Raw genomic sequence first — 227,849 nt, 5'->3', positions numbered from 1 at the left:
CACCTGGTCGCCCTCGGCCCGCAGGCCCGGCCCGACATCGGTGCGGCGCAGATTCACCAGCGGGATCCGGTCGAGGCCGAGGCTCGCGAGATTGTCCTCCACGGCCGCCCGCAACTCCTCGGGCTTCTGCGCGAGTCGCAGGTGCACCGGGCCGCCGGAATCCGGTGCGGCCCCCACCTTGCTGGCGACCAGCACCTCGTCCTCGGACCTGACCGCCTCGCGGATCACCCCGTTGACGAAGCCGTCGCCGTAGAACTGCGCCGTATCGACGTGGTCCACCCCGAGTTCGACCGCCCGCCGCAGTACGGCGACCGCGGCGGCCCGCCCGGCCCGCTCCGTCAGTTGCATCGCCCCGTACCCGACGCGCGACACCGTCCGCCCGGCCAGCGCCCCCGCCCCTCCGGCCCGCCGCGCCCCGCCGGCCGTCGTCCCGTCCGAGGTCATCCCGCTGGAAGCCATGAGCATCCCGTTCCCGTGCGACACCAGAACAAGCGGAGGTCACTCCGCTTCTTCGACCGTACCACTACCGGAGATCCCTCCGCTTTGCTCCGGCGCTCTCCGCCCGCCCGCGGCGGCGGCCGTTAATTCGGTGGCGGAGGCGGTGGGGGAGGGGCTACGGTCCCTGGTGTTGGAGCGGGAGCCGCGGAAGTGGCTCGCCGCTGTCGGCTCGTGAGTACGGCCAGGAGGTGTGACTCGATGACTGCCTTGGTGATGGGCGCTGCCCAGATGCGGAAGTTCATTCAGTTCACCTCTGTGGTCTCCGGCTGACCTCTCTTCTTCTGCCGCGCCGATCGGATGCGCGGTGCCGGGGCCCTGTTGGAAGGGTTTCCCTTGTCTTTCTCGTCTTCTTCCTTCTCGTCGTCGTCCTCCTCCTGGTCCTCACTCGTCCCGTACGGCTGGGACTCGCTGCTGGACGACGCCTTCTCGGCGTACGCGGCGGACGGACTGGTGCCCGCGCGGATCGTGCGGGTCGACCGGGGGATGTGCGACGTCGTCGTGCCCGACGGCGCGGACGGTCTGCTGACGGTCCGCGCCGACACCGATCCGGTGCACTCGCCGGATCCGATGCTCGTGGCGTGCACCGGGGACTGGGCGGCGTTCGACCCGGACCCGGCGCAGCCGAAGGGCCCGTCGGTACGGGCGCTGCTGCCGCGCAGGACCGCGATCGTACGGTCGGCGTCGTCCAAGCGCTCCGAGGGCCAGGTGCTCGCGGCCAATATCGACCACGCGGTGATCGCGGTGTCGCTGGCGGCCGACCTCGACCTGGGGCGCCTCGAACGCTTCCTCTCCCTGGCCTGGGAGAGCGGCGCGCAACCGGTGGTCGCGCTGACCAAGGCGGACCTCGTGCCGGACACCACCTATCTGCTGGAGGACGCCGAATCGGCGGCGCCCGGAGTGCCGGTCCTGGTGGTGAGCGCCACGACCGGCGAGGGGATCGAGGCGCTGTCGGAGCTGCTGGCGGGCGGCACCTCGGTGCTGCTCGGCCAGTCGGGCGCGGGCAAGTCCACGCTCACCAACGCCCTGTTGGGGCGCGAAGCGCAGGAGGTGCAGGCCACCAGGGACTCCGACGGCAAGGGCCGGCACACCACGACCACGCGTGACCTGCTGCCGATGCCGCAGGGCGGGGTGCTGATCGACACGCCGGGGCTGCGCGGGGTCGGCCTGTGGGACGCGGAGTCCGGGCTCCACCAGGTGTTCTCCGAGATCGAGCAACTGGCCCGCGACTGCCGCTTCCAGGACTGCTCGCACCAGTCGGAGCCGGGCTGCGCCGTCCTGGCCGCGCTGGAGGACGGCACCTTGCAGCACCGCCGTCTGGAGAGCTACCGCAAGCTGCTGCGCGAGAACGCGTGGATCGCCTCACGCACCGACCAGCGACTGCGCTCCGAGATGCGGCGCGAGTGGAAGCAACGGACCGCGGCGGGCCGGGAGATGTACGAGCGCAAGCGCGGCGGGGGCGGCGGCCACCGCCGCCGGTCCTGAACCCGGTCCCGTACGGCCGACCGTACGGGCGCGGACCCTATCCGGCGCCGCCGCCAGGACCCTGCTGGTGGCGGCGCCGCACCGCGATCGGGCTGCCCGCACTCCAGAACGAGCCGACGACACAGGCGACCACGAGCACGACGATCACGACGCCGAGAATCACGCTGTATGCCATGTCGGACCTCCTCGCCTCCGGCACGGCCTTCACCGTGCCCTCACCTTCGCTACCTGTTCGTGACCTTCCCTTCGCCCGACGTTCCCAACCCACAGGTGGGGGACCGGTGTTCGCGCGTGGGTTCGATCCGATGAAGTGACGGTATGTCAGGCGGAGTCGGGCGGTGCCGAGTGCCCTCGGACGGGCGCGGTGCGGCGCTCAGGGGGAAGCGTGGTGCTCGGGCCGGGATTCGGCGCTCAGGCGGAGGCGCGGACCACGAGGTGCGTCGGCGTGACGATGGAGGACAGGGCGGGAACGCTCTGCGGGCCCGTCGGCGGCGCCACCGCGCGCAGGAGGAGGCGGGCCATGAGGCGGCCCATTTCCTCGATGTCCTGGCGGACGGTGGTCAGGGGCGGGTCGGTCCATTCGGCGACGGAGACCATGTCGTCGAAGCCGACGACGGCGATGTCGTCGGGGACGCGGTGTCCTGAGGTGCGCAGGACGCGCAGGGCGCCGGAGGCCATGACGTCGGAGGCGGCGAAGACGGCGTCCAGGTCGGGGCAGCGCTGGAGGAGTTCGGCCATGGCGCGGGCGCCGCCTTCCGGGGTGAAGTCGCCCTCGGCGATCATCCGCGGGTCGGTCTCCGGCAGCACGTCACGGAACCCGTCCAGCCGGTCCACCGACGCCGTCTGGTCAAGTGGCCCCGCGATGTGGGCGATCCGGCGGCGGCCGATCCTCAGCAGGTGCCGTACCGCGTCCCGCGCACCGCCCCGGTTGTCGCAGTCCACGTACAACGTGCCGTGGTCGCTGTCGAAGTCGGTCCAGCCGGGCCGCCCGCCGATCACCGTGGGCACTCCGGCCCTGCGGGCCAGCACGGGCAGCGAGTCGTCGGTGTGCAGCGAGAAGATCAGCGCGCCGTCGACGTGTCCGCCCGCCAGATAGCGGCCGACCCGCTCGTAATCGGCGGCCCCTTCGGTCAGCAGCAGCACCAACTGATTGTCCCGCGCGGTGAGTTCCTTGCTGATCCCGCGCACCTGCTGCGCGAAGAACGGGTCGGTGAAGAACCGCGTCTCCGGCTCGGCGACCACCACCGCGATGGCGTCGTTGCGCCGCGTCACCAGCGTGCGGGCCGCCTGATTGGGCACATATCCCAGCTCGTCCACGGCCTTGCGGACCCGCTCCACCAGCGGCGCCCGTACCCCTTCGCTGCCGTTGACCACCCGCGAGGCGGTGGCACGCGACACCCCGGCCCGCGCGGCGACGGCCTCCAGCGTAGGACGCGGCGCGAAGCTCGGGTCGGACAAGGGACGTCTCCTTCACGCGGAAATAACAGAAAACCGGGGGCCGGTACGCGCACAGCGTAACGGGTCCCCCGGCGCGGCGTGAGAGCGCTCTCCGTGTCGGTTCGGCAGGTGAGACGGGTGTGCCGTGTGTGCGCCTTGTGCGGGCCGGGCGACGGTCGTGCGAGCGACGCCCGGCGAGGTCCGGCGCGCGGGGTCAGTCCTCCAGGCCCCAGCCGATGATCGAGTACGGGTGGATCCGGATCAACTCGTCGCTCATCTGCGCGCCGAGGTCGTGCGGGCCCACGACCTGCTCGGCGGTGCCGCGGATCTCGACCCCGCGCACCGTCCACGGGTCGGTGCCCGCGATGTCGTCCACGACCAGCGACACATAGTGGTTCGCCGCCACATTGCGCCACTTCTTCGTGGCGCCCATCGTGTAGCCGCCGATGTCGACCGTGCCGTCCGGGCGAAGGAAGTAGCCGACCGGATTGGCCTGCGGACGGCCCTGCGCGTCCACGGTCGCCAGCCGCCCGAGGCGCTGCGTGCGCAGATAGCGCAGCTCGGCCTCGGTCAGCGCTGTCCTGGGTGTCTTGATCGCCATGCCCTCACCCTCACACGGGTGAGCGCACCGGGCCATTGGACCTTTGACCTATCCAGGACCTAGGCCGATTGGGGACGCGCGGTCGTACGGCCATACGTATGTCCGTACGACCGCACACCCCGTACGTCTCCCCCTGAGCGCGGGGCCGGGTGCCGGTCAGCCCGCGATCACCGCGCCCAGCCACGCGCCCGCCACGACGAGGCACGCCAGGAGTTCGACCAGGACGGAGCCGCCCACCGCGCGCATCGCGGTGCGGGTCGCGGTCCAGGCGGCGCGGTGGCCGCCGAGGCGTACGCGCTCGGTCGCGTAGATCGTGCCGACGAAGCCGAGGACCGCGCCCAGCACCGGGATCAGGAAGAAACCGGCGATGGCGAAGGAGCCCGCGACCAGCACGGTGTGCCAGGTGATGCCCGAATCGCGGATCCGGCGCGCCGGGAGCAGCCACACCACCACCTGGACGACGGCCAGCAGACCGGTCGCCCCGGCCAGTACGCCCCAGGTCAGGCTCGTGTGCTCCTGCGTCGCCCACCACATGACGGCGGCCCAGCAGAGCAGCGTCCCCGGCACGCCGGGGGCCAGCACACCGACGAGTCCGAGCAGCATCACCGCGCCGATCAGGCACACCTGTGCGGTCCCCATGAGCCCACCCTGCCCGATGACGCGCCCGTCCGCCGGGCGGATCACCCTCGGGGCGCAAGGCGAGACCTGTCCGAGACCCGTAGGACCACTCGCGTACGCCGCTCGTACGCCGTCCGTACGCCGTGGGGACGTCGTCGGTCCGCCGCGCCGTCAACCGTCCGGTGGCGCGCTCACCCTTCCGGCGGGACCGTCGGCCAGGTCGCCGGTCACCGGCCGCCGCGTACGGCCCCGCGCTCATACGTCCGTGTCGCCGCGTGCCACCCAGCCGCGTTCGTAGGCGTGCCAGCCGAGCTGGAGGCGGGTGGTGACCTCGGCGATCTCCATCAGCCGTTTGACCCGGCGCTGCACGGTGCGCAGCCCGAGGTCGAGCTGCTTGGCCGCAGAGGCGTCCGTCAGACCGGCCAGCAGCAGCGAGAGGATGCGCAGGTCGGTGCTGTCCGGCGCCTCGGGGGACTCCTCGGCCACGGTGCCCGTCCCGTCCAGGCTCAGCGGCATCCCCTGCCGCCACACTCCCTCGAACAGCCCCATCAGCGACTCCAGCAGCCCGCTGGCGTGCACGACCAGCGCGGCGGGCTGGGCGAGGCGGCGGGTCAGCGGCACCATCGCCAACGACCGGTCGGCCACCACCAGTTTGGTCGGCACCCGGTCCACCACCCGCACCTGTTCGTTCCTGCCGAGCGCGGCGGACACCTCCGTGAAACCGCTCGGGCTCGTCACGACGGAACGTTCCAGCACCACGCGGTACGTGACGCCGCGTCGGGACGCCTCCTGCTCGGCGTCGTTCTCCGTCCCGGTGATGGCCACCGGGCGGTCGGTGACCAGGGCGCAGACCTCGCTCTCCGCGCCGAACTGGAGTTGCAGGAAGCGCTGCGCCACCGCGTTGGCTCCGGTGACCACCTCGACCAGGTCGTGCACGGCCGGTTCCGTCGCCTCCGCCCGGAACTCGGCGGCCAGGACGGCGGCGGCCAGCTCCGCCTGCTCCAACTCGTGCCGCTGCCGGGTCAGCAGCGCCGACAGCGCCACGGCCGGTGGGGCGGCGACCCAGCGGCCGGGCCGCGCCGACGACTGCGCGACCAGCCCGTGCCCCTCCAGCCTGCGCAGGATGCGGCCCGCGTCCTCCTCGTTCAGCCCGAGGCGGTGCGACAGGTCGCCGACCTCGGCCGCGCCCAGGCCGACCAGCGCCCGGTAGGCCGATTCCTGCGCTTCGTCCAGACCGATGGCGCCGAGCACGGAGCCCCCTCCCTGCGGTGATGGTGACGGTGGCGGAAATGAGCCACGGCGGTTTCCCGCCTTGGTCATCTTGTACTCCCGCAGGTCCGCTCTGCCAGTGTGATCGACACCGAGCTTTGCGGAGAGCTTGACGGGGAGCTTTTCGGTGGCTTCGCGGGAGGCGGGACGGAAGGCGCCGGGGACGGTGTCCGTGGCAGCCCCCGGAAGAAGTCTCCGGACGCGTCCGAAGGTCTCGGTGCGGTCCCCGGAGGATCTTTCCCGAGGTCCCGGCCGGGGACGCCGACTCCGCCGGGCGGCCCTGCTGTGGGGGCGGGGCCGGCCCGGCGGTTCCACGTTTCCCGGCGGCCCGTGCGGTGGACAATAAGGGCATGAGCCAGCAGGGGGACTCCCACAGCAGCCAAGAGGACGACTGGTGGCGTCAGTTGTACGACGACGACGCGGCCACGCCGTCCGCCACGCCGGATTCCGTCGACGCGCACTTCGATACGGCGCTGGACGCGGTGGCGCCTCCGCCGCCGACGCCGGCCGCCGACACGTTGCGACTGCGTCGGCCCACTCCGCCGCCTCCGCCCCCTTCCTGGCCGGGGCCGCCGCGCACACCGGGTGCGCCTCCGGCGCCGGTCCCGACCACGGTGCCGGTCTCGGCTCCGGAGCCCGCTTCGGTGTCGATTCCGGCTCAGCAGGACGCGTCGCCCGAGGTACCGGCCGACGAGGTACCGGCTGACGAGGTACCGGCTGACGAGGTGCCGGTCGACGTGGTGCCGGCCGAGCGGCCGGCCGAGCCGCCGGTCGAGTCCTCGGCCGAACCACCCGCCAAGCCGTCGATCGCCGCGCCGGACGCGCCGCCGGTCGATGACGCTCCCGCGTGGGACGCCTGGTCGGCCGAGCCGACCTTCGGCACGGCGCCGCCGCCACCGGAAGAGGCTCCGGAGGCCACCGCGCCCGAGCCCACTCCGCCGCCCCGGCCGGAGCAACGCCCTTGGGACGCCTGGTCGTCCGCTCCCACCTTCGCCGAACGCCCCGAGCCGTCGGCCCCCGCCCCGGAGCCCCGCGAGGCGCCGCGCCCCGCGTCCGACTCCTGGTGGACCCGCTCACCTTCGGCCGCCCCCGAGCCGGCACCGGCGCCGGAGCCCGTCGCCGAAGAGCCGGAGGCGCCGGAGGGCGATACGCCCGGAGCATCGTGGGACGCATGGTCGGCCACCCCGACCTTCGCCGTCGAGGACCCCCCGCCCGCTTCCCCGGACGAGCCTGCCCTCTGGCCCCGCACCGCCTGGCAGGCCCCGACCCCCGAGACGGCCGAACCGGCACCGGCCGAGCCGGACGATTCCGGACCGCCGTCGCCGACCGACTCGGCGCTCGACCAACTCCTGGCAGCCCGCCGCCCCGCGCCCGAGCCGCCCCCCTCCGACAACTCCTGGGCCACCCCGGAGGCGGACCGCCCCGAGGCCGAGCCCCACCGCCCGTTTACCGCCCCGACCGGCGCGGCGGACCCCAACTACCCCTGGCCGCCCGCCCCGACCACGCCGAGCGCACCCCCGAGCCCGCAGACCGCCCCGCCCGGACCTGCCCCCGATCGTTCCCCTTCTGCGGCCCAACCACCCGCCCCTGCGACACCGGACGAGCCCGCCCAGCCCATTCCCCCGCAGCCGTCCGCCCCGCCCGAGCCCCGCCGCCCGTGGGTCCCCCCGACCGAGGCGGAGCCCGCCCAGTCGGGTCCCTCCCCGCAGGCGGCTGACGCCGAGCCTGTCCCGGCCGACCGGGAGGCCCCCACCGCCTCCCCGGAGCCCGGCTCTCCCTGGGCTGTCCCGCCCGGGGCGGAGGTCGATCGCTCCTGGGCGGCCCAGCCGCCCGCCGTACCGGAGCCCGATCAGCCGAGCCCCACGCAGCAGTCCGCCCCGGCCGAGCCCCGCCGTCCCTGGGTGGGTCCGACTGCCGTGGGTGTGCCGACCGCAGCGCAGAACGATCAGCCGGGTCCTTCTCCGGAGGCACTGGCCCAGCCGGGTCCTTCTCCGGAGACACCTGCGGCCGAGGCCGAACCGGTCGAGCCGGAGCCCGATCCGTCACGCCCTTCGCAGGCGGCTGACGCCGAGTCTGTCCCGGCGGTGCCGGGCGAGTCCGACGGGTCGGAGTCCGAACAGCCCAATCCCCCGCAGCCGTCCGCTTCGGTCGAGCCCCGCCGTCCGTGGGCGGGGCCCGCGGTCGTCGGCGTGCCGGTCGGCGTGCCGGTCGGCGGGCGGAAGGGGCAGGCGGGGGAGCGGGACGGTGCCGAGGCCGGGACCGGGGCGACCGAGGGCGCAGGGAAGGCGGCCGGGTCGGCGGCGGGGTGGGGGCGGGAGACGGGGTTCGTGGAAGGGGAGGTGCGGTGGGCGCCGGAGCTGCCGCCCGGGTGGGTGGCGGCGGTGGGGGCGCGGGACGAGGTCGCGGAGCCGGAGGTGGTGGGCGGGGGGCCGCCGACGTACGCGGCGGAGCCGACCGCGTGGCCGGAGGCGGAACCGGACGACCTCGGCGCCCTGGTGGCGGACACGGTGCTGGACGGCGCGCGGTACGGCCGCATGACGGTCCGGACGGTGTCGTTGCGCGGCGACTCGGCGCGGTACCGGGGCCAGCCCCGCAGGGACGCCCTGCTCACGGCCCGCTTCGGCAGCGGCGACGAGGCGCTGCTGCTGGTCGCGATGGCCAGCGGCGCCCGCGCGGCGGACGACGCGCACAAGGCGGCGCAGGACGCGGTGCGGTGGATCGCGGGCGCGGTCGGCCGGAGCAGGAACCGGCTCTCTGACGACCTGCGCGCGGCCCGCAGAGGCTCGCTCAAGTCGGGCCTGCACCGGCTGACCGACCGTTGCTACGGACGCCTGCGGGCCCGCGGCGAGGACCTGGGCCTGGACGAGGGCACGTACACCGCCTCGCTGCGCTGTCTGCTGCTGCCCGCGGACCCGGAGTGCCGGACCCGGCTGTTCTTCGGCGTTGGCGACGGCGGACTGTTCCGGATCAGGGACGACACCTGGCAGGACCTGGACCTGGCGCCGGACGAGACGGCGGCGCCGTTCCGCTTCCGGGCCACCGTCGCGCAGCCCGGCGACGCGCTGGTGATGTGCAGCGGCGGCCTCGCGGAACCGCTGCGCGGCGAGCCCGCGCTGGCCGTCCACCTGGCAGGCCGCTGGGGCGCGGGACCGCCCGGCATGGCCGCGTATCTGGCCGACGCCCAGACCCGCGTCAAGGGCTACGCCGACGACCGGACGGCGGTGACCGTCTGGGACGCGTGACCGGGCGCGCCCCGGCGCTCCCGGATGCGGGGCCACCCACTTCCCGGTGAGATGAGAGGAGTCACCGACGAGGACAGGTGGGCCCGATGGCGAAGCAGACCGTGGCCGAGCAGTTCATCGACGTGCTGGTGCGCGCGGGCGTACAGCGCGTGTACGGGGTGGTGGGCGACAGCCTCAACCCCGTCGTGGACGCCGTACGCCGCAACCGTTCCATCGAATGGGTGCACGTACGCCACGAGGAGGTCGCGGCCTTCGCGGCGGGCGCGGAGGCCCAGCTCACCGGCAAGCTCGCGGCCTGCGCGGGTTCCTGCGGCCCCGGCAATCTGCACCTGATCAACGGCCTGTACGACGCGCACCGCTCGATGGCCCCGGTGCTGGCGCTCGCCTCGCACATCCCCAGCAGCGAGATCGGCACCGGCTACTTCCAGGAGACCCACCCCGACCAGCTCTTCCGCGAGTGCAGCCACTACAGCGAGCTGATCTCCAACCCGGCGCAGATGCCGCGGGTCCTCCAGACCGCCATCCAGCACGCGGTGGGCCGCGGCGGCGTCAGCGTCATCAGCCTGCCGGGCGACATCGCCGCCCAGACCGCGCCGCAGCGCAGCATCGAGCACGCCCTGGTCACCCGCCGCCCCACCGTCCGCCCCGGCGACGCGGAACTCGACGTCTTCGCCCGGCTCGTCAACGGCGCCAACAAGGTCGCCCTGTTCTGCGGCAGCGGCACCGCGGGCTCGCACGACGAGGTGATGGCCTTCGCCGAACGCGTCAAGGCCCCGGTCGGCCACGCCCTGCGCGGCAAGGAGTGGATCCAGTACGACAATCCGTACGACGTCGGCATGAGCGGTCTGCTCGGCTACGGCGCCGCGTACGAGGCGATGCACGAGTGCGACCTGCTGATCCTGCTCGGCACCGACTTCCCGTACAACGCCTTCCTGCCGGACGACGTGACGATCGTGCAGGTCGACGTGCGGCCCGAGCACCTCGGGCGCCGCTCGAAGCTGGACCTGGCGGTGTGGGGCGACGTCGGCGAGACGCTGCGCTGCCTGACGCCGAAGGTGCGGGAGAAGTCCGACCGTAAATTCCTCAACCGGATGCTGAAGAAGCACAGCGACGCGCTGGAAGGCGTCGTGAAGGCGTACACCCGCAAGGTCGACAAGCACGTGCCGATCCACCCGGAGTACGTGGCGTCCGTGCTCGACGAAGAGGCCGCGGACGACGCGGTGTTCACCGTCGACACCGGCATGTGCAATGTGTGGGCGGCGCGTTATCTGACGCCCAACGGCAAGCGCCGCGTCATCGGCTCCTTCACGCACGGCTCGATGGCGAACGCGCTGCCGCAGGCGATCGGCGCGCAGTTCCTCGACCGCCGCAGGCAGGTGGTGTCGATGTCGGGCGACGGCGGCTTCACCATGCTGATGGGCGACTTCCTGACGCTCGTCCAGTACGAACTCCCCGTCAAGGTCGTGCTGTTCAACAACTCCTCGCTCGGCATGGTCGAGCTGGAGATGATGGTCGAGGGCCTGCCCGCGTACGGCACCACCAACCACAACCCGGACTTCGCGGCCATCGCCAACGCCGCCGGGGCCTACGGCGTCCGGGTCGAGAAGCCCAAGGACCTGCGGGACGCGCTGCGCGGCGCCTTCCGGCACAAGGGGCCCGCCCTGGTCGACGTCGTCACCGACCCGCACGCCCTGTCCATCCCGCCGAAGATCACCGGCGAGCAGATCGGCGGCTTCGCGCTGTCGGTGGGCAAGGTCGTACTGGACGGCGGCGTCGGCAAGATGGTGCAGCTCGCGCGCTCCAATCTGCGCAACGTGCCGCGCCCGTAGCCCCGTTCGGCTCCGTTGTGACCCAGGACCGCGCCCTCCAGCACACCCCGACCGGCACGTTCCACCGGCTCGACCCCCCGTCCCGGTCCAGCGGTGCCCGGACAATCAGCCGTCGCTGTACGGGTACCGCGGGACGGAACAGGGGGCCGACGGAGGAAAAGCCGTCAACTCTGGATCAGATCGAACTCCTCCCACTGCCCGATGGCCGCCCGATTCGCGATCAGCGCCGCCGCGCCCCCGTTCTCGGCCGTCACGTACTGGTTGTTGACCCGCGCCCGCAGGCTGACGCTCCCGTCGCCGTTGCGCACGAGCTGGAACTGCTCCCAGGTGCCGACCGCGTCGACCTTGGCGAGCAGCGGGGCGGCGCCCGCGTTGTCGGCCGTCACGTACTTGTTGTTGGCGTGCGCGCGCAGCGCGATCCAACCGCCGCCCTGGTCGATCTCGTCGAACTGCTCCCAGGGCCCGATGGCCGTACGGTTGGCGATCAGCGGCGCCGCGCCCGCGTTGTCCGCCGTCACGTACTGGCCGTTGGCGTGCGCGCGCAGCGAGACCACCGTGCCGCCGCCGGGCGCGGTACCGCCGCCGTCCAGACCGATCTGCACATTGCCCAGGTGCTTGGCGGCGGTGGCGGGGGAGCCGGAGACCTGCGCGTAGGGCAGCGCCGTGGTCGGCGCGGCCACCGGCTCGACGAGGTACGACTGCCCCGAGGCGACCGGCACATTGAAGGTGCCCGCGGTGGTCGGCGCGACCACGACGGCGTTGCTCGAACCGTTCACCACCTGCACCGACTGACCCGGCCAGGGGTTGCGCACGCGCATGGTCTGCGACGACCCGGCCTGGATGGCGACCGTGACCGGGGTGCCGTTCTGGACCTGCACGTCCACCTTGGTGTTGCCCTGCACCGAGACCGTGCCTGCCGCGTCCCAGCCGGCCGGCCAGGCCGGGGCGATCCGCAGCAGCCCGTCGTAGTCCTGCACCAGCGCCTCGTTCAGCGCGGTCGCGACACCGGACGCCTGCTCGATGTACGCCTCCGTGCCGACGGTGTTGCCGAGGTCGGCCAGCCCGTTGATGTACACCTGGTGGCTCTGGGTGATCGACGTCAGCCTCGCCGCGACCTCACTGGCCAGCCCGAGCCTGGCCGCGTCGATCGCGTCCATGCTCCAGTCGTTGCCCCCGGTCACCGCCCGGTGGTTGTACGAGCGCACCGCCAGGTCCCGCAGCGACCCCGGGTCGTCAGTGACCAGGTTGTACGGCCACACCGGCTCCAGGTCGATGTTCTCGCTGTTCCTGATCTGCGCGGTCGGCTGGTACGAGTACGCGATGATGTCGTTGTTCGACGCGTCCGCCGACGGCGGCAGCACCTGCGTACGGCCGTAGTCGGTACGCGCCCACGCCGGTATCTGGCCCTGCGCGGTGGTCAGTTGCGAGATCAGCGCGGTGTCCCCGGTGTTGAGGAGCTGCGCCGCCTTGATCACCACGGGGAAGAGCGCGGCGTCCGCGGCCAGGTCGGTCGTCGGGTCCTGCACCGCCCACTGCGTCTCGTGCGCGTTGGCGACCGCGTGCAGCTTCCCGTCCGAGCCGACCTTCTGGTAGTTGAGCAGGAAGGTCGCCGACGACTTCAGCAACGGGTAGTACGTGCGCAGGAAGTTGATGTCGCCGGTGGCCAGGTACTGCTGCCAGATGAACAGGCTGATCTCGGCGCCCGAGGTGATGTTCAGGGCGTTCCAGTTGGGGCTGCCCGGCTGGCTGCACGCCGCGTTGGCGCCGTTGCCGGGGTCGCCGCCGTTGCCGTTGAACCGCATGACCTCGGGGACGCAGGCGCCCGGTGTGCCGCCCATCTGCTGCTTGGTCCACGCCTCGATGGCGGCCAGGTTGTTCTGGTAGAGGTTGAAGATCGGGATGTTCAGCGCGAAGTTGCCGCTGCTGGTGTTCGCGGAGATCTGGGTGCGCAGATTCCACAGCCAGGTCGCCGACGGCGTCCAGTTCTGGTGGTCCTGGCCGAAGTTGAACATGTCGGCGACGCCCGCCTGGCTGCCCGGCACGGTGCCGCGCATCGAGGCGGCCTCCATGTACAGGTACAAGGTGCGCAGCGTCTCCATGTACTGCGCGGTGCCGTCGGCCGAATTCGCCTCAAGGACACCGGAGTTGGCCCAGAAGCCGGACCACCAGGACTGCTGGGAGGACAGCAGCGAGGACTCGGCAGCGGTCGCGTCGGAGCCGAGCAGATTCGCGGCGGTGGTCGCCGCGTTGCCGCCGGTCCAGGCCGGGGCGCCGAGGATCACCCGGTAGGAGCCGTCGGCGTTGGGGGTGAACGCGACCTTCACCTGGGTGGAGTTGACCACCGAGGCGGTGACATTGCGACCGCCCGCGGAGAGCGCGGCCAGCGAGCCGAAGGTACGGCCCGAGGAGCCCGCCTCCTGGTTGTCCACCCAGGTCTCGGCCAGCGTGCCGACGGTGCCCGAGACAGCGGCCTGCGGACCGCGGCCCGACCACAGGCTCAGCGTCGCGGTCTGCTGGGCGCCCGGATCGGCGCCGGTGACGTCCACGATCAGTTCGTCCTTGGTCGCCGACACCCAGGACTTGAGGGTCATGCCGCCGCCGGACTCGGTGAGCACACCGGTGTAGACGTCCAGCGAGCCCTTGAAGTCGCTCGCGTTCGTCAGCGCGGACAGGCCCGGAATCTGCACCTGGCCCGGGGACTTGCGGCCCGGCAGGGTGTCGGCGCGGTTGAGCTGTGCGGTGAAGCCGCCCGCGGCCCAGGCGGCGGCGCCCAGCGAGCCGTTGCCCAGCGGCAGCGACTGCGCGGCGGCGGTGTTCGGCGAGCCGAGCACGATGTTCGAGCGGCGGATCACATTGGGGGTGTCGACATGGAAGCCGCCGTTCTGCCAGGCCGTGGTCGCGGTCGCCGCCGCGGCCGGCGGGGCGGCGGCGGGGACGAGCAGGCCCGCGGTGAGCAGGCCCGCCGCCAGAAGTGCGGTGGTGACGAGCGCGGGTGGTCGGATCATTCGCCGACGTCCGAGTTTTCCTTGCGGTGAGTACACGGGCCCCTCCCGAGGCAACGGGACGACAACACAGGCGCAACACCCAAGAGACACATGGGATGAGTGCGCCACAGAGTGGAGGCCGTGACCGCGTAGTGTCAAGGATTTTCACAACGCTGAGTCGGCTATACATCGGACCTCTCTAGGGAGTGGAGGTCAGAGTGCCTGCCCGGGTCGAGAATCCGCGACGGCGGCGGCGCGATCCGCAGACCTCCGATGTGACGTCGGCTGCGCGCATCCGGGACACATCAGGGGATCACGCGCGCAGGACTGGAACCTGTGGGGCTGGGAATGCCTATCGGCAAGAAAGTTCGACCGGGGAATCGCGGCGGCGACCGGAGCGGGGCCATGGAAGAGCCCGAAGCAGGGGAACTGGGGGATCAGACGGACATCACGGGGCAGATACTGCGGCATACGGTGCGGCACGCCGACCTCCCGGCCGTGGCCGAGGTGCGTCGCCTGCTGCGCGAGCATCTGCGGGACTGGGGAGTGCCCGTGCTCTGCGACACGGCGGAGCTGCTCGCCACCGAGCTGGTCACCAACGCACTCCAGCACACCACCGACGGGGCGGTGCTCACCGCCACACTCGTCCCCGGGCGGACGGCCGGGGAGCGGCTGCGCGTCGAGGTCTACGACGACCTCGCCCGGCACCCGAGGCTCCCGGCCCAGGCGACCGCCCCCGAGGACCACGGCACTTCGGGCCGCGGGCTCCTCCTCGTGCAGTCCCTGGCCGACGCCTGGGGCGCGCACTCACGCGGCAAGGGCAAGGTCGTCTGGTTCGAAGTCGACGCCCGCCGCGCGTGACAGCGCCCACGGGGCGGGGACCCGGGTATCTCTCCCGTGCCCCACCACCCGTGGGCGGCAGTCGACAACCGGCTTTCGGCTCAGCCGAATTGGCGTTCCATTTCCTCCAGCTTGCGTTCCAGGGAGTCCAGTCGGGGGAGGGTCATCGTGTCGTCCTCCGCCGTCAGGTCGATGGTGAAGGGGGCCGCGGCGTCCTCGCGTACCGGCTGGAGCGCCGGACGGGCGCGGACGGGGAGTTCGGCCGCGTGGGCCTCTATGGCAGGCTCCGATGCGGCCTGGCCGCTGCCGCCCGCGGCACTGGCCGCCGGAGGCAGTTCGACCTGACGGCCGCCCCGGCCGCCACCACGCGGCCAGTTCCTGTGCTGCCGGTTGAGCGCCTTGACGCGCGCCCGCTCCAGCCGGTCGTGGTCGCGGCGGCGCATCACGTTCTGCTCGCGCTCCCGCTTGTCCTCCCGGACCTCCTCGACCGCCTCGTCCAGCGTGCGTACGCCTTCGAGGAGCATCAGGGACCAGGCCGCGTACGTCTCACGCGGTGCCCGCATCCACCGCACCATGCGGATCTGCGGCAGCGGACGCGGTACGAGCCCCTGCTCGCGCAGCGCCGCCCGGCGGGTCTGCTTCAGCGCGCGGTCGAAGAGGACCGCGGCCGAGAGCGACATCCCGGCGAAGAACTGCGGAGCACCGGCGTGGTCGATACCGCGCGGCGCGTGCACCCAGTTGAACCAGGCGGCGGCGCCGGCGAACAGCCACACCAGCATGCGCGAGCCGAGAGCCGCGTCACCGTGGCTGGCCTCCCGCACGGCCAGTACGGAGCAGAACATCGCCGCGCCGTCCAGGCCGAACGGGACCAGGTACTCCCAGCCGCCGGTCAGGTTGAGGTTCTCCCGGCCGAAGCCGACCAGGCCGTGGAAGGAGAGGGCCGCGGCGACGGCGGCGCAGCAGAAGAGCAGCACGTACGAGGCGCTGCCGTATATCGCCTCCTTGCGGCGACGGCGCTCCTCACTGCGCTCCCACGAATCCACCTGGGCGCCGTCGGCGCTGCTCGAACTCGCCTTGCGGTTGCGGAAGACGAGCACGCAGGCCACGAGGACGACCAGGCCGATGGCCCCCGAGAGCGCCCAGTCCAGCGATATGTCCGTAAGTCTCATGTGCGATTCCTAGTGTCGCTTCCGTCGCGCTCGGGCCGCGGGACGGCTTACGAGCGACATCTTTGCGAAGAGCGCGGATGACTGGAGAGGTTATGGCCCAAGAGCACGCCTTCGGATGGATTGCTCGAACTTCCGTGCCACAACAACTCAGTTGAGCGAGATCGTAGCGTGATCGTCAGGCTGCCGAGACCAGCCGCCTGATCCGGTCCGCGTCGCAGGTCCGCGGGCAGGTGGTGCAGGCATCGGCCGGACTGATCGTATAGAACCGGCAGCAGGTGAGCCGGTCCCGGGTCCGGCTCACGGGCGGTGACGGTACGTCAGTACCGGTCGGGACCGTCAGTTCGCGGAATGCGGCGCCTCCCGCATACGGCGTAGTGCCACCGGGCAGCAGCGCGGCCAGCTCCGCCGCGGCCCGCTCCTCCTCGCCCAGCAACTGCCCCACGCGCCAGAGCCCTTCGGTGATCTCGTCGGTCGCCATGCCCCACAGCGCACGCGGTCCGCGCCGCAGCCGCGGCCCGAATCCCTCCAGCAGCGGCGCGAGATGCTCGGCCAGCGCGGCCCGCAGTTCGTCGCGCAGTGCCGCCTCGTCGGGCACGACGCGGGCGTGGGGAAGCGCCGCGGCCGGGTCGTCCGGCAGGCAGGCGAAGGAGCGCGGCCGTACGGTCATCCGGCCCGCGGCGCGGTGGAAGGACACGTCGGTGACCGCCAGCCGCGGCACCCGGCGGCTGAGGAACCACGGCACGGTGAAGAGCAGGCACGCGGGCCACGCGTAGCGGTGCAGCGCCAGCGCCGCCGCCACGTCGGGTCGCGGGCGGCGGCCGTGGTCGGCCGTGACCTGGGCGGCGACGGTGTCCGTGAGGGCGTCCGCCGCCGCGCCGCCGTCCGCCAGTTCGCGCGCCCCGACCCAGCCGGGGCCGTGCGGCAGCGGTTGGGTCACGTCGGTCGCCTCGGTCACGACGAGGCCGGGGAAGACCTCGGCGAGCCGGTCGTACGCCATGGTCAGTGGCGAGCCGGTCGGTGCGGCGGGCGGCAGGATTCTGGACACGGGCATGCGGCTCACCATCGGGTGTTTCGAGCGACACGAGATCGTTACGAGGTAAGGCTTACCTTACTCATGGAGAAGGGTTCTTGAGCAATCCGGGGTGTTTGCCACTACGGCATTCGGGGGAAAGGTGTGCCCGCACGCCCCCCTCCGGCTGCCCCGCGCCCCCACCGGCCCGCCCTGGCCGCTGCCCGCCCCGGCCGCCGCCCGTGCCGGGCGTGTCGCGTCGGTCCGCTACCGCTGCGCCTCCAGGTCGCGGAGCCAGCGGAGCTGGGTGGCGCGGTGTTCGGCGGAGCCGCCCTCGTGGCCGTTCCAGGGGTAGACGCTGATGTCCTTCGTGCTGCCCGACCAGTGGTTGTACGAGGCGAAGACCGTCGACGGCGGGCAGACCTGGTCCATGAGGGCCACCGAGTACAGCGCCGGAGCCGTCGCGCGGGCGGCGAAGTTGAGGCCGTCGAAGTACGAGAGGGTCGTGAACACGTCGTCGTCCGTGCCGCGTTGGGTCGCGAGGAACAGCACGATCTCCTGGTACGGGTCCCGGTCGGTGAGGGTCAGCGCGCGCCGGAAGTGCGACAGGAAGGGCACGTCGATCAGCGCCGCGGCGACCCCCGGGTGCAGTCCGGCGGCAGCGGTCGCGATGCCGCCGCCCTGGCTGCCGCCGGCCACGTACACCCGCCCGGCGTCGACGGCGGGATGGGCCGCCGCCACGTCCACCGCGCGGACGGCGTCGGTGAAGACCCGGCGGTAGTAGTACGCCTCGGGGTCCAGGATGCCGCGGGTCATGAAGCCGGGGGCCTGCGGGTTGCCGCCGCCGTGCGGGTCCGGCGTCGAGCCCGCGCTGTTGCGGCCCACCGCGCCCTGGCCGCGGGTGTCCACCACCAGCACGGCCCGGCCGGTGGCGGCCCACACCAGATGGTCGTGCGGCAGGCCGCGCCCGCCGCCGTACCCGATGTACTGCACCACGCACGGCACCGGGCCCTCCGCGCCGCGCGGCACGACCAGCCAGGCGGATATCGGGTGGCCGCCCCAGCCGGAGAAGGTCGTGTCGAAGACATCGACGGCCGTCAACGCAACGTCGACGGGCAGGAATTCGGCGTCGGGAGCCGACCGCGCCGCCTCGTCGAGCGTGCGCTTCCAGAAGGCGTCGAAGTCGTCGGGCTCGTGGCGCTCCGGCCGGTACGAGCGCAGTTCTTCGAGGGGCAGATCGAACAGGGCCATGCGGACTCCATGGGCGAGAGCGAACCGAGAGTAAACAAGGTCGCACAAGAATAAACGAGACCGCACGCCCGGTCGGCTCCGCCAGCCCGGTCCGTTCTCTCGGACTGGTCCAATGCCGGTGGGGGATACGGCCGTTGGACCAGTCCACTCATGGTTCCGGAAGCTGACGTCGGACCTGTCCGACGTCACTGTGTCCCACGGAATCCGGTGTGGGGAATTTCCGTCGGCGGGCGGTGACCGGCGCGCGTACGGCGCTCCGCGCGATACCCCGTGGGGGTAATGCGCGGGCGGCCGGGGACACCACCGGCGCGGGTTACGCTTACCGCACTGCGCCACCCGAGTGGCGTCACCAGGCACTGGTCACCGGTCACGGCCAGGACGGCCGGTCACGCTCACGGAGTACGGAGAGGGACGCCGCGTGGAACGAGCCGCACCCGGGGGCGCCGAGCAGGTACGCGGCGACCACCCGCACGCCGGGCAGCCGGAGCTGCCCGCGCCGCGGCGCATGCCCGAGCGGCTGTCCGTACGCGACCAGGTGCTCGGAGCGCTGCGGCACGCGCTGGTCAGCGGTGAGCTGCCGCCCGGCACCGTGCACTCCGCGCCCGCCCTCGCCGGCCGCTACGGCGTCTCCGCCACGCCCATCCGCGAGGCCATGCAACTGCTGGCCCGCGAGGGCGCCGTCGAGGTGCTGCCCAACCGCGGCTTCCGGATCACCGAGCGCAGCGCCCGCGACCTGGCGGAGCTGGCCGAGATCCGCGCCCTGCTCGAGGTGCCCGTCGTCCTCGGCCTCGCCCGCAGCGTCACCGCCGACCAGTGGGAGGCGCTGCGCCCGCTGGCCGAGGCGACCGTGACCGCCGCCGCCCTCGGCGACCGGGCCGCCTACGCCGAGTCCGACCGCGCCTTCCACCGCGCGATGCTGGGCCTGTCGGGCAACCTCCAGCTCGTCTCCGTCGCCGACGAGCTGCACCGCCGCGCCCAGTGGCCGCTGGCCGTCCCGCGCCCGCCGCACGCCGCCCGCCCGGCCCCGGCGGAGCTGCTCGCCGACGCCACCGAGCACGCCGTACTGCTCGACGCCCTCGTCGCGGGGGACACCGACACCGTCGAGGCGCTGGTCAGGGAGCACTTCTCGGGCGCCGCCCGCGGCTGAGCCGGTCGAGACGGCCGAAGACGCCCGCGTATGCCGGTGAGCGGGTCGGCCATGGTCCGGGGGAGGGCCGCTGACGTTGGCTTGACCCATGACGACGACAGACGCACGACACGAGACGGTGCTGGTCCTCGGCGGCAACGGGAAGACCGGCCGCCGCGTCGCCGCCGGGCTGCGCGAGCACGGGCTGCGGGTACGGATCGGCTCGCGGGCGGGCGAGCCGCCGTTCCTCTGGGAGGACCGGGGGACCTGGCCGAAGGTGCTCGACGGCGTCCGCGCCGCCTACATCGCCTACTCCCCGGACCTGGCCGCGCCCGAGGGCGCCGACGACGTGGGCGCCTTCGCCGCGCTCGCCGTGGAGCTGGGCGTACGGCGGCTGGTCCTGCTCTCCGGCCGCGGCGAGCCGGGCGCGCTCCGCGGCGAGCGGGCCGTCCAGGACAGCGGCGCCGACTGGACGATCGTACGGTCGAGCTGGTTCGCCCAGAACTTCAGCGAGGACTATCTGCTGGAGCCGGTGCTCGCCGGGGAGATCGCGCTGCCCGCGGGTGAGGTCGGCGAGCCCTTCGTCGACGCCGAGGACGTCGCGGACGTCGCCGTGGCCGCGCTGACCGCGCCGGGGCACGAGGGGAAGGTGTACGAGGTCACCGGGCCCCGCCTGCTCACCTTCGGCGAGGCCACCGCCGAGATCGCCCGCGCCACGGGGCGCGACATCCGGTACACGCACCTGCCGGCCGCCGAGTACGCCGCCCTGCTCGGCTCCCACGGGCTTCCCGCCGAGCTGGTCTCGCTCCTCACCGACCTGTTCACCGAAGTCCTCGACGGCCGCAACGCCCACACCGCGGACGGCGTCCGGCAAGCCCTGGGGCGTCCGCCGCGCGACTTCACCGAATACGCCCTGCGGGCCGCTTCCGAAGGCGCCTGGACCCGGGGCTGACCCCGCGCCGCCCCGGGGAATGCAACCACGCGGACCGCCGCCACCGGCCGGTGCCCGGAGACGACCGAACCGCCCCGCCGGGGCCGGTGGCGGGGGCCTGCCCTAGGCCGCCGTGAAGGCCGGGGCGAGCCAGGTGGGGACGCCGTCCAGGAGGGCGTAGAGGCGGGCGGCCTCAAGACGGAGCCGGGCGGCCTCGGGCTCGTCCTCGACATCGGCCAGGGCGAGCAGCGCCGGGGCGGTGCCGACGAGGTGGCCGAGGGAGACGCGGATGCGGAGGGACTCCGCGAAGCCGTGCCGGGCCTCGGCGATCTCGCCGTCGGCGGCGGCGAGCCCGGCGAGGTGGCGCCAGGTGAAGGAGGTCAGGAACACGTCGCCGTGGGCGACGGCGCCGGCGTGGGCGCGGCGGTAGGCGGCGCGGGCGGCAGCCGGATTGGCGGCGATGTTCTCGGCGACCAGGCCGCGCCGGAAGTCCAGCAGCGGCCTGCCGGGAGAGGCGGGGGACAGCAGCGCGGCGGCGCGGCCGAACGCGGAGCTGGCCTCGTCGGCGCGGTCGCGTACGGAGAACAGCGTCGCGCCGTACGCGAGGTACCCCCGTTCGGAGGCGGCGGCGCCGCGCTCCTCGTCGGTGCCCGCCAGCGCCTCGGCGGCGCGCAGCGCGTCCTCCGCCTCGGACCAGCCGTCGAGGTGGTAGAAACACCCCTCGACCAGCAGTTCCGCCCTCCGTAGCGCGGCTCCGGCGTGGTCGGCGCAGAACGGCGCGAGCAGTGTCGCCGCCTCCGCCCAGCAGCCGCGAGCCCGCAGCCGCCATACGTCCGGTTCCCCGACCACCGATTCCGACAGGGCGGTTTCCGCCACAGTCTCTCCCCCAAGCGCGTCGTCGAGCGAGTGCGAGTTCCTGCTTACGTGCAGTGGCCGAAGTCCAACATGGCGCGGGGGTCCACGCCAAGGGGTTGGAGATCACCTTTTGTGAACGGGATCACTAATGCCTGTTCGGCAGGTCGGACGGTCCAACAGGTGAACGTGTGAAGGAGATTCGACGGCCACTTCGGCGGGCGCGCCGCCCGTACCGCCGTGCCGTCAGCTCATCCGCAGCGCGAGGAAGAAGTCCAACTTGTCCTCAAGGCGCGACAGATCACGCCCCGTCAGCTGTTCGATCCGCCCGATCCGGTACCGCAGCGTGTTCACGTGCAGGTGCAGCCGGGTGGCGCAGCGCGTCCAGGAGCCGTCGCACTCCAGGAACGCCTCAAGGGTCGGGATGAGGTCGGCGCGGTGCCTGCGGTCGTACGCGCGCAGCGGGTCGAGCAGCCGGGCGGTGAAGGCGCGGCGCACGTCGTCGGGGACGAAGGGCAGCAGCAGGACGTGGGAGGCCAGCTCCTCGTGCCCGGCCACGCAGACCCGGCCGGGGCGGGCCGCGGCCACCCGGCGCGCGTGCCTGGCCTCCTCCAGGGCGCCGCGCAGCCCCTCGGCGGACTGCACGGCGGCGCTGACGCCGATGGTCAGCCGTCCGTCGTCGGCGAGCCCGCGGCCGAGCGGGCCGCGCAGCACGTCGAGCAGCCGGTCGGCGTGCAGGGTCGCGGGGGAGTCCTCGCCGCCCTCCTGGGCGCCGGGGACCGGCGGCGGCAGCGGTACCAGCGCCATCGCCTTGTCGTCCAGGTGCGCCACCGCGATCCGGTCCGTCGCCTCGGCCCCGGCCGCCGCCGGGTCGACCAGCACTTCCTCCAGCAGGTCCCGCGCCACCGGTCCCGGCGCCAGGTCGCCGCCCGCCCAGTCGACCCGGGCGACCACGATCTGCCACTGCGGCGCGCCGCCCGCGCCCGGCACCAGGACGGGCGCCGCGGCCCGCAGCCGGGCGCCGATCTCGGCGGGCGGCGCCCCGCCGCGCACCAGCTCGAAGACCTCCGCGGCCAGCCGCCGCCGTACCGTACGGGCCGCGTCCCGCCGCTCCCGCTCCACCGCGATGAGCTGCGTGACGCCGTGCAGCAGGTCCAGGCGCTCCGCGGGCCACTCTCCGGCGTCCGCCTCGACAGCGAGGAACCAGTCGGACAGTACGGTCGCCCGTACGTCCTCAGCCCCCGCGCGGACCGGGAAGAGCGAGTAGATCCGGCCGCCCTGGACCGCGACGCGGTGCGGCGCGGGCCGGGCGGTGCGGGCGGCGGCCTGCTGGGCGCCGGCCAGCTCGGCGCGGACCGAGGCGGCCAGCGACTGGCCGGAGCCGCCGATCTCCCGGCCGACCGCGGACAGCACCCAGGCGCGCAGGTCCAGGTCGCTGCCGAGCAGGTCGAGCACGGCGTCGGGGCCGCCGCCCGCGGGCCCCGACGACATCAGCCGCCGGTGCCGGTCCACGACCGCCGCGAGATCACCCGCCCGGCCGCCGGAGACCTGCCGGACCACGTACTCGGTGACGGTCGCGAAGGCCACCGTCTCGTCCACCGCGAACAGCGGCAGCCGGTGCCGGGCGCAGGCGGCCACCAGATCCTGCGGGATCGTGCTCAGCCCCGCCTCGCCCGCCGCGAGCGCCGCCACCCCGGCGCCGGCCAGCAGCCGGACGAAGGGCTCGCAGTCGCCGGGGCCGCGCCGCCAGGCCAGACCGGTGAGGACCAGTTCGCCGCCGGTCAGATAGCGGCTGGGGTCGCGCAGGTCCGTGGTCATCACCCCGCGGACCGTACGGTCCAGCTCGTCCTCGCCGCCGAGCAGCCGCAGGCCGAGGGCCTCGGTGTCCAGCAGTGCGCGCAGCCGCATAGTCGTCGCCTTGTCCTCTGCCGGGTCGTGGTCGCGGTCCCGGCCGTCGTCGCGGGAGCCCGGGTCGCAGTGTCGAACACCGGTGTTGCGGGTGGGCTGCCGCGAGGTTTCGGAGCGGACCCTTTCGGAGGAATCTACAAGACCCGCCCCTTGGCCAGCCAACCGCTTCATGTTTTCGGTGACTGCACCCGGACGGCCCCACAGCCGTGTACTGGGGCCACCCCGCGTGTACAGGACATGAACAGCCCACTCGGATTCGAGAAGAGAACCCCATGGAATTCCTGCGCCCCGCCAGCTGGGAGGAAGCGCTCGCCGCCAAGGCCGAGCATCCCTCCGCTGTGCCCATCGCGGGTGGCACGGACGTGATGGTCGAGATCAACTTCGACCACCGCAGGCCCGAGTTTCTGCTGGACCTGAACCGCATCGGTGAGCTCCAGGAGTGGGAGGCGGCCGAGGACACCGTCCGGCTCGGCGCCTCCGTCCCGTACACCCGGATCATGGAGAACCTCAGAGCCGAGCTGCCCGGCCTCGCGCTGGCCAGCCACACCGTCGCCTCCCCGCAGATCCGCAACCGCGGCGGTGTCGGCGGCAACCTCGGCACCGCCTCCCCGGCCGGTGACGCCCACCCGGCGCTGCTCGCGGGCGGCGGCGAGGTCGAGGCGCAGTCCGTACGCGGCACCCGGCTGATCCCCATCGACGACTTCTACCGGGGGGTGAAGCGCAACGCGCTGGAGCCCGACGAGCTGATCCGCGCCGTGCGGCTGAAGAAGGCGACCGGGCCGCAGCAGTTCTCCAAGGTCGGCACCCGCAACGCGATGGTCATCGCGGTCTGCGCCTTCGGCCTGGCCCTGCACCCCGAGATCCGCGAGGTCCGCACCGGCATCGGCTCGGCCGCGCCCACCCCGATCCGGGCGCGGACGGCCGAGGAGTTCCTGGCCGCCGCGCTGGACGAGGCCGGGCTGTGGGAGAGCCGCGGGGTGATCCCGCCCGCCGTCGCCCGGCAGTTCGCGGAGCTGGTCTCCGGGGCCGCCAACCCGATCGACGACGTCCGCGGCACCGCGTCCTACCGGCGGCACGCGCTGGCCGTCATGGCCCGCCGCACGCTCGGCTGGTCCTGGGAGCAGTACCGCGGCAACGAGCCCCACGAGCTGGACGACAGGAGCAAGCCATGCGCGTGACCTTCACCGTCAACGGCAGTCCGCAGGAAGCCGACGACGTATGGGAGGGCGAGAGCCTGCTGTACGTGCTGCGCGAGCGGATGGGCCTGCCCGGTTCCAAGAACGCCTGCGAGCAGGGCGAATGCGGCTCCTGCACGGTCCGCCTGGACGGCGTGCCGGTGTGTTCGTGTCTGGTCGCCGCGGGCCAGGCGCAGGACCGCGAGGTCGTCACCGTCGAGGGCCTGGCCGGTGAGGGCGGTGAACTCTCCACCGTCCAGCAGGCGTTCGTGGACGCGGGCGCCGTCCAGTGCGGCTTCTGCACCCCCGGACTGCTGGTCGCCGCCGACGAGTTGCTCGAACGCGTCCCCGAGCCGTCCGACGGCGACATCCGCGAGGCGCTGTCCGGCAACCTGTGCCGCTGCACCGGCTACGAGAAGATCCTCGACGCCGTACGGCTGGCCGCCGCCCGTACCGAAGGAGCGGTGTGAGCATGCCCAACACACCCGCGCCCGGCGCCGGTTCGTCCGTCACCCGGACACCCACCAGCCTCACTCAGGGCGCCGCCTCCAAGGGCGGCATCGGCGAGTCCACGCTGCGCCCTGACGGCATCCTGAAGGTCACCGGCGAATTCGCGTACTCCTCGGACCTGTGGCACGAGGACATGCTGTGGGGCTACACGCTGCGCAGCACCGTCGCGCACGCCGAGATCCGCTCCATCGACACCTCGCAGGCGCTGGCCACCTCGGGCGTCTACGCGGTGCTCACCTACGACGACCTGCCCACCGAGGTGAAGAACTACGGCCTGGAGATCCAGGACACCCCGGTCCTCGCCCACGGCAAGGTCCGCCACCACGGCGAGCCGGTGGCGCTGGTCGCCGCCGACCACCCGGAGACCGCGCGCCGCGCCGCCGCGAAGATCCGCGTGGAGTACGTCGACCTGCCGGTGATCACCGACGAGGCGTCCGCCACCGCGCCGGGTGCCGTCCTGGTCCACGAGGGCCGCGAGGACCACCACATCGGCCATGTCCCGCACCCCAACATCGTCCACCGCCAGCCCATCGTGCGCGGCGACGCGGACGCGGCGGCGGCCCGCGCCGACGTGGTCGTCAGCGGCGAGTACGTCTTCGGCATGCAGGACCAGGCGTTCCTCGGCCCCGAGTCCGGCCTGGCCGTGCCCGGCGAGGACGGCGGCGTCGACCTCTACGTGGCCACCCAGTGGCTCCACTCCGACCTGCGGCAGATCGCGCCGGTCCTCGGGCTGCCGGAGAAGAAGGTCCGGATGACGCTCTCCGGTGTCGGCGGCGCCTTCGGCGGCCGTGAGGACCTGTCGATGCAGATCCACGCCTGCCTGCTGGCGCTGCGCACCGGCAAGCCCGTCAAGATCGTCTACAACCGCTTCGAGTCCTTCTTCGGCCACGTCCACCGCCACCCCGCCAAGCTCTGGTACGAGCACGGCGCGACCCGCGACGGCAAGCTCACCCACATCAAGTGCCGGATCGTGCTGGACGGCGGCGCCTACGCCTCCGCCTCCCCGGCCGTCGTCGGCAACGCCGCCTCCCTGTCGGTCGGCCCGTACGTCGTCGAGGACGTCGACATCGAGGCGCTGGCCCTCTACACCAACAACCCGCCCTGCGGCGCGATGCGCGGCTTCGGCGCGGTCCAGGCGTGCTTCGCCTACGAGGCGCAGATGGACAAGGTCGCGGCCGAACTCGGCCTGGACCCGGTCGAGTTCCGCCAGCTCAACGCCATGGAGCAGGGCACGCTCATGCCGACGGGCCAGCCCGTCGACTCGCCCGCGCCGGTCGCCGAACTGCTGCGCCGGGTCAAGGCCCGCCCGCTGCCGCCCGAGCGCCAGTGGGAGGTGGCCGGGGGAGCCGCCGACGTACGCGCGCTGCCCGGCGGCCTGTCCAACACCACGCACGGCGAAGGCGTCGTACGCGGTGTCGGCTACGCGGTCGGCATCAAGAACGTCGGCTTCTCCGAGGGCTTCGACGACTACTCCACCGCCCGGGTGCGGATGGAGGTCATCAACGGCGAGCCGGTCGCGACCGTGCACACCGCGATGGCCGAGGTCGGCCAGGGCGGCGTCACCGTGCACGCCCAGATCGCCCGCACCGAACTCGGCGTCACCCAGGTCACCATCCAGCCCGCCGACACCCGGGTCGGCTCGGCCGGTTCCACCTCCGCCTCCCGGCAGACGTACATGACCGGCGGCGCGGTGAAGAACACCTGCGAAGCCGTACGCGAGAAGGTGCTGGAGACCGGCCGCCGCAAATTCGGCACCTACCACCCGGCGTGGGCCACCGCCGAACTCCTGCTGGAGGGCGGCAAGGTCGTCACCGACGGCGGCGAGGCGCTGGCCGACATCGCGGACGTCCTGGAGGACGAAGCCGTCGACCTGGAACTGGAGTTCAGGCACCGCCCGACCGTCGCGTTCGACCTGCGCACCGGACAGGGCAACGGCCACGTCCAGTACAGCTTCGCCGCGCACCGCGCGGTGGTCGAGGTCGACACCGAACTGGGCCTGGTCAAGGTGGTCGAACTCGCCTGCGCCCAGGACGTCGGCAAGGCGCTCAACCCGCTGTCGGTCGTCGGCCAGATCCAGGGCGGCACCACGCAGGGCCTGGGCGTGGCGGTGATGGAGGAGATCATCGTCGACCCCAGGACCGCCAAGGTCCGCAACCCGTCCTTCACGGACTACCTGATCCCCACGATCCTCGACACGCCGACCATCCCGGTCGACGTGCTCGAACTCGCCGACGAGCACGCGCCCTACGGCCTGCGCGGCGTCGGCGAGGCGCCCACGTTGTCGTCCACTCCCGCGGTCCTCGCGGCGATCAGGAACGCGACGGGGCTGGAGTTGAACCGGACCCCGATCCGGCCGGAGCACCTGACCGGAACCTAGGCGGCCGGGGGGCTCCCGTCCCCCGGTCCCCCTTTCTTGTTCGTCTCGGGCCGTCCCCCGGGTCGTGCAGGCCACGCAGATCCCAAATCCCGTACACCGCGTACGAGTGCCCCTGTGAACCTTGGGAGTTGGCACCATGACCCAGACGCCAGTAGAGCCGCGGACGGCGGCGGAGGACGCGGGCGAAGGCTCGCGACAGCCCGCCGGGAGATCCTGGCTCGACCGGTACTTCCACATCTCGGCCCGAGGCTCGTCGATCCCCCGCGAGGTCCGCGGCGGCATCACGACCTTCATGGCGATGTGCTACATCCTGCTCCTCAACCCGCTGCTGCTGTCGGGACCCGACGTCGCGGGGCACAAGCTCAGCCACGCCGCGCTGATCACCGCGACGGCGCTGGCCGCCGCCGTCTCCACCCTGCTGATGGGCTTCGTCGGCAAGGTGCCGCTCGCGCTCGCGGCGGGGCTGAGCGTGGCCGGGGTGATCTCCACCCAAGTGGCTCCGAACATGACCTGGCCGCAGGCTATGGGTATGTGCGTGATCTACGGCGGCGTCATCGTGCTGCTGGTGGTCACCGGGCTGCGCGAGATCGTCATGAACGCGATACCGCTGGCGCTCAAGCACGGCATCACCATCGGCATCGGCATGTTCATCGCGATGATCGGCCTGGTCAACGCCGGATTCGTCGGCAAGGGCGACCCGCACGGCACGGCCCCGGTCGCCCTCGGCGCCGGCGGCCAGCTGCGCGGCTGGCCCGTGCTGCTCTTCTGCGTGACCCTGCTGCTGATCTTCATGCTCCAGGCCAGGAATCTGCCGGGCGCGATCCTGATCGGCATCGTGGCCGGCACCGTCCTGTCCGTGATCGTCAACGCGGCGGGCGACCTCACGGCGGCCGACTGGGGAGGCAGCGCGCCCAAGCTGGAGGGCAGCGCGGTCTCGATGCCGGACTTCGGACTCTTCGGCCATGTCGAGTTCGGCGGCTGGGGCTCGATCGGCGGTATGACCGTCGGCGTCATCGTTTTCACTCTGGTGCTCGCCGGGTTCTTCGACGCGATGGCCACCATCATCGGCGTCGGCACCGAGGCCGGGCTCGCTGACGACAAGGGCCGGATGCCGGGCCTGTCGAAGGCGCTGTTCGTCGACGGCGCGGGCGGCGCGATCGGCGGCGTCGCGGGAGCGTCGGGGCAGACCGTCTTCATCGAGTCCGCGACCGGCGTCGGCGAGGGCGCCCGCACCGGCCTGTCCTCGGTCGTCACCGGCGTCCTCTTCGCGCTCGGCCTGTTCTTCACCCCACTGGCCCAGATCGTGCCCGGCCAGGTCGCCGCCGCCGCGCTCGTCGTGATCGGCGCGATGATGATGAGCAACGCACGGCACGTCGACTGGTCCGACCGCGCCGTGGCCGTACCGGTCTTCATGACCGTCGCCCTCATGCCGTTCACCTACTCCATCACCGCGGGAGTCGGCGCCGGGGTCGTCTCGTACACCGCCATCAAGGCCGCGCAGGGCAAGTGGCGCGAGCCGGGGCTGTTCATGTGGATTCTCACGGCCGTCTTCGTCGTCTATTTCGCCCTGCACCCGATCGAGGGCTGGCTCGGCGTCAAGTGACCGCCGGGAAGAGCGAGTTGTAGGAAGAAGGAGCTGGAACGCCATGCTGGACATCGCTGACGAGTTGTACCGCTGGTGCGGTCTCGGGCGTCCGTTCGCCGTCGCGACGGTCGTCGCGACCGGCGGCAGCGCCCCGCGCCAGCCCGGTGCGGCGCTCGCCGTCGACGGCGGCGGCGACGCCATCGGCAGCGTGTCCGGCGGGTGCGTGGAAGGCGCGGTCTACGAGCTGTGCCGGGAGGTGCTGGCCGCGGGCCCCGACGCGGCCGCGGTCCTCCAGCACTTCGGCTACTCCGACGAGGACGCCTTCGCCGTCGGCCTGACCTGCGGCGGCGCGATCGACATCTTCGTGCAGCGGATCGACCCCGCGGTACGGCCCGAGGTCGTCGCGGCGCTGGCCGCGGCCGTCTCCGGCGAGGCGGCGGCGGTGGCCCGTGTGGTCGAGGGCCCGGCGGAGCTGCTGGGCCGGGCGCTGCTGGTCCGCGAGGCCGAAGGCGCCGGTGCGTACGCGGGCTCGCTCGGTGACGACGAGCGGGACCGTACGGCGGCGGCCGAGACCCGCGCGCTGCTGGCCGCCGGGCGCACCGGGACCGTCGTGATCGGCGCGGACGGCAGCCGCTGCGGCGCGCCGCTCACCCTGCTGGTCGAGGCCAGCGTGCCGCCGCCGCGGATGCTGGTCTTCGGGGCGATCGACTTCGCGTCCGCGCTGGTACGGGCGGGCAAGTTCCTCGGCTACCACGTGACGATCTGCGACGCGCGGCCGGTCTTCGCCACCGCCCGCCGCTTCCCCGAGGCCGACGAGGTGGTCGTCGACTGGCCGCACCGCTACCTGGAGGCAGAGGCGCGGCAGCGGCGGCTGGACGGCCGTACGGCGGTCTGCGTCCTCACCCACGACGCCAAGTTCGACATCCCCCTGCTGGAGCGGGCGCTGCGGCTGCCGCTGGCCTACATCGGCGCGATGGGCTCGCGCCGCACCCATCTCGCGCGCCTGGACCGGCTGCGCGACACCGGGGTGACCGAACTCGACCTGGCCAGGCTCCACTCGCCGATCGGCCTCGACCTCGGCGCCCGCACGCCCGAGGAGACCGCCCTGTCGATCGCCGCCGAGATCGTCGCCCACTCGCGCGGCGGCTCCGGCGCCCCCCTCACCGGCGCCCGCACCCCGATCCACCACGAGCCCACGACCCCGTCCCGCCGCCTGGGCTCCCCGGCGGCGTAGCGGCCACCGGCCCGCCGAGACCGGGTCCGGGTCCGGGTCCGGGTCCCCGATGGGGAGCCGGACCCGGACCTCGCCGCACCCCCGTTGCGGGGCCCGGGTCCAGGGCGACCCGAACTCCTGTTGGCGGTGTCGGTCAGCGTGCTTTGAGCGGCGCCTGGACGACCGGGGGCAGTTCCACGATGTCCGAGGGGTCCGGGGCGGGGCCGCCGGGCATCTGGCCGGGATGGTCGACGACGCCGGTCGTCACGCGGGCGAAGGAATCGGAGAAGTCGCTCTCTCCGTGCCAGTCGACGCGGTCACCGCGGTAGGTGTACGTGCTCGGGTCCAGGATGAGGTACTCGTGCGTTCGTTGCCGATCGTGGAAATCGAAGGCGATGGCGAGTCCCGGCCGACCGGCCGCGTCTCGCATCGGCGTGCTGACCAGCGTGGTTCCGGGGATCAGCGCCAGCGCGTGGTAAAGCGCGGCGTTGATCCGGGGCGGGACGGTCGATGCGGTCCGCAGAATGTGGAGGATCCTGGTGAACTGCGCTGCGGGTGTGACGGCCGGGGGCCGTTCACCCAGGCTGTGGAATATTCCGTTGGTGGGGGCCGCGCCCGGCTCTTCTCCTGAACTGTTGAAGAAGGGGTCAGTACTCACCCGCTTGAGGAGCTCGTGGGGATCGGTGGGCAGTCGGGACAGAACCTCGCGGGTCTCCCGCGGATGGTCCCCGACCTTCCCCGAGCGGAAGGGGGTGAAGACATCGCGCACCTGGACGGCAGTGCGGTTTCCTGACGCCAATGACTTGCCGACCGACGCGCTCTTGAGACCGTCGTACCGGTACCAGGACCGCTCGTGCCCGCACGTCGTCACGCAGACAACATCGTCCGTGTACAACCACTGGTGGAGACCCGGCTCCTTGCCCGGACCCTTCGCGGCGTTGTCCGCGGCGGCGTCCAGCACCTGGGCGACCGTCATGGCGTGTACCGGCCGGGGCTGCGCTCCCCAGACGGAGGAGGTCGCGACGATCGTGGTGGCCGCCACGCCCGCGGCCAAGCCCGCGAACGCGGTCCGACGTACGGCGGGACGTGCGAGGATCCCGCGGGCGGCCACCGGCACCTTTCGTCGGGATGCCCGCTCTGTTTCCCGCTGTTCGGCTCGTACCTGTTCCAGTAGGGCCAGCTCGGCACCGAGGCGTTGCTTGAATCCGACCGGGGTGTTCATCGGGTGACCTCCGTGAGGGGGGAATCGAATGCGGCGGACGGGGTGGTGGATTCGGCACGCAGGGCGGCGCGGGCGCGGTGCAGGCGGACCCGGGCGGTCGCCTGGGAGATCCGGAGCACCTTCGCGGCCTCCTTGGTCGTGAGACCGTCGACAGCGACGAGGTCGATCACCGCGCGCAGCGGCTCGGAGAGCCCGGCGTGCCGGGCGAGCAACTCCCTGGCCGCCCATTCGGCGTCGATGCGCTCCTCGAAGCGCTGCATGTCCTGCTCGTCCAGCAGCCGCCGACCGCTGACCGCGGCCACCGCGTCCCGCTCACGTACCGCGCGGCGGGCATGCGCGGCCGTGGTGTTGCGGGCGATCCCGTAGAGCCACATGAGGTGCGTGCCGCGCCTGGGGTCGTAACCCTCGAATGCCTCCAGCGCGGCCACGAAGACGTCGGCGGTCAGGTCGGCGGCCAAGTGCCGGTCGGTGGTTCTCCGGGTAATGAAGCCGAGAACGGCGTCGAAGTGCGCCTCGTACACCTCGCCGAACGGGGTTCGGTTCCGTCCGGGCTCGTGCGTGGGTATCTGCACGCGGGGACCTCCTGTGCTGTCTGCCACCTGTCACCCATCACTTGGTTCGGGGACCGAAAACCGTTTCTTCCCGCAGGTCAGGGTGGCCAGTGGCTCGGCCGTCGCGCGCACCGCCCGCACCGCCCGCCCGCCGTCGCGGACAGCAACTGTCCGCGACGGGCCCTAGCGTAGGAGCCATGCTCACGCCGCTCGACCGCCGCACTCTCAACCGGACCCTGCTCGCGCGCCAGCTTCTGCTGGACCGGCGGCGGACGGCCGCCGAGGACGCCGTCGCCCATCTGCTCGGACTCCAGTCGCAGCACCCCACCTCGCCCTATCCGGGCCTGTGGACCCGGCTGAACGGCTTCCGCTTCGACGAGTTGGGCACGCTGCTCACCGAACGCGCGGTGGTGCGCGTCGTCTTGATGCGCGGCACCGTGCATCTGGTGACGGCGGCGGACGCGCTGCGGCTGCGGCCGTGGATCCAGCCGATGCTGGACCGGGGATTTCGCGGCTCGCAGTGGGCGGCCGGGGCCGCGGGCGTCGACCGCGCGGAACTGGTCGCGCACGGCCGCGAGGCGCTGGCCGAACGGCCGCTGGGACCCGCCGAGTTGCGTACCGCGCTGAGCGCCCGCTGGCCCGACGCGGACCCCGCCTCGCTGGTCAACGCGCTACGGGTGTGGGCGCCGCTGGCACAGGTGCCGCCGCGCGGGCTGTGGGGCGCGAGCGCCCAGCCCGCCTACACCCTGCTGGACGACTGGCTGGGACAGCCGATGGCCGACCCCGCCGCGACCGCCGCGGAACCGGCCGCGCTGGTCCGCCGCTACCTGGCCGCGTACGGCCCCGCCACCCCCGCCGACATGCAGAAGTGGTGCGGACTCACCGGCCTCAAGAAGGTCTTCACCGCGCTGGACTGCCGGACCTACACCGCCGAGGACGGCAGGGAGCTGTACGACCTGCCGGACGCGGAACTCACCGACCCCGCCACCGAGGTCTCCGCGCGCTTCGTCGCCGACTTCGACAATCTGCTGCTCTCGCACGCCGACCGCACCCGCGTCCTCGCCGACGAGCACCGGCCGCGGGTGATGACCGTCAACGGCATCATCCGCGGCACGGTCCTGGTCGACGGATTCGTCGGCGGCACCTGGCGGTTCGAGCGCGCCAAGGACACCGCGGCCGTCGTCGTCGCGCCCTTCGCGCCGCTGCGCCCGGCCGACCGGGACGCGCTCGACGCGGAGGGTCTGCGGCTGCTGGCCGCCTCCGACCCGCGGGCGCGGACGCCCGAGGTGCGGTTCGAGCGGCCCGCCGGGTGAGGCGGCGCGCTGCGACCGCTCAGCGCGCCGCCTCGAACGCCCGCCCCGCCGCCGTCTCCACCGGACCGCTGTGGAACAGCCCGCTGCTCGGCTTGCTGTCGTCGGCGGGCAGCCCGAACCAGGCGTACCGCTGGAGCCACGGCAGCCCGTCGAGCATCTTTGTCGCGGCCGTCACGAAGGCGGCCTGCTGGCTGTCGGTCGGGAAGCGGACGCCGTTGGCGAAGTCGATCAGCGCGAATTCGGTGAGCCAGATCGGCTTGTTGTACCGGTTGTGGACCGCCGTCAGATACGACTTGAGCTGGGAGACCGCGTTCGGCGTCGTGAAGTCCCCGCCGTACCAGTGCAGGGCGATGAAGTCGACGCGGTAGCCGCGCTGTTGAGCCCCCGACATGAACCGGTCGAGCCAGCCGCCGGCCGTGTCGCCGCCGTAGGCGACCGCGGGACTGCCGAGCACCTTGCCGTTCGCCATCAACTTCGGCCACAGCGACAGCGCCTGATCCACCGTCATGTTCGCCTGGCCGCCCATGTCCGGCTCGTTGAAGCCCAGCAGGTACGGACCCGCCGCCTTCGCCTGCGCCAGTGCCGTCGGACTCGCGCTGTCACCGCCCCAGATCATCGGCACGAAGCCGGGTCCGCTGATGCCGCCGTGCGTCGTGGACCACGTGTAGTACCAGCCCGCGCCCGACCGGTCGAGCGCGGTGTTCACACCGGGGAAGGACCACACCCCGACGCCCTTGCGGACCGAGGAGACCGGCGCGACCGGCGGCGGCGCCGCGGGCGGCGGCGCGTGGGTCGTCGGCGTGGGCTTGCGCGGCGGCTTCGTCGTCGGCTTGGCGCCGGTCCTCGTCGCGGACGGCGTGGGGGAGGGGGAGGCGGTCGTGGCGGGCGCCGAGATCGTCACCGAAGGACGGATCGGCGTGCTGTCGGCGGCCGGGGTGCCGGGGGACCGGTCGGCCGACAGGTGCACGGCCAGCAGCGCTCCGGCCGCCACCGCCGCGACCGCGCCCATCGCGGCGGCCGGGACGCTCAGCGGACCGTGCAGCAGCCTGCCGCGGATTCCCCGGGGCGCACCGCTCCGCCGTGGGGGGCGGTGTCGCGGAGCGGTGCGCGGGGCCGCCGCTTGGGGAGCGGCCTGGGAGGGGGGTATCGGGGAGTGCGCGGGCGGCGGGCCCGCGGGGCCGGTGTGCGGGGGCGCCGCCGGGGCGTGCCCGCCGAAGGGCGCGCTGAACGGCATCCCGAGCGGCACCGGCAGCAGCGGCAGCCCGCTGAGCAGCCGGTCCATCGGCAGCAGCGTCCGGCCGCGCTGCCCGCAGTCCGGGCAGCCGCGGATGTGCCGCGCGAAGCGCTTGCGCCACAGCGGGCTCGGCACACCGTCCCAGCCGCCGGTCACATGCGTGAGACCCGCGCAGCCGCCCGCGTCGCCGAGCGCGCGCACCACCGTGCGCGAGGTTTCGAGCTGTTCCTTCATCCGCTGGACCTTCACCGCGGCGTGCTGCCGGGTCAGGCCCAGGGCGTCGGCCAGCTCCGAGCGGCCGAGGTCGCCGGTCTCCTCCAGCCACCACAGCGCGAGCAGTGTACGGTCGTCGCGGTCCAGCCAGCGGGTGGCCTCCGCGATCTCCCGGCGCTGGTCGGTCAGCCCGAGCCGCAGGATCGTCACGGCGGCGAAGTCCGAGGCCGGGTCCGGTATCAGCTCCGCCGCGTCCAGGGCGGTCTGCTGGTGCCACGCCGCCTTGCGGGCCTGCTCGCGGTCGCGCACCTGGCGGACCGCGATGGCCACCAGCCAGGAGCGGAACGCCGCCGGGTCGCGCAGGTCGGACAGGCCGCGGACCACCCGCAGCAGCGTCTCCTGCACCACGTCGTCCACATCGTCGTGCCCGTCCAGGGCGCGCCCGACGATGTTGTAGACCAGCGGCAGGCACTCCGCGACCAGCCGGTCGAGTGCCGCCTGGTCGCCCGCCCGCGCGGCACTCACCAACGCGGGGTCGGGACCGACCCGGTCGCCTGCGCGCATGCTGCTCACACTCCGTCCTGGCCCGGACTCCGGCCGGGTGACACGTATCTGCCCTCGGACAGGAGACGCTGCCACGACCAGGGGGATAACAGAAACCCGCCGGCCCCCCGGACTTCCCGCGCGGGGAGGTCCGGGGGGCCGGCGACCGGACGGCGGGCCGGGCCCCCGGACCGGGGGCCCGGCCGCGCCACCGGATCAGGAGGACGGCACGGTGTCCGTGAAGGTGGTGCCCGCCGTGCGGTAGGCCGCGACCTGGGTCTGCACCTGGGCGGGCGTCAGCACCTGGTCCTTGAGGAAGTACACGTAGTCGACCTGCTGGTTGTACGAGCGCGGGGTGTTGCTCGTCTGGCCCGCGAGGTCGATCAGCCAGTGGTTGAAGTCGATCCACTGCGGCGTCTCGGGCAGGTACGGCTCGCCGTGCTGCGCGACCTGGTTGCCGTCGATGTAGTAGGTGATGTTCGTGTTGTCGATGGTGATCTGGAGGTTGTGCCAGCCGTCGAGGCTGCCGTACTGCTGGCCGTGGGTGTTGACCGCGTTCCACGGGTCCGGGTTGTAGGTCTCCCAGGACGTCTCGTACATGATGTTCTGGGTCTCGCCCCAGCCGCCGTTGGGCAGGTACTCGAAGTCCTGCTCGCTGTAGTTCGGGTCCATCGGCGCGTTGAGCGGCGTGAAGGTGAAGAAGGTCTGGTTGACGTGGTCGCCGTCGGGGCCGCCGGTCGGTGTGTCGTTGAACTTGACCCGGGCCGCGTAGGTGCCGTTCTTGAACTTCCTTGCGGCGGTCTGGAGTTCGGTCTCCTTGGTGCCCGCCGCCGTGCCGTCGGTGGTGAGCCGCAGATTCATCACCTTGTTGCTCGCGCCGTCGGCGACGAAGGTCACGTCCTGCGGCGACCAGGTGGCGCCGGCCACACCGGGGCCGCCCTGACCGGACTTGACCGTCCAGCCGTGCTGCTGCACGGCCGGGTCGGAGCTGGAGGTGTAGGTGAAGTCGTCGAACATCGCGGGACCGGTCGGGTTGCCGGTCGGCGGGGTGGTCGGGGGAGTGGTGGGCGGGTTGGTCGGGTCGTTGCCCGCGGGCGCGGTGCCCCAGACCACGGCGCCGCTCTTCTGCACCGTGACCTTGTTCCAGTTCGCGTACGCCGTCTGCGAGCCGTTGAAGGAGTAGTCGTCGGACTGCGTGAGGGTCTGCCAGTCGGCGCGGTAGAACCGCAGTTGCATGTCACCGGTGTTCTGACCCGGCGTCAGCGAACCCGCGCCCGAAGTGAAGCCGATCTCCAGGTAGCGGTCCGCGGTGGCCGTCGGATTGGCCAGCGTCCCGAAGGTGCCGGTGATGTTGCCGCAGCCCTTGACCGCCCACGAGCACGCGAAGCGGTAACTGACGTTCGGGCCGTCGGACTTGAAGTAGTACCGCACGGTGACGGTGTTCAACGGCACCGTGGTGCTGCCGGTGTTGGTGACCTCCAGCCACGGCTCCGACTGGTCGGCGGTGGCGCCGGAGGCGCTGGTGCGGTACTGCGCGCTCAGCGAGTCCTGCGCCGCCGAGGCGGGCATCGCGGTGAGCGCGGCGCAGGCGAGACCGGCCGCCGTACAGACGGCCATCGCCGTACGGACGCGGGTCGACATGCGGAACTTTCCTGACACGGTGATCCCTTTCCAGAGGGGGGTGATGGTGCGGGACTACTGGGAGATGGTCCGGGGAGAGGTGGTGCGGGAGGTGGCTCGGGGGGTGTGCGGCGGGACCGCGGGGTGCGGGATCGTCCGGTGGGCGATACCCAGCGCCGCCAGCCGGTCCTCGTGCCGGAGCAGGGCGGGCAGGAAGTCCGTCGACCAGTCGCCCGCCGGATTCCAGGCCCGGTCGGCGAGCGCGCACAGCCGAGGGAAGACCAGGTACTCGGCGTGTTCGGCGGTCGGCACGAATTCGCTCCAGAGCTGCGCCTGCGTGCCCAACACACGTGCCGCCGCGGCCGGTTCCCAGTCGGCGGGTACGGTCTCGCCGCCGTGCACGGCCCGCAGGTCGACGATTCCGCCCGCCTGGCCGAGCGGTTCACCGGGCTGTTCGGTCTGCGGGTAGTCCAGATACGTGGAGCGGTGCGGCGCCATGATCACGTCGTGGCCGCGCCGGGCGGCGGCCAGCCCGTGGTCGGTGTCCCGCCACGGCATCACGGTGAACTCCGGCGGCAGCGTGCCCGAGTCCTCCGCCCAGCACAGCGGGCGCCGCCCCGCCTCGATCAGGAAGTCGCCGATCCGCCCGAGGAACCAGCCGCGCAGGTCCTTGGGCGCGGCCAGGCCCAGCTCCGCCGCGCGCCGCCGCGCCGCCGGGCTCTCCTCCCACTCGGTGACCGGGCACTCGTCGCCGCCGATGTGCACGTACGAGGAGGGGAACACGTCGAGCACCTCGCCGAGCACGGTGCGGCAGAAGTCCAGCACCTCGTCGTGGACGCCGAGGATGTTGCGGCACACACCCCACTCGGTCCACACGTCCAGCTCGCGCCCCGGCACGTTCCCCAGGTGCGGATAGGCCGCCAGCGCCGCGCGGGTGTGCCCCGGCATCTCGATCTCCGGCACCACCGTGACGCCGCGCTCGGCCGCGTAGGCGACCAGCGACCGCAGCTCTGCGGTGGTGTACGCCCCCGCGTGCGGCAGGTCGTCGAACCGGCCGCTGCCCGAACGCCCGATCATCGAGCGGGACCTGGCCCCGCCGACCTCGGTGAGCCGGGGGTAGGCGGCGACCGGCATCCGCCAGCCCTGGTCGTCGGTCAGGTGCAGATGCAGCACGTTCAGCTTGTGGAACGCCAGCAGGTCCACGAAGCGCCGCAGGAACGACACCGGTTGGAAGTGCCGGGCGACGTCCAGCATCATGCCCCGCCAGCCGAACCTCGGCACGTCGGTGACCTGCACGCACGGCATGCGCCAGGCGACCCCGCTCTCCGGGCGCTCCGACAGGGCCTGCGCGGGCAGCAGTTGACGGATCGTCTGCACACCGTGCAGCAGTCCGGCCGGCCTGGCCGCCCGCAGCAGCACCGCGTCGGGCCCGACGGTCAGGCCGTAGCCCTCCGCGCCGAGACCGCCGAGCTCGGGGTCGAGCGCGAGCACCACCCGGCCGGTGGGCGAGGGCCGCAGCGGCAGCCCGGTGGCGGGCGCGAGCAGCGTACGCAGCAGGTCCGCCGCGCCCTGGGCGCCGTCGCTCGCCCGGACGCACGTGGTCGCGTCGAAGGTGAAGTGGCCGGGGATACGGGCGAGATGGGAGGGGTGCGGAATGATCACAGCGGCTCCAGTGGGGGCGGCGGGGGTCGGCGGTCGACGGCGTCGAGCGAGGTGACCTGGGAGCGGGCGTGGGGAGCGGGCGTGGGGAGCGGTCGCGGGCAGGGGGCGCGGGGAGCGGTCGCGCGGTCAGCCCTTCACGGCGCCGGCGGTCATTCCGGTGGTGACCCGGTTCTGGAGGACGAGGAAGACCAGCAGCACGGGCAGCATGAACAGCGAGGAGGCGGCCATCGTGGCGCCCCAGTCGGTACCGAAGACATTGCTGAACGAGGAGAGCCAGACCGGCAGCGTGCGGGCGTCCTGGTTCTTGATGATCAGCGTGTTGGCGAAGGCGAACTCGTTCCACGCCGTGATGAAGCCGAACAGCGACGTGGACAGCAGGCCGGGCGCGAGCAGCGGGAAGGTGACCCGGCGGAACGCCTGCGGCCTTGTGCAGCCGTCCACTTGGGCGGCCTCCTCCAGTTCCACCGGGATCGCCGCGAGGAAGCCGCGCAGCGTCACGATCGTGAACGGCAGCGTCGTCATGAAGTAGACCAGCGTCAGCATCGACAGCTTGTCGAGCATGTCGGTGTCCCGCGCGATCACGTACATCGGGATCAGCAGCGCCTCCCACGGCGCCATCTGCGCGGTGAAGACCAGCAGGATGAAGGCCCGCCGGCCGCGCCAGCGCATCCGGCCGACCGCGAAGGCCGCCAGCAGCGCCACCACCAGCGACATCAGCACCGCGCCGAGCGTCACGGTCAGGCTGTTGCGCCAGAAGGTGCCGAAGCCGTCGGCGTGCATGGCCGTGCGGAAGTGCGCGAAGGTGGGGTGCAGCGGCAGGAAGGACGGGGTGTCGGCCTGGATGGCGGTGGTCGGCTTGAAGGCCGTGATCACCATCCAGTAGACGGGGAAGGCGGCGACCGCCAGCGTGAACAGCGCGGCCAGATTGAGCGGCAGCCGCCGCAGGGACCCGCGGCCCGGCCGCTTCCGACGGCCCGCGCCGCCCGGTCCGCCCGGTCCGCCCGGTCCGCCCGGTCCGCCCGGTCCGCCCGCGCGCGGGGCCTTACCAGTTGCGGTGAACGTGCTCACTGCGCGCCCTCCTCACGGAACATCCGGCGCAGGTTGAAGACCAGCACGCCGAGCAGGATCAGGACGGTCAGCGTGGAGACCGCGGACCCGAGGTCGTACTTGTGCAGGGACTGCGCGATCTGGAAGGCGTAGACCGGCAGCGTGGTGGTCGCCCCGTTGGGACCGCCCTCGCTGATCACCCAGATCTGGGCGAAGCACTTGAAGCACCAGATCACCTCAAGGGAGGTGATCAGCGCGAACAGCGGGCGCAGCATGGGGAAGGTGACCAGCCGGAAGGTCTGCCAGGCGCCCGCGCCGTCGATCCTGGCCGACTCGTACAGCTCCGCCGGGATCGTGGTCAGGCCGCCGTAGAGGGTCAGCGCGGCGAACGGCACGGACTGCCAGACCACCAGCGTCACCAGGATCGCGAAGGTCGAGCCGCCGTGCGCGAACCAGGTGTAGTCGCGGTACGACTCGAAGCCCAGCTTTACCAGTAGCCAGTTGACCACTCCGAAACGGGACTGGAACAGCCACTGGAAGATCGTGGTGGCCGCGATCACCGGAGTGGCCCAGGCCAGGACCAGACCGCTCATCACCGCGAGCCGCATCCGCTTGCCGAGCTTGACGAGCATCAGCGAGACGAGCGTGCCGAGCACCATGATCAGCACGACGTTCAGCCCGGTCCACCACAGGGTGCGGCGGACCACCGTCCAGAACTCCGGATCGTCCAGCACCGTACGGTAGTTGGCGAAGCCGACCCAGGTGGCGCCGCCGCGGATCAGCTCGCCGAGGCCGAAGTGCTGGAACGACATGACGGTGTTTCTGACCAGCGGGTAGACCAGCAGGAAGGCCGTGCCCACCACGGTGGGGGCGACCAGCAGATACGGCCAGACCGCGGCGAGCGGGCGGCGGCGGCGCCGGCGTTCGCGGGGCGGCGGTGGCGGTTCCGCGACGGCCGGCCGTGAGGCGGCGTTGGGAGCGGTGAGCACGGCGGTTCTCCTCGGGGCGCTGATCGGACGCTGTCGGGCGGACGCGGATCAGATAGGGAGCGGGCGGGGCGTGGCCGGTCAGGAGGCGGTGTTGAGGGCCTTGGTGACGGCCGCCGAGGCCGTCTTGCCCGCCGCGTCCGGGTCGCTGCCGGTCAGCACCTGCGTCATGTACTGCTTGATCGGGTTGTTGGCCTCGACCGCCGCCCAGTTGGGCGAGTTGGGCGTGGCATGGCCGTTGGCCGCGCCGACCGCCATCACCGAGGCGCCCTCGTTGCCCGCCAACACCCCCGCGAGCGAGGTGCGGTTGGGCACGTAGCTCATCTCCTTGGCCATGTCCGTCTGCCACTTGGTGCCCGCGAGCGCCTTGACCACCTCGTAGGCGAGCGCCTGGTGCCGGGACGCCTCGGGGATCACCAGGTCGGAGCCGCCGGTGAAGACCGCGCCCGGCTTGTCGGCGGTCTTGCCGGGGATCGGGAAGAAGCCGATCTTGTCCTTCATCGCGGGATTGGCCTTGACGATGGCGTCGGCGCCGCCGGGCACCGAGATGATCTGCGCGCTCTTGCCCTTGGCGAAGACGTCGGCCTGGAGCGGCTTGGCCTCGTCGGAGTCCTTCGGGCCCTTGCCGAGCGCCTGGAGCCGCTTGTAGAACTCCATGCCCGCCTTGGCCTGCGGGGTGTCCAGCGCGCCCTTCCAGTTGTCGCCGTCCTGGACCGCCAGGTCGCCGCCCTCGTCCCAGATGAATCCGGCCAGCGCGTACCAGGTCTGGCCCGGCAGGTAAATGCCGTCGTTGCCCCCGGTGTTGAGCTTGGTGGTGTCCTGGATCCACTCGTCGCGGGTCTTGGGCGGCGCGGCGATGCCCGCCTTCGAGAAGAGGTCCTTGTTGTAGATCACGACGCGGTTGGCCGCGTACCAGGGGATGCCGAACTGCTTGCCGTCGATCTTGCCGGGGTCGGCGAGGCCGGGAATCCAGTCGGCGCCCTGGAGGTCGGTCACCTTGTCGGTGAGGTCCTTGACGCCGCCGCTCGCCGCGTACTGCGCGACCTGCGTGTTGCCGACCTCCATCACGTCGGGTGCGTCGTTGCTGGCCAGCGCGCTGGTGATCTTCTGGCCTATGCCGTCCCACTCCTGGATCTGGATGTCCAGGGTGGTGCCCTTGTGCCCGGCCTCGAAGTCGGACCTGAAGCGGCTGAGGAAACCGTCGGACATGCTGCCGCGCATGATCCACACGGTGAGCTTGGCGGGGGCCGGCGTCTTGGCGGAACCGCCGGTGTCGCCGGAGTCACCGGAACCGCCGGATCCGGAGGAGGAGCCGCACGCGGAGAGCGCGGCGACGGCGAGGACGAGCGCCGCGGCGCCGGGAACGAGTCTGGATCTCACGGGGATGTCACCTCGGGCAGGGAGCGAACAGGACTTACCACTTGCCAACTGGTCTAGTGCTGGTCAGTGAAAATGGCATAGACCACTGAGCACGTCAAGAGTTCGCGCACCCGTCGCCCGCCGACCCGCCGTCCGCCGCGCACCCGCCACACGCAGGCCGTATACGAATGAGGCCCCCGAAAGCCAGGTGGCAAGGAGCGCTGGCATACTGGTCAGCATCTGGATAACCTCGGCTCACCAGCACGTCACATGAACCCACCGGCACGTCCCCCGAACTCAGCAGCACGTCACACGAACTCACCCGCACGACGGCGGCACACCGGTGACCCGTCGGCGGCAGGAAGGTGCCCCCCATGGCCAGCGAGCCGCCGCGCTCGGCGCTGAAACGCGAACGGGTCCGCGACTACCTGATGGAACTGGTCGAGTCGCGCGCGCCCGGCGACCCGATCCCGTCGGAGCGCACCCTGTGCGAGCAGCTCGGCGTCTCCCGCCCCACGCTCCGCTCCGCCGTGGACGAACTGGTCACCACGGGACTGCTGGTCCGCGAACACGGCCGCGGCATGTTCGTCGCCCGCGCCAAGATCACCCAGGAGCTGGCGCTCGACGGCCAGGCGCACCGCCTCCCGCAGGCGTCCGGCACCTGGGCCAGCCGCGTCCTGGAGTTCACCACCGTGCAGGCGGGCGCCCGCGTCGGCCGCAAGCTGCGCATCTCCCCGGCCGCCGAGATCACCTACATCGCCCGGCTCCGGCTGGTCGACGACGAGCCGATGGCCATCGAATACCTGCACGTCCCGGCCGACCTCGTGCCCGGCCTGCACGCGGCGGACATGGAGTCCGGCGACTTCTACGACTTCCTGCGCGCCCGGCACGGCGTCCACGTCCACGAGGCCGTCCAGTCCATCGAGCCCACCGTGACCAACGACGAGGAGGCCCGGCTGATCGGCGTGCCCGTCCTGTCACCGGCGCTGCTTTTCGAACGGCTCACCAAGGACGCCACCGGCCGCCCGGTGGAGTACGTCCACTCCGTCTACCGCGGCGACCGCTACCGGATCGTCTCCCGGCTGGCCCTCGGCGACGCCGCGCCCGCGACCGCGCAGTCCGCCGACCGGCACCACCCGGGCATCCCGCCGGGCGACCTCGCGGGGCGCGGGGACGTGACGGCGCAGATGGTGGGGGAGGTGCAGCCCGCGGGCTGAGGCCGGGGGCGTACGTGCTGAGGGTGCGCCGCGGCGCACCCTGGCGTGCCGGGGTCTCGAACGGCGAACTACGGTGCCAGGCCCGCCGGTTGCTGGCGTATGCCGTCGCCGCCCTCGTCCCCTTCAGCGGTGCCCGCCGCGGCGCCGTCGGTGCCGCGGCGCGGGCAGGGGCGGCCCGCCGCCGGATCGGTCCAGGAAGCCGGGGGCCGGGCGGTCAGCAGCGGGTCGACGGTCAGATGCCGGGCGCCCAGCGGCTCGGCCATCGCGCGCAGCGCGCTCTCCGAGAGCTTGATCCACGGCTGGGTCGGCCCCAGCACCGAGCGCAGCCGCTGGTCACTGGTGAAGGCGACCGCGGTCCTGCTGCCGACGGGCGTACGCCACAGCCGTACGACATAGCCCGCGGGCCCCTGTCGCACCGGCACATACAGCGGCCCTTCCGGTACGGGCACGGATTCCGCGGTCGGCGAGACCGGCCCGGGGGGCGTCTCGCGGGCCGTCGCGGGGGCCGTCTGCTCGTGGGGCTGTCCTTCGGGAGTCCGGTCACCGGGTCCGTCGTGCTGGCTCACGTGCATGCAGCCACCGTAACCCGGCCGCCGGACGCGCATTCGGCGAGGTCGAGGCGTGGACACCGCGCCGACCGGGCCCGCGCGCCGCTTCGGCCGCCCGCCCGCCCCGCGCCCGGCACCCGCCGATCGAGTGACGCGTCCGCCGGACACGGCCGCGGACCGCCGTCGTCCATGTGCCCTCGCCACGCTTATGGCGTCCGATCCGGGGCGAACGTTACGTTTGCGCCATGACAGCGCCGAACACCGTACTCACCTGGCAGGTCGAGGAGACCGGCGGATACGAGACCGCGTGGGTCGAACTGGCCGCCGGACGGCTGCGCGCGCACGGCCGCGCGGTCGGACTGAAGCCCGAACCGTACTGGCTGAGCTATGAGTTGGACACCGACGCCGGGTACGTGACCCGGCGGCTGCACGTCACCTCGCACACCGTCGACGGCACCTACGACCTCGAACTGCGCCGGGACGTGCGCAGCCGCTGGACGGCCAACGGGCAGGTCGTCCTCGCGCTCGACGGCGCGCTCGACTGCGACCTCGGCATGTCACCGCTCACCAACACGATGCCGGTGCTGCGGCACCAACTCCACCGCAACGAAGGCCATCAGGACTTCCTGATGGCCTTCGTCCCCGTCCCGACCCTCGCCGTCCGCCCCTCCATCCAGGGCTACACCCACCTGACCCCGCTGATGTCAGGGGCCCGGCTCGGCTACGCCTCCGGCACGTACCGCAGCGAGATCGACGTGGACGCCGACGGTCTGGTCGTGCACTACGAGGGCCTGGCCACGCGCCTCAACCGGGCGGCCCCCAAGCTCTGAGGGCGCGCCCACCGCCCCGCGGCCGGGTGCTCAGACGCCTCCGCCCTCCTCCGCGAGCACGGGACCCTCGGCCCCGCCCTTCGTCCGCCGCGCCCGGCCGATCGCGACGGCGGCCAGCAGCGGCGGGACCGCCGCCAGGAGGAAGCAGAGCGCCGGCGGCACGCCGGCGACCAGCAGCGCGGCCACGGCGCCACCGGCCGAAGACCCTGCGTTGACGGCCGAGTTGACCCAGGTCGTCGCGCGGGTGGTGGCGCCGTCGGGCGCCGCGCCCGCCGCCGCGAGATAGGCGGTCGAGAGGATCGGCGCGGTCAAGGTGCCCGCGGCGGCGACGCACAGGCCGAACACCGTGAGTACGGGGGCGGCGGCCGTGACCGAGACGAGCGCGGCCAGGACGAGGAGCAGGCCGGGGAGCCGGGCGGCGGCGGGCAGCCGCCAGGAGATCCGGCCGTAGAGCAGACCGCCGAGCGCGCTGCCCGCCGACTGCGCGGCGAGGATCCAGCCGACCGCCGAGGGGTGGTGGTGCCGGTCGGCGAAGGCGATCACGAACAGCTCCACGCAGCCGAGGCAGCAGCCGATCCCGGCGGCGGCGTACGCGGCCCTGCGGACGCCGCCGCCCTTCTCGCCGAACAGCCGCAGCCGCCCGGCCGCCGAAGCGGTCGACGTGTGGCGCGGCGGCAGCAGCCGGGCGGCGGGGGAGGTGACCATCGCGAGCGTGCCGCAGCCGATCAGGGCGCCGGAGAGCACCAGGCCGTTCACCGGGTGCACGGCCACCACGAGCAGCGGCCCGCTGAGGAAGATCAGCTCCTCCGCGACCGTGTCGACGCTGAACGCCCTTTGCAGCAGCGCCTCGTCGGGCGTCAGCGCGTCCCACAGCGCGCGCATCGTCGGCCCGAGCGGCGGACACAGCGCCCCCGCCGCGCCGCTGAGCCCGGCGAACGCCCACAGCGGCGTACCGGGCTCCCGTACGGCCGCGGCCAGGACGAACAGGGTCGTGGCGAACGGCAGCGCCAGCGTGGTCAGGCCGCGCCTGGCGCCCCAGCGGTCCACGAGCGCGGCCCGCGCGGGGCCGAGCAGGACGGACACGGTCGCGAAGAGCGTGGCCAGCAGCCCGCCGCGCGACAGCGACCCGGTGGCGGAGGTCAGGGACAGGACGAGGGAGAGCGAGACGACGCCGTAGCCGAGGCGTCCGAAAAGGGCCGCACCGAAGGTGCGGCGGGCATGGGGAAGGCGGAAGACGGCAGCGTAGGACGCAGCCCGGGCAGGCGCGGACATGGGGGTGATCCTCGGGTTTCCGGGGGAAGGCGGGCGGTTTCGCGTATGCCGCGCAGCGCCGTCAACCCGCCGTCAGGGCGGGGCCGGTCGTCTGTGGGCGCTTACCGCTGCCTAGACACGGTGGGGGAGGATCATGCGCCGCACCCTACCCGTCGGACAGGGTGCGGGAAAAGAGAGACCGGCCGCCCGGCCTGTGCGCACGGGGGCGGCGCACTGGCCGGGCGGCCGGTCGGGGGGCCGGGGTGCCGGGTGTCCCGTCCCCACGATGACCCGGCGGCCCGGTCCCCTTGACCCCGGCCCACTACCGCTCACTGCGGGGCCGGGGGGCTTGGGGAGCCCGGAGGCTTGCTTACATGTGGACGGCCTGGACGGTGGTGTCGCCCTGGCTGGGACGGCCGCTGCGGTACATGAGGGCGGCGAGGACGAAGCCGACGGCGAAGAGGCCCGCCGACCACCAGTAGGCGGTGGAGTAGCTGTGGAGCTGGGCCTGCGCGGCCACGGCCGGGGACGGCTTGTGGCTGGACAGGTAGCTCGTCGCGGCGCTGGCGGCCAGCGTGTTCAGCAACGCCGTACCGATGGAACCGCCCACCTGCTGCATGGTGTTGACGGCCGCGGAGGCCACACCGGCGTCGTCGGCGGCGATCCCCGCGGTGGCCACGCTCATGGCGGGCGGCAGGGCCAGGCCGATACCGAAGCCGATGACGAGCAACTGCGGCAGGACGTGCGCCGCGTAGGTGCTGTTGAGGTCGAGGACGGTCAGCCAGGCCATACCGGCGCCGGCCATCGCCATGCCGAGCGGGACGATCGGGCGGGGCCCGAACCGCGGCATCAGGTTGTTGGTGGCGATCTGCGCGGAGACCATCAGCGCGCCGATCATCGGCAGGAACGCCAGACCGGTCTTGACCGGCGTGTAGTGCAGCGACGCCTGGAGGAAGTAGGTCAGGAAGAGGAAGACGCCGAACATCCCGGCGCCGGAGATCGCCAGCATGATGAAGGACGCGCCGCGGTCACGGTCCAGCAGGACGCGCAGCGGCAGCAGCGGGTGCGCGGCCCTGGTCTGCCACCAGGCGAAGGCGCCGACCAGCACGCCGCCCGCGACCAGGAAGCCCCAGGTCATCGGGGAGCCCCAGTGGTGGGTCTCGGCGTTCGAGAAGCCGTAGACCAGGCCGAACAGACCCGCGACGACCATGACCGTGCCGGGGACGTCGAGCTTGGGGCGGTCGGCGGGAGCGCCCTTGCGCAGGAAGGCCATACCGCCGACGAAGGCGAGGACGGCGAAGATCAGGTTCACGTACAGCGTCCAGCGCCAGCTCAGGTGCTCGGTGAGCACACCGCCGAGCAGCAGGCCCACACCGCCGCCCGCGCCCGCGATGGCGCCGTAGATGCCGAACGCCTTGGCGCGTTCCTTGGCGTCGGTGAAGGTCGTGTTGAGCAGCGACAGCGCGGCCGGCGCGAGCAGGGCGCCGAACAGGCCCTGGAGGGCGCGGCCGGTGACCAGCACCTCGAAGTTCTGCGCGGCGCCGGCGAGGGCGGAGGCGCCCGCGAAGCCGACGACGCCGATCAGGAAGACGATCTTGCGGCCGATGAGGTCGGCCAGGCGTCCGCCGAGCAGCAGCAGGGAGCCGAAGGCGAGGGAGTACGCGGTGACGATCCACTGCCGGTTTCCGTCGCTGAAGCCGAGGGCGTTCTGGGCGGACGGCAGGGCGATGTTCACGATGGTGGCGTCGAGGACGACCATGAGCTGGGCGAGCGCGATGACGCTCAGCACCCACCAGCGGTGGTTCGCCTTCTCTGTCTTCTGCACCGGGCCCGTGGGGCCCGCGCCGAGGGGCCCTGAGGCCGCGGCGGAGTCGCCGACGTGCGCGTCGGCGGTGGACTGGGATGACATGAGGCGGGACTCCTGAGGAGGAACGGGACGGGCAGGAACCGACCGGAACCGCTGCATGAACGAAACGGTTTCGTACTCCAACGACGGTACGACCCGACCTATCGAAACGCAAACGTTTCGTTGCCGCGTGCCCTGTGCCTCTGATCACATCACCCGATCCACCCGTCCCACCAGGCACGACGGCCGGGCGGGAGGGGTGAGGGCGCTGGTCCACCGCGCGCGTACATGTCACATCCGGCGCCGCGGGGTCCGTCCTACTGGTCGGCGCGCCCCGTGACCGCGACCGTCACACCCAGGCCGATCATCGCCAGACCCCCGGTGCCGCCGACCGCCGCCAGCCGCCGCGGCGAGCGGGCGAACCAGGTGCGGGCCGCCGACGCGGTCAGCGCCCAGACGCTGTCGCAGATCAGCGCGATCACCGTGAACACCAGCCCGAGCAGCAGCATTTGCTCGTGTACGTGCCCCGCGCCCCGGTCGACGAACTGCGGCAGCACGGCCGCGAAGAACACCATCGTCTTCGGATTCGTCACGCCGACCACGAACCCCTCCCAGAGCGTACGGAGATCCCCCCGGGCGGCCCCGGCCGGTTCGTCCGCGCTCATCGCCGCCGACAGCGCGCCCCGCTGCCGGAACGCCTTCACCCCCAGATAGACCAGATACGCGGCGCCCGCCAGCTTCAGCGCCACGAACACCGTCACCGACCGCGCGACGATCTCCCCGAGCCCCACCGACACCGCCGTCACCAGCACATACGCGCCCGTGGCGTTCCCCAGCACACTGCCCAGCGCGGTCCGCCGCCCGTGGGCCAGCGCCCGGCCGAGCACGAACAGCACGCTCGGACCCGGAATCAGCACCAGCACCAACGACATCGCCGCGAACCCGGCCAACCGGTCGACCGACATCCCGTCCCCCTCCACGCCTCGACTCCCGCCGTCCGCGCCGTCGGCGCGCCGCAGGTCCGACGAGCGTAACGGCGGGCCCCCGGCCGAGGCCCCCCAATAACGCCGCCGTTCATCCGCCCGAGGTCAGGGCAGCAGGCCCTCGCGGCGCGCCGCGACCACGGCCTCAAGTCGCGTGTGGGCACCCAGCTTCCGCATCGCGGACCGCAGATAGCTCTTCACCGTCTCGGGCCGCAGCCGAAGCCGCGCGGCAGCCGCCGCGTTGGTGGCGCCCGACGCCACCGAGGCCAGCACGTCCAGCTCGCGCGGGGTCAGCGGCGCCGGGCGCGGGACCCGCGACGCCGCGCCGGAGGGGACCGCGGCCGAGGCCAACCGGGCGCAGGCGGACAGCAGTTCCTGCCGCAGCCGCACATCGGGGATGCGGGTGGCCAGCGCGCGCAGTTCGAGATGCGCCTCGCGCACCTGCTCCCAGGCCCGGGGGTCGGCGGTCAGCGGCTGCTGGCAGAAGGAGAGCAGCCGCTGGGCCTCGTCCCGTACGGCCAGGGCCTGCTCCAGTTCGCGGACCGCGTCGAGGGCGACGGACAGCGGACGGTCGCCCAGGGCGTACGGCTGCCGCAGCGCGCCGTAGAGCACCCCGCGCACCCGGCGGCGGACGACGACGGGCACCGCGAGCACCGAGCGCAGCCCCTCGGCGGCGACGGGCGGGTCGTACTCGTGGCTGATCACGCGGGACGAGCCGTAGTCGGTGACCGAGCAGGGTCGGACCGTGGCGAGGGTCTTGCCGCCCAGACCGTTGCCGGTGGTGATGGCGAGGCCCCGCAGCGACTCGGTGTCGGTACCGGACATCTCGGAGATACGGAACTGCCGGGCGCCGTAGCCGCCCGCCTGCCCCGCGGCGCCGGTCACCAGCCCGCCGAAGGCCACCGGCAACAGCCCCGACCTGCGCATTCGCAGCAACGCGGCCCGTACCTCGACCGCCTCGCCCCGCTGACCGTCCACCCGATCCACCTCCTCGCCCCCGACCGTCCACCCCGGCCAGGAGCCCGTGACTCCCGGCCGGACGGAATCGGACACCGGCTCTCACCCCCGTCCGGGGGTAGTGAGACCCAGGTCACTACCGCACGATGCTACCGAGGGGTCCATCGATGAGGAGGACAGATGGCGGCAACGGACGCGACCGGTGCTTTCCGGGCCGCCCGTGACTTCCTGCTGCGGCACCGTGAGGACTACCAGGCGGCCCGCGAGGGCTTCCGGTGGCCGGAGCCCGAGGAATTCAACTGGGCGCTGGACTGGTTCGACGCCATCGCGAAGGACAACGACCGCACCGCGCTGTGGATCGTCGAGGAGGACGGCACCGAGGTCAGGATCTCCTTCGCGGAGATGGCCGAGCGGTCCGCGAAGGCGGCCAACTGGCTGCGGGCGCGCGGCGTCCGCGCGGGCGACCGGGTCCTGGTGATGCTCGGCAACCAGGCGGAGCAGTGGGAGACCGCGCTCGCCGCCATGAAGCTGCGGGCCGTCGTCATCCCCGCCACCCCGCTGCTCGGCCCCGCCGACCTGCGCGACCGTATCGACCGCGGCGCCGCCCGGCACGTCGTCGTACGCGCCGCCGACACCGGGAAATTCGCCGAAGTCCCCGGCGACTACACGCGGATCGCGGTCGGCGGCGCCCCCGACGGCTGGCTCCCCTACGAGGACGCGTACGCGGCGGACCCCGGCTTCGTACCCGAAGGGCCGACCCCCTCGGGCGACCCGCTGATGCTCTACTTCACCTCGGGCACCACCGCCAAGCCCAAGCTGGTCGAGCACAGCCACCTCTCGTACCCGGTCGGCCACCTCGCCACGATGTACTGGATCGGGCTGCGGCCCGGCGACGTCCACCTCAACATCTCGTCACCCGGATGGGCCAAGCACGCCTGGTCGAGTCTGTTCGCGCCGTGGAACGCCGAGGCGACCGTCTTCGTGCACAACTACACGCGCTTCGACGCCGCCCGGCTGATGGCCGAGATGGCACGCGCCCGGGTGACCAGTTTCTGCGCCCCGCCCACGGTCTGGCGGATGCTGATCCAGGCCGACCTCAGCGCGCTGGGCACCCCGCCGCGCGAGGCGGTCGCGGCCGGTGAACCGCTGAACCCCGAGGTCATCGAGCACGTACGGCGGGTGTGGGGCGTGCTGATCAGGGACGGCTTCGGGCAGACCGAGACCGCCGTGCAGGTCGCCAACAGCCCGGGCCAACTGGTCAAGGCCGGCTCCATGGGACGGCCGACGCCCGGCTACACGGTCGCGCTCGTCGACCCGGTGACCGGCGAGACCGGCGACGAGGGCGAGATCTGCCTCGACCTGCGCCGGGGCCGGCCGGTCGGCCTGATGACCGGCTACGCGGGCGAGCCCGAGCTGACCGCCGAGGCGATGGGCGGCGGCTTCTACCGCACCGGCGACATCGGCTCGCGCGACGCCGACGGCTACATCACGTACATCGGCCGCGCCGACGACGTCTTCAAGGCGTCCGACTACAAGATCTCGCCCTTCGAGCTGGAGAGCGCGCTGCTCGAACACGAGGCGGTGGCCGAGGCGGCGGTCGTGCCCGCGCCCGACGAACTGCGGCTGGCCGTACCGAAGGCGTACGTCGTCCTCGCCGAGGGCTGGGCCCCGGACGGCGAGACCGCCAAGGCGATCTTCGCGCACTCGCGGGCCGTCCTCGCCCCGTACAAGCGCATCAGGCGGCTGGAGTTCGCCGACCTCCCCAAGACCGTCTCCGGCAAGATCCGCCGCATCGAGCTGCGCGAACGCACGATGCACGACGGGAGCGGCGAATTCCACGAGGAGGACTACAAGTGAGCGCGGCGGGCGGCCCGGCGGCCCGGAGCGCCGAGCCCTCCTACGCGCACGGGACAGGGGAGACGCCGTTGCTCGGGGACACCATCGGGCGCAATCTCGACAGGGCGATCGCCGCGCACCCCGCACGCGAGGCCCTGGTGGACGTGGCGAGCGGGCGGCGCTGGACGTACGCCCAATTCGGCGCGGACGTCGACCGGTTGGCGCGCGGACTGCTCGGCCGCGGGGTGATCAAGGGCGACCGCGTCGGCATCTGGGCGGTCAACTGCCCCGAGTGGGTGCTGGTGCAGTACGCCACCGCGCGGATCGGCGCGGTCATGGTCAACATCAACCCGGCCTACCGCGTGCACGAACTCGACTACGTCCTGCGGCAGTCCGGCATCGAGGTGCTGATCGCCTCCACCGGCCACAAGACCAGCGACTACCGCGGGATGGTCGACGAGGTGCGCGGCAACTGTCCGCTGCTGCGCGAGGTCGTCTTCATCGGCGACCCGACCTGGGACGCCCTGCTGGCCGCCGCCGACGGTGTGTCCGAGGATCAAGTCGCCGCCGTCGAGGCGACGTTGAGCTGCGACGACCCGATCAACATCCAGTACACCTCGGGCACCACGGGCTTCCCCAAGGGCGCCACGCTCTCGCACCACAACATCCTCAACAACGGCTATTTCGTGGGCGAGACGGTCGGCTACACGCAGGAGGACCGGGTCTGTCTGCCGGTGCCCTTCTACCACTGCTTCGGCATGGTGATGGGCAACCTCGGCATCACCACGCACAGCGCGTGCATCGTCATCCCGGCCCCCTCCTTCGACCCGGCCGCGACCCTGCGCGCCGTCCAGGAGGAGCGCTGCACCTCGCTCTACGGCGTCCCCACGATGTTCATAGCCGAGCTGGGACTGCCCGACTTCGCCGACTACGACCTGTCGTCGCTGCGGACCGGCATCATGGCCGGATCGCCGTGCCCGGTCGAGGTGATGAAGCGGGTGATGGCCGAGATGCACATGGCCGAGGTGTCCATCTGCTACGGAATGACCGAGACCTCGCCGGTCTCCACCCAGACCCGGATGGACGACGCCCTCGAACACCGCACCGCCACCGTCGGCCGGGTCCTGCCGCACCTGGAGGTCAAGGTCGTCGACCCGGTCAGCGGCGTCACCGTGCCGCGCGGCGAGCCCGGCGAACTGTGCACCCGCGGCTACTCGGTGATGCTCGGCTACTGGGAGGAGCCGGAGCGCACGGCCGAGGCGGTGGACGCCGGGCGCTGGATGCACACCGGCGACCTCGCGACGATGCGGGACGACGGCTATCTCGCCATCGTCGGCCGGATCAAGGACATGATCATCCGCGGCGGGGAGAACGTGTACCCGCGGGAGATCGAGGAGTTCCTGTACACCCACCCGAAGATCTCCGACGTGCAGGTGGTCGGGGTGCCCGACGAGCGGTACGGCGAGGAGATCCTGGCCTGCGTGATCCCGCGCGACCCGGCCGACCCGCCGACCCTCGCCGAGATCAAGGACTTCTGCGCCGACCGGCTCGCGCACTTCAAGGTGCCGCGCCACCTGCGGATCATGGACGCGTTCCCGATGACGGTCAGCGGCAAGATCCGCAAGGTGGAGCTGCGGGAGGACTTCAAGCCCGAAGGAGCGTGACCGGCGGGCCCGAAGCCGCGTGACGGCCGGGCCGTGACTGCTGGGCCCGCCGGGCCCGTGGACCTCAGACCCGCCGGGCCCGTCGGCCTCAGACCCGCAGCGGCATGAGCGCCGTGGGCGCGTGGCCCGGCTCGGTGGCCAGCTCCTCGAATTCCACGACGTTGCTGATGTCGGCCGTCGTGCTCATCGAGATGTTGGTGATCCGCTCCAGGATCACCTCGACCACCACCGGCACCCGGTACTCGGCCGCCAGCTTCTTGGCCTGCTCGAACGCCGCGCCCAGCTCGGCCGGGTCGGTGACCCGGATCGCCTTGCAGCCCAGGCCCTCGACCACCTTGACGTGGTCGACGCCGTAGACGCCCAGCTCGGGCGAATTCACGTTCTCGAACTCCAGATTGACCTGGAAATCGATGTCGAGACCGATCTGCGCCTGCCGGATCAGCCCCAGGTACGAGTTGTTCACCAGCACGTGCACATACGGGATCCGGTGCTGCGCGCCGACCGCCAACTCCTCCAGCATGAACTGGAAGTCGTAGTCGCCGGACAGGGCGACGACCTGCGCGTCCGGGTCCGCGGTGGCGACACCGAGGGCGGCCGGGATGGTCCAGCCCAGCGGGCCCGCCTGGCCGCAGTTGATCCAGTGCCGGGGGCGGTAGACGTGCAGCATCTGCGCGCCCGCGATCTGCGAGAGGCCGATGGTGGTGACGTACCGCGTCTCGGGGCCGAAGGCCCGGTTCATCTCCTCGTAGACGCGCTGCGGCTTGATCGGGATGTCGTCGAAGTGCGTACGCCGCTGCAAGGTCGCCTTGCGCTCCAGCGTGGAGTCGATCCAGGCGCGGCGGTCGGGCAGCCTGCCCTCGGCCTTCAGCTCGCGGGCGGCCTCGACGAAGAGCGCGAGCGCGGCCTTGGCGTCCGAGGCGATGCCGTAGTCGGGGGCGAAGATCTTGCCGATCTGGGTGGGCTCGATGTCGACGTGCACGAAGGTGCGGCCCGCGGTGTAGACGTCGAGCTTGTAGCCGGTGTGGCGGTTGGCCCAGCGGTTGCCGATGCCGAGGACGAAGTCGGACTCCAGGAACGTGGCGTTGCCGTACCGGTGCGAGGTCTGGAGGCCGACCATGCCCGCGTTCAGCTCGTGGTCGTCGGGGATGGCGCCCCAGCCCATCAGGGTCGGGATGACCGGGGTGCCGGTCAGCTCGGCGAATTCGACCAGCAGGTCGCTGGCGTCGGCGTTGAGGATGCCGCCGCCCGCGACGATCAGCGGGCGCCGCGAGGCCAGCAGCATCGCGAGCGCCTTGTCGATCTGGGCGCGGGACGCGGCGGGCTTGTAGACCGGCAGCGGCTGGTACGTCTCCGGGTCGAACTCGATCTCGGTGAGCTGGACGTCGATCGGCAGGTCGATCAGCACGGGTCCCGGACGGCCCGAGCGCATCAGGTGGAACGCCTGCTGGAAGACGCCGGGGACCTGCGCGGCCTCCAGCACGGTGGTCGCCGCCTTGGTGACCGGCGCGGCGATCGAGGCGATGTCGACCGCCTGGAAGTCCTCCTTGTGGATCACGGAGGTCGGGGCCTGGCCGGTGATGCACAGGATCGGGACGGAGTCGCCGGTCGCCGAGTACAGGCCGGTGATCATGTCGGTGCCCGCGGGGCCCGAGGTGCCGACGCACACCCCGATGTTGCCGGGGCTGGTGCGGGTGTAGCCCTCGGCCATGTGCGAGGCGCCCTCGACGTGCCTGGCCAGCGTGTGGCGGATGCCGCCGGACGCCTTGAGCGCAGCGTAGAAGGGGTTGATCGCGGCCCCGGGCACACCGAAGGCGACGTCGACGCCCTCCAGCTTGAGGATCTCCACGGCCGCGCGGGCGGCGGTCATACGAGGCATGAGGTCCCTCTCCTGCTTCTGTCGGCGACTACTTCCCTCCACGCTTTCCGCTATGTGGAAAAGTAGTTCTGCGATATGGAATGAACGTAAGCCGTGCCGGTGCGCGCGTCAAGAGGCGTCCCGGGCAGCGAAAAGGCGCCCGGCGCGCGGGAATTCGCGCTGCCGGGCGCCTCGGGGCACCGTGAAGGGGGGCGGGTCAGCCGGGGGTGCCGGAAAGGGGGGATCAGCCGGAGGTGCCGGAAAAGGGGGGCGGGTCAGCCGGGGGTGCCGGGGCCCGTCCTGATCAACTCGTCCGCCGCGTCGTTCACCGGCTGCGGGGTGCCGGTCAGGTCCATCACGAACAGCGGTACGCCGAGCTGGTCGGCGCGCAGCCGCGCGTCGTGGGCGTAACCGGCCAGCGAGAAGAAGGCCCCGACCGCGTCCTCGTTGGCGCAGTTCAGCCAGAGGCACTCCACGTCACGGGCCGCGGTGGGCTGCGTGGTCGGGTCGACCTGGGCGACCAGTCCGTCCCCGCGCAGGTCGATGCCGTTGGCCGTACGGTCCCCGGCCAGCCGTATCCCGCCGAAGCCCAGCCACTTCAGGAACTGCGCGGCGGCGGTCAGCGCGTCCCTGCCGGTCCTGATCGTGACCGGCCGGAACGGCGGCCGGTCCGTCGGCGGCGGCGGAACCTGCCCGGTGGGCTCGGGCGGCGAATCCGCCTGATGCGCCCCCGCGGGCACGGCCCCGGCCTCCTGCGCGGCCTCGCCCGCCAACGGCAGCCGGATCAGGGCGCCGCAGGCGCAGTCGAACTCCGGCTTCGGCCACTCGTCGGCCCGGCCGCAGTCGGGACACCGCAGCCGTACCCACGAGTCGTCCCACGTCTTGTGCCCGATCTGCTCGGGCGCGCCCCCGGACAGCACCGGGAGCGCGAGCGGCGCACCGCACGCGCACGGGAAGGTGGGCGCGGTGTACGTGTGCTCACGGTCGCAGGCCGGACAGCGCACGAGCACCCTCTCTGCCATGTGGACAACTCCCGGTCTGCGGCGGCGGAATGTGCCTATGACAACGTGCACATCCCATAGTGCAGGAGTTTGCCGCACCTGGACCACGGCCGGGAGCACTCCCCGTACGCCGGGGCATGACGGCCTTCCATGACGAGCGCGCTCGAAGAGAGCAAGAGGGTGGTACCGCCCGGTGGTGCGTTTGGGCGCGACAGGACAAGTCACGCACCACCGGGCGGAGTTCATGGGGTCAGGACATCGGGTGCGTCAGTCCTCGACCGGGAGGCCGGACAGCCGCTCCACACCGCGCAGCAGCGCGGAGTGGTCGAGGCCGCCGTCGCCCTGGGCGCGCAGCGAGGCCACGAGGTTGGCCACCACGGAGCCGACCGGGAGCGCGGCGCCGACGGTACGGGCGGCGTCGGTGACGATGCCCATGTCCTTGTGGTGCAGGTCGATCCGGAAGCCGGGCGCGAATTCGCGCGCGAGGAAGTTGTCCTTCTTACGGGTCAGCACGGTGGAGCCGGCCAGACCGCCGTTGAGCACCTCAAGGGCGGCGTTCAGGTCGACGCCGGACTTCTCCAGGAAGACCACGGCCTCGGCGCACGCCTGGATGTTGACCGCGACGATCAACTGGTTGGCGGCCTTCACGGTCTGCCCCGCGCCGTGCGGGCCGCACAGGATCACCGTCTTGCCGAGCGCGTCCAGCAGCGGCTTGGCCTCGTCGAAGTCGGCCCGCTCACCGCCGACCATGATCGACAGTACGGCCTCGACCGCGCCCGCCTCGCCGCCGGACACCGGCGCGTCCAGCACGCGGATGCCCTTGTCCGCGGCGGCCTTCGCCAGGTCCACCGAGGTCTGCGGGGTGATGGAGGAGGTGTCGATGAGCAGCGCCCCCGACCGCGCGTGCGCCAGGATGCCGTCCTCGCCGTACGCGATGGCCTCGACCTGCGGCGACGCCGGGACCATCGTGACGATCACATCGGCGTCCCGTACGGCCTCGGCGATCGACCCGGCGGCCGTGCCGCCGTTGGCCGCCAGCCGCTCCAGCTTCGCCGCCTCCAGTGTGTAACCGGTGACGTCGTATCCGGCCTTGATCAGATTCTCGGCCATGGGGGAGCCCATGATGCCGAGTCCGATCCAGGCGACCTTGGGAAGGTGGGTGCTCATGGGGTCCTCTCAGGGGATGGTGGGGTACGGGAGCGCGGTCCGCGTGTCGGGGGCGCGCCGCTCCTCGCGCGTCTACGGGCGCGGCCGCCTGCCGGGAATCCAGCCGAAGGCGTTGCCCGAGCCGTCGGCGCCCGGCTTGTACTCCAGACCGGTCCAGCCGGTGTAGCCCGCCTTCCGCAGGCGGCCGAGCAGCTCCTCCAGCGGGAGGGTGCCGGTGCCGGGGGCGCCGCGGCCCGGATTGTCGGCGATCTGGACGTGCCCGGTCCTGTCGGCGTAGCGGTCGATGACCTCGGGCAGGTCCTCGCCGTTCATCGACAGGTGGTACAGGTCCAGCAGGAAGCGCGCGTTGTCCAGGCCGGTGGCGGCGTTGACCCGGTCGACGACCGCGACCGCGGCCGGGGCGCTGACCAGCGGACAGCGCGGTGACTCGGGTGCGTTCAGCGCCTCGATGAGCAAGGTGGCGCCGACCCGGTGGGCGGCGCGCGCGGCCAGCACCAGGTTCTCCAGCGCCAGCTCGTCCTGGACCGCCGGGTCGACGCCGTCGACCCGGTTGCCGTACAGCGCGTTCAGCGCGGTGCAGCCGACGGACGCGGCGAAGTCCGCGGCGACGTCGATGTTGGCGCGGAAGCGGTCCGACTCGGCGCCGGGCACCGACAGCGCGCCGCGGTCGGGCCCCGGCAGCTCGCCCGCGTAGAAGTTCAGGCCCACGAGCCGGGTCCCGGCCGCTTCGAGCGCGGACCGCAGCCCGTCGAGCCGGGCCTGGTCCGGCGTGGGGTCGTCGGTCCACGGCCACCACAGCTCGACCGCGTCGAAGCCCGCCGCGGCGGCGGCCGCGGGCCGCTCCAGCAGCGGGAGTTCGGTGAACAGGATCGAGAGGTTCACATCGAAGCGCGCGTCGGTGAAGCTCACTAGTGTGCGCCCCTTCCGTATTGCGGAAGTTGTTTTCTGTCTTGTGGAACATTGAATCAGCCCTTCGGCGGCTGTCAAGTCTCCGCGGCCCCCTCCGCCGCCGGTCCGCGCCCCTCCGCCCGTCCGGAGCCTTCTCCCGTGCGCGCGTCCGCGTGCGATCCGGTCGGTGGCGCCCCTGCGCAGCTCAGGCCGGGCGCGGGTGTCACGGAATGGCGCTGGTCTATTCCTCTGGCGAGCACGCCCGGTCAAAATCCGACAGAAACTTGACACGTAAATCAAAGTCGACCTCGGGGTGACGGGCATAAAGCCGCCCGATGAGGGGTAAGGGGAATGCCGCTTTACGCTCCCGCAATACTGCGAAGTATGTCCGATTACTCGCATCCGTACCGGAGGGATACGGTCCGGTGTGTCCCGATTCCGGGAGCGAGTTCACATTTTGGGTACACCGACCCCATCTAACAGACCGGTAACCCGGTGTCACGTGATTTTTCCCTGGACAAGGCAAAGAGTGCTGCCGTACTGTCCTCGGTGACCGCCAATAGGTATGACCCTCAGGGGATTCTGCCTCACTCCGGCCCACTCCCGCCGGGTGTGACAGCGGTCGTAACGGGGCAACGGGGATGGTGGATTGGTGGTCTGGTCCAACGCGCTCGAAAATAGTGCTGGATTACCAACGGCAAAAGGCGATACGCCGCCGCAGGTAGTCCCGCAGACGCGATTCACGGTACTGGGAATGCTGGCCGTCACCGACGGCAGCGAATCCGCGGTGCTTCAGCCGTCGCGGCCCGCCGCACTCCTGGCCGCATTGCTGCTGAATGCCAATTCCGTCGTCTCCGCCGACTTCCTGCAACGCGTCATCTGGGGCGAGGAGACTCCTGCCCAGGCCAAGTCCGCCCTGCACAGTTGCGTCCTGCGATTGCGCCGGCTGTTCGGCAAATACGGGATCGCGGGCAACACCATCGAAGCCGTACCCGGCGGATACCGGCTCACGGCGGACGCCGCGACCCTCGACCTGGTGCAGTTCCGCGAACTCCTCGACCAGGCGTACGCCACCGAGGAGCCCGACGCCGAATTGCGTCTGCTGCGCTCCGCGCTCGCCCTGTGGCAGCCGCCGCTGCTGGCCAACGTCCCCTCCGACCTGCTGCACCGCGACGAACTGCCCCGGCTGCACGAGGAATGGCTGCGCGCGATCGAGCGCGTCTTCGACCTCGAACTGGCATGCGGGCGGCACCGGGAGGCGGTGGCCGAGATCTGGCCGACGGCCCGCGCCCACCCGCTGCACGAGCGGTTCACCGAGCAGTTGATGGAAGCGCTGTACCGCGTCGGCCGCCGCGCCGAAGCGCTCGCCGAGTACCGGCGGGTCAAGAACCACCTCGCCCAGGCCCTCGGCGTGGACCCCGGACCCGCGCTGCAACGCCTCGAACTGGCCATCCTGCGCGGCGAATCCGAGCAGAGCCCGCCGCCGCAGGGCCGGCCGGTGACCCGCGGCGACCCGCGCCCGGCGGCATCCGGAGGCCCGGCGGCGGTCCGTGACGCGGGCGCCGACCCGGTCGCGGGCGAACCCGTCGAGGGCGGTCGCGTCCTGGACAGCCTGGTCGGCGCGGGACTGCTCGAAGAGGGTCCGCGCGGTCTCTACCGGATGCACGAACTCCTGCGGGTGTTCACCCGCGCAGCGGCGGCCGACGGGGTCGGCGGCGCCGCGCCCCCCGGACGCACCGGGCACCCCCCCACCCCATCGCAGCGGCCGAGCGCCGTGGAACTGCATCCTACGGAGGCGTGACTGACATGGTGTCACCGTATGACGAGATCGCCGACACCCGGCCGCGGATCCGCCGGGACGTGCTCTACACGCAGACCCCGACCGGCGTGCACTTCCACAACGCGCGCGGCGGCTTCAGCGTCGTCATGCCCTCCGCCTACCGCTTCGCGACGCTGATCGTCCCGCACCTGACCGGCGACCACACCGTGGCCGCGCTCTGCCAGGGCCTCGGCGACAAGCAGCGCGAGATGGTGGTACGGCTGGTAGGCACGCTCTACGCGCGTGGTTTCGCCCGCGACGCCGTCCCCGCGCGGAGCGACACCGAACCGCTCGATCCCGCCGTCACCGAGCGCTTCGCCGCGCAGATCGACTACGTCGACCACTACACCGACGGCGCCGCCGACCGCTTCCGGCGCTTCCGGCAGGCCCGCGTGGCCGTACTCGGCGACGACGCCCTCGCCCGCTGGGCCGTCCTCGGTCTCGTCCGCAACGGCTGCGTCGCCGTCGCCGTGCCGCGCGCCGTCGACAGCCCCGGCAACCGCTTCGCCGAAGTCCTCGACGAGGCACGGGCGTTGCGCGCCGAGAACTGCCCGGTCGAGCTGGACTGGCTGGACGACCCGGCCGACGCGGAGGGCGCGCCCGGCACATACGGCTGGGAACACCTCGACGGCTACGACACGGTCCTGGTCACCGGCGAACGCGGCCCCCGGCAGATCGCCCGGCTCCTCGACGCGGGCCTGCCCGCCGGCCGACTGCTGCTCCCCGCCTGGACGTTCGGCGAGTCCGTCGTCATCGGCCCGCTCATGGCGACCGACACCGCCGGCTGCTGGACCTGCGCGGCGCTGCGGCTCGGTGCCAACGGCGAGGCGGGCGCCGCGGCCGACCTGTGGAGCGCGGTCGCCCCCGCGGGGCCCCGCGACAGCGCCGCCCCCGTCGTCGGCGGACCGCTCGCCGCGATGATCGGCAACCTCCTGGCGTACGAGGTCTTCCGCCGCACCACCGGCGTCCTCCCGGCCGAGACGGAGAACCAACTCCTCGTCCAGGACATCGACTCGCTCGACACCGTCGCCGAACCGCTGCTCCCGCACCCGCGCTGCCCGCACTGCGGTACGGCGGCGGCCTCGGAGTCGGCCACGGACGCGGCTTCCGCGGACGCCCCGCTTGAACTGGCCGCCCTGGACAGCGAGTCGGCGGCCGAGGTCGGGGCCGCCGCGTCGCCGCTCGGCGGACCCGTCTCGGACGGCGCGGGCGAGGAGGACGCCGCGCAGGCCGCCCTCGCCGAGATCACCGGCCGGTCCGTCCTCGTCCAGCGCAGGACCGGCGTCTTCCAGGCGTACGCCGACGAGGAGTGGGCGCAGACACCGCTGAAGGTCAGCACCGTCGTACTCGGCACCGGACACCGCGCCCGGCGGGAGATCACCGCCTTCGACGTCCACCATGTCGCGGGCGCCCGGCTGCGGGCGCTGTACCGGGCAGCCGAGGTCTACGCGGAGCACGTCGTGCCCGTCCAACAAGCCCTGTCCGGAGCGGAGTTGGAGGCGGCGCGCGGCAAGTGGCGGTCCGTCGACCCGGCCGCGCTGAGCATCACCAGCGGACTCGGCACCGCGGCCGGGCTGGTCCCGCGCTGGTGCGCGGCCACCTCGCTGCTCAGCGGCGAGACGCTGCTGGTGCCCGCGGCGGCGCTGCGGCCGTTCGGCCCCGACAACCGCGAGCGGATCGTGGAGGCCACCTCCGCGGGCACCGGCGCGGGCGGCACCGCGGCCGAGGCCGCCACCCGAGGTGTGCTCACCGCGCTCGCCCACGACGCGCTGCGCCGCGCCGTCGGCGGATCGCTCGCCGTACAGCACGTCCCCACCGCCGAGTTGGAGGGCGCGGACGCCGAACTCACCTTCCTCGCCCGCTCGGCCGCCGGGCTCGGCGTCGACCTGGAGATCCTCGACCTCGGCGCCCATGAGGAGCGCGTCCTGCCGGTCGTGCTGGCGCGCGCCGCCGATCCGGCGACCGGACAGGCCCGTTGGGCGGTGGCGGCGGGGGTGCGCTGGCGCGACGCGGCGCTCGACGCCGTACGCGACCTGCTCGGCGCCGTGCAGGTCGGCGGCGCGCCCGACGCGGGCGACCCGCTGCTGGCCGACCTCGCCCCCGGCGCCGTGGCGGTGACCGCCGGGACCCGCGCCGACCTGGCCGCCGCCACCGACTGGCCCACGGTCGCCGACCGCCTCCGCGCCACCGGCCGCGACCTGCTGACCGCCCCCACCCACGCCCCCGACCTGGCCGCGGGCCGCGTCCACACCACCCGCGTCCTGCTCACCACCGCCCCGGACCGGCCATGACCGCGGATCTCCTCGCGGACGCGTGCACGGCCCTGGCCGATCGCCTCACCGCCGGCCTGGCGGCCCACGCGCCTGTCGCCGACCCAGCCGCCGGGCCCGGTACGCCGGTGGCGGTCGGTGCTCGTGGTCAGGCCAGTGGCGTCGCCGTCGCCGCCGGTCCGGCCCCGGCGCGGGCCGTACCGGCCGTGGTGGTCAGCGCGCTCGGTGTCCGTGACGAACTGACGCTGCCCGCGCGCGACTTCGACGTTCCGTCGACCGAGACCGTCGGCGTACGCGTCTACGGGCACCACACCGTCGTCGGTCCCTTCGCGCCCGGCGGCCGGGCCGGGTGCGGGCGGTGTCTGGCGCGGCGGTGGCAGAGCGTGCGGGCGCGGGCGCTGCGGGAGGCGCTGGAGACGGGTACGGGCACGCGCGCCGCGGGACGGCCGCCGCGGGCCACGGCCTTCGGGGTCGACGGCCTCGCCGCGCTCATCGCGGCCCACCACCAGCGGGGCGGGCCAGGAGGCGGGAAGACCGGCGGCGACAGCCGTCTGCCGTACGCGTTCCTGGTCGACATGGAGACCCTGCGCGTCACCCGCTTCGCCTTCGTGCCGGACGCCGAGTGCCCCCAGTGCGGGGAGCGCGCCGCCGATACGGCCGAGGGCGCGCGGATCGGCTTCGCGCCGTCGCCGAAGCCCGCGCCGGACGTGTTCAGGGCGCGGCCCGCGGACGACTACGACGTGCCGTTCGAGGCGTTCGTGAACCCGGCGGCGGGCATGCTCGGCCCCTCGGTCGTGCCCGATCTGATCTCGGCGTCCACGTCCTCGACGGTCGGCTCCTTCCTCCTGCGGTCCGGCGACTATCTGCGCGAGTGCTTCTGGGGCGGCCACACCCCGCGCTACCGCTCCAGCGAACGCGTCGGCCTGCTCGAAGGACTTGAGCGCTTCGCCGGGATGCGCCCGCGCGGCAAACGGACGGACGTCACCGCCGCGTACAGCGAACTCGCCAGCGACGAAGCCGTGTTGGACCCGCGCACCTGCGGCCTGTACACGGACGACTTCCACCGCGCCGAGCCCGGCGTACGCCCCTTCGACCCCGAGCGGCCGATCCCGTGGGTGTGGGGCTGGTCGCTGCGCGACCAACGGCCGGTGCTCGTACCGGAGATCCTGGCGTACTACCACGCGCCCGGCGGCCTGGAGAACCGCTTCGTACAGGAGAGCTCCAACGGCTGCGCGTCCGGCGGGAGTCTGGCCGAGGCCGTGTACTTCGGGCTGATGGAGGTCGTCGAGCGCGACGCGTTCCTGCTCGGCTGGTACGCGAAGGCGCCGCTGCCCGAGATCGACGCGAGCGGCAGCGGCAGCCCCGAGACCCGCGCGATGATCGACCGGCTCGCGATGTACGGCTACCGGGCCCGGTTCTTCGACACCCGCGTCACCTTCCCGATCCCGGTCGTCACGGCCGTCGCCGAACGGATCGACGGCGGCCTCGGCCGGCTCTGCTTCGGCGCGGGCGCGGGCCTCGACCCGGAGGCGGCGCTCGCGGCCGGACTGTGCGAGATCGCCACCGACGCGGTCAACCTGCGCCGCAGGACCGCCCGCGACGAACCGCGACTGCGCGCCCTGGCCGCCGACTTCGACCGCGTCCAGGTGCTGCACGACCACCCGCTGCTCTACGGGCTGCCCGAGATGGCCGTCCACGCCGACTTCCTGCTGCGCGGCGACGACCGGCCGCGCGTGGCGCTGGGCGACCTCACCACGACCGGGGTCGGCGCCATACCGCCCGCCGACGACCTCGCCGACGACGTCACCGCTTGCGTCGAGGCGGTCGCCAAGGCCGGGTTCGACGTCATCGCCGTCGACCAGACCATGCCGGAACAGCGCGCCCTCGGCTTCCACACGGCCGGAGTCATCGTGCCGGGTCTGCTGCCCATCGACTTCGGCTGGCGCCGCCAGCGCGCACGCCATATGAGCAGGACGCGGACCGCGCTGCGGGAAGCGGGCCTGCGCGAGCGGGACTTGACGGCCGACGAACTCAACCAGGCCCCGCATCCGTTCCCTTGAGCCGCCCGCCGTCCCCGCAGCCTCACGGAGACCGAAACAGAGCACCGAGCCCCGACCCGACACCCCGACCGAGCCCCGAGACCTGAGCCCCGAGACCTGAGCCCTGAGCCCCGACCGTCGACCGAGAGAGGAACGCCCGTGGGATTCGCCCATGAGTACGCGACCGCCATCGTCCGGCGGGGCCGGTATCCCATGGAACCCGCCGACTTCGTGCCCGACTGGGCGGACCGGCCGAGGAAGGGCAAGCACTTCCCCGGCGCGGAGACCTTCCCGCTCCCGCGCGACGAGGCACCGGCCGAAGCCACCGTCCAGCAGGGCCTGTTCGGCCCGCGCGGCACCGGCGCCTTCACCCTGCCGCTGCTCGCGGGGATGCTCCAGGAGTCCTACGGCCTGGTCGGCAGGCGTCTTGCCGTACAGGCCAACTCCGACCTCGGCACCCTGCCGATGTACACCCAGGCCAACTGGTCGCGCGGCACCGCCTCGGGCGGCGGCCTCTACCCGATCGGCGTGCACTGGGTCAGCGGCCCCTCCGGCCCGCTCACACCCGGCGTGTACTACTACTCGACGCCCCACCACCACATGCGGCGGCTCCTCGCCGGGGACGCCACGGCGGAGGTCCGGGCCGCGCTCGGCGGCCGACTCGGCGCGGACTGCGACCAGTTCCTCGTCCTCGGCGTGCGCTTCTGGCAGAACGCCTTCAAGTACAACAGCTTCAGCTACCACGTCGTCACGATGGACATCGGCGCGCTGCTCCAGACCTGGCGGATCTGGGCACGGGCCCGCGGACTGCACATCGGCGCCGCGCTGTGGTTCGACGAGGCCCGGCTCGGACGGCTGCTCGGCCTCGGCCAGGACGAGGAGGGCGTCTTCGCCGTCGTACCGCTGACCTGGGACGGCGCCCCGTCGGCGGCCCCGGCGCTGCCGGCCGGCGACCCGCCGACCGCGCCACGGGTCCGCCACGCCGACCAGGAGCGCTCCCGCACCACCATGACGTTCGAGACCGTACGCCGGATGCACGCGGCGGCCCTCGACGGCGCCGCGGACCGACCGGCCCCCGGAACGCTGGACACCGCGCTCGCGCTGCCCGTGCCCGAGGGCGGCGAGCGGACCGCGCTGCCCGCCCCCCGGCCCCTGGACACCCCCGTCGGGCAGGCGCTGCGGGCCCGGCGCAGCAGCTTCGGCCGCTTCCAGGCCGTCCGCCCGCTGCCCGCCGACGCGCTGTCGACCGTACTGGCCGCGGTCGACGCGGCGAGCAGCCTCGACACCGACACCGAGACTCCCGGCGCACCACCCCTCAGCCGCGCCTACGTCTTCGTCAACCATGTGGCGGGCATCGCGCAGGGCAGTTACCTCTACGACGGGGAGGACCGTTCGCTGCGGCTGGTCAAGGCCGGTGCGCCGGGCGAATTCCTCCAGCGCAACTACTTCCTCGCCAACTACAACCTGGAGCAGGCGGGGGCGGTGATCGTGCCCGTCGCCCGCACCACCGCCGTGCTCGACGCGGTCGGCGACCGCGGCTACCGGCTGGTCAACGCCGTGATCGGCGCCGTCTCTCAGGCCGTCTACACCGCGTCCGCCGCGGCCGGGCTCTCCTGCGGCGTCGCGCTCGGCTTCGACGCGATCTCCTTCACCGAGGAGCTGGCGCTCGACCGGACCGGTGAAGTGCCGCTGCTGATCATGATGATCGGCCACGAACGGCCCCGCCCGGCCGACTTCCGCTACGAGATCGCCTGACCGGGCGGCAACGGCCGCTGACGGCGGCCGAGTCCAGAACCCCGCACGACCCCGCACGACCTCACACGGCCCCAGGGCCCGAGGGACCGCACAACCTTACGACCGCAGAACCTTACGACCGCAGAACCTTACGACCGCAGAGCCCGAGGACCGCAGGGGCCTTACGACCGCAGGACGGAAAGGAGCGGCATGAGCGTGATCGCCGACGCGCAGGACACCGAGGCGCCACGGAGCTGGCTGCTGCACCGCCGCTTCATGCTGCGGGTGGCGGGACTGCCGGTCGAGGCCGTCCACCGGCTGCGCTGCCCCGACACCCGGCGCTGGGCCGACCGCGTGCTCGCCGCCGAGGAGCGACTGGCCGCGCTCGCGGCCGAGTTGAGCGACCCGCTGACCGTCCTGGTCAAGGCCACCGAGGACGACACCGAGCGGCGCGCCGTGCTCGCGCTGCGCCGCCAGGTCTTCAACGACCGGCTGCCGCGCGACCCGGACGCCGTACGGGACCTCGCCGCCGCGCTCGGCGGCCCGACCGGCGAACTCCTCGCCGACTGGCTGGAGTCCCGGCTCGGACTTGAGCAACTGCGCGGCGATGGTGGCCCGTTGCTCGACCGGGAGCTGGCCGCGAGCCGCGCGGAGCTGCGCGGCCTCGCGGGCGAGGAGCGGCTGCGGCTCGCCCTCGCCCTGGCCTCGCCGACGCTGGACGGCCAGCTCGACGCGTTCATCGCCGACCGCGCCGCCGTACCGGACAAGCGGACCAGGAAGAAGGAGCGCTCGCTGCTGGCGTACCTCTACAGGACCGCCTGCAAGACCAGCCCGTTCAGCACCTTCACCGCCGTCGCCGAGGGCCGGTTCCGCGAGGTCGGGCCCGAGGTGCGGACCGGCGGCGACTGGACCAGCCACCCCCGGCTGAACGTCGTGGTGCTCGCCAGGCTCGCCGAGCTGATCGGCGCCGACGACACGCGGCGCGGCGACCTCCCCGTCGCCCTGTCGGCGGGCTGGGAACTGGACGAGAACCGGATCCGCTACGTACGCCGCTCGGTCACCGCGGGCGACGACAGCGCCGCCGTCAGCTTCGACGCGGCCCACGACCGGCTCTTCTTCCTGCGCCACAGCGACATCCTGGAGCGGATGATCGCCCTCTTCCACGGCGAAAAGCCCGTCAGATACGCCGAGTTGACGGCCTGGCTGGCGGCGGAGACCGGAGCGAGCCAGGACGAGGCGGCGCACTACGCCGCGACCCTGCTCGACCTCGGCATCCTCCAGATGACCGGCCTCGCCACCGATGTGCACGCCCCCGACCCGCTGCGGTCCTTCCAGAGCGCGCTGCGCGGCCTCGGCCGCGACTGGGCCGACGCCGTCGCCGACCGGCTCGACGCCCCGGCCGCCCGCGTCGACGCCTGGGCCACCGCCGACGTACCCGCCCGGCGCGCGCTGCTCGCCGGGCTGCGCCGCGACCTGACCACGCTCCAGACCGAACTGGGCGCCGCCGCGCCGTCGTTGCCGCAGACTCTGCTCTACGAGGACGTCCGCGAGGACGCGGTCGAGGCCGACGTCACGCAGTGGACGGAACTGGCCGCCGCGCCGCTGCACGCCCTGACCGGCATGCTGCCCGCCTTCGACGTGGCCCTCCCGCAGCGCCTGGTCCTCAAGGGCTTCTTCCTGGCCCGCTACGGCCGCGGCGGCCGGTGCGACGACCTGCTGCGGCTCGTCCACGACTTCCACGAGGACATCTTCACGCAGTACCTCCAGTTCACCTCGATGAAGTCGCCCTGGGCGGCCGACGGCGGCCACGCGCCGGAGGAGAACTGGCTCGGCATGCCCGAGGTCACCGCGGTGGACCGGGCCCGCGCCGAGTTCACCCGCCGGATGCGCGACGCCTGGGCCGCGTACGCGGCGGCGCCCGGCGGCGAACTGCGCCTGGACGAGGACACGGTGGCCGCCGTCACCGCCGAACTCGCCCCGCTGGGCACGTCCTTCGCCCCGCACAGCCACTTCCTGCAACTCGCCCGCCGCGCCGAGGACCCGCTGGTGGTGCTCAACAACTCCTACGGCGGCCTGTCCTTCCCCTTCACCCGCTTCACGCACTGCTTCGACGCGGCACCTGAGAACGGCGGCGCGGCGGCACCCGGCGGCGCGGCGGCGGACGGCGGCGACCCCGCACCCGGCGGCCTCACCGACCGGCTACGCGAGACCCTGCGCGAATGGCAGCCGCCCGGCGCGGTGTTCGCCGAGATCACCGCCGGGTCCGCCACCACCAATCTCAACCTGCACGGACGGCTCACCGACCACGAGATCGTCTGCCCCGGCGAGAGCAGCACCGTGCCCGCCGCCGGCCGGATCGACCTGGACGACCTGTACGCGGAACACGACCCGGTGGACGACCGGCTGGTGCTGCGGTCCCGGCGGCTCGGCCGCGAGGTCGTCCCGCTCTACCTCGGCTACCTCGTCCCGATGGTGCTGCCCGAGGTGCCGCGCACGCTGCTGCTCTTCTCGCCGACCTCCCGCGCGGCGGTCGACGTGTGGCGCGGCGTACCCGCGGGCCCCGAGCGCGACGGCGTCACCGCGCGGCCCCGGGTCCGCTTCCGGAGCCTGGTGCTGCACCGCAGGTCGTGGACGGCGGCGCCCGGCGCGCTGCCCGCCCGCGAACCGGGCCTGGACGAGGCCGGGTTCTATCTGCGCTGGCAGCGCTGGCGGCGCGACCACGGTCTGCCCGACCGGGTGTTCGCCACCGTCCACGAGGAGAAGGCCGACGACGCGAGCGGCTTCGGCGCGGTCTTCGGCGGCTCCAAGCCGCAATTCGTCGACTTCGACAGCCCGTTGTCACTGATCGCGCTCGACGGGCTGACCGGCGGCGGCCGTACCAGGACCGTCTTCGAGGAAATGCTGCCGGGCGAGCAGGAGTTGCACGTCCGCTCCCCGCGCGGCCACCACGTGGCGGAACTGGCCGTCGAAATCGTCCCCCGCGCGGCGGAACCGGCCGCGGCGGGCCACCACGGAAGGCAGGACAGCTCCGTATGACCACCTCCGGGGCGCGATCCGCCCCCGTCACCGCCCCGCGCCCGACACCGCGGTCCGCGCCCGAATCCGCGGCCGTGCCCGCACCGGCAGGCGCTGCGGGGCGCGGCGACTGGCAGGCGTTCCACGTCTTCTACGCCGCCAGCCCCCGCCCCTTCCTGCTCCAGTGCGTGCGCCCGCTGGTCGAAGGGCTCACCCGCGACGGCCTGTTGAGCGGCTACTTCTTCATCAACTACTGGCTGGAGGGCCCGCACATCAGGGTGCGGCTGCGCCCCTCGTCCCCGCAGGCCGCACCCGTGGTCACCGCGCGCGCCACCGCCGCCGTCGACGCCTTCCTGCGCAAGCGCCCCGCGCTCTACGAGGTCAAGGGCGGCTTCCTCGCCGACCTGTACAACACCCTCTTCGAGCTGGAGTTCCCCGGCGGCGAGCGCAACGGCCTGGTCGACGAGGAGGGCCGCATGCGCCTGCGGCCCAACAACTCCTTCAGCCCCGAGCCCTACGAGCCCGAGTACGGGAAGTACGGCGGCCCGGCCGGGGTCGAACTGGCCGAGTGGCACTTCCAGCGCTCCAGCGACCTGGTCATCGACGCGCTCGCCACCATGAACCTGCACCTGCGGACCGTACTGCTGGGCGTATCGGCCCAGTTGATGATGACCATGTCCGGGTGCCTGCTGCGCGACGACACCGCGCTGCTGGAATTCCTCGACCGCTACCACGAGTTCTGGAACTCCGCGTTCTCCGGCACCAACTACACCGCCCAGGACGGCTACGACCGCGCCTACGGCACGATGGAGGCCCTGCCCCAGCGCTTCCAGGAGATCCGCGCGGCGGTCGCGGAACCCGCGCCCGAGCGGCTGCCGACATTCCTCGCCGGGTGGGCCGAGCACTGCCTGGAGCTGCGCGAACGCGTCGTGGCCTTGGCGGACGGCGGCGACCTGGTCTTCCGCTCCTGGGACGGCACCCGCGACCTGCCGGTCACCGACCCCGGACAGGCGCTGCCGATGCTGCTGTCGCCGTACATGCACATGACCAACAACCGGCTGTCGGTCACCGTCCGCGACGAGGCGTTCTTGTCGTACGTCCTGGCCCGCGCGCTGCGCGAGCCCCGGACGCCGCCCGGCGCCGACTCCGACGGCCGGTCCGAGCCCCAGCCCTCGGCGGCGCCATGACCACCGGCGGCCTGCTCGAACTGCGGCCCGCGCTGCGCCCCGGCATCCTGGTCGGCCCCGCCCTGATGCGCGGCCCCGCCCTCGTCCATCTGCTCAAGGACCCGGTCACCGGGGTACGGCTCGAAGTCGGCGCCAAAGAGCACTTCATCATCGCCCGGCTCGACGGCAGCCGGTCGCTCGCCGAGATCGGCGCGGAGTACGCGGACCGGTTCGGCGCGCGGCTCGGCGACGCGCAGTGGCAGCAGATGCTGCGGCTGCTGTCGACCCGTCAGCTCCTCGACGGCGGCGGCCGGCCGGTCGTCGTGCCCGTCGCCAGTGCCGAACCGGCCGTCAAGTCAACGCTGTTGAGCGGGAAGACGCGCATGGTCGCGGACGCCCCCGCGCTCATGGACACCCTGCACGGCGCCACCACCTTCGCCCGCAGGCGCGCCGTCCTGTTCCCGCTGCTCGCGCTGGCCGTCGCCGTCCTCGCCCTCGTCGGCCTCCGCTTCGGCCAACTGGCCGACCAGACCGGGCGCCTGTACGACCAGCCGGTCGCGCTCGCCGCCGTCGGCTGCGTGCTGTGGGTCAGCCTCGGCCTGCACGAACTGGCCCACGGGCTGGTCGCGCGGGCGTACGGGCTGCGGGTCGGGGAGATCGGGCTCCGCCGGGTCTGGGGCTTCATGACGTACCTCTACTGCGAGGTGCACGACGTCCAGTTCCTCGACCGGCGCGGCCGTCAGGTCGCCGTCGCGGCGGCGGGCGCCGTCATGAACCTCCTCTTCCTCGCGCCCTTCTGGCTCGTCTGGGCCCTCCTGCCCGAACACGCCCAGGCCCTCCCCTTCTTCGGCGGCCTCATCCTCCTCGGCACCGCCATGGCCCTGCTCAATCTCCTGCCGCTCCCGCCGCTCGACGGCTACAAAGCCCTCGGTTACACCCTGGGCACGCTCCAACTGGCCACCGAGAGCCGCCAGTTCCTGGGCGTGGCCGCGCGTGCCCCGCTCGGGCGGAGGGCCGACTCCGGCCGGGACGGCGCGGCTGCCGCCGTGACGACTGGCCGAGTGCCCGGCTCCGGCCGGAACGCCCGCGCGCGGCTCGCCGCCTACCCCACGCGGCTGCGCGTCATCTACGGCGGATACGCCGCCTGTTGCGCGGTGCTGGCCCTGGCGGCGCTCGCCGTGGCCGGACTGCTGTGCCGCGCGGCGCTGCCGGACGACTGGCGCACCTGGACCCCGTACCTCCCGGTGGCCCTGGTCGCCGCGGCCCTCCTCCTGCGCCTGCTCGGCCTGCGCGCCGCGGCCATGCGCGAGGCGGCGCTCGCGCGCCGGACGCCGGGGGAGACGGCCGACCTCCGGCCGGGAAGCGGCTCCGCTGCGACCGCTACGGGCGCCACGGGCGCGGGAGCGTCGGCGCCCACCGGCTCCCCGGCCGCGCGGCGGGCGTCCGCGGCCGACGGGGCGCGGCCGTCCGGCGTGGCGCACGCCCTGCCGTCGTCCGCGACGACCGCCGCGGGCGCGGCGGCGGGCGCGAAGGACTTTGAACGGCCCGCGTCAGCGGGGACACCTCAGGAGCGGGAGAAAGGCGACATGAAACGAACCGCACGTCCGACGGGGCCGGCGATCGAACTGGTCGGGGTCAGCAAGCGGTACGGCGAGGTGCACGCGCTCGACGGGGTGTCGCTGACGGTCGAGCAGGGCGAGTTCTTCGGCGTTCTCGGGCCCAACGGGGCCGGAAAGACCACGCTCGTGGAGATCGTGGAGGGGATGCGGAAGGCGGACGCGGGCAAGGTCGCCGTGTTCGGCCAGAGCCCGTGGCCGCGGAACATCGCGCTGCTGCGGCGGATCGGGGTGCAGACCCAGGCGTCGGCCTTCTTCACGCGGCTGACCGCGTGGGAGCACCTGGAGACGGTCGCCGCGCTCCAGGGCGTGGACCGCGCCGCCGCGCGGCACGCGATGGACCTGGTCGGGCTGCGGGACAAGGAGCGCAGCCGGGTCGACGACCTGTCGGGCGGCCAGCGGCAGCGCCTGGCGCTGGCCACCGCGCTGGTCCACGAACCCGACCTGATCTTCCTCGACGAGCCGACCGCCGCGCTCGACCCCGAGGCGCGCCGCGCCCTGTGGTCGGTGCTGCGGGACCTGCGCGGCGAGGGCCGCACCATCGTCTACACCACGCACTACCTGGACGAGGCGGAGGCCCTGTGCGACCGGGTGGCGATCATCGCCGACGGCCGCGTCGTGGCGCTCGACAGCCCCGGCTCGCTGATCAGGTCGATGGCCGCGCCCGCGCGACTGCTGATCCCCGCCGGCCGGATCACGCTCGACCAGGCGCGCGCCGTCGAGGGCGTCGACCGGGCGTTCCTGGAGGGCGCCGAGGTCGTCGTCGAGACCCGGCACGCCAACCGGGTGCTGGTCGCGCTCGGCGAGTTCGTCGACATGGACGCGATCCAGACCAGGACCGCGACCCTGGAGGACGCGTATCTGCGGCTGACGGGACCGGGCGCCGGGGGAGCCGGAAAGGCGGAAGCCTCGGGCCCCGACACCGGGACCGGCCCCGACACCGGGACTGGCCCCGACACCGGCCCCGGTCCCGACCTCGACACCGGGACCGCCACCACGACGGCCGCCGTCGGAACGGAGCACCGTCCATGACCACCACCACCGCCTACTCCGCGCTGACCAGGGCCACATACCTGGCGTCGATACGCGACCGCACCACCGTCTTCTTCACCTTCGCCTTCCCGCTGGTCTTCCTGGTCGTCTTCGGTCTGCTCTTCCGCGGCCAGTCGGTCGACGGGGGCCTGGCGTACATCAACTACGTGGCACCCGGCGTGCTCTCGTGGGGCGTCGGCAACGCGGCGCTGTTCGGCCCGGCCTTCGCGCTGATGCACTGGCGGCGCGACGACATCCTGCGGCTGATCTGGCGTACGCCCACGCCGCTGCCCACCGTCCTCGCCTCGCGCTTCGTGGTCGCCGTCGTGGTCGGTCTGTCGCAGGCGGTGCTGTTCACGGCGGTCGCGCTGCTGCCCTTCTTCGGCCTCCACCTGGACGGGAGTTGGCCGCTCGCGCTGCCGCTGCTGGTCTTCGGCGTCGCCGCCTTCCTGGCGATGGGCCTGGTCGTCGGCAGCCTCGCCGACACCCCGGAGGCGGTCGCCGCCATCGCCAACTGCGTGATGGTCCCGATGGCGTTCCTGTCCGGCTCCTTCTACCCGGCGGACCTGCTGCCGGGCTGGATCCAGACCATGTCGTGGGTGCTGCCGCTGCGTTACCTCGACCACGGCCTCACCGATGTGCTGGCGGGGCGCGCCGACTTCGCCTCGCTCGCCGTCGACTGCGGCGGCCTGGCCGCCTTCACCGTCGTCTTCGGGCTGATCGCCGCCCGCACCTTCCGCTGGAGCAACCGGACATGAGCCTCGACACCGCGGTACGGCCCGCTCACGTGCCCGAGATCCCCGGGCAGACGCCGCTGGAGTCCGCGGGCCGCGACCTGGAACGGCGACTGGCCGCGCGAGCCGCCCGCGCCGCCGCGCCCGCGCCCAGGATCGCCGTCGTCGGCGGCACCGATGTGCTGCGCCCGGAACCGGCCGAGACCGCGCGGCATCGCGCCCGCGCCACCGTGCACCTGACCGCCGACGCCGTGCTCCTCGGCCCCTGGGGCGGCTCGCCCGCCGAGGCCGCCTGCGGCACCTGCCTGGCCATCCGCTGGCAGCGGCTGCGCACCCGTACCGAACGCGAGGCGCTGGAGACGGGCCTCGCCCGTACCGCCGCCGGGCGCTGGCCCGTGCTGCCCGACTTCACGGTCGACGCGGTCTGGGCCCTTTACGAACTGACCCTCGGGCGGAAGGCGGGGACCGGTTCGGAGACCGGTTCGGAAACCGGGGCGGAGACGGGGGCCGGGACCGGCGGCCACGACCTGCCCCGGGTCACCCGGTACGACCTGGAGACCGGCCTCGTCCAGACCGTGCCGCTGCTCGCCGATCCGCTGTGCCCGCACCCGCACGGCGCCCCGCCCGCGACGACCGCACCGACCCGGCCCGACCTGCCAGCACCCGACGCGGCGGCCCTCGACGTATCCTCCGCCGACGTATCCGGTACCGGCCCGTCCGGGCCCGGGCACTTCCTCGCCACCGGGCCGGAGGCCGAGCCCTTTCCCGTCTCGCGGCCCAAGCCCACCCCCGACAGCTACCGGCTGCGGTCACCCGGCGCGTACGCCCTGCCGACCGCCGCGCTCGCCAACCCCGTGTGCGGGGTGCTCGGCGCGGGCACCTGGAGCGATGTCACCTCGCCGACCACCGCGCCCGTCGCGGGCAGCGTCTTCATGCGCGGTTACGCGGGCCTGACCGACGTCACGTGGAGCGGCCAGGCCAACTCCTTCGCGCACAGCAGGGACTTGGCGTTCCTCGAAGGGCTGGAGCGGTACGCGGGCACCCACCGCAGGGAGACCGGCGGCATCGTCACCGACTCGTACGACAACCTCGGCGACGCGGCCCTCGACCCGCGCGACTGCGGGCTCTACACGCCGGAGACCTACGCCGCCGACCCGATGATCGCGCCCTTCGACCCGGCGCGGCCGATCCCGTGGGTACGCGGCTGGTCGCTGCGCGACGAGCGGGAGGTGCTGGTGCCGGCCCGGCTGGTCTACTACAGCGCGGGCACCGCCGCCGACCACTTCGTCTTCGAGTGCTCCAACGGCTGCGCGATCGGCAGTTGCCTGGAGGAGGCCGTGCTGTTCGGCCTGCTCGAACTCATCGAGCGCGACGCGTTCCTGCTCGGCTGGTACGGCAACGCCCGGCTCACCGAGATCGACCTCGGCTCCTGCCGCAGCCCGGTGGTGCGCGCCATGACCGACCGGGCGGCGCTGTGCGGCTACGACGTGCACGCCTTCGACAACCGCATCGACCTCGCCGTGCCGGTCGTCACCGGCCTCGCCGTCCGCCGCGACGGAGGCCCCGGCACGCTCGCCTTCGCCGCGGGCGCCGCCTTCGACCCGGAGACCGCGGTGGAGTCGGCGGTCTCCGAGATCCTGACGTATCTCCCGCACCTGCCACGGCAGGTGACGGAGCGTCCGGCCGAACTGGAGGCGATGGCCGAGGACTTCGACCTCGTCCGCCGACTCCCCGACCACGCGGCCCTGTTCGGCCTGCCGCGGATGAGGGAGCACGTCGGCAGCTACCTGGAGCCGCCCGCCGTAAGGCCGTTGGACGAGGTCTACGCGCGGTGGGAGCGGGACCGGCCGCGCGGGCTCGACCTGCGCGACGACGTCCTGTGGTGCCGGGACGAACTGGCGCGCGCCGGATGCGATGTCGTCGTGGTCGACCAGACCACCCCGGAGCAGCGGCGGATGGGCCTGCGGACGGTCTGCACGCTCGCGCCAGGTCTGCTGCCGATCGACTTCGGCTGGCCGCGGCAGCGCGCGCTGACCATGCCCCGGCTGCGTACCGCACAGCGCCGCGGCGGCCTGCGCCCCGACGACCTGCGCGACGACGAGGTGCGCCGCGTGCCGCACCCGTTCCCGTAGGAACCCGCAGGAACCCTGAGGAATCTCCGAGGAAACCGACGATGACGACGTCGCGACATGACTACTCCGCGGACCGGGGAGGCCGGTCCGCGGAGCGTGAAGCGGGTGGTGGCTCGTCAGGCGGTGCAGCTCGTGGTGCTGGTGGTGCTGGAGCAGGTGCTGGTGCTGGAGCAGCTCGTCGACGAGCCGAGCATGACCTCGCTGGCGTCCGAGTAGTCGGTGATCTCGAAGGTCTCCGACTCGAGCTCCAGGATCTCCTGGGCCAGAGAGGCGAGCGGCGTGTCCAGCTTGGAGATGTCAGCCATGATGACTCCTTCTCAGCAGGGAGCGCGGCCCGCGACGGGCCGGCCCCATCTTTCTACGCGCGTCCACTGGCGAATCACCCTGCCGCCCGCTGTCATCCCGCTTGCACCGCCCGCCGCCCCTGTCACGTGACCCGCATTCCGGCACCCCCGCCCCCGACCCCCGCCCGGAGCGCCCGATGAACCCGCCGACCGGACCCTCACCCGTATCCGGACCCACACCCGTATCCCCGCCCGTCTCAGGAACCGTCTCCGATGCCGTCCTGACCCGCGCCGCCGAGCTGTATCTGGACCTGCACCGGCACCCCGAGCTGTCCGGGGCCGAGGAGCGCACCGCCGCCCGCTTCGCCGCCGCGCTCAGGGCCGCGGGACTGCGCGTCGAACGCGGCGTCGGCGGCCACGGCGTGGTCGGGGTGCTGGCCAACGGCCCCGGTCCCGTCGTCATGCTCCGCGCGGAGCTGGACGCCCTCCCCGTACGCGAGAACACCGGCCTGGCGTACGCCAGTTCCGCCACCGCCGCGGGACCCGACGGCGCCCCCGTCCCCGTCATGCACGCCTGCGGCCACGACATGCACCTGGCGTGCGCGGCGGGCGCGGCGGCGTCGCTCGCGGGGGCCGCCGACCGGTGGCAGGGCACGCTCGTCGTCGTCGGCCAGCCGGCCGAGGAGACGCTCAGCGGCGCCGCCGCCATGCTCGCCGACGGCCTCTACCGGCGCTTCCCCGTGCCCGACGACGTGCTCGCGCAGCATGTGGTGCCGCTGCCCGCGGGCATGGTCGCGCACGCGCAGGGCCCGCTGCTCGCGGGCAGCGTCACCCTGGAGATCGTGCTGTACGGCCGCGGCGGCCACGCCTCCACACCGCAGTTCGCCGCCGACCCGGTGATCACGGCCGCGGCGGTCGTCCTGCGCCTCCAGACCGTCGTGTCGCGCGAGACGGGTCCCGGCGAGCCGCTGGTGCTCACGGTCGGCTCGGTACGGGCGGGCACGCCCGGCGCGGGGAACGTCATCGCGGACTCCGCGACCCTCCAGGTGACCGTGCGGGCCTTCTCCGACGCCGCGCTCGACCGGGCCGTGGCCGCCGTCCACCGGATCGCGCGCGCCGAGTCCGCCGCCTCGCCCGACCCGCAGCCGCCCGCTCCTGACCTGCGCGTCCTGTCCCGTTCCTGCCCCACCGTGCCCGACGCCGAGCTGACCACCGCCGTGCGCCGCGCGCACGAGGCCGCCTTCGGTCCGCAGCGCGTCACCCGCTGGCAGCCGTCGACGGCCACGGAGGACTTCGCGCTGTACGGGGACGCGGGCCGCGCGCTGCACGGCGTGCCGGGGATACGGACCGGCTACTGGATGCTCGGCGCGGTCGGCCCCCGGCAGTGGGTCGAGGCGGGCCGCGGCGACACGGACACGGCCGGGCGGCTGGCGGCGCTGCCGCCGAACCACTCCTCGCGGTTCGCCCCGCACCCCCGCCTCACCCTCGAAGCGGGTATCGCGGCGATGACTGTGGCGGTACAGGCCCGTATGCCGTCGGTTAAGGTCGCATCGACCGCGTCGAGCGTATCGACGACGCCGTCCCGGCAGGACCGTCCGGCAGGGCGGGGGACGGCGGGCACGTAGCGCAGCCACCCGAGGGGCCCTGGTGAGACTGAGGCTGGAATTCACGACCGAGCCGTTCGATCTGGACGAGCCGCCCGAGCACGCGGTGGTGGCCCGTGAGGTGGTCGAGGGCGCGTCGCTCGACGCGGTGGACGTCGGCCCGTTCGGCAACACCGCCGAGGGCGAGGCCGACGCGGTCGTCGCGTCCGTCGCGGAGCTGCTGCGGCGCACGCTGGCGGCGGGCGCCACCCGGGTGTCGCTCCAGGTCAACGTGGTCGCGGCGGCCGGGCGGGCGCAGGAGGACGGCAAGTGACGGGCACCGGGGGGCACCCCTTCGCCGCGGCGGTGAAGCCGCTGGTGGACGCGATGGGCGCGGAGATGGTCGCGCCGCACGAGGCGCGCGGCGACGACGTGGTGCTGAGCTGGGAGGGCGAGGAGGTGGTGGCCGTCCGGCTGCCCCATCTGGCCGACTCCCTCGACCACCTGCTGGCCGACCTCGAACGCCGGCACGGCTCGCTGCCCGCCCTGGGCCGCAAGGACAAGCAGACCGTCGTCCGCATCCTGGAGGAGCGCGGCGCCTTCTCCGTGCGGCACGGCGTGGAGACCGTCGCGTCCGCGCTCGGCGTCAGCCGCTTCACCGTCTACAACTACCTGAACAGGGAGAACGCCCTGAACAGCGAGAAGAGTGCCCGCGAGAGCGAGTGACCGGCCGTTGTTTCCTCTTCCGTCCGCTCCCGGACGGCTTTGTTACCGGAAGTTTTCAACAAACTGTTGACGTCGTACGGCGGCGGCTCTTAGCTTGCGACTGTGACTTCCAGCGCATCGCCGGGTCTTTCCCGGCTCAATGAGGCCACCTCGTCAGCGGCGTCCGCGCTGCTCCACGAGGTGTGCGCCAGTACGGCGTGGGACGCCGCGCTGGCCGCCGGACGGCCGTACGACCGCCTCGACGACCTGCTCGCGGCGAGCGACACCGCCATGGCGGCGCTCACCGCGGGCGACCTCGCGCAGGCGATGGCCGGACACCCGCCGATCGGCCGCCCGACCCCGGGCGACGCCACGTCGGCGCGGGAGCAGAGCGGGGTCGGCGCGGCCGAGCGCGAGGAACTGCTCGCGCTCAACCTGGCTTACCAGGACGCGCACGGCCATGTCTTCCTGATCTGCGCCACCGGCAGGACCGGTGAGCAGATGCTGGCCGCCCTCAAGGAGCGGATCGGCAACGACGCGGACACCGAACGCGAGATCGTCCGCGCCGAACTGGGAAAGATCAACCGCATCCGGCTCACCCGCCTCGCCGGAGCCGGCGCCGGAGCCGCGCGCGAGGCCGCGTCCGAAGGAGATCCCTCATGACCGACACGTCGGTGTCCACGCACATCCTGGACACGAGCGTCGGCCGCCCGGCGGAAAGCGTGCCCGTCCATCTGTCGGTGCGCGCCTCGTCCGGCGGGATCTGGTCGCTGCACGGGTCGTCGAAGACCGACGGCGACGGCCGCTGCAAGGATCTCCCGGCCCTGCCGGAAGGCACCACCCACGTACGGCTGCACTTCGACGTGGAGCCGTACCTCACCCGCCAAGCCAACGCACAGCAGGACGCCCCCCGCGCAAGGGACAGCGGAGCTTTCTTCCCGGAGGTGGCGATCGTCTTCGCCGTCAGGCCGGGCGAGCACTATCACGTACCGCTGCTGCTCAATCCGTTCGGCTACTCCGTATACCGAGGGAGCTAGCACCGATGACCGCCACTTCCCGCCCGTCCCACCCGGTTTTTCTCGGCCAGAACCAGTACGGCAAGGCAGAGAACCGTGTCGTAAGGATCACCCGCGAGGGCGGCACGCACCACATCAAGGACCTGAACGTCTCGGTCGCGCTCTCCGGCGACATGGACGACGTGCACCTGTCCGGCTCCAACGCCAACGTGCTGCCGACCGACACCACCAAGAACACGGTGTTCGCCTTCGCCAAGGAACACGGCATCGAGTCCGCCGAGCAGTTCGGCATCCACCTCGCCCGGCACTTCGTCACCAGCCAGGAGCCGATCAAGCGGGCGCGGATACGGATAGAGGAGTACTCCTGGGAGCGGATCGCCGCCTCCGAGGCGGGCTCCCGCTTCATCGGCGCCGACGAGATCCAGCACTCCTTCGTCCGCAAGGGCCAGGAGACCCGCACCACCGAGGTCGGCTACGACGGCGAGAACTGGCAGGTCGTCTCCGGCCTGAAGGACCTGGTGGTCATGAACTCCACCAACTCCGAGTTCTGGGGCTTCGTCAAGGACGAGTACACGACCCTCAAAGAGGCGTACGACCGCATCCTCGCCACCGAGGTCACCGCCCGCTGGCGGTTCAACTGGACCAGCGACGAGCGGCGCGCCCCGCAGTGGGAGAAGGCGTACGGGCAGGTCCGCACGGACCTGCTGGAGGCGTTCGCCGAGACGTACTCGCTCTCGCTCCAGCAGACCCTCTACGCGATGGGCTCGCGGGTCATCACCAGCCGCTCCTACGTGGACGAGGTCCGGCTCTCGCTGCCCAACAAGCACCACTTCCTGGTCGACCTGGAGCCGTTCGGCCTCAAGAACGACAACGAGGTCTATCTCGCGGCCGACCGTCCGTACGGCCTCATCGAGGGCACCGTGCTGCGTGACGGCGCCGAGCCCCGCATCCCGGTGACGGACTGAGAGGCACCACCATGAGCAACCGCATCGTCATCGAGAACTGCGGCGTCGCGACCGTCGACGCCGACGACACCGAGTACGCCACCGGGCACGTCGTCGTCGCGGACAATCTGATCGAGTCCGTCGGAGCGGGCCCCGCACCGGCCGGTCTGGAGAACGTCACCCGCCGGATCGACGGCACCGGACACCTCGTCACCCCCGGCCTGGTCAACACCCACCACCACTTCTACCAGTGGATCACCCGCGGCCTCGCCCAGAACAGCAACCTCTTCAACTGGCTGGTCGAGCTGTACCCGACCTGGGCGCGGATCGACGAGCGGATGGTCTACGCGGCGGCCTCCGGCTCGCTCGGCGTGATGGCCCGCGGCGGCGTCACCACCGCGATGGACCACCACTACGTCTTCCCGCGCGGCGCGGGCGACCTGCTCGGCGCCGAGATCCGCGCCGCCGCCGAACTGGGCGTGCGCTTCACCGCCGCCCGCGGCTCGATGGACCGCGGCGAGAGCGACGGCGGACTGCCGCCGGACTTCGCCGTGGAGACCACCGAGGGCGCGCTGCTCGCGACCGAGGAGGCCATCGACACCCACCACGACGCCTCCTTCGGCTCGATGCTGCACATCGCCGCCGCGCCCTGCTCGCCCTTCTCGGTCTCCACCGAACTGTTGCGCGAGGCCGCGGTGCTGGCCCGCCGCAAGGGCGTCCGGCTGCACACGCACGGAAGCGAGACGGTGGAGGAGGAGAAGTTCTGCCACGAGCTGTTCGGCATGGGCCCGACGGACTACTTCGAGTCCACCGGCTGGCTCGGCGACGACGTGTGGATGGCGCACTGCGTCCACATGAACGACTCCGACATCGCCGCCTTCGCCCGGACCGGGACCGGCGTCGCGCACTGCCCGTCGTCCAACGCCCGGCTCGCCGCGGGCATCGCGCGGGTGCCCGACATGCTCGCCGCCGGGGTCCCGGTCGGCCTCGGCGTGGACGGCACCGCGTCCAACGAGTCCGGTGAACTCCACACCGAACTGCGCAACGCCCTGCTCATCAACCGCCTCGGCGGCGGCGAGAAGGCGCTGAACGCCCGTCAGGCCCTGCGCCTGGGCACGTACGGCGGCGCGCGCGTGCTCGGCCGTACCGCCGAGATCGGCTCCCTGGAGGCCGGGAAGCTCGCCGACCTCGTGCTGTGGAAGCTCGACGGCATCGCGCACGCCTCGATCGCCGACCCCGTCGCCGCGCTGGTCTTCGGCGCGGCGGCCCCGGTCACCCTGTCGCTGGTCAACGGTGTGCCGGTGGTCGAGAACAACCGGCTCACCCGCGCCGACGAGGACGCCATCGCGCGGCTGACCAGGACCGAGGCGCAGCGCCTCGCGCGGATCGCGGGCCTGGCGTAACACCGTAGGCACCGCCGCGAAAGCGACCGGTCGGGGAGGGACGGCCCCCGACCGGTAGCCGGACCCTGTCCTGACACGGGTCCGGCGACACCGCCCCCGGACCGTGGGACCACGGTCGGCCCCGCGGCTCCGGGGGCGGCGTCTCCCCGAAACCACGGCCCGCACCCCGCCCGCACCCCGGCGCGCCCACCGGGCCGGGCGCCACGGCGGGTACGCGACGACCTCCCGCTCCGCGCCGTTTACTATGCGTTCAGCCGGACGTCCGCACCCCGCCGGGTGCGGGGCGCGACAGGCAGGATTCCGCCACAGCCAGAGGTGAGCGCCCGTGAGCCCGACCGAGCCCGTATCCGCCGAAGGCTCCGCCGCCGAGCCCGCCACGGGGGCCGTCACCCTGGTCACCGGCGGCACCGGCACCCTCGGCCGCGCGCTGGTCGACCGGCTGCTCGCCGCCGGCCGCCCGGTACGCGTGCTCAGCCGCGGCCCGCGCGGGGCCGACGACGCGCGGCCGTACGAGTGGGCGGTCGGCGACCTGCGGACCGGCGTCGGCATCGACGGCGCGCTCTTCGACGGCGTCGGCACGATCGCGCACTGCGCGACCACCAACGGCCGCGGCGACGTCGAGGCCACCGAGCGGCTGACCGGAGCGGCGGTGCGCGCGGGCGGCGACCCGCACCTGGTGTACATCTCGATCGTCGGCGTCGACCGCGTCCCGCTCGGCTACTACCGCGCCAAACTCGCCGCGGAGACCGTCGTGGAGCAGTGCGGGCTGCCGTGGACGGTGCTGCGCACCACGCAGTTCCACGACCTGGTGGCCCGGCTCACCGTCGCGCAGCGCCGGCTGCCCGCGATCCTGACGCTGTCCGGAGTGAGCTTCCAGCCGGTCGACGTCACCGAGGTCGCGGACCGGCTCGCGGACCTGGCCGGAGGCGAACCCGTCGGCCACGCACCGGACTTGGGCGGTCCGCAGATCCGCAGCGCCGCCGATCTGACCCGCGCGACCCTGCGCGCGGCGGGCCGCCGCAGGCTCGTCGTACCGCTGCGGCTGCCCGGCGCCCTGGCGGGCGCGCTGCGCGCGGGCGGCAACCTCACCCCCGATCACGCCGACGGCCGGATCACCTACGACTCCTGGCTCGCCGCCCGCACCCCGCCGAGGAAGCCGGGGATCACAGCGCCCGGTGCATGATGTGCAGGCCGACATAGCCCAGACGCGGATGCCGGAACCCCTCGGGGACCGTACCGATCACCCGGAAGCCCAGTGACTCGTACAGCTTCACCGCGTACGTGTTGGACTCCACCACGGCGTTGAACTGCATGGCGCGGAAGCCCTCGCGCTCCGCCCAGCGCAGCGCCTCCTCGCACAGCGCGCGGCCCGCACCGCGGCCGCGGTGCGCGGGGTCGACCATGAAGCTGGCGCTGGAGACATGGGCGGCGTTGCCGCCCTGGTTGGCGTTCATCTTGGCGGTGCCGAGCACCGTGCCGTCGTCGCCGACGGCCACGACCGTCCGCGCGGGCGGCGCGAGCAGCCAGTAGTCCCTGGCCGTCGCCTCCGGGATGTCCGTCGGATAGCTGAAGGTCTCCCCGTCCGCGCAGATCCGCCGCAGGAACGGCCAGATCAGCGGCCAGTCGGCCTCGGTCACATCACGGATGAGCATGCGGAGCAGCATGAACGGCCGCCGGCGCCGGGTGCAAGCGCGTTTCGGCGCGGCGGCCGTTCCCGGGCGCCGGGGCTCAGTCCGCCAGCAACTCGTAGGCGGGCAGCGTCAGGAAGTCGACGTACTCCGCGTCGAGCGCCGTGCGCAGCAGCAGCTCATGGGCCTCGGTCCACTTGCCCGCCGCGAACGCCTCCTCGCCGATCTCCTCGCGGATCGCGGCGAGTTCGTCGGCGGCCACCCGCAGCACGAGGTCGTGGGTCGCTTTCTCGCCGTTCTCGAAGACGACCCCCGCGTTGATCCACTGCCAGATCTGCGAGCGGGAGATCTCGGCGGTGGCGGCGTCCTCCATCAGGTTGAAGATCGCCACCGCGCCGAGGCCGCGCAGCCACGCCTCGATGTAACGGGTGCCGACCTGCACCGCGTTGCGCAGCCCGTCGAAGGTCGGCTTCGCGTCCAGCGAGGCGATGTCGATCAGCTCGGCCGCGGTGACGTGCACGTCCTCGCGCAGCCGGTCCTTCTGGTTCGGCCGGTCGCCGAGGACCGCGTCGAAGGAGGCGCGGGCGATCGGCACCAGGTCGGGGTGCGCGACCCACGAGCCGTCGAAACCGTCCCCGGCCTCACGGTCCTTGTCCGCCCTGACCTTCTCGAACGCGACCTTGTTGACCTCCGCGTCGCGCCGGGACGGGATGAAGGCGGCCATCCCGCCGATCGCGTGCGCGCCGCGCTTGTGGCAGGTGCGCACCAGCAGTTCGGTGTACGCACGCATGAACGGGGCCGTCATCGTCACCGCGTTGCGGTCCGGGAGCACGAAACGGGCGCCGCCGTCACGGAAGTTCTTGACGATGGAGAAGAGGTAGTCCCAGCGGCCCGCGTTCAACCCCGAAGCGTGGTCGCGCAGTTCGTACAGGATCTCGTCCATCTCGTACGCGGCGGTGATCGTCTCGATCAGCACGGTCGCGCGCACGGTGCCCTGCGGGACGCCCACGTAGTCCTGCGCGAAGACGAACACGTCGTTCCACAGCCGGGCTTCGAGGTGCGACTCGGTCTTGGGCAGGTAGAAGTACGGGCCCTTGCCGAGGTCGATCAGCCGCTGGGCGTTGTGGAAGAAGTACAGGCCGAAGTCGACCAGGCCGCCGGGGATCTGCTCGCCGTCCACGGTGAGGTGGCGTTCCGGCAGGTGCCAGCCGCGCGGGCGCATCACGACGGTGGCCAGGTCCGCCGGGTCGCCGAGCGCGTACGACTTGCCCTCGGGGGAGGTGAAGTCGATCCTGCGCTCGTAGGCGTCGATCATGTTGACCTGGCCGCCGATGACGTTCTCCCAGGTGGGGGCGGAGGCGTCCTCGAAGTCGGCGAGCCAGATCCGCGCACCGGAGTTCAGCGCGTTGATGGTCATCTTGCGGTCGGTGGGGCCGGTGATCTCCACCCGGCGGTCGTCGAGCGCGGCGGGCGCGGGGGCGACCCGCCAGTCGCCGTCCCGGATGTGCGCGGTCTCCGGGAGGAAGTCGAGGGTGCCGGTGCGGGCGATCCCGGCGCGCCGCTCCTGGCGGCGGGCCAGCAACTCGGCGCGGCGGGGCGCGAAACGGCGGTGCAGCTCGGCGAGGAACACCAGCGCCTCGGGGGTCAGCACCTCCTCCGCGCGGGGGACGGGCCCGGCGGCCTCGGAGACGACGGCCGGAGACGGCGCTGATGCGGACATGCTGTCACTGCTCCAGAGTGCGAGTGTGTCTGGCGCCCGCCGGGGTGCGGGACTGGCACCGGGTGCCAGGGCCGGTCCGAGGTACGGGCGGTTCTGCAAGGTGGAGTATAGATTTCACAGTGCGGAAGTTCAACGCTTTGTGGCACGGGGTGCAGCCGCAGGCTCCGCCGGGTCCGGGGCGGGCCGGAGAAGCCCCAGGTCGGCGGGGGTGTCGATATCGGCCGGGTCGCCGATGTCACCGCACTCCACGAGCACGGTGTGGTCGGCGTGCTCGCGCAGATACGTACGCGCCCCGCGGTCCCCGGTGGCGCTGCCCGCGACCCCGGCCCAGCGGGCGCCCCCGATCAGCACCGGGTGGCCGCGCCTGCCGTCGTACACCGCGGAGGCCAGGGCCGACACCAGGGCCTCGCCTCCACCGGCCGCCGCCAGCACGCGGGCGACGGCCGCCGCGCCCACGCCGGGCTGGTCCACCAGGCCGATCAGCGCCGCGGCCGGGGCGTCGGCCGACGCCGCGAGCGAGGCGAGCCCGGCCCGCAGCGAGGAGCCCATGCCCTCCTCCCAGCGCGGATTGCGCACCACCACGCAGCCGGAGAGGTCGGCGCGCTCCACCACCTCGTCGGCCGCCGCGCCCAGCACCACGTGCACCGGGCCGCAGCCGCCCGCGCGCAGCACCCGTACCGCGTGCTCCACCAACGGCCGCCCCTCGTACGGCAGCAGCGCCTTCGGCCGCCCGCCCAGCCGCCGCCCGCCACCGGCCGCCAGCAGCAGTCCGGCTACCTCGCCCTTTGTGTGCATAACTCCTGCATACCGTGACGGGACCATGGCCGAACAGGCCGCGGTCGGCGTGGCGTGTTCCGGTATCGTCGGCGTGGGGGCCGGAAGGGGCGGTGACCGGCCGAGGGAACGGGGACTGATGGGCGCTCAGCACTTCCAGCCGCTGACGGCCGAGGATCCGACCGGCGTCCCGGGCTACCGGATCAGCGCGCGGCTCGGCGGGCGCGTCTACCTCGCGCACGCGCCGGGCGGCATACCGGTCGCGCTCCGCCTGATCGACCGGCTCCCGCCCGACGTCCACGCCCTGCGGCAGGTGCACGGGCCCTACGTCGTCCCCTTCGTCGACGGCGGCGCCGACGACTCCGGCGCGGGCCCCTGGCTCGCCACCGCCTACGTCCCCGGCCTCTCGCTGCGCACCGCCGTCACCACCACAGGGCCGCTCCCCGTCCCCAGCGTCCTGCGGCTCGTCGCCGGAATCGCCGAAGCGCTGCGCACCATCCACCACCGCGGCCTCACCCACGCCGCCCTCACCCCCGCCCACGTCCTCCTCGCCGCCGACGGCCCCCGCGTCAAGGACTTCGCCCTGACGGGCGTGGCCGCATCCGATACGTCAGCCGCCGCGTCGTCGGCGAGCCGGACGGTGCCCGCGGGCGCCGCGGAGGGCTCGCCCGCCCAGGGACCGGCGCCCGTCTCGCTCATGGGGGAACACGTCGCCGACGAGCCGCCCGCCGCGGCGGCGTTCCTGGCGCCCGAGCAGGTGGCGGGGAAGGCCGGGGGGCCCGCGGCCGATGTGTTCTCGCTGGGGCTGATCGCCGCGTACGCGGCCGTCGGAGGGGCGGCCGTCGGGGGCGGGGAGGCGGATCTCAACGAGCTGCCGGGGGAGCTGCGGGAGATCGTGACGCGGTGCCTGATCAAGGACCCCGCGCTGCGGCCGTCGCCCGCGCAGATCATCGCGATGTGCGCGCAGGCGGCGCCCGACGCGTCGCGGCGGCGGGCGGACCGGTGGCTGCCGCCCGCGCTGCTGGCGGCGATCGTTCCGGCGATGCCGCCGCCCGCGCCGCCGATACCGGTGGCGCCGCCGACCGGGCATCCGGGATCGCTGCACTACGGGTGGGCGCGGCCGAGCGCCGGGCACGTACCGTACCGCCCCCACCTGCCGCACTTGCCGCACCTCCCGCGCCCACCCGCCCGGCGCCGGGGCGGCACCGTCCTGGCGGCGGTCGCCGCCCTGGCGGTCGTGGCCGCCGTCGGGGCCGTCCTCCTCGACCGCTCCGACGACGACCACCGCGCGAGCGGCGCGTCCACCGCCTCCACCGCGCCCGCCGCGGCGCCCACCACCTCGCCGCCGGACTCCGGCGCAGGAGGCGGGGACGCGACCGGCGCACCCGAGCAGCCGAGCGGCACCCGTTACGCGGGCATACGGCTCCCGGCGGGCTCGGGCCTGTCGCTGACCCAGGACCCGCCCGTGGTGCTCCCCGGCCCCTTCACCGGGGACATCGGCTTCACCCCGGAGCCCGAGGCGTTCGGCACCGACCCCGCCCACGGCACCGTCGCCCTGCTGGACCCGGCCGCGCCCGACACCCTCGCGGGCTGCCGCGGCGCCGCCGCCGCAAGCCCTTCCATCCCGCGGGACTCGGTGAGCGCGGGCTCGCGCGTGTGCGTACAGTCCGCCGACGGCACGGTCGCGCTGGTCGTCTTCCGCGCGCTGACGCCGAAGGGCGCTCCGGCACCCAGTGCCAGTCTGGACGTCACCGTGTGGCGGACCGAGGGGCGCAGCGCCGAGGCCAACCAGGACGGCATTCCAAACCCACAAGCGCTCGGCACAGTGAATTTGGCGCATTTTTCGAAGACCGTATAGCGCGACCGGCTTCGCTTCGCGTTAACTGATCGGCCCCGGAGGCCACGTCGGAGAACCGGGGGCGGAGTGGGTGTGAGGCAGAAGTACGCGCTGGGGGAGACACAGGTGGTCAGTGCGCCGGGGGCGGCGGAATTACGGGCGGCGGTGGCTCGCGTTCAACGGGAACTCGCGGCGTATCGCCCGGCGTTGCCGGACCGCGCCGTCGCGGAGGACGAGCTGGCCGTCCTGGCCAGGCTCGCCGCGCAGCCGGCGCCGGCCGCGATACGCGACGCCGAGGCCGTTCGGCACTCTCTTTTACTCGTCGCCGCCGCTCTCGGTTCGGTCAGCGCCCTGACCGAACCGCTCGCGGAGCTGCACGAAACGGTGGAGCGCGCGACGCCGACGTGCTGACCGTGCGGGTGCCGTTCTTCGCGGGTGCCGCCCGTGCGTGGGCCGGTCCCGGTCCATGGACGGGCGGAGGCCGTGCGCCTCAGGAGGACGGCGACGGCGCCGTCGTGGTGGCCAGGGCGAGCGACAGGGCCTGGGCCACCTCGTGGAGGACGGGGATGATCTTGTCGGTGGCGGATTCGGTGACCCGGCCGGCCGGGCCGGAGATGGAGATGGCGGCGGCGGTGGGGGAGTCGGGGACGGTGACGGCGAGGCAGCGGACGCCGACCTCTTGTTCGTTGTCGTCCACGGCGTAGCCCATCGCGCGGATGCGGCCGAGTTCGGTGAGGAAGTCGTCCGGGTCGGTGATGGTGCGGTCGGTGGCGGCGGGCATGCCGGTACGGGCGAGCAGGGCGCGTACCTCCTCCGGGGGAACGTCGGCGAGCAGGGCCTTGCCGACGCCGGTGGAGTGGGGGAGGACGCGGCGGCCGACCTCGGTGAACATCCGCATGGAGTGGCGGGAGGGGACCTGGGCCACGTAGACGACCTCGTCGCCGTCGAGCAGCGCCATGTTGGCGGTTTCGCCGGTGGCCTCGACCAGTTCGGCGAGGTAGGGGCGGGCCCAGGTGCCGAGCAGGCGGGAGGCGGTCTCGCCGAGGCGGATCAGGCGGGGGCCGAGCGCGTAGCGGCGGTTCGGCTGCTGGCGGACGTATCCGCAGCTCACGAGGGTGCGCATCAGGCGGTGGATGGTCGGCAGCGGGAGCCCGCTGCTGGAGGACAGCTCGCTGAGCCCCACCTCGCCGCCCGCGTCCGCCATGCGCTCCAGCAGGTCAAAGGCCCGTTCGAGGGACTGGACGCCCCCGGCGCGGTCAGCAGACACGTGCGATCCCCTCGGCAAGGTCGGCGTTCGTCGGCAATCATGGCGGTGCGGCGGTGCGGCGGTACGGCAGTGCGCGAAGGCGTCGGCGGCCAGGTCACCAGTCGTGCCGACGGTGTTGCGAAATGCGGTTTCCGCTCTGCGGAAGCTTACACGCCCTTGACGGTGTGCGGGATCTTCCTGCACATTGCGTTTCAACGAATTGTTGAAGGTGTGGTGGGAGGGTACGTGAAGGACGCGGAGGAACTGATCCTGCGCTCGCGGCGCGTCGTGACGCCGGAGGGCGAACGGCCCGCGGCGGTCGCCGTCAGCGGCGGAGTGATCAGCGCGGTGCGGCCCTACGAGACCCCCGACCCGGCCGGTGCGCGCGTGGTCGACCTCGGCGACGACGTCCTGCTGCCCGGCCTGGTCGACACCCACGTGCACATCAACGACCCCGGCCGCACGGAGTGGGAAGGCTTCGCGACGGCCACCGCGGCGGCTGCGGCGGGCGGCATCACGACGCTCGTCGACATGCCGCTCAACAGCGTCCCGCCGACCACCACCACCGCGCATCTGACGGTCAAGCGGGACACCGCGCGCGGCCGCGTGCACACCGACGTCGGCTTCTGGGGCGGCGCCGTCCCCGGCAACGTCAAGGACCTCCAACCCCTGCACGACGCGGGCGTCTTCGGCTTCAAGTGCTTCCTGCTGCACTCCGGCGTCGACGAGTTCCCGCAGCTCGACCCGGCCGAACTGGAGGAAGCCCTCACCGAGTTGACCCGGTTCGACGCCCTGCTCATCGTGCACGCCGAGGACCCGGGGCTGATCGACGGCGCCCCGCGGCGCGGCGGCCCGCACTACGCCGACTTCCTCGCCTCCCGGCCGCGCGCCGCGGAGGACACCGCCGTCGCCGGTCTGATCGCGCTGGCCGAGCGGCTCGGCGCCCGCGTCCATGTGCTGCACCTGTCCTCCTCCGGGGCGCTGCCGCTGATCGCCGCGGCCAAGCGCGAGGGCGTCCGCGTCACCGTGGAGACCTGCCCGCACTTCCTCACCCTGACCGCGGAGGAAGTCCCGGACGGGGCAACGGAGTTCAAGTGCTGCCCGCCGATCCGCGAGGCCGCCAACCAGGACGCGCTCTGGCGGGCGCTGGCCGACGGCACCATCGACTGCGTGGTCTCCGACCACTCGCCGTCCACCGTCGACCTCAAGCGCAAGGACACCGGCGACTTCGCCGCCGCCTGGGGCGGCATCTCCTCGCTGCAACTCGGCCTGCCCGCGGTCTGGACCGAGGCCCGGCGCCGCGGCCACACCGTCGCCGACGTCGCCCGCTGGATGTCCGCGGGACCCGCCCGGCTCGCCGGGCTCACCGCCAAGGGCGCCATCGCCGCGGGCTACGACGCCGACTTCGCGGTCCTCGCCCCCGAGGAGACCTTCACCGTCGACCCGGCCCGTCTGCACCACCGCAACCCGATCACCGCCTACGCGGGCAGGACCCTGCACGGTGTCGTACGCGGCACCTGGCTGCGCGGCGAGCGGATCGCCGACCACGGCGCGGTGACCGGCGAGCCCGTCGGCCGGCTCATCGAACGGCCGGCCGACGGGAGTTGAGACCCCGTCAGGGGCGGGCGCGCTGAAGGGGTGCCGCATCCCCGGGACGGCACCCCTCATCCGCGACCGCGATCTCAGGCCGCGCGCCGCACCCGGCGCCGGTGGGCGGCGATGATGTCCGCGTAGCGGCGACCGCTGCCCTTGATCGTGCGCTTCTGCGTCGGGTAGTCGACGTGCACCAGACCGAAGCGCTTGTCGTAGCCGTACGCCCACTCGAAGTTGTCCAGCAGCGACCAGGCGTAGTAACCGGCCAGCGGCACCCCGCGGCGGACCGCCCTGGCGCAGGCGGCCAGGTGCTCCTCCAGGTAGGTGGCCCGCTCCGGGTCGTCGACCTGTCCGTCGGGACCGACGGTGTCGTGGTAGGCGGAACCGTTCTCCGTCACGAAGATCCGGCTCGCGCCGTACTCCTCGGAGAGCCGGACCAGAAGCTGCTCCAGGCCGTCGGCGTTGACCTCCCAGTCCATCGCGGTCCGCCGGACGCCCGGCAGGTACACCGACTTGGCGTACGGCGCGGGGCCCGTCGGGTCGTCCGTGATGACATTGCGGAAGTAGTAGTTCAGACCCAGCCAGTCCAGCGGAGCGGCGATCGACTCCAGGTCGCCGTCCTTGATCGGCAGGTCCACGCCGTACAGCTCCACCATGTCCTGCGGGTAGCCGCGGCCGTGGATCGGGTCCAGCCACCAGCGGTTGGTGTGTCCGTCCGCGCGCCGGGCGGCGGCCACGTCGGCGTCGCGGTCGGTGGCGGGCTCGCACGGGCTGAGGTTGTTCACGATGCCGATCCGCAGATCGGAGTGGGCCGCGCGCAGCGCCTGCACGGCCAGGCCGTGGCCGACGTGCAGGTGGTACGAGGCGCGGACCGCCGCCGTCAGGTCCGTCCAGCCGGGGGCCATGGTGCCCTCCAGGTGGCCGATCCACGCCGAGCACAGCGGCTCGTTGAGCGTCGCCCAGTCCTTGACCCGGTCGCCGAGCGCCTGCCCGACGACGGCCGCGTACTCGCCGTACCGCTCGGCGGTCTCCCGCTCGGGCCAGCCGCCCCTGTCCTGCTGCGCCTGCGGCAGGTCCCAGTGGTAGAGCGTGGCGTTGGGCGTGATGCCCGCTTCGAGCAGGGCGTCGACCAGCCGGTCGTAGAAGGCGAGTCCGGCGGCGTTGACGGCGCCGGAACCCTGCGGGATCACCCGCGGCCACGCGATCGAGAAGCGGTAGGAGTCGAGGTCCAGGGCGCGCATCAGCTCCAGGTCCTCGGGCCAGCGGTGGTAGTGGTCACAGGCGACGTCGCCGGTGTCGCCGCCCGCGACCTTGCCGGGGGTTCGGGAGAAGGTGTCCCAGATGGACGGGGCCCGGCCGTCCTCGTCCACCCCGCCCTCGATCTGGTAGGCGGCGGTGGCCGCGCCCCAGACGAAATCGGCGGGAAGAGAGCTGAGGTCGTTCACAAGCAGCCTTTCGGTGGGGTCACTTGACGGCGCCGGCGGTGAGCCCGGCGACGAGGTAACGCTGGAGGAGGAGGAATCCGGCGACCACCGGCACACTCACCACGAGCGACGCGGCCATGACCTGGTTCCAGTACACGTCGTTCTGGCTGGCGTATCCGCGCAGACCCACGGCGAGTGTCCTGGTCGAGTCATTGGTCATGACGGACGCGAAGAGCACTTCGCCCCACGCCGTCATGAACGCGTAGACGCACACGGCGACGATGCCGGGGATGGCGGCCGGCACGACGACCCGGAACAGCGCGCCGAGCGGGCCGCAGCCGTCCACCTTCGCGGCCTCGTCGAGGTCGCGCGGGATAGAGTCGAAGTACCCGACCAGCATCCAGATGGAGAAGGGGAGGGAGAAGGTCAGATACGTGATGATCAGGCCGAGCCTGCTGCCGTAGAGCTGGATGCCCGTGCTGTTCCCGATGTTGACGAAGATCAGGAACAGCGGCAGCAGGAACAGGATGCCGGGGAACATCTGCGTCGACAGCACCGTGACGGTGAAGAACTGGCGGCCGGGGAAGCGGTAGCGGCTCACGCCGTACGCCGCGAAGATCGCGATGACCACCGAGAAGAGGGTGGCGCTCACCGACACGATCAGCGAGTTCATGAAGTAGTGCCCGAGCGGCACGGTCTTCCAGATATCGACGTACGGCCGCAGGGTGAGGCCGTTCGGTATCCAGTGGAACGTGCCCTGCACGTCCTGCAACCGCTTCAGCGACGAACTGAGCATCACGTACACGGGAGTGAGCACGAAGAGCAGCAGCAGGGTCAGAACGACCCGGCGGGTCCACAGGAAGGACTTCGGGGAGGCCATCGGCGACGGCTGCACGGGGATCCTAGGCATCGACTTCCCGCTTCCGTGTGAACAGCAGGTAGAACGCGGTCACCACGAGCAGGAAGAGCAGCAGGAGCACGGACATCGCCGAGCCCGAGCCGAAGTTCCAGGTGATGAAAGACGACTGGTAGATGTGGATGGAGATCAGGTCGGCCGCGTGCGGTGCGGAGTTGCCAAAGAGCACGAACGGCGTGTTGAAGTCGTTGAACGTCCACAGGAAGAGCACCAGGACCAGTACCTGGTTCACCGGCCGCAGCGACGGCAGGGTGATCTTGCGGATCTGCTGCCAGATGCCCGCGCCGTCCATCGCCGCGGCCTCGTACAGCTCGCGCGGGATGTTCTGGAGACCGGCCATCAGGCACAGGAACGCGAACGGCCAGGACTTCCACACCGACACGATGACCAGCGCCCAGAAGCTGTTGTCACCGATCAGCCAGAACGGCTTGTTGGAGGTGAGGTGCAACTGGTCGTGCAGTACGTGGTTCACCAGGCCGGTGTCCTGCTGGAACATGAACGCCCAGGTGATGACGGCCGCGTAGACCGGCAGCGCGTACGGCACCAGGAAGATCGCGCGCATGATCGCCCGGCCGCGGAAGGCGTCCTGCATGAGGATCGCCGCCGCGGTGCCGATCAGCCAGGACAGGCCGACCGACAGGACGGTGAACATGACGGTCACCCAGAACGAGTGCAGCAGCGCCTCGCCGACGGGCTGGTCGAACTTGACCGCCACGCGGTAGTTGTCGAGACCGGTCCAGGGCGCGCTGCCCCAGTCGCGGATGAAGAACTGGGTGAGCCCTTTGAAGCTGATCACGATGCCGACGACCATCGGCACCAGGTGGATCAGCAGTTCCAGGATCAGTGCGGGGAAGAGCATGAGGTACGGCACGCCGACGCGGCGCAGCCGAGCGGGAATACGCGGCCGGAGCCGGCCCCTTCCGACGGGCTTGCCGTCGGAGGGGCCGGCCTCGGGAGCGCTCCGAGGAGGGGCAGTGGCAGTCATGGAGCCGATCCTTAGGAAGCGGGCATCTGCTGCTGCGCCTTGGTCAGCGCGGCCTTGACGGAGTCGGTCGAGACGTCCTTGCCGGCCGCGGCGTCCGCGAACAGGTCCTTGACCGCGGTACCGACCAGGGTCTCGAACTGGGCCTCGTTGGCGACCTGCGGCAGCGGGGCGGCGGAGCTGCCCAGCACGCTCGCGAGGGTCTTCAGGTCCGGGGTCTGGAAGGCGGGGTCGCTCTGCGCGGCCTTGACCGGCGGCAGCGAACCGTACGTCGAGTTGAGGGTCTTCTGCTCGGCGTCGCTGGTCATGAAGTTGACGAACTTCAGGGCGCCGTCGATGTTCTTGGAGTTCTTGAAGACCGCCATGTTGATACCGGCGACCATCGAGGTCACACCGGCGTCGCCGGTCGCGCCCGCCTGGAGGGTCGGGACGGGAACCACGCCGTACTGGTCGGGGTTCATGCCGTGCGACTTGATCGAGGTGGCGGCGGACTGCCACATCATCATCGCGGCCTTGCCGGTGGCGAAGTCGGTGATGGTCTGGTTCTGCGCGTACTCCGCGTTGCCCTTCGCGGCGATCTTGTCCTTGGCGATGAAGTCGACGTACTGCTTCACCGCGGCGACGTTGTTCGGGGTGTCGAAGGTCGCCTTGCCGGACGCGTCGAACCAGTCGGAGCCCCGCTGCTTGGCCAGCACGAAGGCGTGGTGGATGTTCTCGGAACCGTTGCCGCCCTCGACCGCGAGGCCGTAGTGGCCGTCCTTGGTGAGCTTCTTGCCGTCGGCGACCAGTTCGTCCCAGGTCTTGGGCGGGTTGGCTATGCCGGCGTCGGCGAACATCTTCTTGTTGTAGTACAGGCCGTACGCCATCGAGTACAGCGGCACCGCGGCCGGGTCCTTGCCGGCCGCGCCGGCGGCGGCGATCGACGCGGGCGCGAACTTGTCCTTGCCGCCGATCTTCGCGAAGGTCGCGTCGTCGAAGGGCAGCAGGGCGCCGGTGGCCTGGAGGGAGGCGGACCAGGTGTTGCCGATGTTCAGCACGTCGGGACCCTGGCCGGAAGTGGCCGCCGCGAGGATCCGGTTGAGCAGGTCGGACCACGGGATGACCTCCAGCTTGACCTTGATGCCGGTCTGCTGGGTGAACTTGGCGAGTTCGGGGGTGAGCACCTGCTTGTCGTTGTCCAGGCTGGTGCCCTGGTTGCTGGCCCAGTACGTCAGCGTCTTGCCGCCGCCGCCGCCACTGGTGCTCTTGCCGCCGCTGCCGCTGTCGTCCGAGCCGCCACAGGCGGAGACGGTGAGACCGAGCGCGGCCACGAGGGCAGTGGCCGCGAGGAGTCTGCTGGAGGTGCTGGAGGTGCGCATAACGGGTCCCTCTCAGAGGTGGGTTCGCTTCAGGAAGTGAACAGCGCCTGTGCCTTAATTCAGGCCGTGATTTAACTTGTGAGAAAAGGTGGCGTCAAGACCCTGTGCAGCGATAGATTCACGCCGGACGAGACGGGAGGGCGACAAAGTGGCTGAACGCGGCAAGCGAACAGTGCGTGACCTGCGGCGGGGCAACCGTGCATCGCTTCTGCGTCATTTGTATTTCGAGGGACCCCTCAGCCGCCAGGAGTTGGGCCGGGACACCGGCCTCAGCGCCGGGTCGATCAGCAACGTCGTCGGCGAGCTGATCGCCGACGGCATGGTCGAGGAGGCGGGTGCCGTCGAGTCCGACGGCGGCCGGCCGCGCATCCTGCTCCAGGTCTCCGCCGGATACGGATACGTGGTCGGCGTGGACGTCGGCGAGACCCGCGTCAGGGTCGAGCTGTTCGACCTCGCGCTGACCGAACGGGCCGCGGCCGACCTGCCGTTGTCCGACAGCGGCCACGACGTCGACCACGTCGTACGGCTCGCGCTCGAAGGCATCGAGTCCGTGGTCCGCGAGGCCGGGATCGACGACAGCGAGGTGCTCGGCGTCGGCATCGGCGTCCCCGGCATCGTCGAGCAGGGCGACAACGCGCCCGGCGAGGGCGACGGCGTCGTCGTGCACGGCCAGACCATCGGCTGGGAAGCCGTCCCCTTCGGCCGCCTGCTGCGCGCCGGGACCGCCCTTCCGCTCTACATCGACAACGGTGCCAAGACCCTCGGCCAGGCCGAGATGTGGTTCGGCGGCGGACGCGGCTCCGGCAACGTCGTCATCGCCCTCATCGGCTCCGGCGTCGGCGCGGCCGTGGTCGCCGACGGCACCCCGTACCGCGGCGCGAGCAGCAGCGCGGGGGAGTGGGGCCACACCACGCTGCGGGTCGGCGGGCGCACCTGCCGCTGCGGCTCACGCGGCTGCCTGGAGGCGTACGTCGGCGCCGAGGCACTGCTCGGCCGCTGGCCGTCGGCGCCCACGGGGGTCAGCGAGGAGACCGGCCTGGCCGCGCTCATCGCCGCCGCCGACCACGACCCCGAGGCCGGGGGACTGCTCGCCGAGGCCGCCGAATACCTCGGCGCCGGGATCGCCGACCTGATCAACCTCTTCAACCCGCAGCGCATCGTCATCGGCGGCTGGGCGGGACTGCTGCTCGGCCCCCGGCTGCTGCCCACCGTCCGCGAGGTCGCCGCCGCGTACTCCCTGCACCACCCCTGCGCGCAGACCTCCATCGAACTGGGCAGGCTCGGCGCCGACGCGGTCACCGTGGGCGCCGCGACACTGCCGCTGGCCCGTTTCCTCGACGCGGGCGGCGAGCGGACCGTACGGCTGCCCGCGCAGCCCGCAGGGCCCGACGGCGGCGGCCCGGCACTCGGCGGTCCGGGTCCGGCGCGGAACCGGATCGCGCGGGCGATACGTTGACGGTGAGGCTGGTGGTGTGCCGCGCCGGGGCTACGCTCGGGCCGGCGGCCACCCGCCCGCCGCACCTTGGCCCGTCGTCCTAGGAGTACCGCTGTGACCCTCCAGCAGCAGATCGTCGGCAACGCCATGCAGATGGCCGTCTGCACCCTCAGCCCGGGCCAGACGGTGTACTGCGAGGCGGGGAAGTTCCTGTTCAAGACGGCCAACGTCGCGATGGAGACGCGGCTGGGCGGCCCCGGCTCGGGCGGTTCAGGCGCAGGTTCCGGGTCCGGCTCCGGCGGCTCCGGTGTGGGCGGCATGCTCCGGCAGGCCATGGGCACCGCCATGCAGGTCGGCCAGCGCGCCCTGGCCGGGGAGTCGCTGGCCTTCCAGTACTTCACCGCCTCGGGCGGCGAGGGCACCGTCGGCTTCGCCGGTGTGCTCCCCGGCGAGATGCGCGCCCTCGAACTGACCGGCTCACGCGCCTGGTTCGCGGAGAAGGACGCCTTCGTCGCCGCCGAGTCCACCGTCCAGTTCGGCATCGCCTTCGCGGGCGGACGCCAGGGCATGAGCGGCGGCGAGGGCTTCGTCCTGGAGAAGTTCACCGGCACCGGCACCGTGATCATCGCGGGCGCGGGCAACTTCATCGACCTCAACCCCGCCGAGTTCGGCGGCCGGATCGAGGTCGACACCGGCTGCATCGTCGCCTTCGAGGAGGGCATCCAGTACGGCGTCCAGCGCATCGGCGGCCTCAACCGCCAGGGCGTCATGAACGCCGTCTTCGGCGGCGAGGGCCTGTCCCTGGCCACCCTCGAAGGCAACGGCCGGGTCATCCTCCAGTCCATGACGATCGAAGGACTCGCCAACGCCCTCAAGAAGTCCCAGGGCGGCGACAAGCAGGGGCCCACCGGAGGTCTGTTCTCCACGCACGCGGGCTGACCCCGGCCGCCGCCGTTCCGGCCGGGGCGGGGTCCGGCACGGAGTGTCGGTCACACGCCCCAGTCGGCGCGCACCGAGGCGAAGAAGGAGTGGAAGTCGGGGAAGGTCTTCTTGACGCAGCCCGGCTCGTCGAAGGTGGTGCCCGGCGTGCGCAGCCCGGCGACCGCGAAGCTCATCGCGATGCGGTGGTCCCCGTGGCAGGCGATCTCGACCGGCGCGGGGGTCCCCGGCGCGATCTCGATCCAGTCGCGTCCCGTGGTGACCGTGATGCCCTGGCGCCGCAGATTCTCCGCGCACGCCTCCAGCCGGTCGCACTCCTTGACGCGGGTGTTGTACACGTCCTCGATACGGACCGGCCCGTCGGCGAAGGGCGCGATGGCCGCGAGCGTCGGCATCGTGTCCGAGATGTCCCGCATGTTGACGGTGAGACCGCTCAGGCGGCCCGTGCCGGTGACGGTGGTGGCGTCCGGGCCGATCTCGACGTCGGCGCCCATCCGCCGCAGGACGTCCACGAAGCGCAGGTCGCCCTGGAGGGCGTCGGCGCCGAGCCCCGGCACGGTCGCGGTGCGGCCGGACAGCGCGGCGGCGGCGAAGAAGTAGCTGGCCGTGGAGGCGTCGGGCTCGATCGGGTAGTCGACGGCGCGGTAGCCGCCCGGCGGCACCACGAAGGTCGCGCCCTCGCGCGCCACCTCGACGCCGAAGCGCCGCATCATCGCCAGCGTGATCTCCACATAGGGCGCGGAGACCAGGTCCGTGACGTGGATCCGCAGCCCCTCGGCCATCAGCGGCCCCGCGAGCAGCAGCGCCGTCAGGAACTGCGACGACAGCCCCGCGTCCAGGTCGATCGCCCCGCCCTTGAGACCGTCCGCGACCACCGTCAGCGGCAGATGCCCCTCGGCCTCCTCGTGCGTCAGGTCCACGCCCAGCGAGCGCAGCGCCGTCGTGAGCGGCGCGACCGGGCGGCGGCGCATCTGCGCGGACGCGTCGAAGCGGTACGTGCCGTGGCCCGCGGCGGCCAGCGCGGGCAGGAAGCGGGCGGCGGTGGCGGCGTCACGGCAGTACACGTCGGCCTCCGGCACGGCGGGCCCCGACGGGCGGCCGGTGATCCGCCACGCCTGCGGATCGCGCTCGACGCGGTACCCGAGCCGGGTCAGGCCCTCCGCGAACCCGTCGGTGTCGTCCGACAGCAGCGGCCGGCGCAGCACAGTGGTGCCCTCGGCGGCGGCGGCGAGAAAGAGCGCCCGGGCGGTCACCGACTTGGAACCGGGGACGGCGACGACTGACACGGGGTGCCTCCTGGCAGGTAAGGGGCGCGCGCGTACGGCTCGGCCGCCGCCGTGATTCTAGAGCCTGCCCCCGCACGGGCCCTGGCCGGGGAGAGCGGTCAGAAGGTCACCGGGAGGCGGTGCACACCGCGGATGAGGAGGCCGGGGCGCCAGGTCAGGGCGGCCGGGTCGGCGGCGAGCGCCAGGCCGGGGCAGCGGTCGAGCAGGGTCCTGACGGCGATCCGGCCTTCGAGCCGGGCCAGCGGCGCGCCGAGGCAGTAGTGGATGCCGTGGCCGAAGGCGAGGTGCCCCTGCGGGGAGCGGCGGATGTCGAACGTGTCGGGCGCCGGATAGCGGCCGGGGTCGCGGTCGGCGGACGCGAGGGCGATCAGGACGGAGTCGCCCGAGGGGACGCGTACGCCGCCGATCTCCAGGGTCTCGCGGGCGAACCGCCATGTCGTGGTCTCCACCGGACCGTCGTAGCGCAGCATCTCCTCGACGGCGCCGTCGAGCAGTCCGGGGTCGGCGCGCAGGGCGGCGAGCTGGTCGGGGTGCCGGAGCAGGGCGAGGACGCCGTTGGCGATGAGGTTGACGGTCGTCTCGTGCCCGGCGACCAGCAGCAGGAAGGCCATGCCCACCAGTTCGTCGGACGAGAGCCGGTCGCCGTCCTCGTACCGCGTACGGATCAGCGCGCTCAGCAGGTCGTCGCGCGGCGCGGCGCACCGCTTGTCCTCGATCAGCTCGACCAGGTACTCCGACATGGCCTGGACCGCGTCGGCCTCGGCCTCGGGGCCGGTGGGGCCGACGATCTCGTTGGACCAGCCGCGGAACGCCTCGCGGTCCAGGTCGGGCACGCCGAGCAGTTCGCAGATGACGGTCATCGGCAGCGGGAAGGCGAGGGCGTCGACGAGGTCGGCGCTCCCGCCGGGCAGCATCGCCTCGACGAGGTCGTCGGTGATCGCCTGGACGCGCGGGCGCAGCGCCTCGACGCGGCGCGGGGTGAACTCCCGTGACACCAGCTTGCGCAGCCGGGTGTGCCGGGGCGGGTCGGCGTCCAGCATGTGGCTGGCGAAGCCGCCCGAGACGTCGCCGTCGGGCAGCAGCGACTGCCAGTTCTTGCTCAGCCGGCTGTCGGCGAGCGCGGCGCGCGCCTCGTCGTGCCCGACGACCAGCCACATCGCGCCGGTGTCCGCCGTCCGGACGTGGTGGACGGGGCCGCGCTCGCGCAGCCGCGCGTAGACGGGGTACGGGTCGGCGGTGAAGTCCTCGCCGTACGCGCGGGCGTAGACATGCAGATCCACCGTCTCCGGTGTGCTCACAGCTCCCCCTCGGGTCCGCGTCCCCCACGGACCAGCCTAACCAGGGGACACGGCGTTCAGACGGTGTCCGCCAGCCGTTCCAGGAGCTCGGTCAGCCGTTTCGTCACGGTCTCGCGGTCGCCCGACGTCAGCGCCGAGCCCATGCCGACCGCGACGGCGCCCGACGCGACCCACGAGGGCGCGTCGGCCACGGTGATGCCGCCGCAGGGCAGCAGGGCCGCCTGCGGCATGATCGCCAGCACGTCGGTGACCCACGCGGGGGTGAACGAGGTGGCCGGATAGAGCGTCAGCGCGTCCGCGCCCAGCTCCATCGCCCGCACCACCTCGCCGGGCGTGGCGACCCCGGGGAACACCGGTACGCCGTACCGGTGGCCGGTCTTCAGCACGTCCTCGTCCAGGCTCGGCGACAGCAGGAACCGCGCGCCCGCGTCGATCGCCATCCGCGCCGACACCGCGTCCAGTACGGTCCCCGCGCCGATCACCGCGTCGTCCCCGACCTCGCGCACCAGCGTCGTCACCGCCTCCAGCGCGAAGGGCGTCGTCAGCGAGATCTCCAGCGTCGTCAGCCCCGCGGACAGCAGCGTGTCCGCCGTCGCCGCCGCCTGGTCGTAACTCTCGCTACGGATCGTGGCGAACACCCGCTGCGCCAGTGCGGCTCGCGTGGTTTCCCAGCGGTACACGGCGTATCGCCGTCCTTCCTGAGGCTGCGGGCTGCTGCGCGGGCGCACCGAAGCGCGCGGGCGCGAACGGACCGTGCGCCGGTGGGGCGGTGCACGCGATCAGCACGGTACCGGCAGCCGCCTCGCCTTTCGCCGGGGGTGGGGGCAGCTGTCACCGCAACGTGACATGAGAGGAGCATGAGACCTGCGGTAAGCCTGCCCCCTGTTCCGCCCCGCACCCATCCTTCAGGGCGGGGCGCTGGCGGGTTCGTTGCCGTGGGCGGTGAGCTGATCTTTTCAGGGGCGCGGGGAACGCACCTTCCTGTGTCCCAGATGGCGGCGGCTCGCCGGGGGGAACGGTTTTGCGGGGAGAGGACGGCGCCAGCCGTAGCTTCGGGGGCGGAGAAGCCGACCTTGGGAGGGGCCGCATGCGCACGCGTACCGCCGCCGTCGCCGTGACGACGGGCCTGCTCGCGGCAGCGACGTGTCTGCCGGACGGAAGCGCCGCAGCCGCGACCGGCAGATTCTCGTACACGTTCATGACGCGGCAGGGGCCGCTGACCAGTGTGCTGACCGACCCGCCGAGCGGGCAGTGCCTCGTGCTGCCGGAGGTGATCGGGCCGAGGGCGTACGGGGCGGCGTACGCGCCGTGGAACGAGACGGGGGAGACGGTGCGGGTCTATACGGGGGCGGACTGCACCGGGGGGTACGCGACGCTGCGCCCGCACAGCCGGCGCGCCCCGGAGCAGGTCACGCTGCGGGCGGTGTGGGTGGGGTGACGGCGGGCTCGCGGGGGAGGTCGAGCGAGAAGTGGGTGCGGTAGGCGGCGAGCACGGCCTCGGCGTCGGGGAGTTCGCGCTCCTGGCGCGTGCCGGAGGCGGTGAGGACGAGGGTGCGCCCGCTGAGCGTGGCGCGCCCCTCGGGGGTGAGGCGGGAGCAGATGAGGGACGTGCGGAAGTGCGAGACGGGCGAGGTGCGCTGCCACCAGCAGGTGGCCTCGAAGTCCGCCAGCAGCCGGGGCCGCCGCTCCAGCAGATACTGCGGCTCACCGTCGCGCACGACGACAAGATCCCCCGAGCCCGAGTGGGCGTCGGCGTCGGCGTCGGCGTCCGCGATCCGGAACACCCCTCCCGGATCGCCCTGTTCACCCCGCTCGGCGTAGCGCAGCGGAAAGTGACTGTGGCGGCCGAAGCCGACATCGGCCAGCCACGTCTCGCCGTCCGCCGTCCGTACCCGCAGCGCGAGATGGTCGTACGGCGGCCCGACGCGGCCGTCCTTCCCGTACACCCGCGCGGCCAGCAGCTCCACCCCGTAGCCGAGCGAGCGCAGCAGCGCGCCGAAGGCGCCGTTCAACTCGTAGCAGAATCCGCCCCGTCGGTCCGTGACGACCTTCTCGAAGAGCGCGGGCTCGGTGAGCACGATGTCCTGGCCGAGGTGGATCGACAGGTTCTCGAAGGGGACGGCGAGCTGGTGCCGCAGGTGCAGTTCGCGCAGCCCCGCCGCGTCGGGGACGGCGGGCCGTTCGGCCCCGATGCGCTGGAGGTAGGCGTCGGCCTGCGAGGAGTCCATGCGCTCCTTTATACGTCCGCGCGCCCCGGCATCGGTGATCCCGGCCCTCAGACGAGCAGGTCCGCCAGGACATCCGTGGCCCGCACCACCCAGTCCGGATCACCATGCCGCCGCCCCCACACGGCGGCCGTCACCGCGCGGTACTGCGCCCAGCGGCGGGCCCGTTCGCGGTCGATCCCGGCCGCGTCGGCGAAGACCGCGACGCGGCGCAGCAGGGCCGCCTTGAGGTCGGGCGCGGCCAGCAGGTCCTCGTAGCGGCCGCGCAGCAGCGTGGCCGTGTCGTACGCCGGGTCGCCGACGTACCCCTTGGGGTCGATGGCCAGCCACGGCTCGCGTGCGGAGGCCAGCACATTGGTGAAGTGCAGGTCGCCGTGGACGAGGGTGTCCGGCTGGTCGGGGCCCAGCTCCGCGAGGGTGGCGAGCGCGGCGTCGACGGTACGGGCGGGCAGCGGCTGCGCCAACTCGGCGTGGTCCGCGCGCAGTTCGGTCGCCCAGGGCTCCGCCTGGTCGCGCAGCCTGGGCAGTTGGGCGGGCGCGGGCACGGCCAGCCGCCGCGCCAGGGCGCCCGCGAGGGCCACCGCCTCGTCCACGTCGGGGACTTCGGCGAGCGAGCGCGGCTCGGCCCGCTCCAGCAGCATCGCGAACCGCGCGTCGTCGCGCGCGTACAGCCGGACGGCGCCGCGCCCGCGCCACACGGCGAAGGCGTCCGGCTCGTGGACGTTCCCGGGGTGCGGGAAGGAGACCTTGAGGACGGCGGACCGGCCCTCGCCGTCGCGTACGGGCAGCACCACGCCGACCTGCCCGTGGACGACGGCCGCCTCCGGTACGCAGTCCCAGCGCTGGAGCAGTTCGTCGACGAGCGTCGGCAGCCCGGCGATCCACTCGCGGCCCCGGTCCGCCTCCCGCGCCACCGTGCCGCGCGCGAAGTCCTCGGGAATCTCGACCATCACGTCACCCTAGCCCGCGGCCCGCGCGCGAAGGACGCGAAGAGCGCGAAGGACGCGGAAGAGGGGCCCGGCCGCGAGGAGGGGAGGCGGCCGGACCCCGGACGGTCAACGCGCCCTGGATCAGGGCGCGTTGACCAGCTCGTACGCGGGCACCTTGACCGTGCGGTGCCCCGGCGTGCCGCCCAGGATCACCTTGCGCAGCGCCACGTTGTTGCCGTAACTGCTCTCCTTGAGCCGGTGGTCGGGGTTGGCGATCACCTGGATGTAGTACGTGCCGTTCGCCAGCTTGCTGATGTCGAAGGACTGGCCCGGGCGGTACTGCGAATACGTGTCGCCGTTGCCGACGTCCAGCACCTCGCGCACCGACAGCGCGCTGTGCTCACCGCAGGCGGTCGCCAGATCGGTGTTGTTCGGGTGCCAGTTGGCGTTCTTCACCGTGTAGTCGATGGCGTCGGTGTTGGCCAGGCAGAAGGCTTCCTTGCCGCTGCGGACGATCAGCTTCTTGTCGGAGCTCAGCAGCCGGTAGCTGGCGAAGTCCGAGAAGTGCCAGTGCTGGTGGCCGACGCGCGGGTCCCACTCCATGGTGCCGGTGGGCGTGTAGCCGACCTGCTTGCCCTTGGCGTCGTAGAAGTACTGGTAGGCGTCCATCTTCTCCTTGCCAGGAGTGCGGAAGCCGTCCACGACCAGCGGCGCCGGGCCCGCGTCCCACACGGTGGCGCTGAAGGCCAGGTAGTCGGTGCCGGTGGCCGGGGTGTCGCCATCACCGCCGTCGCTGCCGTCGGTGATCGCGATGCCGTACGCGGGCAGCGCCCGCAGGTCCGGCTTCGGCACGTTGGACGGCACGCCCGCGGCGCCCGTCGGCCGGTGCGCGGCGGCCCTGAGCGTGCCCGGCGCGGAGCCCGCGCGCGGCTGTCCGCCCGGCAGCGCGGCCGACATCCGCGACCGCGCCGCGCCCGACCCGTCCTGCACGGTCCGCACGGTCACCTTCACCGTCGGCTGGTCGTTCGGAATCCCGAACACGTCCCGGTACTTCTTCGCCACGGAGATCTTCGCGGTGTACGTGCCGGCCTTCAGGTCGACCCCGCCGTCCGGGCCGATGCCCTGCGAGGCCGCCGCGGCCCAGCCCTTCTGGACGCCCCACACCGAGCCGAGCGTGAACGGGTTGTCGGAGCAGCCGTCCGGGTACGGCGAGGTGGCCGGGGCGTCCGGACGGATGCGGCCCGACGCGGAGTTCGGGCAGAAGGTGTCGCTGGTGCTCGCGACCTTCACGCCCTTGCTGTCGGTGATGGTCACCTGGAGGAAGCCCGGCAGCCCGGCGAAGTCCTTGACCAGCCCGGCGGGCAGCTTCTTCGTGACCGTCTTCGAGCCGCCGCGCGTCACCTGCGCGACGACCACCGGGTCCTTGTACGACTTACGGGTCACGCGGAGTTCGAACGGCGCCTTGTCGGCGGTGAGGTACGCGCCGAGGTCCAGGTAGACGCCGGTGTCGCCGTCGTAGCGGTCAGCGGTGACCGAGGTGGAGGCGGCCACCAGCTTCAGCTTGGGGGTCACGGGCGTCGCCGCTCCGGCGCCGGGTGCGGCGCCGACGCCGCCCGCGACCACGGCGAAAGCCGCCGCGGCCACGAGAGCCGAGCGCCTGAGACGTCGGCTGCCTTGGGTATGCGTCATCGAATTCCTCGCGTCCAGGTGCGGTTGGGTCTACCTGCGAACAGGGACGCGAGCGCGCACAGGTTGCCGCGCGGGCGAAAGAACGCCAATTTCTGTCCTGATAATGCCTTTACGGCATGTCGGGTGTACGCGGGCCGCGCCGTGTGCCCGTTCCGGAATCAGCTCGCGCCGAGCGGGGTCATCAGCTCGCGCCGAGCGCGGCCCGGCAGATCGGGCACCGGTCCTTGCCGTCCCACTCGGACCAGCCGAAAGCCTCCGGTGAAAGGGAAAGACCTTCCAACTCCCTGCGCACGGCCACCCGGTAGGTCCACACCGCGCCGAGATAGGGGTGATAGACGTCGTGGAAGGCGACGGACGTCGAAGCGGCCCCCGCCGCGACCGCCCGCTGAACGGCGCGCAAGTGCTCGAACATCGCCTGGCCCGCGCCCGCGACGGCGGTGGAGGCGTCGATGAAGAGCCGCTCGCGCGCCTCGTAGATCCCGGCGTCGTCGAGCGCGGCGCGCGACGCGGCGTCCACGTCCGGCTCCGCGCCCGGGTTCTGGGCGATCCGGCGCAGGCCCGCGTGGCAGACCCCGGTGGCGCTGATGAAGTCGATGTAGACCGCCCGGCGCCGCGCGTCGGTGCCCCGGCCGTCCTCGTGGCGGCGGCGCAAATGGTCGGCGAGCACGGTGCCGGAAATGGCGATGCCACCGCCGCTGAGCGTCGCGACGAGCGTTCCCCAGTCCACATCTGCCCCCAGTGATGTTCCGCGCCGCCGGTCCCCGTGCCGGGCCCGGCGGAATTCCGCCGCCGGTCCCGGAGATGATCACGACATCGGCACCGGAAATCTACGTGTGGACGCGGACTTGACCAAGTCATGACGATTTGGTGAGGCCGCCACGCGAACGTACTGACCGGTACGTTCGTATTTCTGGTATGACGCTCCCGCAGACGAAGCCCCCATTGCGCAAATACCGCGACGTGGCACCGGAGGAGGACGTCCCCACCACCCGCACGACCGGACTCGACCCGGACTTCTGGTATCCGCTCGCCCGGTCCCGCGACCTCAAGAGCGGCAAGACGCTGGCCGTGAAGTACGCCGGGACGGAGATCGTCCTGGTCCGGCCGGAGAAGGGCGCGCCGTACGCCCTGGAGGACCGCTGCGCCCACCGCCAGGTCCCGCTGAGCATGGGCGTGGTGAAGGACGAGCGGCTGCTCTGCGGCTACCACTGCTGGACATACGACCGCACGGGCGCGTGCGTGAACATCCCCTATCTGGACCGGAAGCGGAAACTGCCCAACGGCGTGCGCAGTTACGCGTGCCGCGAGGCGTACGGATTCGTCTTCGTCTTCCCCGGCGATCAGGAACTGGCCGAGGTCACGCCGATGCCGGAACTGCCCTCGTACGCCGACCGCCGGTACAAGACGCGCGTGCTCGACCGGGACATCGCCTGCCACTACTCGTTCATGCACGAGAACCTGATGGACATGAACCACCAGTTCCTGCACCGCAGTCTGATGGGCCGGATCCGGGCCAAGCTGCTGGACGTCCGCGAGGGCGAGGACTGGCTGGAGGCCGACTACTCCTTCTCGCGCACCGAGGGCAAGCAGTCCCTCGGCGAGCGCCTGATCATCGGCAGCGGCAACGACGACAAGTACGCGGACCTGATGACGATCCGCACCGGCTACCCGTACCAGACGCTGCGGTACTGGACCGACGGCAAGCGCGAGGAGCCCCCGGCCCTCGACCTGTGGAACGCCTACATGCCCACCGACCAGGCCCAGCACCACAATCACACCTACGGCCTGATCATGATCCAAAAGCCCCCGGTTCCCGGCGTGATCCACCTGCTGTGGCCGGTCATCACGCTCTTCACCGAGGGCATCTTCGGCCAGGACCGCGTCATCGTCGAGGCGGAGCAGCGCGCCTACGAGAGCCAGGGCGCCGACCTCAACAACGAGGTCTTCCCGATCATCCAGTCCCTCAAGTCGCTGCTCGCCCGCAAGGGCGTGCCGATCCCGCCCGCCGCATGCGGCGGCCCGGCCCAGGGCCCCGCGGACAGGCCCTAAAGACGGGGCCGGGTCCCGGGCGCCGGGCGCGCCCGGTCGTACGCCTCGCGGGCGGCCCGCGTGGCCGGGCGGTCCGACACCTCGGCGACCGGGACGTCCCACCACGCCTCGGCGCCGGGTCCGGGCCGCGCGGGGTCGGTCTCGACGTACACGGCCGTCGCCCGGGGCGACTCGCGGGCGGCGGCCAGCGCGGCGCGCAACTCCTTGGCCGTACGGGCGGTGAAGACCTCGAGGCCGAGGCTGGCGGCGTTGGCCGCGAGGTCCACCGGCAGCGGCTCGCCCGCGAAGGACCCGTCAGGGGCGCGGAACCGGTAGGCGGTGCCGAAGCGTTCGGCGCCGACCTGCTCGGACAGGCCCCCGATGGAGGCGTATCCGTGGTTCTGGACGATCACCACATTGATCGGGACGCCCTCCTGGACGGCGGTCACGACCTCGGTCGGCAGCATCAAGTACGTGCCGTCGCCCACGAGCGCGAACACCTCGCGGTCGGGCGCCGCCAGCTTCACGCCGATCGCGGCCGGGATCTCGTACCCCATGCAGGAGAAGCCGTACTCGACGTGGTACTGCCCCACGTCCCGCGCCCGCCACAGTTTGTGCAGGTCACCCGGGAGGGAACCGGCCGCGTTGACCACCACGTCCCGGTCGTGCAGCACCGCGTCCAGTGCCCCGACGACCTCGCTCTGCGACGGCGGTCCCTCGCCGCCGCCGTCACCGAAGGCAGCGTCCGTACGGGCGCGCCAGTCGGCCAGCGCCCGGCGCGCTTCGGGGGTCCGCCCCGGCGCCTGATGGCCCGTCAACTCGGCGGCCAGGGCGGCGATTCCGGCCCGAGCGTCGCCGACGAGCGCCAGTCCGGCCATCTTGTGGCCGTCGAAAGAGGCGATGTTGAGACTGACGAAGCGCGTGTCGGGCGCGAAGAGCGCACCGGACGCCGTGGTGAAGTCCGTCCACCGGGTGCCGACGCCGAGCACCACGTCGGCCTCCCGCGCCGCCGCGTCGGCGGGCGCCGTACCGGTGTGCCCGATGCCGCCGAGCGCCTGCGGATGGTCCCACCGCAGCGCGCCCTTGCCTCCTTGCGTCTCGGCCACCGGAATGCCGGTCGCCGCCGCCAACTCGGCCAGCGCGGGCGCCGCTTCGGAGATCCGCACCCCGCCGCCCGCGACGATCAGCGGCCGACGCGCGCCGCGCAGCAGGGCGGCGGCCTCCGCCACCGCGTCCGCGTCCGGCACGGGCCGCCGCACCTGCCAGACCCGCTCGCGGAACAGCTCGTCCGGCCAGTCGTACGCCTCCGCCTGCACGTCCTGCGGCAGCGCCAGCGTCACCGCGCCCGTGTCGACGGGGTCGGTCAGCACCCGCATCGCCTGGAGCAGCGAGGCGGGCAGCATCTCGGGCCGCCAGATCCGGTCGAACCAGCGCGACACCGGCCGCAGCGCGTCATTGACGGTGATGTCGTACGCCCAGGGCACTTCGAGCTGCTGGAGCACCGGGTCGGCGGGGCGGGTCGCGAAGACGTCACCGGGGAGCAGCAGCACCGGCACCCGGTTGATCGTCGCGAGCGCCGCGCCCGTGACGAGATTGGTCGCGCCGGGACCGATCGACGTCGTGCACGCCATCGCCGAGAGCCCGTGCCGGGTCCTGGCGTAGCCGACGGCCGCGTGCACCATCGCCTGCTCGTTGCGCCCCTGGTGGTACGGCATCGCCTCGGGCCCGGCCGCCAGCAGCGCCTGGCCGACGCCCGCGACATTGCCGTGTCCGAAGATGCCCCACATCCCGGCCACCGACCGGTGGCGCACGCCGTCCCGCTCGGTGAACTGGACGGACAGGAACCGGACGAGGGCCTGTGCGACGGTGAGTCTGACGCTCATTCGGTGCCGCCCTCCTGCTTCGTGACCGGCGGCGCGTACAACGGCAGCCGGGGGTCGGGGAGTTGGTCCGCCCATGACGCGCGGACCCACGCGTGTGCCGGGTCGTCGCTGATCAGCCAGGCCCGTTCGGCGCCCGGGCCCGCCATCACGTTCAGGTAGTACATGTCGTAGCCGGGGACCGCCATGCTTGGGCCGTGCCAGCCGTCGGGGATCAACACCGCGTCGCCGGTGCGGACTTCGGCGAGGACGTCGGTGGCACCTGCGGGGGAGGGGTAGACGCGCTGGTAGCCCAGCGCGGCCGGGCCGCCGCCGAACTCGTAGTAGTAGATCTCTTCGAGGACCGACTCGTGCGGGCCCGCCTCGTCGTGCTTGTGCGGCGGGAACGACGACCAGTTGCCGCCCGGTGTCAGCACCTCCACCGCGATCAGCCGGTCGCAGGCGAAGACGCCCGCCGCCGCGAAGTTGTTGACCTGGCGGCTCGCGCCGCCCGCCCCGCGCAGCTCGACCGGCACCGCGGAGGCCGGGCCGTACCGCGCGGGCAGCCGCCGCTCGCAGCGCGCCCCCGCCAGCGCCAGGCGGCTGCCGCCGGGGCTGACGACGGTGACCTCCGCGTCGCGCGGCACATACGCGAAGTCGCTGACGCCGCTGAACACGCTGACCCGGCCGCGCAGTTCGAAGGCGGCCTCGGTGCCGTCGGCCTGCGTCACCGTCACCGCGCAGCCGCCCGCCAGCGGCAGCACGATCCACTCGCTGTCCCCGGCCGCGAAGCGGCGCAGGGCGCCCGGCGCCAGGGTCAGGGTCCGCAGGGACGAGTACGACCATCCCGCGACGGCCGGATCCACCCACAGGTCGAAGCCGTCCTTTTCCGCGGTGCCCGCGGCCAGATGGGTCACTGGGGCTCAACTCCTTCGGCGGGCGCGGCGCGCGTGCCGGGTGTGGCGGGCGCGGTGGGTGGCGCGAGCACGGTGGGTGGCGCGGGCTCGCGCAGCAGCTCGTCGATCTCCCGGCGGGTCGGCATCGCGTCGGCGCACGCCAGGCGGGAGGCGACCAGGGCACCGGCCGCGTTGGCCGCCCGGAGCACGTCGGGCAGCGGCTCCCCGGACAGCAGGCCCGCGCACAGGGCTCCACCGAAGGCGTCACCGGCCCCGAGGCCGTTGACGGCCTTCACCGGGACCGGCGGCACCGAGTGCTGCTCGCGGGCGGTTCTGCCCAGCACTCCGGCCGGGCCCTGCTTGACGACCGCCGTCCGCACGCCGCGCCGCAGCAGCAGCCCGGCCGCCGTCTCCGGGTCGCGGCTGCCGACCGCGATCTCCGTCTCGTCCAGATTGCCGACGGCCACCGTCGCGTACGCCAGCGCGCGGGCGTACAGCGCGGGGGCCTGCGCCGGGTCCTCCCAGAAGCCGGGGCGCCAGTCCAGGTCGAACCACACCTCGCCGCCCTCGCGGGCGTCAAGCGCCGCGAAGACGGTCGAGCGCGTCGGTTCCACCGCCAGGGCCGAGCCGGTGATCCACAGGGCCCGCGCCGTCCTGACCGCCGCGCGGTCCAGCGTGTCCGGTTCGAGGCACTGGTCGGGCGCGACCGGGCGCCGGTAGAAGTAGATCGGGAAGTCGTCGGGCGGGAACAACTCGCAGAACACGACGGGGGTTTGCACCCCGGGCACGGTCGTGACCAGCTTGTCGTCCACGCCGAAGCCTTTGAGCGCCGTGCGGACGTACGTGCCGAACGGGTCGTCACCCACGCCCGTCAGCACGGCCGTTCGCAGCCCGAGGCGGGCCGCTGCCACCGCCACGTTTCCGGCCGTCCCGCCGAGCGATTTCGCGAACGTCCGCACCTCCGCGAGCCCCACCCCGCTCTGCTCGGGATAAAGGTCCACCCCCACCCGCCCCAACGTCACCACGTCATACGCCCCGCCCTCAGGAGGGTTCTCTCCCGCGCCCGCCCGCCCATGTGTCCTCAATCGCCGGACGGGCTCCGAGAGCTGGGGCGTAGAGGGCGCCGGGTCTGGCTGGGCGGGTTGGGGCGTAGAGGGCGCCGGGTCTGGCTGGGCGGGTTGGGGCTGAGAGGGCGCCGGGTCTGGCTGCGGGGGTTGGGAGGGAGGGGGAGCGGGACGCGACTGAGGGGGGTCGGGGGGAGACGCGGTGTGGCTCGGCTGCGGGGGCTGGGATCGGGATGCGGCGGGGCGCGACTGAGCGGGGTGGGGTGGGGCGTTGCCGGCGGCGGGCGGCCGGTGGGGGCGGGTCACGTCGGCCTGGGTCGCGCGCCCGCTTGCGCGCGCATTGTTCGCAAGGGGCTGGCTCTTGTCGGTGGGGGGTGTCATTGGTGGGTGAGCCAGTGGAGGGAGGCGCGGATGGCGGGGAGGGGGCCTTGGCCGGGGGGTGGGGGGGCGGTCAGGACGGTGTCCTGCTCCATGACGTACCAGCCGGGGTAGCCGGCGGATTCGAGGTGGGTGATGAGGGCGCTGAGGTCGAGGCCGCCCTGGCCGAGGGGGCGGTAGAGGCCCTGCTGGACGGCGGAGGTGTAGGTGGTGCGGCCGTCCCGGACGGCGTCGGCGGCGGCGGGGTCGACGTCCTTGAGGTGGACGTGCGTGACGCGGGAGGCGGCCCGGCGCGCCAGGGCCACCGGGTCGGTGCCGCCGATGAGGAGGTGCCCGGTGTCGAGGCAGAGCCCGATCCGACTGCCGTCGAGGACGCGGTCGACCTCGGCGGGCCCTTCGACGACGGTGCCGACATGGGGGTGGAGGGCGGCGGTGACGCCGAGCGAGGCGGCGAGGTCGGTGACGGCGTCGAGCCGGTCCAGCAGGGTGCGCCAGCCGTCGGCCGACACGGCGGGACGTTCGTCGTAGCCGTCGAGCCCGGTGGCCGCGGCCAGGACGAGCGTGCGGGCGCCCGCGGCGGTGAAACGGTCGAGGTCGGCCCGGATGTCCGGCAGCGGATCGTGGCCGGGATCGTGCAGCACGGCGGGCACGAAGCCGCCGACCGCGGTGACGCCGCGGGCGGCCAGCAGCGGCCCCGGCAGAAAGCCGTCGGGCCCGAACTCACTGGCGGTGATGCCCAGTTCCGTCATCTCCGCCAGCACCCGTTCGGGCGTCAGCTGGTGCCCCCAGCCGGGCACTTCGCACACACCCCAGGAAATCGGCGCCCCCGCGATCCGCTCCCGCTTCATGCCGTCACCACCTCCGGTGTCCCGTGGACCCGCCCCGCGGGCGCCGCCGTCCTGCCCGGCTCATGCCACCACTCCGCTCACGTCGCCCTCACGTACGCGCATGCCCACGTCGGCGACCGTCACCGGACGTCTCTCGCGGCGCGAGACCTCGCACGCCTCGGCGACGAGCAGCGCGCGCAACGCCTCCCGACCCTCGCAGGGATTCGGCTCCAGGCCGCGTACGACGCGCAGGAAGGCGGCCAGTTCGGCCCGGTAGGCGGCGGCGAAACGGTCGAGGAAGCCGGGCCAGGGCGCCGTGGGCAGGGCCGCGACCGCGACCGGCTCCATCGAGCGCAAGGGCGTCCGCGGGCCGACGCCCACCGCGATCTGGTCGTCGGTCCCGGCCAGCTCCATCCGGACGTCGTACCCCGCGCCGTGGTAGCGGGTCGCCGTCGCCGTCGCGAGGACACCGCCCTCCAGGGTGAGCAGCGCCGCCGCGGTGTCGGCGTCGCCCGCCGCGCGGAAGAAGTCGTCGCCGCCGTTGGCGCCCGCCGCGTACACCTCGGTGATCTCCCGGCCGGTGACCCAGCGCAGCACGTCGAAGTCGTGGATGAGGCAGTCGCGGTAGAGGCCGCCGGAGAGCGGGACGTACGCGGCCGGCGGCGGCGCCGGGTCAGAGGTGACGGTGCGCACGGTGTGCAGCCGGCCCACCCTGCCCGCCCGTACGGCCTCGCGCGCCGCGCGGTACCCGGCGTCGAAGCGCCGCTGGAAGCCGATCTGGAGCACGGCGCCCGCGGCCTCGACGGCGTCGAGCGCGGCCACCGTACCGGCGAGGTCGAGCGCCACCGGCTTCTCGCAGAAGGCGGGGACACCGGCGCGGGCGGCGCGGGTGATCAGCGCGGCGTGCGACGCGGTGGCGGAGGCGATGACGACGGCGTCCGGCGCGCTGTCGAAGAGCGCGTCCACCGAAAGGGCCGCGCGCCCGCCGACCGACGCGGCGACCTGCCGGGCGCGTACCGCCTCGGTGTCGGCGACCGTCACCTCGTCGACGTCCTCGTGGGCGGCCAGCGTGGCGGCGTGGAAGGAGCCGATCCGCCCGGCGCCGATGAGTCCGATCCGCATAGCTGCTACTTGCCCCTTCACCGCGGGAGACGTGCGCGCTGTCCCAACCTCCCGCGCCGCCCGCCCCCTGTCAACGCTTTGTCCGGACATAAGGACTTCCGGTGATCATGGGTGGCCGATACGCTCCCTCCGTGCCCAAGCAGGAGCCCACGCACGCACCCCCGCACGAACCAGGCCGCGAAGCCGTGCCGCCCGGCCGTGGGCGCCCGCAGGCCCGGCCCGTCCACCGCGATCTGCGGCTGGCCGTCGACCGCGCCAGCCCCGTACCGCTCTACTTCCAGCTCGCCCGGCAGCTCGAAGCCGCCATAGAAGAGGGCGCGCTCGCCCCCGGCAGCCTGCTCGGCAACGAGATAGAGCTGGCCGCGCGGCTCGGCCTGTCCCGGCCGACCGTCCGGCAGGCCATCCAGTCGCTGGTCGACAAGGGCCTGTTGGTGCGCCGCCGGGGCGTCGGCACCCAGGTGGTGCACAGCCATGTCGCCCGCCCGCTGGAACTGAGCAGCCTGTACGACGACCTGCTCGCCGCGGGCCGGCACCCGAGCACCCGGGTGCTCGCGAACGCCCGCGGGCCCGCGCCCGCCGCGGTCGCCGCCGCCCTGGGCCTGCCGGAGTCCTGCCAGGTCGCCGTCGTGCACCGGCTGCGCCTCACCCACGGCGAGCCGATGGCGTACCTGTGCAACTACCTCCCCTGCGACCTGCTGGAACCGGCCACCGGCGAGCTGGAGACCAACGGTCTGTACGCGCTGATGCGGCACCACGGCATCACCCTGCACAGCGCGGAGCAGACCGTGGGGGCCCGCGCGGCCACGGCCGAGGAGAGCCGGCTGCTGGCCGAGCCGCCGGGCGCGGCGCTGCTGACGATGCAGCGCACCACGTACGACGACCGGGGCCGCGCGATCGAGTTCGGCTCCCATCTGTACCGGGCCTCGCGCTACACCTTCGAGTTCCGGCTGCTGGTCAGAGCCTGAGGCAGGACCGGTGCGAAGACGCCCGCCGACCGCGTACGGACCCCCTCGCCGACTCCGGGAAGGCACCCTCTACCGCACCCCCGCCAACCCGCCGCACCGGCCCGCCGGGCATCGCGCCGTACCCCTTGACGGATACTTGGGCCGCCGGGATGGTCGCTCGCAACACTCTCATCCCGGCAGTAACAGGAACCGCAGGGAAAGGCAGGGCCTCGTGGCGATGGCAAGGGCGGGAACACGGGTGGTGGGCGTGCTGACGGCGGCGGTGCTCGGCGCGGTCTGCCTGGCCGGGTGCAGCAGCACCGGCGGCAAGCGCGCGGAGGACCGGGCCAAGCAGGCCGCGGCCAACGGCTCCGCCGTCAACACCCCGCACTGGACCTTCGCGATGGTCACCCACTCCGGCGCGGGCGACACCTTCTGGGACATCGTCCAGAGCGGCGCCAAGCAGGCCGCCGACAAGGACAACATCAAGTTCCTCTACTCCAACAGCGACCAGGCCAACGAGCAGTCGCAGCTCGTCCAGGCCGCCATCGACCAGCACGTGGACGGGCTGATCGTCACGCTCGCCAAGCCCGACGCGATGAAGGCCGTCGTGCTCAAGGCGGAGAAGGCCGGTATCCCGGTCATCACGATCAACTCCGGCTCGCAGGAGTCCAAGGAATTCGGCACGCTCGGCCACATCGGCCAGGACGAGACCATCGCGGGCCGCGCGGTCGGCGACGAGCTGAACAAGCGCGGCAGGAAGCACGCCCTGTGCGTGCTCCACGAGCAGGGCAACGTCGGCCACGAGCAGCGCTGCGCGGGCGCCAAGGCCACCTTCTCCGGGACGATGGACAACCTCTACGTCGACGGCACGAACATGCCCGACGTGCAGTCCGCCGTCCAGGCCAAGCTCCAGGCCGACAAGAGCATCGACTCCGTCGTCACCCTCGGCGCGCCCTTCGCGGCCACCGCGGTCAAGGCCAAGGACCAGGCGGGCTCCTCCGCCGAGGTCGACACCTTCGACCTGAACGCGCAGGTCGCCGCCTCCCTCAAGGCGGGCACCATCGGCTTCGCCGTCGACCAGCAGCCGTACCTCCAGGGCTACGAGGCGATCGACCTGCTGTGGCTGTACCGCTACAACGGCGACACCCTCGGCGGCGGCCAGCCCGTCCTGACCGGGCCGCAGATCGTCACCAAGGACGACGCGGAAGCCCTGCTGTCGTACACCAAGCGGGGCACCCGTTGAGCGGGCAGAGCACGCGCACCCCGGACGGCGGCGCCCCCGACCTGCTGGTGAGCCCGGTGGACGACGAGCGGCTGGCGCCGAGATCCGTCGTGCGCGCCCTGCTGGCCAGGCCCGAGCTGGGCTCCGTCGTCGGCGCGGTCGCCGTCTTCGTCTTCTTCTCCGTCGTGGCCGACGCCTTCCTGCGGGCGTCCAGCCTCGGCACGGTGCTGTACGCGTCCTCCACGATCGGCATCATGGCCGTCCCCGTGGCGCTGCTGATGATCGGCGGCGAGTTCGACCTGTCGGCCGGTGTCCTGGTGACCAGCTCCGCGCTGGTCTCCTCGATGTTCAGCTACCAGATGACCGCGAACGTCTGGGTCGGCGTCGGTGTGTCGCTGCTGGTCACCCTCGCCATCGGCTTCTTCAACGGCATCCTGCTCGTGCGCACCAAACTGCCCAGCTTCATCATCACGCTGGGCACCTTCCTGATGCTCACCGGCCTCAATCTGGGCTTCACCAAGCTCATCAGCGGCACCGTCTCCACCAAGACGATCGCCGACATGGAGGGCTTCCCGACCGCCCGCGACCTGTTCGCCTCGCACTGGACGATCGGCTCCGTCGACCTCCAGGTCACCATCTTGTGGTGGCTCGGCCTGGTCGCCGTGGCCACCTGGGTGCTGCTGCGCACCCGCGCGGGGAACTGGATCTTCGCCGCGGGCGGCAACGCGGACGCGGCCCGCGCGGTCGGCGTCCCCGTCGCCCGTACCAAGATCGGCCTGTACATGGCGGTCGCCTTCTGCGCCTGGATCTCGGGACAGCACCTGCTGTTCTCGTTCGACGTGGTGCAGTCGGGCGAGGGCGTCGGCAACGAATTCCTGTACATCATCGCGGCCGTCATCGGCGGCTGCCTGATGACCGGCGGATACGGCAGCGCCATCGGCTCGGCGGTCGGCGCGTTCATCTTCGGCATGACCAACAAGGGCATCGTGTACGCCCAGTGGAATCCGGACTGGTTCAAGTTTTTCCTCGGCGCGATGCTGCTGCTTGCGACGCTGCTGAACGCCTGGGTCCGCAAGCGGGCGGAGGCCGCGGCATGAGCGCAGAACCCGTCCTCGACAAGGTCCCCGCGCCCGGCGGCGCCCCGCTGGTCGAGCTGACCGACGTCTCCAAGTCGTACGGGAACGTCCGCGCGCTGCGGGACGTCTCCCTCGAAGTGCGCGCGGGCGAGATCACCTGCGTCCTCGGCGACAACGGCGCGGGCAAGTCCACCCTCATCAAGATCATCGCCGGACTGCACCAGCACGACACGGGCCGCTACGCCATCGAGGGCGAGGACGTACGGCACAGCTCGCCGCGCGAGGCGCTCGACCGCGGCATCGCCACCGTCTACCAGGACCTGGCGGTGGTCCCCCTGATGCCGGTCTGGCGGAATTTCTTCCTCGGCTCCGAGCCCACCCTCGGCCGCGGCCCGCTGCGCAGGCTCGACGTGGCCGCCATGCGCGCCACCACCCACCAGGCGCTGCTGCGGATGGGCATCGACCTGCGCGATGTCGACCAGCCGATCGGCACCCTGTCCGGCGGCGAGCGCCAGTGCGTGGCCATCGCCCGCGCCGTGCACTTCGGCGCGAAGGTGCTGGTCCTGGACGAGCCGACGGCCGCCCTCGGCGTCAAGCAGTCGGGTGTGGTGCTGAAATACGTGGCCGCCGCGCGCGACGCGGGGCTCGGTGTGGTACTCATCACGCACAATCCGCACCACGCGTATCTGGTCGGTGACCGGTTCATTCTGCTCAAGCGAGGCGCGATGTCGGGCAGCCACCTGAAGAAGGACATTACGCTGGACGAGCTGACCCGCGAGATGGCCGGGGGCAGCGAGCTGGACGAGCTGACCCACGAACTGATGCGCCGGACGACCACCACACCACCGGCGACCGACCCGGAGACCTCCGCTTGAGTGCCAATCGTGAACGTGTGTACCGCGGCGGCGCCGCCAGGGCGACGGTGCTCCAGACCGTCGGCCGCCGCGAGAGGCGCTCGCATCTGACCGCGCCCCGCGTCCCCACCGTCGGTATCGACATCGGCGGCACCAAGGTGATGGCCGGGGTGGTCGACGCGGACGGGGTGATCCTGGAGAAGATCCGCACCGAGACGCCCGACAAGTCCAAGAGCCCCAAGGTCGTCGAGGACACCATCGTCGAGCTGGTCCTGGACCTGTCGGAGCGGCACGACGTGCACGCGGTCGGCATCGGGGCGGCGGGCTGGGTCGACGCCGACCGCTCGCGGGTGCTCTTCGCCCCGCACCTGTCCTGGCGCGACGAGCCGTTGCGCGACCGGCTCGCCGAGCGCCTGCTGGTCCCCGTCATGGTCGACAACGACGCGAACACCGCGGCCTGGGCCGAGTGGCGCTTCGGCGCCGGGCGCGGCGAGGCCGACCTGGTGATGATCACCCTCGGCACCGGCATCGGCGGCGCGATCCTGGAGGACGGCCAGGTCAAGAGGGGCCGCTACGGCGTCGCGGGCGAGTTCGGCCATATGCAGGTGGTGCAGGGCGGCCACCGCTGCGCCTGCGGCAACCGCGGCTGCTGGGAGCAGTACAGCTCGGGGAACGCGCTGGTCAGGGAGGCCCGCGAGATGGCCGCCGCGGATTCCCCGGTCGCCTACGGGATCATCGACCGGGTCGGCGGCAGCATCAGCGAGATCACCGGACCGCTGATCACCGAGCTGGCCCGCGAGGGCGACGCGATGTGCGTCGAGCTGTTCCAGGACATCGGCCAGTGGCTGGGCATCGGCATCGCCAACCTCGCCGCCGCCCTCGACCCGTCCTGCTTCGTCATCGGCGGCGGCGTCAGCGCCGCCGACGACCTGCTGATCAACCCGGCCAGGGACGCCTTCCGGCGCAATCTCACCGGCCGCGGCTACCGGCCGGAGGCGCGGATCGCCAAGGCCGAACTGGGCCCCGAGGCCGGTATGGTCGGCGCCGCCGACCTGGCCCGGCTGGTCGCCCGCCGCTTCCGCCGCGCCACCCGCCGCCGCGTCGAGCGGTACGAACGCTACGGCCGCGTCTACGGACGGCAGGGAGCCCAGTCGTGACCACCACACCCTTCGACCAGGACACCCTGGAGCCGGGCCCCGAGTCCGACGGGGGACCGCCCGCGGACGGCGACGCGGGCCGGGCGCGGCTCGCACCGCCGCCCCGGAACCCGCCGCGCTGGGTCCGCTGGACCGTCGTCCCGCTGCTCGTCCTCGTACCGATCGGGTACGTGCTGATCTCCGCCGAGCAGAGCCGGGACAGCGGGGTCACCAAGCAGAAGGAGGCGGCCCTCAGCCATCTGGAGCTGGCCGTTCCGACCATCCTCCAGCGGCAGATATACCAACTGCCCTTCCCCGACGGCACCACGGGCCCCGGCTACCTGGAGACCAACTCCTGGGACACCAGCGCGCTGTACGTCCAGTTCACCACCACCTCCGGCGGCCTGGACACCTTCCTCGCGCAGGTCGGCAGCGCCCGGAACGTGCTGCGCGGGGGCAAGGACGCGATCACCGCCGCGCAGGCCAGGACGGCGGGCTGGGATTTCCTCACCGGCCGCACGTATGTGGGCATCAGCATGCACCAGGCCGGCGACAAACCGGACCGCAACATCGTGGTGGACCTCACCGACCCGGACGTCCCCACGGTGTACGCGGTCTCCACCGTCAACTTCCGGCACGGCTTCAAGGGATGACGGCGGCGGGGCGCCGATGTCAGGGGCGATGACAACGATGGCCCATGACAGTCCTCGCGGGCCCGCGGAAGCGGGCCACTCGGATTTCGGAAGCACACACTCCACTCGGTAGCGTGAGGCGATGAGCGACTCGACCGACGGCGATCTGGACCCGCGGCCCCCCCTTCAGCACCGCTTCGACGGCCCGGCCGACGCCCCCGTCCTGATCCTGGGCCCGGCCCTCGGCGCCACCTGGCACATGTGGGACCGGCAGCTCCCGGCGCTCACCGAGCAGTGGCGGGTGCTGCGCTACGAGCTGCCGGGCCACGGCGGCGCGCCCGCGCACCCCGCGGCATCGGTCGACGACCTGGCCGCCCGGCTGCTCGCCGTGCTGGACGACGAGGGCGTCGACACCTTCGGCTACGCGGGCTGCTCGCTCGGCGCCGCCATCGGCGCCCGGCTCGCGCTGCTGCGCCCCGACCGGGTCGCCGCCCTCGCCCTGGTCTCGGCCGCCGCGCGGTACGCCACCGCCGACGTGTGGCGGCAGCGCGGCGTCGTGGTCCGCGCCAACGGCCTGGACCGCACGGCGCTGGCCAGCCCCGAGCGCTGGTTCACCGGCCCCTTCCTCGCCACCCAGCCCGCGATCACCGACTGGGCCGTGCAGATGGTCAGGACCACCGACGCGGACTGCTACATCGCCGGGTGCGAGGCGCTGGCCGCCTTCGACATCCGGGACGCGCTCGGCAGCATCAAGGTGCCGACGCTGGTGGTGGCGGGCGCCGACGACACCGAGACCCCGCCCGCCGACGCCCGGCTGCTGGTCGCCGGAATACCGGACGCCCGGCTCGCGGTCGTCCCGGCCACCGGCCACCTGGCGCCCGTCGAGGAGCCCGTGGCCGTCGGCGACCTGCTGGCGACGCACTTCGGCAGCGTGTGGACCGAGCCGGTGTCCGTGTCGACCGGCTCCGTCGCCGTACCCCCGGCCCCCGTCGTACCGCCGCAGGCCGTCGCCGCGCGGCCCGCCGCGGTGGCGCCCGACACGTACGAGGAAGGGCTGCGGATACGGCGTGAGGTGATCGGTGACGCGGAGGTCGACCAGGCGCTGGCCCGCGCCGAGGACTTCGGCGCCGACTTCGACAGCTTCCTGACCCGCTACGCCTGGGGCGAGGTCTGGTCGCGGCCCGGTCTCGACCGGCGCACCAGGAGCTGCGTGACGCTGACCGCGCTGACCGCCACCGGCAGGCTGGAGGAGCTGGCCGACCACACCAGGGCGGCGCTGCGCAACGGCCTGACCCCGGCGGAGATCGAGGAGGTCCTGCTGCACACCGCGCTCTACTGCGGCCTGCCCGCCGCCAGGGCCGCGGTGGACACCGCGCGTACGGTGATCCGGCAGGAGACCGGGGCGCACCCGTAGCAAGATGGAGGCGTACCGGAAAACGCCCAGCAACCGAAGATCCAGCATCCGAAACGCCCAGCATCCGAGAACCCCAGCACCCCAGCACCCGAGTACCAGAGAAGCCAGAACGCGCTGCCGAGGACGGACCCTGTGAAGCTCACGAAGAAGCGCCACGCCTGCATCCGGCTGGAGAAGGACGGGCGCACGCTCGTCATCGATCCGGGCACCTTCAGCGAGGAGGACGCGGCGGTCGGCGCCGACGTCATCCTGGTCACGCACGAGCACCTGGACCACTTCAACGCCGACCGGCTGCGCGCCGGGCTCGAAGCCAATCCGGGCGCGGAGCTGTGGACCCTGCGCGCGGTGGCCGACGAGGTCTCCGCGGCCTTCCCCGGCCGCGTGCACACCGTCGGCGACGGCGACACCTTCACCGCCGCGGGCTTCGACGTCCAGGTGCACGGCGAGCTGCACGCCGTGATCCACCCGGACATCCCGCGGATCACCAACGTCGGCTACCTGGTCGACGGTTCGCTCTTCCACCCCGGTGACGCGCTGACCCTGCCCGGCACCGCCGTGGACACCCTGCTGCTGCCCGTGCAGGCTCCCTGGAGCAAGATCTCCGAGGTCATCGACTACGTCCGCGAGGTCAAGCCGCGCCGCGCCATCGACGTGCACGACGCGCTGCTGACCGACCTGGCCCGGCCGATCTACGACACGCAGATCGGCGGCCTCGGCGGCGCCGACCACGTACGGCTGGCGCCCGGCGACAGCACGCAGGCGTAGCAGCGCCGCCACCGGGTCACTGTCGGACCCACCGGTTAGGTTGGGGAGCATGCGCATCGCGACCTGGAACATCAACTCGATCACCGCCCGCCTTCCGCGGCTGCTCGCCTGGCTGGAGAGCAGCGGCACCGACGTCCTGTGCCTCCAGGAGACCAAGTGCACCGCCGAGCAGTTCCCGCGCGACGAGCTGCGCGAGCTGGGGTACGAGTCGGCGGTGCACGCCACCGGCAGGTGGAACGGGGTGGCGCTGGTCTCCCGCGTGGGCCTGGAGGACGTGGTCGAGGGCCTGCCCGGCGGACCCGACTGGGAGGGCGTGCACGAGCCGCGTTCGGTCTCCGCGACCTGCGGCGCGGTCCGTCTCTGGTCGGTCTACGTGCCCAACGGCCGTGAGGTCGACCACCCGCACTACGCGTACAAGCTCCAGTGGTTCGAGGCGCTGCGCGCCGCCGTCGCGCAGGACGCGGCCGGTCCGCGGCCCTTCGCGGTGCTCGGCGACTTCAATGTCGCGCCGGTGGACGAGGACGTGTGGGACCTGTCGGTCTTCGAGGGCCAGACGCATGTCACCGCCCCCGAGCGCGCCGCGCTGGCCGCCCTGCGCGAGACCGGCCTCACCGATGTGATGCCGCGCCCGCTGAAGTACGACCGCCCGTACACGTACTGGGATTACCGGCAGCTCGCCTTCCCCAAGAACCGCGGGATGCGGATCGACCTGGTGTACGGGAACGAGCCGTTCGCCAAGGCCGTCGGCGACGCGTACGTGGACCGCGAGGAGCGCAAGGGCAAGGGCGCCTCCGACCACGCGCCGGTCGTGGTGGACCTGGAGGTCTGACCGGGGGCCGCCGCGGCGCGCGGGGGCGCTCCGGCGGCCGGTCCCGGCACGCGCGCCTGTGGTCGCGGCGGCACGGCAGGTGCGACGCTGACCGCATGGACATCCCCCTGATCGGCAAGTGGCGCAGAAGACACGGCGTCGCCCGCGGTTTCGCCGTGTACACCGACGGCGCCCCCGACGCGACCGGCGTCGCGGAACTGCTCGGCGAGTGCGAACTGCTGCGCGCCCGCGCCGCCGACGACGGGGTGGACCTGGACGACACCCCCGAATCGCTCGCCGCCCTCGACCAGTTGGCGCCGAGCTGGCGGGACGACGAAGAGGTGCTGTCGGACCTCGGCAACGACGCGGGTCTCTACCTCGGCACCGTCATGGTGCTCACGGTCCCCGACGCGGCGTGGGAGATCCTGCCCAACGGCCAGCCCGTGGTGCGGCTCGCGTCCGGCCGCGAGATCGACACCGTGGCGATCGGCCACGCCTGGGCCGAGAGCGGCAGCCCCGAACTGTCCCAGGTGCTCGCGGAGTCGTCGGAAGACTGAGCCCGTACGGCGGTGCGGCTGTCACCCGATCCAGTGGTCATCACCACACAGTGGGGTGCGGTCCAGGGCGTGTCACCACGCGATGGCCGCGCAGGGCACTAGAGGACGTGCATGATGGCGCCGAAGGTCCCCCTTTTCGCACCAGTCCCCACCAGCTCGGTACCGGAGGCACGACGTGGACTCCCTTCAGCAGCTCCCGAACATCGGGTCGGTCCTGGCCGACCGCCTGCGCCGCGCGGGCGTCGACGACGCGGGCGAACTGCGACGGCTGGGCTCCGGCCGCGCCTTCGAGAAGATCCGGCCCGAACTGCCGGAAGACGCCTGCACGCACACGCTGCTCGCGCTGGAGGGCGCGCTGCGCGGCATGCGCTGGACCGCGATCCCGCAGACCGAACGCGACACCCTCGTCCATCGCGTGCTGGGCTGAGCGCGCGGATGACCCGGGAACCCCTGATCGTCCTGCGCGGAGTCAACAAGCACTTCGGCCCGCTGCACGTGCTCAAGGACATCGATCTGACCATCGGCCGCGGCGAGGTCGTCGTGATCATCGGTCCCTCGGGTTCCGGGAAGTCCACGCTGTGCCGGGCCATCAACCGCCTCGAACCCGTGGAGTCGGGCACGATCACCATCGACGGCGTGCCGCTGCCCGCCGAGGGCCGCGAGCTGGCCCGGCTCCGCGCCGATGTCGGCATGGTCTTCCAGTCCTTCAACCTCTTCGCGCACAAGACCGTCCTGCAGAACGTGATGCTCGCGCCGGTCAAGGTGCGCGGCCGGGGCAAGGCCGAGTCGGAGCGGCAGGCCCGCGAACTGCTGGACCGGGTGGGCCTGGTGGGGCACGAGGACAAGTTCCCCGCGCAGATGTCCGGCGGCCAGCAGCAGCGGGTGGCCATCGCCCGCGCACTGGCCATGAACCCCAAGGCGATGCTCTTCGACGAGCCCACCTCGGCCCTCGACCCCGAGATGATCAACGAGGTGCTGGAAGTGATGCGGCAGCTCGCCGAGGAGGGCATGACCATGGTCGTGGTCACCCACGAGATGGGCTTCGCCCGGTCCGCCGCGCATCGGGTGGTCTTCATGGCGGACGGCCGGATCGTCGAGGACCGGGTGCCGGAGGAGTTCTTCACCGCGCCGCGCAGCGAGCGCGCCAAGGACTTCCTCTCCAAGATCCTGCACCACTGATCAGCACCTGGACCGCCATGCGACGCACTCACCGGCCCGCCCGCCCGGCGCGCCCGGCGGCCGTGGCCCGTCTCGCGGCGCTGGCCGCGGTGACCGGGCTGGCCGCGCTGACCGCTGTGACCGGCTGCGGCAAGCAGGGCAGCCCGCCCGCCAAGGGCCCCCGCGCCGACGCCCTGCCCGCCTACCGGGTCAACCGCGACTTCTCGCTGCCCGCCTCCGCCACCTGGTCGGCCGCCCACCGGCGCGGCAGGCTCGTGGTCGGCGTCAAGGACGACCAGCCGTATCTCGGCGAGCGCGACCCGGCCACCGGCACGTACTCCGGTTTCGACATCGAGATCGCCAAGATGATGGCCGCCTCGCTCGGTTTCGCGGCCGACCGCGTGCAGTACAAGCCGATCGCCTCCGCCAACCGGGAGACCGCCCTGAGCAACGGCCAGATCGACTACTACGTGGGCACGTACACCATCAACGCGCTGCGCAAGAAGCAGGTCGGTTTCGCGGGCCCGTACTACATGGCCGGGCAGGGCCTGCTGGTGCGCAAGGACGAGAAGGACATCAACGGGCCGCAGGACCTGAAGGGCAAGAAGGTGTGCTCGGCGGCCGGTTCCACCCCGATCCAGCGGATCGAGCGCGACTACCCCGACGCCACGCCGGTCACGTACGACACGTACTCGGTGTGCGTGGACAATCTGCTGACCTACCAGGTCGACGCGGTCACCACCGACGACTCGATCCTGCTGGGCTACGCGGCCAAGGCGCCGAACGAGATGAAGCTGGTCGGCAAGCCGTTCTCGAAGGAGCCGTACGGCATCGGACTGGCCAAGGGCGACACGGCGCTGCGGGGCGCGCTGGACGACGCGATCGTGGCGCACGAGCGCGACGGCGACTGGAAGAAGGCGTACGCGGCGACGCTGGGTCTGTCCGGGGTCCCGGCGCCCGTACCGCCGCCGGTCGACCGGTACTGAGGGGGAGACACACCGCGTGAACGTCCTGACCGACAACTACTCGCTCTTCGGCAAGGGCCTGTGGGGCACCGTCCAGCTCACCCTGCTGGCCGGGGCGCTCTCGCTGGTCGTCGGGGTGATCGTCGCCGGATTCCGGGTGTCGCCCGTCAAAGCGCTCCGGGCGTTCGGCACCGCCTGGGTGACGGTGCTGCGCAACACCCCGCTGACGCTGCTGTTCTTCGCGGTGCTGCTCGGCCTGCCGCGCTTCGGACTCGTGCTGCCCTTCCGGGTGTTCGCGATCCTGGCGCTGGGCGCGTACACCTCGGCGTTCATCTGCGAGGCGGTCAGGGCCGGGATCAACACCGTGCCGCTCGGCCAGGGCGAGGCGGCCCGCAGCCTGGGCATGACCTTCACGCAGACGCTGAGCCTGGTGGTGCTGCCGCAGGCCGCCCGCGCGGTGATCTCGCCGATCGGCTCCACACTGATCGCTCTGGCCAAGAACTCCGCCATCGCCGGGTCCTTCTCGGTCACCGAACTGCTCGGCACGTACAAGCCGCTCAACGAACTGGGCTACAGCATCGTGTGGACCTTCGTCTGGATCGCCGTCGGGTATCTGATCGTCACGTTGACCATCAGCGCTGTCTTCACCGTGCTGGAGCGGAAGCTGGGGGTCGCGCGATGAGCGGAAGCAGCGCGCTGTACGACATTCCGGGGCCCAAGGCGCTGGCCAGGCACCGGCTGTACGCGTGGCTCACCACGGCGGTGCTCGCCGCGCTGGTCGGCTTCGTCGTCTACAAGCTCGTGGACACCGGGCAGTTCTCCGCCGTGAAGTGGCGGCCCTTCGCCTACGCGGGCATCCAGCGGCTGTTGCTCAAGGGCCTGGCCAACACGCTGAAGGCGTTCGCCTGGGCGGCGGTCCTCTCGCTGGTCTTCGGCGCGGTCTTCGCCGCCGGACGGCTCTCGGACCACCGGCCGGTGCGCTGGTTCAGCACGCTGGTGGTGGAGTTCTTCCGCGCGATGCCGCTGCTGGTGATGATCTTCTTCATCTTCATCGCCCTCAAGCTGGAGCCGATGACGGCCCTGGTCATCGGCCTGACGCTGTACAACGGCTCGGTGCTCGCCGAGGTGTTCAGGGCCGGTGTCAACTCCGTGCCGCGCGGCCAGGGCGAGGCCGCCTTCGCGCTCGGCATGCGCAAGACGCAGGTGATGGCGCAGGTGCTGGTGCCGCAGGCGGGCCGCGCGATGCTGCCCGCGATCGTCAGCCAGCTCGTGGTGGCCCTCAAGGACACCTCGCTCGGCTACCTCATCACCTACGAGGAGTTCCTGTACGCGGGCAAGCTGATCGCCACCAACCTCGACTACGACCTGCCCTTCATCCCGGTCGTGATGGTGATCGCGCCGATCTACATCGGGATGTGCATGCTGCTGTCGTGGTTCGCCAACTGGCTGGCGCGCCGTGAACGGCACAGCCCCAAGGTCAAGGACGTGCCGGTCACGGTCGCCACACCGCCGGAGATCTGAGCCCGACGTCCCGCTCAGCGGTTCACCTGTCGTCGAACGGGACCGACAGTGTCGAGGGGTCGCCGGCCGGGGAGGAGAAGCCCACCGTCGCGAACGCCGGATTCTCCCCGATGTAGAGCGGGTCGACGGTGTCGACGACCAGCGCGAGCCGGTGCCCGGCCGGTACGTCGTACGCCGTCGCCTGGAGCGCGATGTCGGTGCCGAACGCCTTCCCCGGCGCCTTCCCGATCCAGGTGTACGGCGCGTGCGCGACGAGCTTGCCGGTGCCGAGCGCGTCCACGTCGTAGAGGTACGCGATCACCGTGCCGTTGGCCGCGGACGGGGTGAGCGTGGTGTGCAGCACGCTCGTGCCGCGCACGTGCTGGGCGGTGGCGTACGGCTGCGACTGCCACACCCCGGCGAAGGCGCGCGGCAGCAGCGGGATCGACGCGGTGGGCGGGGCCTTGGCGAACTGGTCGAGCAGGCTGGACAGGAAGATGACGCCGCCGTCGGCGCCGGAGTCCACGCCGGTGCCGATCGTGGTGTGCCAGCCGGTGCCCGCGTCGCCGCCGAGCGCCCCGGTGCGCGCGCCCTTGGCGCCCAGCGCCAGCTTCTCGGTCCGCGACGGCACCGAGGACCAGTCGGCGTACCCCTCGTAGGCCCCGGTGGAGCGGGAGGTGAGCTGGACCGGCGGCTGGCGGTCGATCCCGTTGTCGGTGCCCTTCAGATAGTGGTCGAGCCAGGCGCGGGCGTCGGTCCAGGTGTCGTTGGGCAGCCCGAGCAGTCCGGTCGCCTCCGCCGTGGCGTGGTCGCCGGGCCGGAACTCCAGCCGCTTGGGGCCGGTCAGCCTCTCGTAGAAGTCCGCGTACTGGTTGGGCGGGAAGAGGCTGTCGCCCCAGGCGTTGGCGAGCATGACGGCGGTGTGGTTGGCGTTGAGCCGGTCCACGTAGGTCAGCGGGGAGCGGAGCTTCGCCCAGGCGATCATGGTGTCCTCCGACGCCAGGTTCGCGCTGAGGAAATTGGCGAGGATCGACTGGAGTTCGGCGCTGGGGCGGCCGGTCAGATACGCGGAGCCGCCGAGCAGGGCCGCCGCCTGGAGGTGCGGGGTGCGGCCCTGGTAGATCGACTCGACGAGGTCGGCCCAGCCGCTGAGCGCGGCCACCGCCTTGATCCGCGGGTCGTGCGCGGCCCCCAGCAGCCCGATCCCGGCGCCGTACGAGACACCGGCCATGCCGATCCGCGCCGGGTCCGCCGGGGTGTTGGCGAGGGTCCAGTCGATGACCTTCGAGACGTCGGCGACGTCCGGCGGGCCCGCGGTCTCGATCTCGCCGCCGGAGAGCCAGAAGCCGCGGCTGGTGTAACTGACCACGACATAGCCGGAGTCGGCGAGCAGTTTCTCCTGGGCGAGGTACTCCAGGTCGTTGATCGCCCAACTGCTCGGCAGGACGACGACGGGGTAGCGCTGCGAGCCGTCGTAGCCGCCGGGGGTGTAGACGTTCGCCTTGAGGGTGATGCCGCCGGAGCCGGGGATGTCGACGAAGCGCAGGGCCGACGCGGCGGCCGGGGCCGCGGCGGCGGACACCTTCGGCACGGGGGCGGGGGCGGGGGCCGCGGTCGCGGCGGGGGCGAGGCCGAGGGCCGTGGAGGCGAGCAGCGCCGCGCCGACGACACCCGCTGTGGTTGCTCTCATGGACTGCTCCTGACACGCCGGATGCGAAGTGACTGGAGAGTAACCACGCGGACTTACCGAAGGTAACTCGCGTGCATGTTACGCACGGGTAACGATTGATGGGGAAGGTGCGACACCAGGGGCGCGACAGACCGCGCCGCCGCCCCGTTTGTCCGGCCCCGGGCCGGGCAGCCGCACCGCGGGGGGACAGCGGCCGAACGCGGGGGAAAGCAGGAAGAGCGGCACGCACGGGAGCGGGTGGCGGCACGAGGCGGCCACCACGCCACGAAGGGAGAGACGCCGCCATGAACGACGTCACCACGCACGACACCGAACCGGTCGACACGGCCGAGCTCACCGAACTCGCCCAGCAGTTGCGGGTGGACGCGGTACGCGCCGCCGACGCCGCCGGGTCCGGCCACCCCACGTCGTCGATGTCCGCGGCCGATCTGGCCGCCGTCCTCTTCGCCCGCCATCTGCGCTACGACTTCGACCGCCCCGACCACCCCGGCAATGACCACCTGATCCTGTCCAAGGGCCACGCCTCACCGCTGCTCTACGCCGCCTACAAGGCCGCGGGCGCGATCACCGACGAGGAACTGCTGACCTTCAGGAAGCTCGGCAGCCGCATGGAGGGCCACCCCACGCCCCGGCTGCCCTGGGTCGACGTCGCCACCGGATCGCTCGGCCAGGGGCTGCCGATCGGCGTCGGCGTCGCGATGTCCGCCAAGCGCCTGGAGCACCTGCCGTACCGCACCTGGGTGCTGTGCGGGGACAGCGAGCTGGCCGAGGGCTCGGTGTGGGAGGCGTTCGAGCACGCCGGCATGGAAGGGCTCGACAATCTCACCGCGATCCTCGACGTCAACCGGCTCGGCCAGCGCGGCCCCACCCGGCACGGCTGGGACCTGGGCGCCTACACCCGCCGTATCCGCGCCTTCGGCTGGAACACCGTCGAGATCGACGGCCACGACATCGCCGCCGTGGACGAGGCGATGACCACCGCGCGCACCAACCGCGGCGCGCCCACCGCGATCATCGCCAGGACCCGCAAGGGCCGCGGCGTCGCGGCCGTCGAGGACCGCGAGGGCATGCACGGCAAGCCGCTGCCGGACGCCGAGGCCGCGATCCGCGAGCTCGGCGGCGTACGCGACCTGCGGGTCCACGTACGCCGTCCGCCGGACGCCGAGCGGCGCGAGCGCGGCGGGAACCCGTCCGCGGCGCTGCCGGAGTACCGGATCGGCGAGGACGTGGCCACCCGTACCGCCTTCGGCGAGGCGCTGGCCGCGCTCGGCACCCGGCGCGAGGACGTCGTGGTCCTGGACGGCGAGGTCGGCGACTCCACCAAGGCCGAGCTGTTCTCCAAGGAGCACCCCGAGCGGTACGTGGAGTGCTACATCGCCGAGCAGCAGCTCATCGGCGCCGCGGTCGGCTTCGGCGTACGCGGCTGGACACCGTACGCGGCCACCTTCGCCGCGTTCCTGACCCGCGCGCACGACTTCCTGCGGATGGCCGCGGTCAGCCGCTCGGACCTCAACGTCGTCGGCACGCACGCGGGCGTCGCGATCGGCGAGGACGGCCCGTCGCAGATGGCGCTGGAGGACCTGGCGATGATGCGCGCGGTGCACGGCAGCACCGTGCTGTATCCGTGCGACGCCAATCAGACGGCCAAGCTCGTCGCCGCGCTGGCCGACCGCACCGGCGTCGGCTATCTGCGGGCCACCCGCGGGGCCACCCCGGTGATCTACGGGCCCGAGGAGGACTTCCCGATCGGCGGCAGCAAGCTGCTGCGCGAGCACCCCGAGGACCAGGTCACCCTCATCGGCGCGGGCGTCACCCTGCACCAGGCGCTGGCCGCCGCCGACCGGCTCGTCGCCGACGGCATCCGCGCCCGCGTGCTCGACCTCTACTCGGTCAAGCCCGTCGACACCCAGGCGCTGCGCGCCGCCGCGCGGGCCACCGGCCGCTTCGTCACCGTCGAGGACCACCACCCCGAGGGCGGCCTGGCCGACGCGGTCCTGGAGTCCTTCGGCAACGGTCACCCGATGCCGCTGCTCACCCGCCTGGCCGTCCACACCATGCCCGGCTCCGCCACCCCCGAGGAACAGCTCCACGCGGCGGGCATCGACGCCGACGCCATCGCCGCCGCGGCCCGGACGCTGATCGGGCACACACACGAATGAGTGGAGAGCACACCCTGACCAGCACCGACCAGGACCTGACCGGCGACGCCCCGGAACCCTCCGGGCACACCGGAACGGGCGACACGGAGACCGGTGACACGGACACCGGCCGTGCGGCGTCCGGACCGCCGAAACCCGGCGCGGACGACACCGGCGGCGAGCGCGACGAGGGCACCAAGGGAGCGGTGCTCGTCGCGCTCGGCGCCAACCTGGTGATCGCCGCCGCGAAGACCGCCGCGGGCCTCTTCTCCGGATCGCCCGCGCTGCTCTCGGAGGCCGCGCACTCGGTGGCGGACAGCCTCAACGAGGTGTTCCTGCTGCTGTCGCTGCGCCGCAGCCGCCGCGCGCCCGACAGCGACCACCCCTTCGGCTACGGCAAGGAGCGCTACTTCTGGTCGCTGCTCGCCGCCGTCGGCATCTTCGTGCTCGGCGGCTGCTTCTCCTTCTACCAGGGCATTCACGCGCTCGGCGGCACGGAGGACGAGTCCCGCAGCGGATATGTGGCGGGTCTGGCCGTCCTGCTGATCGCGCTGCTCGCCGAGGGCGCTTCGCTGCTCAAGGCGGTGGTCCAGGCGCGCCGGTCCGACGAGGGCGCCGACGACCCGGCGCTGCGGACGGTCCTCGCCGAGGACAGCACCGCCGTGATCGGTGTGCTGTTCGCCGCCGCCGGCATGGTCATCCACATGACGACCGGCAACGCGCTGGGCGAGGCCATCGCCTCGATGGCGATCGGCGCCCTGCTGATGGTCGTCGCGTTCACCCTCGGCCGCACCGCCCACCACCAGCTCATCGGCGTCTCGGTCGACGCCGAACTGCGCGACGGCATCCGCGAACTGCTCCTGGGGCAGGGGGAGATCGACACCGTCGAGGAACTGCTCACCATGCGGCTCGGCCTGGACTCCACGCTGGTGGCCGCCAGGATCGACCTGGTGGGCGGCCTGGACAGCGAGCGGGTCGAGGAGGTCAGCCTGCGCATCCGGCGCGACATCCACGCCAAGTGGCCCACCGCCGACCGGGTGTTCCTCGACATCACCGACGCCGGAACGGAACGTGAAGCCCGAACGACGCGGGAGCGACGGGCCATTGACAGCGATGCGAGCACACCCGAGCCTGAGCATCGTCAATGACGACACCAGGGGAGGGCTCGATGGCCGCAGGTCTGGGCAACGGAAACGGCACCGCGGGCGACAAGGACACCGAAACCGGGAGCGTACGGGGCAGGACGTCCGGCAGGCGCACCGCCGTCACCGTGGCCGCGGCCCTCGGCGGGGCGCTCGCGCTCACCGCCGCCACCGTCTCGCCCGCGGCGGCCCACTCAGGAGGCCGCCCGCCCTGGCACGGGCACCCGGCACCGGCCGTCCACTACGTCGCGCTCGGGGACTCGTACACCTCAGGCCCGGCCATCCCCACCCAGGTCGACGCCAACTGCGCGCGCTCCGACCGCAATTACCCGTCGCTGGTGAACGACGCGAACGCCTCCGCGTCGTTCACCGACGTGAGTTGCGGCGGCGCCACCACCGCCGAGATGTGGAAGCCGCAGGGCACCAACGGCCCGCAGCTCGACGCCGTCCACCGGGACACGACGCTGGTCACCGTGCAGATCGGCGGCAACGACGTCGGCTTCGGCCCGATCATCGCCACCTGCGCGGGGCTGAGCGTCACCGACGTCACGGGCAGCCCGTGCAAGGACCACTACCGGGCCACGGGCGTCGACCAGCTCACCGTGACCATCCTCAAGACGGCCCCCAAGATCGCCCAGGTGCTGCGCGCGGTCCACAGCAGGGCGCCGCACGCGGAGGTCGTCCTGGTCGGCTACCCCGACCTGCTGCCCGACGACGGCGTGGGCTGCTTCCCGTCCGTGCCCTTCGCGGCCGGGGACTTCCCGTATCTGAGGGACGTGGAGAAGAAGCTCAACGCGATGCTGCGGGTCGAGGCGCTGCTCGGCGGGGCGCGCTACGTCGACACGTACAAGCCGACCGTCGGGCACGACATGTGCAAGGCGCCCGCCGACCGCTGGATCGAGCCGCTGGCCCCGGCGTCACCCGCCGCGCCCGCGCACCCGAACGCCAAGGGCGAGCAGTCGATGGCCCGGGCGGTGCTGAGGACGGTCGGGACGGGACACCGCGCCGGTCACGGTCGGTAAGGCTCAGGGGTACCCCTGAGTCGCGGGCGCGCCGGGCGTCATGGATCATGACCTCATGCCGGTCCTGATAGCCGCGTGCGCGTTCGCGATGACCTTGGTGGGCGGGTTCGTCGCCCAGCGCATCGGCGACCGCAGGCACCTCGTCCTCGGCCTCGCTGCCGGTCTGATGCTGGGCGTCGTCGGCTTCGACCTGCTGCCCGAGGCGCTGGACATGCAGCCGCGGGACGTCTTCGGCGTCCCCGCCGCGCTGCTGATGTTCGTCGCCGGCTTCCTGGCCCTGCACATCGTCGAGCGCTCGGTGGCGATCCACCGGGCGCACGAGGGCGAGTACGCGCCGCACGCGCACGGCCACGGGCACGCCCACGCCCCGGTCAAGGGCATCGGCCTCACCGCGGGCGCCGCGCTCGTCGGGCACAGCGTCATGGACGGCTTCGCGATCGGCGCGGCCTTCCAGGCGGGCAGCACCGTCGGCATCGTGGTGGCCATCGCGGTCGTCTCGCACGACTTCGCGGACGGCTTCAACACGTACACGATCACCCGGATGTACGGGAACGACCACAGCAGGGCGCGGCTGCTGCTCGGCGCCGACGCGCTGGCGCCGGTGGCGGGCGCCGCGGTCACCCTCGCCTTCACCATCCCGGCCGGTGTCCTCGGCCTCTACCTCGGCTTCTTCGCCGGTTTCCTGCTCTACCTGGCGACCTCGGACATCCTCCCCGAGGCGCACAGCCCGCACCCGTCGACCTCGACGCTGCTGTGCACGGTCGGCGGAGCGTCCCTCATGTGGCTGGTGATCGGTCTGGCGGGATGACCTTGCCGCCCTTGGGCGCCTTCGGCGCCGTCGTCGCGGCCTTGGTGACGTCCGCGACCAGCTCCACCACGTCGGAGCCGTACGCCTGCGAATTGACCACCTTCAGCAGCAGGCAGAAGGTCGCGTCGGCGCCGTGCTTGCGGGCCAGCCGCACCTGGTGCCTGGCCAGATAGCGGACGGCGGCCTGGTTGGCGATGCCGCGCTGGCCGGAGGAGAGGAAGACCGGGCGGTCGTTGCCCGAGTCGCGGGCGGCGGCCAGCCGGGCCAGCAGCACGTACTCGACGGCGCCCTTCTCCATCAGGTACGTCTCGCCGCCGACGCTGATCGCGCCCTGCTCGGGCCCCGGCGCCGGGTCGGTGTCGATCTCGACGCCCGGCAGCATCGAGCGCAGATGCGCGGCCAGCCGGAGGTTGGCGGCCGGGCCGCCTATGCAGAATTCGGTGCGCGCGCCGAAGCCCTGCCAGGCCGTGTCGTGCGCCAGCACCTCGGCGTGCGCCCCGCACTCCTTGATCACCGCGGCCAGCTCCAGCAGCGCGAAGGCGTCGTGCCTGGCCAGGCTCCAGCCCCGCGAGCCGGGGTCGCGCGGCACCACCAGCAGGCACTCGGAGTCCTTCGGCAGGCCGAAGAAGCGCTGCTTGCGCTGGAGCCTGCGGCTGAGCAAGTAGGTGCGCGCGAACCAGCCCAGGGCGGCGCCGATGGCGAGGGCCACCAGGCCCAGGACGAGATTGCGGAGGTCGTCGCTCATGGCGCGGCATCGTAGCGGTGTTCGACCCACCGCGGGGATACGCGGTCCTGACGGGACAGGAGAGGTGAAGTTACGCTTCCGGGACGCCCGTTGAGTGGAGGACTCCGCAATGCGACGCACAAGTGACAGCAGTGGTGGCGACACCGGTCTCCGTAGCGGCCCGGGCGGCAGCCCCGGCGGCGCCCGGGACAGGGCCGCGGGCACGCGTTCTGACAGCGGACCGGACGGCGGTCCGGGCGGCGGTCTGGGCGGCGGTCCGGAAGGCGGTCCGGGCGCGTCCCGTACGGCCGTCCGCGGGTCCCGCGTCCGCAGGACCGCCGTCCGCGCGGTCGCCGCGCTCGCCGTCACCGCGGCGGTGGCGGCGGTCACCGCCGCGGCGCCCGCCCGGCACGGCGGCCCCGCGCATCCGCCCGGCTCCACGGCCAAGACCCCGCTGGCCGTCGGCTACGGGGGAGCGGTCGCCAGCGTGGACGCCGACGCGTCGGCCGCCGGCATCGAGGTGCTGCGGCGCGGCGGCAACGCCGTGGACGCGGCCGTCGCCACCGCCGCCGCCCTCGGCGTGACCGAGCCGTACTCCTCGGGCATCGGCGGAGGCGGCTACTTCGTGTACTACGACGCGCGGCAGCACAAGGTCTCCACCATCGACGGCCGCGAGACCGCCCCGCGCAGCGCCACCGACCAGCTCTTCGTCGAGAACGGCCAGCCGCTCGCCTTCGCCGACGCGGTCACCAGCGGGCGCAGTGTCGGCGTGCCCGGCACCGCCGCCACCTGGCAGACCGCCCTGGACTCCTGGGGGAGCCGCTCGCTCGGCGACGTCCTCAAGCCCGCGGAGCGGATCGCCCGCGACGGCTTCACCGTGGACGCGACCTTCAACTCCCAGACCGCGGCGAACCAGGACCGCTTCAAGGACTTCCCCGCCACCGCCGCGCTCTTCCTGCCCGGCGGACAGCCCCCGGCGGTCGGCTCCACCCTGCGCAACCCCCAACTGGCGGCCACGTACAAGGAGTTGGGCCGCAAGGGGATCAACGCGATCTACCGCGGCGACATCGGCGCGGACATCGTCAGGACCGTACGCAAACCCCCGGTCGACCCGGCGTCCACCCGCGTGGTGCGCACCGGTGACCTGACCGCCGCGGATCTGGCCGCCTACCACGCCAAGACCCAGGCGCCGACGCACACGACCTACCGCGGCCTCGACGTGTACGGGCCCGCGCCCTCGTCGTCCGGCGGGACCACGGTGGCCGAGGCGCTGAACATCCTGGAGCACACCGACCTGGCGCACGCCGACCAGGCGCAGTATCTGCACCACTACATCGAGGCCAGCCGGATCGCCTTCGCCGACCGGGGCCGCTGGGTCGGCGACCCGGCGTTCGAGCAGGTGCCGACCGCGGGGCTGCTCTCCAAGGGCTTCGCCGCCTCGCGGGCCTGCCTGATCAAGGACGACGCGGCGCTCACCAGCCCGCTCCCGCCCGGCGACCCGGCGCACCCCACCCCGTGCGCCGCCACCGGCAAGGCCGCGCCGACCACCTACGAGGGCGAGAACACCACGCACCTGACGGTGGCCGACAAGTGGGGCAACGTCGTCGCGTACACCCTCACCATCGAGCAGACCGGCGGCAGCGCGATCACGGTCCCCGGCCGCGGCTTCCTGCTCAACAACGAGCTGACGGACTTCTCCTTCGTGCCCGCCAGCCCGGCCGTGCACGACCCGAACCTGCCGGGGCCCGGCAAGCGGCCCCGCTCGTCGATCTCGCCGACGATCGTGCTGAAGAACGGCCGGGTGGACTTCGCGGTCGGCTCGCCCGGCGGCGCGACCATCATCACCACCGTGCTCCAGGTGCTCACCGAACACGTCGACCGGGGCCTGCCGTTGGTGGACGCCATCGCCGCGCCGCGCGCCAGCCAGCGCAACGCGGCGGCGACCGAACTCGAACCGGCCCTGTGGAACAGCCCGCTCAAGGCCCAACTCGAAGCCCTCGGGCAGCACTTCACGCAGAATCCGGAGATCGGCGCCGCCACCGGTGTGCAACGGCTCTCCGACGGCCGGTGGTTGGCCGCGGCGGAGCCGGTACGGCGCGGCGGCGGCTCGGCGCTGGTGGTGGTTCCCACGCGCTGACCTGCCTCGACGCGGCTACTCCGCTCAGGCGGCCGGGGCGGCGGGCAGCAGGGCGATGATCTCGTCCGTGCCCGCCGTCTCGGCCAGCCGCGGGAAGATCTTGGCGAACGCGTGGGCGTGCGACTCGGCGTCGGTGTCGGTCACCGCGTCGGCGGCGACCGTCACGTGGTAGCCGTGTTCGTGGGCCGCGCGGGCGGTGGACTCGACGCCGATGCTGGTCGATATGCCGGCCAGCACGATCTGCGTGACCCCGCGGCGGCGCAGCTCCAGGTCGAGCGCGGTGCCGTGGAAGGCGCCCCACTGGAGCTTGGTGATTTTGATGTCGCCGTCCTGGACATCCAGTTCGTCCACCAGCTCCGTCCAGTCGGCGGGCAGCGAACCGCTCATGGCCGGGCCCTCGTTGCGTCCTGGCGGGCCCCCGGCCACGTTCACCAGCACGACCGGCAGCCCGCGCTCGCGGAAGGCGGTGGCCAGCTTCGCGGCGCGCGCGACGACCTCGCGGGCCGGGTGCGCGGTGGGCAGCGCGACGATGCCGCGCTGGAGGTCGATGACGACAAGGGCGGTGCGGGGGTCGATCGTCGTGGCGGTCATGCGGGTAACTCCCTGTGCGGTGAACGGTGTTGCCGTGCTGTTCGGGTCGCGGGGTCCTGGCTGTGCGGTCACGCCTTGACCAGGCGCTGGAGGATGCCGAGCGCCTCGGTCAGCCGCCGCTGGTCCTCGGCGGACAGCTCGGTGCCGATCACCTCGGCGAGCCAGCCGCGCCGGGCCCGGCGGCCGGTGCCGCGCAGCCGGACCCCTGCCTCGGTGAGGGAGAAGACGACCTGACGGCCGTCGGTGGGGTGCGGCGAGCGGGCGACGAGGCCGCGTTCCTCCAGGGCCACGAGCGTCATCCGCATGGACTGCGGCCGGACGATCTCGGCGCGGGCCAGGGCGGCGGTGGTCGCCGGACCCTCGCTGCCGATCCGCCCCAGCACCGAGACCTGCGAGGGCGTGAGCGCGCCCTGCGCCGAGGCCGACGCGGTGCGCAACCGGCGCTGGAGCTGCGCGATCACCGTGGTCAGCTCGTCGGCGACCCGCGCCTGGTCCTGAGTGGGCATGGTTGCACCGTACGACCTCGACAGAAAAACTTGCAAGTTTGACTGTCGAAATCGTCCGCCGTTGAAAACTCCCCGTAGCAGCGCCGTAACACTGTGGGTGTCGAATGCCCACCGGGCGCGGGGAGCGGGGGCGGCGGATGCGAGGGTGTGATGACAACGGAACTGGCCGGTGCGGCAACGGAGTTCACGTTCTACTTCCGGTCGATGGTGGCGGCGCTCGGGGACCGTCCCGGCTGGTACGGGGTGTTCGCGGGGCGTGAGCCGGAGGCCGCGCACGCCTACGAGGGCGGCGCGGACATACCGCCCTGGGACGTCGTCGGGGCCGTCCTGCACGATCTGGCCGCCGCCGTCCGGGCGCCGCTCGACGAGGCGGAGGTGTCCCGTGCCCGGGTCCTGCACCGCGCCGCCGTCGAGGAGTGGGACGCCGCGCCCGGCGCGGAGAGCGCGCTCCGCCTCCGGCTCGAAGTGACCTCGCGGGCCCGTGACATGGCGCTGCTGCGCGAGCGCGAGGCGGCCCGCGCCCTCGACCAGGCCCCCGCCGACCCGGCGGGAGCCGCCACCGCCCGGCTCGCCAACATCCTCGCCTGGGCCCGCGACGACCGTGAGCGGGCCGCCGCCCGCTGCGACGAACTCCGCGCCCGGCTGGCCGCCTTCGCCGCGCCCCCGGCCGCCGACTGGTTCCGCCAGACGCCCGAGCGCCATCCCGCCGCCCAGCCCTCCCCGCCCGCCGAGCGCGACCCCGCCGCGCCCGCCGCCCAGCCCTCCTCGCCCCCCGAGCGCGACCCCGCCGCGCCCGCCGCCCGTACCGCCTCCTGGGCCCGCGACCCCCGCCCCGAGGAAGCCGCGCGACCGCGGCCCGCCAAGGCGACCGGCGCGCGCACCAAGGGCGCCTCCCGCCCGCGCGGCGCACGCTTCGCCGGGGCCTTCGAGGAGGCGGCGGGCGCCGAGGAAACGCCCCTGGAGCGGTCGGTGCCGCGCGGCGCGCGATTCGCGGGCGCCCCCGCCGCCCCGGCCCCGCAGGCGGAGACCGCCCAGGGACCCGTACGCGCCACCCCGCGCGGCGCGCGCTTCGCCGGCGCCCCGGAGAGCGCGGAACCGCGCCAGGCGCGGCCCACCCTCGACCCGCGCTGGCTGGCCGAGGCGCGGCAGGAGGCCGCGCGCCTCGGCGAGCTGCGCCGTACCGGGCAGAGCGGCGCCGCCTACGTCGTCATCTGCGAGGCGGCGGAAGGCCCGGCGCCCCGACTGCCCTACCTGCTCAGGGAGTTGGAGCGCACCGAACTGGCCGCCGATGTGGCCACCCTGCTCTGGGAGGTCGCCGCGCTGCCCGGCGCCCCGCTGGCCGCCGCCGCCTCTGAACTGGCCGCCGCGGGCCGTACCGGCGACTGCCGCACGCTCCTGCACCAGGCCGCGTCGCGCCCGCCTGCCGACCTGGCCACGATCGCGGGCGACCTGGCCGACGCGGGGCACCACGAGGAGGCGGGCGAACTCCTGCGGACGCTCGCCCGGGCGCGTCCGCCCGAGGACGCCGCCGCCGTGGTCAGAGCCCGCCCCGGCCTGGCCGTTCCCGTCCTGGACGCCGCGGAAGCCGTCTCCAAATCCCGCCGCCGCGACATCGTGGCCGCCCTGCGCCGGGCGGGCCTGCCCGGCGGCTGACGCGGGCGCGCGCCGCCGAACGGGTTCCCCGAGGGGGAAACGTGATCGTCTTCGCCCGGTAACGGTAGCGGTCTTGCCACAGTGGGTAGGGCGCTTCTACGTTCTTCCCCACGGCTGGGATCTACGGGCGTAGAACGGGACTACCGGCGTGAAGCTGCCACGTCTGAGGAGCTGCTCATGAGCAATGTCGTGCGTGCCGCGCTCGTCCAGGCCACCTGGACCGGCGATACGGAATCGATGATCGCGAAGCACGAGGAACACGCCCGGGCCGCCGCCGCGCAGGGCGCGAAGGTGATCGGCTTCCAGGAGGTGTTCAACGCCCCCTACTTCTGCCAGGTCCAGGAGGCCGAGCACTACCGGTGGGCGGAGCCCGTCCCCGACGGGCCGACCGTCCAGCGGATGCGGGCGCTGGCCCGCGAGACCGGCATGGTCATCGTCGTGCCGGTCTTCGAGATCGAGCAGCCCGGCGTCTACTACAACACCGCGGCCGTGATCGACGCGGACGGCACCGTCCTCGGCAAGTACCGCAAGCACCACATCCCGCAGGTCAACGGCTTCTGGGAGAAGTACTACTTCAAGCCGGGCAACCTCGGCTGGCCGGTCTTCGAGACCGCCGTCGGCCGGATCGGCGTCTACATCTGCTACGACCGCCACTTCCCCGAGGGCTGGCGCGCCCTGGGCCTCGCGGGCGCCCAGATCGTCTACAACCCGTCGGCCACCAGCCGCGGCCTGTCGGCGTACCTGTGGAAGCTGGAGCAGCCCGCGGCGGCCGTCGCCAACGAGTACTTCATCGCCGCGATCAACCGGGTCGGCCGCGAGGAGTACGGCGACAACGACTTCTACGGCACCAGCTACTTCGTCGACCCGCGCGGCCAGTTCGTGGAGGGCACCGCCTCCGACACCAAGGAGGAACTGCTGGTCCGCGACCTGGACCTGGACCTTATCGACGAGGTCCGGCAGACCTGGGCCTTCTACCGCGACCGCAGGCCCGACGCCTACGGCGACCTGACGGAGGGCTGAGCGATGGCCACCGCGACCGAGAGCGCGCACGCCGCGCTGCACGCCCGCCACCGCGCCGTCCTGCCCGACTGGCTGGCCACGTACTACGCCCGGCCGATCGAGCTGACGCACGGCGAGGGCCGCCACGTCTGGGACGCCGAGGGCAACCGCTACCTGGACTTCTTCGGCGGCATCCTCACCACGATGACCGCGCACGCGCTGCCCGAGGTCACCGCCGCCGTCGCCGAGCAGGCCGGGAAGATCCTGCACTCCTCGACGCTCTACCTCAGCCGCCAGGCCGTGGAGCTGGCCGAGCGGATCGCCCGGCTGTCCGGCATCCCCGACGCCCGGGTCTTCTTCACCACCTCCGGCACCGAGGCCAACGACACGGCCCTGCTGCTGGCCACCGCCTACCGCCGCTCCAACCAGGTGCTGGCGCTGCGCAACAGCTACCACGGCCGCTCCTTCACCTCGATCGGCATCACCGGCAACAGCGCCTGGTCGCCGACCAGCCTGTCCCCGCTCCAGACGCTGTACGTGCACGGCGGGGTGCGCAGCCGCGGGCCGTACGCGCATCTGACGGACGCCGAGTTCACCGCCGCGTGCGTCGCGGACCTGGAGGACATCCTCGGCCAGGCCAACGGCACGGTCGCCGCGCTCATCGCCGAACCCGTGCAGGGCGTCGGCGGCTTCACCTCGGGCCCCGACGGGCTGCTCGCCGCCTTCAAGCGGGTCCTGGACCGGCACGGCATCCTGTGGATCACCGACGAGGTGCAGACCGGCTGGGGCCGTACCGGCGACAACTTCTGGGGCTGGCAGGCGCACAGCGGCTCCGGCGCGCCCGACATCCTCACCTTCGCCAAGGGCATCGGCAACGGCATGTCCATGGGCGGCGTGGTGGCCCGCGCCGACGTGATGAACTGCCTGAACGCCAACTCCATCTCCACCTTCGGCGGCAGCCCGATCACCACCGCGGGAGCGCTGGCGAATCTCACCTACCTCCTCGACCACGACCTCCAGGGCAACGCCCGCCGGGTCGGCGGCCTGCTCAAGGCCCGCCTCACCGCCGTCTCCGCTGGCCTGGGCATCGTCCGCGAGGTGCGCGGACGCGGCCTGATGCTCGGCGTCGAACTGGTCGAGCCGGGCACCGACACCCCGTCCCCCGCGGCGGCCTCCGCCGTACTCGAAGCGGCCCGCGCGCACGGCCTGCTGATCGGCAAGGGCGGCCTCGCGGGGAACGTCCTGCGGATCGCCCCGCCGCTCTCGCTCACCGTCGCCGAGGCCGAGGAAGGCGCCGACCTGCTGGAGGCGGCCCTGAAACAGGCGCAGAGCGAACTCGCGGACCAGGCACCGGTCGAATCCGAAGGAGGGACCGCGCAGTGACCGCGACCCGTACCGTGATCCGCGGCGGCCTCGTCATCACCGCCGCCGACGAGATGCACGCCGACGTCCTGATCGAGGGCGGCAGGATCGCCGCCCTCGCCGCCCACGACAGCGACACCGCGGCGGGCTGGACCGCCGACACCGTCATCGACGCCACCGGGAAATACGTCATCCCCGGCGGCGTCGACGGGCACACCCACATGGAGATGCCGTTCGGCGGCACCACCGCCTCCGACACCTTCGAGACCGGCACCCGCGCCGCCGCCTGGGGCGGCACCACCACCATCGTCGACTTCGCCATCCAGGGCGTCGGCGCGTCGCTCCGCTCCGGGCTCGACGCCTGGCACGCCAAGGCCGACGCGCAGTGCGCGATCGACTACGCCTTCCACATGATCGTCTCCGACGTGAACGAGCACTCGCTCAAGGAGATGGACATCCTGGTCGAGGAGGGCGTGACCAGCTTCAAGATGTTCATGGCCTACCCCGGCGTCTTCTACAGCGACGACGGGCAGATCCTGCGCGCCATGCAGCGCGCCGCGGGCAACGGCGGCCTGACGATGATGCACGCCGAGAACGGCATCGCGATCGACGTCCTCGTCCAGCAGGCCCTCGAAGCGGGGAAGACCGACCCGCGCTACCACGGCGAGGTCAGGCACGCCCTGCTGGAGGCCGAGGCCACCCACCGCGCCATCCAGCTCGCCCGCGTCGCCGGCGCCCCGCTCTACATCGTGCACGTCTCCGCGCAGCAGGCCGTCGCCGAACTCACCGCCGCCCGCGACCTGGGCCTCAACGTCTTCGGCGAGACCTGTCCGCAGTACCTGTTCCTGTCCACCGACAACCTCGCCGAACCCGGCTTCGAGGGCGCCAAGTACGTGTGCAGTACGCCGCTGCGCCCCCGCGAGCACCAGGCCGCGCTCTGGCAGGGCCTGCGCACCAACGACCTCCAGGTGGTCTCCACCGACCACTGCCCGTTCTGCTTCACCGGGCAGAAGGACATGGGCGTCGGCGACTTCTCCAAGATCCCCAACGGCATGCCCGGCGTGGAGAACCGCATGGACCTCCTCCACCAGGGCGTCGTGGACGGGCACATCAGCCGCCGCCGCTGGATCGAGATCGCCTGCGCCACCCCGGCCCGGATGTTCGGCCTCTACCCGCGCAAGGGCACCATCGCGCCGGGCGCCGACGCCGACGTGGTGATCTACGACCCGCACGCCGAGCAGGTCATGTCCGCCGAGACCCACCACATGAACGTCGACTACTCCGCCTACGAGGGCAAGCGGACGACCGGCCGGGTCGAGACCGTGCTGTCCCGCGGGGTGCCCGTGATCGAGGGCCGGTCGTACGTGGGCCGGGCCGGTCACGGCCAGTACACGCCGCGCGGCATCTGTCAGTACCTGATCTAGCCCTCAGCCTCACAGAAGGAGCGGCGCCATGGACTTCGGCCTCGTGCTGCAGACCGATCCACCCGCCTCGAACGTCGTCGGCCTGATGCGCCGCGCCGAGCGCAACGGCTTCACGTACGGCTGGACCTTCGACTCCGCCGTGCTGTGGCAGGAGCCGTTCGTCATCCACAGCCGCATCCTCGACCACACCGACCGGCTCAAGGTCGGCACGATGGTCACCAACCCCGGCACCCGCACCTGGGAGGTGACCGCCTCCACCTTCGCCACCCTCAACTCGATGTACGGCAACCGCACGGTCTGCGGCATCGGCCGCGGCGACTCGGCGATGCGGGTCGCCGGGCGCAAGCCCAACACCCTCGCGCGGGTCGGCGATGCGATGACCGTCATCCGCGACCTCGCCGAGGGCCGCGAGGCCGTGGTCGACGGCACCCCGCTGCGGCTGCCGTGGGTCGAAAACGGCGAACTGCCGGTCTGGATGGCGGCGTACGGCCCGAAGGCGCTGGCGCTGACCGGCGAGAAGGCCGACGGCTTCATCCTGCAACTCGCCGACGTCTACCTCACCGAATGGATGGTGAAGGCGGTACGGGACGCGGCCGAGAAGGCGGGCCGCGACCCGGCCTCGGTCACCGTCTGCGTCGCCGCGCCCGCCTACGTCACGGCCGACGACTCGCCCGAAGCCCTCGCGCACGCCCGCGAACAGTGCCGCTGGTTCGGCGGCATGGTCGGCAACCACGTCGCCGACCTCGTCAGCCGTTACGGCGAACACTCCGACCTGGTGCCGGAGGAACTGACCGAGTACATCGCCCAGCGGCACGGCTACGACTACGCGCACCACGGCCGCTCGGGCAACCCCGACACCGCCTTCGTGCCCGACGAGATCGTGGACCGCTTCTGCCTGATCGGCCCGGTCGACCGGCACCTGGACAAGCTGCGGGCCCTGCGGGACCTGGGCGTCGACCAGTTCGCGGTCTACGACATGCACGACGCGAAGGAGGCGACGATCGACGCGTACGGCGAACACATCATCCCGGTGCTGGGCTGAATCGCGCGGCCGGGTCCCGGCGCGCGGCTGACCTGGGGGAGCGGGCCCGCGGCGGCAGCGCCGCGGCTGCCCGCACCCGTGGGACGGCCGTTGTCCACAGGGCGGGAACCGCGCGGCGCCCGGGTCTGATTGGATGGCGGCATGGGCAATGAGGTCGGTGCGGTATCGGGTGACGCGGCGGACGCGGACGGCGTCGGCGACGGCGTGGACGACGCACTGCTCGCCGCCGTCGAAGACGTGATCAGAGCGGTGGTCGCCGCCGAGGTGGTGCCGCGCTGGCGGCGGCTCGGCGACGACGACATCTCGCGCAAGAGCGGCCCGTACGACCTGGTCACCACCGCCGACCGGCGCGCCGAGGAACGGCTCACCGAAGAGCTGACCGCGCTGCTGCCCGGCTCCGTCGTGGTCGGCGAGGAGGCGGTGAGCGCCGACAGCGGCGTACTGGAACGGCTGGGCGGCGACGACCCGGTGTGGGTGGTCGACCCGGTCGACGGCACCTCCGCCTTCGTCCGCGGCGAGGACGGCTTCGCCACCCTGGTCGCCCTCGTGCACGACGGCGTACCGCTCGCCTCCTGGACGTACGCCCCGCAGCGCGGCCTGTTCGCCACCGCGCGGCGCGGCCGGGGCGCGCATCTGGACGGCGAGCGGCTGCACACCCGCACCCCCGAGGCGGGCGAGCCGCTGCGGCTGTCCACCTCCAACCCGGTCTACCGCACCGGCTACGAGCGCGACGCCCTGACCCGGCTGGACGCCTCGGGCGCGGTCTGCACCCCCTGCACCTGCGCGGGCCTGGCCTACCTGGACGTGGCCCGCGGCGCGATCGACGCTGTCGCCTTCTTCTGGGAAGCGCCCTGGGACCACGCGGCGGGACTGCTGCTCGCCACCGAGGCGGGCGGCGTCAGCCGTACGGCGTCCGGCGCGCCCTTCTCGATCCCCGGCGGCAACGAACTGCCCTTCACCCTCGCCCGCGACGAGGCCACCGCACGGCAGGTCACCGAGCTGATGGCGGCCGGAAGGTGAGCCGCGCGGTCGTGGCCGACGCCGTCGTCGTCGGCGCGGGTCCCAACGGGCTGACGGCGGCGGTGGAGTTGGCCCGCGCCGGGCTCTCCGTGCAGATCTACGAGGCCGCCGACACCGTGGGCGGCGGCGCCCGCACCGAGGAGCTGACGCTGCCGGGCTTCCGGCACGACCCCTGCTCCGCCGTGCACCCCTTCGGCATCGGCTCGCCCGCCTTCGGCGCGCTGCCGCTCGCCGAGCACGGCCTGGAGTGGCTCCAGCCGGAAGTCCCGATGGCGCACCCGTTCCCCGACGGCACCGCCGCCGTTCTCGCCCGCACGGTCGGCCAGACCGCGGCCTCGCTCGGCGCGCGCGACGCGGGCACCTACCGGCGGCTGCTCGCGCCGTACACCGGTCACTGGGACACCCTCGCCGCGGACTTCTTCCGGCCGCAGTGGGCCGGGATACCGCGTGACCCGTACCGCTTCCTCCGGTTCGGCCTGACCGGCACGCCGCCCGCCGCCGTCCTCGCCCAGCGCTTCCGCGACCCCAAGGCGCGGGCGCTGATCGCCGGGCTCGCCGGGCACGCGATCACCCGGCTCACGCAGCCGTTCACCGGGGCGATGGCGATGATGTTCGCGCTCGCCGCGCACGAGAACGGCTGGCCGGTCGCCCGCGGCGGCTCCCAGGCCATCTCCGACGCGCTGGCCGGGCACCTCACCGAACTGGGCGGCGTCATCCGCACCGGCGTCACCGTCCGCAAGCTCGACGAGCTGCCGCCCGCCCGCGCCTATGTCTTCGACACCTCGCCGACCGCGCTCGCCCGGATCGCCGGACTCGGCGACGCGTACCGCGGCTACCGCTACGGCGCCTCCGTCTTCAAGATCGACTACGCGCTGGACGGGCCGGTGCCGTGGACGTCCCCCGACGCGCGGCGCGCGGGCACCGTGCACATCGGGCCCAGCTACACCGAGATCGGCGACGCCCTCAACCGGGCCGTGACCGGGCGCCCGCCGCAGACGCCCTTCCTCATCACCGCCCAGCCGTCCGTGATCGACCCCTCCCGCGCCCCCGAGGGCAAGCACGTCTTCTGGGCCTACGGGCACGTCCCCCACAACTGGCACGGGGACGCCACCGATGCCGTCGAGCGCCAGATCGAGCGCTTCGCGCCGGGCTTCCGTGACCTCGTCCTCGCCCGCGCCGTCACCGGGCCCGCCGGTCTCGCCGCCCGCAACGCCAACTATGTCGGCGGTGACATCGCCTGCGGCGCCTACTCCGGACTCCAGTCCGTCATCCGGCCCCGCCTCGCCGCCAATCCCTACACCACCATCCGCCCCAACCTCTTCCTCTGCTCCTCCGCCACCCCGCCCGGCCCCGGCGTCCACGGCATGCCCGGCCACCACGCCGCCCGCGCCGTCCTCCACCACCTCCGCCGCGCCGCCCGCCGCTAACCCCGCCGCGCGGCGCCTATCCCGAGGGCGGCACCCCGATCTTTTAAGGGGCGCGGCCCCCAGGCGGTCACTCTGCCGGGGGCGGCACGCCGATCTTTTCAGGGGGCGCGGCGCCGGGGCGGTTTCTCTGCTGCGGGCGGCACCCCGGTCGTTTGAGGGGCGCGGGGAACTGCGCGCCCAGCCACCGCCGGGCTTTCAGCCCGAAAACACACAGCAACTGCCCCGCTGGGGCCGGTATTTACAGCTCGCCACGGTTGGTGGCTGGGCGCGCAGTTCCCCGCGCCCCTCAAGCAGGCCCTGCGCCAGCCCGGCGCAGTTCCCCGCGCCCCTAAGAACAGGCCCTGCGCCAGCCCGGCGCGCAGTCCGGGTCAGGGGAGGGGGAGGCCGCGGCGGGCCTCGCGGACCAGGCGGGCCGCCGAGGCCACGGTGGCGGAAAGCTCCTCGGCCGAGAGCCCACTGCGACCGAGAAGAACGCCGACCTCGTCGGCGAACCCCGCGGGAGCCCCCGGAAGCACCGCGGCCGCGGGGAAGGCCCCCTTCTCGTTCAGGCACCACACCCGGTTCCAGGCGTGCAACGCCTGCGCGAGGACACCGAAGGCCCGCGACAGGCAGAGGGACACGTGCACGTGATCCCCCTTGACGGCCGACTTCGCGGCAGCGGCCACCGTGAACTCCGCCTCCCACGCGGCCTCGACCAGAGCCCGACGCAACGCCTCGGGGTACACCCGCGTCTCGGCCCGGAGCGCCGCCAACTCCCCGTCGGTGTCGGCGAGTACGTGCCCGAGGGCGACCTCGCCCGGATAACAGGGCGACCAGAAGCCGAGCGGGTGCCCCGGCTGGATACCGACCTCGTAGCGGCCCTCGCGGCAGTCCTGCCACACCCGCCGGACGCGGTCGACGTCCCGCAGGATCCAGTCGACGGCGACCCCGTCCACGCGCAGCCACGCCCCGGCGTTGACCCACGGCCCCCACCCGCCCGGCGCGGCCACCTCCACCGGTTCCCCGGTGAACTCCCGCGCGAGCGCGGCCAACGCGGCCACATCCGGCTCGCCCCGGTAGTACACCCCGAGGTCCCAGTCCGAGTCCGCCCGGTGCGTCCCGCGCGCACGGCTGCCCCCGAGCAGCACCCCGACCACCCCGGGCACCTCCCGAAGGGCTTGGGCCATGGCGACCACGGGAACGTCCGGCGCGGCGGCGAGGACTTCGGGCAACGGCGGCTGATCAGCATGCATGCCGTGACGGTACGGGAGGGCGGGGCGGCCCCGCGCGCCTATTTCCGCTGCCCGCGCTGTGCCCGAGGCGACGCCTTGCCACGGTGCCGCGCCGTACCTATCCTTACTCACCAGTAAACTTACTCTGGAGTCAGGAAGGCCCGACATGGCGGCGCTCGACGACATAGACCTCGAACTCCTCGACTTCGGCACGGTAGAGCCGAAGGAATTCGCGCGGATCGTACGGGATCTTCCGGCCCGCCGGATCGCGGAGTTCATGAACGGAGCGCAGCGCCGACGGGTCCTGGACGAGGTCTTCCACCGAATGGGCACCCTCTTCAAGCCGGAGTCGGCGGGCCGCCGCGACGCCCTGATCCGCTGGCGGATCACGGCGGGGGACGAGGCACCGGACGTCTACGAGACGCACATCGCGAACGGCGCCTGCGCGGTCACGGCCGAGGACACCGGACGTACGCCGCAGCTCACCCTCACGATGGCCGCGCCGGAATTCCTCAAGCTGGTCTCGGGCAACGCCTCGGGCCCGGCGCTGTTCTTCACCCGGAAGCTGAAGGTGCAGGGGGACATCCGGCTGGCCGGCGGCCTGACCTACTTCTTCGACATCCCCAAGCCCTGACCGCCCGCGGCCACATACGCCCGTACGGCCGCGACCGCCGCCCGCTCGTACGGTCGCGGCTGCGCGTCCGGGCCGAGCACGGCGCCGGTGACCAGCCGGAACAGCAGGGCGCGGACGAGGAGTTGGGCCCATGCGTCGGGGTCGGGGACCTGGCCGTCCCCGGCGGGGCCGAGCGCGAGGACCGCGGGCCCCGCCCCGTACCAGAGCAGCGCGTCGACCACCACGACGGCCGCCGCCCAGTCGGCGGGGTACCAGTACGGCGGCCAGTCGATGACCGCGGGCGGCAGGCCGTCCGCGAAGAGCACATTGCCCAGCAGGTCGCCGTGCACGACCTGCGGCGCCGGTGCGCCGGACGGCTCGAACGGGCGGCGTTCTGCGGCCAGTTGGGCGATGAGCGCGGCCACCTCGGCGTCACCGTCGCCCCCGTCGTCCAGCGGCGACTCCTCCCAGGCGACCCGGGCCGCGTACGACCACGGACCCTCACGCGTGTCGAGGAAGCCGGGGCGCGGTACGTCCGCGAGCGCCGCGTGGAAGGCGGCGGCCGTCCGCAGCACATCGGCGGGCCGCCCCGGGTCGGACCGGCCGGCCACGTACTGCCACGCCTCCCAACCCTCCGCCGTCCAGCCGCCGTTCGCCGCCCGGACCGGCCGCGCGACCCGGAAGCGCGGGGACGCGGGCAGCGCGGTCAGCACCTCGGCCCGCCACGCGGTCTCGGCCGCGAGCCCGGTCGGCTTGAGCACCACCTCGCCGTCCCGCCAGGTCTGCCCCTGCCCGCCCGGCAGCGGCACCGGCCGCCCCGGCGCGCCGAAGGCCGCGAGCACGGCGGCAGACGGCGGGGCCGATTCGGATGGCTGGGTGGATTCGATCATGAGGCAGGATCCTAGGTCCGGGGTCGCGGACCCGGCGACGGATATACCGCGCGGCGGCACGAGCCGGACGGTTCGACGGCACATGCGCCGCAGGCGAACTCGCCTCGCCGCCCCGGCCCCCGACCTCGGCCATGTCCCCAACAGGCCACGCTGCCCAGCCGGTTGACGTGACGTCAGTTGACGCCCGCGCGGCGGCCGTTCTCCAGCTCCACAGGACCGGCGCCCGCGGCGAGCGCGGCCAGGGCCGCGTGGACACGGCGGGCGGCGCCCGGCGAGAAGTAGGAGTCGATCTCGTCGGCCGGGACCAGCTTCCAGGAGTCCAGTTCCTCCTCCTGGAGCCGTACCGCCGCCAGCCGCGTCTCGTCCAGCACGCCGCCGTCGTAGAGGTAGCTGGCCAGCGGCGGCCTGCCGGGCCCCGTCACCCAGTCGACGGCGAGCAGCGGGCCCGGCTCGATGTCCAGACCGATCTCCTCCGCGCTCTCCCGGCGGGCGGCCTGCCGCGGCGTCTCGTTCAGATCGGACTCGATGGTGCCGCCCGGCAGCGTCCAGGTTCCGTCGTCGCGGTAGTTCGGCTCGACGATGAGGATCCGGCCGTCGGCGGACCTGAAGAGGGTGTTCGCTCCCGAAATGATCTTCGGCAGCCCTGCGATGTACGTGGCGAAGTCGGTCGTCGTCATGCCGCCAAACCTACGGCCACGGGCCGCGCGGCGGACTCGCGATCCGGTGATCGCGCGGTGACACAGCGCGGTGCCCATGGGCAGGCGGGCCCGGCCGGGATAGGGTCCCACCGGCGCGATGTTCCGTTTTCGGATGGGGAGTACGACAGTGTCCGACGCTGCAACAAGATCCACGGGACGTGTGCTGATCGCCGCGGACAAGTTCAAGGGCTCGCTGACCGCGGTGCAGGTGGCCGCGCATGTCGAGGCGGGGCTGCGCAAGGGCGCGCCCGGTGTGACCGTCACCTCCGTACCGGTCGCCGACGGCGGTGACGGCACCGTCGAGGCCGCCGTCACCGGTGGTTTCGAGCGGCGCACGGTACGCGTCACCGGACCGCTGGGCGAGCCGGTCGACGCCTCGTACGCGCTGCGTGACCGTACCGCCGTGGTCGAGATGGCCGAGGCGTCCGGCCTCCAGCACCTGCCGTCCGGCGTCTTCGCGCCGCTCACCGCGACCACGTACGGCACCGGCGAGCTGCTGAGGGCCGCGCTCGACGCGGGCGCCCGCACCATCGTGCTCGGCGTCGGCGGCAGCGCCACCAACGACGGCGGCGCGGGCATGCTCAGCGCGCTCGGCGCCCGGCTGCTGGACCGCGACGGCGCGCCCGTCGCGCCCGGCGGCGGCCCGCTGGCCGCGCTCGCCACCGCCGACCTGTCCGGGCTCGACCCGCGGCTGGTCGACACCGAGATCGTCCTCGCCAGCGACGTCGACAACCCGCTGCTCGGGCCCAAGGGCGCCGCCGCCGTCTACGGGCCGCAGAAGGGCGCCTCCGAGGCCGACGTCGCCACGCTCGACGCCGCCCTCGGGCACTACGTCGACGTCCTCGCCCTCGCCGAGGGTCCGACCGCCGCCGCGGCGGCCGACGCCCCCGGCGCGGGCGCCGCGGGCGGCATCGGCTACGGGGCCCTCGTCGGCCTCGGCGCCACCTTCCGGGCCGGTATCGAGGTCATGCTCGACGTCCTCGGCTTCGCGGCCGCCCTCGACGGCGTCGACCTCGTCATCACCGGCGAGGGCTCCCTCGACGAGCAGACCCTGCACGGCAAGGCGCCGGTCGGCGTCGCCCAGGCCGCCCGCGCCCGTGACATCGACGTCGTCGCCGTCTGCGGCCGTCTCGCGCTCAGCCCCAGCGCCCTCGGCTCCGCCGGGATCCGCCGCGCCTACCCGCTCTCGTCCCTGGAACCGGACCCGGCCGTCTCCATCCCCAACGCCGGCCCGCTCCTGGAACAGCTCTCCGCCGAGCTGGCCCGCGACTTCCTGACCTAGCAAGCCCCCAGCGCCAGCGCCCCAGCCCCCAGCCCCCCAGCCCCAGCGCCAGGCGCAGGCGTGCGGAAACGACTGCGGCCCCTCCGCCGAGAGCGGAGGGGCCGCGGGCCGTAGCGGCGCACCGGGGGCTCACCCCGGAGACGTGTCAGCGCAGAGCGTCCGCCCTGGCCTCACGGCGATTGGCCCGCATCGTGTTGACGCGGCGCGTGGTCGCGAAGCAGGGGATGACCGCCGCGGCCACGCACTGGAGGGCGGCGCCCGTCTGGAGGAGCAGGTGGCCGCCGGGGACGTCGAGGGTCCAGGCGGTCAGGCAGCCCATGCTGATGAGGATCCAGCCGAGGGTGATGACGGCGAGGCGTCCGCGCGGCTTGGGGTACTCCACGCGGCTCACCATGAGCCAGGCGACGCCGACGATGGCGACGACGGTGGGGATGAAGGGCAGCTCCAGCAGGACGACGGAGACGACCGTCATCGCCCCGAAGGGGCTGGGCATGCCCTGGAAGACACCGTCCCTGATCGTGGTGCAGGAGAAGCGGGCGAGCCGCAGCACCACGGCCAGGACGACCATCACCGCGGCGGCGGCCGACACCTTGCCGTGGGCGTCGTCGGCGACCAGACCCCAGACGACGACGAAGTAGGCCGGCGCGAGGCCGAAGCTGATCAGGTCGGACAGATTGTCCAGCTCGGCGCCCATCGCGGAGCTGCGCAGCTTGCGCGCGACCAGCCCGTCGAAGAGGTCGAAGACGGACGCGAGCAGCATGAGCGTCACCGCGGTGGCGGCGCTGTGCTTGGACATGCCGCCGACGGTGGTGCCCATCAGGTGCGGGACCAGGACTCCGGTGGTCGTGAAGTACACGGCCATGAAGCCACAGATCGCGTTACCGAGAGTGAGCGCGTCGGCGATGGACAGCCGGGTGGACAGCGGAAGGTCGGCTACCTCGTCCTCCAGCTCGGTGACCCAGTGCGACTGCGCCTGCACCGGAGTGTGAGTGTGGGCCTTTGCCTGCGTGTCGGGTTCAACCACGGTCAAGGCGAGTCACCCCAGCCGTGGTGGTCTGCCCGACCTCGACGTCGGGCTCGATGCCCTCCGGCAGGTACACGTCGACCCGCGAGCCGAAACGGATCAGGCCGATCCGCTCGCCCTGTTCCACCTTGCAGCCGCGCGGCACGTACGGAACGATCCTGCGCGCCACCGCGCCGGCGATCTGCACCATCTCGACATCGCCGATCTCGGTGTCGAAGTGCCAGACCACCCGCTCGTTGTTCTCGCTCTCCTTGTTGAACGCCGGTACGTATCCGCCGGGGATGTGCTCGACGGAGGTGACCGTGCCCGCGAGGGGCGCGCGGTTCACGTGGACGTTCAGCGGGCTCATGAAGATCGCGACGCGGGTACGCCCGTCCTTCCACGGCATGATGCTCTGCACCACACCGTCCGCGGGACAGATCACACGGCCCTCGGCGATCTCGCGCTCGGGGTCGCGGAAGAACCACAGCATGCCCGCGGCGAGCGCGGTGGCGGGGACGGCCACCGTCGCCCAGCGGCCTGAGCGGCGCGCGCGGACAAGGCTTACCGCCGCGGTGGCGACGGTCGGGAGGAGCCACGGCGACGCTCCGCGCGCGAGTCGTACGCCGACAAGGCCGTCGCGTGGTGCAGAGGAATGGCTGTGGGGCATGGAAGACCTTCGTAGCGGAGGGTGCCGCGAATTACTTCTGGGGACGGCGGCTTTAACCCGATGGTATCGGTTGACACGGGCAACTCGGCAAGCTCAAGGGCGAGTCGATGGCTGGTTCCCGTGCCGCGACGGCTCACGCAGTGTGACCTTCCCCTCGGGTAAATGTCAATAAATACGGACATTCTTCCTTCGGCTATCCCTGGAGACGATACTCCTCCAGCAGTCGCCGCCCGATGATCATTTTCTGGATCTCGGCGGTCCCCTCGCCGATCAGCAGCATCGGCGCCTCCCGGTACAGCCGCTCGATCTCGTACTCCTTGGAGAAGCCGTAGCCGCCGTGGATGCGGAACGCGTCCTCCACCACTTCCTTGCAGAACTCCGCGGCCAGGTACTTCGCCATCCCGGCCTCCAGGTCGTTGCGCTCGCCCGAATCCTTCTTACGTGCGGCGTTGACCATCATCCGGTGCGCGGCCTCCACCTTGGTGGCCATCTCGGCGAGCTTGAACTGGATCGCCTGGTGCTGTGCGATGGGTTTGCCGAACGTGTGCCGTTGCTGTGCGTAGGCGATGCCCAGTTCGAACGCCCGCTGTGCCACACCGCAGCCGCGCGCGGCCACATTGACCCGGCCGACCTCGACGCCGTCCATCATCTGGTAAAAACCCCGGCCGCTCTGTCCGCCGAGCACCCGGTCGGCCGGAACCCTCACGTCCTGGAGGATCAGTTCCGTGGTGTCGACGCCCTTGTAGCCCATCTTGTCGATCTTCCCTGGCACGGTGAGGCCGGGCACCGAGGCGTTGGCGCCGAAGCCGGGCTCCTTCTCGATCAGGAAGGTCGTCATCGACTTGTGCGGCGGCGCGTCCTCCGCCTGCCCCTCGTCGGTCCTGCACAGCACCGCGACCAGATGGGAAGAACCGCCGTTGGTCAGCCACATCTTCTGGCCGTTGACGACGTACGCGTCCCCGTCGCGTACGCCCTTGGTGCGGATCGCCGACACGTCGGAGCCCAGTTCCGGCTCCGACATCGAGAACGCGCCACGCACGTCGCCCGCCGCCATACGCGGCAGGAAATGGTCCTTCTGCTCCTGTGTGCCGTGCTGCTTGATCATGTAGGCGACGATGAAATGGGTGTTGATGATGCCGGACACACTCATCCAGCCGCGCGCGATCTCCTCGACCGTCAGCGCGTACGTCAGCAGCGACTCGCCGAGGCCGCCGTACTCCTCGGGAATCATCAGGCCGAAGATGCCCAGTTCCTTGAGCCCTTCGACGATGTCCGTCGGATATTCGTCGCGGTGCTCCAACTCCGTGGCGACCGGCAGGATCTCCTTGTCCACGAAGGAGCGGACGGTGGAGAGGATCTCCTTCTGGACGTCGGTCAGCCCGTCGGTCTGCGCGAGGCGGCTCATGACTCAGCTCTCTCCCAGCTCGGGACGGCCGGGCTGTTCCCCGCCGCGCTCCTTGATGTACGTGGCGGTCGGCACCAGCACCTTGCGGCGGAAGACGCAGACCAGGGTGCCGTCCTGCTTGTAGCCCCTTGTCTCCACCTCGACGATGCCGCGGTCGTTCTTCGACTTCGACGGGCGCTTGTCGAGCACCGTCGTCTCGCCGTAGACCGTGTCGCCGTGGAAGGTCGGCGCCACGTGCTTCAGCGACTCGATCTCCAGATTGGCGATGGCCTTGCCCGAGACATCGGGCACCGACATCCCGAGCAGGAGCGAGTAGATGTAGTTGCCGACGACGACATTGCGGCCGAAGTCGGTTGTCTTCTCCGCGTAGTTGGCGTCCATGTGCAGCGGATGGTGATTCATCGTGAGGAGGCAGAAGAGGTGGTCGTCGTACTCGGTGACGGTCTTTCCCGGCCAGTGCTTGTAGATCGCACCGACCTCGAACTCCTCGTAAGTGCGGCCGAACTGCACGTCATACCTCCAGCTTTTCCAGCTTGTTCGCGAGCCGGATCTCGTCCACGATCCGGCCGATGATCCCGGTGATTCCGAAGTCCTTCGGGGTGAAGACGGCCGCCACTCCGGCCTCGATCAGCGCCTTGGCGTCCGCCGAGGGGATGATCCCGCCGACGACCACCGGGATGTCGTCCACCCCGGCCCCGCGCAGCCGCTCCAGCACGTCCGGCACCAGAGCGGCGTGCGAACCGGACAGGATCGACAGACCCACGCAGTGCACGTCCTCGGCCACCGCCGCCGACACGATCTGCTCGGGTGTCAGCCTGATCCCCTGGTAGACCACCTCGAAACCGGCGTCGCGGGCGCGTACGGCGATCTGCTCGGCGCCGTTGGAGTGTCCGTCGAGACCCGGCTTGCCGACCAGCAGCCGCAGCCGTCCGCCGCCCAACTCCTTGGCCGTCTCGGCGACTTTGCGCCGTACCTCGGCCATCGGACTGCCCTCCTCGGCGGCCACCGCGACCGGCGCGCCGCTGACCCCGGTCGGCGCCCGGAACTCACCGAACACATCGCGCAGCGCCCACGACCACTCACCGGTCGTCACCCCCGCCCGCGCGCAGTCCAGCGTCGCGGGCATCAGATTGTCGGTGCCCGCCGCCGCCGAGCGCAGCGCGGTCAGCGCCTCCTGCGCGCGCGCCTCGTCACGCGCCACCCGCCAGTCGTGCAGCGCGGCCACCACCCGCGCCTCGTTGGCCGGGTCGACGGTCATGATGGCCGTGCCGAGGTCGGCGGTCAGCGGACTGGTCTCGGTGGACTCGTAGACGTTGACGCCGACGATCTTCTCCTCGCCGGACTCGATCCGGGCCCGGCGCTCGGCGTGCGAGGACACCAACTCCGACTTCAGATAGCCCGATTCGACCGCCGCCATGGCGCCGCCCAGCTCCTGGATGTGCTCGATCTCGGCGGTGGCGAGCGCCACCAGCTCCTCGACCTTCGCCTCGATCACATGGCTGCCGTCGAAGATGTCCTCGTACTCCAGCAGGTCGCTCTCGTGCGCCAGCACCTGCTGGATGCGCAGGCTCCACTGCTGGTCCCAGGGCCGGGGCAGCCCCAACGCCTCGTTCCACGCCGGGAGTTGCACCGCACGGGCGCGGGCGTCCTTGGACAGCGTGACAGCCAGCATCTCCAGCACGATCCGCTGGACGTTGTTCTCCGGCTGCGCCTCGGTCAGGCCGAGCGAGTTGACCTGCACGCCGTAGCGGAAGCGGCGCTGCTTGGCGTTCTCGATGCCGTACCGCTCGCGGGTGACGGTGTCCCAGATCCGGCCGAAGGCGCGCATCTTGCACATCTCCTCGACGAAGCGCACGCCCGCGTTCACGAAGAAGGAGATCCGCGCGACGACATCGCCCCTGCGCTCCTCCGGGACCTGCCCCGAGGCGAAGACCGCGTCCAGGACGGCGATCGCCGTGGACATCGCGTAGGCGATCTCCTGGACCGGCGTGGCCCCGGCCTCCTGGAGGTGGTAGCTGCAGATGTTGATCGGGTTCCACTTGGGGAGGTGGTTGACCGTGTACGTGATCATGTCGGTGGTCAGCCGCAGCGACGGGACCGGCGGGAAGACATGCGTCCCCCGTGACAGGTACTCCTTGACGATGTCGTTCTGCGTCGTGCCCTGGAGCGCGGTGAGGCCCTCCTCGCCGAGTCCTTGCTCCTCGGCGACCACCTGGTAGAGCGCCAGCAGCCACATGGCGGTGGCGTTGATGGTCATCGAGGTGTTCATCCGCTCCAGCGGGATGTCCTGGAACAGCCGCCGCATGTCGCCGAGATGGGCGATCGGCACGCCGACCCGGCCGACCTCGCCGCGGGCCAGCACGTGGTCCGCGTCGTAGCCGGTCTGGGTCGGCAGGTCGAAGGCGACGGACAGGCCCGTCTGGCCCTTCTCCAGATTGCGCCGGTACAGCTCGTTGGACGCCTCCGCGGTCGAGTGCCCCGCGTAGGTCCGCATCAGCCAGGGCCGGTCCTTCTGACGCCCTGTCATCGGGCGTCCCCGGCAGGGGAGTCGGGGACACCGGACGTCGCGTCGCGGAACAGGTTGATCGAGGGCAGGTGCTTCGCGCGCAGCTCCGGGTCGGTGACGCCCATGCCCTCCTCGGGGGCCAGCGCGAGGACGCCGACCTTGCCCTGGTGGAGATTGCGGTGCACGTCGTACGCCGCCTGCCCGGTCTCGGCCAGCGTGTACGTCCGCGACAGCGTCGGGTGGATCTTCCCCTTGGCGATCAGCCGGTTGGCCTCCCACGCCTCGCGGTAGTTGGCGAAGTGCGAGCCGACGATCCGCTTCAGGCTCATCCACAGGTAGCGGTTGTCGTACTCGTGGGTGTAGCCGCTGGTGGACGCGCAGGTGACGATCGTGCCGCCCTTGCGGGTGACGTAGACCGAGGCGCCGAAGGTCTCGCGGCCGGGGTGCTCGAAGACGATGTCGACGTCCTCGCCGCCGGTCAGTTCGCGGATCCGGGCGCCGAACCGCTTCCACTCGCGCGGGTCCTGGTGGTGCTCGTCCTTCCAGAACCGGTAGCCCTCGGCGCTGCGGTCGATGATCGCCTCCGCGCCCATCGCCCGGCAGATGTCCGCCTTCTGCGGGCTGGAGACGACACAGATCGGGGTGGCGCCGCCCGCCAGCGCGAACTGCGTGGCGTACGAGCCGAGTCCGCCGCTCGCGCCCCAGATCAGCACGTTGTCGCCCTGCTTCATGCCCGCGCCGTTGCGCGAGACGAGCTGGCGGTAGGCCGTGGAGTTGACCAGTCCGGGCGCCGCGGCCTCCTCCCACGTGAGGTGCTCCGGCTTGGGCATGAGCTGGTTGGACTTGACCAGCGCGATCTCGGCGAGGCCGCCGAAGTTGGTCTCGAAGCCCCAGATCCGCTGCTCGGGGTCGAGCATCGTGTCGTTGTGCCCGTCGGCGGACTCCAGCTCCACGCTCAGGCAGTGCGCGACGACCCGGTCGCCGGGCTTCCAGGCGTTGACCCCGGCGCCGGTGCGCAGCACGACGCCCGCCAGGTCGGAGCCGATGACGTGGTACGGCAGGTCGTGCCGCTTGGCGAGCGGCGACATCCTGCCGTAGCGCTCGAGGAAGGAGAAGGTCGAGACCGGCTCGAAGATCGAGGTCCAGACCGAGTTGTAGTTGACCGAGCTGGCCATCACCGCCACCAGGGCCTCGCCGGGCCCGAGTTCGGGCAGCGGGACCTGGTCGAGGTGGAGCGAGGTGCGGGGGTCCTTCTCGCGGGTGGTGAGTCCGGCGAACATGTCGGCCTCGTCCTTGCGGACGGTGACGGCGCGGTAGGACTCCGGCAGCGGGAGGGCCGCGAAGTCGGCGGCCGAACTGTCAGGCGCGAGGATCGCGTCCAGGATTTCCTTCATGGTGTCTGACCTCCGGCGAAGCGTGCTGCTGCTGCGTTGACGCTGGGGGAACGCAGGGGCGGATGGCTGGGGGTGCCGTCGTCGGTCCGGCGGGTACGGCGGTGGAACTGACCATGTGCGCGGTGGCGCGGGGATACCTGTGACGCAGGCGGGTCCGGGCCTTGGGGACAGTCGGCGTACGCGGGATATCCGTACGCCGGCCGCCCGGACTACCGTCACGGTATGGCACGCAGTGCCAGTCGTAAAGACACTGCGTGCCAAAAATTTGTCTCACGTGTCACCGGGACGCCACAAACGAGCGGCAGCGGCCGACCGGGGTTCCGGTCGGCCGCTGCCGTGGTTGCGGGTGCGGTGGGGCGGGCGCTCGGGCGCCGGGCGGGCGCCGACGGCACCCGGGGCGCTCAGGCGCGGCGCAGGGCCTGCTCTATCGTCCGCAGGATCTCGGCCGGGGAGGCGTCGGTGCGGGCGACCGCGACCACCACCTCACCCTGCCGCGACACGGTCGCCGCAGGCTCCACCGCGACCCGCGACGGTATCCGGCCCGCGCCGATGCCGCTGCCGAAGGTGGCCTTGATGACGTCGAAGGCGTGGTTGAGCTGCGCCTCCACATCGCCCTTGCCGTCATTGCGCAGCCAGCGCCGCAGGACGTGATTGTGCGCCGCGACCACCGCGGAGGCGGCCACCTCGGCCAGCAGCGGGTCGTCGTCGCCGTCCCGGTGCGCGCCCTCGTCGAAGTGGCCCAGCAGATAACGGGTGAACAGCCGCTCGTACCGGGCCACCGAGGCGATCTCGCGCTCCCGCAGCGTCGGCACCTCGCGGGTCAGCCGGTACCGCTCGACCGACACCTCCGGCATGTACGCGTACATCCGCAGCACCTCGGTGATGCCCCGGCACACCGTGTCCAGCGGGTGCTCGTACGGCTCCGCGGAGTCCAGCACCGCCTGCACCCGTACCAGCGTGTCGTCGTGGTCCGGGAAGATCGCCTCTTCCTTGGAGCGGAAGTGCCGGAAGAACGTACGGCGCGCCACCCCGGCCGTCGCCGCGATGTCGTCGACCGTCGTGGCCTCGTAACCCCGCTCGGCGAACAGGTGCATGGCCGCCGACGCGAGGTCCTGGCGCACCCGGTGGCGCTGGGCCGCGGCGCGGCGGCCGTTCGCGGTCTCAGGTGGGTCGGACTTCGCGGGCTGGGACATGTGGGGAACGTAACACGGCGCGGCCCCCCGTCCGGCGGCCGGGGGGAAACGTCCCCAGTCCGCCGGACGACCGCGGTCCGACCTGCGCTCACGCCCGCCGGACGGCGCGCCGCCGGTGTCGGCGCGGCGCTCGGTGCCGTGCCCTGTTCCGCTGCCGGGGCGCGCCTCAGCGCCGGGCATACTCGCGGAAGCCGCGGCCGGTCTTACGGCCCAGGCAGCCCGCGGACACCAGGTGTTCCAGCAGCGGCGCGGGCGCCAGGCCCGGATCGCGGAACTCCTCGTGCAGCACCTGCTCGATCGCCAGCGACACGTCCAGGCCCACCACGTCGAGCAGCTCGAACGGGCCCATCGGATAGCCGCCGCCGAGCTTCATCGCCGCGTCGATGTCGTCCACGCTCGCGTAGTGGTCCTGGACCATCTTCACCGCGTTGTTGAGGTACGGGAACAGCAGCGCGTTCACGATGAAACCGGCCCGGTCGCCGCAGTCCACCGCGTGCTTGCGGACCGCGCCGCACACCTGGTGCACCGTCGCCCGCACGTCGTCCGCGGTCAGCACCGTGTGCACGACCTCGACCAGCTTCATCGCGGGCGCCGGGTTGAAGAAGTGCATTCCGACGACGTCCTGCGGGCGCCCGGTGGCCCGCGCGACCGCGACCACTGGCAGCGACGAGGTGGTGGTGGCCAGCACCGCGCCCGGCTTGCAGACCTTGTCGAGCGTCTGGAAGAGCTGCTGCTTGACCGCCAGATCCTCCGCCACCGCCTCCACCACCAGGTCGGCGTCGGCGAAGGAGTCGTACGAACCGGACGGCGACACCCGCGCCACCGCCGCGTCCCGCTGCTCCTGGGTCAGCCGGCCCTTGGTGACCGAGCGGTCCAGCGACTTCGCCAGCCGCGCCACCGCCGATTCCGCCTTCTCCTGGGTACGGGCGGCCACCACGACGTCGAAGCCCGCCTTCGCGAAGACCTCGGCGATACCGGTCGCCATCGTGCCGGAACCCGCGACGCCCACCGCGCGCACCGGCCGCCCGGCCGGCCGGGTGTCCCCGGCGCCCGGAGTCTCCGCGTCCGGCACCACGACCGCGCTGCCCGGCGCCTGGTAGCTGTAGAAACCGCGGCCCGACTTACGGCCCCGCAGCCCGGCCGCCGTGAGCTGCTTGAGCACCGGCGCGGGGGCGTGCAGCCGGTCGTGGGACGCCTCGTACATCGCCTCGAGGACGGTCGTGGCGGTGTCGACGCCGATCAGGTCGAGCAGCGCCAGCGGGCCCATCGGCAGCCCGCAGCCCAGCCGCATCGCCGCGTCGATGTCCTCGCGGGTGGCGTACCGCGCCTCGTACATCGCCGCCGCCTGGTTGAGATAGCCGAACAGCAGGCCGTCGGCGATGAAGCCCGGCCGGTCGCCGACCGGCACCGGCTCCTTGCCGAGGCTCCGCACGAGGGCGGTGACGGCCGCCGTGGTCTCCGGCGACGTCAGGACCGTCGACACGACCTCGACCAGCTTCATCGCGGGCGCGGGCGCGAAGAAGTGCAGCCCCAGCACCCGGTCGGGGCGGGAGGTCTCGGCCGCCAGCCGGGTCACCGACAGGGCGTTCGTGCCGGTCGCCAGGATCGCGTCCGGCTTGGCCAGCCGGTCAAGCTCGGTGAAGACCTCGCGCTTGATGTCGTAGCGCTCGTCGACCACCTCGATCACCAGATCCGCCTCGGCGGCGGCCCGCAGATCGGGGAACGTACGGAAGCGGGCCAGCGCGTCGCCGCGCTCCGCCTCGGTGCTCCGGCCGCGCTCCATGGCGCGCGCCGTGGAACGCTCCAGCGCCGTGACCGCGCGGCGCGCCGCGCTCTGGTCGATGTCGATGCCGATCACCTCGTGACCGGCGCGGGCCATGACCTCGGCGATGCCGGTGCCCATGGTGCCCAGGCCCACGACGGCGACGGTCGCCAGGGGCGCCGCGCTCGGGGCGGGGGGTGAGGATGCGGTCGCTGACGATGAGGGTGTGGACGGACGGTCCATCGCGTGACTCCAGACGCTGGGGAGACCGGAGCGCGCCACGCGCGCACACGGCTGAAGGAGTGAGGTGGAGTCGCGGGCCGGAAGTGCAGGGGTGCGTGCCCGCGCGAAGAGATAGGCGAGCCCTGTCCCGGGGCCGCGCCGCGATGATGCCGAACCGACGAGTGTTCCCGTCCACGGCGGCTGCGTCACCGACCACCGTGCACGTCCCCCGAGCGTAACCGGCGAGTAACTTCCCCGCCAGTCCTGTGCCCATGTGATCTGCGCCGCCCCCATCTGAGCGCCCCACCCCCACCGGCCGCTGGCCCGGGAACGACCGATCCGCCCCGCCGGGGCGGGGCAGCCGCAGATCAGACACAGCCTCGCGCCCCTGAAAAGATCGGCTCGCCGTCCGAACGCAGTGGGTGTGCCGCGTCAGGGGCGCGGGGAACTGAGCGGCCCACCCCCACCGGCCGGTGGTCCGGGAACGACCGATCTGCCCCGTCGGGGCGGTAACGGGCAACTCGGCTCCTACAGTGGGGAGATGGACGTCGAGACCCGTGAACGCCTCGCTCGCAAGCTCACCGCCGTGGGCGAACCGTTGGAGGTGAGGGAGGCGGCCGCCGTGGAGTTGGCGGAGGCGGGAGACCGGCGGGCGTTCGAGACGCTGGCGTTGTTGCTGAACTACCGGGACGAGTCGCGGGCGAGCCGCGCCGCCGAGGCGCTGGCGCGGCTGGCGGACCCGCGGACCGGGCGGGCCGCCGCCGCGCTGGCCACCAACGAACTGCGGGTCGCGTACGCGCTGCCCGCCATCCGCCTCCTGGTCCGGATGCGGGCGCCCGAGGCCGTACCGGCCCTCACCACCACCCTGGAGCGGCTGCTCGCCCGGCCGACCCCCGCGCCCCACGAACGCATCGCGCTGGCCTGCGTGGAGGGCCTGGGCGCACTGTGCCCGCGGCAGGCGCCCCCCGCCGCCCGGCACGCGCTGCGCGCCGCGACCGCCCACCCGCCACTGGCCCCGGCCGCCCGCGCGGCGCTGGCCGACGCCTAGGGCCTGACGCCTGTCCGGAACCGCGCGAGGTCATAGCAGCGTGAGCTGGGTGTTCTCCGCGGCGGGCCGTGCCGCCGGCACCTGGTCGCCGGACACACCCGCCTCCGGCTCGCCCGGCTTCCGGAAGCGCCGCGTGCCCTCGCGATGCGCGGGCCCGCAGCCGAACTCCGTGGCGAATTCGTGGACTTGGCGGGTGACCCGGCGCTGGTACCACGTCGGGGCGTACGCGCCGCCCGCGTACATCGTCTCGTAGCGCCGTACGAGATGCGGGTGGTGCCGGCCGAGCCACGCCATGTACCACTCGCGGGCGCCCGGCCGCAGATGGAGGACCAGGGGCGTGATCGATGCGGCGCCCGCCGAGGCGATGGCGCGGACGGTGGCCCGCAACTGCTCGGGGGAGTCGCTGAGGAAGGGCAGGACGGGCGCCATCAGCACGGTGGGCGGCAGCCCGTTCGCCCGCAGGGTGCGGCAGACCGCCAGCCGGGTCTCGGGGGAAGGCGTACCCGGTTCCACGCTGCGCCACAGCTCGCCGTCGGTGAAGCCGACCGACAGGGCGATGGACACATCGGTGACGCCGGCGGCCTGCCGCAGCAGTTCCAGGTCGCGGAGGATCAGCGAGCCCTTGGTGAGGATCGAGAAGGGGTTGGCGCGGTCGCGCAGCGCGGCGATGATGCCGGGCATCAACTGATACCGGCCCTCCGCGCGCTGGTAGCAGTCCACGTTCGTGCCCATCGCGATGTGCTGGCCCTGCCAGCGCGCCGACGCCAGCTCCCGGCGCAGCAGCTCCGGCGCGTTGGTCTTCACCACGATCTGCGAGTCGAAGTCGATCCCGGTGTCGAGATCGAGATAGCTGTGCGTCTTGCGCGCGAAGCAGTACACGCAGGCGTGGCTGCACCCGCGGTACGGGTTGACCGTCCACTCGAAGGGCATGCGGGACGCCCCCGGCACCCGGTTGATGATCGACTTCGCCCGTATCTCGTGGAAGGTGATGCCGCGGAAGCCCGGCGTGTCGAAGGTCCGGGTGACCGCGTCGGCGCCGAACAGCGCGGGCGCGCCACCGGCCGCCGCGTCGTCACCGCTCAGATGGTCCCAGCGCATCGCGCCCTCCTCCGGTTGTCTCCGGCCGGCCGTCTCCGGTCGCCCGTCCGTCCACAATAGAACACAGATTCGATAAGCGCGTGTGGTTGGCTTGTGCGGCGCGCCGGGAAGGCGCGCGACCTGGCACGGACCTGAGGAGAAGTCATGGCGCTGGTCGAGGCCACCACGGAGCGGATCGTCGACGCGGAGCCGGAGCGGGTGTACGCCGCCGTCGCCGACTACGCGGGCACCCGCGGCCGGGTGCTCCCTGAGCAGTTCAGCGAGTACGAGGTCCGGGAGGGCGGCCACGGCGCGGGCACCGTCGTCCACTGGAAGCTCCAGGCCACCAGCAAGCGGATCCGCGACTGCCTCTTCGACGTCTCCGCGCCCGCCGCGGACACGCTGGTCGAGACCGACCGCAATTCGACGCTCGTGAACACCTGGACGGTCACCCCGTCGGGCGAGGGCCGCAGCAAAGTCGTCGTCGTCACCACCTGGCAGGGCGCGAGCGGCGTCGGCGGCTTCTTCGAGCGCACCTTCGCGCCCAAGGGCCTCGGCCGTATCTACGACGCGCTGCTCGCCTCGCTGGCCGCCGACGTAGAGAAGAAGTGAGGCGCCGAGCGGAATGGGGCCGAGCGGAATGGCGCCGAGCGGAGTGGGGCCGAGTGGAGTGAAGTGAGGGGAGTGCACCGCGGGGGAGTGAAGTCCCTTACGGTGCCGCTGGTTTCGTGATCGTTCACTGATACGGGTGGTTTCGCGTACTTCCTGAGAATCGTCGCGCTTGCTCGTCGTTGTCGCTTAATGCGGGAAACGGTGGCCAGGCAGGCGCGACGAGGGGAGTGGCAGTGGGTGGCAGCACGCTGATCGAGCGTCCGGCGGCCGTGGACGACGAACGGCCGGGGGAGGGGACCGGGGGCGCGGCCGAGGAGGCGGGCGGCGCCTCGGGACCGCCCGGCGGCAACGGCGCCGCGGTCGACCTCACACCGCGCCGGGTCCGGCTGGTCTTCGTCGGCCTGATGCTGGCGCTGCTGCTGGCCGCGCTCGACCAGATGATCGTGGCCACCGCCCTGCCGAAGATCGTCGGCGAGCTGCACGGCCTCGACAAGATGTCCTGGGTCGTCACCGCCTATCTGCTGGCGTCCACGATCGGACTGCCGATCTACGGCAAGCTCGGCGACCTCTTCGGCCGCAAGATCGTCTTCCAGTTCGCGATCATGACCTTCGTCATCGGCTCCGCGCTGGCCGCGTGGTCGCGCACCATGGACGAACTCATCGCCTTCCGCGCCATCCAGGGCATCGGCGGCGGCGGACTGATGATCGGCGTGCAGGCGATCATGGCCGACATCGTGCCGCCGCGGGAACGCGGGCGCTACATGGGCCTGATCGGCGCCGCCTTCGGCCTCGCGTCGGTCGCGGGGCCGCTGCTCGGCGGCTTCTTCACCGACCACGCCTCCTGGCGCTGGTGCTTCTCCATCAACGTGCCCTTCGGCCTGGTCACCCTCGTCGTGATCAGCCTCGTGCTGAAACTCCCCAAGCCCGCCGTCCGGCCCCGCCTCGACGTGCTCGGCGCCCTGCTGCTGGCCGTCGGCTCCACCTGCCTGGTGCTCGTCACCACCTGGGGCGGCTCCAAGTACGGCTGGCAGTCCCGGGAGATCCTCGGCCTCGGCGCGGGCGCCGTGGTCAGCGCGCTGCTCTTCGTGCTCGTCGAGCGGTTCGCCGCGGAACCGGTCATCCCCTTGCGGCTGTTCCGCGACGGGGTCTTCAACACCACCGCCCTGATCGGCGGGATCGTCGGCGTCGCCCTGTTCGGCGCGGCCAGCTATCTGCCGACCTTCCTCCAGATGGTCGACGGCGCGAGCGCCACCGGATCGGGGCTCCTCATGCTGCCGATGATGATGGGCGTCGTCCTCGCCTCCATCGTCGGCGGGCAGTTGATCAGCAGGACAGGGCGCTACAAGATCTTCCCGATCATCGGCGGCGCCCTGTCGACGGCCGGCATGTATCTGCTGTCGTTGATGGACGCCGACACCCCGCAGGCCGAGTACAGCGTCTACATGGCCGTACTCGGTCTCGGCATCGGCCTGATGCTGCCCGTGCTGGTGCTCGCCGTGCAGAATTCGGTGCGCCCCACCGACATCGGCGCGGCCACCAGCGCCAACAACTACTTCCGGCAGATCGGCGGTTCGGTCGGCGCGGCCGTCTTCGGCACGCTCTTCGCCGACCGCCTCGCCAAGCGCCTCGCGGTCGAACTCCCCAAGGGCGCCCACCTGCCCGACGCCCAGTCGGTCACCCCCCAACTGGTCCGCACACTCCCCGCGGCTGTGCGCGACGGGTACGTCAACGCGTACGCCGAGGCCATGCCGCGGATCTTCCTCTACCTGGTGCCGGTGCTCGCGCTCGGCTTCCTCTTCGCCTTCCTCCTCAAGGAGAAACCCCTGGTGACCCAGCACGGCCCCGCTTCCCCGACGACCACGTACGACGGCGACACCGCCACCGACACCCTCACCGGCGCCGACGGCGCGCCCGGCTTCACCGTGACCGACTCGGCCGTGCCGGGCGCCCGCAAGAGCTACGCGGGCGGTGTGCCCGTGTGCGGCACCGTCCAGCACTCCGACGGCAGTTCCGTCGGCCGCGCCGCGCTCACCCTGATCGACGTCACGGGACGGCAGATCGGCCGCGGCGCGACCACCGAGGACGGCCGGTACGCGCTGAGCACCCCGGGCAGCGGCAGCTATGTGCTGATCGCCGCCGCAGGCGGCCACCAGCCGCAGGCCGTCAGCATCACCGTCGCCGACCGCCCGGTCGAACTCGACGTGGTGCTCGGCGGCGCCGGACGTCTGGCGGGCGCCGTGCGCACCGCGGACGGCACCCCGGTCAGGGACGCCATCGTGACCCTGACCGACATCCGCGGCGACGTTGTGGCCACCTCCCGCAGCGGACGTGAAGGCGCCTACGTCCTGAGCGAGTTGGTGGCGGGCGAGTACACGCTGGCGGCCAGCGCGCCCGCCTTCAGGCCCGCCGCGCTGCCGGTGTCGGTGCAGGCGTCGCGGGAGACCCGGCAGGACGTGGAGCTGGCGGGCGGCGCGGTGCTGCGCGGGACCGTACGCGCCCCCGGCGGGCGGCTGGTCGAGGACGCGCGGGTCACGCTGCTGGACGCGGCGGGCAATGTCGTGGACTCGGTCACCACCGGCCCCGACGGGCACTTCCGGTTCGTGGACCTCGCCGCCGGTGAGTACACGGTGATCGCCGCCGGTTACCCGCCGGTCGCCACCGTCCTCCAGGTCGCGGGCGGCGGCAGGACCGAGCGGGACCTCCAGCTCGGACACGCCGACTAGGGCCTGTCCGGCGGATACGTCGGTCACGCCGGATACGTCGGTCACGCCGACGAGGACCGTGCCGCCGCCGTACCCGCCGTAGACGCGCGGCCGTATCCACCGCCGTACGGAACGGGCAGTGACCCTTACTCCACAAGAGTGAGGGTCACTGCCCGTTGGCGTTCCCGGTCACCGCGGCCGTCGGGCGCCGGTCGGCGGGTCGGACAGCAGGCCGTGCAGGTGGGACAACAGGCCGTTCAGGTCGGACAGCCGGCCGGTCAGCGCCCGGCCGGTGCCGCGCCGTCCGGCCTGCCGCTGCCGTCCACGTCGTTCTTGTTGCACTGCGTGCCGCGGATCAGCGCGTACGTGCCGCCGATCCGGTACGTGCCGGGCGAGGGCGCGTACAGCCGCGTCCAGTCGCCGTCCTGGATGAGACAGCCGTGCTTGTTGTCGTTGGCGCCCTCGATGCCCAGCACCGGGGACCACGGGATGCGCAGGATCACCGAGCCGCTGGTCGGCATCGTCACGGTCAGCTCGGCCGGACTCGCCTCGTCCACGATCGCGGGCGGATCGGCCAGCGGATCGGCGTTCGCGACCCTGTAGAGCTTCCAGTAGTCGTCGTGCCAGACCGGCGTCAGCCAGCTCTGGCCCGCCGCCACGATCTTCGCCTCGGCCACCGCCGCGCCGTCCGGGGTGTCCGACGGCAGCACCACGTATCCGACGCTCCAGCGCTGGAGCCACTGCCGGTAGGTCTCCGCGGTCAGCGTGCCGTCGTAGAAGAGCGGATTGCGCTCGACGTCCGCCTGCCGGTTCCAGCCGCGCGCCAGGTTGACGTGCGGGGCCAGGCCCGACGCCTCCCAGTGCGAGCGCAGCGGTACGACCTCGACCCGGCCCTTGTCCGCGCGCACCTTGGTGAGCTGCGCGATCAGCGGCGCCGCGTGCTCGACCGTGGACGAGGGCGCCGAGGTGTTCACCAGGTCCACCACGGGCTTGGAGATCTGCCAGCCCGCGACGCCCAGGAAGGCCAGGTAGAGCATCAGCGCCATCCGGCCGCCCCTGGTCCACGCCATGGCCACGATCAGCAGCACGGTGCCGCCGAACAGCAGGGCCAGCCGCTCCACATTGCTGCCGATCGGCGACGGGATGACGTACGTCAGCGCGACACCGGCCGCGTAGATCCAGCTGCCGACGCGTACGACGCGCCATTCGCGCGGCACCACCAGGGCGATCGCCACGGCCGTGGCGAAGGGGATGATGGCGAAGAACCACTTGAAGGGCTGCACCCCGTAGAAGGGGAAGAGCAGCGAGGTCGCGCCGACCACCAGGGGCGGGCAGACCGCCATCACATACGCGTCCTTGCGGCGCCCGGTGAGGAACAGCGCCGCCGCGACCACCAGGATGAAGAGACCCGCGACCGGGCTGCACATGGTGGCCAGCGCGCCCATCAGCGTGGCGGTCAGCACCCGCGGGGTGCGGCGCGCGCCTACCGGCGGGTCGGTGGGGAACAGCAGCAGCGTGGCGATCAGACCGAACAGGACGCCCAGCGCGAAGGTGACCCGCCCGGAGAGCACGTCACCCCAAAGAGCGAACGCCGTCCACAGCGCGGGCAGCATCGGGCGCTTGATCCGGGCCCGGATCAGCAGTAGCGTCGCCGCCGTCGTGGACAAGGTGCCCGCGATCACGGCGGTGGTCCGCACCCCGAGCCCGGCCATGATGTACGGCGACAGAATGCTGTACGACGCGGGGTGCATGCCGCCGTACCAGGACAGGTTGTACGAGGCGGAGGGGTGGGCCCTTATGAAGTCCGTCCAGGCGTACTGCGCGGCCATGTCGCCGGAGTCCTTGGCCAGGAAATAGGCCCAGATCACATGCAGGACCGCGGCGAGCACCGTGGCGGCCACGACAGGATTGCGCAGGTCGACCCGCCGGAAAAGGGCCCCCGGTCCCCTCATGGCGGTCCAGCGCGCAGGCTGCCAGGTGGTCACGTGGCCTCTTCCAGTCGCGGATGCGGTGCGCCCCGGCCGGCATCCCTTCCGGCGAGGGGGTCGAACTCCACCGACGTGAGAGAGTTCGAACAGAGGGTTTGGACGCTAGCACGGGCAGTTTGGTTGCTCGCGCGCGGGCGTGCGCCCGGATTCGTACTTTCCCTCCCCTGGCACCCGGACCGGTCGTACCGTGGTTAACGGCATCGTAGATCTTGTGCCGGGGCGGTTCCCACCGCACTCCGGCCCCGGACCGCGGGGCCGAGGGAAGGAGCCCGACGAACCATGGACCGCCGTCAACCGCCGGAGCCGTCCGGACGTATCCCGCTCGCGGTGATCGTCGTGGACGCCGCCGGGCTGGTGTCGCACTGGAGTACGGGTGCGCGCCGGCTGTTCGGCTGGACACGGGAAGAGGCCGTCGGGCGGAACGCGCTCGACCTCTTACCGGTGGGCGGCGCACTCGACGTGCCCCCGGACGCGGCCCCGGGCGGCGGCACGGCGGGCACCGCGTACCCGTACGACGTCACCGGGCCCGACCTGGAGTCCTCGCTGGCCGGTGCCAGTTCCTACCCGACGGCGGGGCGCGCCCGGTTGTACGACTGCGTGCGGCGCACGGACGCCGACGGGGACGGGCGCGTCCCCCTGGACGTGCTGTGGTGGGCCTACCCGCTGGTCGGTCCGGGCCCCGAGCGGCTGCTCGTGCTGGCCACCGACGCCTCTTCCGCGGCCGGTTCCTCCGCCGCTGCCGGGACGCCCTCCGCGATGGCCGACCCCGACGCGGCGGCGACCGACAGGTCGGGGGCGGCGGACTGCTCGGAGCGGATAGCGCCCGGCTTCGCGCTGCACACCGAATTCCCCGGCTCCGACCAGCTCGCCAGGCAACTGCCCGAGATCCTGCCGAGCATGAATCCGCTGGAGAGCGGGCGGATCGTGGCGCAGGTGCTGGAACTGGGCTATCCGGTGCTGGAGATAAGCCAGCACGACCGGGTGCCGGTCACCCCGGACTGGGGCGTGCCGCGCCGGGCCGAGCGGCAGGCCAGACGGCGCGCCGCCGAGGCCGCCGCGGCGGCCGACCCGCGGGCCGTCCCGGCCGACGAGTTGGCGCCCGACCTCGAATACGCGGCGGTCCGCGAACACCTCGAATTCCTCAACGAGGTGAGCGGCCGGATCGGCACCTCGCTGGATCTGGCCAGGACCATTCAGGAAGTCAGCGCGGCCGTCGTGCCGCGCTTCACTGATGTTGCGGGCACATATCTGCGCGAGCAGGTGCTGGCGGGTGAGGGCTTCCCCGACGGGCCGCCCGACGTCACCACCATGTGGTACCGCGTGGCGGTCGAGCACACCGACGAACCGGGCCGCTGGGACGACGTGGTGCCGGTCGGCGAGTCCATGCCCTTCCCCGCGCAGACGCCGTTCTTCCAGTGCATGACCACCGGCGACCCGGTGCTGGTGCCGCGGATCAGCGAGCCGATGGGCAACGCGATCGCCGCGCAGTTCCCCAAGCGCGACATCAGCCCGCTGATCAACAACCGCTCGATGCTCGTCGTCCCGCTGAAGGCGCGCGATGTGGTGCTGGGCTTCATGATCCTGCTGCGCCACCGCGAGCGGGCGGTGTTCAACGACATGGACCGCGTGACGGGCGCGGAACTGGCCGCCCGCGCCGGGCTCGTCCTCGACAACGCGCGCATGTACACGTATCAGGAGAATGTCGCCGACACCCTCCAGGACAGCATGCTGCCGCACATCGCGCCGCGGATGCCGGGGTGTGACGTGGCGACCCGCTACCTGCCGGGCGAGCGGCTGGGCCGGGTCGGCGGCGACTGGTTCGACAGCATCAAGCTGCCCGGCTCGCGGCTGGCGCTGGTGGTCGGCGACGTGATGGGCCACGGGCTGAACTCGGCCGCGATGATGGGCCAGTTCCGTACCGCCGTGCAGACCATGGCCGGGCTCGACATGCCACCGGCCCAACTGCTGCGCAATCTGGACGACCTGGCGCAGCGGCTCGGCGAGCAGTATCTGGCGACCTGCCTCTACGCGGTCTACGACCCGGTCGAGTCCGATCTGCTGATCGCCAACGCGGGACACATCCCGCCGGTGCTGGTCCGCGCCGTCGACGGCCGCAGCGAGCTGCTCGACGTGCCCACGGGCGCGCCGCTGGGCGTCGGCGGGGTGCCGTTCGAGACGGTACGGGTGCCGGTCGCGCCCGGCGACCGGCTCATCCTGTGCACCGACGGCCTGGTGGAGGTGCGCGGCCAGGACATCGGCACCGGTCTGGCCGCGCTGTGCGAGAGCGCCGCGCACCCGGCCGCGTCGATGGACGACGCCTGCGACACGATCATCCGCGCGCTCAACCCGCGCGGCGGTCGCAAGGACGACGTGGCGCTGCTGATGGCCCGGCTCAACGGCATCCCGCGGCACGACGTGATGACCTGGGAGCTGGAGCCGGACCCGCGCGAGGTGGCGCGGGCCCGCCGCCTGGTCCGCGAGACGCTGCTCGGCTGGGACCTGGTGGAGATGTCGGAGACGGCGGAGCTGCTGGTCGGCGAGGTGGTCACCAACGCGGTGCGGCACGCGCACACCCGGCGGATCGGGCTGCGGCTCGTCCGCGCGGGCGCGCTGCTGTGCGAGGTGACCGACGACGACCACGCCGTCCCCGTCCTGCTGAGCGCCGGGCCCGACGACGAGGGCGGGCGCGGCATGCGGATCGTCAGCAGGCTCGCCCGCGAGTGGGGGACCAGCCGCTTCGCGCAGGGCAAGTCCGTCTGGTTCGAGCAGCCGCTGCCGGGCCGGAGCCGCTGATCCCGCCGGCGCGGTCGGTTCCGTCCGAGGCGTTCAATACGCCGCTGCCGTCGATTCCGTCCGAGGCGTCGGTTCCGTCCGTGGCGTCGATGACGTCGGCGCCGTCGATTCCGCCCGGGCCGTTGACTCCGAAGTGACGGTCCGGTAGCTCCTGATGCGGGCACGGTCGGCGGCCGTGCCTGTGCCTTTTCTACGATCGCGGTCCTGGGGAGTGGTGAGTACGCGTGAACGTGTCCAGCGGGTATGAGCAGGCGTGGGAGAGTTTCTGGCAGGACGCGCCCCACGAGCCCGGCGGAGTCTTCTGGGACTGCGACCCCGAGCTCGCGGCGGAACAGCACTACCCGCACTTCCGGGCGTACTTCGACCCCGGCCTTCCGGTGGTGGACCTCGGCTGCGGGAACGGGACGCAGACCCGCTTCCTGGCCGAGCGGTACGACCGGGTGGTCGGCGTGGACCTCTCGCGGGAGGCGATCGACCGGGCCAGGCGCGACGATCCGCACGGGGCGGCGGAGTACCAGCGGCTGGACGCGGTGGACACCGACGCGGTGGAGCGGCTGCACGAGGAGATCGGCGATGCCAACGTCTACATGCGCGGGGTGCTGCACCAGTGCGAGCCGGAGGACCGCGGGCGGCTGGCGGACGGCATAGCGGTGCTCACCGGGCACCGCGGCCGGGCCTTCGCGCTGGAGCTGGCGGAGGCGGCCAAGCCGGTGCTGATGGGGCTCGCGCAGGGGCCCGCCGGACCGCCGCAGAAGCTCGGGGCGATCTTCGCGCACGGCATCGCGCCCGGCGAGGTGTCGGACGCGGCGCTGCCCGGATTCTTCCGGGCCGCCGGGCTCGAAGTGCTGGCCGACGGTGAACAGCCCCTGGTGACAACGGAGTTCAGGGTGGACGGGACACGCATAGAGATACCGTCGAAATGGCTGGTGGCGGGCCGTACCGGCTGATTCCCCCACCCGCTTCACTGGTCTGGACCACTGAAGTTATCCACAGGCCGGGCCCGGCCCTGGTGCGCCCTCCGGCCGCCGCGTAACGTGACGCAACATGAAGATCCTGATCTCGGCGGACATGGAAGGCGCGACGGGTGTCACCTGGCCCGCCGACGTGCTGCCCGGCAGCGAGCAGTGGCAGCGCTGCCGCCATATGTTCACCTCCGACGTCAACGCCGCCGTCGCGGGCTTCTACGACGGCGGCGCGGACGAGGTGCTGGTCAACGAGGCGCACTGGACCATGCGCAATCTCCTGCTGGAGAAGCTGGACGAGCGCGCCCAGATGCTCACCGGCCGCCACAAGGACCTGTCCATGGTCGAGGGCGTCCAGCACGGAGACGTGGACGGCATCGCCTTCGTCGGCTACCACACCGGCGCCGGGACCGAGGGCGTCCTCGCCCACACCTACCTCGCCAACTCCATCACCGGCGTGTGGGTCAACGGCGTCGCCGCCAGCGAGGGCAGGCTCAACGCGCTGGTCGTCGCCGAGTACGGCGTCCCCGTGGTGCTGGTGACCGGCGACGACAGGACCGGGATCGACGCCGAGGGCTACGCGCCGCAGGCCCGTACCGTCGCGGTGAAGGACTACGTGTCGCGTTACGCGGCCGTCTGCCGCCCGCCCGCGCGCACCGCCGCCGACATCAGGGCCGCCGCCAAGGACGCCGCCGCGCTGGCCGTGCGCCACGAGCCCGCGCAGGCCGGGCCCTTCACCGTCGAGCTGGAATTCGACGCCGTCCACCTGGCCGGGGCCGCCACCGTGGTGCCCGGCGTGGAGCGGACGGGGGAGCGGCGTGTCGCCTACACGCTGCCCACGATGTACGAGGGCATCAGAGCCTTCAAGGCGGTCACCACACTCGTGTCGCAAGCGGTGGAGGAGCAGTATGGCTGAGCGGACCGCCGAGCGAGACGTCCGGCACGACGCCGTGGACGCGCGGGCACTCGACGAGGTCGTGACCTTCACGTCCGACCTCATCAGGATCGACACCACCAACCGCGGCGGCGGCGACGGCAAAGAACGGCCCGCCGCCGAATACGTCGCCCAGCAGCTCTCCGACGCCGGGATCGCAGCGCAGATCGTGGAATCCGCGCCCGGCCGCGCCAACGTGCTCGCCCGGATCGCGGGCAGCGACCCGGCCGCCGACGCGCTGCTCGTCCACGGCCACCTGGACGTCGTGCCCGCCGAGGCCGCCGACTGGACCGTGCACCCCTTCTCCGGCGAGATCAGGGACGGCGTCGTCTGGGGCCGCGGCGCCATCGACATGAAGAACATGGACGCGATGGTGCTCGCCACCGTCCGCGCCTGGGCCCGTACCGGACACCGCCCCACCCGCGACATCGTGCTGGCCTTCACCGCCGACGAGGAGGACAGCGCCTCCTACGGCTCCGGCTTCCTCACCGAGAAGCACGCCGACTTCTTCGAGGGCTGCACCGAAGGCATCAGCGAATCCGGCGCCTTCACCTTCCACGCCGGCGACGACCTGCGGATCTATCCCGTCGCCGCGGGCGAGCGCGGCACCGCCTGGCTCAAGCTCACCGCACACGGCAAGGCGGGCCACGGCTCCAAGGTCAACCGGGACAACGCGGTCAGCCGACTGGCCGCCGCCATCGCCCGGATCGGCGAGTACGACTGGCCCGTCCGCCTCACCGCCACCGTCACCGCCGCGCTCACCGAACTGGCCGCGCTCTACGGCGTCCCCGCCGACCAGGCCGCCCTGGACGACGTCGACACCCTCCTCGAACGGCTCGGCGCGGCGGCCGACCTGGTCAGGCCCACCGTCCGCAACAGCGCCAACCCGACGATGCTGCAAGCCGGTTACAAGGTCAACGTGATCCCCGGCTCCGCCACCGCCTACGTCGACGGACGCATGCTGCCCGGCGCCGAGGACGAGTTCGCCGCCACCATGGACCGGCTCACAGGACCCGACGTCGACTGGGAGTTCCACCACCGCGAGATCCCGCTCCAGGCCCCGGTCGACTCCCCGACCTACGCCGCGATGCGCGAGTCGCTGGAACACTTCGACCCGCAGGCGCACGTCGTGCCCTACTGCATGTCCGGCGGCACCGACGCCAAGCAGTTCTCCCGGCTCGGCATCACCGGCTACGGCTTCTCACCGCTGCGGCTGCCCCCAGGCTTCGACTACCAGGCGCTCTTCCACGGCGTGGACGAGCGGGTGCCCGTCGACGCGCTGCACTTCGGCGTCCACGTCCTCGACCGCTTTCTGCGCGCCACGGGAACGGAGGCCGGAGCGTGACCACGACCACCGGGAGCACCACCCCGCACGGCGCCTGGCCCTCGCCCGTCGACGCCACCACGGCCGCCGCACACGACGGCAGCCCCGAATTCGTCGGCATCGTCGGCGACGACGTCTGGTGGACCGCGCCCCGCCCCGCCGAAGGGGGCCGCCGCGCGCTGATCCGCCGCAGGCCCGACGGCACCGAGGAATGCCCGCTGCCCGCGCCGTGGAACGTCCGCAGCCGCGTCATCGAATACGGCGGCACCCCCTGGGCGGGCGCCGTCGTGGACGGCGCCCCGCTGGTGGTCTTCGCCAACTTCGCCGACCAGCGGCTCTACGCCTTCCGCCCCGACGAGCCGCAGACCCCGCCGCGCCCGCTGACCCCGGTCGGCGCCGTCGGCGGCGGACTGCGCTGGGCCGACCTGACACTGCACCGCGAGCGCGGTGAGGTCTGGGGAGTCCTGGAGGAGTTCACCGGCGACAAGCCCACCGACGTACGCCGCGTGCCCGCCGCCGTACCGCTCGACGGCTCCGCCGCCGACGACCGCGCGGCCGTACGCGAACTGGCCGCCGCCACCCACCGGTTCGTCACGGGACCCCGCCTGTCGCCCGACGGCACGCGGGCCGCCTGGACCGCCTGGGACCACCCGCTGATGCCCTGGGACGGCACCGAACTGCGGATCGCCGACGTCACCGCCGACGGCACCTTCACCGCCGCCCGCACCCTGATCGGCGGCCCCGAGGAATCCGTCACCCAGGTCGGCTGGGCGGCCGACGGCACCCTGCTCGCCGCCACCGACCGCACCGGCTGGTGGAATCTGCACCGCGTCGACCCGGCCACCGGCGAAGCCGTCAACCTCTGCGCACGCCAGGAGGAATTCGGCAACGCGCTGTGGAAACTCGGCCACCACTGGTTCGCCCCGCTCGACGACGGCCTGATCGCCGTCCTGCACGGCGTCGGCGCCCTGCGGCTCGGCCTGCTCGACCCCGCCACCGGCGAGGTCACCGACGCCCCCGGGCACTGGACCGAGTGGAATGCGACCCTCGCCGCGTCCGGCAGCCGCGTCATCGGCGTCGCGGGCAGCGCCCGCACCTCGTACGAACTGGTCGAGCTGGACGTCAAGACCGGCCGCACCCGCGTCATCGGCAGCGCGCACCACGACACGGTCGACCCCGCCTACGTTCCCGACGCCCTGGCCAGGACCTTCACCGGCCCCGGCGGGCGCGAGGTGCACGCGCAGGTCTACCCGCCGCGCAATCCGCTGGTCACCGCCGAGGGACCCGCGCCCTACGTCATCTGGGTGCACGGCGGACCCACCAGCCGCGCCGCGATGGTCCTCGACCTGGAGATCGCCTACTTCACCTCCCGCGGCATCGGCGTCGCCGAGGTCAACTACGGCGGCTCCACCGGTTACGGCCGCGCCTACCGCAACCGGCTGCGCGAACAGTGGGGCGTGGTGGACGTCGAGGACTGCGCCGCCGTCGCAGAGGGGCTGGTCGCCGAAGGCGTCGCCGACCCCGCGCGGCTGGCCATCCGCGGCGGCAGCGCCGGCGGCTGGACCAGCGCCGCGGCCCTGACCACCACCGACACCTACGCCTGCGGCACCGTCATCTACCCGATCCTCGACCTGCGCGGCTGGTCGCGGGAGGGCGGGGAGACGCACGACTTCGAGTCGGAGTACCTGGAGTCGCTGATCGGGCCGCTCGACGAGGTGCCCGAGCGCTACCGCGACCGCTCGCCCGTGCACCACGGCGACCGGATAGACGTGCCGTTCCTGCTGCTCCAGGGCCTGGACGACGTGATCTGCCCGCCCGTGCAGTGCGAGCGGTTCCTGGAGGCCGTCGCCGGACGCGGCATCCCGCACGCGTATCTGACCTTCGAGGGCGAGAGCCACGGCTTCCGCCGCCTGGACACCATGGTCACCTGCCTGGAGGCCGAACTCGCCCTCTACGGGCAGGTCTTCGGCTTCACGCCGGAGGGCGTCGCGCCGCTGGAGCTGCACACATGACGGAGAGTTCTACGGCTGCCGCTGCCGCCTCCTCCGCTTCCGCCGCCGACGCCACTGCCGGACGGGGCTCCGGGGGCGGACCGCGGCAGGCGGCCGGTCCGGTCGGCGGGCCGGTGCCCGCGCTGATCCGCCCCCGGCGGCTGGCGCCCGGCGACCGGATCGGCGTCGTGGCGCCCAGCGGTCCCGTACCGCGCGAACGCCTCGACGCGGGCCTCGACATCCTGCGGAGCTGGGACCTCGACCCCGTCGTGGCACCGCACGTCCTGGACGACCACCCCTCCGGCTACCTCGCGGGCACCGACCGGGCCCGCGCCGACGACCTCCAACAGGCGTGGTGCGACCCGTCGTTGGCTGCCGTGCTGTGCGCCCGCGGCGGCTACGGCGCGCAGCGCATGGTCGACCTGCTCGACTGGGACGCCATGGGCGCGGCCACGCCCAAGGCGTTCATCGGCTACAGCGACATCACCGCGCTCCACGAGGCGTTCGCGACCCGGCTCGGCCTGGCCACGCTGCACGGCCCGATGGCGGCGACCGAGACCTTCCTCAAGGACGGCCCCACCCAGGACCACCTGCGGCGCACCCTCTTCACGCCCGACGAGACCCTGACGCCCACCTCCCCGACCGCCCGCACCCTCGTACCGGGCCGCGCGGCCGGGGTCACCCTCGGCGGCTGCGTCAGCCTGCTCGCCTCCGACCTCGGCACCCCGTACTCCCGCCCGTCCGCCGCGGGCGGCATCCTCGTCCTGGAGGACATCGGCGAGGAGCCGTACCGACTCGACCGCATCCTCACCCAACTCCTGCGCTCCGGCTGGCTCGACGGCGTCGCCGGAATCGTCCTCGGCTCCTGGCAGGACTGCGGCCCGTACCCCGCCGTCCGGTCCCTGATGACCGACCTCCTCGGCGGCCTCGGCGTACCGATCGTCGAGGAATTCGGCTTCGGCCACTGCGAGTCCACGCTGACCGTGCCGCTCGGGGTGCCCGCGGTGCTGGACGCGGACGCGGCGACGCTCACGTACGAGGTGCCCGCGCTGGTGTGAGGCGGCGCCGGGAGTTCTTACGGAGCGCTGACGCCCCGGCCGGGCCCGGCCCATCGGCCCGGCCGGGACCGTACGGTCGGGCCCATGCTGGTACTTGTCACGGGAGGCGCGGGCTTCATCGGCTCGCACATCGTCACCGCGCTGCGCACCGCCGGACACCGGGTACGGGTCCTCGACGCGCTGCTGCCCGCCGCCCACCGGGCCCTGCCGCCGCCCGTGCCCGACGGCGTCGAATGGCGGCACGGCGACGTCCGCGACCGGGCCGCCGTCGAGGAGGCCCTGCGCGGCGCCGACGCGGTCTGCCACCAGGCCGCCATGGTCGGCCTCGGCAAGGACTTCGCCGACGCCCCCGACTACGTGAGCTGCAACGACCTCGGCACCGTCGTGCTGCTCGCCGCCATGGCCGACGCGGGCGTACGGTCGCTCGTCCTCGCCGGGTCGATGGTCGTCTACGGCGAAGGACGTTACGAGTGCGCGCGGCACGGCGTCGTACGGCCGGGGCCGCGACAGGTCGCCGACCTCGACGCGGGCCGCTTCGAACCGCCGTGCCCCCGCTGCGGCGAACCGCTCGCGCCCGGCCTCGTCGACGAGGACGCGCCCGCCGACCCCCGCAACGTCTACGCCGCCACCAAGCTCGCCCAGGAACACCTCGCCGCCGCCTGGGCCCGCGCCGCCGACGGCCGGGCCGTCTCCCTGCGCTACCACAACGTCTACGGGCCCGGCATGCCCCGTGACACCCCCTACGCCGGTGTCGCCGCCCTCTTCCGCTCCGCCCTCGCCCGCGGCGAGGCCCCCGCCGTCTTCGAAGACGGCCGCCAGCGCCGGGACTTCATCCACGTCGCCGATGTGGCCGCCGCCAATGTCGCCGCCCTCGCCCGGCTCGGCGACCGGCCGCCCGGCGGCCTGCGCCCCTACAACATCGCCACCGGCACGCCGCGGACCGTCGGCGAGATGGCCACCGTGCTGTCCGCCGTCACCGGGGGGCCCGCGCCCCGCGTCACCGGGGCGTACCGGCTCGGCGACGTCCGCCACGTCACGGCCTCCGCGGCCCGCGCCCACCACGAACTCGCCTGGTCCCCCCGCGTCCCCTTCACCCAGGGCGTCACCGATTTCGCCCACGCCCCCCAACGCCCGTCGGCCTAGCCGGCCAGGCCCCCCATCCCGCAGGCGGCTGCACCCCCGAGCGCGCGGGAACTGCGCGAGCAACCCACCACCGGCCGGCGGTCCGGGGACGACCGACTTGCCCCCTGCCCCTGAAGGCACGGGGTGCCGCCCGTTAGAGGGGGGCGGCGGGGAGGACGACGTCGAAGCGGCAGCCGCCGGGGACGTTGTGCACGGCGGCACGCCCATGATGGGCCTCGACGATGCCACGGACGATGGCGAGCCCGAGCCCCGCCCCCGCCGGAGGCGTCCGCGCCCCGGTCCCGCGCCACCCGGTGTCGAAGACGCGGGGAAGGTCGTCGGCGGGGATGCCGCCGCAGCCGTCGGTGACGGAGAGCACGACGGAGCCGGAAGCGGCGTCGCGCCGAGCGGAAACGGCGACAGTGCCGTCCGCGGGGGTGCGGTGGATGGCGTTGGCCAGGAGGTTGGCCAGGACCCGCGTCATCTCACGGCCGTCGACCTCCACCGGCACCGGCTCGACCCCGTCGCCGACCAGCCGTACCCCGTGCTCGCGCGCCAGCGGATTGGCACCCGCTATGGCGTCGCCGACGAGGTCGTACATCGACATGCGGGTGGGGGAGAGGGCGAGAACGCCCGCCTGGATGCGGGAGAGTTCGAAGAGGTCGCCGACCATGCCGCTGAGCCGGTCGACCTCGGCCCGTATCTGCTTGTGGTAGCGGGCCGGGTCCTCCGCTATGCCGTCCTCCAGCGCCTCGGTCATCGCCCGCAGCCCGGCGAGCGGCGTCCGCAGGTCGTGCGAGATCCACGCGACCAGCTCGCGGCGCGACGCCTCAAGGGCGCGCTCGCGCTGGCGCGAGTCGGCCAGCTTGGCGCTGGTGACGGCCAACTCACGGCCGAGTTCGGCGAGTTCGGCCGTGGGTGCGTGCGCGGGAGCGGCAAAGGCGTCGCCGTCGCCGAAGGCGCGCGTGGCGGCGGCCAGCGCGCGGCTGCCCGCCACGACCCGTCGCCCCAACAGCAGCGTGACGCCCAGCGACACCACGGCCGCCATCCCGCACACCGTCGTGACCACACCCAGGTCGTGCTGCGACAGGAACATCGCCCACGCCACCGACAGCGTCCCCGCGAGCATCGCCGCCACCGTCACGACGGCGACCACGGCGAGCGACAACGCCACCGACCGGTGCCGCAGCAGCCGCAGCGCGACCGCTCCGAGCACCCCGGCCGCCCCCGCCCCGGCCGCCGCGTAGGCGGCGATGAGCACCACGTCACGCATCGTGTCCCCCGCCCGAAGCCGGGGCCGCGCCCATGCCCCCGTCGCCCATGCCCCCGTCGCCCACCGGGTCGTCCGCCGGGTCGTCGGACGGGTCGAAGCGGTAGCCGACGCCCCAGACGGTGGTGATCAGGCGGGGCCGGGCGGGGTCGGCCTCGATCTTCTCGCGGAGGCGGCGGACGTGGACGGTCACGGTGGAGAGGTCGCCGAATTCCCAGCCCCAGACGCGGCGCATGAGTTCCTCGCGGCCGAGGACGCGGCCCGGGTGGTGGAGGAAGAAGGCGAGGAGGTCGAATTCGCGGATGGTGAGGGGGAGTTCGGCGCCGTGGCGGGTGGCGCGGCGGGCGGCCGGGTCGAGGGCGAGGGAGCCGGAGCGCAGCCACGCGCCGGGGGCGGAGGCGGGGTCGGGCGGGCTGCCCGCGCGGCGCAGGACGGACTCGACGCGGAGCACCAGCTCGCGAGGGCTGAACGGCTTGGTCACGTAGTCGTCCGCGCCGACTTCGAGCCCGAGGATGCGGTCGTCCTCGTCGCCACGGGCGGTGAGCATGACGACCGGCACGGGTCCGTTCTCGCGGATACGGCGGCAGACCTCGAGGCCGTCCATGCCGGGCAGCATGAGGTCGAGGACGACCAGATCGGGCCGGAGGGCGGCGGCGCGGGCGACGGCGGAGGGGCCGTCGGCGACGCGCTCGACGGCGAAGCCCGCCCGGTCGAGGTAGCCCGCGACGACCTCGGCGACAGTCGGGTCGTCGTCCACGACGAGGACCCGGCGGCGCGGGGCCGGGGCGGCGGGCACGGTGGGGCTGGTCATGCTGTCGAGTCTGACACCCGCCACGGACAGTGACGCCGGGCCGGAGGCCGGGGAGCGGTGCCGTCCGTGTTTCGTAAGGATCGTGGGTCCGTTATGTCCCTTGCGTCTCCGTAGGGTGATCCGTGTGACCAAGCCATCGCCCACCGTGGCCGGCGTCCCCGGCGTCCCCGGTGACGTCCGGTCCGCCGTCCCGGCCGACCTCCGCCCGGACGCCCGCCTCGATGTCCGTGCCGGCTCCCGCCCCGGCCCCCGTCCCCCCGCCGTCGCGGACGTCGTCCTGCCGTGCCTCGACGAGGCCGCCGCCCTGCCCTGGGTGCTGGACCGCGTTCCGCCCGGCTGGCGCGCGATCGTCGTGGACAACGGCTCCACGGACGGCTCCGCCCGGATCGCCGCGGAACACGGCGCGTACGTCGTGCACGCGCCTGTACGCGGCTTCGGCGCCGCCTGCTACGCCGGACTGCTCGCCGCGACCGCCGACGTCGTCTGCTTCTGCGACTGCGACGGCTCCCTCGACCCGGCGCTGCTGCCGACCGTTGCGGGGCCGGTGCTGGACGGCGCCGCCGACCTGGTGCTCGGCCGCCGCCGCCCCACCACCTTCCGCGCCTGGCCGCCGCACGCCCGGCTGGCCAACCTCCAGCTCGCCCGGCTGCTGCGCCGCCGCACCGGTCTGCGCCTGCACGACCTCGGCCCGATGCGGGCCGCCCGCCGCGAGGACCTGCTCGCGCTCGCCCTCACCGACCGCCGCTCCGGCTACCCGCTCCAGATGGTGGTCCGCGCCGCCGACGCGGACTGGCGGATCCGCGAGACCCCCGTCCCGTACGCGCCGCGCACCGGCCGCTCCAAGGTCACCGGCACCTGGCGCGGCACCTGGCACGCGGTCCGCGACATGACGGCGGTACTGAACGAAAGAGCCGGTACCGAGAAGGCCGGTGACGGGAGAGCCGGTACCGAGGAGGCCGGTGACGGGAGAGCCGCTACCGAGCAGGCCGGGAACGCGACGGTCGGCAGCGAGTCGGCCGGTCACGCCACCGCGGGCACCGACTCGACGGTTACGGCGGGTGCCCGATGAAGGCCGCGACGACGTTGCTGGTGATCGCCAAGGCTCCGGTGGCCGGGCGCGTCAAGACCCGTCTGACGCCGTACTGCACGGCCGCCGAGGCCGCCGTCCTGGCCGAGGCGGCGCTCCGGGACACGCTGGCCGCGGGCCTCGAACTCCACGTGAGCCGACGGGTGTTGGTCCTGGACGGCGCTCCGGGACCGTGGCTGCCGGACGGCTACGAGGTCGCACCGCAGACCGGCGGCGGCCTGGACGAACGACTGGCCGGGGCCTTCGCCCTGTGCACGGGACCCGCGCTGCTGGTCGGCATGGACACCCCCCAACTCACCGCCGTCCTGCTGGAGTCCGCGCTGCGGCCGGACGCGTGGGACACCCGCGACGCCGTCTTCGGACCCGCCGCCGACGGCGGCTTCTGGGCGCTCGGCCTCGCCGAACCCGCCCGCCCCGACCTCCTCCTCGGCGTCCCCATGTCCACCCCGCACACGGGCGCCGTCCAGCGTGCCCGCCTCACCTCCGCCGGACTCCGCGTCCACGACCTCCCCTTGCTGCGGGACGTCGACACCCCGTCCGACGCCGCCGACGTCGCCGCCCTGGCACCGGCCACGCACTTCGCCGCGGCCTGGCGCCGCCTCGCCCCCATGAGCCGTCCCGCCGCCGCCACCGCCACCGCGCCCGCCGCTCCAGCCCCCGCCGGTGCCGCCCGGTGACCACCTCCGTACCCGTCGCGCGGTCCGCCACCGCGACCACCTGGGGCGGCGATCCGTACGCGCGCGCCCTGGTCAGCGGGCGCGGGCCGCTGTTCCTGCGGCGGGAGGACGGCTGGCTGCTGCCGCTCGAGGTCGAGCGCTGGTGCGCAGCGCCGGACGCCGCCGACCGTACGATGCTGCGCCGTTGCCGTGGACCGGTACTGGACATCGGCTGCGGTCCCGGGCGGCTGGTGGCCGCCGTCGCCGGGTACGGGGTGCCGGTCCTCGGGCTCGACGTGAGCCCCGCCGCCGTGGCCCGCACCAAGGGCGCGGGCGGCGCGGTCCTGTGCCGCTCGGTCTTCGACCGCCTTCCCGCGGAGGGCCGTTGGGGCACCGCGCTGCTCGCCGACGGCAACATCGGCATCGGCGGCGACCCGCACACCCTCCTCGCGCGCGTCCGCGAACTCCTCGCCCCCGGCGGCCGGTTGCTCGCCGAGGCCGCGCCGCACGAGGTGGACGAGCGGGTGACCGTACGCGTGGAGGACGCCCACGGACGGCAGGGCCGCGACTTCCCGTGGGCCCGCCTCGGCCCCCTCGCGCTGCGCGCCGCCGCGCGCGCCACCGGCTGGTCGGTGGCGGAGGAGTGGTCGACGTCGGGCCGCCGCTTCGCCGCTCTGGTCAGCGTGCGGTAGGCGCGTGACGGCTCGCGCAGCGGCGTCCCGACACCGAGCCCGGTACGTCAACTCGGCGTCAGCGTGGCCTCCATGACCCGGTAGCGGCCGGACGGGATGTCGTTGTCCATACGGATCCGCAGCGTGCCGGGCTCACCCGCGTCGACCGCGATGCGCCAGATCCACCCCTCGGCGTACTCGCCCTCGACGTCGATGCCGTGCGGTCCGGGCGTGCCGTGCATCAGCAGCGGGGCGGGCTGCTGATGCCAGGAGTCCGCCCACAGCGCGGTGAGCCGGGTGTTCTCGTCGGTCGCGCCGACGGTGAGCATGCCGTCCTGCGGTCCGTCGTCCGGGTGCTGCCAGGTGTAGGTGACGCTGGCCAGGTGACCGGCGGCGCCGAGGACGACCCGGGCGCCGGCCGGGGCCTCGTGGAAGGGGTCGGTGGGCATGAGCCGGAAGCCGGACCGTCCGTGCCAGGCGCCGGGGACATCGGGGAATACCGTCATGCCCCCATCCTGGACTCCCCGGCGCCGGGCCGCTCGAAGGCGCGGTCCCGGGGCCGGAACACGAGGTCAGCGGCGGAGCCCGCGCGCCGTGCGTCCCACCGCCGCCACCCCCGCCCTCCCGGCCGCTCTCAGCCGTGGACCCGCACCGCGTACCCTCCGCCCCAGTTCGCGCCGCCGCGCCCACCCCCGGCGGCCGACCGCCCCGCACAGGGCGAGGGCCAGGACCGTGCCCACCGCGATCGCGAGGCCGCGCGGATAGTCCAGGGGGAGGACGGACGGGTTGGCGGTCGGGCGCGGGCGCAGGAGCACGGGCAGGGCGATCAGGACGAGGCTGCCCGCGACGACGAAGGGCCACCGCGGACGGAGGCCGGGGCGGGTCGCGGCCAGGGCGCCGAGAGCGAGGACGGCGGGGACCAGGACACCGTCGTGGAGCACGACGGCGCCCACGAGCCACTCCACCACCGCGGGCCAGTCCGAGATATGAGGGTCCGTCAGAAGCAGTGTCGCGCCGAAGGCCATACCGGCGAGGCCGACGGCGCCGACGCCGTACCGCAGGAGGGTCGCCGGGCGTACGGCGGTGGGGCGTCTCATGTCAGCACCTCAAGACGGGTGACCCATTTGGTCTGGAGGACGCCCGGCCGGTTGGGGGCGATGATCCGGGCGGGGAAGCCGTGGTCGGGGGAGAGGACGTCGCCGTTCAGGGACAGCGCCAGCAGGGTCAGCGGGTCGCGGGCGTAGAGGTCGCCCATCTCCATCACGGCGTAGGCGCCGTGCTGTTGGAGCGAGACGACGCGGACCCGCGCGTGGTGCGGGGCGCCCGCGCGGTCGAGGAGGTCGCGGATCCGGATGCCCGACCAGTGCGCGTTCTTGCTCCAGCCCTCGACGCAGGCGATCGGCAGCACCACGGAACGCTGTGGCAGCGCACGGAGTTGAGGCAGCGTCAGTTCGTACGGGCGCGGGCCGCGTACGGTCAGACGCCAGTCGGCCAGGCGCGCCGCCGTGATGCCAGCGGCGGCGGCCGTACGGTTCACCGGCAGGTGCTGCGGGCCGTGGTCGGGGTGGCGGGGGGCCAGCAGGTCGAGGTCCTTGAGCGGGGTGAGGCTCTGCCCGACGGTCGTCACCGTCACGGCGCCGACCGCCGCGCCCACCGTGGCCAGGAAGGCCCGCCGGTCCCGGCCGTCGGCGGCGGGCAGCCGCAGCGTGCCCGGTGAGCGGCGCCACCAGTGCGCCGCGATCTCCGGCGCCTTCACCGCGATGTGCAGCGCCAGCGCGCCCACCACGACCCACGCCAGCGCCCAGTGGGCCGGACGGAAATTCCACGGCCAGGGGTACCACTGCACGGTGTTGAGCAGGCCGGTGGCCAGTTGCAGCAGCGTCGCCGCGACCAGGACCAGGATCGACAGCCGCTCGAGGCCGTGCAGTACGGATCGCAGCGGCGGCCAGGCGAACAGCCGCGGATAGACCGTCCACAGCTTCGCCAGCACCAGCGGGATCGCGGCGATGCCGGTCGCCACATGCGTGCCCTGGGTCAGCCGGTAGCCCCAACTCGGGCGGCTGGGGAGGTGGTTCACCGCCCAGCTCGGCGGCTGCTGCAAATAGTGGCTGACCAGCCCGGTCACGAAGCACACGACCAGCGCCGCCCCCAGCACCCGCCCCAGCGACACCGCCGTCCGCGCGTCGTGCAGCCGCCCCCTGAACGCGCCCTCCCGAAGCGGCCCCACCCGCGCCCACGCCGGAAACAGCACCGCCGCGGGCCGAGCGTGAGGCTTCGGGGCCCGCGGGGCGGGCCGTTCGGGAGGTGGAGGAGGTGTATCGGTCATGAGGCCATCTCACCCCCGCCGAGGCCCCCGCAGGACCGCGCGACTCCTTACGGAACGCGTACGTCGCAGCGGTTCGGCTCCCGCTCGCCACGACCGGATGCGAGCGTGTGACCTGTGGGAATCCGTACCTCGCTCCTCGCCGCCCCCCGCAGGGCCGCCGCCGGCACCACCCCCGGCACCACCCGCCCAAGCGGCGCCGACACCGCGCCCCCGAGCCGCGGCCGACCGGCGACCGCTCTCGTCGCCCTGCTCCTCACCGCCCTCGTCGCCGTCGTCGCGGCGACCCTCGCCGTCGGCGGCACCGAAGGCCGTCCGGACCGCCTGCCGTACTGGTACGCCGCCGCGTGGGCCCTGTTCGCGGCGGCCCTCCTCGCGCTCCGCAAGGTGCCGCGCCGCGCCGCGACCGTCCTCGTCGCCGCCGGAGGCGTCGCTCTCGCCCTGACCGGCCTGGCCACGGCCCCCCGCACCAGCAACGACATGTACCGCTACGCGTGGGACGGCGCGGTGCAGGCGTCGGGTGTCTCGCCGTACGCGTACCCGCCGAACGCGCCGGAGCTCGAACGGCTGCGGGAGCCATGGCTCTTCCCCCGCCAGGCCGACGGCCACTGCGCGGACTGGACGCAGATCCCTACCACCGCCGGTGACTGCACGCGGATCAACCGGCCCTCCGTGCACACCATTTACCCGCCCGTCGCCGAGGGCTGGTTCCTCGCCGTGCACGCGCTGTCGCCGCCGGGCACCCGGTACAAGCCGATGCAGGCCGGCGGCGCGCTGCTGGCCGCGGCGACCACGGGCGCGCTGCTCCTGGCGCTGCGGCGGCGCGGCGCCGACCCGCGGCGCGCCGCCCTGTGGGCGTGGTGCCCGATCGTGCCCGTGGCGGCCGTCAACGACGCGCACATCGACACCCTCGGCGTGCTCCTGACCGTCCTCGCGCTCGGCGCGACCGCGCGGCCCGTGCGCCGCGGCGCGCTGCTGGGCGCCGCCGTCGCGGTGAAGCTGCTGCCCGCCCTCGCCGTGCCCGGCGCGCTCGCCCGCCGCACCCCGCGCGAGGCGCTCCGCGTCCTGCTCCCCGCCGTCGCCGTAATCGTTCTCGCCTACCTGCCGTACGTCGTCGCGTCCGGCGGCGGGGTGCTCGGCTACCTGCCCGGGTACCTCCAGGAGGAGGGATACGAGCCGGGCAGCGTACGGCGCTTCGCCCTGCTGCGACTGGTGCTTCCGGACGGCGCGGCGGGCCCGGCCGCGATCGCGGCCGTCCTCGCGGTGGTGGTGTACGTACTGCGGCGTGGGGACCGGAACCGGCCGTGGAGCGGGGCCCTGCTCGTGACCGGCACCGCGCTGCTGCTGACCTCACCCTCCTACTACTGGTACGCGCTGTCGGTCGTCGCCCTCGTCGCGCTCGACGGCCGCTGGGAGTGGCTGGCCGTACCGCTGGCCGGACTCGCCCTCTACACCGGGAACGCGATGGGCGCCGGTGCCCATGGAAACGTGCTCCAGGCAACCGCGTACGGAGCCGCCGCACTGATCGTCGTCGCGGGCGCCGTTGTGCGCCGGAACACCTGCGGTAGCACCGTTGACACCCTGCCGCCGCCGTGTCGTACTTAGTGCTTGCCCGGCCGTTCAGCAGTGGCCCCTTCGGCACCCGCGATACGCGCACGCTCTGTGCCGCCGTCACCGAAGCCGCCCGACGGCCGTGGTGGACGGGGTCATGTGGGGGCTGTACCCGACGTCGTCACGCAGTCGCAGCCAGTACGCGCTTCGGCTTCTGGGGGAATGCGGTGGCGAGAGAGCACTATCCGACGACGGCCGAAGTCATCCAGGGCGCACGGCTGTTGACGTTGCGATATCCGAGACTGTGCCGACTGCGGGCTGTCGGCCGGTCGCGGGCCGGGCGGCCCCTGCTCATGCTGACGGTGGATCAGGCGGAGGGCGGGAGCGAGCGGAACGCGCTCGTGGTGGCGGGACCGCACGCCAACGAGGCGGCGGTCGGCGGTGCCACGGTGCTCCGGCTCGCGTACCAGCTCGCCGCCGAGCGCGAGGGCGGCCACGGCGACGGCACCGCCTGGCACTTCCTGCTCTGCATCGACCCGGACGGCGCGGTGCTCAACGAGCCCTGGCTGTGCGGGCCTTACACCCTGCGCGGCCACTACGAGCACTTCTTCCGGCCGTGCGCGGCGGAACAGCCCGAATGGCTGCCGCCGCCGGGAGCCCCCGACGCGTCGCTCCCCGAGACCCGCGCGCTGCTCGGCGTACTGGACGCGCTGCGCCCGGTGTTGCAGTGCTCGCTGCACGGCATCGACGTGGGCGGCAGCTTCGTGCAGCTCACCAGCGACATCCCCGGCGTGCCCGCGCGGATCGGCAAGTCGGCCGCCGAGCTGGACATCCCGCTGGAGAGCGGGTCCTCCGACGCCTTCCAGTGGCCGAGCCCCGGACCCGGCGTCTACGTGATGCCGCCGGACGGCGACCCCGCGACCGTCGGCGACGGCGCCAACTCCACCTGGGCGCACGCCCGCCGCTACGACGGTGTCACCGCCGTCGTCGAAGTGCCCATGTGGGCCTGCGACCGCACCGCCGACATCTCCCCGCACCCCGCGCCCGACCACGCGCTGCGCGTCGCGGGCGCGGCACTCCGCCGCGACCTGCCCCGCGTCGCCCGGGTCCTGGACAACCTCGACCCGCGCCTGGTCGGCGCGGACTCCCCGATGCTGCGCACCGTCAAGGAACTCGTCGGCATCGGCCCCCGGCTGTCCGCCGACTGGGACCCCGCCGTACGGCCGCCCGGCGCGCTCCCGCTGCCGCCGATGACCACCGCGCGCGTCACCAGCATCGAGGTCTACGCGCAGCGCGTCCCGCTGCGCGCCGCCGCGATGCTCCGCCGCGTCGCCGACGTCCCCCGCGTCACGCGCCTGGTGGACGAGTGGTGCGCGGCGTACGAGAGCGCCTACCGCCCGCGCTGGGTGCCGATCGCCGACCAGGTCGAGCAGCAGGCGCGCAGCGTCATCGCGGTGTACGAAGAGCTGCGTACATGACCACGTCCTTCAACTCCCCGCCGACGCGCGCCCAGTCGCGCAGCAGCCCCTCGCGCTGGTAACCGGCGCTCTCCGCGGTGCGCAGCGAACCGGTGTTCCACGGCTCGGCGTACAAGTCGAGCCGGGCGATGCCCAGTTCGTGCAGGCCCCACTCGGTGATCGCCTTCAGCGCCGAACCTGCGGCGCCCGCGCGGCGCGCCGAGGCGAGCACCCAGTAGCCGACCGTGGCGCGGTCCGCGCTGATGATGTCGAGCCCCACGTTGCCGACCGCGCACCCGTCGGACGCCCGAGCGATCACCATCGGGTAGCGGCCCGCCGCCGGCCGTCCCCACTGCCGCTCGACGAAGGCGATCCCCTCGGCGTCGCTGTAGACCGGCGGCACGGTCGTGATCAGCGGAATCAGCGGGTCCGTCGACGCCTCGCGCACCGCGTGCAGGTCGGCCATCGACCACGGGCGCAACGTGTAGTCGCCCGCCCCGAGCACCGGCGGTTCCCTGAGGTCGGTGAGGACGTCCCTGCGGTCCGAGCGGTGCCTGTGGTCCATGCGTCCGATGCTGCCAGCAGGGGACGCGGCGGGCGAGTCCATGACGGACGTACGGGGCACGGGCCCGCGGCCGTCCCCCGTCACCCGTCACCCGTCCCCGCCCCCGTGCTCCGCCACCCGTCCCTGTCCCCGCGCGCCCCCGCGCCCCGCCCTCCCCGTCACCCCCGCGCGCGGACGGGTTCACGCCCCTTCGGCGACCGCAGGAACAGCGCGGAGGCCACCGCACCCGCCGCCACCAGGGCCGCGTTGACCAGTACGGCGAGCGAGATCCCGCCGAGGAGTACGTGCGGCGCCGCCGACGAGGCCGCGCCCGCGCGGGCGGTGACGACCGCGCTCATCATCGGGATGCCCAGCGTGATGCCGACCTGCTGCGTCATCGTGGCGAGTCCGGTGGCCAGACCCTGCTCCTCGTCCGGCAGCCCGGACGTCGCGGTGACCATGAAGCCGACGATCGCCAGCATGTTGCCGACACCGCCGACGAAGGTCGCCGCCAGCAGAAGCCCCAGCCATCCGCGGCCCTCCCCGAGCGGCACCAGCGACGCGGTGGCGACCGCCTGGACCCCGCCGCCGACGATCAGCGTCGCCCGCGTGCCGATCCGGCCGATCACCCGCGCCCCCAGCACCCCGCCCACGACGGTGCCCGCCCCCAGCACACCGAAGGCGAGACCGGTCGCGAGCGCCGAGAACCCCAGCACCTTCTGGAGGTAGAGCGTCATCAGGAAGACCAGCGACGTCTCCGTCACGAAGGCGATCAGCCCGGCCGCGTTCCCCCACACCACCGACCGGCGGCGCAGGAACCGTACCGGCACCAGCGGCGCCGGGGCCCGCCGCTCCACAGCGACGAAGGCGGCCAGCAGCGCCGCGCCCACCGGCAGGGCGGTCAGCGTCACCGGGGAGAGCCAGCCGCGCTCGCCCGCCGACGTGAAGCCGTAGACGACGGCGAGCAGCCCGCCGGTGACGGTCACCGCGCCGGGCACGTCGAGCCGGGGCCGCGCGGCGGGGCGGCTCTCGGCGATCAGCGCGGGCGCCGCGAGCAGCACCACGGCGGCCACCGGCACATTGACGAAGAACGCCCAGCGCCAGCTCAGCAGGTCGGTCAGCACCCCGCCGAGCACCGCGCCCGCCGTGAAACCGGCCGACATCAGCGCCCCGTTCAGACCGAGCGCCCGGTCGCGCAGCGGCCCCTGCGGGAACGACGTGGTCAGCAGCGCCATCCCGGCCGGGGTCACGGCCGCCGTCGCGAGCCCCTGGGCGACCCGCGCCGCCAGCAGCATCGCCGGATCCGTCGCCAGCCCGCCCGCCAGCGACGACACCCCGAGCACCGCCATCCCGGCCAGGAACACCCGGCGCCGCCCGAACAGGTCCGCGACCCGGCCGAACAGCAGAGTGAATCCGGCGGCGGCCAGCGCGAACGCCGTCGCGATCCACTGGAGATTCGCCAGCGAGAAGCCGAGACCGCGGCCGACCACCGGCAGCGCCACGTTCAGGATCGAGAAGTCCACCGCGATCATGAACTGCGCGCCCAGCAGCAGCATCAGCGTCCAGCGCTGCCGCGCGCTCATCGGCGGCGGGCCGGACCTCGGGGCGGTGTCCGGTGCGCCGGTCCCGTCCGTCCGCGCGCTCCCCGTCCCCGCCGCGCGGCCCGCGCCCGTCGTCGGTGCGGGTGCGGGTGCGGATGCCGGTGCGGATGCCGGTGTGGGTGTGGGTGCTGGTGTCGGTGTCGGTGGCGTCATCCTGCGGCCCTCCATAGGGGTGGTGCGGTCACCACGGAAGGCTCGTCGGCGGCGCGGCCCGTACCCAGACCCCCGTTCTTCGTACGCGGGCGGTGCCTACGCGGGCCGTACGTACCTCGGCGGTGCCTACCACCGGCAGGGTCAGGCTCCGCGCCGGGCGCCGGGGCAGACTGGACGCATGGACGGCACCGCGCGCACCCCCTCCGCACTGGGCGAATTCCTCCGCACCCGGCGGGCGCGGCTGCGCCCCGAGGACGTCGGCGTCGTCCCGTACGGTGCCCGGCGCCGCGTACCGGGCCTGCGCCGCGAGGAACTGGCCCAGCTCGCGGGCGTCAGCGTCGCGTACTACACACGGCTCGAACAGGGCCAGAGCGCCAACGCCTCGCAGGCCGTGCTCGACGCGCTCGCCACGGCGCTGCGGCTCACCGACGACGAGCGCGCCCACCTGCGCCACCTCGCGCGCCCCGGCCGCGCGGGACGCCGCGCCCCGCAGCGGGCCGAGACCGTACGGCCCGCGACGCGGCAGCTCATCGCCGCCATGGACGCGGTGCCCGCCGTCGTGATGGGCCGCCGCTACGACGTCCTGGCCTGGAACGCGCTCGGCCACGCCCTCACCGCGGGCCACCTCGACCCCGACGCGCCCGACCGCCCGGCCGACCGCCCCAACGCCCAGCGGATGCTCTTCCTCGACCCGCACACCAGGGAACTGCACCCGCACTGGGACGAGGAGGCCCGGCGCGCCGTCGCCTCCCTGCGGCTGGCGGCGGGCGAGGCGGCCGACGACCGCGGATTCGCCGAACTCGTCGGCGAGCTGTCCATGAAGAGTCCGGAATTCGCCGCCCTGTGGTCCCGCCACCCGGTCAGCAACTGCACCACCGGCACCAAGACCTTCCACCACCCCGTGGTGGGCCGCTTCGACCTCGCCTTCGAGATGCTGCGGACCGGCGACGGCTCGGGCCACCGGCTGCTGCTGTTCAGCGCGGCGCCCGGCACCCCGGACGAGGCGGCGCTGCGCCTGCTGGCGGCGAGCGCCCAGGCGAGTACACAGGGGAGCCCGTACGCGAGCACGCAGGTGAGCGCACAGGCGCGCGCAGCGGACGCGCTCACCCGTTCGGAGTAGTCCGCAGCCCGCCCCGGCGCCCCCGCACCGATCATGAACGCAAGGGGACAGCGCCGAACCGGGAGCAGGTGAGCGTGGTGAGCACCGAGAAGCCGCCGAGCGACAGCAGGTTCGGTTCGCTGGTGACCCCGGGCCGGGTGACCGTGGCCGTGCTCGCGGTCCTCGCCCTGATCTTCATCTTCGAGAACACCCGCGACGTCAAGATCCGGCTGCTGATCCCCGAGGTCACGATGCCGCTGTGGATGGCGCTGCTCGGCTGCTTCATCGTCGGCGCGCTGGCCGGGATGTACCTGCGGCGCGGCGGCCGCAACAGGGGCGGGCGCTGACGCCGGGACCTCGTGCGGGGCGCCGCAATCCGTGGGGTACGCGCGGGTGCGGTGCGATCGGCGGTTTTGACCGGCGGTTTGGATCGGCGGCTTACGGGCCCGGCGGCGTGACCAGCGGCTTGCCGAGGCACACGCTCAGCTCGTCGTGCCGGTAGTAGCCGAATTTCGGCACCGGCAGGTAGCCGCACGAGCGGTACAGCGCGATGGCCTCCGGCTGCCGCTGACCGGTCTCCAGCACCATCCGGGTCCTGCCCGCCGCCGCGGCCGTCCGCTCCAGCTCGGCCAGGATCGCGCGGGCGAGACCGCGCCCGCGCGCCCGCGCCACCACGAACATCCGCTTGATCTCCGCGTCGCCGTCCGCGTGCCCGTCGGGCGAGTCGTCCTGGGCGCGCCAGCCGCCACTGGCCACGGCGTGCCCGTCCTCGTCGTAGGCCAGCAGGTACAGCCCGCGCGGCGGGTCGAAATGGGCCGCGTCCATGAAGGTCGAGTCCCCGTCGCCGTACCGCTCCACGTACTCCTGCTGCACCAGGTCGTTGAGCTTCACCGCGTCGGGGTGGTCGTAACGCGTCGTTCTGATCTCCACGCCCGATATCGTACGTGCGCGGTCGTACGCACGTGCGGACGGGGGATACCGAAGCGGTCCGGCCGACCGGCCCCGGTATCGTCCAGCGCATGTCGACCACCGTCACCACCGTGAACGTCAACGGACTCCGCGCCGCCGCCAAGAAAGGCTTCCTGACCTGGCTGGAGGAGACCGAAGCCGACGTGGTCTGCCTCCAGGAGGTCCGCGCGGAGCCCGACCAGCTCACCGTCGAGCTGCGCGACCCGGCGGGCTGGCACGCCTTCCACGCGCCCTCCTCCGCCAAGGGCCGGGCCGGTGTCTCGCTGTACACCCGCGAGGAGCCCAGCGCCGTCCGCGTCGGCTTCGGCGCCACCGAATTCGCCGCCGCCGGGCGCTACCTGGAGGTCGACCTGCCCGGCACCGGACCCGGTCTGACCGTCGGCAGCCTCTACCTCCCCTCCGGCGAGGTCGGCACCGAGCGCCAGGCGGAGAAGGAGCGCTTCATGAAGGACTTCGCCGTCCACCTCGGCGCGCTCCGCGACCACGCCGCCGAAACCGGCACCCATGCCCTGGTCTGCGGCGACTGGAACATCGCGCACCAGGAAGCGGATCTGAAGAACTGGCGCGGCAACCGCAAATCCGCCGGCTTCCTCCCCGAGGAACGCGCCTGGCTCACCGAACTCTTCGGCCCCGCGGGCTGGACCGACGTCGTCCGCCGCCTCCACCCCGACGTCGAGGGCCCCTACTCCTGGTGGTCCATGCGCGGCCAGGCGTTCGACAACAACACCGGCTGGCGCATCGACCTCCAGGTCGCCACCGAAGCCCTCGCCGCCGCGGCCACCACCGCCGTCGTCGAGCGCGCCGCGAGCTACGACCAGCGCTGGAGCGACCACGCCCCGGTGACGGTGACCTACGACATCTAGGCCACGGCGGCGCGGCGCGCGCGTCACACCCCCGGCTCCGCCGTCTCCAAGGCACTGACGAGCGGCGCGGAACTCCGTGGCCGGGCCCGGCGGGCGATGGCATGCTGAGTCCGTGAACGGACCGCACATCACCGTCAGTATCCCGGCTGAGCTGCACCTCTTCGTGGCCGCCGACCGGCGCCGCGAGGAACCCGGCGCCGTGGTCACCGACGGCACGTCGTCGCTCGGGCACGTCGTGGAGTCGCTGGGCGTGCCGCTCACCGAGGTCGGCGGGCTGTCCGTCGACGGCCGCGCGGTCCCGAACGCGCACGTCCCGGCGCCGGGCGAGGCGGTACGGGTCCACGCGGTCGTGCGGCCGCAGGAGGTGCCGGGCGCGCCGCTGCGCTTTCTGCTCGACGTCCATCTCGGCACGCTGGCACGGCGGTTGCGGCTGCTCGGGGTCGACGCGGCGTACGAGAACGAGGACATCGGCGACCCGGCGCTCGCCGCCCTCTCGGCGAGCGACCGCAGGGTCATGCTCACGCGCGACCGGGGCTTGCTGCGCCGCCGCGAACTGTGGGCGGGCGCGTATGTCTACAGCGACCGCCCGGCCGACCAACTGCGCGACATCCTCCAGCGGTTCGCGCCCGACCTCGCGCCCTGGACCCGCTGCGTCGCCTGCAACGGCCTGCTGACCCCCGCCGACAAGGAGTCCGTCCGCGACCGCCTGGAGGGCGGCACCGAACGCTCCTACGACGTCTTCGCCGCGTGCGCCTCCTGCGGCCGCGTCTACTGGCGCGGCGCCCACCACACCCGCCTCGAAGCCGTCGTCGCCGAAGCACTCCGCGACGCCGCCCCCACCCGCCACTGATCCCACCCGGCACTGATCCCGCGCGGCACTGACCCCACCCGGCTGACCCCGCGCGGACCGGCACCGCGCGGACCTTCACCGCGCGCCGAAGCCGCTGGTGGGACCGCCCGGTGCCCCCATGGGACCGGCCAGTGCCTGCATCAGCCTGACCGCTACCCGCGCCGAAGGCCGCTCGCTCACCGACAAGAGAATGCGTCTGGACAAAAAAAGTTTTCGGTGAGACGCTGAAGCCATGTTGGACGTGAGCGTGATCGAGAACCCCGAAGCGGCGGCGACGTCGCTGGACCCGATACGGTCCCGGCTGCTGGCCGAGCTGGCGGCGGGCCCGGCATCGGCGACGATGCTCGCGGCGAGGGTGGGGCTGCCGCGGCAGAAGGTGAACTACCACCTCAAGGCGTTGGAGAAGCACGGCCTGGTCGAGCTGTCGGGCGAGCGCAAGAAGGGCAATGTCACCGAGCGGCTGATGCGGGCGACCGCGGCCTCGTACGTGATCTCGCCGATGGCGCTGGCCGCCGTGCAGCCCGATCCGGCCCGCTTCCGCGACCAGCTCTCGGCGCGCTGGCTGCTGGCTGTCGCCGCCCGGCTGGTGCGGGACGTCGGCACGCTGATCACGGGCGCCGACCGGGCGCGGCAGCGGATCGCGACCTTCGCGCTCGACGGCGAGGTCCGCTTCGGCTCGGCGGCGGACCGCGCCGCGTTCGTGGACGAACTGACCCGCGGCATCGCCGCGCTGGTCGCCAAGTACCACGACGAGGAGGCCGAGGGCGGGCGTCCGCACCGGATCGTCGTCGCCCTGCACCCCACGGTGAAGACCCCCGAGGCCCCCGCCGTCACGAGCGGTGGCGCCGATGCCGCCGCTGTCGAACCGGCCGTCGGCCGGCCCACCACACCCCCTGAGGAAGCGTCATGAGGAAGCTTGTCGTCAGTGAGTTCCTGTCCGCCGACGGAGTCATGGAGGCGCCCCACGAGTGGCACGGGCCGTACTTCGACGACGACATGGCCGGTGCCGTGTCCGCCCAAATGGACGCGTCCGACGCCCTGTTGCTCGGCCGCACCACCTACGACGGCTTCGCCGCCGCGTGGCCCGCGATGGCCGGCCAGCCCGGCGGCGACCACATGAACGGCATCGCCAAATTCGTCGTCTCCAGCACGCTGGAGAAGGCCGAATGGAACAACTCCACCGTTTTCAGCGGAGATCCGGCCGCCGCCGTCCGCGAGCTGAAGCAGCGGGACGGCGCGAACATCACCGTGATGGGCAGCGCGACGCTCGTGCGGTTGCTGCTCGGGCAGGGCCTGGTGGACGAGTTCGACCTGCTGGTGCACCCGATCGTGGTCGGCCGCGGCAAGCGGCTGTTCCAGGACGGCCTGCCGCAGACCCCGTTCACCGTCGTCTCCTCCGAGATGTTCGCGTCCGGCGTCCACCACGTCGTCTACGCGCCGCGGAAGGCGTAGGGCCGGTCCGCCCTCCCGCACCCGCACGGCCCCCATCCGCGTATCCCCTGGAGCAAGGAGCTCTGAACAACCATGTCCAAGCACTTCGAGATCGTCCGTGAATTCGAGGTCGACGCCAGCCCGTCGCAGGTCTGGGACGCCATCACCACCGGTACCGGGGGCTGGTTGTGGCCCATGGAGTACGAGCCCAAGGAGGGCGGCGCGGCGCCGTTCGGCGGGACCGTGGTCGCGTGGGACCCGCCGCACCGGCTGACCGGGCGCACCGAGGACGCCGAGGGCATCTCGGTGCAGACCTTCAACCAGGTCGACCACCTCATCGAGCCCCGCGAGGGCGGCGGTTCATGGGTGCGGTACGTGCACAGCGGCATCCTCGTCGAGGACTGGGACAACCAGTACGACGGCGCGAACAAGCACACCGACTTCTACATGCACACCCTGCGGGAGTACCTGCGGTACTTCACCGGCCGCACCGCCGTCTTCGGCGGCGCGGAAGGCCCGAAGGCGTCCGGCGCGCCCGACGCCTTCGAGACGGCGGCCCGCGCGCTCGGGCTGGCGGACGACGCGGCCGAGGGCGCGACCGTACAGGTCGAACTGCCGGGCGCTGGACGGGTGGAGGCCGTGCTCGACTTCCGCAACCCGTACTTCATCGGGCTCCGCACCGACCAGGCGATGTACCGCTTCTTCGGCCGCAACCACTTCGGCGCGACGGTCGGCGTGAGCGTGCACGACTTCGCGCCGGGCGCCGACGCCGAGCGGATCGGCGCGGACTGGACGCGCTGGCTCGCCGGGGTCTACGCGTAACGCCCCCTCCCGCGGCCGGAGTCGGGCCTTCGCCGTACCGGAAATCCGTTATCCCCGCCGCTCACCGGCCGTCTCCTGATCGCCGGTGAGTCGGCATGTGCGGGACGTACGGGATGCGCTGGCCACAGGCATCAACGGTATTGACGGCGGCTACGGCGGCGACGGCGCGGAGGAAGCGATGGGACGCAGAGCTCGGCACGGCGGACGATCACGGCGCGGTGCCGTGTCGGCGGCGGTGGCGCTGGCCGTCGCGGCCCTGTGCGTGGCGGTCTGGGTGGTCTCCGGCCAACGGCCTGGCGGCGGTTCGGCCGACACCTCGGCCACGGCGGGCGCCGCGCCCGTATCGGCGGGGCAGGTCACGACCACGGCCGCGCCGTCCGTGACACCGACCGTCACCGCCTCCGCGACGACCGCCGCCAAGAAGCCGAAGCCGACCGCTTCCCGGCAGCTCCCGCGGCCGACCGCGTCGCGCAGCGCCGCGTCGCCCGCCGGTACGAAGCTCCCACCGCGTTCCGGCACCCGGGTGTTCACCTTCGTCAACGACGTGGACCAGACGATCTGGCTCGCCTCGGGCGAGCAGACCGCCCGGCCCGCCCTCACCACCACCGGCTGGGTCCTGCGCCCTGGGCAGACCCTCGGCGTCCGCGTGCCCGACCACTGGAACGGCCGCTTCTGGGGCCGTACCGGCTGCTCCTTCGACGCCTCGGGCCGCGGCCACTGCGAGACCGGCGACTGCGACGGCCGCTTCCAGTGCCCCGGTTACGGGGTGATCCCGGCGACGCTGGCGGAGTTCAACCTCAACTCGTGGGACGGGATGGACTTCTACGACGTCAGCCTCGTCGACGGCTCCAACCTCCCGATGTACATCAACCTCGTCGGCGGTACGACGAAGGACCCGATCTCGGCGAACGGCTGCTCGGCCGCGGGCTGCACCCACGCCGTGGACTGTCCGGCCGCCCTCCAGGTGACGTCCGGTGGCCGGGTGGTCGGTTGCGAGTCGCCCTGCGGGGTCTTCGACACCGACCAGTACTGCTGCCGCGGCACGTGGGCGCCGCGCTCGATGTGCCTGCCCGACCAGTGGCCGGTGAGGTACGCGGACGTGTTCAAGAAGGCCGAGCCGTTCGCGTACTCGTATGTGGACGACGACGCGACCAGCACCTTCACCAGCCGGGGCGAGGCCGGGTACCGGATCACTTTCGGGCTGAGCCGCTGAGGCGGTGATGCGCTGATGCGGTGAGCCGCTGAGCCGGTGAGCCCGTGAGGCACCCGAAGGGCCCGACCGGCCGGTCGGGGAGGACGTACCGACGCCGTATGTCAGGGCGGAGTCGGGGGCGGGAAGGGCGGCGGCCGTGACCGGCGCCGGGACGACGACGCGGGCGGCGCGGAAACCGCCGTCGTCGGCCCGGCCGACCGGGGACGGCCGCCGCCGATCCGCGATGAGTTTCGGCCGCGCCCGCGGTCCTATGGGGAGCAGCGGGCCCGTGTCCCGGGCGCGCCCCGACGAAAGCAGGCGTGAACGATGGCGACTTTCGTACTCGTCCCCGGCGCGGACGGCCGCGCCTGGGGCTGGCACCGGCTCGTACCGGAACTGCGCGCCCGCGGGCACGAGGCGGTGACGCTCGACCTGCCCGAGGACAGCGCCGCCGACCTCGACGCCTACGCGGACGCGATCGTGGCGGCGTGCGGCGACGTCGACCGGCTGGCCCGGCCGCTGGTCCTCGTGGCGCTGTCGCTCGCCGGATTCTCCGCGCCGCTGGCCTGCGAGCGGCTGCGCGCCGACCGGCTCGTACTCCTCAACGCGATGGTGCCGCTGCCCGGCGAGACGGCGGGGGAGTGGTGGGACCACACCGGCCAGCAGGCCGCGCGCGAGGCGTACGCGCGGGAGGAGGGACGCGACACCGCGTTCGACGTGCGCGTCGACTTCTTCCACGACGTGCCGCAGGAGATCACCGAGGAGGCCATGAACTCCGCCCCGTCGGGCGGCGCGCCGGAACGGGTCTTCACGCAGCCGTGGCCGCTGACGGCGTGGCCCGATGTGCCCACCCGCTTCCTCCAGGGCGCGCAGGACCGCTTCTTCCCGCTGGAATTCCAGCGGCGGCTGGGCAAGGAGCGGATCGGCGTGGACGTCGAGGAACTGCCCGGCGGGCATCTGCTCGCGCTGAGCCGACCGCGTGAGCTGGCGCAGGCGCTGGTGCGGGACGTGTGAGCCGCGTGCGGCCGGCCGCGTAAAACGGCGACTTCCCCCCGGCCTGGAGGGACTTCCTGGCGCAGAGGCCACTGCCCGGCGGGCTTCCCGGCAGGGAGAGGGCTTTCGGACTTCCTGTACAGTTGTCCAGGAAGTCGGAGGGCGGGACGTCGGGTCGACGGAAGGCGTGGTGCACGGTCGTGAAGGTCGTCGCGGGAATCCTGGTCGGCGCGGTCGCCGCCTTCCATGTGTACGCGCTCGTGCTGGAGATGTTCCTGTGGCGCGGTCCGCGCGGCCGGGCGCTGCACGGGCTCGACGACGAGGGCGCCAGGATCACCGCGCCGCTCGCCGCCAACCAGGGCCTCTACAACGGCTTCCTGGCCGCCGGACTCGTCTGGGGCCTGATCGCCTCCGACCCGGTGGGCTTCCAGGCCCGGGTGTTCTTCCTGTGCTGTGTGATCCTGGCGGGTGCGTACGGCGCGGCGACCGCGTCCCGCAAGATTCTCTTTGTGCAGTTCGCGCCCGCGGTCGTGGCGCTGGCGGCGGTGCTTGTGGCTGGATGAGGGGTGTGATCGCTACGGGTGAGGTGAGCGGGGGGCGCGCGACGTCCGATCCCCGTACGCTCAGGACCCGCGCCCGGCTGCGGGCCGCGCTGCTCGACGAGTGCGCGCAGCGCCCGCTGGACCAGGTCAGCCTGTCGGCGGTGGCGCGCCGCGCGGGGGTCGGCCGGGCGACCCTGTATCTGCACTACGACGGTCTCCAGGCGCTCGCGGTCGACGCCTGCGCCGACGTCGTACGGGAAGCGGTCGACGCGCTGCACGCCTGGACCGCGCCGCCGGGGCCCGACGCGCCGCCCGCGCCGCTGGCCGAATTCCTCGCCGTCGTGGCCGGGCGGGCCGACCTCTACCGCGGTCTGATCGCGGAAGGCGGCGGCGGCCCGCTCGGCGCGCTCCTCCACGACGAACTCCGCGCTCGTTCGTTCGCCGACCGCACCCGCGCGGGCGCCCCGTCGCCCGCGCTCGCCGCCTCCGCCACCGCGGCCGTGTTCACCGGCCTGCTCGCCGACTGGCTGCACGGTCGTATGGACCTTTCGCCGGACGCCTTCGCCGCTCACGTCTGGCGGCTGCTGGTCGCGATCCACCGCGCCGTCCGCTGATCCTTCGCTGACGCCCGGTCAGGGCGTACGGTGTGCGCGGCGGGTGCGGACGGTGGGGGATATGCGGGGCAAATCGGGCGAGAGGTCACCCTGGGTGGTGCATATGGGTCTGAGTTTGCGAGGATCGCCGGGATGACTTCCGCTCCCGCGGGCTCCTTCGCTGAGAGCCGCTCCACAGAAGGCCGTGGCCGAAACCGCCACCGGCGTCGGAAACATGTGCTGCGACGGAGGGCCGGGATCGGCGCCGCCGCGTTCGTCGTGCTGGCGGTCGTCGGCGCCGGATATGTGGTGATGGACCGGCACGGCGCGGGTTCCGCCGCCGCGGACAGCGGCAGGAACGGCGGCTCCGGGCACGGTCAGGCCGCGGTGCCCGGCGCGTCCGCCAAGGCCGCGGGCCCCGGCACCCTGAGCGTCAAGGACGAGGCGCCCACCGTGATCCCGGGCCTCGGCCCCAAGACCCGCTCCGCGATCCCCGCCGCCTCCCGGCAGGTGCTGGTGGCCTCGGGCAAGGCCAAGAACTCCGCCGACTCCACCGTCACCCTGTGGTCCCGTACCGCCGACGGCCACTGGAGCGCGGGGGCGGCCTGGCCCGCGCACAACGCCCTGCGCGGCTGGACCGACAAGCACCACTCGGGCGATCTGCACAGCCCCATCGGCGTGTTCACCCTCAGCGACGCGGGCGGCTTCGACGCCGATCCGGGCGCCAAGCTGCCCTACCACCACTCGTCCGCCTTCCGCGCGGGCGGCGTCGGCTTCGACGGCGAGCCGCTGGACGCCGCCTTCGACTACGTCATCGCCATCGACTACAACCGCGTGCCCGGTACGTCCCCGCTCGACGGCACCCAGCCGCTCGGTGCCAACCGCGGCGGCGGCATCTGGGTCCACGTCGACCACGGCGGCCCGACGCACGGCTGCGTCAGCGTCTCCGCCGCGCACATGGTCGACCTCCTGCACACGCTCGTCCCGGCGGACCACCCGGTGATCGTGATGGGCGACCACGCCTCGCTGTCGGCGTAGCCCTCTCCCGGTCTCCGCGCCCGCTGACGGATCGCCGAGGCCGCGCATCCGCACGCCCGCCAGCGCACCGCGAATTGCGCCACCATGCCGACGGTGACCCGCCCGAACACGACCGAGAAGACCCACAGGGCGACACCCTCGCCCCGGGCCCCGCCCACCGCCGCCCACGGGTCAGACACCCGAACTCCCGCCCACCCGCTCCGGCAGCCCGCCCACGACGTCATACGCCCGCTCCTCCGGCACCAGCCGCTCCGCCCCCTCGACGTCCCCGGCCCCGACCAAGCGGTGCACCTCCCGAGCCAGCGGCGTCACATCCCTGATCCCCACGATCCACGTGTCCGCGTACTCCCGCACCGCCTCGCCCGACAGCCCGAGTTGCAGCGACCGGTACGGCAACGGCCGCAGCCGCACGTCCCGTTCGGGGTCCCACTGCACCCGCGCGGGAGCGCCCTTGAGCTGCCGACGCCACGCGTCCCGGTCGGCGTGCACGTCGGGGGAGTAGTGGGACAGACACGCGTGCCGAAGCGCCCACTCGAATCCGTCACGGGTGATCTCCACCGCGAGCACCGTCTCCTGCCCCGCCTTGGCGGCCCAACCGCAGCGGTACATCATCCACAGGAACGACGGCTTGATCCACGTCATGCGGTCCCGGCTCCAGGCGGCGGGGAAGCGGCCGTCGCGGGCGGCGGGGAGGCCGATCGCGGGGGCGTAGGCCTGGTAGACGGTGATCGTGGTGGGGGTGTGGAGGGCGCGGACGCGCCGGGCGGGTTCTCGCATGGGGACACAGTGCCGTCGCGGCGGTGGGGGTGGCCAGCGAATTGCGGGGCGGGGACGCCCGGCGAAGGGGGTGAGGGGAGGGCGGGGGCGGGGCGTTACTCCCCGGGGAGTACGGGTGGAGGCGGGGCGGGTTGACCGGGGGAGTACGGCAGAGGCATACCGCCGGGCGATGCGGGGCGGCGGCGTACGCGGGAGTCTGGTGAGGCACCCCGGACCGGCACACGGGTGGCCGGGAGTCCGGCCTCCGCCGGGGCTTTCGCACCCGCTCGCGAGGAGGCACGGCCATGGAAGACGAGCAGGAGCTGACAGACTTCGCGCGCCGATGGACCGAGGCGGAACGGCGCGGCGACGTGACCGCGCTGGACGCGCTGCTGACCGACGACTTCAGCGCGGTGGGACCGCGCGGCTTCGTCCTCGACAAGAAGCAGTGGCTCGACCGCTACGCCTCCGGCGCGCTCGTCCACGACGCCTTCACCTGGGCCGAGGTGACGATCCGTCAGTACGGGCGGGCGGCCGTCGCCACCGGGGTGCAGGGCCAGCAGAGCATCTTCGACGGGCGGGACGCGGACGGGTACTTCCGGGTGACGCAGACGATCGTCGAGACCGACGGCGTATGGCGGTTGGCCGCGCTCCACCTCAGTCCGACCGGCGACCGTCCGGGACCGGAGGCGTAGACGATGCGGATCAGTATCAGTGTCGCCCACGACGCCTGGCCCGAGGGACCGCGGGGCTCCGCACGGCAGTTGGAGCGGGTCGTCGCCACCGCCGACGAGATCGGGCTCGACACGGTGTGGGTCACGGACCATCTGACGCGGACGGACCCGACGCGGACGGACCCGACGCGGACCGACCCGACGCGCTCACCGGACGAGGCGGTCCTGGAGGCGTACGCGACGCTGGGACTCCTCGCGTCGCGCAGTGAACGGGTGCGGCTCGGCGCCATGGCGAGCCCGGTCGGCAACGGCGCGGCCGGCCCGCTGATCACGGCGGTCACGACGCTCGACGTCCTGTCCGGCGGCCGGGCCTGGCTCGGCATCGGCGCCGGATACGCCGACCACCAGGCCGCCGCGCTGGGCCCGCCCGCGCCCGGCGCCCCCGAACGCTTCGAGCGGATGGAGGACGTGCTGCGGCTCGCGCACCGGATGTGGTCGGGCGACGACAGCCCCTTCCGCGGCGCGCACTGCGACCTGGCCAGGCCGTACCCCAGTCCGCTGCCGCTCAGCGGCCCGCACCCGCCGGTGCTGATCGGCGGAAACGGCGAGGCCCGGATGCTGCCGCTGGTCGCGCGGTACGCCGACGCGTGCAATCTGCTCGACGTGCCGAACGGCGGCGCCACCATCCGCCGCAAGCTCGACATCCTCGCCGTGCACTGCCGGAAGATCGGCCGCCCGCTCGGCGACATCGACACGTCCGTCAGCGTCAGGCTGCGGCCGCAGGAGTCGGCGGACGAACTCGTCGCGCACTGCCGCCACTTCGCCGGTCTGGGCATCGGGCACGTGGTGCTGGTGCCGGGCGGCCCGTGGACGGAGGCGTCGACGCGGACGCTGGCGGCGGCGCTGCCCGCGGTCCGCGGCCTGCACCGGGAGGAGCCGGCCGGGCCGAAGGCCGCCCGCCTCGACACCTACCGGGCGCCCGCGTTCGGCGGCGCCGTCCCCGTCTGAGCGGAACGGGAAAGGCAGGCGGAGAAGGAGCGGCACCCCACGGCCGGCGGTCGCCGTGGGGTGCCGTGCTGCGCGGCCGAGGCCGCGGCCGGCCCTGGATCCAGGACCGTCAGCCGTTGCCGCGCGGCAGGACGAGCGACTGGATCTGGGGAAGCCCCTTCCAGTCGTTCGAGGCGATCGTCGCGTGAGCCGCGGCGAGTTGGGCGATCCGCGCCTGCGCGTCGGCCGGGGACGGATTCGCGTCGTCCAGGGCGGGTGCGACATTCTGCGAGTCGGTCATCACGAGCAGGTAATGACGCGCGTCGTACCAATTCGTGTCGACGTTGAGGAACGCCGAGGCGTCACCGTCGAAGATCACGAACCACGGGCGCAGCGAGGCGTCGGAGTAGCGCGAACGCGGGTCGCCCGACTGCACGTTGTGCACGGTCGGGAAGACCTGGGCGGTCGAGACGTGCCCCTTGAGGTAGCTCGCGTACTCGACGTCCGTCCACAGCGTGTCGGTCGGGTTGTTCTCCTCGACGGTGCCGGGGATGATCTCCAGGATCACCTTGCCCGCGAGTTGCTGCCGCGTCGGCCAGTTGCCCGCCTGGGCGGCCTCGTCGAGCGTGCCGTAGCTGCCGCCGCCAGGCTTGGCCAGCAGGTCGGACGGCTTGAACACCAGGCTGCCGAGGTGCGCGCTGATGGACTGGTCCAACTTGGCAGGGCTCATGCCGAGGTTGGCCTGGAAGCCCGCCTTCATCTCCAGCTTGATCATCAGCGGCGCGTGGCCGGGGTGCGCGCCGAGCCAGACGCGTACGTCGTCCAGGCAGCTCTCCAGGTCCTTGTTCGCGCCGCCCGTGTAGAGCTGCGACGGTGAGGACGCGTCCACGCAGTTGTTGCCGTTGCTGGTCAGGCTGGAGTGGCTGACCTTCCACTCCTGGGTGAAGAAGTCGTCCCACACGTCCAGCTCGATCAGCGACGTGCCCGTGTCCAACGCCTGGGCGAGGTACGGGAAGGCGGCGGGGTCGTAGGTGTTGTGCAGGCCGGACGTCGTGGCGCCCGAGAACGGCAGGGAGCCGGTGTCAGCGGCGGACGCGGATGCGCCGCCTCCGGCTCCGGCGACGGTGAACGCCAGGCATGTGGTGAGCACGCCGAGCAGCGCCGTGCGCAGTCGTAGGGAAACTCGTCGGGACAGCGGACCGGTCACGTGTCCTCCAGTGGGGGGGTGTCTCTCCGTCCGGACGGTGACTGCCAAGCGTGAATCGACGGAGACATGTCACGTAACACGATCTGGAATCCGGCTGTCAGCTACGAATCGAGCCGATCTTCAACGGAATTGACGCCACGTCAGGGGCGCTTCGGTGGGTTGTGGGGCCCGCGTCACGTCCGTACCGCTCTCAGCTCGCGCCCAGCAGCCGCAGCGCCGCCGTGGTGGCCGCGGCGGCGAGCACCACCACGAGGAAGGGTGCCCGGCGCCACGCGCACAGACCGCCGACGGCGACCCCGGCCGGGCGGGCGGCTCCGGCGAAGCCGTGGCCCTCGGTGAGGGTGGAGGTGGCGACCAGGGCGGCGAGCAGCACGACGACGCAGAGCGCCATCAGCCGTTCCAGGCGCGGCGAAAGGGTGACGCGGGCGCGCAGCACGGGCCCGGCGAAACGGAAGGCGAAGGTGCCCGCGCCCAGGGCGACGGTGGCGAGCAGCAGGCTCGTCCCCGTACTCATCGTCCCGCTCCGGTCCGCGCGGCGGGGTCCGGCTCCTCGCGACGACCGCCCGCCCGCGCCGCTCCGACCCCGGCCAAGGCGAGCAACACCGGCAGTCCGGCGGGCAGATACGGCGTCGCGACGAGCGCGAGCACCACTCCGGCCAGCGCTGCCCCGCGCGTCGCGGAGTCGCCGAGGGACGGCAGTACCAGGGCCAGCAGCACGGCGGGGAAGGCCGCGTCCAGCCCGAAGGCGTCGGTGTCGCCGACCGCGCCGCCGCCCAGGGCGCCCAGGACGACACCGGCGTTCCAGCAGACGAACAGGCCGATGCCGCACGCCCAGTACGCCGCCCGCCGCCGTTCGGGTTCGCGCTGGGCGAGGGTGAAGGCCACGGTCTCGTCCGCCATCAGATGGCTGCCCGCGATGCGGCGGAGCGGCCCGGTGCCGAAGACGTCGCCGACCGCGAAGCCGAACGGTACGTGCCGCGCGTTCACGAGCAGGCCCGCGACGACCGCCGCCACCGGATTGCCGCCCGCCGCGACGATGCCGATGAACATGAACTGCGACGCGCCCGCGAAGACCACCACCGACAGCAGCATCGGCAGCCACACCGGCAGGCCGAGCCCCACGGCGATGGCGCCGAACGACACCCCGACGACGGCATCGGCGACGCAGACCAGGGCGATGTCCCGCACCAGGTCCTTCTCCGGAGTTCGCCATATCGAACGCATCGCCGCCTATAATGAACGGAGTGAGGATCGTTCGTCAAGGCGAACGAGTGGACTTGTTTGGCGAACGAAGGGTGCGGCGATGGCGGCGGACAAGGGGGCGCACGCGTCAGGAGAGTCGGGGGAGCCGGGACGCGGCGCGGACGAGAACGGACGGGAGCGGCAGAGCGGGCGCGCACCGCTGGCGGCCATCGCGGAATCCCTCCAGCGCGAGCGCCGCCGCGCGGGCCTGTCCCTCGCCGAGGTCGCCCGCCGTGCGGGCATCGCGAAATCCACGCTCTCCCAGCTCGAATCGGGCACCGGCAACCCCAGCGTCGAGACCCTGTGGGCGCTGAGCGTCACCCTGAACGTGGCCTTCGCCCAGCTCGTCGACCCGCCCCGCCCCCGTGTCCGCGTCGTCCGCGCGGGCGAGGGCGTCGCCTTCGCCGCCGAGCGCGCGGATTACGTGGCCACGCTCCTCGCCTCCTGCCCGCCGCACGCGCGCCGCGACATCTACCTGGTGTCCGTACAGCCCGGCACCGCCCGGGAGTCCGACCCGCACGCGCCCGGCATGATCGAGCACGTGGTGCTCAGTACCGGCCGCGCGCTGGTCGGCCTCACGGATGATCCCGTCGAACTCCACCCCGGCGACTACATCGCCTATCCGGGCGACGAGCCGCACATCTTCCGCGCGTTGGAGCCGGACACCCTCGCGGTGCTCGTCCAGGAACACCACTGACGCCGCCCTGAGCCAACTCCGTGGGCGGTGCCCGTGGTGGCGGTGCGTCAGCCCGCGCGGAGCGTCAACGCGGCCGTGTGCAGGGTCTTTTGCGTGCGGAACTGGAGGAACAACCGCCAGTCGCCCGCCGTCGGAAGCTCGGCGTGGAAGGCCAGTTCGGGGCCGCCGTGATCGCCGTTCACGGCCGTCGTCGGATGCAGGTGCGCGAACGCCAGATCGCCGGCGTGGAACGCCGTCAGGTGCGCGTACGTCCCCAGGTACGGCTGGAGATCGGTCACCGGGCGGCCGTTCCTGGTCACGGTCACGGCCAGCGGATGCGCCATGCCCGACATGCCCGCCATGACGTCGCCCTTCACCGTCACCGTGTAACCGTCCACCGTGGCGCTGGTCTTGGGCGCGGGCAGCGGCACGGGCGACGAGGCGGTGCCGGGGACCGTGACCGTACGGCTCAGGACCAAGTCCGTCCCCTTGCCGGGGCCCGCGTCCGGCGTGAAGGACGCGAAGAACCGCCACGCGCCGGGTGCGAGCGCCGCCAGCCGCGCCGTCCAGGTGCCGTCCTTCGCCATCCCCGGATGCACGTGCTGGAAGCCGGTGAGATCGGACCGGACCGCGTAGAAGTGCATCCGCTGCGTCTGGTCCAGCGCGAAGGCGGTCAACGGCCTGCCGTCGGGGGCGGTGACGGAGAAGCGGTACGTGGCGGGCGCGCCGGAAGGCAGTCGCGCGTCGGGGGAGACGAGGCGGTAGCCGTCGCGGTCGGCGGACAGGCCGTTGGCGGAGGCTGGGGCGTCCATGCCGTCCATGCCGTCCATGCCGTTCGTGGAGGGCGTGGACGGCATGGAGGGTTTCGAGGGCATGGACGCGGTGGGCGACGTGCGCGACTCGGGTGACGACGCCGGGGCGTGGCCGTGCGCCTGGCCGGTGGTCGTGGAGGAGCCGCCGCCGCAGGCGGTCAGGCCGAGCAGCAGAGCGCAGGTCGCGGCGGTGGCCGCGAGGAGAGCGGGCCGGAGTGTTCGCATGATGCTCTTTCGGGTGAGCGCGCGGAAAACGGCGCGCGTATGGATGCGATGCGGACGGATGTGGGGGCGCGACACCGCACCGGGAACTCCCCGGCGCGGCGGGCCTCTTCACGTCCGCGCGACGCACACCCGCAGCAATATCGCCCGCCCGCCCGGCGGCGGAGCGCGCCGCCGGTCCCGAGACGGGGCGGTGCCGGAGGCGGCCAACCCCGCCCCCAGCAACGGCGGTACGGCGGAGGCGACCTGCGCCCAGCCGGTGAGCGGTGCCCGCGCGCGTACGGGCGTGGCCCAACACGAACCGCCGGAGCCGGTCTTGGCGACGTGGGGGGCGGGGGCCTGCGGCCGTACGTGCGGAGTCGAGTGGGTGGTGGCGGCGATGGGCGCGGTAGCGGACATCCGCGCGATACCCATGTCCGTGCCCATGTTCATGGCCAGGGGCACGCCGTGGCAGCCCTCGCTCGCGGAAGCCGGTGCGCCGTGCATGAAGAACAGCCCGAGGAGGACCGCGCACACCGCCAACAGCCGGGGCGTACGCGGCCGGTGCGCGTGTGCCGTACCGTCGCCGTCCGCTGTCACCCGGTTGACGATATACCCCCAGGGGGTGTCTTGTTCAGGCGGGTGCCCGCGTGTTAACGCTGCGGGTACACGGTCCATGTGCGATGCCCGCGACACATGGACACATGGACACGTAAACACGTAGACACGCAGACGGCCGACCGGAAGGCGCGAGAGATGTCCGTGCGCAGCGAGCGCGAAGGCGCCGTCACCACCGTGGTGCTGTCCAGGCCGGAGGCGCGCAACGCGGTGGACGGGCCCACGGCCGCCGCGCTCGCGGACGCCTTCCGCGCCTTCGACGCGGACGAGGAGGCGGCCGTCGCCGTCCTCTGGGGCGAGGGCGGCACCTTCTGCGCGGGCGCGGACCTCAAGGCGATCGGCACCGCACGCGGCAACACGGTCGCCGACGACGGCGACGGCCCGATGGGGCCGACCCGTATGCGGCTCGGGAAACCGGTGATCGCCGCCGTCTCCGGGCACGCCGTCGCGGGCGGCCTCGAACTCGCGCTCTGGTGCGACCTCCGCGTCGCCGAGGAGGACGCCGTGTTCGGCGTCTTCTGCCGCCGCTGGGGCGTGCCGCTGATCGACGGCGGCACCGTACGGCTGCCCCGGCTGATCGGCGCGGGCCGGGCGATGGACCTCGTCCTCACCGGCCGTCCGGTCGACGCGGCGGAAGCCCTCGCCATCGGCCTCGTCGACCGCGTCGTCCCGCCCGGCACCGCCCGCGCCGCCGCCGAGCGACTCGCGGCCGAGATCGCCGCCTTCCCTCAGACCTGCCTGCGCGAGGACCGGCTCTCCCTGCTGGAGCAGGAAGGTCTGCCCGAAGGGGCCGCCCTGGCCGTGGAGTTGGCCCACGGCCGGATCTCCCTGACCGAGGCGGCGGCGGGCGCCTCCCGTTTCGCCTCCGGCGAGGGCCGCCACGGATCGTTCACCTGATGCCGTACGCCCGCTGTCGGCCGTACGCGCCGGCGCCGTAGTCCTGTCGGGGTCCCCGGGCGGCCGCCCACGTGCCCGTTGTGCTCGCGGGCATGATCGTCTGGCTCAACGGCACCTTCGGCGTCGGCAAGGCCACGACGTCCCGACTGTTCACCGAACTCCTCCCCGACGCGCGGATCTTCGACTCCGAGACGGTCGGCTCCATGCTGCGCCCCGTCCTCGACTCGGTCCCCGTCGCCGACTTCCAGGACCATCCGCCGTGGCGCGCCCTCGTGGTCGAGACGGCCGCGCAGATCCTCGGTTACGTCGGCGGGACGCTGGTCGTACCGCAGTCGGTGCTGGTGCGGGCGTACTGGACCGAACTGCGGGACGGGCTCGCGAAGTCCCGCATTCCGCTGCGGCACTTCGTGCTGCACGCCGACCCGTTGACGCTCGCCGCGCGGATCGACACCCCGAGGGCACCGGCATCCGACGCTGGCGGCACGACCATGTCGCCCCGTACGCCGACGCCCTCCCCTGGCTGCGCGAGGAAGGCGAGATCGTCGAGACGGCGGACATCGCCCCCGACGAGGTGGCGCGGCGGATCGCGGCCGCGGTGACCGCCCAGGGCGTGTCCGTGAAGTCGCCTCTGGCTGGCGGCGCCTGGCACGCACGCCCGCCGCGTCGCCGGAACACCCGAATAGCTCCGCTATGAGGCCACCCCGGAGCCTTGCGCTCAAGGCCCCCGGACGGAGTCCGGGGAACACCACACGCCGCCTGGACCGCCCATGATCCGCCGGACACGCCTTAGGACGTAACGGCCGCGAAGCCGCGCGCCGTTCGCCCGTCGGCCCGGCGGGGTCATCCCCGGCCCAGCCGCAGGGCCCAGGCGAGGCAGCCGAGCGCGGCGGTCGTGGTCAGGACGCGGGCGACGTTCCAGCGCAGCCAGGCGGACTCGAACTGCTCCCGGACGGCGGCGAGATCGCGGATCTTCGACGGGTCGCCCGCGGCGGCGAGCTTGTCGTTGAGCGGGACGTTGAAGCCCATGGTGACGACGAGCGAGGCGGCGTAGAGGACCACGCCCGCGATGATCCACGGCAGCGCGGGCCGTCCGTCGCCGCGCCAGTGCAGCGCCGCCGCGATCCCGCCCAGGACCAGGGCGCCGCCGAAGGCGAGGCTGAACCAGCCGTTGAGTATGGCCACGTTGACGCGTTGCATGGCCTCCACGAACGTCCGGTCGTCGGAGGCGGCGAGGCCCGGCATGACGGCGACGGAGAAGGCGAAGTACAGGCCCGCCATCAGGCCGGTGGCGAGCGTGGCGGCGAGCAGCACGAGACTGCGGATGTCGCCGGACATGGCAACTCCTCTGGGTCCTCGGGGACGAGCGGTCGGATTCCGGCCCGACTCGGCCCGCTGGTAGGCGGGTTGGCGGTCCCGACCGGAGCGGTCCTGCGGGAGCGGCCGCTCCCGGCGCGGCTGCCGCTCCGGGTCCGCCGCGCCGCCGCCGGACATCGGCTGAGGCGGCGGCGTACCGTACGGCCACGCCGCGTAATCCTGCTGGTGCGGAGCCTGTTGAGGTGGCTGCTGAGGTGGCTGTCGAGGTGCCCGCTGAGGTGTCCGGTCGCGGGGCGCGGTATGCGCGTTCGGTGTCATGGCCTCAGTGAAACGGCGGCGAGGGCGGCGGGACCATCGTCGAAAAGCTCACCCCCATGCGCGGGCGTCCAGTCCTAGGCTGGGCGCATGGACGCACTGGCGAATCTGCTGGACGGGCCGCGGGCCCGAGGCGCCTTCCTGCTGCGGTCGATCCTCACCCCGCCCTGGTCGCTGCGGATCGAGGACCGGGCGCCGCTGACGCTGGCCCTGATGGTGCGCGGCGACGGCTGGGTGGTGCCGGACAAGGGCGACCCCGTACGGCTGTGCCCCGGTGACATCGCGGTGATCCGGGGCCCGGAGCCGTACACGGTCGCGGACGCGCCGGCCACCGAGCCGCAGATCGTCATCCATCCAGGACAGGTCTCCGCGACCCCGCAGGGCGTCGAGCTGTGCGAGGAGATGGACCTGGGGGTCCGGACGTGGGGTGACGTGCCGCCCGAGGCGGTGGGTACGGTCGGCGCGCCGGGACCGGTGCGGTCCGTGTCGGGAGCCGTCGGCGCAGGTCAGAGGGGTGCCGGGACCGCCGAGGACTCCGTGGTGATGATCACCGGGACGTATCAGATGCGCGGCGAGATCAGCCAGCGGCTGCTCTCCGCCCTGCCGCACGTCCTGGTCATGCCGGGCGACGCCTGGGCCAGCCCGCTGCCCGCACTGCTGTGTGAGGAGATCGTCAGGGACGAGCCGGGGCAGGAGGTCGTCCTCGACCGGCTCCTCGACCTGCTGCTGATCGCGGTGCTGCGCGCCTGGTTCTCCCGCCCGGAGGCCGGCGCGCCCGCCTGGTACGTCGCCCAGAGCGACCCGGTCGTCGGCCCCGCGCTGCGCCTGCTGCACGACGACCCCGCGCACCCGTGGACGGTCGCGGCGCTGGCCGCCAGGACCGGCGTCTCCCGCGCCGCCCTCGGCCGCCGCTTCACCGATCTCGTCGGCGAACCGCCCATGTCGTACCTGACCAACTGGCGGCTCTCCCTCGCCGCCGACCTGCTGCGCGAGCCGGACGCCACCATTGGCGCCGTGGCCCGCAAGGTGGGATACGGCAGCCCCTTCGCGCTCAGCGCCGCCTTCAAGCGCGTCCGCGGCATCAGCCCGCAGCAGCACCGCGAGGGTGTGGTGGCGGAGGGGAGCGCGGCGTCCTGATCCGTCCGGCGGGCGCGCGGGGGCCTTCGGGGGGCGTACGGGTGCCTCGTACGAATCCTGCGTCCCGCGCACCGTTCGGTTTGAGCCGAGGTATCGGGCCAGAATTCTTTAGGCTGGCTGCATGAAGGACTGGGATCTCCGCAAGCTGCAAATCCTCCGCGCGCTGCGCGACACCGGTACGGTCACGGCTGCCGCGGGCGCGCTGCGGATGACCCCGTCGGCCGTCTCGCAGCAACTGGCCGCGCTCTCCAAGCAGATCGGCACGCCGGTGTTGGAGGCGCGCGGTCGCGGCGTACGGCTGACCGGCGCCGCGCACGTCCTGCTCAGACACGCCGAGGTCGTCTTCGCGCAACTCGAACGCGCGGGCGCCGAACTCGACGGGTACGCACAGGGCGAGGTCGGCGTCGTGAAGGTCGGCGCCATCGCCACGTCCATCACGCGCCTGGTGGTGCCCGCCGCCCGGCTGCTGCGCCGCGACGCGCCCGGCATCACCTTGTCGGTGCACGAGGCGGAGGCCGCCGAGGTGTACGAGGAGCTGGCCGCCGGAGACGTGGATCTCGCGCTGTCGCTGGCCGTGGACGCGCCGACGGCCCGCGACACGCGCTTCGTGATCGCCCCGCTGCTCACCGACCCGCTGGACATCGCGCTGCCCGCGACGCATCCGCTGGCCGCCGCGCCGGGGCTGCGACTGGCCCAGCTCGCCGAGGCCCCGTGGATCTTCGGCAGTCGCGGACCGTGGCGCGAGATCACCCTGGCGGCCTGCGCCGAGGCCGGATTCGTGCCGGAGCAGGCGCACGCCGCCGCCGACTGGCCCGCGATCTTCGCCCTGGTCGCGGCCGGAATGGGGATCGCGCTGGTGCCGCGGATGTCCGCGTCCGGCGCCCTGACCCAGGACTTGGCGGTACGCCCGCTGGACGTGGACCGGCCGCGGCGCCGGATCGTGGGCGCGGTGCGCGGCGGCTCGCAGGACGCCCCGCTGCTGCGGCGGACGCTGGGGGCGCTGCGGCGGGCCGCGGAGCTGGACCCGACCATGCAGTTGGACTGAACAATGGCTTCAGTAAGTTTCGATGGACGTGAAGGGTCGGGTCGGCCGAGAGTAGAGACATGACGACGACAGAGACGCATGAGACGACGGCAGCGGGATCGGCGCCGGGGACGGCACCGGCGGGGGGAACGGCTGGGGGAGCGGCGGCAGGCGCGGCGGCCGGAACCGGGGCCGGCACTTTCACGGACCTGACCTCCTTCACGGGTGACGCGCTTCCTTACGGCGGCGGCAACCCCTTCGCGGACTACCGCCGCGTGGAGCTTCCCTTCGCGGGACTCGCGGACCTGGCCGACCGCAGGCTGGGCGCGGGGGTGGTCGCCGCCAATGACGAGTTCTTCGCCGAGCGGGAGAATCTGCTGGTGGCCGGGCCCGCGGTCTTCGACCCCGAGCGCTTCGGGCACAAGGGCAAGATCATGGACGGCTGGGAGACGCGGCGCAGGCGGGGGGCGTCCGCGCAGGTCCCGCACCCCGATCCGGCCGACCACGACTGGGCGCTGATACGGCTGGGGGCGCCGGGCGTGATCCGCGGCCTGGTGATCGACACCGCGCACTTCCGGGGCAATTACCCGCAGGCGGTGTCGGTGGAGGCCACCGCGCACTCGATGTCGGCGGCGCCCGAGGATCTGCTCGACCCGGCGGTGGAGTGGACCGAGCTGGTCCCGCGCACGGCGGTCGGCGGGCACGCGGAGAACGCGTTCGCGGTGCATGTGGAGCGGCGCTTCACCCACCTGCGCCTGCGGCAGCACCCCGACGGGGGGATCGCCCGGCTGCGGGTCTACGGCGAGGTGGCGCCCGACCCGGGGTGGCTGGCCGAACTGGGCACCTTCGACCTGGTGGCGCTGGAGAACGGCGGCACAGTGGAGGACGCCTCCGACCGCTTCTACTCCCCGCCCGAGCACACCATCCTGCCCGGCCGCTCCCGGAAGATGGACGACGGCTGGGAGACCCGCCGCCGCCGTGACACCGGGAACGACTGGATCCAGTACCGGCTCGTGGACCAGGGCGTGATCCGTGCCATCGAGATCGACACGGCCTATCTCAAGGGCAACGCGGCGGGCTGGGCGACGCTGTCGGTCCGCGACGGGGAGGACGGCGAGTGGATCCCGCTGCTGCCGCGGGTCAAGCTCCAGCCGGACAGTGTGCACCGCTTCCTGGTCAACCCGATACCGGCCACCCACGTCCGGATCGAGATCTTCCCCGACGGCGGCATATCCCGGCTGCGGCTGCACGGCTCGCTGACCGAGCGCGGCGCGACCAGCCTGGCCGAGCGGACGGAAGCCATCAGCTAGCGCGAGGCCGACATCGGGCAGGCCCCCGTGGGGGAGGGGGCCCCGTTCGTCAGGGTCTTCTGCGGGAGGGTCCTCAGCGGGCGGGGCTGAGGATCTGTTCCGACCAGGAGACCAGGTGCTCGAAGAGGTCGGTCCTGCGGCGGAGTACGGCCAGGGGGTCGTGGTCCACGTCGTAGGCGGCGGAGCCGACCCGGCCGCCGACGGCGAGGCGGGTGAGCATCAAAGGGGCGAGCCAGCAGTATTTGGCGGCGCCCGCGGCGGCCACCGAGCGGCGCAGCTCGTCCTCGCCCAGGGCGGCCCCGGCATCGCGGGCACCGGCCAGATAGCCCTCGATGACGGCGGCGGAGATCTCCGGCAGCAACTCCCCTGGTATCAGGCCGTCGGCGACGCAGTCCGGGATGAGGTTGGCGATGTCCTCGCCCACGGCGCCTTCCCCGACGAAGGCCCAGTCGAGCAGGACGGTACGGCCGCCGGCCGGTCGGGCGGCCGGGGCGCCGGGGGAGTGCGCGGGGGAGTCGTCCCGGGCGATCAGGTTGAGCGGCCAGACATCGAGGTGGCACAGGGTGCGGGGGCCGGACTCGGCGGCGGCGAGCAGGGTGTCGCGCTGCTCCCACATACGGCGCAGGCCGGTGCGCAGGGCGGCGGGCCAGACGGCGGCGGCGTCGGGCAGGTCCCAGGGGAGTTCAGCGGGCAGGGACTTGCTCTCCACGTACTGGCGGAGCCAGCCCCGGGAGAGCCAGGGCTCCGCAGGGAGCCGCCCGGTCCAGCGGGCCTGTGCGAAGCCGAGACCATGGGCGAAGGCGGCCAGGCGCTCCACCGGCCACTGTGAGCCGGGCACCCCGGTGACGTCCTCCAGCCACAGGGCGAAGGAGCCGTCCGCCCGCTCGTCCGCGGCGAGCAGGCGGGGGCCGTCGATCCCGGCGTCGGCGAAGACGGTCGCGGTCAGGCCGTCGCGGTAGGCGAGCGGCTCGCGGCGCCAGTGGTTCCAGTGCCGCGGCTCGGGGCTGGTCTGCCAACTGCCCGAGCCCGTGGGGACGCACACCTTGAGGACCGCGCTGCCATCGGGGCCGGTCACCCGCCAGATGCCGTCGGTGGCCTGGTTGTCCTGATTGTGGGTGAGTTCGGTGTAGGACCAGGTGGGTGCCGCACCGCCGAGGGCCGAGGCCACGCAGGAGGGGACGAGCGTCGCGGGGGTCACTGGGCGCCGAAGAGCTTCAGCAACTCGTCCTTGCCGAACATCCGGGCCGTGTCGACCGCGGACGGCACGCCCGCGGCCGGGTCGGCGCCGCCGTCGACCAGGGCGGTGATGACGTCCTGCTCGCCCTTGAAGACGGCGCCGGCCAACGGGGTCTGGCCCCGGTCGTTGGCACGGTCCGGCTCCGCGCCGCGGGCCAGCAGCGCCCGCACGGTCTGCCCGTGACCGTGGTAGGCGGCGAGCATCAGCAGGGTGTCACCGCGGTCGTTGGTGAGATTCGCGGGGACTCCCGCGTCGATGTAGGCGGCCAGTTTGTCGGTGTCGCCCTGCCGGGCGAGGTCGAAGACCTGGGCGGCGAGCTGAAGCAGCTCGGGGTCGTGAGCGGGCTCGCTCTCGGCGGCGGGATCGGGCGTCGGCTCGGTCATGATCCCAGCCTACGCAGCGGGGCACTGTCCGTTGAAGAAGGAGATCACCACGCGTCGCGGCGCGCCCTGGCCGACCTGGACGTCCACCGGGACGCAGGCGTGGCCGTCACCGGCGACGAAGAAGCCGCCGATGAAGACGACGGGCTGGGCTGGGCAGGCGTCGAAGGTGATCGCGGGCGCCGGGGTGGACCCGAAGGCACGGCCGTACTCCAGTCCGGCCTTGGCCCGCTGCTCGGCGCCGATGGTCAAGGTGACCGTCGACCCAGTCCGTATGGAGGCGGCGACCTTGTAATGCCAGCCGTCGGAGTTGTGGTAGCCGTGGCCGGTCTGGTCGCCGTCGGCCAGGGCGCGCAGACCGGTCCAGGTGAGGGGACCCACCGTCACATCGTTCTTCGCGGTGGCCGGTGCGGCGGAAGACGAAGCGGAAGCATCGGAAGAAGAGGAAGTAGAGGAAGGGGTGGTGGGTGCGATGGTGGTCGAACCAGTGGATTTCGCGGGGCTGTTGCCCGTGGTCACCTCGGTGGCGGAGCCGCCGGGCGAGCGCATGGCTTCGACGCACGCCACCGGGCGGGGGTGCTCGATGCTGCCGACCGGAGGCGGTGCCTCGATGGTGACGCGGGCGGAGTCGGTGACGACGGGGCGGTGCGTGGAACCGCCCGAGGAGCAGGCGGACAGCAGGGCGATCACCCCCAACGCCACACCGGACGCTCGTATCCCGCGACCAGACATGCGCATCACTCCCTCACGCAGGACGGTACGTGGTCAGCCGAGCGGCGGCCAGACCACCAACTGCCGTACCAGCGCGGGGTCTCCGGTCAGCCGCAGCGCGTCGGCCCCGTCCCAGGGGGCCCTGCGGTACAGCGCCAGCAGCAGATCGCTGGCGGGGCCGGAGAGGGTGGCACCGGGCTCCGGGCCGTCGCCGGGTCCGCCGCGGACCGCCGAGGCACCGGTGGTGTCGAGGATCAGGGTCCAGGCCGGGCCCTCGTCGGCGACCAGCGCGACACGGGCCGGTGCGTGCGGCCAGCCGTCCATCGAGCCGAAGCCGACGTGCAGGAATTCATCCAGGGCGTCGGCGGCGAGGGCGGGCGGCAGCGGTTCGGTGACCCCCGCGGCCTCCTGTGCGTCGCGGGCGTGGACGGCCGCCTCCTGGACCTGGTGGCGGGCGACGGAGCCTGAGGTCGCCGCGTTGCCCGACTCCGCCCACCAGGTCCAACAGCCGGTGTCGGGACCGGCCGCCCGCAGGGCGTCGAGCAGCAGCACCGTCGAGGCCGCCGACCAGGATGGCAGGTCGTCCCCCGGCATGCGGTCGCCGAGCACCCCGTCCGACGGCGGCCGGACGGCGGCGCCCGCGGCGACCGTCGCCGCCCAGAAGCGCTGCACCTGGCCGACATGCGTCAGCAGATCCCGGACGGTCCAGTCGGGGCAGCCCGGAATCCGGGCCTCGACGGGTGCGGCCCGCGCGGCCTCGCGCAGGACCGCGGACCGCTCCTCGATGAGTTCGAGCCAGTCGGTGAACCGGAGTTCGGGCGAGGCCGGCGTCTGCGAGGAGCGCGAAGTCGTCATGGCCACCGTTGTAGCAGCGACCACCGACAATGCCCCCGGTCCGGCGGCCGGGACAGCCCGCGGGCTCCCTGTCCGGTGCGGTGCGCGGAAGATCGAGAAGGCCGCGCCCGGCCGGTCCCGCGGCCGAATTTATGGCCGGATTTCTGACCGATTCCACAGGTTTTGCCCAACCCTGACCACGGCGGGCTCTGTTCACCGCGACGGGAAACCTGTTCCATGGTCATCAGACGGCCGCCGCGACCGAAGGCGGCCACGTGTGCCAGAAGAGGTGGCCTTGCCTACGACCGTGCGGCGTACCGCTGTGAGCATTCCGGCCGCGGCCCTCGGCCCGGAGAACCCGCTGCCCGCATTGCGCCCGCTCGACGAGCTGCACCGGCTGGACCTCAAGGACCGCGAGGGACTGCCCGCCGACATGGCCAGGCAGCTCGGCTACGCGCCGCTGCGCTCGGTGCTGCCGGTTCGCGTCCTCGACGGCTACGGCCGGGACCGCGCCCCGGCCGCCCTCGACGCACTCGTCATCGAGAACGACCGCATCCGCGCCACCGTGCTGCCCGGCCTCGGCGGCAGGCTGTACTCGCTGGTCCACAAGGCGACCGGACGTGAACTGCTCTACCGCAACCCGGTGTTCCAGCCCGCCGCGTTCGCGCTGGCCGGTGCCTGGTTCTCCGGCGGCGTGGAGTGGAATCTCGGCGCCACCGGCCACGCCGCCCACACCTGCGCCCCGCTGCACGCCGCCCGCGTCCCCGCCCCGGACGGCGGCGAGATGCTGCGCCTGTGGGAGTGGGAGCGGCTGCGCGACCTGCCCTTCCAGATCGACATGTGGCTGCCCGCCGACTCCGACTTCCTCTACGTCGGCATCCGGGTCCGCAATCCGCACGAGCGCACCGTGCCCGCCTACTGGTGGTCCAACATCGCCGTTCCCGAGACCGACCGCACCCGGGTGCTCGCCCCCGCCGACGCCGCCTGGCACTTCGGCTACAGCCGCACCCTCAGCCATGTGCCGGTCCCCGCGCCCGACGGCGCCACCGACATCACCTACACCACCCGCTCCGAGCACGCCGCCGACTACTTCTTCGACGTGGCCGACACCGACCGCCGCTGGATCACCGCCCTCGACGGCGAAGGACACGGCCTCGTCCAGACCTCCACCGACCTGCTGCGCGGACGCAAGCTCTTCCTGTGGGGGCACGGCCGCGGCGGGCGGCGCTGGCAGGAGTGGCTGACCGAGCCCGGCACCGGCGGCTACCTGGAGATCCAGGCAGGTCTCGCCAGGACACAGCTCGAACACATCCCCATGGCCGCGGATTCGGAATTCTCCTGGCTGGAGGCGTACGGACCGCTCGCCGCCGACCCCGCGCTCGTGCACGGCGACGACTGGTCCGCCGCGCGCGCCGAGGCCGGGGGACGACTCGAGGCCGCACTCCCGCGCGCCACCGTCGACGCCGCCTACACCGCGTGGCTGGCGCACGCCGACACCGACCCCAAGGACCTGCTCGCCACCGGCTCCGGCTGGGGCGCCCTCGAAAGCGAGCGCGGCCACTTCCACCTGCCCGGCACCCCGTTCCCCGCCGCCACGCTCGGCGACCCGCAGAAGCCCTGGCTGGAACTGCTGCTCGCCGGGATCTTCCCGAGACCCGCCGCCGACGCGCCGCCGGGACCCGCGCTCGTCTCCCCGGAGTGGCGCGAACTGCTGGAGTCCGCCGACACCTATCCCGGCAACGAGTGGTTCCGCGACTACTACCTCGGCATCGCCCAGTGGGCCGCGGGCGACCGCGCGCAGGCCGTGCGCAGTTGGGAACGGTCGGTCGCCGCCCACCCCTCGCCGTGGGGCCTGCGCGCCCTGGCCGTCGCCGAGGCCGACGCGGGCCAGACCGACCGCGCCGCCGACCGCTACCTGGCCGCGTACGACAGCCTGCGCGAGACGTTCACCGCGCTCCCGGACCGCCCGGACGTCCGGCGCGCCCTGATCGTCGAGGCCGTGCCCGTCCTGCTCGCCGCGGGCCGCGCCGCCGACGCCGAACGCGTCCTCGCCGATCCGGACCAGACCCCGGAGGGCGACCGGCACGGCCCCGACTGCGGGCGGCTTCGGCTGCTGCGCGCGCAGACCGCGCTCGCCCGCGGCCAAGTCGCCGAGGCCCGCGCGCTGTTCGACGAGGGCTTCGTCGTGGAGGACCTGTACGAGGGCGCCGAGGCGCTGACCGACACCTGGTACGCCATAGCCGAGCGCCTTGTCGCGGGCGACGGCCCCGTCACCGACGACATCAGGACCCGCGCGCGGGCGGAACACCCGCTGCCCGCCGCGTACGACTTCCGGATGCGGCCGGAGACGGTGCCGTAGGGAGCCGGGCGGTCCCGGCCGCACAGCCACTGCGGCCGACGTCCGTTGGCCGCCGCGCCGCCTACACCCGGCTCGCGGCGACCAGCGCCGCCGTCTCGTCCGCCGTCAGGTCACCGGGGCGGCGGCCGTCGCGGGCGAAGGAGTTGGCGGTACGGCGCAGCGCCTCGTTGACGGGCGTCGGCACGCCGAAGCGGCGGCCGAGCAGCACGATCTCGCCGTTGAGGTAGTCGGCCTCGATGGAGCCGGTGCCCCGGGTGAGGCTCTGCCAGGACGAACCGCCGCCGCGCTCACCGCCGTTGACGGGCAGCAACTCCACCCGGTCGCCGCGCACGCGGGCCTGCTCCTCCTGGCTGACGTGCGCGACACCGGCCGCGTCCAGCACCGCGACTCCTTCCGCGCGGGCCCGCTGATACACCTCGAACAGCGGCCCCTCACCGATCGGACCGGACACCGCCTCCAGGGAGTTGCCCAGATTCGACAGCAATTTGCCGTACTTCCACGCCATCACGTCCTGCGAGACCGGCGCCGCGAAGCCCGAGCCCTCAAGGTCGGCGGCGATCCGCCGCGTCGTGTCGTCCGCGCCCGACGGATAGCGGCCCAAGGTCAGAATCCCGGACAGCGGCGCACCCGGCGCCTGCACGACACCCGGCTCCAGGTGGGAGGCCGGCAGCCAGACGCACATCCCGTGCACGTTCGGGAAGTGGCGCAGCGCCAGCCGCTCGTTCTCGACCCCGTTCTGCGCGCACACCACGGCGGGACCGGCACCGTCCGAGCCGACCCCGTACCCGTCCCACCGCGTCAGCACCGACGCCGTGTCCTGCGTCTTGACGCCCAGCACCAGCACGTCGTCGGGCCGCGCCCGCAGCGCCTCCGGCCCGTCCGCGACGGGCACGGGCAACGTCATCGTGCGGTCCGGCAGTTCGAGCCGCAGGCCCCGCTCGCGCAGCGCGTCGAGATGGCCGCCGCGTGCCACCAGGACGACCTCGTGACCGCCGTCGAACAGCCGCCCGCCGATCGTGCCGCCGACCGCTCCCGCTCCGATGATGATGTATCGCACACCAAGAGACTCGCACACGCCCGCCCCGGTCCCCCCGCCGCACCGCGCCGAAAACCGGTGGCCGGGCGCCCGCGCCCCCCGCCACAGTGATCGTCGGGGAGAACACCCGACCACCACCATCCGACCACCACATACGGGGGGACCGTCATGTCCACATTGCGCGTGACCGCGGAGCGGCTCACCATCCTCGACCACCCCAACGCCGACGCGCTCGAACTGGCGCAGGTCGGCCTCTACCGCGCCGTGGTCGCCAAAGGCGCCTACCGCAGCGGCGACTTCGCCGTCTACATCCCCGAACAGGCCGTGCTGCCCGAGCCGTTGATCACGGAGCTGGGCCTGACCGGCAGGCTGGCCGGAAGCGCCGCGAACCGCGTCAGGGCGGTCCGGCTGCGCGGCGAGCTGTCGCAGGGCATCGTCTGCCGCCCGGCCGCGCTCGACGGTACGGATCTGGAGCGGGCCGCCGCCGGGGGAGCGGACTTCGCCGAACGGCTCGGCATCGTCAAATGGGTGCCTCCGGTGCCGGTGTCGATGAGCGGCGACGTGGAGTCGGCGCCCGACCTGCTGCCCTGGATCGACATCGAGAACCTCAAGCGCTATCCGGACATCTTCGCGCCGGGCGATCCGGTCACCGTCACCGAGAAGCTGCACGGCACGGCCTGCTGCCTCACCTACTACGCGGACAGCGGCGCCGTGCACGTCACGTCCAAGGGCCTCGGCGGACAGCGCCTCGCCCTCACCGAGACCGACCGCAATCTCTACTGGCGCGCCGTCCTCGGCCACGGCCTTCCCGCCGTCGCGGCCCGGCTCGCCGAGCGGTTGGGCGCCGACCGGATCGGCGTCTACGGCGAGGTGTACGGCAGCGGTGTGCAGGATCTCGGCTACGGCGCCGACGCCCGCGCGCAGGGCGCGCCCGGTTACGCGGCGTTCGACGTGTGCGCGGACATCGGCGGGCGGGTGCGCTGGCTGGACGCCTTCGCGCTGCTGGCGGGCGAAGTGCCGCTGGTGCCCAAGCTGTTCGAGGGCCCCTTCGACCAGGAGGCGGTGCTGGCGCTGGCCCAGGGCACGGAGACGGTCTCCGGCCGCGGCCTGCACCTGCGCGAGGGCGTCGTGGTGCGCACGGCCGACGACCGCTACAGCGACGTGCTCGGCGGCCGGGCCATCGCCAAGGTCGTCAGCGACGCCTACCTGACCCGCAAAGGCGGCACGGAGTACGAGTGAGACCAGCCCCCGCGAGACCGCCGACCGCGTGACCGCCGACCGCGTGACCGCCAGCCGCCGACCGTGGGCCGACGCCCTTCCCCGAACAGCGTCGGCCCACGGTCGGCCCACCCCGGACCGTCAGCCCGCCCCGACCCGTCCGGCCCCCGCCTCCGCGCCGCCCTCCAGCCGCGCCCGCAACCGCCGCTTCGCCTCCGGCCACTCCTCGGCCAGCATCGAGAAGAAGACGCTGTCGCGCCACGTCACACCGTCCGAGCGCAGCCGGTGGCGGCGCCAGACCCCCTCGCGGACCGCGCCGAGCCGCGCGATGGCCCGCTGCGACCTGATGTTGAGATGATCCGTCTTCCAGCAGATCCGCCCCATGCCCAGCTCCTCGAAGGCATGGCCCATCAGCAGCAGCTTGGCCTCGGTGTTGACCGGGGTCCGCCAATGGGCGCGGCCGTACCAGGTCCAGCCGATCTCCAGCCGCTCGTCCCTGGCGCTCACGTCGTGGTACGTCGTCCAGCCGACGGCCCGGCCGCCCGCCCGCTCCACGACGGCGAAGGCGAGACCGCCCGCGGCCTCCGCGTCGGCGGCGACCCGTACCGCGAGATCGCGCAGCTCGTCCTCGGTGCGCGGCGGCTCCACCGGCAGCCAGCGCCACACCTCCTCGTCACCGCCGCCCGCGGCGAACAGATCGGGCACATGGCCGGGAGCGAGCGGTTCGAGGCGGACGAAACGGCCTTCGAGCACCGTGTGAGCGGGGGTTCTGGCAACCATGGACGCACCGTAACCAGCGGCCAGCGGGTCCTGGCAACGCGATTTCACCTCGTGGACCGCATGCTCTCGGCTCAGCCGGGTACGTGCGGGGGATCCGAGCACCGTTGACGCCAGAAGCGGCGAGAGGAACCAGAAGCGATGACCGACATCACCCCCGACGGCCTCGACCCGGACAGCGGCCTGCCCCCGGCGCAGCGCGCGCTGCGCGAGATCGCCCACGGCAGCGAGAACGTCGTCGCCCTCAGCACGCTCGCGGTCTGCGAAGTCCTGCTGCCGGTGCCGGGCGTGGACGAGGACCCCAACGGCGGCGAGCCTCCCCGGCAGATCCAGCTCCCGGTGTACGAACAGGAGGACGGCCGCCAGCTCGTGCCCGTTTTCACCTCCGAGACCCGGATGGCCGAAGCGCTGCCGACGACCAGCCGCTACCGGCTGGTCCAGCTCGCCGTGCTCAGCGGCGCCTGGCCCTCCGACGAACTGATCCTGTCCATCGACACCGGCAGCCCCGACTCGCTGAGCATCTCGGGCGAAGGCGTCCGCGCCCTGGCCGGGCTGGTCGGCGGCCAGAACTGACCGCCGCCCGCGTCGTCAACCCCGCCCGAGCCGCCTGAGGCGGCTCCGAGCAGGCCCCGGCACGCCCCCCGGACCCGGTCAGCCCCGGTACACCACCAGCCCGCCGGGCACCTTGTCGAGCAGCAGCTCACCGGGCGCGGGTGCCACCTCACCGTCGTAGGCGAGGTGGACGCCCTCGCCGGGCAGCCGCAGCCGCAGCCGCCGTACGGTCGCCGACGTGTACACCGGCGACCGGGTCAGCACCCCGGTGAGGGCCGCGCCCAGCAGCCGGGTACGGGCGAAGGGCCCGCCGTCCACGATGCGCACGTCCAGCACGCCGTCGTTGAGGTCGCGGCGGCGCACCGGGGCGAGCCCGACGCTGGAGTAGCGGCAGTTCCCCGCGAAGATCAGCCACACCGAGCGCGGCCGTCCGTTCACCTCGATGTCCACCGGCTCGCAGGTCCGCAGGACGTGCACGGCGGCCAGCACACTGGCGGGCCAGCTCCCCACCCGCCGCGACCAGCGCTCCCGTACCCGTACCAGCTCCGGGTACGACCCGATGCTGAAGGTGTTGAGGAAGGGCGCCGACTCGCTGTACGGCGAGTCCAGGCTGGTGTGCCGGGCCACGTCCACATTGGCCGCCCGGCCCGCCGCGACCGCCTTCGCGGTGTCCTCGACGGTCTCCAGGCCGAGGTCGAGCGCGAAGTGGTTACGGGTGCCGCCGGGGAAGACCGCCAGCGGCAGCCGGTGGCGCAGGGCGACGGCCGTGGCCAGGCACACCGTGCCGTCACCGCCGCACACCCCGAGCGCGCCGCCCTGCTCCACGGCCGTGCGCGCCGCCTTCTCCAGCATCTCCAGCAGGTCGTCGTCCTCGGTGCACTCACCGACCGACGCCTCGGGCAGCGCGGCGGCGATCCGGTCGACGGGCGCCGACAGCAGCGGCGGCGGCCCCGACGCGGAGTTCACCACCACGTGCAGCCCGCGGCCCTCGGGCAGCGACGGCACCTGCGCGTCGGCGCCCGGCTCCGGCTTTCCCGGAGCGGGCGGCACCAGGGCGCGTACGACGGCGGCGGCGCCAAGGCCCAGGGCCGCGCCCGCCACCACGTCACTCGGATAGTGCACTCCGGTGTAGATCCGTGAGAAGGCCACGCTCGCGGCGAGCGGCGCGATCACCAGGCCCCAGCGCGGCGACTCGATCGCCATGCCCGCGGCGAAGGCGGCGGCCGAGGCCGCGTGACCCGAGGGGAACGACGAGGTGATCGGCTGGCGGTGCAGCCGCCGTATGACCGGGACGGTGTCGAGTATCGGCCGCGACCGCCGTACCGCGCCCTTGCCCGCGGTGTTGACCGTCAGCGACGCCAGCGCCAGCGAGCCCAGTCCGCGCGCCGCCGCCCGGCGTCCGGTCCTGCCGCCGGTGGCCGCGACGCCCGCGGCGACGGCGAACCACAGCCGGCCGTGGTTCGCGGCACTGCTCAGCCGGGGCAGCACCGGCTCCGCGCCCGGCCAGTGGCGCTCCGCCACCTCGGCGAACAGCGCCTTGTCCCAGTTCTTCCAGGGATACGTCATGCGGGCCGGTTACCCACGCCTGGCCGCGGCACACCGCCTGATCAAGGCCGTTGCCGTTCCGTCACGGACGGCCGCCCGCGTATCCGCCGGTACCGCACCCGGGTACCCGACCGCGTATCCGCCGGTACCGCACCCGCGTACCCGCCCACGGACCCACCGGTACCGCACCCGCGCCGCCGCCCCCGTGTCCGCCGTCCGCCGGCGCCGCCGCTGTAGTCTCACCGGGTGAACGAAGCTCACCCGCACGCCCCTTGGCCAGAGCCGGAACTCGTGATCTTCGACTGCGACGGTGTGCTGGTCGACAGCGAGAAGATCGCGGTGAAGGTGGACGCGTTCGTGCTCGCCGCGGTCGGCTGGCCGCTGAGCGAGGCCGAGATCGTGGAACGCTTCGTGGGCCGCTCCTACCGCGACATGACCACCGCCATCGAGAAACACCTGGGCCGCTCCCTGCCCGAGGACTGGGACGCCCCCTACCGGCACCTCTACCAGGAGGCGTTCGACGCCGACCTGACCGAGGTCGACGGCATCACGCAGGCCCTGGACGCGCTCACCCTGCCGAGCTGTGTCGCGTCGAGCACCAGCCACGAGGGGCTGCGCCACACGCTTGGCCTCACCGGGCTCTACGAGCGTTTCGAGGGCCGGATCTTCAGCGCGAGCGAGGTCGAGCACGGCAAGCCCGCCCCCGACCTCTTCCTGCACGCGGCCCGCAGCCTCGGCGTCGAGCCCGCGCGCTGCGTGGTCGTCGAGGACAGCCGGTACGGGGTGGCCGCGGCCCGCGCGGCGGGCATGCGCGCGTACGGCTACTGCGGCGGACTCACCCCCGCGGGCTGGCTCGAAGGCCCCGGCACGACGGTCTTCGACGAGATGCGCGACCTGCCCGCACTGCTGCTGCGCTGAACGCGGGGCGCGCCGCCGCCTCCTCACCCGCGCGCTCGGCCGTCGGCCGCTCCACCGGCCGTTCCGTCGGATGCGGACCGCGCCGTTGCGTCGGATGCGGACCGCGCCGCCGCGGGAGAAAGTGGGCCCCAGGGGTGCCCACCTACGCAGCGGAGGTAACCGGATGCGGCTCGGCCCGCGGTACGACCTGCGACCCGACTCGGGACTGCCGCTGCCCGCGTACTGGCGGGAACGGACCGCCGACGCCCGGCCCGGCGCCGAGGTCCCGGGCGGCGGCCCGCGGCTGCTCGACGCCGCCTGCGGCTACTGGGCCCGGCGCGGCCTGCCCTGCCGCGCGGGCCACGTGCTCGCCGCGCCCGGCGCGGAGCCGCTGCTGTTCGCGCTGCTCGCCGCCGTCGACGGCGACCCGGTGCTGGCCCGCCCCGCTCCCGCGTGGCAGGCCCCGGTGGCCCGGCTGCTCGGCCGCCGGGTGCACACCGCGCCCACCCCGCCCGAGGGCGGCGTGCCCGACCCCTTCGCGCTGCTGGAGACCGTACGGCGGGCGCGCGCCGCGGGCGCCGACCCGCGGCTGCTGGTGCTGTCCGCCGCCGACGACCCGACCGGCACCGTCACCGCGCCCGAGCTGCTGCACGAGACGTGCGAGGCCGCGGCGGAGGCGGGGCTGCTGATCGTCTCCGACGAGACGTACTCCGACACGCTCCACCACCGCGACACGGTGCTGCTCAGCCCGGCCGAGATGCTGCCCGACCACACCGTCGTCCTGGCCGACCTGGGCGCCACGCTGGTCCCGGCCGCGGTGCCCGCCGCGCTCGCCCGCTTCCCCGCCACCGCCCACGGCGCGGCCTGGCGGGAGCGGGCCCTCGACGTACTCGCCGCGCTGCGCGCCGTGCTGCCGTATCCGGTCGCCGCCGCCACCGGATACGTCCTCACTGAGCCCGCGGAGGTCACCGACCGCACCGCTGCGGCCAACCGGCTGCACGCGCGTACCGCCGCTGCCGCCTTCCGCGCGATCACCGGCGCGGGGGCGACCTGCCGTCCGCCGCGCGCCGGTTTCCAACTCTATCCGACGCTGCCCGCGCCCGGCCTGGACGCCGCCGCGCTGGAGGAGCGGCTGACCGCGGCCCTCGGCTACCCCGTACTCGGCGGCCACCGCTTCGGCGACGACCCGGACGAGCCGCGCGTGCGGATCAGCACGGGTCACCTGCACGGCGCCACCGAGGACGAGCGCCGTGTCGCGCTGGCAGCGCCCGACCCGCTCGCCGTCCCGCATGTCGTCGCCGCGCTGGCCGCGTTGGCCGTCGCCGTCAGCGGCCACGCCACCGGGTACCCGGAGGGCGGGTCGGGCCCCGCGCGCGGGGCGGTCGGCGAATCCGCGGGCATCGGCGAATCCGCGGGCATCGGTGAATCCGCCGACATCGGCGAATCGGCGGACACCGGATCGCGGGGGCGTGGGACCTGACCTATTTTTTGGGTAGGTCGATGAACGATGATCGGGGATCCGGTGGGTGCGAGCGGTGTTCGGGACGGCCGGGCGGGCCACACGCGCCTCGCCCACCCTCCCCACACCCTGTGCCGCGGCCACGGGTCCCGCCGGTCCCGCCGGGCTTCCCGGCCCGGCCGGAACCGCCGGGGCCGCCGCCCCGGCCCGCTGTTGCCCGGCGAGTGTCGCCGAGGGCGCCGAGACCGTGACGGATGGGAGTCCCGATGACCGATCAGAGCGAGCGCACCCTCGCCGAGAGCGAGAACACCCTCGCCGGTCCGCGTCCGCTGGGCGAGCTGAGGACCTGGCCCACGTCGTTCGCCGACCGGCTGACGGACCCGCTGCCGGGGCTGCGCGACGTCCTGCGCTCGGTACGGGAACGCAGCATGCGCCCGCCGGCCGCCGCGCTCGCGCAGGTGCCGTCGCTGCCGGTCGAGCAGGGACCGCTGCCCGCGACGACGGCGGGCACGGTCAGCCTCACCTGGGTGGGACACGCGAGCTGGGTGATCGGCATCGGCGGGCTGACCGTGCTCACCGACCCGGTGTGGTCCCGCCGGATCCCCGGCACCCCGGCCAGGGTCACCCCGGTGGGCGTGCCCTGGGAGACGCTGCCCCCCGTGGACGCCGTCGTCATCAGCCACAACCACTACGACCACCTCGACGCGCCGACGCTGAAGCGGCTGCCGCGCGACACCGCGCTGTTCGTGCCCGCGGGCCTGGCCGCCTGGTGCCGCCGCCGAGGCTTCACGCGGGTCACCGAACTCGACTGGTGGGAGGCGGCGGAACTGGGCGGTGTCCGTTTCGACTTCGTCCCCGCGCACCACTGGAGCAAGCGCACGCTCACCGACACCTGCCGCTCGCTGTGGGGCGGCTGGGTGCTGACCGACGGCTCGGGGCGGCGCGTCTACTTCGCCGGGGACACCGGCTACGGCCACTGGTTCCGCGAGATCGGCCGCGCCCACCCCGGCATCGACCTCGCGCTGCTGCCGATCGGCGCCTACTCGCCGCGCTGGATGCTCAGCACCGTGCACACCGACCCGGAAGAGGCCGTACGCGCCTGCCTCGACGTGGGCGCGACCGCGATGGCGCCCATGCACTGGGCGACGTTCCTGCTCTCCGCCGAGCCGCCGCTTGAACCGCTCACCCGGCTGCACGCCGCGTGGGCCGCGACCGGCCGCCCCCGCGACGACCTGTGGGACCTGCCGATCGGCGGCTCACGGGTGCTGTCCGGCACGCCGTGAGGGCACGCCACGCCGAGGCACGGCACGCCGTGAGGGCAAGCCCGGCGGCCTG

Annotated in this window: 198 protein-coding genes and 1 pseudogene (1 of these 199 running past the window's edge); 110 read left to right on the top strand and 89 right to left on the bottom strand. The window is 72.9% G+C overall.

Going from position 1 to position 227,849, the window contains the following annotated elements:
• A protein-coding gene (locus ACIOC1_RS21795; protein ID WP_401856096.1) for an aldo/keto reductase crosses the window boundary here: on the bottom strand, nt 1–459 show its 5' end (the start). Its footprint begins 483 nt before the window's first position; the window shows 459 of its 942 coding nt (coding positions 1–459); the start codon lies at nt 457–459; its stop codon lies off the left edge, out of view.
• Between the two features lie 336 nt (nt 460–795).
• On the opposite strand from ACIOC1_RS21795, the gene rsgA reads away from it, so the two are divergent.
• Nucleotides 796–1,980, top strand: a complete 1,185-nt coding sequence (gene rsgA / locus ACIOC1_RS21790) for a ribosome small subunit-dependent GTPase A (RefSeq protein WP_401856094.1) — start codon at nt 796–798, stop codon at nt 1,978–1,980.
• Between the two features lie 37 nt (nt 1,981–2,017).
• Here rsgA and ACIOC1_RS21785 read toward each other — a convergent pair whose 3' ends face one another.
• The 5 genes from ACIOC1_RS21785 to ACIOC1_RS21765 form a co-directional block, all read right to left on the bottom strand.
• Nucleotides 2,018–2,155, bottom strand: coding sequence for a hypothetical protein (locus ACIOC1_RS21785; protein WP_188282881.1), 138 nt, complete (start codon nt 2,153–2,155; stop codon nt 2,018–2,020).
• Nucleotides 2,156–2,391: 236 nt separating this feature from the next.
• Complete coding sequence (locus ACIOC1_RS21780) at nt 2,392–3,438, bottom strand: LacI family DNA-binding transcriptional regulator (RefSeq protein WP_355350182.1); 1,047 nt, start codon at nt 3,436–3,438, stop codon at nt 2,392–2,394.
• Between the two features lie 193 nt (nt 3,439–3,631).
• Complete coding sequence (locus tag ACIOC1_RS21775) at nt 3,632–4,018, bottom strand: PPOX class F420-dependent oxidoreductase (RefSeq protein ID WP_355350185.1); 387 nt, start codon at nt 4,016–4,018, stop codon at nt 3,632–3,634.
• Between the two features lie 156 nt (nt 4,019–4,174).
• Nucleotides 4,175–4,657 carry a DUF456 domain-containing protein gene (locus ACIOC1_RS21770; RefSeq protein ID WP_188282878.1) on the bottom strand — a complete coding sequence of 161 codons (483 nt, stop codon included), beginning with the start codon at nt 4,655–4,657 and terminating at the stop codon, nt 4,175–4,177.
• 234 nt (nt 4,658–4,891) lie between these two features.
• A complete protein-coding gene (locus tag ACIOC1_RS21765) occupies nt 4,892–5,887 on the bottom strand; it encodes a helix-turn-helix domain-containing protein (protein ID WP_401311750.1) in 996 nt (331 codons plus the stop codon).
• A gap of 368 nt (nt 5,888–6,255) precedes the next feature.
• Here ACIOC1_RS21765 and ACIOC1_RS21760 point away from each other — a divergent pair, with 368 nt between their 5' ends.
• Nucleotides 6,256–9,147, top strand: coding sequence for a protein phosphatase 2C domain-containing protein (locus ACIOC1_RS21760; RefSeq protein ID WP_401856091.1), 2,892 nt, complete (start codon nt 6,256–6,258; stop codon nt 9,145–9,147).
• 86 nt (nt 9,148–9,233) lie between these two features.
• A complete protein-coding gene (locus ACIOC1_RS21755) occupies nt 9,234–10,976 on the top strand; it encodes a pyruvate dehydrogenase (RefSeq protein WP_355338838.1) in 1,743 nt (580 codons plus the stop codon).
• Between the two features lie 164 nt (nt 10,977–11,140).
• On the opposite strand, the gene ACIOC1_RS21750 is transcribed toward ACIOC1_RS21755, so the two are convergent.
• On the bottom strand, nt 11,141–13,981 hold the full coding sequence (locus ACIOC1_RS21750) for a fascin domain-containing protein (RefSeq protein ID WP_401311744.1): 2,841 nt from the start codon (nt 13,979–13,981) through the stop codon (nt 11,141–11,143).
• A 384-nt stretch (nt 13,982–14,365) separates the two neighbouring features.
• Between ACIOC1_RS21750 and ACIOC1_RS21745 the strand changes: the two genes are divergently transcribed.
• Nucleotides 14,366–14,821 (top strand): ATP-binding protein, encoded by a 456-nt coding sequence (locus ACIOC1_RS21745; RefSeq protein WP_355338844.1) that lies wholly within the window; start codon nt 14,366–14,368, stop codon nt 14,819–14,821.
• An 80-nt stretch (nt 14,822–14,901) separates the two neighbouring features.
• Here ACIOC1_RS21745 and ACIOC1_RS21740 read toward each other — a convergent pair whose 3' ends face one another.
• The 3 genes from ACIOC1_RS21740 to ACIOC1_RS21730 form a co-directional block, all read right to left on the bottom strand.
• Nucleotides 14,902–15,969: a DUF2637 domain-containing protein gene (locus tag ACIOC1_RS21740; protein ID WP_355338847.1), complete on the bottom strand. Its 1,068-nt coding sequence runs from the start codon at nt 15,967–15,969 to the stop codon at nt 14,902–14,904.
• Between the two features lie 175 nt (nt 15,970–16,144).
• On the bottom strand, nt 16,145–17,020 hold the full coding sequence (locus tag ACIOC1_RS21735; RefSeq protein WP_401719681.1) for a (2Fe-2S)-binding protein: 876 nt from the start codon (nt 17,018–17,020) through the stop codon (nt 16,145–16,147).
• A gap of 225 nt (nt 17,021–17,245) precedes the next feature.
• Nucleotides 17,246–18,229, bottom strand: coding sequence for an acetylxylan esterase (locus tag ACIOC1_RS21730; RefSeq protein WP_401856090.1), 984 nt, complete (start codon nt 18,227–18,229; stop codon nt 17,246–17,248).
• A 418-nt stretch (nt 18,230–18,647) separates the two neighbouring features.
• Here ACIOC1_RS21730 and ACIOC1_RS21725 point away from each other — a divergent pair, with 418 nt between their 5' ends.
• Together ACIOC1_RS21725 and ACIOC1_RS21720 are read left to right on the top strand one after the other, a co-directional pair.
• Nucleotides 18,648–19,376, top strand: a complete 729-nt coding sequence (locus ACIOC1_RS21725; RefSeq protein WP_355338857.1) for a GntR family transcriptional regulator — start codon at nt 18,648–18,650, stop codon at nt 19,374–19,376.
• Between the two features lie 88 nt (nt 19,377–19,464).
• Entirely contained in the window at nt 19,465–20,307 is an 843-nt protein-coding gene (locus ACIOC1_RS21720; protein ID WP_355338860.1) for an NmrA family transcriptional regulator, read from the top strand.
• Between the two features lie 102 nt (nt 20,308–20,409).
• On the opposite strand, the gene ACIOC1_RS21715 is transcribed toward ACIOC1_RS21720, so the two are convergent.
• Together ACIOC1_RS21715 and ACIOC1_RS21710 are read right to left on the bottom strand one after the other, a co-directional pair.
• Nucleotides 20,410–21,162 carry a hypothetical protein gene (locus ACIOC1_RS21715; protein ID WP_391049409.1) on the bottom strand — a complete coding sequence of 251 codons (753 nt, stop codon included), beginning with the start codon at nt 21,160–21,162 and terminating at the stop codon, nt 20,410–20,412.
• Between the two features lie 222 nt (nt 21,163–21,384).
• Nucleotides 21,385–23,046 carry a PucR family transcriptional regulator ligand-binding domain-containing protein gene (locus ACIOC1_RS21710; RefSeq protein ID WP_391163579.1) on the bottom strand — a complete coding sequence of 554 codons (1,662 nt, stop codon included), beginning with the start codon at nt 23,044–23,046 and terminating at the stop codon, nt 21,385–21,387.
• Nucleotides 23,047–23,318: 272 nt separating this feature from the next.
• Here ACIOC1_RS21710 and ACIOC1_RS21705 point away from each other — a divergent pair, with 272 nt between their 5' ends.
• The 5 genes from ACIOC1_RS21705 to ACIOC1_RS21685 all read left to right on the top strand — a co-directional run bounded on the left by ACIOC1_RS21705 (nt 23,319) and on the right by ACIOC1_RS21685 (nt 29,927).
• Nucleotides 23,319–24,224 (top strand): xanthine dehydrogenase family protein subunit M, encoded by a 906-nt coding sequence (locus ACIOC1_RS21705; protein WP_355338869.1) that lies wholly within the window; start codon nt 23,319–23,321, stop codon nt 24,222–24,224.
• Nucleotides 24,215–24,691 (top strand): (2Fe-2S)-binding protein, encoded by a 477-nt coding sequence (locus tag ACIOC1_RS21700; protein WP_355338872.1) that lies wholly within the window; start codon nt 24,215–24,217, stop codon nt 24,689–24,691. The genes ACIOC1_RS21705 and ACIOC1_RS21700 overlap by 10 nt, the downstream gene beginning before the upstream one ends.
• Before the next feature lie 2 nt (nt 24,692–24,693).
• Nucleotides 24,694–27,108, top strand: a complete 2,415-nt coding sequence (locus ACIOC1_RS21695; RefSeq protein ID WP_391163580.1) for a molybdopterin cofactor-binding domain-containing protein — start codon at nt 24,694–24,696, stop codon at nt 27,106–27,108.
• A gap of 136 nt (nt 27,109–27,244) precedes the next feature.
• Nucleotides 27,245–28,711, top strand: a complete 1,467-nt coding sequence (locus ACIOC1_RS21690; RefSeq protein ID WP_355338878.1) for an NCS2 family permease — start codon at nt 27,245–27,247, stop codon at nt 28,709–28,711.
• A 43-nt stretch (nt 28,712–28,754) separates the two neighbouring features.
• Nucleotides 28,755–29,927, top strand: coding sequence for an XdhC family protein (locus ACIOC1_RS21685; RefSeq protein ID WP_401856087.1), 1,173 nt, complete (start codon nt 28,755–28,757; stop codon nt 29,925–29,927).
• A 133-nt stretch (nt 29,928–30,060) separates the two neighbouring features.
• Here ACIOC1_RS21685 and ACIOC1_RS21680 read toward each other — a convergent pair whose 3' ends face one another.
• Nucleotides 30,061–31,128, bottom strand: a complete 1,068-nt coding sequence (locus ACIOC1_RS21680) for a CU044_5270 family protein (protein ID WP_401856086.1) — start codon at nt 31,126–31,128, stop codon at nt 30,061–30,063.
• Entirely contained in the window at nt 31,125–31,700 is a 576-nt protein-coding gene (locus ACIOC1_RS21675; RefSeq protein ID WP_355338887.1) for an RNA polymerase sigma factor, read from the bottom strand. The genes ACIOC1_RS21680 and ACIOC1_RS21675 overlap by 4 nt, the downstream gene beginning before the upstream one ends.
• A gap of 176 nt (nt 31,701–31,876) precedes the next feature.
• Between ACIOC1_RS21675 and ACIOC1_RS21670 the strand changes: the two genes are divergently transcribed.
• Nucleotides 31,877–32,992 carry a winged helix DNA-binding domain-containing protein gene (locus tag ACIOC1_RS21670; protein ID WP_355338889.1) on the top strand — a complete coding sequence of 372 codons (1,116 nt, stop codon included), beginning with the start codon at nt 31,877–31,879 and terminating at the stop codon, nt 32,990–32,992.
• A 19-nt stretch (nt 32,993–33,011) separates the two neighbouring features.
• Here the strand turns inward: ACIOC1_RS21670 and ACIOC1_RS21665 are convergent, their stop codons facing one another.
• From ACIOC1_RS21665 to ACIOC1_RS21640, 6 genes are all read right to left on the bottom strand, one after another.
• Nucleotides 33,012–35,003 (bottom strand): sigma-70 family RNA polymerase sigma factor, encoded by a 1,992-nt coding sequence (locus tag ACIOC1_RS21665; protein ID WP_401856084.1) that lies wholly within the window; start codon nt 35,001–35,003, stop codon nt 33,012–33,014.
• Nucleotides 35,004–35,198: 195 nt separating this feature from the next.
• Nucleotides 35,199–36,623 (bottom strand): cellulose binding domain-containing protein, encoded by a 1,425-nt coding sequence (locus ACIOC1_RS21660; RefSeq protein WP_401856082.1) that lies wholly within the window; start codon nt 36,621–36,623, stop codon nt 35,199–35,201.
• Between the two features lie 54 nt (nt 36,624–36,677).
• Nucleotides 36,678–38,264 (bottom strand): beta-N-acetylhexosaminidase, encoded by a 1,587-nt coding sequence (locus tag ACIOC1_RS21655; protein WP_401311713.1) that lies wholly within the window; start codon nt 38,262–38,264, stop codon nt 36,678–36,680.
• Between the two features lie 126 nt (nt 38,265–38,390).
• Nucleotides 38,391–39,140, bottom strand: a complete 750-nt coding sequence (locus ACIOC1_RS21650) for a carbohydrate ABC transporter permease (protein ID WP_355339482.1) — start codon at nt 39,138–39,140, stop codon at nt 38,391–38,393.
• A gap of 188 nt (nt 39,141–39,328) precedes the next feature.
• On the bottom strand, nt 39,329–40,300 hold the full coding sequence (locus ACIOC1_RS21645) for an ABC transporter permease subunit (RefSeq protein ID WP_391163586.1): 972 nt from the start codon (nt 40,298–40,300) through the stop codon (nt 39,329–39,331).
• Nucleotides 40,301–40,378: 78 nt separating this feature from the next.
• Nucleotides 40,379–41,677 (bottom strand): extracellular solute-binding protein, encoded by a 1,299-nt coding sequence (locus tag ACIOC1_RS21640; protein ID WP_401311706.1) that lies wholly within the window; start codon nt 41,675–41,677, stop codon nt 40,379–40,381.
• A gap of 353 nt (nt 41,678–42,030) precedes the next feature.
• Here ACIOC1_RS21640 and ACIOC1_RS21635 point away from each other — a divergent pair, with 353 nt between their 5' ends.
• The gene (locus ACIOC1_RS21635) at nt 42,031–42,873 is read left to right on the top strand and encodes a UTRA domain-containing protein (protein WP_391163588.1); all 843 of its coding nucleotides are present in this window, start codon (nt 42,031–42,033) and stop codon (nt 42,871–42,873) included.
• Nucleotides 42,874–42,941: 68 nt separating this feature from the next.
• On the opposite strand, the gene ACIOC1_RS21630 is transcribed toward ACIOC1_RS21635, so the two are convergent.
• Complete coding sequence (locus ACIOC1_RS21630; protein WP_401719653.1) at nt 42,942–43,445, bottom strand: SAV_915 family protein; 504 nt, start codon at nt 43,443–43,445, stop codon at nt 42,942–42,944.
• Between the two features lie 221 nt (nt 43,446–43,666).
• Here ACIOC1_RS21630 and ACIOC1_RS21625 point away from each other — a divergent pair, with 221 nt between their 5' ends.
• Nucleotides 43,667–44,251 (top strand): putative glycolipid-binding domain-containing protein, encoded by a 585-nt coding sequence (locus tag ACIOC1_RS21625; protein WP_401856081.1) that lies wholly within the window; start codon nt 43,667–43,669, stop codon nt 44,249–44,251.
• A gap of 30 nt (nt 44,252–44,281) precedes the next feature.
• Here the strand turns inward: ACIOC1_RS21625 and ACIOC1_RS21620 are convergent, their stop codons facing one another.
• The 4 genes from ACIOC1_RS21620 to ACIOC1_RS21605 form a co-directional block, all read right to left on the bottom strand.
• Entirely contained in the window at nt 44,282–45,523 is a 1,242-nt protein-coding gene (locus ACIOC1_RS21620; RefSeq protein ID WP_391049431.1) for an MFS transporter, read from the bottom strand.
• 349 nt (nt 45,524–45,872) lie between these two features.
• A complete protein-coding gene (locus ACIOC1_RS21615) occupies nt 45,873–47,411 on the bottom strand; it encodes a DHA2 family efflux MFS transporter permease subunit (protein ID WP_355338913.1) in 1,539 nt (512 codons plus the stop codon).
• Nucleotides 47,412–47,665: 254 nt separating this feature from the next.
• Nucleotides 47,666–48,313, bottom strand: coding sequence for a LysE family transporter (locus tag ACIOC1_RS21610; RefSeq protein WP_391049584.1), 648 nt, complete (start codon nt 48,311–48,313; stop codon nt 47,666–47,668).
• Between the two features lie 123 nt (nt 48,314–48,436).
• The gene (locus tag ACIOC1_RS21605) at nt 48,437–49,258 is read right to left on the bottom strand and encodes a LuxR C-terminal-related transcriptional regulator (protein WP_355339491.1); all 822 of its coding nucleotides are present in this window, start codon (nt 49,256–49,258) and stop codon (nt 48,437–48,439) included.
• A gap of 210 nt (nt 49,259–49,468) precedes the next feature.
• Here ACIOC1_RS21605 and ACIOC1_RS21600 point away from each other — a divergent pair, with 210 nt between their 5' ends.
• Together ACIOC1_RS21600 and ACIOC1_RS21595 are read left to right on the top strand one after the other, a co-directional pair.
• Nucleotides 49,469–51,145, top strand: a complete 1,677-nt coding sequence (locus tag ACIOC1_RS21600) for an AMP-binding protein (RefSeq protein WP_401856080.1) — start codon at nt 49,469–49,471, stop codon at nt 51,143–51,145.
• The gene (locus ACIOC1_RS21595; protein WP_401856079.1) at nt 51,142–52,788 is read left to right on the top strand and encodes an AMP-binding protein; all 1,647 of its coding nucleotides are present in this window, start codon (nt 51,142–51,144) and stop codon (nt 52,786–52,788) included. Before ACIOC1_RS21600 ends, ACIOC1_RS21595 begins: the two co-directional genes overlap by 4 nt.
• 88 nt (nt 52,789–52,876) lie before the next feature.
• Here the strand turns inward: ACIOC1_RS21595 and gcl are convergent, their stop codons facing one another.
• The 4 genes from gcl to ACIOC1_RS21575 all read right to left on the bottom strand — a co-directional run bounded on the left by gcl (nt 52,877) and on the right by ACIOC1_RS21575 (nt 57,720).
• Nucleotides 52,877–54,664: a glyoxylate carboligase gene (gene gcl, locus ACIOC1_RS21590; RefSeq protein ID WP_401856077.1), complete on the bottom strand. Its 1,788-nt coding sequence runs from the start codon at nt 54,662–54,664 to the stop codon at nt 52,877–52,879.
• A 254-nt stretch (nt 54,665–54,918) separates the two neighbouring features.
• Nucleotides 54,919–55,665, bottom strand: a complete 747-nt coding sequence (locus ACIOC1_RS21585; protein WP_391049440.1) for a hypothetical protein — start codon at nt 55,663–55,665, stop codon at nt 54,919–54,921.
• Between the two features lie 246 nt (nt 55,666–55,911).
• Nucleotides 55,912–56,811: a 2-hydroxy-3-oxopropionate reductase gene (locus tag ACIOC1_RS21580; protein ID WP_355338928.1), complete on the bottom strand. Its 900-nt coding sequence runs from the start codon at nt 56,809–56,811 to the stop codon at nt 55,912–55,914.
• A gap of 72 nt (nt 56,812–56,883) precedes the next feature.
• Nucleotides 56,884–57,720: a TIM barrel protein gene (locus ACIOC1_RS21575; protein WP_355338931.1), complete on the bottom strand. Its 837-nt coding sequence runs from the start codon at nt 57,718–57,720 to the stop codon at nt 56,884–56,886.
• Between the two features lie 733 nt (nt 57,721–58,453).
• Here ACIOC1_RS21575 and ACIOC1_RS21570 point away from each other — a divergent pair.
• The 9 genes and pseudogenes from ACIOC1_RS21570 (at nt 58,454) to ACIOC1_RS21530 (ending at nt 75,256) form a co-directional block, all read left to right on the top strand.
• Entirely contained in the window at nt 58,454–59,500 is a 1,047-nt protein-coding gene (locus tag ACIOC1_RS21570) for a BTAD domain-containing putative transcriptional regulator (protein WP_401856076.1), read from the top strand.
• 5 nt (nt 59,501–59,505) lie between these two features.
• The gene (locus tag ACIOC1_RS21565; protein ID WP_401856075.1) at nt 59,506–61,809 is read left to right on the top strand and encodes a TOMM precursor leader peptide-binding protein; all 2,304 of its coding nucleotides are present in this window, start codon (nt 59,506–59,508) and stop codon (nt 61,807–61,809) included.
• Nucleotides 61,806–63,848, top strand: a complete 2,043-nt coding sequence (locus ACIOC1_RS21560) for a TOMM precursor leader peptide-binding protein (protein WP_401856074.1) — start codon at nt 61,806–61,808, stop codon at nt 63,846–63,848. The genes ACIOC1_RS21565 and ACIOC1_RS21560 overlap by 4 nt, the downstream gene beginning before the upstream one ends.
• Nucleotides 63,849–63,986: 138 nt before the next feature.
• Nucleotides 63,987–65,582 (top strand): nitroreductase family protein, encoded by a 1,596-nt coding sequence (locus ACIOC1_RS21555; RefSeq protein WP_401856073.1) that lies wholly within the window; start codon nt 63,987–63,989, stop codon nt 65,580–65,582.
• A 189-nt stretch (nt 65,583–65,771) separates the two neighbouring features.
• Nucleotides 65,772–68,597: a lantibiotic dehydratase gene (locus ACIOC1_RS21550; RefSeq protein ID WP_401856071.1), complete on the top strand. Its 2,826-nt coding sequence runs from the start codon at nt 65,772–65,774 to the stop codon at nt 68,595–68,597.
• A complete protein-coding gene (locus tag ACIOC1_RS21545; RefSeq protein WP_401856070.1) occupies nt 68,594–69,763 on the top strand; it encodes a lantibiotic dehydratase C-terminal domain-containing protein in 1,170 nt (389 codons plus the stop codon). The genes ACIOC1_RS21550 and ACIOC1_RS21545 overlap by 4 nt, the downstream gene beginning before the upstream one ends.
• A 1,565-nt stretch (nt 69,764–71,328) precedes the next feature.
• Nucleotides 71,329–72,243: pseudogene (locus ACIOC1_RS21540) on the top strand (ABC transporter ATP-binding protein); the annotation flags it as partial.
• A 143-nt stretch (nt 72,244–72,386) separates the two neighbouring features.
• Nucleotides 72,387–73,148, top strand: coding sequence for an ABC transporter permease (locus tag ACIOC1_RS21535; RefSeq protein WP_188281751.1), 762 nt, complete (start codon nt 72,387–72,389; stop codon nt 73,146–73,148).
• Entirely contained in the window at nt 73,145–75,256 is a 2,112-nt protein-coding gene (locus ACIOC1_RS21530; RefSeq protein WP_401856069.1) for a TOMM precursor leader peptide-binding protein, read from the top strand. Before ACIOC1_RS21535 ends, ACIOC1_RS21530 begins: the two co-directional genes overlap by 4 nt.
• A 116-nt stretch (nt 75,257–75,372) precedes the next feature.
• Here the strand turns inward: ACIOC1_RS21530 and ACIOC1_RS21525 are convergent, their stop codons facing one another.
• Nucleotides 75,373–75,561, bottom strand: coding sequence for a thiazolylpeptide-type bacteriocin (locus ACIOC1_RS21525; protein WP_093711265.1), 189 nt, complete (start codon nt 75,559–75,561; stop codon nt 75,373–75,375).
• A 176-nt stretch (nt 75,562–75,737) separates the two neighbouring features.
• Between ACIOC1_RS21525 and ACIOC1_RS21520 the strand changes: the two genes are divergently transcribed.
• The 8 genes from ACIOC1_RS21520 to ACIOC1_RS21485 all read left to right on the top strand — a co-directional run bounded on the left by ACIOC1_RS21520 (nt 75,738) and on the right by ACIOC1_RS21485 (nt 82,374).
• Nucleotides 75,738–77,165 (top strand): amidohydrolase, encoded by a 1,428-nt coding sequence (locus tag ACIOC1_RS21520; RefSeq protein ID WP_401856067.1) that lies wholly within the window; start codon nt 75,738–75,740, stop codon nt 77,163–77,165.
• Nucleotides 77,166–77,187: 22 nt separating this feature from the next.
• A complete protein-coding gene (locus ACIOC1_RS21515; protein ID WP_355338956.1) occupies nt 77,188–77,457 on the top strand; it encodes a hypothetical protein in 270 nt (89 codons plus the stop codon).
• Nucleotides 77,454–77,849, top strand: coding sequence for a helix-turn-helix domain-containing protein (locus tag ACIOC1_RS21510; protein WP_401856066.1), 396 nt, complete (start codon nt 77,454–77,456; stop codon nt 77,847–77,849). The genes ACIOC1_RS21515 and ACIOC1_RS21510 overlap by 4 nt, the downstream gene beginning before the upstream one ends.
• A gap of 102 nt (nt 77,850–77,951) precedes the next feature.
• Nucleotides 77,952–78,491 carry a 2-oxo-4-hydroxy-4-carboxy-5-ureidoimidazoline decarboxylase gene (gene uraD, locus ACIOC1_RS21505; RefSeq protein ID WP_401856064.1) on the top strand — a complete coding sequence of 180 codons (540 nt, stop codon included), beginning with the start codon at nt 77,952–77,954 and terminating at the stop codon, nt 78,489–78,491.
• On the top strand, nt 78,488–78,865 hold the full coding sequence (gene uraH / locus ACIOC1_RS21500) for a hydroxyisourate hydrolase (protein WP_401856062.1): 378 nt from the start codon (nt 78,488–78,490) through the stop codon (nt 78,863–78,865). Before uraD ends, uraH begins: the two co-directional genes overlap by 4 nt.
• A gap of 5 nt (nt 78,866–78,870) precedes the next feature.
• Nucleotides 78,871–79,809 carry a factor-independent urate hydroxylase gene (gene pucL, locus ACIOC1_RS21495; protein ID WP_355338965.1) on the top strand — a complete coding sequence of 313 codons (939 nt, stop codon included), beginning with the start codon at nt 78,871–78,873 and terminating at the stop codon, nt 79,807–79,809.
• Nucleotides 79,810–79,820: 11 nt separating this feature from the next.
• The gene (locus ACIOC1_RS21490; RefSeq protein ID WP_391049466.1) at nt 79,821–81,191 is read left to right on the top strand and encodes an 8-oxoguanine deaminase; all 1,371 of its coding nucleotides are present in this window, start codon (nt 79,821–79,823) and stop codon (nt 81,189–81,191) included.
• Nucleotides 81,192–81,582: 391 nt separating this feature from the next.
• On the top strand, nt 81,583–82,374 hold the full coding sequence (locus ACIOC1_RS21485; protein ID WP_401856110.1) for an SDR family oxidoreductase: 792 nt from the start codon (nt 81,583–81,585) through the stop codon (nt 82,372–82,374).
• On the opposite strand, the gene ACIOC1_RS21480 is transcribed toward ACIOC1_RS21485, so the two are convergent.
• The 3 genes from ACIOC1_RS21480 to ACIOC1_RS21470 all read right to left on the bottom strand — a co-directional run bounded on the left by ACIOC1_RS21480 (nt 82,355) and on the right by ACIOC1_RS21470 (nt 85,334).
• Nucleotides 82,355–82,843, bottom strand: a complete 489-nt coding sequence (locus ACIOC1_RS21480; protein WP_391163609.1) for a GNAT family N-acetyltransferase — start codon at nt 82,841–82,843, stop codon at nt 82,355–82,357. The genes ACIOC1_RS21485 and ACIOC1_RS21480 overlap by 20 nt on opposite strands.
• Before the next feature lie 76 nt (nt 82,844–82,919).
• Complete coding sequence (gene aceB / locus ACIOC1_RS21475; RefSeq protein WP_355338974.1) at nt 82,920–84,539, bottom strand: malate synthase A; 1,620 nt, start codon at nt 84,537–84,539, stop codon at nt 82,920–82,922.
• Between the two features lie 129 nt (nt 84,540–84,668).
• On the bottom strand, nt 84,669–85,334 hold the full coding sequence (locus tag ACIOC1_RS21470) for an NTP transferase domain-containing protein (RefSeq protein ID WP_401856060.1): 666 nt from the start codon (nt 85,332–85,334) through the stop codon (nt 84,669–84,671).
• 118 nt (nt 85,335–85,452) lie between these two features.
• Here ACIOC1_RS21470 and ACIOC1_RS21465 point away from each other — a divergent pair, with 118 nt between their 5' ends.
• Together ACIOC1_RS21465 and ACIOC1_RS21460 are read left to right on the top strand one after the other, a co-directional pair.
• Nucleotides 85,453–87,171: a hypothetical protein gene (locus ACIOC1_RS21465; RefSeq protein ID WP_401856058.1), complete on the top strand. Its 1,719-nt coding sequence runs from the start codon at nt 85,453–85,455 to the stop codon at nt 87,169–87,171.
• A gap of 72 nt (nt 87,172–87,243) precedes the next feature.
• Nucleotides 87,244–87,561, top strand: a complete 318-nt coding sequence (locus ACIOC1_RS21460; protein ID WP_355338983.1) for a DUF5955 family protein — start codon at nt 87,244–87,246, stop codon at nt 87,559–87,561.
• A gap of 79 nt (nt 87,562–87,640) precedes the next feature.
• Here the strand turns inward: ACIOC1_RS21460 and ACIOC1_RS21455 are convergent, their stop codons facing one another.
• Nucleotides 87,641–88,417, bottom strand: a complete 777-nt coding sequence (locus ACIOC1_RS21455) for an IclR family transcriptional regulator C-terminal domain-containing protein (RefSeq protein WP_391049472.1) — start codon at nt 88,415–88,417, stop codon at nt 87,641–87,643.
• A 225-nt stretch (nt 88,418–88,642) separates the two neighbouring features.
• Here ACIOC1_RS21455 and allB point away from each other — a divergent pair, with 225 nt between their 5' ends.
• Nucleotides 88,643–90,004 carry an allantoinase AllB gene (gene allB / locus ACIOC1_RS21450; protein WP_391049474.1) on the top strand — a complete coding sequence of 454 codons (1,362 nt, stop codon included), beginning with the start codon at nt 88,643–88,645 and terminating at the stop codon, nt 90,002–90,004.
• 74 nt (nt 90,005–90,078) lie between these two features.
• On the opposite strand, the gene ACIOC1_RS21445 is transcribed toward allB, so the two are convergent.
• Genes ACIOC1_RS21445 through ACIOC1_RS21430 form a run of 4 tightly spaced genes read right to left on the bottom strand, consistent with a single transcriptional unit; the run spans nt 90,079 to nt 94,669 of the window.
• A complete protein-coding gene (locus tag ACIOC1_RS21445) occupies nt 90,079–91,434 on the bottom strand; it encodes a GH1 family beta-glucosidase (RefSeq protein ID WP_355338992.1) in 1,356 nt (451 codons plus the stop codon).
• A 19-nt stretch (nt 91,435–91,453) separates the two neighbouring features.
• Nucleotides 91,454–92,323 carry a carbohydrate ABC transporter permease gene (locus tag ACIOC1_RS21440; RefSeq protein WP_355338995.1) on the bottom strand — a complete coding sequence of 290 codons (870 nt, stop codon included), beginning with the start codon at nt 92,321–92,323 and terminating at the stop codon, nt 91,454–91,456.
• Complete coding sequence (locus ACIOC1_RS21435; RefSeq protein WP_355338998.1) at nt 92,316–93,314, bottom strand: sugar ABC transporter permease; 999 nt, start codon at nt 93,312–93,314, stop codon at nt 92,316–92,318. Before ACIOC1_RS21435 ends, ACIOC1_RS21440 begins: the two co-directional genes overlap by 8 nt.
• Before the next feature lie 11 nt (nt 93,315–93,325).
• Nucleotides 93,326–94,669 (bottom strand): ABC transporter substrate-binding protein, encoded by a 1,344-nt coding sequence (locus tag ACIOC1_RS21430; RefSeq protein ID WP_401856055.1) that lies wholly within the window; start codon nt 94,667–94,669, stop codon nt 93,326–93,328.
• Nucleotides 94,670–94,817: 148 nt separating this feature from the next.
• Between ACIOC1_RS21430 and ACIOC1_RS21425 the strand changes: the two genes are divergently transcribed.
• Both ACIOC1_RS21425 and ACIOC1_RS21420 read left to right on the top strand, forming a co-directional pair.
• Nucleotides 94,818–96,125: an ROK family protein gene (locus ACIOC1_RS21425; RefSeq protein ID WP_391049477.1), complete on the top strand. Its 1,308-nt coding sequence runs from the start codon at nt 94,818–94,820 to the stop codon at nt 96,123–96,125.
• A gap of 93 nt (nt 96,126–96,218) precedes the next feature.
• Entirely contained in the window at nt 96,219–97,043 is an 825-nt protein-coding gene (locus ACIOC1_RS21420) for an AIM24 family protein (protein ID WP_401856053.1), read from the top strand.
• A 50-nt stretch (nt 97,044–97,093) separates the two neighbouring features.
• Here ACIOC1_RS21420 and aroA read toward each other — a convergent pair whose 3' ends face one another.
• From aroA to ACIOC1_RS21405, 3 genes are all read right to left on the bottom strand, one after another.
• A complete protein-coding gene (aroA, locus tag ACIOC1_RS21415) occupies nt 97,094–98,329 on the bottom strand; it encodes a 3-phosphoshikimate 1-carboxyvinyltransferase (RefSeq protein ID WP_401311627.1) in 1,236 nt (411 codons plus the stop codon).
• Nucleotides 98,330–98,427: 98 nt separating this feature from the next.
• Nucleotides 98,428–99,627, bottom strand: coding sequence for a cytochrome P450 (locus ACIOC1_RS21410; RefSeq protein WP_401856051.1), 1,200 nt, complete (start codon nt 99,625–99,627; stop codon nt 98,428–98,430).
• Between the two features lie 56 nt (nt 99,628–99,683).
• Entirely contained in the window at nt 99,684–100,307 is a 624-nt protein-coding gene (locus ACIOC1_RS21405; protein ID WP_355339016.1) for a bifunctional 4-hydroxy-2-oxoglutarate aldolase/2-dehydro-3-deoxy-phosphogluconate aldolase, read from the bottom strand.
• 407 nt (nt 100,308–100,714) lie between these two features.
• On the opposite strand from ACIOC1_RS21405, the gene ACIOC1_RS21400 reads away from it, so the two are divergent.
• Nucleotides 100,715–101,065: a hypothetical protein gene (locus tag ACIOC1_RS21400; RefSeq protein ID WP_391163616.1), complete on the top strand. Its 351-nt coding sequence runs from the start codon at nt 100,715–100,717 to the stop codon at nt 101,063–101,065.
• On the opposite strand, the gene ACIOC1_RS21395 is transcribed toward ACIOC1_RS21400, so the two are convergent.
• The 4 genes from ACIOC1_RS21395 to ACIOC1_RS21380 form a co-directional block, all read right to left on the bottom strand.
• The gene (locus ACIOC1_RS21395; RefSeq protein ID WP_401856049.1) at nt 101,037–101,855 is read right to left on the bottom strand and encodes an arylamine N-acetyltransferase; all 819 of its coding nucleotides are present in this window, start codon (nt 101,853–101,855) and stop codon (nt 101,037–101,039) included. The genes ACIOC1_RS21400 and ACIOC1_RS21395 overlap by 29 nt on opposite strands.
• A 47-nt stretch (nt 101,856–101,902) precedes the next feature.
• Entirely contained in the window at nt 101,903–102,802 is a 900-nt protein-coding gene (locus tag ACIOC1_RS21390) for an aminoglycoside phosphotransferase family protein (RefSeq protein WP_401856048.1), read from the bottom strand.
• Between the two features lie 120 nt (nt 102,803–102,922).
• Nucleotides 102,923–104,470: a lysyl oxidase family protein gene (locus tag ACIOC1_RS21385; RefSeq protein WP_401856047.1), complete on the bottom strand. Its 1,548-nt coding sequence runs from the start codon at nt 104,468–104,470 to the stop codon at nt 102,923–102,925.
• 181 nt (nt 104,471–104,651) lie between these two features.
• Entirely contained in the window at nt 104,652–105,197 is a 546-nt protein-coding gene (locus ACIOC1_RS21380) for a CchlQ (protein ID WP_188285437.1), read from the bottom strand.
• Between the two features lie 188 nt (nt 105,198–105,385).
• Between ACIOC1_RS21380 and ACIOC1_RS21375 the strand changes: the two genes are divergently transcribed.
• Nucleotides 105,386–106,519, top strand: a complete 1,134-nt coding sequence (locus ACIOC1_RS21375) for a Rieske 2Fe-2S domain-containing protein (protein WP_391163620.1) — start codon at nt 105,386–105,388, stop codon at nt 106,517–106,519.
• Here the strand turns inward: ACIOC1_RS21375 and iolD are convergent.
• The 5 genes from iolD to ACIOC1_RS21350 all read right to left on the bottom strand — a co-directional run bounded on the left by iolD (nt 106,516) and on the right by ACIOC1_RS21350 (nt 112,644).
• Complete coding sequence (gene iolD, locus ACIOC1_RS21370; protein ID WP_401856045.1) at nt 106,516–108,381, bottom strand: 3D-(3,5/4)-trihydroxycyclohexane-1,2-dione acylhydrolase (decyclizing); 1,866 nt, start codon at nt 108,379–108,381, stop codon at nt 106,516–106,518. The genes ACIOC1_RS21375 and iolD overlap by 4 nt on opposite strands.
• Nucleotides 108,378–109,274, bottom strand: a complete 897-nt coding sequence (iolB, locus tag ACIOC1_RS21365; RefSeq protein ID WP_401856044.1) for a 5-deoxy-glucuronate isomerase — start codon at nt 109,272–109,274, stop codon at nt 108,378–108,380. Before iolB ends, iolD begins: the two co-directional genes overlap by 4 nt.
• Complete coding sequence (gene iolC, locus ACIOC1_RS21360) at nt 109,271–110,254, bottom strand: 5-dehydro-2-deoxygluconokinase (RefSeq protein ID WP_401856042.1); 984 nt, start codon at nt 110,252–110,254, stop codon at nt 109,271–109,273. The genes iolB and iolC overlap by 4 nt, the downstream gene beginning before the upstream one ends.
• 440 nt (nt 110,255–110,694) lie before the next feature.
• A complete protein-coding gene (locus ACIOC1_RS21355) occupies nt 110,695–111,543 on the bottom strand; it encodes a TIM barrel protein (RefSeq protein WP_355339040.1) in 849 nt (282 codons plus the stop codon).
• A gap of 60 nt (nt 111,544–111,603) precedes the next feature.
• A complete protein-coding gene (locus ACIOC1_RS21350; RefSeq protein WP_355339043.1) occupies nt 111,604–112,644 on the bottom strand; it encodes a Gfo/Idh/MocA family oxidoreductase in 1,041 nt (346 codons plus the stop codon).
• A 131-nt stretch (nt 112,645–112,775) separates the two neighbouring features.
• Between ACIOC1_RS21350 and ACIOC1_RS21345 the strand changes: the two genes are divergently transcribed.
• The 15 genes from ACIOC1_RS21345 to ACIOC1_RS21275 all read left to right on the top strand — a co-directional run bounded on the left by ACIOC1_RS21345 (nt 112,776) and on the right by ACIOC1_RS21275 (nt 125,699).
• Entirely contained in the window at nt 112,776–113,609 is an 834-nt protein-coding gene (locus ACIOC1_RS21345) for a UTRA domain-containing protein (RefSeq protein ID WP_391049502.1), read from the top strand.
• Nucleotides 113,610–113,826: 217 nt separating this feature from the next.
• Nucleotides 113,827–114,834 carry a substrate-binding domain-containing protein gene (locus ACIOC1_RS21340; RefSeq protein WP_391049589.1) on the top strand — a complete coding sequence of 336 codons (1,008 nt, stop codon included), beginning with the start codon at nt 113,827–113,829 and terminating at the stop codon, nt 114,832–114,834.
• A gap of 41 nt (nt 114,835–114,875) precedes the next feature.
• Nucleotides 114,876–115,910 (top strand): ABC transporter permease, encoded by a 1,035-nt coding sequence (locus ACIOC1_RS21335; protein ID WP_391163763.1) that lies wholly within the window; start codon nt 114,876–114,878, stop codon nt 115,908–115,910.
• Nucleotides 115,907–116,764, top strand: a complete 858-nt coding sequence (locus ACIOC1_RS21330; protein WP_401856040.1) for an ATP-binding cassette domain-containing protein — start codon at nt 115,907–115,909, stop codon at nt 116,762–116,764. Before ACIOC1_RS21335 ends, ACIOC1_RS21330 begins: the two co-directional genes overlap by 4 nt.
• On the top strand, nt 116,761–117,900 hold the full coding sequence (locus tag ACIOC1_RS21325) for an ROK family glucokinase (RefSeq protein WP_355339048.1): 1,140 nt from the start codon (nt 116,761–116,763) through the stop codon (nt 117,898–117,900). Before ACIOC1_RS21330 ends, ACIOC1_RS21325 begins: the two co-directional genes overlap by 4 nt.
• The gene (locus ACIOC1_RS21320; protein WP_355339051.1) at nt 117,897–118,532 is read left to right on the top strand and encodes a hypothetical protein; all 636 of its coding nucleotides are present in this window, start codon (nt 117,897–117,899) and stop codon (nt 118,530–118,532) included. The genes ACIOC1_RS21325 and ACIOC1_RS21320 overlap by 4 nt, the downstream gene beginning before the upstream one ends.
• Nucleotides 118,533–118,653: 121 nt before the next feature.
• The gene (locus ACIOC1_RS21315) at nt 118,654–119,925 is read left to right on the top strand and encodes an alpha/beta fold hydrolase (protein WP_401856038.1); all 1,272 of its coding nucleotides are present in this window, start codon (nt 118,654–118,656) and stop codon (nt 119,923–119,925) included.
• A gap of 132 nt (nt 119,926–120,057) precedes the next feature.
• The gene (locus tag ACIOC1_RS21310; protein WP_401856037.1) at nt 120,058–120,690 is read left to right on the top strand and encodes an MBL fold metallo-hydrolase; all 633 of its coding nucleotides are present in this window, start codon (nt 120,058–120,060) and stop codon (nt 120,688–120,690) included.
• A 49-nt stretch (nt 120,691–120,739) separates the two neighbouring features.
• Nucleotides 120,740–121,519, top strand: a complete 780-nt coding sequence (locus tag ACIOC1_RS21305) for an exodeoxyribonuclease III (protein ID WP_355339059.1) — start codon at nt 120,740–120,742, stop codon at nt 121,517–121,519.
• Nucleotides 121,520–121,614: 95 nt separating this feature from the next.
• The gene (locus ACIOC1_RS21300) at nt 121,615–122,055 is read left to right on the top strand and encodes a DUF6278 family protein (RefSeq protein WP_355339062.1); all 441 of its coding nucleotides are present in this window, start codon (nt 121,615–121,617) and stop codon (nt 122,053–122,055) included.
• Between the two features lie 175 nt (nt 122,056–122,230).
• Nucleotides 122,231–122,482: a TfoX/Sxy family DNA transformation protein gene (locus ACIOC1_RS21295; protein ID WP_188285422.1), complete on the top strand. Its 252-nt coding sequence runs from the start codon at nt 122,231–122,233 to the stop codon at nt 122,480–122,482.
• An 8-nt stretch (nt 122,483–122,490) separates the two neighbouring features.
• A complete protein-coding gene (locus tag ACIOC1_RS21290; protein ID WP_188285421.1) occupies nt 122,491–123,234 on the top strand; it encodes an amino acid ABC transporter ATP-binding protein in 744 nt (247 codons plus the stop codon).
• Nucleotides 123,235–123,251: 17 nt separating this feature from the next.
• Entirely contained in the window at nt 123,252–124,199 is a 948-nt protein-coding gene (locus ACIOC1_RS21285; protein WP_355339066.1) for a glutamate ABC transporter substrate-binding protein, read from the top strand.
• A gap of 16 nt (nt 124,200–124,215) precedes the next feature.
• Nucleotides 124,216–124,860: an ABC transporter permease subunit gene (locus ACIOC1_RS21280; protein WP_391049513.1), complete on the top strand. Its 645-nt coding sequence runs from the start codon at nt 124,216–124,218 to the stop codon at nt 124,858–124,860.
• Complete coding sequence (locus tag ACIOC1_RS21275; protein ID WP_401856036.1) at nt 124,857–125,699, top strand: amino acid ABC transporter permease; 843 nt, start codon at nt 124,857–124,859, stop codon at nt 125,697–125,699. Before ACIOC1_RS21280 ends, ACIOC1_RS21275 begins: the two co-directional genes overlap by 4 nt.
• 22 nt (nt 125,700–125,721) lie before the next feature.
• Here the strand turns inward: ACIOC1_RS21275 and ACIOC1_RS21270 are convergent, their stop codons facing one another.
• Nucleotides 125,722–127,368 carry a CocE/NonD family hydrolase gene (locus ACIOC1_RS21270; RefSeq protein WP_401856034.1) on the bottom strand — a complete coding sequence of 549 codons (1,647 nt, stop codon included), beginning with the start codon at nt 127,366–127,368 and terminating at the stop codon, nt 125,722–125,724.
• 284 nt (nt 127,369–127,652) lie between these two features.
• On the opposite strand from ACIOC1_RS21270, the gene ACIOC1_RS21265 reads away from it, so the two are divergent.
• The 4 genes from ACIOC1_RS21265 to ACIOC1_RS21250 are packed head-to-tail and all read left to right on the top strand — an operon-like array spanning nt 127,653 to nt 132,478.
• The gene (locus ACIOC1_RS21265) at nt 127,653–129,527 is read left to right on the top strand and encodes a transketolase (protein ID WP_355339077.1); all 1,875 of its coding nucleotides are present in this window, start codon (nt 127,653–127,655) and stop codon (nt 129,525–129,527) included.
• Entirely contained in the window at nt 129,524–130,654 is a 1,131-nt protein-coding gene (locus tag ACIOC1_RS21260) for a cation diffusion facilitator family transporter (protein WP_401856033.1), read from the top strand. The genes ACIOC1_RS21265 and ACIOC1_RS21260 overlap by 4 nt, the downstream gene beginning before the upstream one ends.
• Nucleotides 130,655–130,674: 20 nt before the next feature.
• Nucleotides 130,675–131,670: an SGNH/GDSL hydrolase family protein gene (locus ACIOC1_RS21255; RefSeq protein ID WP_401856031.1), complete on the top strand. Its 996-nt coding sequence runs from the start codon at nt 130,675–130,677 to the stop codon at nt 131,668–131,670.
• A 55-nt stretch (nt 131,671–131,725) separates the two neighbouring features.
• On the top strand, nt 131,726–132,478 hold the full coding sequence (locus ACIOC1_RS21250) for a ZIP family metal transporter (RefSeq protein ID WP_355339086.1): 753 nt from the start codon (nt 131,726–131,728) through the stop codon (nt 132,476–132,478).
• Here ACIOC1_RS21250 and ACIOC1_RS21245 read toward each other — a convergent pair.
• A complete protein-coding gene (locus tag ACIOC1_RS21245) occupies nt 132,447–133,223 on the bottom strand; it encodes a hypothetical protein (RefSeq protein WP_391049520.1) in 777 nt (258 codons plus the stop codon). The genes ACIOC1_RS21250 and ACIOC1_RS21245 overlap by 32 nt on opposite strands.
• A 109-nt stretch (nt 133,224–133,332) precedes the next feature.
• On the opposite strand from ACIOC1_RS21245, the gene ggt reads away from it, so the two are divergent.
• Nucleotides 133,333–135,339, top strand: coding sequence for a gamma-glutamyltransferase (gene ggt, locus ACIOC1_RS21240; protein ID WP_401856029.1), 2,007 nt, complete (start codon nt 133,333–133,335; stop codon nt 135,337–135,339).
• A gap of 24 nt (nt 135,340–135,363) precedes the next feature.
• Here the strand turns inward: ggt and ACIOC1_RS21235 are convergent, their stop codons facing one another.
• Both ACIOC1_RS21235 and ACIOC1_RS21230 read right to left on the bottom strand, forming a co-directional pair.
• Nucleotides 135,364–135,930, bottom strand: a complete 567-nt coding sequence (locus ACIOC1_RS21235; protein ID WP_401856027.1) for an isochorismatase family protein — start codon at nt 135,928–135,930, stop codon at nt 135,364–135,366.
• A 68-nt stretch (nt 135,931–135,998) separates the two neighbouring features.
• Nucleotides 135,999–136,436 (bottom strand): MarR family winged helix-turn-helix transcriptional regulator, encoded by a 438-nt coding sequence (locus ACIOC1_RS21230; RefSeq protein ID WP_401856025.1) that lies wholly within the window; start codon nt 136,434–136,436, stop codon nt 135,999–136,001.
• A 150-nt stretch (nt 136,437–136,586) separates the two neighbouring features.
• Between ACIOC1_RS21230 and ACIOC1_RS21225 the strand changes: the two genes are divergently transcribed.
• From ACIOC1_RS21225 to ACIOC1_RS21195, 7 genes are all read left to right on the top strand, one after another.
• Nucleotides 136,587–138,089 carry a hypothetical protein gene (locus ACIOC1_RS21225; RefSeq protein ID WP_401856024.1) on the top strand — a complete coding sequence of 501 codons (1,503 nt, stop codon included), beginning with the start codon at nt 136,587–136,589 and terminating at the stop codon, nt 138,087–138,089.
• Nucleotides 138,090–138,266: 177 nt separating this feature from the next.
• Entirely contained in the window at nt 138,267–139,109 is an 843-nt protein-coding gene (locus ACIOC1_RS21220) for a nitrilase-related carbon-nitrogen hydrolase (RefSeq protein WP_355339104.1), read from the top strand.
• Between the two features lie 3 nt (nt 139,110–139,112).
• The gene (locus ACIOC1_RS21215) at nt 139,113–140,471 is read left to right on the top strand and encodes an aspartate aminotransferase family protein (RefSeq protein WP_401856023.1); all 1,359 of its coding nucleotides are present in this window, start codon (nt 139,113–139,115) and stop codon (nt 140,469–140,471) included.
• Entirely contained in the window at nt 140,468–141,874 is a 1,407-nt protein-coding gene (gene hydA / locus ACIOC1_RS21210) for a dihydropyrimidinase (RefSeq protein WP_391049529.1), read from the top strand. Before ACIOC1_RS21215 ends, hydA begins: the two co-directional genes overlap by 4 nt.
• Before the next feature lie 28 nt (nt 141,875–141,902).
• Nucleotides 141,903–142,916, top strand: a complete 1,014-nt coding sequence (locus tag ACIOC1_RS21205; RefSeq protein ID WP_401856022.1) for a TIGR03842 family LLM class F420-dependent oxidoreductase — start codon at nt 141,903–141,905, stop codon at nt 142,914–142,916.
• 141 nt (nt 142,917–143,057) lie between these two features.
• Nucleotides 143,058–143,936: an inositol monophosphatase family protein gene (locus ACIOC1_RS21200; protein WP_401856021.1), complete on the top strand. Its 879-nt coding sequence runs from the start codon at nt 143,058–143,060 to the stop codon at nt 143,934–143,936.
• Between the two features lie 11 nt (nt 143,937–143,947).
• Nucleotides 143,948–145,363, top strand: a complete 1,416-nt coding sequence (locus ACIOC1_RS21195; protein ID WP_401719761.1) for a phytoene desaturase family protein — start codon at nt 143,948–143,950, stop codon at nt 145,361–145,363.
• Nucleotides 145,364–145,731: 368 nt separating this feature from the next.
• On the opposite strand, the gene ACIOC1_RS21190 is transcribed toward ACIOC1_RS21195, so the two are convergent.
• Nucleotides 145,732–146,595, bottom strand: coding sequence for a nucleotidyltransferase domain-containing protein (locus ACIOC1_RS21190; RefSeq protein ID WP_401856020.1), 864 nt, complete (start codon nt 146,593–146,595; stop codon nt 145,732–145,734).
• 145 nt (nt 146,596–146,740) lie between these two features.
• Between ACIOC1_RS21190 and ACIOC1_RS21185 the strand changes: the two genes are divergently transcribed.
• Nucleotides 146,741–147,208 (top strand): SCP2 sterol-binding domain-containing protein, encoded by a 468-nt coding sequence (locus ACIOC1_RS21185; RefSeq protein ID WP_355339117.1) that lies wholly within the window; start codon nt 146,741–146,743, stop codon nt 147,206–147,208.
• Here ACIOC1_RS21185 and ACIOC1_RS21180 read toward each other — a convergent pair.
• Entirely contained in the window at nt 147,181–148,077 is an 897-nt protein-coding gene (locus ACIOC1_RS21180) for a TIGR02569 family protein (RefSeq protein ID WP_401856018.1), read from the bottom strand. The two genes, ACIOC1_RS21185 and ACIOC1_RS21180, sit on opposite strands and share 28 nt — an antisense overlap.
• Nucleotides 148,078–148,250: 173 nt before the next feature.
• Entirely contained in the window at nt 148,251–148,754 is a 504-nt protein-coding gene (locus tag ACIOC1_RS21175; RefSeq protein ID WP_355339123.1) for an NUDIX hydrolase, read from the bottom strand.
• A 133-nt stretch (nt 148,755–148,887) separates the two neighbouring features.
• Here ACIOC1_RS21175 and ACIOC1_RS21170 point away from each other — a divergent pair, with 133 nt between their 5' ends.
• Complete coding sequence (locus tag ACIOC1_RS21170) at nt 148,888–150,057, top strand: glycerate kinase (protein WP_401856017.1); 1,170 nt, start codon at nt 148,888–148,890, stop codon at nt 150,055–150,057.
• Nucleotides 150,058–150,202: 145 nt separating this feature from the next.
• Here ACIOC1_RS21170 and pssA read toward each other — a convergent pair whose 3' ends face one another.
• The 8 genes from pssA to ACIOC1_RS21130 form a co-directional block, all read right to left on the bottom strand.
• Nucleotides 150,203–151,036: a CDP-diacylglycerol--serine O-phosphatidyltransferase gene (pssA, locus tag ACIOC1_RS21165; RefSeq protein WP_355339129.1), complete on the bottom strand. Its 834-nt coding sequence runs from the start codon at nt 151,034–151,036 to the stop codon at nt 150,203–150,205.
• 37 nt (nt 151,037–151,073) lie between these two features.
• Entirely contained in the window at nt 151,074–151,730 is a 657-nt protein-coding gene (locus ACIOC1_RS21160) for a phosphatidylserine decarboxylase (RefSeq protein WP_355339132.1), read from the bottom strand.
• A gap of 193 nt (nt 151,731–151,923) precedes the next feature.
• Nucleotides 151,924–153,135, bottom strand: coding sequence for an acyl-CoA dehydrogenase family protein (locus ACIOC1_RS21155; RefSeq protein ID WP_355339135.1), 1,212 nt, complete (start codon nt 153,133–153,135; stop codon nt 151,924–151,926).
• Nucleotides 153,136–153,138: 3 nt separating this feature from the next.
• On the bottom strand, nt 153,139–153,645 hold the full coding sequence (locus ACIOC1_RS21150) for a MaoC family dehydratase (protein WP_355339138.1): 507 nt from the start codon (nt 153,643–153,645) through the stop codon (nt 153,139–153,141).
• Nucleotide 153,646: 1 nt separating this feature from the next.
• Entirely contained in the window at nt 153,647–155,662 is a 2,016-nt protein-coding gene (locus tag ACIOC1_RS21145) for a protein meaA (protein ID WP_355339141.1), read from the bottom strand.
• Nucleotides 155,659–157,035 carry a crotonyl-CoA carboxylase/reductase gene (ccrA, locus tag ACIOC1_RS21140; RefSeq protein ID WP_401856014.1) on the bottom strand — a complete coding sequence of 459 codons (1,377 nt, stop codon included), beginning with the start codon at nt 157,033–157,035 and terminating at the stop codon, nt 155,659–155,661. The genes ACIOC1_RS21145 and ccrA overlap by 4 nt, the downstream gene beginning before the upstream one ends.
• A 401-nt stretch (nt 157,036–157,436) precedes the next feature.
• A complete protein-coding gene (locus tag ACIOC1_RS21135) occupies nt 157,437–158,228 on the bottom strand; it encodes a TetR family transcriptional regulator (protein ID WP_355339147.1) in 792 nt (263 codons plus the stop codon).
• 166 nt (nt 158,229–158,394) lie between these two features.
• Nucleotides 158,395–160,233, bottom strand: coding sequence for a 3-hydroxyacyl-CoA dehydrogenase family protein (locus ACIOC1_RS21130; protein ID WP_401856013.1), 1,839 nt, complete (start codon nt 160,231–160,233; stop codon nt 158,395–158,397).
• Nucleotides 160,234–160,660: 427 nt separating this feature from the next.
• Between ACIOC1_RS21130 and ACIOC1_RS21125 the strand changes: the two genes are divergently transcribed.
• Nucleotides 160,661–161,260, top strand: coding sequence for an adenylosuccinate lyase (locus ACIOC1_RS21125; protein WP_401856109.1), 600 nt, complete (start codon nt 160,661–160,663; stop codon nt 161,258–161,260).
• 30 nt (nt 161,261–161,290) lie between these two features.
• Here ACIOC1_RS21125 and ACIOC1_RS21120 read toward each other — a convergent pair whose 3' ends face one another.
• Nucleotides 161,291–162,358 carry an Rv2578c family radical SAM protein gene (locus ACIOC1_RS21120; protein ID WP_401311538.1) on the bottom strand — a complete coding sequence of 356 codons (1,068 nt, stop codon included), beginning with the start codon at nt 162,356–162,358 and terminating at the stop codon, nt 161,291–161,293.
• Nucleotides 162,359–162,502: 144 nt separating this feature from the next.
• Between ACIOC1_RS21120 and ACIOC1_RS21115 the strand changes: the two genes are divergently transcribed.
• Nucleotides 162,503–162,949, top strand: a complete 447-nt coding sequence (locus ACIOC1_RS21115; protein WP_355339159.1) for an SRPBCC family protein — start codon at nt 162,503–162,505, stop codon at nt 162,947–162,949.
• 233 nt (nt 162,950–163,182) lie between these two features.
• The gene (locus tag ACIOC1_RS21110) at nt 163,183–165,672 is read left to right on the top strand and encodes a DHA2 family efflux MFS transporter permease subunit (protein WP_391049549.1); all 2,490 of its coding nucleotides are present in this window, start codon (nt 163,183–163,185) and stop codon (nt 165,670–165,672) included.
• A gap of 257 nt (nt 165,673–165,929) precedes the next feature.
• Here the strand turns inward: ACIOC1_RS21110 and ACIOC1_RS21105 are convergent, their stop codons facing one another.
• Nucleotides 165,930–167,636, bottom strand: coding sequence for an MFS transporter (locus tag ACIOC1_RS21105; RefSeq protein WP_355339162.1), 1,707 nt, complete (start codon nt 167,634–167,636; stop codon nt 165,930–165,932).
• 282 nt (nt 167,637–167,918) lie between these two features.
• Between ACIOC1_RS21105 and ACIOC1_RS21100 the strand changes: the two genes are divergently transcribed.
• The 7 genes from ACIOC1_RS21100 (at nt 167,919) to ACIOC1_RS21070 (ending at nt 177,844) form a co-directional block, all read left to right on the top strand.
• Complete coding sequence (locus ACIOC1_RS21100) at nt 167,919–170,432, top strand: SpoIIE family protein phosphatase (protein WP_401856012.1); 2,514 nt, start codon at nt 167,919–167,921, stop codon at nt 170,430–170,432.
• 224 nt (nt 170,433–170,656) lie between these two features.
• Nucleotides 170,657–171,379, top strand: a complete 723-nt coding sequence (locus ACIOC1_RS21095; RefSeq protein WP_391163647.1) for a methyltransferase domain-containing protein — start codon at nt 170,657–170,659, stop codon at nt 171,377–171,379.
• Nucleotides 171,380–171,476: 97 nt separating this feature from the next.
• Nucleotides 171,477–172,310: a M55 family metallopeptidase gene (locus tag ACIOC1_RS21090; protein WP_188281247.1), complete on the top strand. Its 834-nt coding sequence runs from the start codon at nt 171,477–171,479 to the stop codon at nt 172,308–172,310.
• Complete coding sequence (locus tag ACIOC1_RS21085) at nt 172,303–173,673, top strand: M20/M25/M40 family metallo-hydrolase (protein WP_401856010.1); 1,371 nt, start codon at nt 172,303–172,305, stop codon at nt 173,671–173,673. The genes ACIOC1_RS21090 and ACIOC1_RS21085 overlap by 8 nt, the downstream gene beginning before the upstream one ends.
• Nucleotides 173,670–175,664: an LpqB family beta-propeller domain-containing protein gene (locus tag ACIOC1_RS21080; protein ID WP_401856008.1), complete on the top strand. Its 1,995-nt coding sequence runs from the start codon at nt 173,670–173,672 to the stop codon at nt 175,662–175,664. Before ACIOC1_RS21085 ends, ACIOC1_RS21080 begins: the two co-directional genes overlap by 4 nt.
• A gap of 113 nt (nt 175,665–175,777) precedes the next feature.
• The gene (locus ACIOC1_RS21075; RefSeq protein WP_355339518.1) at nt 175,778–176,701 is read left to right on the top strand and encodes an LD-carboxypeptidase; all 924 of its coding nucleotides are present in this window, start codon (nt 175,778–175,780) and stop codon (nt 176,699–176,701) included.
• Between the two features lie 84 nt (nt 176,702–176,785).
• Nucleotides 176,786–177,844 (top strand): NAD-dependent epimerase/dehydratase family protein, encoded by a 1,059-nt coding sequence (locus ACIOC1_RS21070; RefSeq protein WP_401856005.1) that lies wholly within the window; start codon nt 176,786–176,788, stop codon nt 177,842–177,844.
• Between the two features lie 133 nt (nt 177,845–177,977).
• Here ACIOC1_RS21070 and ACIOC1_RS21065 read toward each other — a convergent pair whose 3' ends face one another.
• Entirely contained in the window at nt 177,978–179,096 is a 1,119-nt protein-coding gene (locus ACIOC1_RS21065; protein WP_355339181.1) for a HAMP domain-containing sensor histidine kinase, read from the bottom strand.
• On the bottom strand, nt 179,089–179,904 hold the full coding sequence (locus ACIOC1_RS21060; RefSeq protein WP_401856002.1) for a response regulator transcription factor: 816 nt from the start codon (nt 179,902–179,904) through the stop codon (nt 179,089–179,091). The genes ACIOC1_RS21065 and ACIOC1_RS21060 overlap by 8 nt, the downstream gene beginning before the upstream one ends.
• Nucleotides 179,905–180,181: 277 nt before the next feature.
• Here ACIOC1_RS21060 and ACIOC1_RS21055 point away from each other — a divergent pair, with 277 nt between their 5' ends.
• The 3 genes from ACIOC1_RS21055 to ACIOC1_RS21045 are packed head-to-tail and all read left to right on the top strand — an operon-like array spanning nt 180,182 to nt 182,339.
• The gene (locus ACIOC1_RS21055) at nt 180,182–180,973 is read left to right on the top strand and encodes a glycosyltransferase family 2 protein (protein ID WP_401856108.1); all 792 of its coding nucleotides are present in this window, start codon (nt 180,182–180,184) and stop codon (nt 180,971–180,973) included.
• Nucleotides 180,970–181,668: a DUF2064 domain-containing protein gene (locus ACIOC1_RS21050; RefSeq protein WP_401855999.1), complete on the top strand. Its 699-nt coding sequence runs from the start codon at nt 180,970–180,972 to the stop codon at nt 181,666–181,668. The genes ACIOC1_RS21055 and ACIOC1_RS21050 overlap by 4 nt, the downstream gene beginning before the upstream one ends.
• Entirely contained in the window at nt 181,665–182,339 is a 675-nt protein-coding gene (locus ACIOC1_RS21045) for a methyltransferase (protein ID WP_401855996.1), read from the top strand. The genes ACIOC1_RS21050 and ACIOC1_RS21045 overlap by 4 nt, the downstream gene beginning before the upstream one ends.
• 47 nt (nt 182,340–182,386) lie before the next feature.
• Here the strand turns inward: ACIOC1_RS21045 and ACIOC1_RS21040 are convergent, their stop codons facing one another.
• The 3 genes from ACIOC1_RS21040 to ACIOC1_RS21030 all read right to left on the bottom strand — a co-directional run bounded on the left by ACIOC1_RS21040 (nt 182,387) and on the right by ACIOC1_RS21030 (nt 184,569).
• A complete protein-coding gene (locus ACIOC1_RS21040; RefSeq protein ID WP_401855994.1) occupies nt 182,387–182,824 on the bottom strand; it encodes a hypothetical protein in 438 nt (145 codons plus the stop codon).
• A gap of 66 nt (nt 182,825–182,890) precedes the next feature.
• Nucleotides 182,891–183,415, bottom strand: coding sequence for a hypothetical protein (locus tag ACIOC1_RS21035; protein WP_401855992.1), 525 nt, complete (start codon nt 183,413–183,415; stop codon nt 182,891–182,893).
• On the bottom strand, nt 183,412–184,569 hold the full coding sequence (locus ACIOC1_RS21030) for a molybdopterin-dependent oxidoreductase (protein WP_401855989.1): 1,158 nt from the start codon (nt 184,567–184,569) through the stop codon (nt 183,412–183,414). Before ACIOC1_RS21030 ends, ACIOC1_RS21035 begins: the two co-directional genes overlap by 4 nt.
• 189 nt (nt 184,570–184,758) lie before the next feature.
• Here ACIOC1_RS21030 and ACIOC1_RS21025 point away from each other — a divergent pair, with 189 nt between their 5' ends.
• Nucleotides 184,759–186,246 carry a glycosyltransferase 87 family protein gene (locus tag ACIOC1_RS21025; protein WP_401719467.1) on the top strand — a complete coding sequence of 496 codons (1,488 nt, stop codon included), beginning with the start codon at nt 184,759–184,761 and terminating at the stop codon, nt 186,244–186,246.
• A gap of 173 nt (nt 186,247–186,419) precedes the next feature.
• The gene (locus ACIOC1_RS21020) at nt 186,420–187,670 is read left to right on the top strand and encodes a M14 family zinc carboxypeptidase (RefSeq protein WP_355339205.1); all 1,251 of its coding nucleotides are present in this window, start codon (nt 186,420–186,422) and stop codon (nt 187,668–187,670) included.
• Here the strand turns inward: ACIOC1_RS21020 and ACIOC1_RS21015 are convergent.
• Complete coding sequence (locus ACIOC1_RS21015; RefSeq protein ID WP_401311507.1) at nt 187,639–188,214, bottom strand: GNAT family N-acetyltransferase; 576 nt, start codon at nt 188,212–188,214, stop codon at nt 187,639–187,641. The genes ACIOC1_RS21020 and ACIOC1_RS21015 overlap by 32 nt on opposite strands.
• A gap of 158 nt (nt 188,215–188,372) precedes the next feature.
• The gene (locus ACIOC1_RS21010; RefSeq protein WP_401855985.1) at nt 188,373–189,776 is read right to left on the bottom strand and encodes an MFS transporter; all 1,404 of its coding nucleotides are present in this window, start codon (nt 189,774–189,776) and stop codon (nt 188,373–188,375) included.
• 349 nt (nt 189,777–190,125) lie between these two features.
• On the opposite strand from ACIOC1_RS21010, the gene ACIOC1_RS21005 reads away from it, so the two are divergent.
• Together ACIOC1_RS21005 and ACIOC1_RS21000 are read left to right on the top strand one after the other, a co-directional pair.
• Complete coding sequence (locus ACIOC1_RS21005; RefSeq protein WP_401855983.1) at nt 190,126–191,067, top strand: helix-turn-helix transcriptional regulator; 942 nt, start codon at nt 190,126–190,128, stop codon at nt 191,065–191,067.
• Nucleotides 191,068–191,135: 68 nt separating this feature from the next.
• Nucleotides 191,136–191,393 carry a lipopolysaccharide assembly protein LapA domain-containing protein gene (locus tag ACIOC1_RS21000; RefSeq protein ID WP_391049575.1) on the top strand — a complete coding sequence of 86 codons (258 nt, stop codon included), beginning with the start codon at nt 191,136–191,138 and terminating at the stop codon, nt 191,391–191,393.
• A 91-nt stretch (nt 191,394–191,484) separates the two neighbouring features.
• Here ACIOC1_RS21000 and ACIOC1_RS20995 read toward each other — a convergent pair whose 3' ends face one another.
• Nucleotides 191,485–191,976 (bottom strand): GNAT family N-acetyltransferase, encoded by a 492-nt coding sequence (locus ACIOC1_RS20995; RefSeq protein WP_391163674.1) that lies wholly within the window; start codon nt 191,974–191,976, stop codon nt 191,485–191,487.
• 89 nt (nt 191,977–192,065) lie between these two features.
• On the opposite strand from ACIOC1_RS20995, the gene ACIOC1_RS20990 reads away from it, so the two are divergent.
• The 10 genes from ACIOC1_RS20990 (at nt 192,066) to ACIOC1_RS20945 (ending at nt 200,339) form a co-directional block, all read left to right on the top strand.
• Complete coding sequence (locus ACIOC1_RS20990; protein ID WP_391163676.1) at nt 192,066–192,878, top strand: exodeoxyribonuclease III; 813 nt, start codon at nt 192,066–192,068, stop codon at nt 192,876–192,878.
• A gap of 112 nt (nt 192,879–192,990) precedes the next feature.
• Nucleotides 192,991–193,728 carry a Mut7-C RNAse domain-containing protein gene (locus ACIOC1_RS20985; RefSeq protein ID WP_355339223.1) on the top strand — a complete coding sequence of 246 codons (738 nt, stop codon included), beginning with the start codon at nt 192,991–192,993 and terminating at the stop codon, nt 193,726–193,728.
• A gap of 232 nt (nt 193,729–193,960) precedes the next feature.
• Nucleotides 193,961–194,638: a helix-turn-helix domain-containing protein gene (locus ACIOC1_RS20980; protein WP_355339226.1), complete on the top strand. Its 678-nt coding sequence runs from the start codon at nt 193,961–193,963 to the stop codon at nt 194,636–194,638.
• Nucleotides 194,635–195,180, top strand: a complete 546-nt coding sequence (locus ACIOC1_RS20975) for a dihydrofolate reductase family protein (RefSeq protein WP_401855979.1) — start codon at nt 194,635–194,637, stop codon at nt 195,178–195,180. Before ACIOC1_RS20980 ends, ACIOC1_RS20975 begins: the two co-directional genes overlap by 4 nt.
• Nucleotides 195,181–195,252: 72 nt before the next feature.
• Nucleotides 195,253–195,981 (top strand): SRPBCC domain-containing protein, encoded by a 729-nt coding sequence (locus ACIOC1_RS20970; RefSeq protein ID WP_401855977.1) that lies wholly within the window; start codon nt 195,253–195,255, stop codon nt 195,979–195,981.
• Nucleotides 195,982–196,159: 178 nt separating this feature from the next.
• The gene (locus ACIOC1_RS20965) at nt 196,160–197,194 is read left to right on the top strand and encodes a thaumatin family protein (RefSeq protein WP_401855975.1); all 1,035 of its coding nucleotides are present in this window, start codon (nt 196,160–196,162) and stop codon (nt 197,192–197,194) included.
• Nucleotides 197,195–197,500: 306 nt separating this feature from the next.
• Entirely contained in the window at nt 197,501–198,187 is a 687-nt protein-coding gene (locus ACIOC1_RS20960; RefSeq protein WP_401855973.1) for an alpha/beta fold hydrolase, read from the top strand.
• Between the two features lie 179 nt (nt 198,188–198,366).
• On the top strand, nt 198,367–198,729 hold the full coding sequence (locus ACIOC1_RS20955; RefSeq protein ID WP_355339239.1) for a DUF1304 domain-containing protein: 363 nt from the start codon (nt 198,367–198,369) through the stop codon (nt 198,727–198,729).
• A gap of 5 nt (nt 198,730–198,734) precedes the next feature.
• Nucleotides 198,735–199,322 carry a TetR/AcrR family transcriptional regulator gene (locus tag ACIOC1_RS20950; RefSeq protein WP_401855971.1) on the top strand — a complete coding sequence of 196 codons (588 nt, stop codon included), beginning with the start codon at nt 198,735–198,737 and terminating at the stop codon, nt 199,320–199,322.
• A gap of 216 nt (nt 199,323–199,538) precedes the next feature.
• Nucleotides 199,539–200,339 (top strand): L,D-transpeptidase family protein, encoded by an 801-nt coding sequence (locus tag ACIOC1_RS20945; protein ID WP_401719442.1) that lies wholly within the window; start codon nt 199,539–199,541, stop codon nt 200,337–200,339.
• A 171-nt stretch (nt 200,340–200,510) separates the two neighbouring features.
• On the opposite strand, the gene ACIOC1_RS20940 is transcribed toward ACIOC1_RS20945, so the two are convergent.
• Nucleotides 200,511–201,116 carry a DUF4291 family protein gene (locus ACIOC1_RS20940; protein WP_391051303.1) on the bottom strand — a complete coding sequence of 202 codons (606 nt, stop codon included), beginning with the start codon at nt 201,114–201,116 and terminating at the stop codon, nt 200,511–200,513.
• A 284-nt stretch (nt 201,117–201,400) separates the two neighbouring features.
• Here ACIOC1_RS20940 and ACIOC1_RS20935 point away from each other — a divergent pair, with 284 nt between their 5' ends.
• Together ACIOC1_RS20935 and ACIOC1_RS20930 are read left to right on the top strand one after the other, a co-directional pair.
• Entirely contained in the window at nt 201,401–201,790 is a 390-nt protein-coding gene (locus tag ACIOC1_RS20935) for a nuclear transport factor 2 family protein (protein ID WP_355339250.1), read from the top strand.
• Between the two features lie 3 nt (nt 201,791–201,793).
• Entirely contained in the window at nt 201,794–202,777 is a 984-nt protein-coding gene (locus tag ACIOC1_RS20930) for an LLM class flavin-dependent oxidoreductase (protein WP_401855968.1), read from the top strand.
• A 109-nt stretch (nt 202,778–202,886) separates the two neighbouring features.
• Here ACIOC1_RS20930 and ACIOC1_RS20925 read toward each other — a convergent pair whose 3' ends face one another.
• The 3 genes from ACIOC1_RS20925 to ACIOC1_RS20915 form a co-directional block, all read right to left on the bottom strand.
• Entirely contained in the window at nt 202,887–203,963 is a 1,077-nt protein-coding gene (locus tag ACIOC1_RS20925) for a phosphatidylinositol-specific phospholipase C domain-containing protein (protein ID WP_355339256.1), read from the bottom strand.
• Nucleotides 203,964–204,153: 190 nt separating this feature from the next.
• Nucleotides 204,154–204,477, bottom strand: a complete 324-nt coding sequence (locus ACIOC1_RS20920) for an AzlD domain-containing protein (protein WP_391051310.1) — start codon at nt 204,475–204,477, stop codon at nt 204,154–204,156.
• On the bottom strand, nt 204,474–205,187 hold the full coding sequence (locus tag ACIOC1_RS20915; protein WP_401855964.1) for an AzlC family ABC transporter permease: 714 nt from the start codon (nt 205,185–205,187) through the stop codon (nt 204,474–204,476). Before ACIOC1_RS20915 ends, ACIOC1_RS20920 begins: the two co-directional genes overlap by 4 nt.
• A gap of 79 nt (nt 205,188–205,266) precedes the next feature.
• Between ACIOC1_RS20915 and ACIOC1_RS20910 the strand changes: the two genes are divergently transcribed.
• Nucleotides 205,267–205,902, top strand: a complete 636-nt coding sequence (locus tag ACIOC1_RS20910; protein WP_401719427.1) for a helix-turn-helix domain-containing protein — start codon at nt 205,267–205,269, stop codon at nt 205,900–205,902.
• A gap of 47 nt (nt 205,903–205,949) precedes the next feature.
• Here ACIOC1_RS20910 and ACIOC1_RS20905 read toward each other — a convergent pair whose 3' ends face one another.
• Together ACIOC1_RS20905 and ACIOC1_RS20900 are read right to left on the bottom strand one after the other, a co-directional pair.
• The gene (locus tag ACIOC1_RS20905; RefSeq protein WP_401855962.1) at nt 205,950–206,918 is read right to left on the bottom strand and encodes a hypothetical protein; all 969 of its coding nucleotides are present in this window, start codon (nt 206,916–206,918) and stop codon (nt 205,950–205,952) included.
• A 108-nt stretch (nt 206,919–207,026) separates the two neighbouring features.
• The gene (locus ACIOC1_RS20900) at nt 207,027–207,494 is read right to left on the bottom strand and encodes a hypothetical protein (protein WP_401855959.1); all 468 of its coding nucleotides are present in this window, start codon (nt 207,492–207,494) and stop codon (nt 207,027–207,029) included.
• Between the two features lie 156 nt (nt 207,495–207,650).
• Here ACIOC1_RS20900 and ACIOC1_RS20895 point away from each other — a divergent pair, with 156 nt between their 5' ends.
• Both ACIOC1_RS20895 and ACIOC1_RS20890 read left to right on the top strand, forming a co-directional pair.
• Nucleotides 207,651–208,409 (top strand): crotonase/enoyl-CoA hydratase family protein, encoded by a 759-nt coding sequence (locus ACIOC1_RS20895; RefSeq protein WP_401855957.1) that lies wholly within the window; start codon nt 207,651–207,653, stop codon nt 208,407–208,409.
• Between the two features lie 71 nt (nt 208,410–208,480).
• Nucleotides 208,481–209,008, top strand: a complete 528-nt coding sequence (locus ACIOC1_RS20890) for an ATP-binding protein (protein WP_401855955.1) — start codon at nt 208,481–208,483, stop codon at nt 209,006–209,008.
• Between the two features lie 241 nt (nt 209,009–209,249).
• On the opposite strand, the gene ACIOC1_RS20885 is transcribed toward ACIOC1_RS20890, so the two are convergent.
• Nucleotides 209,250–209,744: a DUF1772 domain-containing protein gene (locus ACIOC1_RS20885; protein ID WP_401855952.1), complete on the bottom strand. Its 495-nt coding sequence runs from the start codon at nt 209,742–209,744 to the stop codon at nt 209,250–209,252.
• 384 nt (nt 209,745–210,128) lie between these two features.
• Between ACIOC1_RS20885 and ACIOC1_RS20880 the strand changes: the two genes are divergently transcribed.
• The 3 genes from ACIOC1_RS20880 (at nt 210,129) to alc (ending at nt 213,509) form a co-directional block, all read left to right on the top strand.
• Nucleotides 210,129–211,175, top strand: a complete 1,047-nt coding sequence (locus ACIOC1_RS20880) for an AraC family transcriptional regulator (protein WP_401855950.1) — start codon at nt 210,129–210,131, stop codon at nt 211,173–211,175.
• 121 nt (nt 211,176–211,296) lie between these two features.
• Complete coding sequence (locus tag ACIOC1_RS20875) at nt 211,297–212,220, top strand: LysR substrate-binding domain-containing protein (RefSeq protein ID WP_401855947.1); 924 nt, start codon at nt 211,297–211,299, stop codon at nt 212,218–212,220.
• A 59-nt stretch (nt 212,221–212,279) separates the two neighbouring features.
• Nucleotides 212,280–213,509 (top strand): allantoicase, encoded by a 1,230-nt coding sequence (gene alc, locus ACIOC1_RS20870; protein WP_391163705.1) that lies wholly within the window; start codon nt 212,280–212,282, stop codon nt 213,507–213,509.
• A 73-nt stretch (nt 213,510–213,582) separates the two neighbouring features.
• Here the strand turns inward: alc and ACIOC1_RS20865 are convergent, their stop codons facing one another.
• Genes ACIOC1_RS20865 through ACIOC1_RS20850 form a run of 4 tightly spaced genes read right to left on the bottom strand, consistent with a single transcriptional unit; the run spans nt 213,583 to nt 216,692 of the window.
• Nucleotides 213,583–214,707, bottom strand: coding sequence for an aminoglycoside phosphotransferase (locus ACIOC1_RS20865; protein WP_401855944.1), 1,125 nt, complete (start codon nt 214,705–214,707; stop codon nt 213,583–213,585).
• Entirely contained in the window at nt 214,704–215,129 is a 426-nt protein-coding gene (locus tag ACIOC1_RS20860; protein ID WP_355339292.1) for an ankyrin repeat domain-containing protein, read from the bottom strand. Before ACIOC1_RS20860 ends, ACIOC1_RS20865 begins: the two co-directional genes overlap by 4 nt.
• A gap of 9 nt (nt 215,130–215,138) precedes the next feature.
• The gene (locus tag ACIOC1_RS20855; protein ID WP_401311450.1) at nt 215,139–215,858 is read right to left on the bottom strand and encodes a hypothetical protein; all 720 of its coding nucleotides are present in this window, start codon (nt 215,856–215,858) and stop codon (nt 215,139–215,141) included.
• 33 nt (nt 215,859–215,891) lie between these two features.
• On the bottom strand, nt 215,892–216,692 hold the full coding sequence (locus ACIOC1_RS20850; RefSeq protein ID WP_401855940.1) for a maleylpyruvate isomerase family mycothiol-dependent enzyme: 801 nt from the start codon (nt 216,690–216,692) through the stop codon (nt 215,892–215,894).
• Between the two features lie 286 nt (nt 216,693–216,978).
• Here ACIOC1_RS20850 and ACIOC1_RS20845 point away from each other — a divergent pair, with 286 nt between their 5' ends.
• A complete protein-coding gene (locus ACIOC1_RS20845) occupies nt 216,979–219,030 on the top strand; it encodes a DUF5107 domain-containing protein (protein WP_401855938.1) in 2,052 nt (683 codons plus the stop codon).
• Between the two features lie 61 nt (nt 219,031–219,091).
• Here ACIOC1_RS20845 and ACIOC1_RS20840 read toward each other — a convergent pair whose 3' ends face one another.
• Nucleotides 219,092–220,087 carry a ketopantoate reductase family protein gene (locus ACIOC1_RS20840; RefSeq protein WP_401855936.1) on the bottom strand — a complete coding sequence of 332 codons (996 nt, stop codon included), beginning with the start codon at nt 220,085–220,087 and terminating at the stop codon, nt 219,092–219,094.
• Nucleotides 220,088–220,234: 147 nt separating this feature from the next.
• Between ACIOC1_RS20840 and ACIOC1_RS20835 the strand changes: the two genes are divergently transcribed.
• Entirely contained in the window at nt 220,235–221,305 is a 1,071-nt protein-coding gene (locus tag ACIOC1_RS20835; protein ID WP_391163711.1) for an RNA ligase (ATP), read from the top strand.
• A gap of 120 nt (nt 221,306–221,425) precedes the next feature.
• On the opposite strand, the gene ACIOC1_RS20830 is transcribed toward ACIOC1_RS20835, so the two are convergent.
• Complete coding sequence (locus ACIOC1_RS20830) at nt 221,426–222,064, bottom strand: GNAT family N-acetyltransferase (protein WP_391051339.1); 639 nt, start codon at nt 222,062–222,064, stop codon at nt 221,426–221,428.
• Between the two features lie 138 nt (nt 222,065–222,202).
• Between ACIOC1_RS20830 and ACIOC1_RS20825 the strand changes: the two genes are divergently transcribed.
• Nucleotides 222,203–222,634 (top strand): SseB family protein, encoded by a 432-nt coding sequence (locus ACIOC1_RS20825; protein WP_401855932.1) that lies wholly within the window; start codon nt 222,203–222,205, stop codon nt 222,632–222,634.
• Nucleotides 222,635–222,712: 78 nt separating this feature from the next.
• Here ACIOC1_RS20825 and ACIOC1_RS20820 read toward each other — a convergent pair whose 3' ends face one another.
• Nucleotides 222,713–224,179, bottom strand: coding sequence for a phosphatase PAP2 family protein (locus ACIOC1_RS20820; RefSeq protein ID WP_355339316.1), 1,467 nt, complete (start codon nt 224,177–224,179; stop codon nt 222,713–222,715).
• Between the two features lie 270 nt (nt 224,180–224,449).
• Here ACIOC1_RS20820 and ACIOC1_RS20815 point away from each other — a divergent pair, with 270 nt between their 5' ends.
• The 3 genes from ACIOC1_RS20815 to ACIOC1_RS20805 all read left to right on the top strand — a co-directional run bounded on the left by ACIOC1_RS20815 (nt 224,450) and on the right by ACIOC1_RS20805 (nt 227,797).
• Entirely contained in the window at nt 224,450–225,076 is a 627-nt protein-coding gene (locus ACIOC1_RS20815; protein ID WP_401856107.1) for an HAD family hydrolase, read from the top strand.
• 163 nt (nt 225,077–225,239) lie between these two features.
• Nucleotides 225,240–226,535, top strand: a complete 1,296-nt coding sequence (locus ACIOC1_RS20810; RefSeq protein WP_401855929.1) for a pyridoxal phosphate-dependent aminotransferase — start codon at nt 225,240–225,242, stop codon at nt 226,533–226,535.
• Between the two features lie 245 nt (nt 226,536–226,780).
• Nucleotides 226,781–227,797: an MBL fold metallo-hydrolase gene (locus ACIOC1_RS20805; protein WP_401311431.1), complete on the top strand. Its 1,017-nt coding sequence runs from the start codon at nt 226,781–226,783 to the stop codon at nt 227,795–227,797.
• The last annotated feature ends 52 nt before the right edge of the window (nt 227,798–227,849 follow it).

This window comes from Streptomyces sp. NPDC088197, from assembly GCF_044741185.1.
Classification (GTDB): domain Bacteria; phylum Actinomycetota; class Actinomycetes; order Streptomycetales; family Streptomycetaceae; genus Actinacidiphila.
Note: the sequence above shows the minus strand (reverse complement) of the source record. Positions and strands in the feature narration are given on the sequence as shown.

Excerpts from the sequence above, each read along its gene's own strand:
- rsgA (WP_401856094.1), top strand. The coding sequence starts at position 796 with ATGCGCGGTGCCGGGGCCCTGTTGGAAGGGTTTCCCTTGTCTTTCTCG.
- ACIOC1_RS21785 (WP_188282881.1), bottom strand. The coding sequence starts at position 2,155 with ATGGCATACAGCGTGATTCTCGGCGTCGTGATCGTCGTGCTCGTGGTC.
- ACIOC1_RS21775 (WP_355350185.1), bottom strand. The coding sequence starts at position 4,018 with ATGGCGATCAAGACACCCAGGACAGCGCTGACCGAGGCCGAGCTGCGC.
- ACIOC1_RS21770 (WP_188282878.1), bottom strand. The coding sequence starts at position 4,657 with ATGGGGACCGCACAGGTGTGCCTGATCGGCGCGGTGATGCTGCTCGGA.
- ACIOC1_RS21760 (WP_401856091.1), top strand. The coding sequence starts at position 6,256 with ATGAGCCAGCAGGGGGACTCCCACAGCAGCCAAGAGGACGACTGGTGG.
- ACIOC1_RS21755 (WP_355338838.1), top strand. The coding sequence starts at position 9,234 with ATGGCGAAGCAGACCGTGGCCGAGCAGTTCATCGACGTGCTGGTGCGC.
- ACIOC1_RS21750 (WP_401311744.1), bottom strand. The coding sequence starts at position 13,981 with ATGATCCGACCACCCGCGCTCGTCACCACCGCACTTCTGGCGGCGGGC.
- ACIOC1_RS21745 (WP_355338844.1), top strand. The coding sequence starts at position 14,366 with ATGGAAGAGCCCGAAGCAGGGGAACTGGGGGATCAGACGGACATCACG.
- ACIOC1_RS21740 (WP_355338847.1), bottom strand. The coding sequence starts at position 15,969 with ATGAGACTTACGGACATATCGCTGGACTGGGCGCTCTCGGGGGCCATC.
- ACIOC1_RS21735 (WP_401719681.1), bottom strand. The coding sequence starts at position 17,020 with ATGCCCGTGTCCAGAATCCTGCCGCCCGCCGCACCGACCGGCTCGCCA.
- ACIOC1_RS21730 (WP_401856090.1), bottom strand. The coding sequence starts at position 18,229 with ATGGCCCTGTTCGATCTGCCCCTCGAAGAACTGCGCTCGTACCGGCCG.
- ACIOC1_RS21720 (WP_355338860.1), top strand. The coding sequence starts at position 19,465 with ATGACGACGACAGACGCACGACACGAGACGGTGCTGGTCCTCGGCGGC.
- ACIOC1_RS21710 (WP_391163579.1), bottom strand. The coding sequence starts at position 23,046 with ATGCGGCTGCGCGCACTGCTGGACACCGAGGCCCTCGGCCTGCGGCTG.
- ACIOC1_RS21705 (WP_355338869.1), top strand. The coding sequence starts at position 23,319 with ATGGAATTCCTGCGCCCCGCCAGCTGGGAGGAAGCGCTCGCCGCCAAG.
- ACIOC1_RS21700 (WP_355338872.1), top strand. The coding sequence starts at position 24,215 with ATGCGCGTGACCTTCACCGTCAACGGCAGTCCGCAGGAAGCCGACGAC.
- ACIOC1_RS21695 (WP_391163580.1), top strand. The coding sequence starts at position 24,694 with ATGCCCAACACACCCGCGCCCGGCGCCGGTTCGTCCGTCACCCGGACA.
- ACIOC1_RS21690 (WP_355338878.1), top strand. The coding sequence starts at position 27,245 with ATGACCCAGACGCCAGTAGAGCCGCGGACGGCGGCGGAGGACGCGGGC.
- ACIOC1_RS21685 (WP_401856087.1), top strand. The coding sequence starts at position 28,755 with ATGCTGGACATCGCTGACGAGTTGTACCGCTGGTGCGGTCTCGGGCGT.
- ACIOC1_RS21680 (WP_401856086.1), bottom strand. The coding sequence starts at position 31,128 with ATGAACACCCCGGTCGGATTCAAGCAACGCCTCGGTGCCGAGCTGGCC.
- ACIOC1_RS21670 (WP_355338889.1), top strand. The coding sequence starts at position 31,877 with ATGCTCACGCCGCTCGACCGCCGCACTCTCAACCGGACCCTGCTCGCG.
- ACIOC1_RS21665 (WP_401856084.1), bottom strand. The coding sequence starts at position 35,003 with ATGCGCGCAGGCGACCGGGTCGGTCCCGACCCCGCGTTGGTGAGTGCC.
- ACIOC1_RS21660 (WP_401856082.1), bottom strand. The coding sequence starts at position 36,623 with ATGTCGACCCGCGTCCGTACGGCGATGGCCGTCTGTACGGCGGCCGGT.
- ACIOC1_RS21650 (WP_355339482.1), bottom strand. The coding sequence starts at position 39,140 with ATGGTGATCACGGCCTTCAAGCCGACCACCGCCATCCAGGCCGACACC.
- ACIOC1_RS21635 (WP_391163588.1), top strand. The coding sequence starts at position 42,031 with ATGGCCAGCGAGCCGCCGCGCTCGGCGCTGAAACGCGAACGGGTCCGC.
- ACIOC1_RS21630 (WP_401719653.1), bottom strand. The coding sequence starts at position 43,445 with ATGCACGTGAGCCAGCACGACGGACCCGGTGACCGGACTCCCGAAGGA.
- ACIOC1_RS21625 (WP_401856081.1), top strand. The coding sequence starts at position 43,667 with ATGACAGCGCCGAACACCGTACTCACCTGGCAGGTCGAGGAGACCGGC.
- ACIOC1_RS21620 (WP_391049431.1), bottom strand. The coding sequence starts at position 45,523 with ATGTCCGCGCCTGCCCGGGCTGCGTCCTACGCTGCCGTCTTCCGCCTT.
- ACIOC1_RS21615 (WP_355338913.1), bottom strand. The coding sequence starts at position 47,411 with ATGTCATCCCAGTCCACCGCCGACGCGCACGTCGGCGACTCCGCCGCG.
- ACIOC1_RS21610 (WP_391049584.1), bottom strand. The coding sequence starts at position 48,313 with ATGTCGGTCGACCGGTTGGCCGGGTTCGCGGCGATGTCGTTGGTGCTG.
- ACIOC1_RS21605 (WP_355339491.1), bottom strand. The coding sequence starts at position 49,258 with ATGCGCAGGTCGGGGCTGTTGCCGGTGGCCTTCGGCGGGCTGGTGACC.
- ACIOC1_RS21600 (WP_401856080.1), top strand. The coding sequence starts at position 49,469 with ATGGCGGCAACGGACGCGACCGGTGCTTTCCGGGCCGCCCGTGACTTC.
- gcl (WP_401856077.1), bottom strand. The coding sequence starts at position 54,664 with ATGCCTCGTATGACCGCCGCCCGCGCGGCCGTGGAGATCCTCAAGCTG.
- ACIOC1_RS21585 (WP_391049440.1), bottom strand. The coding sequence starts at position 55,665 with ATGGCAGAGAGGGTGCTCGTGCGCTGTCCGGCCTGCGACCGTGAGCAC.
- ACIOC1_RS21580 (WP_355338928.1), bottom strand. The coding sequence starts at position 56,811 with ATGAGCACCCACCTTCCCAAGGTCGCCTGGATCGGACTCGGCATCATG.
- ACIOC1_RS21570 (WP_401856076.1), top strand. The coding sequence starts at position 58,454 with ATGCTGGCCGTCACCGACGGCAGCGAATCCGCGGTGCTTCAGCCGTCG.
- ACIOC1_RS21565 (WP_401856075.1), top strand. The coding sequence starts at position 59,506 with ATGGTGTCACCGTATGACGAGATCGCCGACACCCGGCCGCGGATCCGC.
- ACIOC1_RS21560 (WP_401856074.1), top strand. The coding sequence starts at position 61,806 with ATGACCGCGGATCTCCTCGCGGACGCGTGCACGGCCCTGGCCGATCGC.
- ACIOC1_RS21550 (WP_401856071.1), top strand. The coding sequence starts at position 65,772 with ATGAGCGTGATCGCCGACGCGCAGGACACCGAGGCGCCACGGAGCTGG.
- ACIOC1_RS21545 (WP_401856070.1), top strand. The coding sequence starts at position 68,594 with ATGACCACCTCCGGGGCGCGATCCGCCCCCGTCACCGCCCCGCGCCCG.
- ACIOC1_RS21535 (WP_188281751.1), top strand. The coding sequence starts at position 72,387 with ATGACCACCACCACCGCCTACTCCGCGCTGACCAGGGCCACATACCTG.
- ACIOC1_RS21530 (WP_401856069.1), top strand. The coding sequence starts at position 73,145 with ATGAGCCTCGACACCGCGGTACGGCCCGCTCACGTGCCCGAGATCCCC.
- ACIOC1_RS21525 (WP_093711265.1), bottom strand. The coding sequence starts at position 75,561 with ATGGCTGACATCTCCAAGCTGGACACGCCGCTCGCCTCTCTGGCCCAG.
- ACIOC1_RS21520 (WP_401856067.1), top strand. The coding sequence starts at position 75,738 with ATGAACCCGCCGACCGGACCCTCACCCGTATCCGGACCCACACCCGTA.
- uraH (WP_401856062.1), top strand. The coding sequence starts at position 78,488 with ATGACCGACACGTCGGTGTCCACGCACATCCTGGACACGAGCGTCGGC.
- pucL (WP_355338965.1), top strand. The coding sequence starts at position 78,871 with ATGACCGCCACTTCCCGCCCGTCCCACCCGGTTTTTCTCGGCCAGAAC.
- ACIOC1_RS21490 (WP_391049466.1), top strand. The coding sequence starts at position 79,821 with ATGAGCAACCGCATCGTCATCGAGAACTGCGGCGTCGCGACCGTCGAC.
- ACIOC1_RS21480 (WP_391163609.1), bottom strand. The coding sequence starts at position 82,843 with ATGCTCATCCGTGATGTGACCGAGGCCGACTGGCCGCTGATCTGGCCG.
- aceB (WP_355338974.1), bottom strand. The coding sequence starts at position 84,539 with ATGTCCGCATCAGCGCCGTCTCCGGCCGTCGTCTCCGAGGCCGCCGGG.
- ACIOC1_RS21470 (WP_401856060.1), bottom strand. The coding sequence starts at position 85,334 with ATGCACACAAAGGGCGAGGTAGCCGGACTGCTGCTGGCGGCCGGTGGC.
- ACIOC1_RS21465 (WP_401856058.1), top strand. The coding sequence starts at position 85,453 with ATGGGCGCTCAGCACTTCCAGCCGCTGACGGCCGAGGATCCGACCGGC.
- ACIOC1_RS21440 (WP_355338995.1), bottom strand. The coding sequence starts at position 92,323 with ATGCCTAGGATCCCCGTGCAGCCGTCGCCGATGGCCTCCCCGAAGTCC.
- ACIOC1_RS21435 (WP_355338998.1), bottom strand. The coding sequence starts at position 93,314 with ATGACTGCCACTGCCCCTCCTCGGAGCGCTCCCGAGGCCGGCCCCTCC.
- ACIOC1_RS21430 (WP_401856055.1), bottom strand. The coding sequence starts at position 94,669 with ATGCGCACCTCCAGCACCTCCAGCAGACTCCTCGCGGCCACTGCCCTC.
- ACIOC1_RS21400 (WP_391163616.1), top strand. The coding sequence starts at position 100,715 with ATGCGCACGCGTACCGCCGCCGTCGCCGTGACGACGGGCCTGCTCGCG.
- ACIOC1_RS21395 (WP_401856049.1), bottom strand. The coding sequence starts at position 101,855 with ATGGACTCCTCGCAGGCCGACGCCTACCTCCAGCGCATCGGGGCCGAA.
- ACIOC1_RS21390 (WP_401856048.1), bottom strand. The coding sequence starts at position 102,802 with ATGGTCGAGATTCCCGAGGACTTCGCGCGCGGCACGGTGGCGCGGGAG.
- ACIOC1_RS21385 (WP_401856047.1), bottom strand. The coding sequence starts at position 104,470 with ATGACGCATACCCAAGGCAGCCGACGTCTCAGGCGCTCGGCTCTCGTG.
- ACIOC1_RS21375 (WP_391163620.1), top strand. The coding sequence starts at position 105,386 with ATGACGCTCCCGCAGACGAAGCCCCCATTGCGCAAATACCGCGACGTG.
- iolD (WP_401856045.1), bottom strand. The coding sequence starts at position 108,381 with ATGAGCGTCAGACTCACCGTCGCACAGGCCCTCGTCCGGTTCCTGTCC.
- ACIOC1_RS21355 (WP_355339040.1), bottom strand. The coding sequence starts at position 111,543 with ATGAAGCGGGAGCGGATCGCGGGGGCGCCGATTTCCTGGGGTGTGTGC.
- ACIOC1_RS21350 (WP_355339043.1), bottom strand. The coding sequence starts at position 112,644 with ATGCGGATCGGACTCATCGGCGCCGGGCGGATCGGCTCCTTCCACGCC.
- ACIOC1_RS21340 (WP_391049589.1), top strand. The coding sequence starts at position 113,827 with ATGGCAAGGGCGGGAACACGGGTGGTGGGCGTGCTGACGGCGGCGGTG.
- ACIOC1_RS21330 (WP_401856040.1), top strand. The coding sequence starts at position 115,907 with ATGAGCGCAGAACCCGTCCTCGACAAGGTCCCCGCGCCCGGCGGCGCC.
- ACIOC1_RS21315 (WP_401856038.1), top strand. The coding sequence starts at position 118,654 with ATGAGCGACTCGACCGACGGCGATCTGGACCCGCGGCCCCCCCTTCAG.
- ACIOC1_RS21305 (WP_355339059.1), top strand. The coding sequence starts at position 120,740 with ATGCGCATCGCGACCTGGAACATCAACTCGATCACCGCCCGCCTTCCG.
- ACIOC1_RS21300 (WP_355339062.1), top strand. The coding sequence starts at position 121,615 with ATGGACATCCCCCTGATCGGCAAGTGGCGCAGAAGACACGGCGTCGCC.
- ACIOC1_RS21290 (WP_188285421.1), top strand. The coding sequence starts at position 122,491 with ATGACCCGGGAACCCCTGATCGTCCTGCGCGGAGTCAACAAGCACTTC.
- ACIOC1_RS21285 (WP_355339066.1), top strand. The coding sequence starts at position 123,252 with ATGCGACGCACTCACCGGCCCGCCCGCCCGGCGCGCCCGGCGGCCGTG.
- ACIOC1_RS21275 (WP_401856036.1), top strand. The coding sequence starts at position 124,857 with ATGAGCGGAAGCAGCGCGCTGTACGACATTCCGGGGCCCAAGGCGCTG.
- ACIOC1_RS21270 (WP_401856034.1), bottom strand. The coding sequence starts at position 127,368 with ATGAGAGCAACCACAGCGGGTGTCGTCGGCGCGGCGCTGCTCGCCTCC.
- ACIOC1_RS21265 (WP_355339077.1), top strand. The coding sequence starts at position 127,653 with ATGAACGACGTCACCACGCACGACACCGAACCGGTCGACACGGCCGAG.
- ACIOC1_RS21260 (WP_401856033.1), top strand. The coding sequence starts at position 129,524 with ATGAGTGGAGAGCACACCCTGACCAGCACCGACCAGGACCTGACCGGC.
- ACIOC1_RS21255 (WP_401856031.1), top strand. The coding sequence starts at position 130,675 with ATGGCCGCAGGTCTGGGCAACGGAAACGGCACCGCGGGCGACAAGGAC.
- ACIOC1_RS21250 (WP_355339086.1), top strand. The coding sequence starts at position 131,726 with ATGCCGGTCCTGATAGCCGCGTGCGCGTTCGCGATGACCTTGGTGGGC.
- ACIOC1_RS21245 (WP_391049520.1), bottom strand. The coding sequence starts at position 133,223 with ATGAGCGACGACCTCCGCAATCTCGTCCTGGGCCTGGTGGCCCTCGCC.
- ggt (WP_401856029.1), top strand. The coding sequence starts at position 133,333 with ATGCGACGCACAAGTGACAGCAGTGGTGGCGACACCGGTCTCCGTAGC.
- ACIOC1_RS21235 (WP_401856027.1), bottom strand. The coding sequence starts at position 135,930 with ATGACCGCCACGACGATCGACCCCCGCACCGCCCTTGTCGTCATCGAC.
- ACIOC1_RS21230 (WP_401856025.1), bottom strand. The coding sequence starts at position 136,436 with ATGCCCACTCAGGACCAGGCGCGGGTCGCCGACGAGCTGACCACGGTG.
- ACIOC1_RS21225 (WP_401856024.1), top strand. The coding sequence starts at position 136,587 with ATGACAACGGAACTGGCCGGTGCGGCAACGGAGTTCACGTTCTACTTC.
- ACIOC1_RS21220 (WP_355339104.1), top strand. The coding sequence starts at position 138,267 with ATGAGCAATGTCGTGCGTGCCGCGCTCGTCCAGGCCACCTGGACCGGC.
- ACIOC1_RS21215 (WP_401856023.1), top strand. The coding sequence starts at position 139,113 with ATGGCCACCGCGACCGAGAGCGCGCACGCCGCGCTGCACGCCCGCCAC.
- ACIOC1_RS21205 (WP_401856022.1), top strand. The coding sequence starts at position 141,903 with ATGGACTTCGGCCTCGTGCTGCAGACCGATCCACCCGCCTCGAACGTC.
- ACIOC1_RS21200 (WP_401856021.1), top strand. The coding sequence starts at position 143,058 with ATGGGCAATGAGGTCGGTGCGGTATCGGGTGACGCGGCGGACGCGGAC.
- ACIOC1_RS21190 (WP_401856020.1), bottom strand. The coding sequence starts at position 146,595 with ATGCATGCTGATCAGCCGCCGTTGCCCGAAGTCCTCGCCGCCGCGCCG.
- ACIOC1_RS21185 (WP_355339117.1), top strand. The coding sequence starts at position 146,741 with ATGGCGGCGCTCGACGACATAGACCTCGAACTCCTCGACTTCGGCACG.
- ACIOC1_RS21180 (WP_401856018.1), bottom strand. The coding sequence starts at position 148,077 with ATGATCGAATCCACCCAGCCATCCGAATCGGCCCCGCCGTCTGCCGCC.
- ACIOC1_RS21175 (WP_355339123.1), bottom strand. The coding sequence starts at position 148,754 with ATGACGACGACCGACTTCGCCACGTACATCGCAGGGCTGCCGAAGATC.
- ACIOC1_RS21170 (WP_401856017.1), top strand. The coding sequence starts at position 148,888 with ATGGGGAGTACGACAGTGTCCGACGCTGCAACAAGATCCACGGGACGT.
- ACIOC1_RS21160 (WP_355339132.1), bottom strand. The coding sequence starts at position 151,730 with ATGCCCCACAGCCATTCCTCTGCACCACGCGACGGCCTTGTCGGCGTA.
- ACIOC1_RS21155 (WP_355339135.1), bottom strand. The coding sequence starts at position 153,135 with ATGAGCCGCCTCGCGCAGACCGACGGGCTGACCGACGTCCAGAAGGAG.
- ACIOC1_RS21145 (WP_355339141.1), bottom strand. The coding sequence starts at position 155,662 with ATGACAGGGCGTCAGAAGGACCGGCCCTGGCTGATGCGGACCTACGCG.
- ccrA (WP_401856014.1), bottom strand. The coding sequence starts at position 157,035 with ATGAAGGAAATCCTGGACGCGATCCTCGCGCCTGACAGTTCGGCCGCC.
- ACIOC1_RS21135 (WP_355339147.1), bottom strand. The coding sequence starts at position 158,228 with ATGTCCCAGCCCGCGAAGTCCGACCCACCTGAGACCGCGAACGGCCGC.
- ACIOC1_RS21130 (WP_401856013.1), bottom strand. The coding sequence starts at position 160,233 with ATGGACCGTCCGTCCACACCCTCATCGTCAGCGACCGCATCCTCACCC.
- ACIOC1_RS21120 (WP_401311538.1), bottom strand. The coding sequence starts at position 162,358 with ATGCGCTGGGACCATCTGAGCGGTGACGACGCGGCGGCCGGTGGCGCG.
- ACIOC1_RS21115 (WP_355339159.1), top strand. The coding sequence starts at position 162,503 with ATGGCGCTGGTCGAGGCCACCACGGAGCGGATCGTCGACGCGGAGCCG.
- ACIOC1_RS21100 (WP_401856012.1), top strand. The coding sequence starts at position 167,919 with ATGGACCGCCGTCAACCGCCGGAGCCGTCCGGACGTATCCCGCTCGCG.
- ACIOC1_RS21090 (WP_188281247.1), top strand. The coding sequence starts at position 171,477 with ATGAAGATCCTGATCTCGGCGGACATGGAAGGCGCGACGGGTGTCACC.
- ACIOC1_RS21085 (WP_401856010.1), top strand. The coding sequence starts at position 172,303 with ATGGCTGAGCGGACCGCCGAGCGAGACGTCCGGCACGACGCCGTGGAC.
- ACIOC1_RS21070 (WP_401856005.1), top strand. The coding sequence starts at position 176,786 with ATGCTGGTACTTGTCACGGGAGGCGCGGGCTTCATCGGCTCGCACATC.
- ACIOC1_RS21065 (WP_355339181.1), bottom strand. The coding sequence starts at position 179,096 with ATGCGTGACGTGGTGCTCATCGCCGCCTACGCGGCGGCCGGGGCGGGG.
- ACIOC1_RS21060 (WP_401856002.1), bottom strand. The coding sequence starts at position 179,904 with ATGACCAGCCCCACCGTGCCCGCCGCCCCGGCCCCGCGCCGCCGGGTC.
- ACIOC1_RS21050 (WP_401855999.1), top strand. The coding sequence starts at position 180,970 with ATGAAGGCCGCGACGACGTTGCTGGTGATCGCCAAGGCTCCGGTGGCC.
- ACIOC1_RS21040 (WP_401855994.1), bottom strand. The coding sequence starts at position 182,824 with ATGACGGTATTCCCCGATGTCCCCGGCGCCTGGCACGGACGGTCCGGC.
- ACIOC1_RS21035 (WP_401855992.1), bottom strand. The coding sequence starts at position 183,415 with ATGAGACGCCCCACCGCCGTACGCCCGGCGACCCTCCTGCGGTACGGC.
- ACIOC1_RS21015 (WP_401311507.1), bottom strand. The coding sequence starts at position 188,214 with ATGGACCACAGGCACCGCTCGGACCGCAGGGACGTCCTCACCGACCTC.
- ACIOC1_RS21010 (WP_401855985.1), bottom strand. The coding sequence starts at position 189,776 with ATGAGCGCGCGGCAGCGCTGGACGCTGATGCTGCTGCTGGGCGCGCAG.
- ACIOC1_RS21005 (WP_401855983.1), top strand. The coding sequence starts at position 190,126 with ATGGACGGCACCGCGCGCACCCCCTCCGCACTGGGCGAATTCCTCCGC.
- ACIOC1_RS20990 (WP_391163676.1), top strand. The coding sequence starts at position 192,066 with ATGTCGACCACCGTCACCACCGTGAACGTCAACGGACTCCGCGCCGCC.
- ACIOC1_RS20980 (WP_355339226.1), top strand. The coding sequence starts at position 193,961 with ATGTTGGACGTGAGCGTGATCGAGAACCCCGAAGCGGCGGCGACGTCG.
- ACIOC1_RS20975 (WP_401855979.1), top strand. The coding sequence starts at position 194,635 with ATGAGGAAGCTTGTCGTCAGTGAGTTCCTGTCCGCCGACGGAGTCATG.
- ACIOC1_RS20970 (WP_401855977.1), top strand. The coding sequence starts at position 195,253 with ATGTCCAAGCACTTCGAGATCGTCCGTGAATTCGAGGTCGACGCCAGC.
- ACIOC1_RS20965 (WP_401855975.1), top strand. The coding sequence starts at position 196,160 with ATGGGACGCAGAGCTCGGCACGGCGGACGATCACGGCGCGGTGCCGTG.
- ACIOC1_RS20960 (WP_401855973.1), top strand. The coding sequence starts at position 197,501 with ATGGCGACTTTCGTACTCGTCCCCGGCGCGGACGGCCGCGCCTGGGGC.
- ACIOC1_RS20940 (WP_391051303.1), bottom strand. The coding sequence starts at position 201,116 with ATGCGAGAACCCGCCCGGCGCGTCCGCGCCCTCCACACCCCCACCACG.
- ACIOC1_RS20935 (WP_355339250.1), top strand. The coding sequence starts at position 201,401 with ATGGAAGACGAGCAGGAGCTGACAGACTTCGCGCGCCGATGGACCGAG.
- ACIOC1_RS20930 (WP_401855968.1), top strand. The coding sequence starts at position 201,794 with ATGCGGATCAGTATCAGTGTCGCCCACGACGCCTGGCCCGAGGGACCG.
- ACIOC1_RS20920 (WP_391051310.1), bottom strand. The coding sequence starts at position 204,477 with ATGAGTACGGGGACGAGCCTGCTGCTCGCCACCGTCGCCCTGGGCGCG.
- ACIOC1_RS20915 (WP_401855964.1), bottom strand. The coding sequence starts at position 205,187 with ATGCGTTCGATATGGCGAACTCCGGAGAAGGACCTGGTGCGGGACATC.
- ACIOC1_RS20910 (WP_401719427.1), top strand. The coding sequence starts at position 205,267 with ATGGCGGCGGACAAGGGGGCGCACGCGTCAGGAGAGTCGGGGGAGCCG.
- ACIOC1_RS20905 (WP_401855962.1), bottom strand. The coding sequence starts at position 206,918 with ATGCGAACACTCCGGCCCGCTCTCCTCGCGGCCACCGCCGCGACCTGC.
- ACIOC1_RS20895 (WP_401855957.1), top strand. The coding sequence starts at position 207,651 with ATGTCCGTGCGCAGCGAGCGCGAAGGCGCCGTCACCACCGTGGTGCTG.
- ACIOC1_RS20885 (WP_401855952.1), bottom strand. The coding sequence starts at position 209,744 with ATGTCCGGCGACATCCGCAGTCTCGTGCTGCTCGCCGCCACGCTCGCC.
- ACIOC1_RS20880 (WP_401855950.1), top strand. The coding sequence starts at position 210,129 with ATGGACGCACTGGCGAATCTGCTGGACGGGCCGCGGGCCCGAGGCGCC.
- ACIOC1_RS20875 (WP_401855947.1), top strand. The coding sequence starts at position 211,297 with ATGAAGGACTGGGATCTCCGCAAGCTGCAAATCCTCCGCGCGCTGCGC.
- alc (WP_391163705.1), top strand. The coding sequence starts at position 212,280 with ATGACGACGACAGAGACGCATGAGACGACGGCAGCGGGATCGGCGCCG.
- ACIOC1_RS20860 (WP_355339292.1), bottom strand. The coding sequence starts at position 215,129 with ATGACCGAGCCGACGCCCGATCCCGCCGCCGAGAGCGAGCCCGCTCAC.
- ACIOC1_RS20855 (WP_401311450.1), bottom strand. The coding sequence starts at position 215,858 with ATGTCTGGTCGCGGGATACGAGCGTCCGGTGTGGCGTTGGGGGTGATC.
- ACIOC1_RS20850 (WP_401855940.1), bottom strand. The coding sequence starts at position 216,692 with ATGACGACTTCGCGCTCCTCGCAGACGCCGGCCTCGCCCGAACTCCGG.
- ACIOC1_RS20835 (WP_391163711.1), top strand. The coding sequence starts at position 220,235 with ATGTCCACATTGCGCGTGACCGCGGAGCGGCTCACCATCCTCGACCAC.
- ACIOC1_RS20830 (WP_391051339.1), bottom strand. The coding sequence starts at position 222,064 with ATGGTTGCCAGAACCCCCGCTCACACGGTGCTCGAAGGCCGTTTCGTC.
- ACIOC1_RS20825 (WP_401855932.1), top strand. The coding sequence starts at position 222,203 with ATGACCGACATCACCCCCGACGGCCTCGACCCGGACAGCGGCCTGCCC.
- ACIOC1_RS20820 (WP_355339316.1), bottom strand. The coding sequence starts at position 224,179 with ATGACGTATCCCTGGAAGAACTGGGACAAGGCGCTGTTCGCCGAGGTG.
- ACIOC1_RS20810 (WP_401855929.1), top strand. The coding sequence starts at position 225,240 with ATGCGGCTCGGCCCGCGGTACGACCTGCGACCCGACTCGGGACTGCCG.
- ACIOC1_RS20805 (WP_401311431.1), top strand. The coding sequence starts at position 226,781 with ATGACCGATCAGAGCGAGCGCACCCTCGCCGAGAGCGAGAACACCCTC.